The following is a 230,686-nucleotide window of genomic DNA, read 5'->3' on the forward strand; positions in this document are numbered from 1 at the left end:
ATCTTGCTTCCGATCTACGCACAAATGGCCGAGGGGGATCAAGTGCGTGTCGCGGATGCGCTCAAGCGAGAGCTGACGCGATTCAGCTGAGATGAGGAGCGGACACCATAGCCGACGTGCGCTGGCAGTCTTGGCTTGGCATCGACTAACCGTTGGATGCACGCGAGTGGCGAGGCGATCGGGAGCTAGTACACGTCTTCCGAGCAGCGGTGATTGGAAATATGGTGACAATTTGCATCACAGCGGATGCGGCCGTCGATGCAGTCGAGTCTTCCGCGGAGAAATCTGACATTCAAGAGCGGAGGCGTTCCGCAGCGCCTTCGAGTTGTACCGATGGGCCGAGATTAAGGGACTAAGATATGCAGGCCGAAAGAGGATATCGAATAGACAGTGACCCGACAGCGCGGCTTCGAGTTCTTGTTGTCCTGGCCAGCTATGGGACTGCGAACGACCGCTATTTATTGCAGCTTATTCAAGAATACCGATCGATGTCGTTTCATGTAGATTTGGTGATCCTCTCCAATCTAAAAAAACAGCTTGCTCCCGACATCGAGGTTTTGGTTGGCCTTCCAAACAGGAACCCCTGGTCACTCCCTTTTCTTCACAAGAAAGTCTTTGCAGATCGGATCGAACAATATGATTTGTTCGTCTATTCCGAAGATGACATGCTTATCACTGAGAACAACCTACAATCATTCTTGGAAGTAACTGCTGTTTTACGAGAAGATGAAATTGCAGGGTTTCTTCGCATTGAACACGGCTCGAGAGGCAACGTAAACTACCCTGAAGTACACGGCCATTTTCACTGGGATCCGACATCCGTTAGGTCGCGGGGAGGATATACGCTTGCCAATTTTACCAACGAACATGCAGCTTTTTATGTGCTCACGCAAAGCCAACTCAGAAAGTGCATAAGATCAGGTGGCTTTTTGGTCGACCCCCACGAGGGGAAATATGACCTGCCGTGCTCTGCTGCAACCGATCCGTATACCCAATGTGGCTTTGAAAAATTAATTCCAATCTCACATTTGGACAATTTCACCATCCACCACCTCTCTAACAAGTACATAGGCAAGATGGGTGTGGACGGGCCCGAATTGGACCGACAGATCGGTACGCTGTTGCACATGGGCAAAGCCGGTTGCAAGCCTACCGCCCTATTCACCACCGAAACTAAATTGTGGCGGGGGATGTACTCAAAAGACTATTACGAACCCGCCGATGAAGACGTCATATCTATGATTTCGCAAAGGTCGCGGAGTGTACTCTCGATTGGGTGTGGATGGGGCGAAAGCGAATGCAGGCTTGCAGAGAAAGGCTTGCGGGTGGTCGCTGTACCGTTGGACCCGATAATATGCCGCCGCGCGGCGGCGAGTGGCGTTGAAATGGTGTTTGGTGATTTCCGAACAGCCAAAACACAGCTCGAAGCAGAGAAATTTGACTGCATACTATATTTGAACGTGCTCCACTTAGTTCGTAACCCTATCGAGGTGCTTTCGTTGTTTAGAGATAATTTATCTTCTAAGTCGGAAGTGCTTATCCAGACGCCAAATATGCTAAGCGTTCCAGCAATTCGGAGCAGCATTCGTCTGGTATCGCGATTGCAGAATTTGCCGCATTATGACGTAGCCGGTGTACATTTCAGTTTTATAAGGAAAGTTCGAAGCTGGTGTTATCGCTCTGGATTGAGGGTAGACGCGACAAGGGGAGTCTTTCGCCAGGGGCCTGAGATGTTTCGCAACCGGACCTACGGGTCTAATGCGCTATGTATGGCGCGCGAATTTATTACCGTGGCCCAGAAGAGGTAGTCGATTGCGACTAGTGGTAGTCAATCTGAGCGCATCCGGCTTCTCCAGATGTCGAGCTCCGCAGCCGGACAGTCCTGATCAAGGCGGTAATGAATTTGGGACTTCGGATGTTCGATTGGTGAGATGCGTGAGTTGCCGGCGCTCGGCTGTGGCTGGTGATGGCGGTGGAGGGCAGATGAAAGTACTCGTTTATCCACATACAATGGAACTCGGCGGCTCCCAGCTCAACGCCATCGAGCTGGGCGCAGCGGTCGCCAATCGCGGGCACGAGGTAATTATTATCAGCGAGGATGGACCGCTGGTGGAGCTTGTGCACAAGCTGGGTCTCGAGCATATCCGGATAGATCCACGTGTGCGACGCCGGCCTTCGGTACATGCGGCTGTGCAGTTGGTGCGGTTGGCCTCGGAGCGGCGCATTGATGTTGTGCATGGCCACGAATGGCCGCCTGCATTGGAAGCGTTCGGTGGACCGCGGCTGCGGCTCGGCGTGCCCGTGGTGTTCACCGTGATGGGCATGGCGGTCGCGCCGTTCCTGCCGCGTACGGTTCCTCTCGTCGTTGGAACCGCCGAAATCCGCCGCCGGTGCCTTGCCGCCGGCTACACTTTCGCGACGCTGATCGAGCCACCGGTCGACGTTCGGGCAAATGCGCCGATGAGCGGCCCGAATGGTTTCCATGCTGAGTTCGGATTGGATTCGACGGTTCCACTTGTCGTTGTCGTCTGCCGGCTCGTTCCTGAGTTGAAGCTGGAGGGCTTGCTCACCGCGTGCGATGTGGTCGGCCGGCTGGCCGCGGGCGGAGCATCGCTGCAGCTAGCTGTGGTCGGTGATGGACCGGCTCGCCAGCAGGTAGAAGAGCGGGCGGCGATGGCGAACACCGCCGCCGGCCGCCGGGTGGTGGTGCTGACTGGAGCGAAGAACGACCCGCGGCCGGCCTACGCTGCAGCCGACGTGATGCTTGGTATGGGCGGCTCGGCGTTGCGCGGGTTGGCGTTTGGAAAACCGCTGGTCGTGCAGGGCGAGGGGGGGTTCTGGCAACTGCTCACCCCCCAGTCTGCGCCGACGTTCCTAGACCAGGGCTGGTATGGGTTGGCCGACGACGTTCCGGGCGGTGCGGGGCGGCTGGCGGCCATCCTCGCCAAGCTGCTCGCTGACCCTGGGCTGCGCCTGACCCTTGGGAGGTTCGGGCGTCAGCTCGTAGTCGAGCGGTTCAGCCTCGAGCGAGCCGCCGCTGTCCAGGAAGAGGTCTACTTGGCAGCGCTCGATCCAGCGCGCAGTCGTCGCCCAGTCGCAACGGCTGCTGAAGTGGCTAGATGCGGTGCTGGACTGCTGCAATACAAGATCCGGCGCAAGTGGCAGCGTTTGTGCGGCACAGTCGCCCTTGACGACTTCAACAGTGTGGAGGAGCAGCGCCGGGCGGCAGCCCGGGCATTGGACCATAGGACCACGAAGGTAGACGAACCTACGCCGCTACCCCACCGCCCAGCATCCGGCTGTGGCTGAGGAGATAGCTGCCGACGAGACGCCCCTAATGTCGAGGCGCCGGACGTGGAACCCTGCGGTTGATCTGTGCGCACTGGACACTCTACTGACGCGTCACAATTATGAGTATTGCCGATGACATACTACGACCACGTACGAACCGAAATTCGAGCTCTGTTGCCTAAAAGTCCGTCGAGTATTCTCGATATCGGCGCTGGTGCTGGCTCTACTCTGAGGTGGCTCAAGGAGATGTTCCCAAATGCGAAGACAACGGGTGTGGAAATAAACTCGACCTTATACGATCAATTGAGAAAAAATGCAGACGTAGCGATCATTGGTGATGTGGATGCCTGTTTTCCCCAACTTCAGAGTTATGACCTAATTCTTTGTCTGGACGTGCTCGAGCATTTTGTTGACTCGACCAGCACGTTGAGAAAATTATCGACCCGATTGAAGGCGGGTGGTAGCGTTATTGTCTCAGTTCCTAACATTGCCCACCTCAGTATCTCGATCCCACTTTTGCTGCAGCGTCGATTTTCCTATAGCGACGCGGGAATATTGGACAGCACGCATCTAAGGTTCTTCGTCGAGCAAACTGCGGTCGAACTTGTTAATTCCGCCGACCTTCGTGTTACCAAGGGGGTTGTTACCGGACTAGACGGGCCTAGATCCAATTTGTTGGATCGCCTGTCCTTTGGTCTGTTGCGACACCATTTGGCAAAGCAATATGTCATGCGTGGCGAATTGGTTCACGGTGGGGTTGTCCAAGAAAAGGTTCGATGGATGGTGCATCGATAGTTCGATGCCCAAAACGGACGCGTAGTACTGGAGATGCGGGCGCCGTGCTCGACATGATCAACGACGATACCAGAGCTGGATTGGAAGTATGTTCCAGAAATTCCCCCACCTAAGTTACTGTTGATTCAATCATCTACGTCGTAAGGTTGCGATGCTCAAACATCCACATGCCGCTGCCGAGGAGGAAGATGAACAAGACGTAAGGAGCATTCCACAGGTGGACCGTGCACATGGCGATGCCTAGTCCACAAAGCGTGATAATGAGACCCTTTCGGCATTGGGCGACTTGGAATGAAACGTTCCTTAGCCGCCCGAGACCAAAGCAAACCGAAAGAAAACTGGCGGCCATGAACAGAAATCCGGGGATACCGTAGCGGACCGCACAGACGAGCCAGAAATTGTCGATGCTGCCCCCCATCCACGATGGACGCTCCCATTCATTGAAGCCAGTCCCAAAGATCGGGTGATTCATAACCGACGCCGTCCCGTAGTGCCATATGTGCATGCGCATGTACGAATTGTCAGCGCTGAACGTCAGATACGAAATAAACACCTCCACAGCGCTACGTTGTGATAGTGCTGCCACGGCAAAATAAGCAGTTAATACCAAAGCGGCTAATATTGTCCAACGTCTCGCCACGCTCGCCGTGATCTTGTCCCAAACGATCAACATAGCCTGGACGACAACCGATAGGATGGCGCCTGACGAGAGGGAGCAAAATGCCGTGATTGCCACAAGACCTGAGGCTAATCGCCCCCCTCGTCGCGTAGCAGCGCCGAATGCATAGAAGCTCAACGCGAATGCGCTTGAACTAACGATACCAAATAGAATGGGATGTTCGAAGGTAACCTGAGCTCGACTAAGCCCGAGGCGTGACTCGTTAGGAGCGAATTCGTGAACGGAAAATATCTTACTGGACATTTCAATCAAGATTGGCGAGCCGGTGACGTTCTCGTATGCCGCGAACGGCAGAAGGAAGAGGACCATTAGCGTCAGGCACCTCACCATGCGCTGGAAAGCAAAGACATCTCGAACGTATCGCCTTGCGAAAAGGAATGTTCCAAAAGTCTCTATGACGAAAATCCCTCCTGATTGCAGTCCTTCGTCAATGCCGTGCAGGTTCACAAATACCACCGCGCCCCATGTGGCCGTCAAAAGCATGAAAATGTCCGCCAGCCGTATGCGCCCCATTGATTGAGATAGCCACGCTATCAAGCACGGAATGAAGGTGGCTATCAGCAGTAGCCGGTAGGGCGACAGGCGCAATGATCCGAGGTGGAACAGGATCGGTAGGGCCAACGAGAAAACGAAGATAGGGATGAGCGGGGAGACCTTGATCCGCGTTGACGGTGCTGCCGCGACTCGTCCGGCCGCGAAAGGCAGAGTACCAGCCTCACGAGAAGCTTTTACTGTGCTTGCCACCCGGTCTCCATCCGCTGTGTGAATGCCCGCCTCGGTCAACGCTGCACTCCCTGTGCAGGTACGACCCACCCTCTCCAACGAGCAAGACTTTGTAAATCACATAGCTCGACGTCGCTACTCATCACCCAATTGACCCGCTCTTAACCCTAGCGCCGAACCGGGGCAATCGCATCCGGCCGCCATCATCGGCCTTAGAAGTTCTAGGCTCGATTTATGCGTTGGCTCCATCGAATTGCCGCCGAGCCCGGCGGTCCCTCCTGCAAATGCGCCATTATCCTAGAACCCTCCCATCCATCAGAATGCTCCCGCTTTGATATCTCCCGGGCGCGGGTTTCACAATGACTACCCGCATGAGTAGCAAATCCAAAATCGCAGAGCCGAAAGCTGAATTGAGTGTTTCGGATATGGGCCGTCCTGTGGAAATCTGTGCCTCTAAACGGCGCTACCGATACCGCCAGCGCATCAACTGGCGATAGAGTCCCAGCTTTGTGCTGATCTTCCAGGGAAGGCCCCGCATGGCATCCGGATCAAGCAAGTGCTGGCGCATGTATTCCGCATCCATGTTGTTCGTTAGACAAAGGCGGGAATAGAGAAAGGATTCGAATCCGCGATGATACCCGAGCTGGATCGTAAAGAGGTGCGTGTAGCCAGCCCTCAGAGCCGCGTCCCAAACACGTCGGGAAAAGCGCCCGTATGGGAAGGCGAAAAGAGTAACTTGTTGCCCGAGACGATCCTCCAGGATCGACTTCGATACCGTAAGCTCGCGATCAAGTTCGCCATCGGATGCGGTGGTCAAATCGACGTGGGCCAGGCCATGTGAGCCAATCGCAACGCCACCCCTGCCAAGTTCCTCAATCATCTCCCATCTCATACGCCCCGGCGACCCCACAAAATCTACCGGGATGAAGGACATGAAACCCGGTATCCGACCGGTCTTCACGTAACGAGCATAGACATGGGTGTAATCCGAAAGAAATCCATCGTCGAAGGTGAGCAGGACTGCACCAGTGTGGCTGGCTTTCGGATCGGAGCAATGCTTCAGAAAATTCGACGGCGAGACCAGGCGATCCTCGCAAAGCGCGAGATGCTGATCAAACATCTTGTGCGTCAGGCACCATGCATTCGGAGGCGAGGCCTCTGCCAGCTCGTGGTAGTTCAGTACAATCATAGAGTTTGTATCAGATCTGAGACACGCTGGCCCCAGGTCCGCCAATTCAGCCGGGCCTCGAACGCGTCGCGGCTCGATTTTCTCAAGCGCGCCAGCCGGTCCGGATTTGCAAAGGTCTCGGAGATGACCGTCGCGTAGTCCGTCGTCGTCGCATTCAGCGGCAACAACATGCCCGTTTCCCCGTCGCGGATAGCGGAGGGAACGCCACCAGTGGCTGGCGCAATGCTCGGTACGCCATGGGCCGCTGCTTCGCAGAACACGATGCCGTAGCAATCTGCCCGGGTCGGCAACAGAAAGAAATCAGCATCGCGATAGAGTTGATCCATTCGGTTGCGCTGTTCACGATTATTCTTGTCGAGGTAAGGGATGATCGTCACGCCATCCTGAGCGATAGGCGTGGGTGGAGTGCATCCGCAGATCACGAGTTCTGCCTCTACACCCCTGTTCTTCAATTCAGAAAGGGTCTCGATCGCGATGTCAGCGCCCTTCTCCTTCCAGTTGACACCGATGAGGAGCAGCCGGCACGGACCGGGCTTCCGATATCCAAGCACAGGTTCACGGTCCGGCGGATCCTCAAGATTGGCACCCCAAGAAATAACATGCACCCGCTGAGGGTCAGCACCGTAGTCCTGAATGGCAGATTTGGCAGCCCATTCTGATGGGTAGAGAAGCAAATCCGCCCGCGCGATTGTGTCGCGTTCTACGCGTTCCATGGCCTCCCGAGCGGCGCGTGACAGGTTTCGGCAGTTGGGATGATAGTTGTCAGCAAGTCGAAAGGTTGCATCAGACGCATAGACAAGGGGGATGTCATCGGGCACGTTCCAGGCGAAGATGGATCCGGCTGGTGCGAAAACGATGTCGGGTGAAGCGGCGCGGATCCTGCGTGCCGCGTCCGCTGAGTACTGTGCAACTACGGGTCCTGCGTAGAAGGGGGATAGGTGCCGCATTCGAAATGTACGGCGAAGTTTGGAATAGGCCTTGTACAGAGGAAGGGCCGGCGCTCTCAGGGGGCCAATTTGGACCACCTCGTTGCCCTCGTTTGCGAGCGATTTCCACATGTGAAACGGGGTGCCCGACCAGAACTTGACGTCGCTCGCGTCGCCAATGGTGGCGAATGCAATCCGCCGCGCTCTCTGATTGTTGGGTAAATCAGACAACGATCTGGAGCAGGTGGAGGGGGTGGTTCGCCCCTCGATAGTTGTGGCCGAGCTCAATTTGATCAACAGACACTTCTGAAAAAAATGGATTACATCGGCGACAACGCCGACGCCTGCTCGTGCGTCTTTAAATATTTTCAACTGTATCTTACACTTGAAGGTGAGGGCTGGCAAGCTCGAGCAGCCTCATCCCAAGGGTCCTGAGCTGGGGTGAGCGGCGGTTTTAGAGTTGTGAAAGTCTGATCCCGTTGACTCGGAACCACTGCCATGATCATCATTCTCGCTTCGGCTGGTAACCAAACTTCGGGCGCTTCTTGACCATTCGCGGTTATCGAAAACGCGCGAGAGCTTAGCGTGGCGCGTCCTTAGCGGGAGGTGAGCTGCTCATCGTCTGCAGCGCGCCGATTACGGACGAAGTGCTGAGGTTCCGGCGTCGCTTCATGCCCCCTCACATGGGGTGCAGGCGCTCGCCGGCTGACTGTTTCGTGACCGCAAGATACTCTCAGGCGGACTATCTCCTTGGCCGCAAAGGCCAGCCCGCCGACCCTACGTCGGGTTCGAGATCGGGCGATCGCGGATGCCGATGACTCCGATCGATGTCGACGCCGGGCGATTCGCTTCACCAGCTTGCTCGCCCATAGCAAGCGTGCTCGGCCTTTGGTGGGAGTCGTCATCTGCCGATACAGGGTTCGGATCGTGACGTCTGGCTCATCCGTGACGTAGTGGCGCCGACCAACCGGACGGGGAGCATGACGGGCGAAGCTGCAGCGGCCGCACCAGCTGACTATCTGCTTTGTCAAGGCTCGCAAGAGATTCTCAAAGCCGTTGTCCGTGAGTTCCTAGCTTGGTAAGATTACCTACAGGTGCCCGTCATGAATTGATCAAACAATGCGACCGATTCCGTTTTCATTGAGGCGCTTGTGGACGCGAGCGATTTTGCGCAGCGTGCATTACGGCGACCGCTATCAGCAGCTCGATATGCTGTACCGGATAGCGGATCCCTGGGATCTCGATAACCCACGAGAACGTATCCGTTTTGAGCAAACAAATCGACTGATCCAGCGCGAATTTGGCAAGGTTGCCAGCCTCCTTGAAGTTGGTTGTGGCGAAGGTCATCAATCACAGTATTTGGCCAAGGTTTGCGATCGGCTTCACGGTTGTGATGTGAGTCCCCGCGCTGTTGAAAGGGCTCGCAAACGTTGCGAAACGAGTACTTTCTCGGTAGGAACCCTCAGCGATCTTGTCGCCAGTGGCGCGCATCAATACGACCTTTTGGTTGCCTGCGAAGTTCTATATTATATGAAAGATATTCCTGCCGCGATCCAGATTATGTCGCGTCTAAGTAAGTCTTTTCTCATAACCTATTATCAAATGCATCAGGAGCAGCTCGACAAAATAGTGATCCCTCTAAAGCCGGTCGGCCGTGAGATTATTGGCGACGGCGACAATGTTTGGACAGCTGTTTGGTGGCACAATAATTAGCCCCGCCATAACTGATTAACCGAGGTGAATTTGATCCCAGTCGTGATCGGCCTTGGAAAAAAACCAATCGTTCCTTAGATTAATTATCTTGTTACGCAGCAACTCGTCGGAAGTGACTACGGTCGGGGCCAGCGTTCGGGAATTGAAGAAGCCGTTTTTGCGCAAGAGCGATTCGAGTTCCGGCAGGGAGGTTGCGCATTCGACTGAAGAAACTTCGTGTCCGAAGTACTCAACCGCGTGGACTATCATGTCGCTGAAAACCGCAAGATCGAGGCGATCTGCAAACAAGTCTACGATTATGCCGTGCCGCAGCTCTTCAGAAATTGCACGGCGCAGCACGGAATATCCAACGACCGCCCCATCGCGACGGGCGAGAAAGACGTGGTATTGCAGCTGTGGGCAATTCACGAAGCGCCAGTTCAGAAACCGGCTGTTCCGCGGGCAGATTGCCGGATAGCTGGCCGCCGTCCTCTGCCACAAGTTATCGATCTCAGGTCCGAAACTCTTGACCTCCACCATGGAGACGATCGGCAGTGTGCGTCTAACGCCGCGGTCACGAAAGCTTAGCCACCGGTTTGCCAACAGTGCGAACAGGCGGTGGAAGGCGAAGTCTTCGCAAGCCCACCTGACAGCCTTCCTCAGGCGTCTACGATGAGCGGTGCGCTGAACTAGGTAGCGCTGCACATCATCCGCGCGAAGTCGGGTCCAGCGCGAAAACTGGCGTGTTGGACCCAACGTGATCGCTCCGCCGCGCTCGGCCATGTGGCGGGTCGCCGGCGCCATAGTCAAAGTGAGGAGTAATGGCGAATCGTTCACGACAGCCTGGTGCAGCAAATGACCGAGCCCGCGACCACGATAGGCGGGCAGGATCATGACATCCACGATCCACCCTGCGGAATAAATCTTCCCGGCCACCTGCGCGTCCGTCGCCTGAACGGCGATCTGGCCCACGATTTCGTCGCCATTGAGCGCGATCCAAACTGGTACAAGGTCGTTTCCGTCGGAACGGAATGGGTTTTCAACGAACTGCCAGCACCAGCGATCCGGTCCCTTGAACGGGGCCAATTCCTGATAGGCAATGCGAATGAAACGTTCAATGGCGGCCCGGTCCTCGATCCGCGCGCGTCGAATGCAAATGCTCATTCTCGGACTGGCCCGATGACGTCGATCGTGCGACCACTTAGGCGCCGCTTGAGGGCCGCGGCCAAAGGTAACCAGGCATACGCACCAGACATCTTAAGAAAGAATTCAAGGTCCCCGTCATCTGGATCAACCGAAACTCGTCCACGTACAAACGAGCCGGCGCCAGGCTCAACCGGTTCTGGCACAATGGTAAACACGTGCTTGAAGCCTTCTTGCCGGCAAATCTCAACAATATTCGCATCATGATCGCCGTACGGAAAGGCGAACAGTGTCACTGAACCGCCCGTGAGCTCGGAGAGCGCGGCGCGCGACCCTTCAATTTCATCTCGAGCTTGGCCGGGCGCAATACGTGTCAAGCGCGGGTGGCTGACGCTGTGAGCTCCGATCGCAACAAGCGGGCCCCGCAACTGCTTCAAACATGCACCGTCAATGACGACCTCGGTACGGTCTACGTTACCCTCCATGGCCCAGTCTGGATTGCGCCCAAGGACACCGGACGGTACGAAGATGGTGCACGGGAAATCGTGCAATGCGAGCTCAGGGAGCGCGTTATCAATCACGCTAGTGAACGCATCGTCGAACGTTATGGCCACGGAGTAGCGTGCAGGATCCGTCTTGTCGCACCAATCGGCTGGCACTACCTGCGCATATTGCGCCAGTATCGCCATTTGACGAGCAAAGTTGGGACGCTTGTTCAACGGCACGCTGTGATAATAGAGAATTATCATTGTATTTGGCGTCCTGCGGCCGAAGGCTTGTCCTAAGCCGCGCACGACCCGCACGGCAGCGAAGTACGCGCCACTAACGAGAATTTTAACATACCTCTTCATGTTCACGCGGCACCTGGTCAGCGTTTGTGGGCCTTGAGTATCCGGTCCGGTCTGCCGACCTCACCCGAAATGCCTGCCAGTAAGCCTCGAAAGCCGGCCATCATATTTTTAAACGCGCCTACAGCACCGAATGAGCAGGCATGGACGATCTGCATGAGGACAGTCCAAGGCAGCCATGCTGGATACCGATCTCTGACAAAAAGGATACGGTTCCGGAATTCGAGATAGACAGCAAGAACTGACAATTTCGCGCGGCTCCCGGACGTTCCGATCGTCGTGCCGCCCTTGTGAGGCACCACCGAACTGTGCGCGTAACCTATCTCGCCCAGATGTTTCGCACGACAGCCCCATTCCAGATCTTCGAAATACAGGAAATAGCGTTCGTCCATCAGGCCTATCTGCTCGATAAGATTGCGTGTTACGTAACAGGATGCTCCAGATGGCGCAATCAAGCGAGCCTCAACATCATCTGGATTAGGCGCAGGCGTGATCGGAGCGTGATAATCGATCGCCAAAGTCTTTGCCGCGAGCTTCCGCCAGGCCAGGCCACGAGAATGCACGCAGTCCGGATTCGTCGTTAACGTGGTACAACTCCCAACCATCCCCTTGCCACAGCGCGCGGAGTAGGCGACAAGTTCGGCGAGGGCTGAAGGTGTAGGTTCGGTATCAGGGTTGAGGATCCAAGTGCCTTGCCAGCCGGGAATCTGTAACAGTGGCCGCAGCCAAGCATTGATGGCCCCGGCATAGCCGAGATTGTCAACCATCTCCGCCACGTACACGCGGCTGCCGAGCGAGCCGTCGGTATTAACCAAACGGAAAAGGTGGCGTCGCAGCATCAGGGGCGAATCGATCGGAAGCTCGGGTTCCGAGATGGCCTGGCAGGGCCCACCGTTTGCGACAAGGAGCTTGACTAGCGAGTCCATGGCCACAGGGCCACCGTTTTCAGCAATGAAGACCTCGAATGTCGGCTCACGCCGTGCCCTGGCAAGGGCCCGTAGGCAATCGGCAACGTCACCTGCGTTACGGAAGCCGACCACCACGACCACGACTTGAGTTTGAAAACTCATGTTTCTAAGATACCGAATGCAATCGCCAATCTCAAGGAGGGGCGGCCCCGTCAGGGACGATAATGTGGTTGCCGAGGCATATTCTCCGCATGATAAATGCAGCCCCTCCCGGTATTTGGCGCCAAGGTGACACGCAACGGCGCGAAGTAGGCTTGATCGAGCGTCCGCCCAAGTTGCGTGCCATGGAAGGAGTGACCATGAATCGACGTCAGCTCTTAGAGAGCCTGACGAGTGCTGTCGTTGCTACACTCGCTCCGGCCATCTCGATGGCCCAGCAAAACGACCGTGCCGGTGTCGGCACGTTTTCCAGTACGATCGATCCTGGCTTACAGCGTCGAGTCGAGGTGACTGGCGCGATAGCACCCAAGGTTCGCGTGGTGGCGACAACGGCACAGTTGTCCGCCGCATTGAAGGCCGCGGTCGACGACGAGACAATCGTGCTCCAGTCCGGCGACTACGGCCACTACACCATCTCCGGACGCAACTTCGGCAGCTATGTAACGCTCCGTTCGGAGCAGCCCAAGGGCGCGGTGTTCCAGTCATTGTCGGTGCTGAACTCCAGTCGGCTGCGCATTGACGGGGTTCGCGTCAGCAGCCCCAGTAATGGGTCACAGGGTTCGAAGGTAACCAACATTGAGAACAGTCAGCACATAGACTTTCTCAATTGCGAGACGCATGGTCTCATGGACGACGATTATAGCGGACACTACGGTCTGTTTGTCCTGAATTGCCAAGATATTGTAATTCGTAAGAATTACGTTCACGATGTTCACAACGGCATCGCCCTTTTCAGCACGACTCGACTTACGGTAGCAGAAAACCAGGTTGACTATATCGGCACCGATGGGTTCAAGTTCGCTGGCCTCACGGACTTTCTGATCGAGAACAATGTGTCGGGTGGCCGGTATTTCCCTGCACCCGATGACCATTGTGATTTTATCCAGGGTCAGGGGTCTTCGACGAATGGCGTCCTGCGCGGGAATGTGCACTTGCCGATCACGGCGGGAGCGGCCACATGTCAGGGGGTCTTCGTGGCGGACGGGTTGTACGACAACATCGTTATCGAGCAGAACATCGTTTGTACCGGGATGGCCAACGGCATCGTGATCGATGGCGGACCGACGACCAAAAACATCGTTCGCAACAACACGCTGATAAATGCCCCCCGCTTGGTACATGACGGAACCTTTATCAGAATTGTCGGAGCCGGCACGGATTCGAAGAACATAGTGTGTGGTACTACTGGCTCGATCACAGCAAACGGCATCACTGCGCAACACACCAAACCCGGCGGAGCGGCCTATTACGACAGACTGTTCACCAATGCTCGTAGAGGCCTCGGAATCACACTGCAGGACCTGCGACCTATCGCGGGCAGCGCCGCTGATTTCGGTTCCGGTATGGGCGCCGAGCAGCGCTTGTATCAACTGCTCAATCCATAGCGGCTCCGGACTACGGGCTTTCTCACGGGCTGCCCGCCAAGGCGAGTGGGCAATGTTGCATTTTTAGCACAGTGCAAGATAAAATAGTCCAGCCGAAAGAGAGCAATGCAATTCAGGCACCTTCACGCCGATTCCTGCCGCATTGCCGGGTAAACTTAGGGTTAGGGCGTTGGGGGACAAACTAAGTCAGCAAAACTTCCGGCAGCGGTCGTTTCCGCCGCTCGCCTGCCATCCTACCATAAGGGCGCAATTTTGCGGCGGGTATAGGGAGGGTTCGTCTTGTCGAGGGTTTCCCCGGGACGACCGCCGCGGTGTCTTCCATGTTTAACGGGCCTTCGCCAGACGTTTCAACTTCAGGCATGCCGCCAGAGCTGTTGCGGTCGCGCTTGGTGCAATGGCGAGGGCCGCGTGCTGTACGAGTTGCTGAACGCAGAGGCCAGAAGGCCGCGCGCAACGTTGGTCCGTTGCTGACATCGCGCGGTTGCTCACAAAATATCCGGGTGGCATAGCGCCGCAAGTACCGGGATCACTTGAAGGTGGAGTTGTGTGCCTTCGATAAGCCTGATGAGGACAAGCCGGCGCGCGAGGCGGTGCACGAATCCCCCGACGAACTTGACCGCGAAACTGAAGCTGAAGACGAAGCCGACGAACTGCTGCATTAAATACCACGTTTAAAATAAACGATAACGAACATTTAAAAACGACCGAAAAAGAATGCTAGCGATATACATCAATAATTCGAACTTTGAGGATAATGAAGAAATCACCTTGGGTGCGCCGTCATGTCGTCCCAAAAAAGCCTCCGACGATCGAGTACGTCTTTTGAAGACGGCGACCTAGTCCGGTCGCAAGCAACGTGGGCGACGACGGTGACGGTAATGTTGATTGGGATAGCGTTATGTTGATTGGGATAGCGTTCGCTCATCGAAATCACTGCGCGCGTGGATGAGGCGCGAAAGGGACACAAGGGACAACGATGGCCACCTACGACAGCATCCCTCTCAGCTGGAACGACCCGTTGTTAAGCGGGGTTACGAGTTCGAGTTCGGTCACGCTCCGAGATGGCGGGACGCTTTCATATAAAAGTATTGTCGACAACAGCGGCAATCCGTCCGTAACAACCGTAGGCGCCGGCTCGTTCACCATCGACCACGTCCGTATTGATTCAAGGGAAGGTATACGCCTTGCGGGTGACGGGGATGTCACCATCAGTAATTCGTACATTGAAACGGCCGGAATAGCAGACGATCATGCCGATGGAATTCAAGCCTATGCCCCTGGCAGCACCGGGAATGTGACCATCACAAATACGACAATTGTGAACCCCGACAACACCGCTGTTGGAATGTTCATTGCAGATGATTACAGTGGGACATTTACTTTCGATAACGTGGTGTTTCAGAGTGGTCCGTTTGGCTTGCGTATTGCCGCGGATGCGAACGATATCACCGTCTCCCTCAAAGACGTGTATTTTGTGGGACCATTTATGTTTGACGACTTTCTCTTTGAGGAAGTCAATGCGGACATACACATCACTCGCTGGGAAAATGTACGCTCCGCGACCATCGTGAATGGTGAGCTCGTTCCGGGCGAACTTATCCCGCCCCCTTGGCCGGTGGAAGGCGGCGGCAGCTCGCCGACGTCGACGACGATCGACGACTTTTCGAACGACAGCGGCGCGGCCGGTGACGGCATCACCAACGACAGCACGCTGACCCTGACCGGCAGCGCGGCCGCGAACAGCACCGTGAAGGTGTTCGACGGTACGACCCAGATCGGGACCACCACGACCAACAGCAGTGGCGCGTGGAGCTACACGACCGCTGCGTTGTCGAACGGCAATCATAGCCTCAAGGCCACGGCCACCACCACGTCGGGCACCAGTTCGACGTCATCGGTGCTTGCCGTGAAAATTGACACGGTGGCGCCCACGGCCCCGACGATGGCGACGCCCACCAACAACGCCAACGGCGGCCTGAACCTGACCGGCACCGCGGAAGCGAACAGCGTCGTGAAGGTGTTCGACGGCACGGCCCAGATCGGGACCGCGACGGCCAACGGCAGTGGCGTGTGGAACTACACCACCGGTGCCCTTGCGGCCGGTTCGCACAGCCTCACCGCAAGGGCGACGGATGCGGCAGGCAACACCGGCGCGGCGTCTGCCGTGGTCACGGCCAGCACCGGCACCTCGGCACCCCCGGCCACGCCGGCGACCCCGACCATCGCGTCGTTCTCGAACGACACCGGAGCGGCCGGCGATGGCATCACCAGCGACAATACCCTCCAGCTCAAGGGCACCGCGGCCGCCAACAGCACCGTCAAGATTTACGATGGCTCGACCCAGATCGGCACGACGACCGCCAGTTCGACCGGGAGCTGGGACTACATCACCTCGGTCCTGACCAACGCCAAGCATGTGCTGACCGCGACCGCGACCACCTCGAGCGGCCAGACCAGTGCCGCATCCGGTGCGGTGACCGTGACGGTGGATACGCTGGCGCCGACTGCCCCGGCCCTGAGCAGCAACGCCATCGTCAATACCAATCAGGTCAAGCTGTCGGGGACCGCCGAGGCCAACAGCACGGTCACGGTCTACGACGGCACCACGGTCGTCGGAACGGGGACGACAAACTCGACCGGAGCCTGGAGCGTCACGACGAACGCCTTGTCGACCGGCACGCACGCGCTGACGGTCAAGGCTGCCGACGCGGCCGGCAATGTCAGCGCCGCCTCGCAGTCGGTCAGCAGCGTGATCGGTGCAACGGCGCCACCGTCGACCACGACAACCATCGAGTCAGACGGGTCGATCAAGCTAGTTCTGGTTGGCGATAACTACCGACTCGACGGCGCTAGCGGCTCGGGTCCCTCGCTAAAGTTTGGCGGTGCGGATTTTGTGGACGGGCAATTTGGCGCCTGGGCGCCGATCGGTGCTGAGAAGACGGCGACGGGCTATCAGGTGGCCTGGAAGGATGCCAGCACCGGTCTGTACACGGCCTGGAACACCGACAACAACGGCAACTACGTTTCCAATGTCAGCGGCTTGACCGGCCACGTGTCGGGTACGAACTATGCCCTTAAGTCGCTCGAGACGAGCCTCCATCAGGATCTCAATGGCGATGGGCAGATCGGGCTGGTAACGACAGCGGTCGAGACGCAAGGCTCAACTGCTCTTACCCATGCTGCCGATCATTATTTCCTTTATGACAGCGGTGGATCGGGCCCCTCGCTGAAGTATGGCGGTGCGGATTTTGTGGACGGGCAATTTGGCGCCTGGGCGCCGATCGGTGCGGAGAAGACGGCGACGGGCTATCAGGTGACCTGGAAGGAGGCCAGCACCGGTCTGTACACGGCCTGGAACACCGACAACAACGGCAACTACGTTTCCAATGTCAGCGGCTTGACCGGCCACGTGTCGGGTACGAACTATGCCCTTAAGTCGCTCGAGACGAGCCTCCATCAGGATCTCAACGGTGACGGGCAGATCGGGCTGGTAACGACAGCGGTCGAGACGCAAGGCTCAACTGATCTCACCCATGCTGGTGATCATTATTTCCTCTATGACAGCGGTGGATCGGGCCCCTCGCTGAAGTATGGCGGTGCGGATTTTGTGGACGGGCAATTTGGCGCCTGGGCGCCGATCGGCGCTGAGAAGACGGCGACGGGCTATCAGGTGGCCTGGAAGGATGCCGGCACCGGTCTGTACACGGCCTGGAACACCGACAATAACGGCAACTACGTTTCCAATGTCAGCGGCCTGACCGGCCACGTGTCGGGTACGAACTATGCCCTTAAGTCGCTCGAGACGAGCCTCCATCAGGATCTCAACGGTGACGGCCAGATCGGTGCTTCCGGTGCGGCAGGACCCCTTTCGGCCGTCGCCTTGACCACCATGTACAAGAACTGGAGCGACATCGTCACCATCAAAGGCGTCGCCGATGCCAACAGTCAGATCAAGCTGTACGATGGCAACACGTCAATTGGAAAAGTTACGGCGGCGGCCGATGGTACCTGGTCCTTCCAGACATCGTCGGCCGTGTCCGACACGTTACACACCTATACTGCCAAGCAGATCGATAGCGCTGGTCAGGTCGTTGGTACTTCAGGCAGCGCGATTCTTGGCTCGACAGGCAGCAATACGCTGAAGAGCACCTCAGGTAATGATATCCTGGTTGGCGGCGGCCAGTCCGACACTTTCGCGTTTGCCGCAAATTTCGGCCGTGACGTCATTAAGGATTTCACGGCCAGTGGAAGCGCGCAGGACACGATCCAGTTCAGCAAGACGGTGTTCGACAGCTTTGCGAGCGTTCTCTCGCACGCGAGCCAAGTTGGTCAGGATATCGTCATTTCTAGCGGAAGCGATACACTCACACTGAAGAATACCAAGCTGAGTTCGCTGAGTAGTCAGGACTTCCACTTCGCCTGAGCAAGGTTTGTAAAAGGGAGTTGGTATAAATCTGCCTTGGGGATATCACCTCAATAAGGGCATGGTTCAAGGGGCAAGTACCATGACTGATGTCGCACGGCGGGCGGAAATCCTCCCGTCTGAGAAGTTAGACGAGATAGACGTATCGAATTGGGCGGTATTTGTCGCCGCCTTGGGGATTCTGGCGAAACGTGCGCGCTCGCGCTTGCGCATTTCAGAGTTGATTGGATCGGCAGAGCGTTTGGTCGAAGCCATTCGACAGCGCCTATTCCCGCGATGGCGCTCGACGCGGGACTACGATGAACCGCGATCTGAGATGAAGGCCTTCTTGGGGTCTTGCCGGCGGATTTTTTGGGGCCTGGCAATGTTCAGTGGCCTGAGCAATCTTTTGATGCTCACGGGCTCATTCTTCATGCTCCAGGTCTATGACCGGGTGCTACCCGGACGGAGCATACCGACATTGGTAGCGCTCTTGCTCCTTGCCACAGTGCTCTACGTCTTTCAGGGTGGCCTGGATCTGGTCCGAAATCGAATAAGCGCGCGCATTGGTCGCTTCTTCGACGAAACGCTGGGGGCGCGAGTCTTCGATTCGATGGTTCGTCTTCCGCTGAAGACCCGGGGCGACGGTGACGGCATGCAGCCTCTTCGGGATCTTGATCAGGTCCGAAGCTTTCTTTCGGGAGGCGGACCAACTGCGCTGTTTGACCTGCCCTGGATGCCCGTTTATCTCGGCATCTGCTTCCTTTTTCATTTCTGGATCGGCGTGACCGCCCTGATCGGTGGGCTGTTGCTGGTCTCCATAACAGTATTGACTGAAACGCGAACGCGCGGCCCGGCAAAGGCATCTGCGCAGTTGGCAGTTTCACGTAGTGCGCTTGCTGCGGAGGGGCGACGAAACGCCGAAGTTCTGCAGGCCATGGGCATGAGGCGGCAGGCTGCGCAACGTTGGCAGGCCACGAATACCAAGTACCTTGCCGCACACGAGAGAACGAGCGATGTGGCGAGCGGGCTCGGTGGGCTGTCCAAGGTGTTTCGTTCATTTCTCCAGTCGCTAGTCCTTGCCGTTGGCGCGGTCCTTGTCATCAATCAGGAATCTACGGCCGGCATCATCATTGCTGGATCGATCCTGACGGCGAGGGCACTTGCCCCGGTAGAGACGGCGATCGCCAACTGGAAAGGTTTCGTCGCCGCGCGTCAGTCCGGACAACGGCTGGATCAGCTGCTTGAACTTCTGCCCAAGGAGAAGGAGCCGCTCGCGCTGCCGGCGCCGACCGAAACGTTCGTGGTGGAGCAGCTTTATGTCGCGGCGCCGGATTCAGACAAGCTGATCCTTAATGATGTTTCGTTCCATCTGCGAAAGGGCGAAGCCGTCGGAATCATCGGGCCGAGCGGTGCCGGCAAGTCGACGTTGGCCCGTGCGCTTGTTGGTGTCTGGCCACGGCTTCGTGGCAAGATCAAGCTCGACAACGCTGCGCTGGATCAATGGTCCTCGGAAGCATTGGGTAAACATATCGGCTATCTGCCGCAGGATATCGAACTGTTCGAGGGCAGCATCGCCGTTAATATTGCGCGATTCGATCTAAAAGCCACCCCGGACGCCGTCCTGGAAGCGGCGCGAATTGCAGGCGTGCATGATCTCATCCTTTCATTCCCGGAAGGCTATAGTACCCAGGTTGGTGAGGGCGGAATGTCCTTGTCCGCTGGCCAGCGACAGCGGATCGGGCTTGCGCGTGCCTTCTACGGCAACCCCTTCCTGGTTGTGCTTGATGAGCCGACCTCAAATCTCGATGCAGAGGGGGAGGCAGCGCTAACCGAGGCAATCGTCAACGTGCGTAACCGCGGGGGCATTGTCGTAGTGGTTGCCCATCGTCCAAAAGCGCTTGAAGCCGTCGATCACGTATTGGTGGTGGGCGATGGAAGAGTGCAGTCGTTTGGTCCGAAAGAGGAGGTTCTCAGGACCGTGCTACGGACACCCGTCCCGCTCAAGGTGGTGGCGGATAGCCAGGGAGGCGGCAGATGGACAGTGCGGTAACCCCGGCGCTGCACTCGATTCAGCGATACATGGTTGTCGGGATCATCATGACGACTTTCGTGACGTTTGGAATCGGCGGCTGGGCAGCAACTTCGCAGTTGTCAGGCGCGGTGATCGGACAAGGCGTCGTCGTCGTCGATTCGAGCGTGAAGAAAGTTCAGCACGGCACCGGCGGTATTGTCGGCGAACTGCGGGTGCGGGACGGAGACAAGGTTAGTGCGGGTGACATATTAATTCGTCTTGATGAAACTCAGACGCTGGCTAGCGCGACGATCGTCACCAAGAACCTCGACGAACTGCTCGCTCGCCAGGCTCGCCTTGAAGCAGAACGGGACAGCGTCGACGAGATCGCATTTCCGAAGGCGCTGCTGGAAAGGATGAAAGACAGCCGTTCCGAAGCCGGGCGCGCCATCGCTGCCGAACGGGCGTTATTTGACCTTCGCGGCCAGGCCCGGAACGGGCAGAAGTCGCAGCTCAAGGAGCGACGAGCGCAGCTACAGGACGAAATCAAGGGCTATACAGGACAAGCCGAGGCCAAGCAGAAGGAAGTCAATTTCATCCTTGGAGAACTGGAAGGAGTTCGCGGCCTCTGGCAGAAGAATCTCGTGCCGATCGCTCGGCTCAACGCGCTGGAGCGCGACAGCGCTCGTCTGGAGGGCGAGCGTAGTCAACTGGCCGGGATGATCGCGCAGGCAAAGGGTAAAATTGCCGAGGTCGAACTTCAGATCATTCAAATCGATCAGGATTTGCGAACCGAGGTGGGCAAGGATTTGATAGAAACCCGCTCAAAGCTGTCCGAACTTGCTGAACGCAAGATCGCTGCCGTGGACCAGCTCAATCGCATCGACATTCGAGCACCCCAGTCCGGCCGAGTTCATCAGCTTGCGGTCCATACTGTCGGAGGCGTGATCGCCCCGGGCGAGCAGATCATGCTCATCGTGCCGGATGCCGACGCCCTCGCAGTTGAGGTCAAGATTGCTCCCCGAGAAATTGATCAGGTCTATGTTGGTCAATCGGCAACGCTTCGGTTTGCGGCCTTCAATCAGAAGACAACCCCCGAGATAGATGGGGAAGTCGCCGTGGTCTCAGCAGACCTCACACAGGAACAGCGGACCGGCGCGAGCTATTACACGGCTCGGGTTCTGCTCAAGCCCGAGGAACTGGCAAAGCTCGGATCGGCCAAGGTGGTGCCAGGCATGCCGGTCGAGGTCTTTATCAAGACGCCGTCGAGAACCGCGCTGTCCTATCTGCTCAAGCCCTTGCAGGATCAGGCGCAGCACGCGTTGAAGGAACGCTGAACGTTCCGTCCAACTGAATCTCGTCACTAACCAACCGGGTAACGGCAGTGTTCTCGATGACGACGCAGGTGAGCCGTCCTGTTGCGTAGGCTCCCGTGTCGATATTGATCCGGTTCAGCCGCAGATCGGGCTCGTTCACCGGTGTATGGCCGTGCACTACGAAGCGTTCGAACGGCTGTTCCCAGTTGAGAAAATCGTCACGGATCCAGAGCAGATCATCCTCGGTCTGCTCGTGGATTGGAACGCCGGGGCGAACGCCGGCATGGACGAAGAGAAAGCCGCCACAGCTAAACGTCAATTCGAGCGCTTGCAGAAAATCGAGATGCTCTCTCGGAAGAGTTTCCGCGAACTCGGTCGCCAGCATGGTCTGTTCGTTTCGATCAGGATTGATGCTCGGTTTAAGACCGTAAGACAGCAGGGTTTCGAGACCGCCGTACTGTCGCCATTCGTCCAAGCTTCGTGGATCGGTAAGGAAACGCGGCAAGAATGTTTCATGGTTTCCGCGAAGGAAGATTGCTTGGTGGGACTGCTGCCATCGTAGCAGCAGATCGAGCACACTTCGCGAGTCGGGTCCCCTGTCGATATAGTCACCGACGAAGACGGTAATTGGGCGGGGGACCGGACGTTGTTCGCAATCGGCATCGATTGCGGCCAACAGCCTCTGCAGAAGATCGGAGCGGCCGTGCACGTCGCCCACTGCATATATTCGAATACCTTCGGGGAGTGCCGCATGCGTTTGGCTGCCCTGGCCAAGCGTGCCGGTCGAGAGGTTAGCCTTCGACATGGATTGCGCGCGTCGCGAACCCCAAGCTCGATCCGCCGACGCCGCTCTAAGGTGGCGAATGTACGAGCGCCACAACTCCCACCTCCGAATACGTGTCGGTTCGGAGCTGCGGGGCAGAGGCGGTTTTGACCTCTCGTCGAGCGGAGCGGTCAGCACGTCCTTCTGTCGTGCCGTTTGCTCGCATTCGAGCTGTTCGATATCCAAATCAGCCGTCACGTGATCGCTTTGATCATTTGCAAAGTAGCGTCCACTAAGCACATCCATTCGCCTGTGATGAAACGTCATCGCTGCGATTGAAACGAGTAGAACCACTTCCATGCCAATAATGACAAGGAGTCCTTCGAGCATAAAATAAACTAACTCTTATTTTAAAGATCAATATAATATTTTTAAATTTAGCTTGCTGGGGAATTGGATGCAATATAATATCTTATATTAAATTTGAGGTATTTAACGTGGTTCGCTGGTTGTTCGACCAGGTCACTTGGGATGGGCAAGCTCTTCTGGTGCCTGCAACAACAGATCCCGGCCAAGTAGTATGCACGGTGCCGCGCAACACGATCCATATGCTGCGCTTGTATTCCGACGCGATCGGTCGCGAAATACATCTGGAGCGGCAGAGGATCGCCGAGAAGCTCGCGCCGTTTTTGGCTGCGAAGTTGTCGCAGGCCCCTAACGTCGAAGCGGTGGAGTTATTTCCTTGGGAAGTCCGGGATTGACGAGAAAGCGTTCCTGAGTGGAAGACTGCTCGCGTTAGGAAAACCTGGGCCGATTGGGATATGCAGGAAGCGGGATTGCTTTCATAGGACGCCGGGCGCGACACCGGCAACTTCGCAATTCCCATGAGATGTCAGAACGGGCAGTTAGGTCGAGACCCCATTCATCTTCGACCTACCTTGAATTCGCGATGATAGTTGGGCAGATTGACGCATATGCAAACCCGGTTCCGTTGTCCGACCTGCAGCCGAATCCCGAGCCAGTAACACGCGGAGAGCGCGGAAGCCCAATGGACTCAAGGTTTGATCATCGAATAACCGAAGACCAGGCTGACGAATGGTTGGCGCTCTGCCGGCGCTTTTTTCAACTTCTTGCAGCTCGCAAGAAGCGACAGTTCAATCGAAGAGTGTCGATCGCGGACCTACTTTCCGAACGCCATGACAACGCTGCGGCTTGTGGGTTCGGAGAGGGCACGACAATGTATGATAATGTGCTCGTTCTGAGTGAGGTCACCGTTGGACGAAATACTTGGATCGGCCCGGGCTGCATTCTGGATGGATCGGGTGGGAGTCTTGAGATCGGCGATTGGTGCTCCATTTCCGCCGGTGTTCAGATCTACACACACAACACCGTGAATCGCTCTACCTCGCTTGGAGCGGAGCCGGTCGACTACGCGCCGACAAGGATCGGTCACGGGGTCTACATCGGTCCAAATGCCATCATTCAGATGGGGGTCACGGTAGGTGACAGAGCGGTGATCGGCGCAAACTCGCTGGTCAATCGGGATATCCCACCAGGAGCTAAGGCGTTCGGGTCTCCTGCACGACTTTACGACATTGAAGCGTCTCGGCCGAAATCCGCACGGCCCGACGAGTAAACTAAATCCTCAACGTTTGGCAGCAATCCGTCGATCTGACGTGCCGTCCCGCATCGAGGCGTCCATCGGAGCCGGGCGAACGAGGGCTTAGTCCAAGTCGCCGAAGCTCCGGTGAAGGAAGCAAAATCTCCTTGTCAGGCCACAAGTTGCGGACGGAACAGAACGTCGACGCCATAACTCGTGGAGTTGTAGCTATTCGTTGGGAAAAGGGCACCTGATCCATAAGCGTACACGCCGTTTCCTCCACTCGTGGCGGAGGATGGTGCAGTCAGCGGTCCGTTGGTAACCGCCGAGTTAAACAGGCCGGGATCGGCGGCGTAGTTTCCTGACGTGTGATAGGACGCAACATACGTTGTCCCGGCCGTGATCGTCACCGGTGTGGCGAAGTCCACCTGCTGCCAGCCGCTCGCCGTCTCGTTGGTAAAGGTGGCGGTTGCAAGCAGGGTACCGGTGCTGGTCCAGAGATGCGCGACATGGGTGCCGGTGTTCGACGCGCCCTTGTAGAAGCGCAGCCCTGTGACATCTCCGGTACTGGACGCCTGGAATTTGAGCCCGAGCTCGACTGAGTTCGGGTCATTGACTGATACCAAGCTCGGTGTCGGATTGGAGCTGAACAGGCTTACGATGCTCGCAGATGCCGCGTTGACGGTCAAAGAAGCCGTTGCGTTGGCCGTCCCGCCGCGGCCGTCCGAGATGGCATATGTAAACGACGCCGGTCCCGTATAGCCGGAGTTGGGCGTGAACACTACCGTGTTGTTTTGGGCGTTGAAGCTTGCGGTGCCGTTGACACCGCTACCTGCGCCCGTGATCGTCAAGGTATCGCCGTCCGGATCAGTGTCGTTGGCAAGCAAGCTCGACGCTGCCACGGAAAGTGGGGTGTTCTGAGTAACATTGAAGCCGGAATCATTCGACGCAACGGGTGCCTGGTTAGTTCCGCTGCTTGCGGGGCTGAAGATCACGTCGACCCAGTAGTTGGCTGCACCATAGGTGCTCGTGGGGAACAGATTGCCGGTCCCGTAGACGTAGACGCCGTTGTTGCTGGCAGGCGCCGTGAGCGGTCCATTCACGCGCGCGGTAGTGAAGTAGTTGCCAGTAGCTGCGTAATGGCCGTTGCTGTGATAGCTGGCCACGTAAGTAGTCCCGGCGTCGATTGCTACCGGGTTACTGAACGTCACGGTCTGCCAGCCGCTCGCCGTTTCATTTGTGAATGTTGCGGTTGCGAGCAGAGTGCCCGTGCTGCTCCACAACGAGCCGGTATGGGTACCGGTATCGTTGGCTCCCTTATAGTATTTGATCCCCGTGATGGTGCCTGCCGAGGATGAGGTGAACCGCACGCCGAGATTAACCTGCGCCGTATCGGGGTCCGATAGTATCGCCGGCGTGTCCGAACTTGAGAACAGGCTCACGGTGAGCGGCGTCACCACGATGTTGAAGGTCTCATTGGTGGTGAGGCCGCCAGCGTCGGTAACTGAAACCCGCACACCGACCGTGCCGGTCGAGGTAGGTGTTCCGCTGAACGTCCGTGTCACTCCGTCAAACGTCAGCCATGCGGGGAGTGCTGACCCGTCGAGGGCAGTCGCGGCGTAGGTCAACGTGTCGCCGCTATCGACATCGGCGAACGTGCCGGCAGGTAACGTCAGGGAGAAGGTCGAGCCGACGGTCGTGTTCTGATCACCGGTCTGGACCGCAAGCACCGGCGCATCATTTGCGCCATGAATAGTAACCGTAAGTGTCGTCGACGAAGTGGCACCGGCGGCATCGCGCATGGTGTAGTTGAAGACCTCCGTCAGCGTGTTGGTCGATAGCCGCAACGCCTGCACGGCTGAGGCGGTCTCATTGACGGTGTAGGTGTACACGCCCGAAGCATTGAGCACGAGACTGCCATACGCACCGGCGAGTGCCGTGCCGAGCGTACCCGCAGTCGCGCCGAAGCTCACGGCTGACACAGTCTTGGTGTCGCCCGCATTCTCATCGGTGTCGTTGGTCAGCACATTGCCGGTGGCGACCGAGCCGCCGGTGGCGTTGTTGGTACCGCCTCTTTCGGTGGCGTCGCCGGTATCGGCTACCGCCGTCGGTGGCGTATTCGGCGTCGACATCACAACAATATTGAAGGTCTCACTGGTGGTGAGGCCGCCAGCATCGGTAACTGAAACCCGCACACCGACCGTGCCAGTCGAGGTGGGTGTTCCACTGAACGACCGTGTCGCTCCGTTAAACGTCAGCCATGCGGGGAGCGCTGCCCCGTCGAGGGCAGTCGCGGCGTAGGTCAACGTGTCGCCGCTATCGACGTCGGTGAACGTGCCGGCGGGGAGCGTCAGGGAGAAGGCCGAGCCGACGCTCGCGGATTGATCGCTGGTCTGGACCGCAAGCACCGGGGCGTCGTTTGCGCCATGAATGGTAACCGTAAGCGTCGCCGATGACGTGGCGCCGGCGGCATCGCGCATGGTGTAGTTGAAGACCTCGGTCAGCGTGTTGGTCGATAGCCGCAACGCCTGCACGGCGGAGGCGGTCTCATTGACGGTGTAGGTGTACGCGCCCGAAGCATTGAGCACGAGACTGCCATACGCACCGGCGAGTGCCGTGCCGAGCGTGCCCGCGGTCGCGCCGAAGCTCACGGCTGACACGGTCTTGGTGTCGCCGGCATCCGGATCAGTGTCGTTAGCCAGCACACTGCCCGTGGCGGCGGAGCCGCCGGTACCATTGTTGGGGCCGCCTTTTTCGGTGGCGTCGCCGCTATCGGCCACCGCCGTCGGCGCGATGTTGCTGGCGCCGCTCGGCGAAAACACGACATCGACCCAATAATTTGCGGCGCCATAGGTATTGGTCGGGAAGATGCCGGTCGTGCTGGTGCCGCCATATGAATACACCCCGTTGCCGCCGGCGATCGTCGTGGTGGAGGGGGCAGTCAAGGGGCCGTTCGTGACGGCCGTTGTGAAGTAATTGTTGGTCGCCACATAGGCGCCGGTCGTGTGGTAGGAGGCAACGTAGGTGGTATTGGCGGCGATGGAAACCGCGGACGACAGATTCACCGTCTGCCAGCCGGAGGCTGCCGTGTTGGTAAAGGTCGCGCTGGCAAGAAGGGTGCCTGTCGAGGTCCAGAGATCAACGACGTCGGCGCCAGTGTCGCTGGCGCTGCGATAGAACTTCAGCGCCGTAATCTGACCGGCCACGGAGGAGGTGAACTTCACCCCGACCTCGAGCTGTTGCCCGTCATTAAGGCTGGTCTGTGCCGGTATATTTGACGCGCTGAACAGGCTTACCGGAGCCGCTCCGGGTGGTGCTACCGTGAAGCTAACCTGCGCCGTAGCGGTCCCGCCGCGTCCGTCCGAAATCGTGTAGCTGAAGCTAGCCGGACCGGTATAGCCGGAATCGGGCGTGAATGTGATGGTATTGTTCTGCGGATTGGGCTGGGTATTAAGCACGACGGTGCCGTGCGTTGGTGCGCTCACCCCGATGACACTCAATGCATCGCCATCGGGATCGCTGTCGTTGTTGATCAGGGACGATGCTGCGATTGTCGCAGCCAAATTCTGTGCGATAGTTGGCCCGACGTCGTTCGCGGCCACCGGTACGCCATTGACGGTGGACGGATTGAACATCACGTCAACCCAGTAATTCTCTCCCGAATACGTATTTGTCGGGAACGCTCGGTTGCTGCTGTAGACATACACGCCGTTGCCATTGGCGAAAGCGGTCAGTGGACCGCTTGTCACATTGCTCGTGAAATAGTCAGGGCTGACGGAGTAATGGCCCACATTCGTGTGATAGGAAGCGACATAAGTGGTGTTCGGCGTCAGTGTGACCGGATTGGAGAAGGTCACGCTCTGCCAGCCGGATGCGGTTTCGTTTGTGAAGGTAGCGGTCGCCAGCAAGGTACCTGTACTGGACCAAAGTTCGCCTGTGTGGGTGCCCGTATCCTGGCTACCCTTGTAGAAGCGGATCCCGCTTACAGTACCGGCCACGGAACTTTGAAACTTCACGCCTAGCTCGACCGCGCTTGCATCCGTGACGTTGACGATAGCAGGAGTTGCCGAGCCCGAGAAAAGCGTAATGTAAGATGGAGCAGAGACGACTACGGTGCGACCTGCTGAAGGCGTTTCCAGATTGATGGAATCGTCGACCGCGCGGCTCTTGATCGTGTAGGTCCCGGCAACCTGCGGCGACCATGTATAGGTCCAATTCTCGTCGCCGATTGCATTATACCAGGTTACTCCACCGTCAGTCGAAACCTCGACGGCGCCGATCACGCCACCACCAAGGTCCGATGCCGTACCGGAAATTGTGACCACGCTTTGCGCGCTAAAGCTTGCTATCGGATTGATGGTGGAGGTTGGAGCGGTGGTATCGGTTGAGGCGGTCGTGGGGACCAGCCCCGACTGAAGCGTTCCCGGCTGGATGCCCATGTCGGCCAGAAGGTTGACCATGGCCTGTTGGACGCGCGGGTCGCTGGGAGTTGGTTGCAGGTCGTGATTGTCGCTCAGGCCCCACGACCAGTAGACCGTTCCGGCGCCGAAGACCAATGCGCCGCTCGGCGCGCGATAGAGGGTTAGATTATGTGTCGAGACGCCAGCTCCGACTGTGTTGCCGTAGTCGAGTAGATAGGTACTGACTGGGAGCGTTGTCGAGGAGAGCCGGACCAGGCCGGCCGGATCGAACCCGTTGTCGGGCGCTTCATCCCACTCATAGCCGAGATAGTTCTTCGTCAGCGTCGCCGTCTGCCCCTGCTGAAGATTGGCGACGCTGGTATTGCGCCAAAAGCGCAGATTGGCGTCGTCGTAGGGAATGGTGATTGCCTTCAGGGCGTCGGGTTGGGTGACGCCGACATCATCGACCTGGAACAACTGTCCGATCAAGGCATTTTCCGGAATACCTCCGCCGGTCGCCGGCGGGCTGAAGCGCGGATCACGAAACGTTCCGGTCCACTGGTTTGTCGGATCAATCGACGAATTTGCCCAGGTCTCTTTATAGGAGATCAATGTGCGGTAGGCTGTGCCGTCGCTACTTATGCTGTTGCCCCAGCGCGTGCGCCAATACATCTCGTTGCCGCTCCAGAACGACAAATTCACGCCGGCATCGCGTGCCGCCTGGACGTTGTCGCGTTGCTGCCCCGACCAGTATTCGTCGTGGCCAACGTCGAGATACATTTTGTGGTTAAGGAGCAAGCTGCCGTAACGGTCAGTATCGACGCCTGCCATGTAGGAGACATCGTAACCGTTCTGCTCCAGCCAGTAGATCGCCGAGTACTCGGCCCCGAACAAATAATCTTGTGGACCGGCGGCCTGACCAATTCCGCCACGGGTGGCAATCGGACGGTTGTAACTCACCGCGTACGCGCGTCCTGCGCCTTGACCCGTTGCTGGACCGTTGCCGCCATAGAAATTTGCTCCGCCCCAGCCATTATAGGCCTGCCACGTCGTGTCCGACGTTTGGAAAATGATGTCGCTGGTGCTGCTGTCATCCCTCACGATGAATGGGATATGATTTTCGCCGAAGGTTCCATCCTGGCGCACGAGCTTCGCAATGTAGACGCCGGACACTGCATCCGCCGGAATGTCCCAGGATGCGGAAACAGACCAATTGCCGGCATCGACTAGGCCCGTGGTCGCGTCGCGCAGCGGCGCAGGCTGATTTTGTACGCCCGTGTGCTGGATCGTGGTGACCAATCGAGCGCCCATGCCGCCGTAGTATCCGAGGCGATAGATCTCGATCCGGTAGTTCGATGAGTTCGTGTTGATCTTGAAGTCAACTCTGTTGCCATTATCGACGCTGATGTCGGTAGCAAAGCCTTCGATATTCGAACTGCCAGCGCCGTCGATATCCCACACGCTTTGTGGAGTTCCTTGCTTCTGATTCTCGAGAACGATCGCGTTTGTGGACGCTGCCGCGGCGGCCGCGACAACGTTGGGCGATGCCGTTGTGGTCGCACTCGAAGCTGTTGCAGTCGTAACCGAACCCGACAGAACTCCGCCTTGGCCGCTCCCAGGCCCTGGATCGGCCTGGCCTCCTACCAACGCCCAATCTTTGATTGGAGCAACATTCTGTAAAGACATCTCCGCGCTGACTGAGGCTCCCATGATCCCGGCTTGGCCGGTTAACAGGAAATCTGCTCCGCCTGACACTCGGCTGTCATTCACTTGGCCGCTCAAACGCACATGCGCCGCGTGCGCCGCTATCTGGTCGAGCACCTGTGTTGGAGCAAGGAAGTAGCCGCAACCACAAATGGCGGCAGCCGCCGGAGGGGGCGCAGATGAGCCAATGATAGTTGGGGCCAACGGCGCGGAAGGGACCCTGCCTAGGAGCACAACGGGATCTGACATTGCTGGCTCGGCTGCCGCAGGGGCTGGCACTCGAACTTCCGCTGTCAACCCTGCGAAGCGAGCCTCGGCGATTTCAGTGAATGTCGACGCGACGGCACCTAAGCCGATCATGCCCGGACCTTCCCACCATTTCCGCGCGGCGAGAAGCGACTCGCTATCAGTGTCCAAATCGGGTGCGCGGGCATTTCCTCGCAGGACAGTGCGTGGCCAAGTCCGCAGTCCGAGAGCAATACGGCCCAAACCGGAATCTTCGTAGAAGGACCTCATGATATCCTCGCGCGAGAAAGGGGAATACGTATGAGAGGCTGCAGCCGTGATGACTGGGCGGATACAGGAGCGACAGCTTCAATGGACGGCCCACTCGTGGATCGCTGGACCGCGATGCTGCGCTGGGTAGTGACCACAAGCGAGCACGCATGCTGGTTCGACAAGTCACAGCGTTCGATCTGCCGCTCGGCCATGGTCGCGTCGCTATCCGCAATAGTTGCTAAGACCATGGCCGCACCGGCAACGTTTAATTTCCATTGAATTTAAATGAAATATTAATCCTTTAAAGATATTTAATATCAAATTTTATCCCGTGTCGAGCAGCAAAGTTTTGGCGATGATCAAATGTCGGTCTAAGCCGACCCAATCGGCAAATAACTTTGGTTTTCCAGCAGATTGGTCCGGGAAGGACGTTTGGCCTGTTATAACCATTCTGATTGTTTTTTATTGAGGTTATCAACCTGAGATTTAATATGGGGTGGAGCTCGCCCCCGGCCATCCTCGCCGCAGGCGTCTCGCGCGCCAGCAAGCATTGAGCTCCAGCTAACGGAGGGACACGCCGATATTGTTGGTGTGATCAGGATAATGCCACGGTGGAAAAGGGTCGCTCAGATTGCGCCAGCTCTCCGGATCGAAGCCAAACTCCGAATGGGCAAGGCAGGCATCGAGCGAGGCCCGGATGTGCCCTTCGTCCATGCCTGAACCGATGAACACGAGTTCCTGGCGACGGTCGCCCCAAGTGCCATCCCACCGGCTGTTGAGATGTTCTTGAAATTGAGGATGGCTTGGCCAGCTCGGCTTCGGGACCGTCGCCCACCAAAAGCCCATGGGCTCGCACCGACGTTGTATCCCGGCAACGGAGAGAAGGCCCACCCAATCCGGACGCGTAGCAAGCCAGAAATGTCCTTTGGCGCGTATGACACCCGGCCAGGGCTCGTTGAGAAAAGACAAGAGTCTGGCGGGATCGAAGGGACGTCTTTCCCTGTAAACGAAACTGGATATGCCGTACTCCTCTGTCTCCGGCACATGAGAACCGGGGCTATATAGTTCCCTGTACCAGAGCGGATGTGTCGCAGCCTTCGCTTCATCGAAAAGGCCGGTGTTCAGAATCGCCTCGAGAGGAATCTTGCCGAAGTCAGTCTCGACCTGGCGTGCCTGGGGATTGAGCGCGGTGATTACCTTGCGAATTTCCGCACGCGTCGCCTCCATCGCTTCTGACGCTTTGTTGATCACCACCACATCAGCAAACTCGATCTGCTCAACCAAAAGATCGACGAGCGTCCGCTGGTCGTACGTATCGCGCAACTCGCCACGGTCGCGCAGCAGATCGCGACTGCTATAGTTGGCGAGCAGGCTCAAGGCATCCACGACGGTGACCATCGTGTCTAGTCTCGCAACATCGGAAAGGGAGACACCGGCCTCGTCGCGAAACGAGAACGTTGCCGCAATGGGAAGGGGTTCAGCAATCCCAGTTCCTTCGATCAGTAGATAATCAAAGCGCCGTTGTTCAGCCAATCGCCTGACCTCCACCAGGAGGTCGTCCCGTAACGTGCAACATATGCAACCATTGCTGAGCTCCACGAGCGACTCGGTCGTGTGCGAAAGATTGGCACCACCGTTGCGGACCAGATTCGCGTCTATGTTCAACTGACTCATGTCATTGACGATGACCGCAACGCGCAGGCCTTCGCGATTCGTCAGTACGCGATTAAGCAATGTTGTTTTGCCCGCGCCCAGAAATCCGCTGAGCACCGTTACTGGCAGCCGATCGGCCTCGCTCGGTCTGTCCTTCATACGTCTTCCCGGCTCAAGACCTGCGGGCGGAACAGTACGCAGGCATTGCAATTCTACTGCGTTCGCAGTTCGCTCCGCGATTAAATGTCGGAATTCATTTAATATGGCTCCGCCGATTATGTAAAGTTTAGTCCGGCTCCCCGGAAATTAAATAACAAGTAGATGCTTGGTGCCCTGCTGCGAGTCGATTTGGGTCATCAATGGCTTTTTTGACAAATCGCGAGCGGCCAGGTGGTGCAGCCTCGCATACGTGCGCATGGAGAGGCAGAACGCTGATTGCCGAATGCGTCGGAACACGCCAGCGGCGGAAATAATCGCTAGCAAACGTCTTTCTCAGTTTGAAGTGATTATGCATGTTTCCATGCATATGAGCGCAACGCAAAGCAGAAAGGCAATGGTTGCCACCGTCCTCTCCAACTCTTGCCAAGATTGCTGGTCAGCAGAGCAGACCAGTAGAGCAAAGGAGCATCGAGGACCTGGCCGTGACCATCAAGAATGCCGTGACCATCAAGAATATCGTCATCCCCTTGGAAGTCGAATATCTCCAGGCGGCTGCAAAGCAGCGCGGTATCTCGCGTACGCGACTTGTGCGGGCTGTGATGGAGAAGGTCGTTAAGGATGAACTGGTCGCAGATATTCTGGGAGAAAACGGAGTGCCGGCCGAGCCGGTCCCAACCAAGTATCGACGCTTTCGGGATCCGGCTACTTAGTAGGTTCTATCCCTTTCATGGACATGAATGCGTGCGCTGCTGGCAAGCTGGCTCTCTGCTATCGCGGTTGTAGTCGAGCCGCAGCGAAAGTTGCAGCGCCGACGACCGATTGATCCCGCAACGCTACTGACCGCGTGTGAAATCTAAATCCTGCGCAGTTGGCCGAAGATGATAGGCGGGGGCGATATCAATCAGGCAGGACAAGAGTTGCGTCGGACCGGGGGCAAACCGCGGTCGAACCACTGCTTGTCGCTTGATAAGCTTGAAGCCATTTGGCACTCTTCGGCGTGTGCGCTCCAGATCGGGGTTCTTATGAAAAAATCGTTCTTTGCAATTGCTGGCGCAGCCATTTCGCTCGTGGTCCTTTCAAGCAGCAGCGCTTACAGCGGTCCTTATCCCTTCGGGGATGAGCCTTATCGGCTGGATTGGGGATATGATTCTGCGGTGGAATCCGGATGCTTGAGGTGGAATTGGCAGTTGCAGCAGTGGAATGATCACTGTACGCGCTATGTCCAGCCCAAAGCCTATATGCGCCCCCGCGCTTCGCACGTCGTAGTCCGCACAAAGGGGTAGGGGCTGGCCTATTCGGCCGCGATTTTACGTGGAGTCAGCGCGTGATCAGGAGCGCTGGATCGTGCATGCGACCTGGCTGTGCTTTCCGAAGTTGAGCAGCGCGTTCTCGCGGAAGCCGTCCAGCCATACTCCGCGCCCGGCATATCGGTAGCCGACGCCCATCGGGACCAACCGAACGTGAATGCCCCCGCGGTGGCCCGTGTGCAGCGATGCGGTAACGACTTCACCGACGACGCTCGTTGCAATCGGGCAGAGCGGATACTGCCTGCCATTCTCGCAAGTGAAAACGATTTCGGAGCAATTACCTATTGAGCCGGGCCCAGCGGTTATCAAACCGAGGTCCGCTGCGCCGGCCGGATGCGCGCTTGCCCATGCGGTGAATCCCAATGAAGCTGTGATCAAAACGAATTTGCCCAATGCGGCGCGCATGGCTGCCCCCCGAGTAAAAAAAGAGAATGCAGTCAACAGAGCAAGAATCAGCCGTACCGTCAAACTGATAATCCGTTGCGCACCGGCAGGACCGTGACGTCGGCGGTGGTTGCTGCTGGTCAACCTGGATCGACCCCGGCCCTTGCGATTTCCCGTTGCGGACAATCTCCCGACGAATCCGTCATCAGGGTCGGTGCTGACCAATCAAATCGCGGCGATTAGATTTTTTGCTCCCCGCCCGCCCTCATCACGTTCACAGTAATCTTCTGGATTTCCGTACGGCCGCCGGCATATTTGACCTCGATCGTCAACACGTCGTTACCGAGGAAATCCGCAGGCGACTTGTAGAACGCGACATAAGCCGGCACTTCCAGCGCAAGGCAGGCCTTGTAGTTGGTAGCCTTGACCTTCGCGTTCTTGACGACAACCTTGCCGGAGGCGGGCGGGCTGACCAGTCGAATCGTTGGCAGTGGACCGGATGTGCAATCGGGTTGCACGTTGAGGTAGACCCCGATCCGGGTGTCCCTGTTCGGCACGCTTTTGACCGTTCGCTCGACCGTCCGGGATTGCTCCTGGGCCGAGGCGCAGCCTGCCAGCCCGGCGAAAAACAGGGCGCCGGTGAGCAATAAAACCTTCATCTGATGTCCCCGCTCGGCCGCCAATGTTGGTCAGTTCGAGGCAAGCCGCTCATTTCAAAGCCATTTCCAAGGCGATGGCCGCCATCTCAAGTTTACCACAGCGAGGCAAAAAGCGGAGGTTAACCAATTGATTTTGTTGACCCTAGGAACGGTTAACAATAGCTTAATACGTCAAAAGTTTGGAATATTTTTTGCAAACTTGAATTAAACGCATTTTTTTTGGCGGAGTACTTAGACTAATGAACGCGCAATTTCAGGTCGCTCAGCTTTCCGGTTCCACTCTCGCCAACAGTTCCGCACCTCCCCGAATTTTCAAGCTGACGAAGCCGATGGGCGACCAGGCGGTGGTCGTCAATCTCGGTTACGACCAGAAGGTCAAGGTCGATTTTTCAGGGATCGCGAATGAGAAGATCACGCTCGTCCATGTCGGCGATAGGTTGATCATCCTGTTCGACAACAAGTCGACCGTGACAGTCGAGCCGTTCTTCGATTCAGGGCATGATGCCCTGAAGAACCTGACTATCGAAGTGGCGCCGGGGCGCGACGTTTCGGTCAGCGAATTCGCAAGCCTGTTTCCGATCACCACGGACCAGTCGATTTTGCCGGCGGCCGGCGAGGGCGGCGGCAATGCCCAAGCCAGCGGCGCGAACTTCAGCAATAGCTCCGTCGATCCGCTGGCAACGGGCAATCCGCTCGACCTGCTCGGACAGGAGTCGCTCGGCACTTTCGCCCTTACTCCCGAGACTTTCAACGGTACCCCGAACGTCGCGCCCTCGGGCAGCTTCACGCTCGCGGGCGTCTTGACGGTTCATGACGAGACGCTCGGTGTACAACTCACCGCAGATGATCAAGCCAATCCACTCTTGCCGGCTGTCTTCCAGCAGGCCGGACTGATTGGGTGGGCGCAGAGCGCCGTGTCCGAAATCGCCGCGGCGAACGTCAACTTCGGCACCAATGGTCCCGGTACGGTGGCCTATGTGCTGACTACGTCGGCCGGCGCCGCATTTGCCGGAGTCGATACCGGATTGAAAGCGACCGCAACCGGGAATGAGATCTTCCTGTTCACGGAAGGAAATCTCATTGTTGCGCGTGAAGGGAACGGCACGACCCCCAACGCCGGCGGCGCAATCGCTTTTGCGCTCTATCTGGATCCCGTCTCCCTCAAGCTGAGCGTCGCACAATATGAGGCCGTTCAGCACAGCAACACGCTCGATCCGAATGATCGGATCGAACTCGCGGACGTTGTTTTCGTTCAGCAAGTCGTCACCGATGCGCTCGGCGTGGTCGTTACGCACGTATCGACAGATTCCATCGGCGTCGCATTCGACGATGACGGTCCGGCCATTTCCGTATCGGTGGTCGAGCCGGTAGAAGGTTCTGCGCAACTGGCAACTTTATCGCTCGATGAATCGATCGGCTTTGATCCCAATCCCGACGGCTTCCCGGGACCGCTTGATGATACCGGCTCGACAATGCCGGATCCGACCGGCTCCGTTCCGATCGGCGAAGTGAAGACGGCCGTTGGCGGCGAAGAGCAGGGACAGGGCGCCCTGCAGGCGCTGTTCAACGTGGTCAAGGATCCCGGAACTGACGGCGAGAAGTCGACCACCTATCAGTACAGCTTCTCGCTAACGGGGGGCTCCGGTCCGTCTGGCAGCGTCGCCAGCACACTGAAGGTGACCGATCCCAGCGGCCTGTACGGTGACGACACCATCTATCTGTTCAAGGTCAGTGACACAGAGGTCGTGGGTCGTGTCGGCAACGATCCCAATGGTCCGATCGCGATCCGCATCACGCTCGTCGACGCAGGCAGCCTGTCGGGCGGTCAACTCGTGATCGACCAATACATGGCAATCGACCATGGCCAGGACGGCAACAATTTCGATTCCAGCAAGGCGCTCACGCTGCTCAGTTCCAACCAGGATGAGAGCGAGGTTGTCTTTGCAAGCCTTGGCATTACGCTGACGGCGACTATCACCGACGTCGACAACGACACCGCGACATCTTCCGCGACGATCCAGATCGCCGGCGGTGAAATGTCCAGCATCGTCTTCCAGGACGATGGTCCGGTGCTGATCGGCGAAGACGCAGTAATTGCACATGTCGACGAGGACGGGTTGGTCGGTCACAATGCCGACGCTGCCCGCACGGGCGAGGTCACCGGAACGGGCTCTGCCGTTGCCACCGGTTCGCTCACCTCCCTGGTCGATTTCGGAACCGATGGCGCTGGTGCGAACGCATTCCATCTGGCCACGCAGGCTACGCCGGTCAGCTCGGGTCTAACGTCGCAAGGCGCCCAGGTCCTGATCGTGTCTGACGGGACCGCGCTGCATGGCTATGTCGAGACCGGCGCTGCCGGATCGGGCTTTGGGAACGGCGACCGCGAAGTCTTTACCCTGACGGTCGGGGCAGATGGTTCCTACACATTCACGCTGAAGGATCAAATCGATCATCCATCGCTGAATGGCGCGGCCGGTGACAATAGCGAAAACGCGCTGACGACAGCGCTGGACCTATCGGCCTTTGTCATTGCCATCGACGGTGACGGCGACAGCATCACGCTTGGTGCTGGAACGTTCAAGATGGAGGTGCAGGATGACATTCCCGTTCTGACGGGCGCCTCCATTGCCCGCACGGTCGATGAGGACGACATCCTGACGCCGTGGTCGCAGGGCACCAGCCCGTATGACGGCGGCAATGTCGACGGCTCGACCACCGAGATCTTTACCGGTGCCGCGTTCGTGTCGGGCACGCTGGCTGGCCTGGTTTCGGTCGGTGCTGACGAGACGGGGACATTCGGCTTCTCGTCGGACGCCATTGCGAAACTGAGCGCGCTTGGCTTGTACTCAAAGCAATCCGCCCAGGGCGACGGCGAGAACGGCAAGCTGCTGACCTATGTGATTTCGAACGGCCCCGTTGGCTCCCACGAAATCATCATCACGGGCAACGAGCCCAATCCCAATGGCAACCCGGTTTTCTCGCTCACCCTGAACACCGAGACCGGCGCGTACGAATTCCGCCTCTATGACGAACTGATTCATACGGAGGGTAGCGGCCAGAACAGCGATCTGCGCTCCGGCCCGCTCGACAATGGCGTCCAGCATTCGATTCCCAACATCGACCTTGGCTCCATCGTCACCTTCACTGACAAGGATGGCGATACCATCTCCTTGACCGGCAAGTTCACGATCAACGTGACCGATGACGTTCCGCATGCCGATATCGATCCTGGTTGGGGTTCAGTCACCATCGACGAAACTCCAGGCAACCAGGCGGACGATACGACGGCAAGCAGCGTCAGGAATCTGTTCGCCAAGCTCGAAGCGACGGGTGTCGTCGGCGATGATCCGGACGTGCCGGGCGACAACAATGGTGGCAATTCGGGCAACGGCGCAATCGCCTACGCGCGGTCGGATTTCGCTGTTGTTATTGACGATTCGACTATCGGCGCGGACTATCCGCCTTATCCGCACAGGTTCTCATTGAGTGTGGCAGGCGGCAACGGAACGGATTCCGGCCTGTTCGTGACCGACGGTGGCAAGATCGTCCTTTCCGTCAATGCCGACGGCCTGATCCTCGGTACTGTTTCCGACGTCAACAGCGCCTTCAACGGCAATGTCGCGTTCGCGATTGCCATCGATTCAGACGGCAAGGTCAGCGTCGCTCAATATCTCTCGATCAAGCATGACGACCGCGGCGATTTCAACGAAACCAACGACAACGGCACCAACGCCAATGACGCGTCGCCCGACGACCCGCTGACGGTCCAGCAGAATCTCGACGGCAAGATCATTGCCACGCTTACCGTCACCGATTCCGACGGCGACAAGTCGTCCGACTCGGTCAATATCGGCAAGCTGATCACCTTCCTCGATGACGGTCCGTCGGTCGAAGCAAATGCCGCGAGCGGCTTCTCCGTTGTTCATGACGAGACGCCGGACGTTCAGTCATCCGACGACGATACGACGGTGCAGGCGGTCAGGGATTTGTTCGCCAATGTTCACCACAAGGGCTCGGATCCGCATCTTACGAGCGCTCAAAAGGTCGATGGCGCGATCGGATTTGCGCAGAGTGAGGGCGCGGCGCTGACGGTTTCGACCAATTTCGGCGCCGACGGTGCGGCGAGCTCCAATTCCAAGGTGTTTTCGCTCACCTTAAACGGCGGAAACGGCACCAATTCCGGCCTCGAAACGACCGATGGCAAGGACATCTACCTGTTCAAGGAAGGCGATCTGATCGTCGGCCGCTATGACGGTCTAGACTCTGGATCGAGCACGACCAATACCGGAAGCGACTCGGCGGCGTTTGCGATCGCGATCGATCCGGTCACCGGCAAGGTTTCAGTAGTCCAGTACGTCTCGCTGGAACACAATAATACGGGCGACGCGGACGAGTATGTTGCGATCGCAAGCAATAAGGTTTTTGCCACGGTTACGGTCACCGATGGTGACGGCGACCCCGCGAGGGCTTCGGCGGATATTTCCGGCAAGATCCGTTTTGAGGATGACGGCCCGACGATCACCGGGGCCACGATCTCGGTTGCCGTGGATGAAGACGGATTGCCCGCGGGCAATCTCGATGCAAATCGTACTGGCGAAACCACCGGCACGGGTTCGGCCATTGCCGTGGGCGCGCTGAATGCGCTGGTCAATTTCGGTGCGGATGGTCCGGCTTCAACGGCATTCGATCTCGTCGTTCAGAACAGCCCGATCAACACCGGCCTGGAGTCCAAGGGCGGCGACATATTGATCGTATCCGACGGCAATACGCTGCGCGGTTACGTCAATCAGGGCGGGAATTCCGGTTACCAGGCCGGCACCGATCGCGAGGTCTTCACGCTCACGGTCGCGTCCAACGGTTCCTATGTCTTCACGCTCAAGGACCAGATCGATCATCCGTCGCTGAACGGCCAAAACGGTGACAACACCGAAAACCTGCTGACGACAGCGCTTGATCTGTCCGAATACATCATCGTTACCGACGGCGATGGCGACACGGTCAAGCTGCCGACCGGTGCGTTTACGATCCAGATCCGGGACGATATTCCCGTTGCGAAATCGAACGCGATAGTATCGGTCGACGAAGACGACCTGACCGCGGGTAACCACGATACGATTGCTGCGGGCGATGATGCCACATCGCTCTCCCCCGTTACCGGTACCTTAAATTTCTCGGTCGGGGCGGATGAGCCAGCCTCGGTTGGATTCGCTTCGCTGCATGGAGCTGCGGTGGTCGATACGGCTGCCCACGCCGTCACGGCTGGCAATGCGGCGCTTCACTATTATTGGGATAGCGCCTCCAACACGCTCTATGCATCGACGTTGGCAGATACGCTCGCACACGCGACCGCTACGGCAGCGTTCAAGATCCAGGTTACCAATGCCGCCACTGGCGCCTATAGCTTCTCGCTGCTTGGCCAGGTTGATCATCCCGTCCACGATGATCCCAACGTTGCCGGATCGCAGGCGGCTTATGAAGATAACATAAACATCGATCTGACCTACACGGTCATCGATCGCGACGGGGACTCGGCGACGGGCACGCTGGCGATCTCGATCGACGACGATATGCCGATCATCGAGTCGGCGGTCGCGCCAAACAACCTGGTAGCCAACGGCAGCTTCGAGCAGGGCCACGATCTCGGCAATAATCAATGGTCGATCTACCATAGTGTTGACGGCTGGAACTCGGTGGACATCGGCACCTCGGGCCCACACGGTGATGTGCCGTTCGAAGTGCAGACCGGCAATGTCGGCGGCGTGTTCGCACAGGACGGCAACGCGCTGATCGAGCTCGATTCCGATCTCGGCAGCGGGAATCTGTCCGGTGGCGACCACTACAACGACTCCGGCCACACCAACACGATCATTCAGCAGGTGATTGCCGGTACGCATGCCGGCGAGGCCTATGAACTGACGTTCTACTATTCGCCGCGTCCCAACCAGGGTAACGCCGACAGCGGTAGCCTGAACGTGTTGTGGAACGGGCAGGTGGTGAAATCCATCGACTCGACGGGCATGACGGCGGGTGTCTGGCAACTGATCACCGTCAGCGTGATCGGGACCGGCGCGGGCGATGTGCTCGGCTTCCAAGGGGCCGGGCAGGAGAATTCGCTCGGCGCCTATATCGACAATGTCAGCCTCGTTCCCGTGACCTTCGTCGACGAGGACGGTCTGACTGGACCGCTCGCGTTCGGTAGCCACGACACTCAAGCGGGCGACAATTACGTTGCCAACACGGATGGCGACGCCAATGAGACGACGTCAACAGGCTACCTCAACATCAAGTGGGGTGCCGATAACCTCGATAGCGGCGTGGACATCACTTCGGGTTCGCTCGGCACCCTGACCCAGGATCATCCGGATGGTGTCGGCGATCGCAGCCTGACGTTCGCCAATGCGAGCGTCGGCGTGTCGGGCGTGTCCGTGCTCACCTCGAAGGGCGAGGCGGTGGTGTTCTCGACCAATGCCGATGGCACCATCCTGACTGGCGTCGCCGGTGGACGCACCGTCATTGAAGTATCGTTGTCCGATGAAGGCGCCGGCGCATTCCGCGTCGTGCTGAAGGATCAACTCGACCACGCTACGGGCAACAACGAGAACGACATCCGCCTGACGTTCAACTATACCGCCACCGATTCCGACGGTGACGCGGTGAACGGTAGCTTCACGATCGGCGTCGACGACGACATGCCGGTGGCGAATGCGGATACCGACTCCGTTTCAAGTGCCGTGCAAACCCTGAATTTCGATGACGTCGTGCTTGCCGAGAATGGCGAGACGCCGATTGCGTCGCCCTATCACGGTTTCAATTTCATTCAGGCGGGTATTTACAATCCTCCGGGCTCCGGACCTTTCGCGAACTATGCGCCTCACTCGGGCAGCAACCTTGTCTTCATTGGGGAAAGGGATGGCTTGGAGAGAGAGGGCTACGCCGGAACGGCGGGCGACCCGATTACCATCACGCATACCGATGGCAGCAAGTTCACGGCGCTTGGAGCATGGTTCTCCGCGAACGGTTCCGAACCGATGACCATTACGGTCTATGGTTATGTGAATGGCGTTCAAGTCAGCAGCTTTTCGCAGGAGATCCATCAGGGCGCAGCCGGTGGGCCGACATATGTGAGTCTCTCCGTTCTGGGCAGCGTCGACAAGATCGTTGTCGACGGCCCCGGTTACTTTGGCTTCGACGATTTTGCATTCGCCGACAATTCAAGTGCTACGGGCAACGTCATCACCGGGGTAGGCACGACCAATTTCGGCGCAGACGTGCTTGGCGCAGACGGCGCGAAAGTTACGGGCGTCGTTGGCGTCACCACTGTCACGACGCCGGACGGCTCGCAAAACTTCCAGGTCATCGGCCAGTACGGCACGCTCGTTCTCAACGAGAACGGCGATTACACCTATACCCGTTTCGACGGGTCGCCGGTTGTTGCGAACGACGTCTTTACGTATGCGCTGACCGACGGCGACGGGGATGTCTCGACCGCGACGTTGACGATCGGCATTTCCGATCACGGCGTCACGATTTCGGGGATCAACGGCGAAGACGGCGATATCACCGTCCATGAAAACGATCTGCTGGCGAGCCGTGGCGCAGGCGAGTCGGCCGGCTCGAGCCCGGACTCCGGAAACCTCTCGCAGAACGGAACATTTACTATTGCAGCGGCCGACGGGCTCAACAGCCTGATGATTGACGGTCACGCCATCGTCACGAACGGAGTTTTTACCGCCACTTCGTTTACGACGGCAACCGGGAATACGTTTGCAGTAACCGCGTTCAACGGCACCACCGTAAGCTACAGCTACACGCTCGTTGACAACGAGCAGCATGCTTCGCTGCAGGGTAACAACGGCCTGCCCGAAAACCTGAGCGTCGTAGCTACGGACAGCGACGGCGAAACTGCTACGTCGACGATCAAAATCAATATCGTCGACGACGCCCCAACAGCGGTGAACGACATCTGGGCAACGACCATCACCGGTACGACGCTCTTGACCGGCCTGTTGGCCAACGATGAGTTCGGCGCCGATGGGGTCGATACGGATAATTCGCAGCTCACCGGCCAAGTTAGCGTCACAAACGGCGCGCACGGCACCGTCGTATACAACAACAACGGCACCTTCACCTATACGCCGGAGGCTGGCTACACGGGTGCTGACAGCTTCACCTACACGATCAGGGACGGCGACGGCGATACCTCAACGGCAACCGTCACGCTTAGCAGCGTCCAGACGAACTCGTTGCCGACCGCAGGAAACACCTCGGCTTCGGTGGACGACGAAGGTCTTCCGAACGGTATTGCCGGCAGTACCTTCGCTGACGACCTGTCCGGGGAGGCCATAACCGCCAGCGGTACCTTGCCGCACAACTACAACACGGACGGCAAAGCGGCCTCGGATCCGATCAACTTCGCGCCGATGGACGGCACGACAGGTCTGGTTGGTTCCGAGAGCGTTACGTATAGCTGGAACGCCACCAACAATACCCTGATCGCATCGTCCGCCGCGCGCGGCGCGATCTTCACGGTCGTCGTGGATGGCGGGTCGGACAATGGCAACGGCAACTACGTGTTCACGCTGTTGAAGCCGGTTCTCCATGATGCGGGCAACAACGAGAACGACGCGACCGTCAACCTGACCTACCAGGTCAAGGACGCCACGCTGCCTATCGCCGACAAGGCTACCGGCACGTTGGCCATCACCATCGATGACGACATTCCGGTCGCTGCGCCGATCGTCAAGACCGTGACCGAGGGATCCTCGGACACCAACATCCTGCTGATCCTCGATCGTTCCGGAAGTATGGACTTCAGTTCAGGCGTCTCCGGTTACGCAACGCGCCTCGACCTGCTCAAGGCGGCTGCCAAGGAATTGCTCGATCAGTATGACTCCGTTGGCGACGTCAAGGTCCAGATCATCAAGTTCAACGACTCCGCGCAGAAGCAGGGCAGCGTGTGGCTGTCGGTCGCGGACGCAAAGACCTACATTGATGGCCTGACGGCGAATGATGGCACCGACTACGACGATGCCACGTCGCTTGCGCCTGACGCCTTCGATGATGCGGGCAAGCTGACGACGGCCGGTGTGCGCAATGTTTCCTACTTCATTTCGGACGGGCAACCAGATCCGACCAGCGAACAAGTGTCCGGCGACGAACTCACGGATTGGGTCAACTTCGTCAACGCCAACGACGTCGTATCTTATGCAATCGGACTGGGCTCCTCGGCGCCCAGCACCTACCTCGATCCGCTGGCCTATGACGGCACCGGCGCCGGCACCGATACGGATGCCCTGATCGTCACCGACCTCAACCAGCTCCAGTCGAGCCTGGCGGGGACGATAAGTCCGTCGATTTCGGGCTCGGTGATCGACGGCAGCATTCCGACTTCGTTCGGTGCTGACGGCGGATATGTGAAGTCGATCGAAATCGGCGGCAAGACCTACACTTACAACCCTGCGACTGACGCGATCACCACGTCGGGTTCGGGGTCGAACACCGCCACTTTCAATGCTACCACCAACCAGTTGACGATCACGTTCACCGGCAGCGCCGGCGAGAGTTTCGTCATTGATCTGGATGACGGCGCCTATGCCTACACGCCGCCGTCCACGATCACGTCCAGTTTCGGCCGTCCCTTCACCTACACTTTGACGGACAATGACGGCGATACCGGCAGCTCGACGCTGACGATCAACGTCAACAATGTAAACGAAGCGCCGGTTCTCGACGTCACGGATTCACCGGTCATTGCGGCCGTCAATGAAGACGCGCCTGCGCCGTCCGGCGCCGTAGGCACGCTTGTCTCCGCACTGGTCGACACGGCCAGCGGCGGCGGCTTTGATAACGTGACGGATGCAGATGGTCCTGGCCTGGGCATTGCCATTACGGCTACCAACAGCGCGAACGGCACCTGGCACTACTCGACCAACAATGGAGTCACTTGGGCTGCGGTGGGAGCAGTCAGCAGCACCAGCGCGCTGCTGCTTGCAGCAGATGCCGGTACCCGGCTGTATTTCAAGCCGTCAGCCGATTACAACGGCACGGTGACAGACGGTATCACGTTCCGCGCTTGGGATGAGAGCACCGGCACCGCCGGCACAAAGGTGGACACCTCGTCCAACGGCGGCAGCTCTGCGTTCTCGAGCGCCACCGATACGGCATCGGTCACTGTCAATTCGGTGAACGACGCGCCGACGGCGACGATTACGCTGGCTTCCTACAGCGCAACAGAGCAAACGAACCTGAACCTCCACAACACCGGCCTTTCGGTGGGCGACATCGATGCGGGCAGCAACGTCATCTCCATGACTTTGTCGGTCGGAACTGGAGCCCTGACCGTGGGGGCCGGTAACAGTGGCGTCGACAGCATCACCGGCAATGGGACTTCCTCGGTCACGATCACCGGCACACTCGCGGAGCTCAACAATCTGCTGGCCGGCACCGACACCAATGGGGGAGGGGTCGGAAGTGGCGGCACGATCGTCTACAACGCCAATGTGAATGCGCCGCCGGCGAATACGACGCTAACTCTGCTGGTCAATGACACAGGCGACACCGGCAGCGGTGGCTCGCTGACCGCCGCCGATACCGCGACGATCAACATCACCGCGGTGAACGATGCGCCGGTCAATGTTCTGCCTGATTTGATTGCGATCGCCGAGGATACGGCTGCGCGGCTTACTACCATCCAGATTTCCGATGCTGATGCGGGCACTGGTAACGTCACCGTTACGCTTTTGATCGGCAGCGGTGCGCTATCGGCGACTTCTGCCGACGGCGTTACGGTCGGCGGCTCGGCCACGGCGCTGACCCTCACGGGAACGGTGGATAATATCAACGCGTTCTTGTCGAACGCGGCGCAGAGCGTAACCTACACTCCGGTTGCCAATTCCAGCACCGACGTGACGCTTACCGTTACAACTAACGACGGTGGTAATCTCGGTACCGGCGGTGCAAAATCCGATACGGATACGCTTACGCTCGATCTACAGGCGGCGAACGACGCGCCGACGGCGACGATTACGCCGGCGTCCTACAGCGCAACCGAGCAGACGAACCTGAACCTCCACAACACCGGTATGTCGATTGCCGACATCGATGCGGGCAGCAACGTCATCTCCATGACATTGTCGGTCGGAACTGGAACCCTGACCGTGGGGGCCGGCAACAGCGGTATCAGTAGTATCACCGGCAGCGGGACCTCCTCTGTCACGGTCACCGGGACGCTCGAGGAGCTCAACAATCTGCTGGCCGGCACCGATACCAATGGGGGTTGGTTCGGAAGTGGCGGTACGATCGTCTATAACGCCAATGTGGATGCGCCGCCGGCGAGTACGACGCTGACGCTGCTGGTCAATGACACCGGCGACACCGGCAGCGGTGGCTCGCTGACCGCCACCGATACAGCGACGATCAACATCACCGCGGTGAACGATGCGCCGACTGCTGCCGCAGATACTGTCATTACCAACATCGGCAACAATGCAGCCGTTGTGATCCCGGAATGGGCGCTGGTAGCCAACGATACCGACCTGGACAACGTACTGGATGTCACTGCGGTCAGCGCAGGCACCAGCGGTGCGACCTCGCATGCGACCGGGACAGGCAACGGCGGGTCCGTCACGTTTACGGATGACGGGAGCAACTTGAACGGCGGTAACAACGGCTCGTTCACCTATAAGGCCACTGATGGATCTGCCACGGTGGCGGCTGTCACAGTGACGATCGACAACAGATCGACGAGCACAACGACCCTGACCGGTAGTAACTCCAACGAAATTTTGATCGGTAGGTCTGGGGCTTCCAACGCGCTTAACGGCGATAACGGAAATGACGTTCTGATCGGTAACGATCTCGCCGATACACTTAACGGTGGCGACGGGCGCGACATCATGTTTGGTGGTGCTAGCGGGGATACGTTTAGCATCTTTAGTGGCGAATCTGCAGTTACTATCGGAGGCAGCGGAGACGGCGGAACGATTGCCGGCTACGATATTATCAAGGACTTCAATGTTACTGCTGACAAGCTAACGCTCAGTGGCACGCCTTTTGCTGCGTCGAATACGGTGGGTACGAACGGATCCAACTCGGACCTGACGATCGGTGGAAATCAGGTAAGATCGCACGCCATTTCGAACGGCATTATCACGTTTGATGATGCGGACACCTTCAGTAGCGCGCTCACGCTTGATTCAATCCAGGATGTCGCTGCTGTAGTCGATTATCTACAGCAAAACGATTTGGGCAGCGGCGGCGCTACGGTAGCTTTCACGGCCACGATCGACGGTGTCAACCACACCTATGTTTACGAGCAGGTGGCCAATAGCCAGAGCGACAATAACGATATCCTTGTCGATCTGGAGAATGTTACCCTGACGAGTGGCGGGACCAGCCTCGCGACGTTGGTCGGGAACGGGCGCGTCGATCCTATCGTTCTTGATCTCGGAGCTCACGGCATTTCGTTCAGCTCCATCAGCGACGGGGTCCAGTTCGACATCAATGGCGATGGTGCACAAGACCAGACTGCCTGGACCGCCGATGGCCAGGACGGCATTCTTGCGCTGGATCTCGACGGCTCCGGCAAGATCGAAAGTGGCAACGAGCTGTTCACGCCGAACTTTAATGGCGGCCACTTCGCCGACGGTATCGCCGCGCTGGCGAGCCTCGACGGCAACGATGATGGCGTGATCGACGCTAAGGATCAGGCGTTTGGCGATCTCGTGATGTGGCAGGACGCCAATCACAACGGCGTCAGCGAGGACGGCGAACTGATCAAGCTCAGCGATCTCGGCATCAAGAGCATCGATCTTGCGACGACGGCTGGTACTCCCATCGACGGACAGACGATTGCGGGGGTCGGTTCGTTTACTTATGCCGACGGCACCATCGGCACCTTCGTCGAGGTCGATCTCGATGCGTCGCTCGGGGCATCTGCTCCGGCCGATACGGCCTACCACGAGCTGCCGCATGGGTTCGACCAGATCCTCGACTTCGGACCGGGCCATGGCGAGCTGAGCTTCCCGCCGGGGGGACTGGGCTCCCAAGGCGAAGGCGAGCTGACGCATTTCGCTACCGCCGACCAGCCGCTCACGCACGACGCCTTCGGCGACACCTCGGCAGCGGCTGCGAAGATGGCTCTTGCCGTCATTCAGGCCGGCGGGACGGTGGATACGGCTCATCTGCAGCCGGGTCTCTGAGCTGACGCACCGAATTGAAGAAGCCCGCCGGATCGGTCCGGCGGGCTTTTGTCTTGCCGCTCCGATGGGCGCGGAGCGTATGCGCTACATCAGCAGGGGCAGGGTGTTCAGCCCGGATGCGCTATCTGCTGGCGCACCGACGCCAATAGCCTTGCCGCTGACGTCCGCAGCCGGCGCCGCCTCGAGTTCACCGCCTACAAGCGGGCGGTTCGCATAGGGCGTGGCGAAGAGGTGAACGCCCTGATGATCGATCGCGAACAGCGGCGTGAAGCGCGTGGCTTCGGAATCCGCTATCAACGTCGAGAACCGGTTGTCCAGCAACAGCCAGTGGCCGTCCACACGCGCCGCCAATACCGCGTGGTCCTGACGGACCATACGGTCGCGGACCAGCACGAGCTGCAGGTCGTTGCGGGGAAAGCCCGCGGCGCTCAGCGCGACATATTTGGCGACCGCATAATCTTCGCAGTCGCCTTTCGCCGACGCGAACGTCGCTAGCGGCGTGCTCCATCGATCGGGCTCGCCGTGCTGGGAGAGGTCGCTGACGTAGCGGACGGCCGCGTTGACGCCCCGGTTGGCCTCATCAAGCTTGTCGCGTCCCAACTTCGCCCCGACCGCGTTGACGAGCCGCAGGAATTGGGCGGCGTGGGCGGGACAATTGTCGGCGTCCGCCCGGCAATGATCGAGGATAGCCTGCTCCTTCACCAAGGCGGCTTCGACACCGCGCCATTTGCGCCAGAGGAGGCCGTCGGGCGCGCGGAATGTGAACAATCCGAACGGTTCGGCACCTACCGCGGGCGCTTCCCTAAGCGCAGGCGGCGCATCCGTTGCCGTGTTCGAAGGGGTGAGGGCGGCGAGGCGGACCGCATCGGTGATGCTCCGATCACGCTGACGATCATGCTTGGCAAGGACGGCATTGATGCTGAAGAATTTCGCCGGCGACGCCTGGTCGCCGCCCGGCGCGAGATCTGCCCTGGCCTCTTCCAGCGACGCATCCTCGGCAGCCAATGCTTCGGATGCAGCGCCAACACAGAGCGCGAGAATGATCCCCGCGGCCAACGTATGCAAGCGTGGGCTCCGCAGTTTTACGCGCGGCGTCATGACGTCCCCTTTGTCAGGAGCGTCAGTCAACGTCTTTGCGTCGATCGGCCGCCCCAATCTGTTATCGGGACGGAAACTGCGGCCTTCGCCGCTTATGGTGAGTTAAGGGGAGGCAGGGGTAGAGGAAATGTCGGAAAAGGCTGTCAATTGCCGGTTTTCCGGATGCCTCAAAATCACTTCAAAGTTGAACGGGTCACAGCAACGTTCCGTTAAGCAACATGCTCACCGCTCGCGCATGGCCTCGTCCCGCAGGGTACGGGCCGGCTTGAGAAGGTAATCGAGCACGGATTTCTCGCCTGTCAGGATCTCGACCGTCGCGACCATGCCGGGAATGATCGGCAAAGAGTTTTCGGTCGTGCCGAGATGGTTTTTATCGGTACGAACCATCACGCGATAAAAGGTTTCCTGGCGCTCCGACCGGTCGGCCGCCTTATCATCGACGATAGTATCGGCACTTATCCGCTCCACCTTGCCCTTTAGCGAGCCGTACACCGACGAGTCATAGGCCGAGAGCTTTACCACCGCGTCCTGATTGGGGCGGATGAAGGCGATATCCTGGGGCCGTATGCGGCCTTCCACCAGCAGCGTGTCATCCAATGGGATGATATCCATCACATTGGCGCCGGGCTGAACCACCGCACCGATCGTCGTCACGTTCAATTTATTAACGATGCCATGCACCGGCGCCTTCAGGTCAGTGCGTCGCACACGATCTTGCGCGGATTTGATGTTTTCATCGAGCACCGCAAGATCTCCCTTTGATTTGGCCAGATCTTCGTCTGCCTGCGATCGAAAGGACGCAAGGGTATTGGCGATCTTCGATTGTGCCTCGGCGAGCTGCCCGCGCATTTCGGTGGCCTGGCGGTCGAGCCGCAGCATCTCGATCTCGGGTACGACCTTCTGCTCATAGAGCCTGCGGGTGAGTTCGAGTTCGCGTTCCAGAAGCTTGAGCGTGCCCGTCAGTCTGGTTACCTGTTGCTTTAGGACGTCCACATCCTGCGCCAACTTTTGTCCACGCATCTTGAAAACGCTGGTCTCGGTAGCGACTGCCGCCGGAACCACTTGGTCGAGTTGTTCGGGGAACGTGATCTCGCTTCGTCCGCGCGCCTCTGCCTCTAGTCGTGCAACGCGCGCCGCCATCGCACCGCGTCGTTCCCTGATCTCACCAAACTCGGACGCGAATTTGGTGTCGTCGATTCGCATCAGCGACTGGCCCTGATTAACGATGGCGCCCTCCTGAACGAGGATGTCACCGACGATACCGCCTTCAAGGGTCTGGACGACCTGGGTCTGGCGGGAAGGCACGACGCGGCCATTGCCCCGTTTGACTTCCTCGAGGACCGCGAAATGCGCCCAGACCAGAAACGTCACGAGCAGGGCGAGGAAAGCCTGCAAGAGCATGCGCGAGGTTCGTGGCGTGCGCATTGCTGCTGCCGCACGGATGTCATTGGCGAAGGCAAAATCAGATGCCGGCATTGGGATTTTGCACCAGGGCTGCTGCGCGAGGCGCGACAGTGGGTTGCGCCACGGTTTCGGGCGGAGCTGCCGCAGGCTTGCCTTGCAGCAGAGCGAGGACCTTGTCCCGTGGTCCGTCTGCAACCAGCCGACCATTGTCAAACAGCAGCAGACGATCGACCATTCCGAGAAGCGAAAGGCGATGGGTGGAGATGATGATGGTCATCTGTTCTCCGCGCATGCCCTTGAGCCGTTCCAGGAATTCAGTTTCGCTGCGCACATCAAAATGCGCGGTGGGTTCGTCCAGGAACAGCACGCGAGGCTTCCTGATGAGCACGCGCGCCAGCCCGATCGCCTGTTTCTGCCCGCCCGAAAGACTGCGGCCACCTTCGGCGATGGGCATGTCGTATCCCATGGGATGGCCGGCGATAAAGCTCTCGACGCCGGACAAACGTGCCGCAGCAAGCACCTCTTCGTCCGTCGCCTCGGGCTTGCCCAGCGCAATGTTGTCGCGCAGCTTCCCGAAGAAGAGGTCGGTGTCCTGCATCGCAAATCCGATGCCGGCGCGCAGGTCCGACGGGTCATATTGCCGGGAGTCCACGCCGTCGATCAGGATGCGTCCTTCTTCCGCCTCGTAGAAACCGAGCAGGAGACGTCCGACCGTTGTCTTGCCGGAGCCGACTCGGCCGATAATTCCAATTCGCTCGCCGGCCTCGATCTTGAAGGAAACCTTGTCGAGCGCTTTGCCGGGTGCGTTCGGATACGAGAAGCTGACGTTTTCGAAGCTGATGCGGCCCTGCTCGATTTTGCGGGCGACATAGGCGCGCTGCGGAGACCGCTCGCGTTCCAGCGACATGATACGGTCGATCGACTTGAGCGCAGACAATGTCTGGGTGCCGCGTGTGATGACGGACGCGATCCCGGCAATCGGCGCCAAAACCCTGCCAGCCAGCATATTGGCAGCAACGAGGGCGCCAACGCTGAGCTTGCCGTCGAGAATGAGAAACACGCCGACCATGAGCAGAAGGAGGCTGGTAAGCTGTTGCGCCGCATTCGCGCTCGTCAACGTCAGCGACGACCAGAAATGGACGTCTTCTCCCGACCGCGCGGTTGCTGCGACCGACCGTTCCCAGGCCGTTTGCATTCGGGCCTCGGCGCCTGTTGCACGGACCGTTTCCATCCCCGCGAGGGACTCCACCAGCACGCCATGGCGTGCCGCGGACTCGGCCTGCATTCGTTTTATGGCGCGGTCGAGCGGACGCTGCATGGTAAATCCGAGCGCGATCATGATCGGCAGCATCACGAGCGGAATCCACGCCAGCGGACCGGCAATCGTGAACAGGATGGCGATGAAGAGCACGGCGAAAACGAGGTCCGTTGCAGAGACCACGCTGCCGGACGTGAAGAACTCGCGAACCGAATCGAAGTCACGAAGCTGATTGGCGATGATGCCGACTGAGGTTGGACGCTGCGCCATCTTCACCGCCATCACGTGTTCGAAGATGTTGGCGGCGAGAACGACGTCTGCGGTCTTTCCGGTCATGTCGATGATGCGGCTCCGCACGGTGCGCAGCACGAAGTCGAAAACGATCGCGATACCCATTCCGATCGCCAGCGCGACCAGAGAAGGGAGCGCGCCGTTCGGAATGACTCTATCGTACACGCTCATGGTGAACAGCGGCGTCGCCAGCGCGAGCATGTTGATCAGAAAGGCTGCGAGAGCGACGTGCCCGTAGCTGCGCCAATGCACCTTGACGACCGACCAGAACCAGTGGCTCCGGGGAAGATCTCCTGCGGCAACCGCTCGCGCATTGGCTTCGGCCGCGGCTCTCACCAGGAAGGTGTAGCCCGTGTAATCCGCATAAAGCGCTTTGATGCTCTGAACCTGCGGCGCGGCAGGCTGGTTCGTCGGGTCTAGGATCTTGGCGCTTTGGCTGGCCTGATCGATTCCCAGAAGGATCAGCGCCTTGCCGGTCTTCATGATCAGGACCGCAGGGAGAACGATGGCGGGAATGTCGAGGATGTCCCGCTTGATCGCCTCCGTCTCCAGTCCGGCGCGCCTCGCGGCACGGTCATAGAGGGCGACCGAAAGCCGTCCATCAAGGATGGGCAACCCGCCCAGTAACGCCTCGCGACTTACCGCTCGGCCGTGATGGGCAGCCAGATAGGTCAGAGATGCTGCGAGGGGGTCCCGACCTGGCCGATGGACGTCGGCGGCGCTAACGACCCCGTCCGCCTCGTCTTTGGCCGGCCGGGCTTGCGCCTGTTTGGAGGTCCGGGAGAACAACCTAGTGCCTCTGATCATTAGTAAAGTAAATAAGACCCGCGCAACCGACGCGGCTAATAAGCCGTCAGAATATAATAAATCGCCGTCCGAAGCATGGGCTGGATTCGGCTATTCTTTCAGACAGTTAATTAGCAGACACTTCCGGCGCCATTAACCGCGCCTTATATTAACTGCTCACCTCAGATAAACTGTCGTTTACTTCTTCTCGGAGGGGAAGGCCGACAGCAGCCAATACGGCTTGCCCTCATGCGCCGAAGCATATGACATCGATAGCTGCGCCGTCGGGTCGACGTGATTGACGACCGCTTGGCTTGGGCTACGGCCCTGCTTCTGGGCGAACCATTCCGGCGCTCCGAGCATCCTTGCTGCGACTGCCCCACGCGGCCAGCGATCGGTAAAGCCTTCCCGCGGTTCCGCGGCGGCAAAGGCCAAGGGAGCTGCGGAAGTGTCGATGGCTGCATTTGCGACGCGCAGCGGCTCCGATCCGGATTGCGGCAAGGTCACGCGTGGCGTCGAAAACTTGTAGACGGGCAGGCCAAGCGGCGCCAGATCGACCGGTGCTGCATCTACGGGGGGAGGAGCCTTGAGATATTCAAGCAGAGTCCCCATAGCCGCCAGCATCTGATAGTCGGCGAAGACAATGACGCCACGCGAAGAGGTCAGCGAGACGGCGGCGTTGAAGTACTGGTTTTGCGCATTCAGCAAATCGATCAGCGAGCGTTGACCGAGTTCGTATTCCTTGTCGAACGCTGCGATCGTCTTGCGGTCCGCCTGTAATTGACGGGTCAGGGCCGCGACACGTGTCGCTGTTACCGTTCGCGCAGCCCAAGCCTTGTCGATGGATTCCAGCGCATCTCGCTGCAACCGCGCGTGACGCATGGTCGCTTCGGTGTGACGCTCGGCCATCTCGGTACGGCGCCAAGAATCCTGGCCGCCGCGGAAGACGTCCCAGGACATCACGACCTTGCCGCTGTAGTCGTCATGGGTGACGCCCAGATACGGATAGGTATTGTCGCTGTGCGTCGCGCGGCCCTCGAGCGAGAGGTTTGGCACGAAAGCGCCGTCGGTGACCCGGAAAGCGTGCTTGGCCGCGTCCACATCTGCCTGCGCGGCCCTGATGGTTGGATTGAAGCGAACCGCGATCGCCAGCGCTTCATCCCTGGTTGCCGGCAACCCAGCCAGCGGGGCGGGGAAGCGCAGATTATACGCCTCGAGTCCCACGACCTTGCGGTACTTGGCCCGGGCCTCCTCCAGATTCCTTCGAAACTCCGCGAGCGTCGCCCTCGCGTTTTCCACGCGCTCCCGCGCCTGTTCCAAGTCGCCTTCGCCGGCCCGGCCGCCCGAGAAGCGGGATTGCACGTTGGAGAATATCCGCTCGTGGTTGGCAATGTTTTGCTGCCCGAGATCAACCAGCCTCATATACCGGACGACGTCGACATAGGCTTCCGCTGCATCCAGCGCGATGAGTTCTGTCCGTTCCCGGACCCGGAAGGCGGCTGCGTTAACCCTAGCCGTTTGCCGCCAGATATCATGAATGGAAGCAAATCCGTCGAACAGTACCTGTCGTACGACAACCGACCCCTGGGTTCCATTTCGCCAAGTGCCAGTTCCGGGCGCGGGAACCGGCAACGCCGAACCGCTCACGACTGCAGCGCTCTGGTCGAATTTTTCAGGACCGTACCGGGCCTCCACCCGAACCTGTGGCAGCAATGTGCTCTGTGTCTGGCGGAGTTCTGACTCTGTTGCGCGCCGATTTGCAGATGCCTCGCCAACGCCTGGATTGGTCAGGGTAGCCTGCTTCAATGCATCGTTAATGGAAAAGGGTTCCGCTGAAACAGGCGCGGTCGTCGCCAAAAGCACACTGGCGACCGCACAAAACCACGATTTCATTGCCCCCGTCCCCACCAACTAAAAAAACTTGCCGTCAAATGACGCTTCAATTGCGTTAAATTAGGCACAAGCTAGCAAACGGAACCGGATTCCCCTATGACATTTCAGCCACAGGTTCGCCCAACTTAAGGCATCCTTAAATAACTGTGAGTTCCGTTAATTAGTAGCTTTAATTCCGACGAGCCCAGGGATCGGCGGGAACGGCTCGCAGGCATCTAGCGAAACGGCCCCTGGAAAGAAACTGGGGCCGCCTTCTTCCGGGTTGGGCTTGGGGGCTGGTCCCCGGAAGCCACGCTGGCTCAAAGAGCGGGATAGTAACGGCGGCCGATGACCGTGGCCCTTCGTTAGCGGTACTTGTCATCCTTGCCGTTTGGGCTGCCATCGCCGCCGCCGTTGCCGTAGCCGTTGTTGCCCGAACTTGCGATTGCGTCGGATGTCAAAGAAGTAGACAGCAATAAGGTAATGGCTGGAGGAGTTACGGCTGCAAACCTGCCTGCCGAAATGAGAAAGTTCCGGCGGTCGTTGAGCCCTTCTTGTTCGGGGGTATCCATGGGCCTCCGACGGGTTATTTTGACAAGGATTATCTCATTTAAATTCCGCCAGGTAGCAGTATTTAATTCGTTTTAATCACCATCTGTTGACACGTCTGCCCGGCAGGTGACGCACGCTGCGAAGGGCCTCGGTGCAGGCGTTGTCGTGTACGTGCGCCGCGCTGAATTTTTGAAGGCGCCTTCAGAGATACCAGGCGAGCACGGCCTTGAGCAGCGCGTTTTCGATCACTGGCAGCACAACGATCTGGTTCATGCCGGCTGCGCGCGCCTGCTGCGCCGCGATCGATTCGTCGACCTTCAGATGTTCGTTGATCGCGGGCATGCCTGTCGCCCAAGCGCCGCCGATACTGCCTTCGCCCTTGCGTATCGTCTTTTCGGCATAAAGCGAGGCCAGATCGGCATTCCTGCTACAATCGCCGGACTGAAACACCAATTCCGTTCGCGACGGATCCGGCACCCAGATCTCGAAACGTCTGGCGATCGGCGTTGCCTGCGCGGACAGGAAGGTCATGACCCAGGTCTGATCCGGCGGCGTCGTGTAGGGAATGCCGACGCCGCAATTGATTCCGATTTCGCTCGCTTCCTCCCAACGGAGGAAACTCCTGGCATTGTGCAGGTCCTTGATAATGAGCGGCATGCACGCCTTCCACGCACGGCCGGGCAGGCCAAACCCGCGCGGGAACTTTGTGTGCCGTGAATTGAACTCGAACATGTCGGCGGTGCCGTAATAGCCGTCGACCAGTCCCATTTCGTGGGACTTCTCGGGATCGTTGTGCCAGAGCTCGATCGCGCCGACGTGCTTGTCGTCGTCGCCGCAGAACAGCACCATCACAGCCATGAGGAATTCGCCGGCAAAAACCGGCAGCGCCACGCCGCAGGTCAATCCGGCTTCGATCGCCTCATCCGTGCGCTTGAAATAGGAGTTTGCAAATTTCGTGAGGATGACGGGATGGCCGCAAGCCCAGGCCTTGCCAGGCAGCCCTTCGTCATAGGCAAACAGCGCGTTCTCGCTGACAGCCTTGAACTCCGAATACTCGTCGCTGCAAAGACAGCCTCCGAATTCTAGGCGCGTGCGGGTTCGGTCGGGCACCCACAATTCAACGACGCGAATGAATGTCTTCATCGACGCACCTGTCGCTACGCCTGACGTCAGCATCGGCGATCTGGCGACGATATGTGCGATCAAATTACAGGCAGGCGCCGCCCAAAGATCGTGCGGGGGTCTCGGCCCCTTGTCTGCGATCTCACGTCCGGTGACGACTGCCGAGCGCCATCGCGATCGATTCCGGATTCCGGATGCGCTCGATCAGCATGTCGATGCGATCGCCGCCCCAGAACAGTTCGCCATTGAAGACCATGGTCGGCACGCCGAACACACCGAGCGCTTCCGCCTCGTCGATGATGCGATCGTGTTCTGCCCGCGCGGGGCCGTGGACGTAAGCTTCGAATTCTTCTGACGAGCCGCCGAGCGAGGCGATCACGCCGGAAATATCGGAGAGCTCGTCGATCTCGAGATCATGACTCCAGAACCGGCGGAACACCGTGTCGTGATAGGGGCGGAACAAGTCATGGCGCTGCGCGAACAGCATGCCGGCGCTGGCACAGAAGGCATCATAGATGCGCCGTGGACCCTTCATGACGAGGCGTTGCGCACTGGCGTAGCGGCGCGCGTCCATATAGGCGTAGCGCACCTTGCGCCAGAAATGCGGCGTGCGCTCTTCCACGGTGCCCATGAATTCCGGGATGCGCAGCGTGTAGGGCAGCCATTCGAGTTCGACGCCGTAAATCTCCTCGAGCTCGAACAGCCGCTTGTTGGCGACGAACGCGTAGGGGCTCTTGTAGTCGGTGTAGATGCGGACGCGCGGTCTATTCATGGCGTTTTCCTGTTCCATCGGATCAGTATCTCCGATCCGAACGGAGCATGGAACCATGCGGCGCGGTTTTGAAACGAATAGGCCCGCCAAAACGAATGGGCCCCGGTGCATAAGAGCATCGCGGGGCCCTACATCTTCGTTATAGGCGAAGGATTTCTGGTAGACACCAGTATGTTCTCAGGATCCGGCTTGCGCGTGGCCTTTGCGCTCCAGTCCCGCGGATAGGTTTGGATTGTTGAAGGCGCGATGAGGCTAGCAGCTGCTTATGACCTCAACCGCACCTGGACCTTGCGCTGAGCAAGGTCACCGGTCTGATCCGGTGGCGTCATGCTCCTCTCCAAGAGTTGGCCAACGGACGATACGTCCGCTTCCGCTGCGTGTCGTCTCGATCACCTAACCGAGCCGCCAATGCCTGCGAAACGGGGAACCCAACGCTCCGCGACTCCTGCAGGTGCAGCGTACGAAATGCTGCGGCAGTTAGAGTCAGGTGTCAAGTAACACATCCATCGGGTTCCCGCGGGCATTGGTAGGTTAGCCCTTCGTGTGGCGGTAATCCTGTAAATCAGGATCGTGAGTCATCGCCCAGTAGTCCACGAAACGCCATGGCATTGCCGAGAAAACCCGACCTTGCTTGTTGCGGTAATAGGTCGTCATTCCGGGATGCGTCCAGATCAGTTGCTCGTGCTCGGCATCAACTTTCTTGATGTACGCATCGTGTGCCTCCGGATGAACGTCGATCGCAGCGATGTCTTGCTCGATCATCTCGACAAGGCAAGCCGAGATGTAGCGGCTCTGGCACTCCGACTGGAAGATCACGCTGCCGCCATGTGCGGGACCTGAATTAGGGCCGAGCATCACGAAAAGATTTGGAAAGTCCGGCACGGTGAGCCCGAGATAGGCGGTCGGATTGTCGTTGGCCCAGGCTGCCTTCAGATTTTTTCCATCGCGCCCTGTGACGTTGAGGCGAGCCGCCATTTCAGTGACCTTGAAGCCGGTGGAGATGACGATGATATCCGCGGGCCGCAACTTGCCGTCGGAGGCGACGATGCCATCGCGCGCGAAATGGTCGATCCCTTCGGTGACCAGTTCGACATTCGGCTTCGTCAGCGTCTTGAACCAGTTATTGTCGAGCAGGATGCGCTTGCCATAAGGCGGATAGGTCGGCACGCATTTCTCGATCAGATCGGGGCGGTCCTTCAACTCCGAGAGAATGAAATTGGTCAGCTCTTCGCGATGCCGGTCATTGCCTTTGTTGACGGCGCGCTCGGGATGCGGCCATTCGGGGTCCTTGCGCAGGAACGGCAAGAGGCCGTCGCCGTATCGCCAGAACATGTTGAAGCGATACCACTGCACATAAAACGGCAGGTGCGCGAGCAGCCATCGCGCGCCCTCGGTGATGGGATCGGAATAGCCCGCCACCGGGCGCGCCCATTGCGCGGTACGCTGATAAACGGTGACCGACGCCACACGGTCGGCGATCGACGGCACCAGTTGCATGGCGGTAGCGCCGGTGCCGATGACGGCGACGCGCTTGCCGTCGAGCTTGATGTCGTCGGACCACAGGGCGGAGTGCAGCATCACGCCCTTGAAATCTTCCTCGCCCTTGAAGTGCGCCGGGTGGGGGTCGTTGAGTTGACCGATCGCACTGACCAGCATGGTCGACTCAAATATCTCTTCGCCGTTGGCCGTCTTCAACGTCGATATCCAGCGTCGCTTGCGCTCGTCCCAGCGCGACGATATCAGCTCCGTGTTGAGCCGGAGATGCTTTCGGATGTCGTGTTCCAGCGCCACCTTCCTGAGGTAATCGAGCAGTTCCTGGCGCTGGGCGAAATAGCGCGTCCACGGATTACGCCGGCCGAATGAGAACGAGTACGAGTGGTTGGGCGTATCGACGCCGCAGCCGGGATAGCGATTGACATACCAGGTGCCGCCGAGTTCGTCGTTCTTCTCGACGATGGTGTAGGGGATGCCGAGGCGGCCAAGGGCGACGCCGAGCGCGATGGCGCAGACACCGGCGCCGACGATCAGCACGTGCTGCTGCGCCAGCTTTTCATCCGATGGCGGTTTGGTCCAGCGCGCTTCCCGGGGAATGAAGCCCATTTCCTCGCGCATCAGCGGCGCATATTCAGGTGCCACGTCTTCGCCGAGCGTCGCCCGCATCATCTTCAGCATCAATTCGTTGCCGGGATCGGTGATGACGGGCTTCGGTTCACCATTTGCGAACAGCTTCAAGACGGCCGCGCGGATCTTGGCCTGGATTTCCGGGGGCAGACCGGCTTGCGGATCCGGAATCAGGCGGACGTCGCGCTTGGGCCTGCAAGGCGGTTCCAGCCAACGCTCATCGCCGGTCATGTGGACCAGCACCATCAGCAGGACGCGGATATCTCCTTCGGCGATGGCCGATGACAGATCGAGTTTCTTGCGCGGCAGCTCGACATTCATGCTGGTGTCCTCGTTTACGCGCCTGGTGCTTCCGGCAAGCCGCCATAGGCGGCCCAAGTGGTGCCGGCGATATAACCGGCATCGACAGGAAGGTTGATTCCGGTGACGCCGCTGCTCATTGGTGAAAGCAGCCACGCGATTGCCTGCGCGACCTCGACTGGCTCGACCAGCCGGTTCATCGCGGTCGGACTTTCGAGCCACTTTTTGTTCAGCGCGCCCGAAGCGATGCCGGCTTCCAGCGCCGCCGTGCGGGTGAAGCCGGGCGAGACCGCATTGACGCGGACGCCACTGCGTCCCCATTCGGCCGCCAGCGTCTGCGTGATCTGGATGACACCGGCCTTCGCCGCGGTATAGGCGTGGATCGGGCCTGAGGTCATGCCGGCAACGGAGGCGACATTGACGATCGCGCCGCGCCGGCGCTCGGCCATCTTCAAGCCGACGCTGCGGGCCACCAGAAACGTGCCGCGCAGATCGATATTGACCTCGCGGTCCCATTGTTCCATTCGCACGCGTTCGATTTTGTGCATCTTGCCGAACACGCCGGCGGCGTTGACCAGCCCGATGATTGGGCCGTGCGCGGTCTCGATATCGGCGATGCCGCTGACAACAGCGCTTTCGTTCGCGACATCGAAGGGCGCGGGCCACAGGATGCTTTGCGTGTCCACGAGCGGTTCGGGCGCAATATCGACAATAACGACCTGCTGGCCTTGTCCGGCGAGAAGCGTTGCGGTCGCGGCGCCAATGCCGCGGCAGCCGCCGGTGACGAGAACGATGCCGTCAGCGGTCATGGCTGTCGCCTTTATCCGGCGTGAACAGCCCGCGCGTGACCAGCTTTCGGTAGGCGGAGATGACATGGTCGGGCGCGGCCGTTACCGCGCCGCCGGTGTATGAGTATCGCCGGCTCAGGTAGCCGCGTGCGCCCATGAACATGTGAACGATGGCTTCGAACTCATCGTCGCTGAAGTCAACGATGGCGCCGGCCGTGCGGGCGCGCTTGAGAATGCGTACATAGGCGGTCGCGATATTATCGAGATGCTTCTGGTACCCGACCGGTGCGAAATACTCGGCCTCGTTGAGGATGCGCAGGAACTCCGGCACCTCGCGGATGAAATCGAAGAAGGCGCTGAAGCGCTCGATCTCCTGCCTCGCGGCATCTGCGGTGCCCGTGCGTTCGCGGATGAAGTGAACCATGTCGATGCCGATCTTCGGCAGCAATTGATCAAGCAGTTCCTGGCGGTTTTCGAAATGATTGTAGAACGTGCCTTGGGCCACGCCGGCTGCCTCGGTGATACGGGCGACGGAGGCTTCGGCGTAACCGTACTTGCCGACGATCTTGGTGGCGGCGTCGAATAATCTGCGCTTGGTCCAGGCGTTGCGCTCGACGCGATTCAACTTCGTGACCTTACCGGATGCAGCTTGCGATGATTGCGTCATGCGTGAGGTTCCAGTTCGGCGCGCAGTACGCGCTTGAGCACCTTGCCCGATGGATTGCGCGGTAGATGATCGCGGATGATGAGTTGCTTCGGTACCTTGAAGCTGGCGAGGCGCGTGCGGCAATGTTCGATGAGATCAGGCAATTCCAGCGTGGCGCCATCCGTGAGCACCGCGACCGCAACCGGCTTCTCGCCCCAGCGCTCGTCCGGCATGCCAATCACGGCGACTTCGCGCACCTGCGGCAGATCGTAGATGACGCGCTCCACCTCGGAGGAGGCGATGTTCTCGCCGCCGGAGATGATCATGTCCTTCTTGCGGTCGGTCAGGTAAAGGAAGCCGTCTTCGTCGAGATAGCCGATGTCGCCGGTGCGAAACCAGTCACCGAAGAACGCGGCCGCGGTTTTCTCGGGATCGTTCCAATAGCCCTGCGTGACCTTGGGGCCGCGGAGGCAGATCTCACCGTTCTGGCCTGATGGCAGCCGGTTGCCGGCGTCATCGCGAATTTCGATTTCGACATGGGCAATGGCGCGGCCCGTCGAGCCGATCTTTTCGATCTCGCGGCCGGCTTCCATGAAAGTGTCGCCGCCGCAGGTTTCCGTCAGCCCATAGGCGTCGATGTAGCGGGCATTCTTGAAATAATCGGAGAAGGCGCGAATGCGTGCTTCCGGGGTTTTCTCGCCGCCGCCGATCGCCCATCGCAGGCTGGAGACATCGTAGCGGTCGCGGGTCGGGCAGGTGAGGATCGCGGTCGTCATGACCGGTGCAAACCAGGCGGCGTTGAGCTTCTCGGCTTGGATCGCGGCGAGCGCCTGCTCGGGCTCGAAGTTGCGGTGGATGGAAAGCAGGCCGCCATGCCAGAGCACCGCAATACCCGGCAGGTCGAGCGCGCCGACGTGATAGAGCGGACCGACCACCAGCAGTCGCGTCTCCGCGCTTAATCCCAAGACAAGCGTCTGATCGGCCGATTTCCAATACAGGTTCTCGTAAGTGAGCATCACGCCTTTGGGGCGGTCGGTGGTGCCTGACGTGTACATCAGCCGCATCAGATCGCGCGGCCGCCGGACCTGCATCGGGGCGGGCGCGATGTCGGGCGCAAGCCGTGTGACCGTGGATTGCGCTGACGCATCGAGCAGCACCACCGGTGCGCCGCCTGCGGCAAACCTTGCGAGTTCTTCGTCCGCAATCAGGATGCGCGCACCGGAATTGAGGACGATGTAACCGACTTCATCTGCGGACAGGCGATAGTTGATCGGCAGAAACACCGCGCCGATGTGGCTGGTCGCAAATGCCAGTTCGAGAAAGGCCGTGCTGTTCTGCATCAGCACCGCGACGACGTCGCCGGGGCCGATGCCGCGCGCAGCGAGCCAGCCGCCGACCCGTCGGATGCGGTCATCAAACGCGGCGTAGGAGACATCCTCCCCGCGGTATTTCAGCGCACAGCGTTCCGGCGTCCGCCTGGCGTGAAAAGCGATGAAGCTCGAAAGGTTGATCATTTGCCGCTCGAAACGCCGCTTTCGGTCTGGCTTTCCCGATATATGAATTCTGACTCGTAATTCATCTTTGGCTTGACGTCACCCCCCTTGCTCTGAAATCCTCTGGGCATACGGAGGCGTCACGATCTCCGGCAGGGATTGGGAACGCCAATCCACAGGGAGGAAGCAATGACGAGAACCCGCAAACCGGGCGTGAGCCGACGTGCGACGTTGGCGATGATGAGCGCCGGTGCCGTATCATTCGCGACGCCCTGGGTGGCGCGCGCGCAAGCCAAGTCCATTAAGGTCGGGATGCCGACCATTCTCTCCGGCCGCGTGGCGCAGCTTGGCACCTCATCGCGCAATGGCGTGATGCTGGAAGTCGAGAAGGTCAATGCTGCCGGCGGTCTCGCTGGACGCCAGATCGAGATGGTGATCCGCGATTCAAAGGGGCAGCCGCAGGAAGCCGCCCGCGTCGCACGCGAACTCGTCAACACCGACGGATGCGAAATTCTGATCGACGCGGAAGCGTCATCGGGCGCGTTCGCCGTGCACGAGGTGGCGCGCGATCTGGGCGTGCTCTGTCTTCACACCAATTCGGAAACTTCCGCGCTGACCGCCGATCCCAAGCAGCACATTCCGAACGCCTTCCGTACCGCGCGCCAGGGCGTGCATGACTCGATCGTCGGCGGCAGCTATGCGGCGGCGATTGCCAAGACCAAGGGGCTGAAGAAGTGGGCGACCTGTTCGCCCGATTACGCCTATGGCCGCGACACCACCGGCGAATACGTGACATATCTGAAGCGCTTCGCGCCCGACATCGAGATCATCAGCGAATCCTGGCCAAAGCTGTTCCAGCCTGATTACACCGAGGTCGTAACAAAGATCCTGCAGGCCAAGCCGCAGGCGCTGTATTCCTGCCTGTGGGGCGGCGACCTCACGTCCTACATCGACCAGGCCAACATCTACGCGCTGTTCAGCCAGATGGAAGTGTTCGCAGTCAACATGGCCGACTATACCGCGCTGACTGTCGTGAAGAACCTGCCGAAGGGCATTCACTCCGGCAATCGCTACATCAAGACATATCCTGCAACGCCGGAGAACGCCGCGTGGGGCGACGCCTATAAGGCAAAATACAACGAATATCCTACCAACTGGTCGTGGGAGAATGCGACGGCGGTCATGCTGCTCGCGGAAGCGTCCAAGAAGGCGAATTCGGCCGACGGCAGGAAGATTGCGGAGGCGCTTCGCGGCCTGAAGATCAAGTCGCCGTTCGGCGCCGACGGCACCGTCACCATGCGCGCCGATGACCAGACGCTGGTGGGCTATGCGATCGGCTGGGGAACCACGATTCCGCAGGAGCCCTATGTGCCGCAAGTTCAAGCGGGCGACTGGAAGACGATCTTCGAACTCGAAGCCGAGTGGAAGAAGAGCAAGGGCTACACCTGATTGACCGCGACGGCGGAGGTGGCGCAAGCTGCCGCCCGTTCGCCGCCGAATGATCTTCGCGTGCTGTTCCGGCGCGCTGGAATGGATGTGTTCCCTTGGACCTCGACGCGCTTACCGGCTGTCTCGCCAGCTCCGCCTGTCTGGTGACGCAAACCACCAGCGGCTTCATCATCGGCATGTTGCTGTTTCTCGTCGCCGTCGGGCTGACGCTGATCTTCGGCGTACTCAAAGTCGTCAACTTCAGCCACGGCGCGTTCTATATGTTCGGCGCCTATTTCGCGATGACGGCCTACCAGTTCTCCGGCAGTTTTGCGCTGGCGATGCTGTGTGGTGCGGCGGGTACCGCCATCCTCGGTCTGATCTTCGAACGCGTCTTCATGAGCCGGGTCTACGGCGCTGACGTGTTGATGCAGCTTCTCGTCTGCTACGCCTTCGTGCTGATCTTTGATGACGTGGTGCGGATGATCTGGGGGCCCGAGTTCAAATCGATGGGCATGCCGGCGGCGTTCCAAGTGGCGCCACTGTTCATCGCCGGCGGGGTGGTGCCACCATATTATCTGCTCCTGATCGGTGTTGCGCTCGCGGCCGCCATGATCCTCGGGCTCGGCCTTGCCCGCACCAGGATCGGCAAGGTAATCCGGGCGGCCGCCCATAACCCCGGCATGGTATCCGCGCTCGGCATCAACACCGGCCTGATCTACGGCGGCGTGTTCGCGCTTGGCGGCATGCTGGCGGGATTGGCTGGGGCGCTCGCGGCGCCGGTGCGTTCGCTGACGCCTGGCATGGGATTTTCGGTGCTGATCGAATCCTTCATCGTCACCGTGATCGGCGGCATGGGCTCGATCCTCGGCGCGTTGATCGGTGCGCTCCTGATCGGCCTGATCCGCTCGTTCGGCTCGCTCGGCTTTCCGCTGTTTACCGAAGGGCTGATGTACCTGTTCATGGTGATCGTGCTGGTGTCTCGGCCGACCGGCCTGTTCGGCAAGGAGGTCGCATGACCGAACTGCAGGCCGAACAGGGCGCGCAGGCACTCGAGGCGCCCCATGAAGCAAAGACGCGGCGCAATCGGGATGCCCTGATCGCGCTTGCGGTCTTTGTCGTGCTTGCGCTGTTGCCGGCGGTCTTCAGCAGCAAATTGCTGCTCGACTTCGTGATCCGCTGCGCCGCCTACGGGCTGTTTGCGACGTCGCTCAACCTTCTGGTCGGTTACACCGGCCTGATTTCGTTTGGCCACGGCATGTTCTTCGGCCTTGGCGCCTACGGCTTCGGGTTGATGATGCAGAAGACCGGCGTTCCCGTCCCGGTGGCATTTGTTGCAACGCTGGCGATCACGCTTGTCGTCGCCCTCGTCATTGGTGCCATCTGCGTGCGGCTGAAGGAAATCTATTTCGCCTTTGTTACACTGGCGTTCCAGATGCTGATCCACTCGACGATCCTGTCCTGGGTATCGCTGACCGGCGGCGATCAGGGATTGCGTGGTGGCATTCCGCGACCGCCATTTTTGGGCATTGATCTATCGAATCAATTGCATCTCTATGTCGCGAGTTGCGCGTTGTTGGTGATCGGGCTGTTCTTGATGCATCAGATCGCGCAGTCGCCGTTCGGCTACACGCTGCGCATGATCCGCGACAATGCAACGCGTGCGAGCTTCATCGGCATCGACGTCTGGCGTGCCAAACTGACGATCTTTGTGCTCGCGGCGCTGTTCGCCTCGACCGGCGGAATCATCATGGCGCTATTCGTCTCCGGGGCCTATCCGGAATTCGCCTATTGGACCATTTCGGGCGAGGGCATCTTCATCAACATGCTCGGCGGCGTGACCACATTCCTCGGGCCCATGGTCGGCACCGTGCTGCTCCTGATCCTCAACGACACCGTCACCCGCCTGACCGATTATCACGGCCTCGTGCTGGGGATCGTGATCCTGTTCTTTGCGATCGGCCTGCGGAAGGGCCTGATGGATTTCGTCGTCGAATGGTACGCGCAACGCCGTAATGGTGCTGGGGAGCGCGGCTAGCCATGCTGGAGATCCGCTCCCTTTCAAAGTCATTCGGTGGCGTCAAGGCGACGGACAATGTCACGCTGGATTTCACAGATGGTTCGCTCACCGCCGTGATCGGCCCCAACGGAGCCGGCAAGAGCACGTTCTTCAACCTGATCACCGGCGCGTTGAAGCCCGACGCTGGCCAGATATTGCTCAGCGGCCTCGACTTGGCCGGGCGCACGCCGCCTGAGATCGTTCGCCACGGCATCGGCCGCGCGTTTCAGGTTGCGAGCATCTTCCCATCGCTGACGGTGCAGGAGACGATGCTGGCAGCGGTCTGTGCCGATCAGCGCAAAGCCGGCGTCCTGCACCGTCGCTTCCCGCTGGCGGAGACCCGCGACCGCGCCGAGCATGCGATGGAATTGCTGGGACTGGCCAGCAAGCGAAACCGTACCGCGGCGACGCTGTCGCATGGCGACCAGAAGCTGCTCGATATCGCACTCGCGCTGGTACTCGATCCGAAGGTGCTGCTGCTCGACGAGCCAACCGCCGGCATGGGCACCGAAGAACGCTGGCGCATGATCGAGAAGGTGAGGGAGCTCTGGGAGACGCAGAAGATCACGGTGGTGTTCATCGAGCACGACATGGATATCGTGTTCAAGATCGCGCCCGAGATCGTCGTGCTCTGCTACGGCCGCATTCTTGCAACCGGCAAACCGGATGCGATCCGCCGGAATGAGGCGGTGATCGAGGCCTATCTCGGCACCGAACATCATGCGGGGATCACTGTATGAGGGCGCAGCCGGTCGTGCAGGTCGAGGACCTCGACGTCTATTACGGCACCAGCCAGATATTGTTCGGCGTCGGCCTGTCGGTGCGGCAGGGCGAGACGATGGCGCTGCTCGGCCGCAACGGCGCCGGCAAATCGACCACCATGAAGGCCATCATGGGGCTCGCGCCGGCCCGCCGCGGCACGGTCACCTTGCAAGGCAGGGTTGTCTCTGGGCTGAAGCCGCATCACATCGCGCGTGCCGGCCTCGGCTTCGTGCCGGAGGATCGCCAGATCTTTCCCGAACACACGGTCGAGGACAATCTGGTCATTGGCGCCAAGAAGGGTCCCAATGGCGAGGACGAATGGCCGATCCGGCGCATTTACGACGTGTTTCCGCTGCTGGAGCCGCTGCGGCATCGGATCGCGGGAAGGCTGTCGGGTGGCGAGCAGCAGATGCTGGCGATCGCGCGCACGCTGATGGGCAATCCCGCATTGCTGCTGCTGGACGAGCCGAGCGAGGGGCTGGCGCCGATCATCGTGCAGCGGATCGGCGAACTCTTGCGGCAGCTCCGCGGCACCGGAGCCACCGTGCTGATCGCCGAGCAGAACATGCATTTTTGCCTTGGCCTTGCGAGCCACGCGACGGTTATCGACAAGGGCCAGATCGTCTACACATCCGGGATCGAAGAGCTGAAAGCCAACGAAAATATTCGGCAGCGCTATCTCGCGCTGTAGCTTTCGGCCCAGCACTATCGACGATCTGGTCGAGGCCGGCGCGGTGCGCCAGGTCAGGGGAGGCACGGCATGAGTACCGATCTGGTTCGTTATTCCGTATCCAGCAATATTGCCGAGATCATGCTGGATCGCCCGCCGGTCAATGCGCTCAGCATGGACCTGATCGATGCGCTGCTGGCGGCGCTTTCGAAGGCGAGGGACGACGAAGCGGTGCGCGCCGTCATCATCGGCAGTGCGCACAAGGTGTTTTGCGCCGGGCTCGATCTGGATATTGTTCGCGGCAAGCCCGGAATCGAGACCAAGAAGTTTCTCGAACGGCTGTATTTTGCGCTCAACGATATCCAGTATCGCATGGGTAAGCCGACGATTGCTGCAGTCGACGGCGCGGTTCGCGCTGGCGGCATGACGATTGCCATCTCCTGCGACATGATCATCGCCGGCGAAGGCTGTACCTTCGGCTATCCCGAGATCGATGTCGGACTGATCCCGGCCATTCACTTCGTGCAACTGCCGCGGCTGGTTGGCAAGCATCAGGCTTTTGGGCCGCTGTTCCTCGGCGAGCCTTTCGATGCCGCAACTGCCTTTCGCATGGGGTTGTTGAGTGAGGTCGTTCCGAAGGGAACCGCGCTGGATCGGGCGCGGGGGATCGCGCGCAAGCTTGCTGCCAAATCCCCCATCGTCATGAAGATCGGACGCGATGCTTTCATGCGGGCGGTCGACGCCGATTTCCGCCGTTCGGTCGAAAATGCCGCCGAGAGCTTTGCACTCGTTGCAACGACGGAGGACTGTCAGGAAGGCTTGAATGCGTTCGTCGAGAAGCGAACGCCAAACTACAGGGGGCGCTGATGGCTGGATTGTATTTCGAGGAGTTCGAGGTCGGCCGCGAATTCCATCACGAGTTCAGCCGCACGGTGACCGAGATGGACAACACGCTGTTCAGTCTCCTGACCATGAATCCGCAGCCGCTGCACATCGACGCGCATTTCGCCGAGAATACCGAATTCGGCCAGCGGCTGTTCAACAGCCTCTATACGCTCGGCATCATGATCGGCATGAGCGTCTACGATACCACGCTCGGCACCACGATCGGCAATCTCGGCATGACCGATGTGAAATTTCCGAAACCGGTATTCCACGGCGATACGCTCAGGGCGCACACCAAGATCATTTCCAAGCGTGAGAGCAAGTCGCGGCCGAACCAGGGCATTGTGGAATTCGAGCATACCATGACCAATCAGCGCGGCGAGGTGGTGGCGAGCTGCCGCCGGACCGGTCTGATGCATTGCAAACCGAAGGCGTAAACTGATGCGATCGTTCCTGTTCGTTCCCGGTGACAGCCTGCGCAAGTTCGAAAGCGCCAAGAAGACGGCGGCTGACGCGCTGATCCTCGACCTCGAGGACTCGATTGCGCCGGAGGAGAAAGTCGGCGCGCGGCGGATCGTGCGCGAGATGCTCGATGCCCGGAATCCGGACCAGAAGATGTATGTCCGTGTCAACGCGCTCGATACCGACTTGACGCTTGGCGATCTTGCGGCCGTCATGCCGAGCCGACCTGACGGCATCGTGCTGCCGAAATGCGCCGGCGCTGCCGACGTGAACCGTCTGTCGCTGTATCTCGATGCCTTCGAGGCGGCCGCCGGGATTGAACAGGGATCGACGAGGATCGTCACCGTAGCGACGGAGACGGCGAGGGCGGTGCTCAAGTTGCTCGACTTTGAGAACATGAGCCCGCGGCTGTGGGGCATGATGTGGGGCGCCGAGGATCTCGCCGCGTCGCTCGGCGCGTCGCGCAACCGGACCGGCGGCCGTTTTCATGGTCCGTTTGTGCTGGCACGCGATCTCTGCCTGATCAGCGCGGCTGCGGCCGGCGTCGTCGCCATCGATACCATCGCCACCGACATCAACGATCTCGACGCGCTCCGGGAAGAATCCGTTGCCGCGCGACAGGATGGGTTCCTTGCCAAGGCGGTGATCCATCCCAAGCACGTCGATGTCGTCAATGCCGCCTTCATGCCGACGGATGAGGAAATCGCCTGGTCGGAGAAGGTCGTCAAAGCGTTCAACGACAATCCGACGTCAGGTGTCGTGAAGATCGACGGCAAGATGATCGACAAGCCGCATCTGCGCGCCGCGGAGAAGATTTTGGCGTTGCGAGGACGGTAGCGCGCTCATCTGCACCGTCCTTAACAAAGTGTTGCCATCGCGCCCTCAACGCATATCGGCATCCTGTTTTCGGACCTAGTCGCATTGGGCGAATTGGTGTTTTTTACAACCTCGCCCGATTCGAAAAATTGCTGCCTTTGAGATTGCCGTGACACCGCCCCCCGCCGCAGCCGCCAGGCTGGACAGCGTTCATCTGCCTTTGCCCGAAGAGAAGTCGACGACCCGCAAGGCGCCCGCGCGCGCCGATCGGCCGTTCAAGGGCATCGCGCTGGTGCTGGCCTCGACAATCTTTCTCGGCACCTCCGACGTCACGGCGAAATATCTGTCCGCGACCCTGCCGTCGATCGAGATCGCCTGGATCCGCTTCCTGGTATTCGCGATGATCATGACGCCGGCGATGCTGCCGGGTTCCCCGCTCTATGCGCTGCAGACCAAACGCCGCGGCCTGCATCTGTTGCGCGGCGCGGCGCTGTTGGCCTCGTCGCTGTTCTTCATCTCCGGCCTGCGGTTCCTCCCCATTGCGGAGGCCTCCGCCACGGGTTTCGTCGCGCCGCTGTTCGTCACCGCGCTGTCGATCATCTTTCTCGGCGAGAAGGTCGGCCTGCGCCGCTGGATCGCGACCGGCGTCGGCCTCGTCGGCGTGTTGATCATCCTGCGTCCCGGCACCGGTGCGTTTCACCCCGCGGCGTTCTTTCCGCTGGTCTCGGCGCTGGCCTGGGCCTGCACGCTGATCATGACGCGAATGATGAGCGGCACTGAGCGCGCCATCACCACCATGACCTATTCGTCGATCGCGGGCCTGTTCATTCTCTCCGCGCTGGTGCCGTTCGTCTGGGTGACGCCCACCTGGCACGATATCGCCTTCGGCATCCTGATCGGTGTCGCATCGACCGCGGGGCAGTGGATCGTGGTGCTGGCGTTCCGCTATGCCGACGCCTCCGTGCTGGCGCCGTTTTCCTACACGCAATTGCTGTGGGTCAGCGTGCTCGGCTTCCTGATCTTCGGCGAAGTCCCGGATGCCTACACGATCACCGGCGCCGCCTTCATCGTCGCCTCAGGCCTCTACACCGCCCATCGCGAACGGGTCCGCCGCTCGCAGCTCCTGACGGTCTCGGGCGAGTCGTCGCCGAACGCTTGATCCGGGTCACCCGCAAGAAGGCACCGGTTCCTGCGCCGGCAAGGGCGTTGTACGCTATTCGTGGTGACCCTCCCGCTAGCGTTTTCGAGCGAAAGCCTGCCCCGGACTTGATCCGGGGTGGCTCCCGGTTCGCGTGAAGAAAACGCGTCAAACAAAAACCTAGCGCATCGGTTCTGATTTCAATCAGAACCGATAGTGCTCTAAGGTGAAAGAAAACCACGGGAGAATCCTTCGTGCGCGCAGCCATTTTCCGCAACGGGGAAATTGTCGTCGACGAGATGCCGGAGCCGAAACCCGGTGCCGGGCAGGTGCTGGTGAAGTCTTTGGCCTGCGGCATCTGCGGCTCCGACCTGCATGCGCGCAAGCACGCGCACCGCATGGTGGAGCTCGCCAAGCATTTTCCTGGCCGCAAGCCGATGGACCTTTCGCGCGACGTCGTGTTCGGCCATGAATTCTGCTGCGAGGTGCTGGACTATGGTCCTGGCACCACGGGCAAGTTCAAGGCGGGCACCAGGGTTTGCTCGCTGCCGGCGCTGCTGACCCCGGAAGGCCCGACGGGCATCGGCTATTCCAACGACAATGTCGGCGCTTACGCCGAGCGCCTGCTGCTCAGCGAAGCCTTGCTGCTCGAAGTTCCGAACGGCCTCGCCGCCGAGCACGCCGCGCTCACCGAGCCGCTCGCGGTCGGCGTTCACGCCGTGGCAAAAGCCACCATCGGGGGAGGCGAGGTGCCCTTGGTGATCGGTTGCGGCCCGGTCGGGCTCGCCGTCATCGCGGCGCTGAAGATCAGGGGATTGCACCCGATCGTGGCCGCCGATTATTCGCCGGCACGCCGCGCGCTCGCCGAAAAGCTCGGCGCCGATGTCGTCGTCGATCCCGCACGCTCGCAGCCCTACGCGACCTGGGCCGAGCACGCCCAGATGTCGCCGGAGGAAAAAGCCGCGCGCCCGCCGCTGCAGGCGCTGTTGCCGGCGCTGAAACCCGCGCTGATCTTCGAATGCGTCGGCGTGCCCGGCCTGATCCAGCAGGTGTTCGAAGGCGCGCCGCGCGATACCCGCATCGTCGTGGTCGGCGTCTGCATGGAGACCGACCGCTCCGAGCCGATGCTCGGCATCCTGAAGGAACTCAACGTTCAATACGTGCTCGGCTACACGCCCGAGGAATTCGCCTATTCGCTCCGCCTGATCGCGGAAGGGCAGGTGGACGCCGCCTCGATGGTGACCGCCACGGTCGGCATCGACGGTGTCGCCAAGGCCTTTGCCGATCTCGCCAACCCGGAAGTGCACACCAAGATCATCGTCGAGCCGTGGCGGTGATCGTTGGAGCGCGGTCGCTTTGCCCACCCTACGGCGCCGCCCGATGTCTCGGATATTCAAGCTGCATCGCGACGAAGTCGGTTGTCTGCGTCCCGTAGCGCGCCGCAATTCCCTGTAGCGCATCGTCCAGCGCTTCCGCTGGCTTGCGATCCCCAACCGTCGACAGCAGTCGTTCGGCCGGCCAGCTCGCCGCGACCTGATCGGGGTGGATACGAATGCCGCCGCGACTCTGCTGCGCGCCGGCAGAGCTGGCGAACGTCACCGCCTGTGAGCGATAGGTCCGCGACCAGGCATCGGTGACGAGCGCCAGCGACACCTCGTCGACGCCGCCCTTGAGTTCGATGCCGAGCTGCTCGTGCGCCCAGAACGCGGCCGTGTTGCGGATAGCCGTCAGCGCAAACGGGCGCGTGAACTTGAATGCGTCGCTGTTGTGGCGCACATCCCACTCGGCGAGGCCGATCTCGCGGCCGACGCCGCGCGCCTTGTCGGGGCCGGCAATCGCCTCGATCAAGGTGAGCGACATCGGCATCGACGCCGTGATTCCGGTGGTCGTCGCCACGCCCTTGTCGACCACCAGCCGCCGGTCCCTGACATAGCGCATGGTGGGATGCTTGCCGCGCAACTCCTTGACGGAATACCAGTGCGTCGTGGCCTGCCTGTCGTGCAGCAGCCCGGCATCGCCGACCACCTTGGCGCCGGCGCAGACGCCGATCACGATTGCACCCTTGGCCGACTGGCTTCGGATCCATTGCAGCGCTTCGGGATCGTCGTCGCGGCTCATGGCGGGGACGATGACATAGTCGGCGCCGTCAGAATGCTGCGCATCGAATTCCGCGACGGTCGCCTGCGGTTCGACCTTGAGCGTCGGAAAGAGTGTCACCGGACCCGGTTTCGTCGCCAGCGTGACGACATCGGCGACGTCGGCGCGCTTGAGGATGCCATAGGGCATGAGATAGTCGGTGGTCTCGGTGGCGTCGTTGATCCCAATGATCGCGATCAACGGCCGCTGCCGCTTCGGCGGCTTCAGCGCCGCGACCGTCGCATCGCGCTCGTCTGGCGCAATCGCCGGCGGGGCCGCGCCCGAGGGCGCCGGTGGTAACGAGAAAATCCAGGCTCCGCCGACCACGGCGACAAGCGCGACTGCGCCGAGCGCGCTCCACAATACACCTCGCGAATTCATCGGTTTGCCGGCACGCGCCTCACTCATATCGACCAACCGCACTCTACAGCCGCCGCGATCCGCCTGAAATGACGCAAATCCGGCGAAAACCGCCATGCGCGGAGAGATGCGCTGCGCAGCGTCCGGGGAACGAGCGGCGATCGCTGCTGCCGGGATCCTCCCGGTTTTCGGGAATGTCCATCCGGCCCGGCGGCCATTGTCACACGCGGGGTGAGGCCGCAGCTTTGCGGGCAAGCATCACGGCCTCTGGGCAAGGAGGGCTTCATGCCGTCGGACAGACGTATGTTCTTGGGCGCAGGCCTCGGCGTCACCGCCGCGCTCGCTTCGCGCGCCAGCGCCTTGGCAGCATCGGCGCAGGCGGTATCGGCAGACCGTCCGCCTCTGCCTGCCAATGTCCGCCTTGAGCCGGAGGTGCGCGCCGCCGCAGCCCATGATTTTGGCCGCCTCATCCACAAGCAACCGCGCGGCGTGCTCAGGCCCGCATCGAGCGCCGACATTTCGAGCCTGATGCGCTGGGCCAGCGGCGCTGATGTCAAGGTGGCGGCGCGCGGGCAGGGCCACTCGATCTATGGCCGCCCGCTGTCCGCGGACGGCGTTGTGGTCGATATGAGCGCGATGAACGCGATCCACGATATCCCGCACGATCGCGTCGTGGTCGACGCCGGAGCGACGTGGAAAGATCTGCTCGACGCAACCCTGGCGCAGGGACTCACGCCGCCGGTGCTGACCAACTATCTCGGCCTATCGGTCGGAGGAACGATCGCGGTGGGCGGCATCGGCGCGACGTCATCCCGGCATGGCATGCAAACCGACAACGTCATCGCGCTGGACGTGGTGACGGGTGATGGCAAAGAACTGAGTTGCTCGTCGGCCACTAACGCCGATCTCTTCGACGGCGTCCGCGCCGGCCTGGGCCAATGCGGCATCATTACGCGGGCAACGCTGCGCCTGGTACGCGCTCCCGAGCGTATCAGGCGCTTTCAGCTCTTCTATCGCGATTTGCCGTCGCTGACAGCGGACCAGCGGCGCGTGCTGACGGAAGGGCGCTTCGACCAGTTGCAGGGGGCCATTCTTCCCGATGGCAGCGGCGGTTGGCGGTACCAGCTCGACGGCGCGATACCTTACGGCAGCGGCTCGGCTCCCGATGACAAGGCGGTGCTTTCCGGATTGTCGGATGAGCGCGGCGCCGCCGTCATCGCCGATCTGAGCTATCGCGAGGATGCCCTGGCGTTTGGAAAATTCGAAAATCTGCTCCGCTCCAAAGGCCAATGGTCCAATCCGCAGCCCTGGCTTTTGACGTTCCTGCGCGGCAGCAACGCCGAACGGGTCGCCGGCGATATTCTGGCTGGCCTGAAGGGCGATGCTGTCGGTCCGTTCGGGCGGATAACTCTCTACCCCTTGCTCACGAGAGCGTTTCATACGCCGCTGGTTCGCCTGCCGGAGGAAGATATTGTTTTTGTCTTCAACCTCATTCGCATCCCCGCATCGAACGATGCGGCGGCGGCGGAGCGGATGGTTGCGGCAAATCGTACGCTCTACGATCGCGTTCGCGAAGCCGGCGGCGTTCAGTATCCGGTCGGTGCCTTCGCCATGTCGCCTGGCGATTGGGAGGTTCACTTCGGATCGAGCTGGCCGCAGCTTCGCGAAGCCAAGCGGCGCTACGATCCACAACATCTGCTGGCATCCGGATATAATGTATTCTGACGTGCTGAGCTAAAGCAGATCGGTCTTCAGGCTGCTCGTCAGAAAATCCGAGAAACGCCGGACACGCTCCAGCGGCGCCCGTGTCGGAGGCCAGACCAACCGGATCTGCATTCCCTCGGGTTCGAATTCCGGCAGAACGATCGTGAGCGCGCCCCGCGCGACAAGATCGCTGATCTGCCACAGCGGCAGCCGGGCAAGGCCGGCGCCTTCGCGCGCGGCAGCCCGGATCGAAGCGGCGCTGTTTGAACGAAAGCGGCCGTGCACCCTGATCGACTGCAGCCGGCCGTCGATCCGAAACGTCCATTTGTCGATGACCTCGGCGCCGGCCCGCAAGATGCAGGCGTGCCGCTCGAGATCGCCTGGATGCTGCGGCCGGCCATGTTCGGCGAAATAGGATGGCGCGCCGACGATAACCACGCGCAGCGTATGCAATCGCCGTGCGATCAGGGATTCATCGGCGGAGTCGCCGATCCGCACGGCGATATCGAGGCCCTCAGCGACGAGATCGACCTGCTCGTCGGAGGCGCGAAGCTCGACATCCACGTTGGGATAGAGCTTTAGAAAACGGCTGACGATTGGCGCCACGTAGGACGACGCGAACAAAATGGGCGCACCGATTTTCAACGGCCCCAGAATTTCGCCGCGCAGGTTGGCTGCCTCGGCCCGCGCCTCGATGATTTCTGCAACCGCCGGCTTGATGCGTTCGTAAAATACCCGCCCGGCCTCGGTTGGCTCCGACCGCCGCGTGGTGCGTTTGACGAGCTCGACGCCGAGCGCACGTTCCAGCGCCATCAGCGATCGGTTGAGGGATTGCAACGGGCGCCGAAGATGACGTGAGGCCGCCGCCTGGCTGCCCTTCTCGATGACTGCGAGGAAGGCTTCGAGATCGTCCAACCGTTCCAATTCGATATACCGTGTCTGATATACCGCCCCTTCTGATGCTGCATCGAACATCCAGCGATTGCAAGGTCGGCAGGGCCGACCAGGCAAATCACTTCTGATTTTCAGAAATCGTGTCAAGCCCAAGAATCAGAAAGAATCAAAAATATTCCGCTTCACGCGAGAGGCAAATCAGCCGCATATTTCCGCCCGTCTCACCCATTGAGGGGCGCTCGCGATCGTCACGAACGTGCGGTGAGATGCGATGGACGCTGATGGCGCGCTGGACGTACGCGCCGGAAGCGTACGGCGAAGTCGTGTGGTTCGGGCGCCGCGGTGCTGGCGTTAAGTCTGCGGGGATTATCCCGTCGGCGACGGAGGCAAAAGAGCCGTTCTCCGGGAAGCAACTGTATTCGTAGACCGGTGATCGGCCGGGCTCAAGGCTGGCGCTGCGCGCCACCGCCTCCGGCGGCTGACGGCCTTGACCCCGTCCGCTCACCGGTCTTTAGGCTGGGCATGCGCTCGGCAGGGGCCGAGCGGGATCGCTCACTTTGTAGCTGGCAGCATCCCATTTTTGGCGCCGTGCGATCATGGTGTTGAGGATGACGATGAGTTTGCGCATGCAGGCGGTCATCGCAACCTTCGGCTCCTTCCCTTTGGTGATCAGGCGACGATAGAAGGCCTTGAGCACAGGGTTGTGCTGGGTCGCAGCCCCGACACAAGCCATGTAGAAGATGTTACGGACCTTGCGGCGTCCGCCCTTGATGTGGCGCTGACCCTGCCGCCGACCACTGTCGTCATCGTAAGGAGCCACACCCAACAAGGCTGCGGCGATATTGTTGCTGACCTGGCCGAGTTCCGGCATCGCCGCGATCAGGCCGGCGGAAGTGATCTCGCCAAGCCCCGGCACGCTTTCGATGATCTCGGCGAGCTCGGCAAAATGCGGCGTGGCCTTGATCAGGGCTGCGATCGCAGTCTCAAGCTTGGCAACTTCGACGGCAATCTTCTTCAGGAGCCGTGCCTGCATTTTCTGCACGACCTCTGGCGTGGAATGCTCGTCCCTGTTTTGCAGGCTCGTCTGCAGCTCGAGCAGGGCTTGGCGCGCAGTCACGATCTGCACCAGATTCTCACGTTCTGCATCGTAGGCCTGGCCCGGCGCGTCGGTGAAGGTCTCGGCGAACCAGGCGATCATCTCTGCATCGATCGGATCGTTCTTGGCGAGCCGCCCCGCCGAGCGGGCGAAGCTACGCACCCGCTTCGGATCGTCGATCCGGACCTCGATGCCGGCCTCGCGCAGCGCCTTGGCCCACCCCCGCTCGTAGCCGCCGGAAGCCTCCATCGCTGCCTTGCCGATCTTGTGTTTGCGAAGCCAGCGGATCAGTGCGCGCCGCCCTTCCGCGGTGCTCGGGAACGTCTGCCGTTGAGACAACGAGCGAATGCATGCATCCACCTTGTCTTTGGCGACGTCGATACCGGCGACAGCGCGATCGTTTTGTGCCATCATCCACTCCCTTCCTTGCTCGGTTCGGGCTCGCAGCCCATGCAACTGTTCGGGTTGAGGAAGACACACCGGATCTGTCCCCCGCTTCCCGACAGGCTCAAGGCCTTTGAGCACGAACGGGCTCAGATCCAGCGACGGGCGGTTGATCAGAACCGCCCGTTCGCACATTCTGGCACGTTTTGCGGACACAAGAGCACGAAGTAAGCCGTAAAGCCATTGCGCAGGGAAGGCCGGGATGCTCCCGCTGTACCTGTATGCTCGTGTGCGTTTTTCATGCGCAAGCAGCACACGAGACCGCGGGTGCAGCCAGCACCCGGTCTTCCCTGCGCCCTCTGAATGAGAGGGCGGGAAATGAAAAGCAAATCTCGGGCGCGTCGTGCCGCGAGAACGCGGAGTCATATTTTGTATCGCGACTATCTCCATCTCCGTCGTCCCTGCGAAAGCAGGGACCCATACGCCGCGGCGGGTGTTGTCTTGGGACGATGATCGACAGCTTTGCTTCAACAATGCAGATCTGTGGTTATGGGTCCCTGCGTTCGCAGGGACGACAGCTACACCGGCAGGGCAATCGAATACTTCACCTGGCTCAGTGCAAAGCTCGACTCGATCGAAGCGATGCCGTCGAGCCGCGTCAGCTTGGTCTTCAGGAACGCTTCATAGGAGGAGAGGTCGGCCGCCACGACGCGCAGGAGGTAGTCGCGATTGCCGGTCATCAGATAGCACTCCAGCACTTCGTCCCACTTCGAGATCGCTTTGGCAAAGCGGTTGAGGTCTTCCTCCTTCTGCCGCGCCAGCTTGATCGAGATGAAGACGCTGACATGGAGCCCCAACGATTTCTGGTCGACGGTCGCAATGTAGCGGGTGATGACGCCGCGCTCTTCCAGAAGCTTGACGCGGCGATGGCAGGGCGACACGGACAGGCCGACCTTGTCGGCGAGCTCCTGCATGGTCATGCGGCTGTCGGACTGCAGCAGGGCAAGAATCTTGCGGTCGATGGCGTCGAGGGAGGGCATTGGGATGAACTCAGGGTTTGGAGGCGGATTGTGGGAAACTATCCCAATATCGGGCGGTATGTCGCAGGAAATTGAGAATTTTGGTAGCCCACCGCCCGCTAAAATCGGCGCATACTGAACGCCTCCGGAGCATGGCCATGCCGATCGAGCCCGCACGCTTGGAAATGCTGACCGCGCTGGCGCGCAAGGTTTTGTGGTTGTCGTCATGGACCATCCATCACGCCAATCACGTCAGGCCTAACGTCGATGGCTTGAAGGTCGGTGGACATCAGGCGTCATCCGCCTCGCTCGCCAACATCATGTCGGCGCTGTATTTCTCAGTGCTACGGCCGCAGGACCGCGTCGCGGTGAAGCCGCATGCGAGCCCGGTGTTTCACGCCATCCAATATCTGTTCGGCCACCAGACCCGCGACAAGCTGGAAAATTTCCGCGGCTTCAAGGGCGCGCAATCCTATCCGTCGCGCACCAAGGACGCCGACGACGTCGATTTCTCCACCGGCTCGGTCGGCCTCGGCGTCGCGCAAACCCTGTTCTCCTCGCTGGTGCAGGATTACGTCACTGCCCACGGCTGGATGAGGGAGCGCCCCGAGGGGCGGATGATTGCGCTCGTTGGTGACGCCGAGATGGACGAGGGCAATATTTTCGAGGCGCTGCTCGAGGGCTGGAAGCATGCGCTGCGCAACACCTGGTGGGTGGTCGATTACAACCGCCAGAGCCTCGATGCGGTCGTCCGTGAAGGGCTGTGGTCGAAGTTCGAGACGATGTTTCGCAATTTCGGCTGGGAGGTCGTGATTGTGAAATACGGCCGCCTGATGCAGGCGGCATTCGCCGAGCCCGGCGGCGAGGCCTTGCGGCGCTGGATCGACAATTGCCCGAACCAGATGTACGCCGCGCTATGCTTCCAGGGCGGCACGGCGTTTCGCAAGCACTTGCAGGACGACATCGGCGATCAGGGGCAGGTCTCGCAACTGATCGACCGCCGCAGCGACGACGAATTGCTGGCGCTGATGTCCAATCTCGGCGGACACGACATGGCCAGCATGATCGAGGCGTTTGAATCGATCGATCACGATCGGCCGGTCTGCTTCATCGCCTACACCATCAAGGGCGTCGGCCTGCCAATGCAGGGCCACAAGGACAACCACGCCGGCCTGATGACGGTGGCGCAGATGGAGAAGTGGCGCGCCGCGCAGAACATCCGATCCGGCCATGAATGGGATAAGTTCGAAGGCCTGTCACAGACGCCGGCCGAGCTCGAAGCATTTTTGGCGGCAGCGCCCTTCAACCAGGAAGGCCGCCGCCGGCTGACCGCGCCAGTGATCGAAGTGCCCGAGCGGCTTACTTTCAAACCGGCGGCGCAGATGTCGACGCAGCAGGGTTTTGGGCTGGTGCTCAATGAGCTCGCGCGCGGCGATACCGAACTGGCCGCGCGCATCGTAACCGCATCGCCTGATGTCACCGTCTCGACCAATCTCGGCGCCTGGGTCAACCGCCGCGGGCTGTTCGCCAAAGCCGAAAACCACGACCTGTTCCGGCAGGAGAAGATCCCGTCCGCCTATAGTTGGGAGTTCTCGCCGAAGGGGCAGCACCTCGAGCTCGGCATCGCCGAGATGAACCTGTTCATCATGCTGTCGGCGCTCGGGCTGTCGCATCAGATTAACGGCGAGCGGCTGCTGCCGGTCGGCACGTTGTACGATCCTTTTATCGAGCGCGGCCTCGATGCGCTGAACTACGCCTGTTACCAGGACGCGCGCTTCATGGTGGTGGCGACGCCATCCGGCATCACGCTGGCGCCGGAAGGCGGCGCGCATCAGTCGATCGCCACGCCCTTGATCGGAATGGCGCAGGACGGGCTGGCTTCGTTCGAGCCGGCGTTCGTCGATGAACTTGCCGTGATCATGGGGTGGGGCTTCCGCCATATGCAGCGCGAAGACGGCGAGGGCGGTTCGGTCTATCTGCGGCTGTCGACCCGCACGGTCGACCAGCCGCAGCGCATCATGACGCCGGCCTTGCAGAGCGACATCACCGCGGGCGCTTACTGGCTACGCGAGCCAGGCGCCAATTGCGATATCGTGATCGCCTATACCGGCGCGGTCGCGCCCGAGGCGATCGAGGCGGTGGGCTTGATCGGCGAAAGCCACCGCGATGTCGGTTTACTGGCGGTAACCTCCGCGGACCGGCTGCATGCGGGTTGGTCCGCCGCGCGGAACTTGCGCCGTGACCGCCGTGGCATCCAGCATCTCAGTCATATCGAAAAGCTGCTGGCGCCGCTGTCGCGCGATGGCGGCCTCGTCACCGTGATCGACGGCCATCCGGCCGCGCTCGGCTGGCTCGGCAGCGTCCGCGGCCACCGCACTGAAGCGCTCGGCGTCGAGCAGTTCGGCCAGACCGGCACGATCGGCGACCTCTACCGCCACTACGGCATCGACGCCAACGCCATCATCGACGCGGCAGAAAGCCTCACGGTAGGTGCGCCGGTGCGGCATCGGAAGATGGCGGTGTAGCCGTCGTCCCTGCGAACGCAGGGACTCATAACCACAGGGAGTAGTTGCGTCAGGAGGTATCTGCCAGCGTGCCCAGAGATAGGCCGCGGCGTATGGGTCCCTGCGTTCGCAGGGACGACGGTGAGGTACGCACCTTGCCACCCTCACACCGCCACCCTTATATCCAGCGCCTGCCGCATTGCGGCACCCCGCATATGGCGGGTTCAACTGCCCTGGCTTTCGTGCAAGGATGCCTGCCGAACGCTTCCGTTCCTCCCTCCATTGCTCCGAGATTAAAGAGGTTTCCGATGGTCAATCGCATGCAATTCTACATCGATGGCGCCTGGGTCGATCCTGTCGTCAAGAAGTCCACACCCGTCGTCAATCCGGCGACCGAAGAGGCGATGTATGAAGTTGCGCTCGGCTCCAAGGCCGACCTCGACAAGGCCGTTGCCGCCGCCAAGCGCGCCTTCGTGACCTATTCGCAGACCAGCCGCGAAGAGCGCATTGCGCTCTTCGAAAAGATCATCGAGATCTACAAGGGCCGCATGAAGGAGATCGGCGCCGCCGTGTCCGACGAGATGGGCGCGCCGCTGCCGATGGCCGAACGGCTGCAGGCCGGTGCCGGCCTCGGCCACATCGCCTCCACGCTCGAGGTGTTGAAGAACTATCATTTCGAGGAGACGCTTCCTTCGGCCGTCGTCGTGCGCGAGCCGGTCGGCGTCGTCGGCATGATTACGCCCTGGAACTGGCCGCTCAACCAGATCGCCTGCAAGGTCGCGCCCGCGCTCGCCGCCGGCTGCACCATGATCCTGAAGCCTTCGGAATTCACGCCGACCTCGGCCCTGATCTTCGCGGAAATCCTCCATGAAGCGGGCGTACCGAAGGGCGTGTTCAACCTGCTCAACGGCCTTGGCCCCGAAGTCGGCGCCGCGATGGCCGAGCACCCGGACATCGACATGATCTCGTTCACGGGCTCGACCCGAGCCGGCGTCGACGTCGCCAAGCGCGCTGCGCCCACCGTGAAGCGCGTCAGCCAGGAACTCGGCGGCAAGTCGCCGAACGTCATCCTCGAAGGCGCCGATCTCACCAAGGCAGTCACCGGCGGCGTGATGCACATGTTCAACAACTCCGGACAGTCGTGCAACGCGCCATCGCGGATGATCGTGCCGCTGTCGAAGATGAAGGAAGTCGCCGCCATCGCCAAGGGTGTCGCCGACAAGACCAAGGCAGGTGATCCGCGCGCCGAAGGCACCACCATCGGCCCCGTCGTCAATCGCGGCCAGTGGGACAAGATCCAGGCGCTGATCAAGAAGGGCATCGACGAAGGCGCAACGCTGGTGGCCGGCGGTCCCGGTCTCCCCGAGGGCGTCAACAAGGGCTTCTATGTCCGCCCGACCATCTTCGCCGACGTCACCAACGAGATGACGATCGCCCGCGAGGAAATCTTCGGACCGGTGCTGACGATCATCGGCGCCAAGGATGAAGCCGATGCGGTGCGCATCGCCAACGACACGCCCTATGGTCTCGCCGGTTATGTCACGGGCGATACGGTAGAAAGCGCGCGTCGCGTCGCCCGCCAGATCCGCGCCGGCAACGTCAACCTGCAGGGCGTGCCGAACGACCGCACCGCGCCGTTCGGCGGCTACAAGCAGTCCGGCAACGGCCGCGAATGGGGCAAGTACGGCCTCGAAGAATATCTCGAGGTCAAGGCGGTCGCCGGCTACAACGCGGCGTAAATTGATGCGGCGCTCGCGCCGATCGTGAAAGATGCCGGCTGCGGAACCGCGGCCGGCATTTTTTTGACCAGAATCATCGTCAGGCTGAAGCCAACGTCAATGCGCGCCGATACTGCGACGATCTAACAAGAAAAGTGTGGAGGATGCCCGTGAAGAAAATTGCCGGTTGCGCTCGTCGCGCTGATGTCGCTGACGACCGCCGTTCAGGCGCAGACTCCCAGGGACCTGATCGCAGCCCTCAAGGTAAAGTGGAACACGCCGACCGAGCCGTTCAAGATGATCGGCAACGTCTATTATGTCGGAACCGACGGCCTGGCCTCCTATCTGATCACATCGCCGCAGGGCCATATCCTGATCGATACGGTAATGCCGGAATCAACGACGCAGATCAAAGCGAACATCGAGAAACTCGGATTCAAGATCACCGACGTCAAATATCTGCTCAATACTCACGCGCACATCGATCACACCGGCGGCCTCGCCGAAATGAAGCAGGCCAGCGGCGGCCAGATGGTCGCCGGCGAAGCTGACAAGCCGCTGCTTGAAGGCGGCTACTATCCGGGCGCGCGGGAAGACACCTCGCTCGCGTTCCCGCCCGTGAAGGTCGATCGCACGGTTCGCGAAGGCGACACGGTCACCGTAGGTGACGTCACGTTGACCGCCCGCGAAACCCCCGGCCATTCGCCGGGCTGCACGAGTTGGTCGTTCTCGGTGAAGGACGGTGACGCCACGCGCTCGGTCCTCATCTTCTGTAGCGGCACGGTGGCGCTGAACCGCCTCGCCGGCAACCCGACCTATTCCGGAATCGTTACCGATTACCGGAAGACGTTCGTGCGGGCAAAGGACATCAAGCCGGACGTGCTGCTCGCGCCGCATCCGGAAATGTACAAGATGGCGGAGAAGCGCGCCAAGCTCGCTGAAGGTGGACCCAATCCGTTCGTCAGCCCCGGCGAGTTCAACGCCTATGCGGCGACGCTGGAGAAGGCGTTTGAAGACGCGCTTGCCAAGCAAACCGCCGCCGCGCAGGAAAAGAAGGGGTGAGCGGGCGAGTTCTAACTTCCCGTCGTCCCGGACAAGCGAGCATCGCGAGCGCCGATCCGGGACCCATAACCACAGGAAGTCGTTTTGCGAAGGCTGGTGCTCCAGCTTGCTCCAGCAACTCGATCCTGTGGTTATGGGTCCCGGCTTTCGCCGGGATGACAGCGGTGTGTGCGGGGAGCTATCCTCCCGGCGCGCCCTGCGTGTTCACATAGAGCGCGTAGATCGACTGGCTTGCGGCCATGAACAGTCGGTTGCGCTTGACCCCGCCGAAGCAGAGGTTGGCGCAGCGTTCGGGTAGCGCAATGCGGCCGATCATGACGCCGTCGGGAGCGAACACGACCACGCCGTCGAGTTCGGGATCGCCCATGCCCCAGCCGCACCACAGATTGCCGTCGATGTCTATTCGAAAACCATCCGGCGTGCCTGGTCCCGCATCGACAAACACGCGCTTGTTGGACAGCTTGTCGCCGGAAGGCGAGACGTCATAAGCGAGGATCTTGCGGTTGGGTGCGCCGCGGGACTCGATGATATAGAGGATTTTTTCGTCCGGCGAGAAAGCGAGCCCGTTCGGTCCCAGCACGCCCTCGGCGACGATGGTGGCCTTGCCGGTCGCGATATCCAGCCGATAGACATTGGCGTCGATCTCGGGTTCGGCCTTGTAGCCCTCATAGTTGCCGAGGAGGCCGAACACCGGATCAGTGAACCAGATCGAGCCGTCGGACTTCACCACGACGTCGTTCGGAGAGTTCAACCGCTTACCGTCGAAGGAATCGATCAGCACCGTGATCGAACCGTCATATTCGGTACGCGTCACCCGCCGCCCGCCGTGCTCGCAGGTGACCAGGCGTCCCTGCCGATCACGGGTGTTGCCGTTGGCGAAATTCGACGGCTTGCGGAAGATGCTGACCGCGCCGGTCTCCTCCTCCCACTTGATGATACGCTGGTTCGGGATGTCGCTGCACAACAGATATCGCCCGTCGCCGAACCACACCGGCCCTTCGGCCCAGCGCAACCCTGTGGTCAGCCGCTCCACCGCCGACAGCTTGAGCCAATACTTCTCAAAGCGCGGATCGAGCGCGCGGATGGCCGGATCGGGATAATAGATGGCCGGGCGCCAGCCGGCTGAATGCGATGCTGCATCGGACATTTGCTGTTCTCGTTGGTGCGTTCCCAGAGCGTTTGGGTTAGCTATCATTACCTGCTAATGACCGCAAATCGATCGCGAGATTAAGAGGAAACAAATGCCACGCATATTGATGACCGGCGCCGCCGGCGGGATCGGCACATCCTTGCGCAAGCTCTTGCAGCCGATCTATCCGGACCTGTTGCTGAGCGACTTGAAGCCGCCGGCCGATCTCGGCAAGGACGAGAAGTTCAAGGCGGCCGATCTCGCCGACATGGCGCAGGTTGAGGCGATCTGCGAAGGCATCGACGGCATCCTGCATTTCGGCGGCTACTCGGTGGAAGGTCCGTGGGACTCGATCCTGCAATCCAACATTATCGGCGGCTACAATCTGTTCGAAGCGGCGCGGAAAAAAGGGCGTCAAGCGCGTGGTGTTCGCCTCGTCGAACCACGCGGTCGGCTTCTATCCGCGCCATCACCGGATCGGCACCGACGTAACCGCACGGCCCGACAGCCGCTACGGCGTCAGCAAGGTGTTCGGCGAGGCCGTGGGCGCGCTCTATGCCGACAAGCACGGGCTTGGCGTCACTTGTATCCGGATCGGCAATTTCGGCGAGATGCCACTCGACCACCGCCGCCTGTCAATCTGGCTGAAGCCGGAGGACCTGGTGCAGCTCTGCCGCATCGGGCTCGACCACCCCGACATTCACTTCGAAATCTTCTACGGCGCCTCCTACAACGAGCGCGCCTGGTGGGACAACCATCGCGCCTACGAGCTCGGCTATCGGCCGACCGGCCGGGCTGAGGATTTCCGCGAGTACGCGATGGCCGAGCAGGCCAAGTTAAAAGCGGATCCGGTCGGCGATTACTACCAGGGCGGCGCGTTCTGCAGCATGGAGTTCGACGGCGACGAGAGCCGGATCGTGGATTGGAGCAAGCGCTAGCGCTTGCCCTCATCCTCGGCGATCCGCCCGAGATAATCCGACTTGCTGAACTGCATATGATCGACGCAGAGCTGCGCCAGCGCCCAGCTATCGCGGCCCTTCAAGAGTTCAATCATGAGTTCATGCTGCCGACGCGATAGTGCCAGTCCCTCCCTGTCGGCGAGATTCTTGGCGCGCATCGGCAGCGTCAGGTTCATGTAATCCTGCAGCGAGCGCACCAGATAGGGGTTGCCGCAGGCGGAGAACAGCGCGACGTGAAACGCGTCGTTAGCCTCATGAATGCCGCGCAAATCCTGCGCGTCGGCCCTGGCGCAATATTGCCGCTGCAGCTCGTTCAACTGCTCGATCAGGCTGGCCGGGGCGGGCAGCGCAATCATCAGCGCCGCCTGCCGCGTCAGCATTTCCCGGACCTCGTAGATCTGGCGCACCTCCGCGGCCGAATAGAACCGCACGGTGGCGCCGATGTTTTTTTCGCGCCGCACGATGCCTTGACGTTCGAGTTGGAATAGCGCCTGGCGGACGAAATGCCGGCTGGCGCCGTAGCGCTGCATCAGCGTGTCCTCGACCAGCCGCGAGCCCGGCGCAAAGCGGCCGAAGATGATGTCCTCTTCCAGCCGGCGGATGACTTCCGCCTGTTCCTCCTCGCGCGTCGGCGCGGAAGTTTCCGTCAATGATTCCTGCGGCTTCATCGCAAAGCCTCCCAGCCCGACGGCCGATAGCAATCCTCGACGCGGGCCTGATCTGATATGCTCGCCCAGGCAATGAGATGATGGCGGCTCACCATGCCGGCGCCGACGATGCCAATGCGCAACGGTTGGTTCATGAGCGCGTTTCCAGTTTGGACGGAAAGTCAGCACGCAAGCACATTATTGTCAATAATGCCGCAGTATGTTTGGCGATAGACCTCGCTCACAGCACCAAATGATCAAACATTGACAATAATCTGCCGGGCTCCTTAAGTGCCCATCCACGACGACAGGAAGAAAAAATGGCCGACGGACTTCGCAAGGGACTGACGAGTTATGGCGATGCGGGCTTCTCGCTATTCCTGCGCAAGGCCTTCATCAAGGCCATGGGCTACTCGGATGATGCGCTGAACAGGCCGATCGTCGGCATCACCAATACTTACAGCGACTACAATCCCTGTCACGGCAACGTTCCGCAGATCATCGAAGCGGTGAAGCGCGGCGTGATGCTGTCGGGTGCGATGCCGATGGTGTTCCCGACGATTTCGATCGCCGAGAGCTTTGCCTATCCGACCTCGATGTACCTGCGCAATCTGATGGCGATGGACACCGAGGAGATGATCCGCGCGCAGCCGATGGACGCCGTGGTCGTGATCGGGGGATGCGACAAGACGTTACCGGCGCAGATCATGGCCGCAGTCTCGGCCGATCTGCCGACCGTCGTCATTCCGGTGGGCCCGATGGTGGTCGGGCATCATAGGGGCGAGGTGCTCGGCGCCTGTACCGATTGCCGCCGGCTCTGGGCGAAATATCGCGCAGGCGAGATCGATGACAACGAGATCGAAGCCGTCAACGGCCGGCTGGCGCCGTCGGTCGGCACCTGCATGGTGATGGGCACCGCCAGCACCATGGCGTGCATCACCGAGGCACTCGGGCTGTCGCTGCCGATGAGTGCGACGATCCCGGCGCCGCATGCCGAACGTTTTCGTTCGGCCGAGGCCAGCGGCAGGGTGGCGGCTGAAATGGCGAAGGCCAAGGGACCGAGGCCGAGCGAGATTCTGACGCCGGCATCGTTCCGCAACGCGCAGGTCGTGATGCAGGCGATCGGGGGCTCGACCAATGGCCTGATCCATCTCACCGCGATCGCCCATCGCTCGCCGCACAAGATCGACCTCGAGACATTCGACAGGCTCGGCCGCGAGGTGCCGGTGCTCGTCGATCTGAAACCGTCGGGCGAGCATTACATGGAGCATTTCCATCATGCCGGCGGCGTGCCGAAGTTGATGGCGCAACTTGGCGATCTCATCGATCTCGACGCCAAGACCATCACCGGCCAAACGCTGCGCGACGTTGTCGCTGGCGCGGAAGATGTTCCGGGACAGGACGCCATCCGTCCGCGCGACAATCCGATCAAGGCCGAAGGCGCAATGGCGGTACTGCATGGCAACCTCGCGCCGCGTGGCGCCGTCATCAAGCAGTCGGCGGCGAGCCCAAAACTGCTGCAGCACACCGGGCGCGCCGTGGTATTCGAATCGGTCGAAGACATGACGCTGCGGGTCGACGATCCCGATCTCGACGTCAACGCCGACGACGTGCTGGTGCTGCGCAACGCCGGTCCCAAAGGCGCGCCGGGCATGCCGGAAGCGGGCTATCTGCCGATCCCGAAGAAGCTTGCGCGTGGCGGCACCAAGGACATGGTGCGGATATCGGACGCGCGGATGAGCGGAACGGCGTTCGGCACCATCGTGCTGCACATCACGCCGGAGTCGGCCGTGGGCGGGCCGCTGGCGCTGGTGAAGAATGGCGACATGATCCGGCTCGACGTCGCCAAGCGTAGCATCGACCTGCTCGTCGACGAGGCGGAGCTGGCAAAGCGGCGCGCGGCGCTGGCACCGGCCGTGACGCCCGATTGGGCCAGGCGCGGCTACGCGCATCTGTTCAACGAGACGATCCTGCAGGCCGACGAGGGTTGCGATTTCGATTTCATGCGCGGGCAGGGGAAGGACTAGCTTGCCGAACCAAGCCGTCGTCCGTGCGAACGCAGGGACCCATACCGCGTTGCTCTCGCGGTTAGAACAAGACGGCTGACGCCTTCGAAAACAACGAACGCTTGTGGTTATGGGTCCCTGCGTTCGCAGGGACAACAGCTAGTTTACTTGCTCGGCGCTCTCATTTCGATTTGCTGGTGAACTTCTTCACCGCAACGCGAAATTCATCCGTTTGCATAGCATTGATGATCTTCGCCTCCTCGGCATCGAGCTGCTGCTTCGTCGGCGTGACCGCGGCCTGATAGACTAGCGACTTGGTGCCGCTGATCGCCGCTGGCGGGTTCTGTGCTAGCCGCTCGGCGAATTTGCGCGTCTCGGCCTTCAACTCTGCCGCCGGAACGACGCGGGCGACCAGGCCCCACTCATAGGCCTGCTGCGCGGTAAAACTGTCTTCGGCCAGAAAGATCTGCAGCGCGCGGCGGGTGCCGACGGTGCCGACCATGCCGACCGTGCTGCCGCCATCCGGCGAGACGCCAATCTTGGCATAGGCCGGCGTGAAACGGGCGTCATCGGCTGCGATGCAGAGGTCGGTGACGAATGCCAAGCCCATGCCGGCGCCGGCGGCGGAGCCGTGGACGCTCGACAGCACGATCTTCGGCATTCGCCGCACCGCTTCGATGAAGGCGTGGTAGTGCTTCAACAGTTCCCCGACCACGGGCGCGATTGTATCGTTGGCGGCGGCGGCGCCGATGGTCTGCAGATCGCCGCCGGCCGAGAAGGCGCGGCCTTCGCCCTCGATCACCAGCACCCTTACGTCGTCATTGCCTTCGACCTCCGCGCCGAGTTGCTCGAGCTTTTGCGCGATCGACAGATTGATCGAGTTGAAAGCGGCGGGGCGATTGAGCGTGATCGTGGCAATCGGGCCCTCGATCCTGAGCAGGGCAGGGGCGGCGGTATCATCGGAAGTCGACATGGCAAGGCCTCCGGGGCGCGCGGATGGGCCGAACATTTAAATAGAGAAGGCAACAGGTGACAATCCCCGGCCAAGCCCGCAAAATGCGGCAAAGGCCGCCCTCAAGGCCGCCGACGCCCTTGCGTCTGTTCGTATCATGAGGTCAGATAGCGCCCGTCATCGTTCGGGACGGACACGAGCGCCGCTCCCAAGGGACGAGGCAGGCAAGCCAAAATCACTGGAGAGGAACGACATGGGTCATTCCCGTGCGCTCGAACGTAGGATGTCCCTATGACGGCAGGAGCGGTTGTCATCATCGGCGCGGGCCACGCCGGCTATCAGGTTGCGGCCTCGCTGCGCCAGCACGGCTTTTCGGAACGCATCGTGTTGTTGAACGATGAAGGCCATCTGCCCTACCAGCGCCCGCCGCTGTCCAAGGCCTACCTGAAAGGAACTGGCGGGCCCGACAGCCTGATGTTCCGGCCGGAAAAATTCTATCTCGACCAGAAGATCGACCTGATTTCCGATCGCGCGGTGTCCATCGACCGCGCCGCCCGCAAGGTGGCGCTCGCCTCCGGCGCTTCGCTCGATTACGGCCATCTGGTGCTGGCGACCGGCGCGCGCAACCGCCTGCTCGACATTCCCAACGCCAATCTCGACAGCGTGCGTTACTTGCGCACGCTCGACGAAAGCCAGTCGCTGCGCGACTACATCACCGAAGGCCAGCGCGTCGTCGTCATCGGCGCCGGATTTATCGGGCTGGAGTTCACAGCGACGGCCCGGGCCAAGGGCCTCGAAGTCGACGTCGTCGAACTCGCCACGCGCGTGATGGCGCGCGCGGTGACGGCAGAGATTTCGGAATTCTTCCAGGCGCGCCATACCGCGGCGGGCATTCGTATTCATCTGGGCGTGCAAGTCACCAGCATCGAGAGCGACGGCCACAAGGTCACGGGCGTCAGCCTCAGCGATGGCCGGCACTTGAAAGCCGACCTGATTGTGGTCGGCGTTGGCGTGTTGCCGAATGTGGAACTGGCGGCGGACGCCGGCCTTCCGGTCGCGTCGGGCATCATCGTCGATGAGCACCTGCTGACCGCCGATCCCAATATCTCGGCGATCGGCGACTGCGCGCTGTTTGCGAGCCCACGTTTCGGCGGCTCACTGCGGCTGGAGTCGGTGCAAAACGCTACCGACCACGCGCGCTGCGTCGCGGCCCGGCTGACCGGCGATGCCAAGCCGTATGACGGCCTGCCCTGGTTCTGGAGCGATCAGAGGCCCGACAAGCTCCAGATTGCGGGACTAACCACCGGCTACGACCGCGTGGTGGTCCGCGGCGATCAAGCCAAAGCGGCATTCTCGGCTTTTTGCTACAGGGGCGGGCAACTCGTCGGCATCGAATCCGTCAATCGCGCGGGCGATCACATGTTCGGACGGCGCCTGCTTGCCGCCCATGGCTCGATCACGCCCGAGCAGGCTGCCGACGCGAGCTTCGACCTGAAGAGCGCGTTGACTTAGCCCACCCTGCGAAGTCAGGCTACGAGCGCAAAACCGCCGCCACCTCCGCCGCCGTCGGCATCGACGGCGCGGCGCCCATTCGCTGCACGCAGATCGATGCGGCGGCATTGGCGTATTCGAGCGCGTCGTGGATTGCCTCGCCGTTGGCAAGCTGCGCGGCGAGGGCGCCGACGAAGCAATCGCCGGCGCCGGTGGTGTCCACGGCCTTTACGGCCCGTCCCGCAATCAGCGAGGGTTCGCCGCCGACAAGCGCGAGCACGCCGCGCTTGCCGAGTGTGACGCAGATGGTTTTGTCGAGGCCCGTCGGCAGGCGCCGCGCCGCTTCGACGAATCGGGAAGGGTCGTCGGTGTCGTGAAGCTCGGTCTGCGCGAGAAGCCCCAGCTCGGTTTCGTTCAGAACGAGGATATCGACGAGATCGAGCAGTTCGTGGCCGCAGACGGTCGCCGGCGCCGGATTGAGGATGGTGGTCGCGCCGGCCGCGCGTGCCCGTTTGAAGAAGGCGATGATCGTGGCTTGCGGAATTTCGAACTGACTCACGGCAACGTCGCCTTTGGCAAGCACGGGGGCTGTGACATCCCCGGCGCTGACCAGCGCGTTGGCGCCGGGTACGACGACGATAGTGTTGTCGGCGTCGGCGATGGTGATCACGGCCGTTCCGGTATGGACATCCGCGGTGTCCTTGACCAGAGCGAGGTCGACGCCTTGGGCGGAGAGAAACTGCCGCAATTGCTGGCCGAACGCATCCGCGCCCAGCCGGCCGATCAGCGTTGACGGTGCGCCGAGCTTTGCGGCGGCCACGGCCTGGTTGGCGCCCTTGCCGCCTGGAAAATAATGCACCGCTTGGCCTGCGACGGTTTCGCCGACCTTCGGATGGCGGTCGGCCGTCGCCACCACATCCATGTTGATGCTGCCGGCGACGAACACGCGCCCCATGCGTACCAACCCCCGTTCGCTTGCTCAGGCGTTGACCTGAAACTCCCGCGTGATCGCCTCGATGTCGGCGAGCGTCGGCAGGCCGGCCTCGTTGCCGAGACGCTGGACCTTGAAGGTCGAGGCGGCGCGCGCAAGCTCGAAATGCTCCTGCCAGCTTTTAGCGGGATTGGCGAGATAGGAATAGACATAGGCGCCGTGGAAGACGTCGCCTGCGCCGTTGGTATCGATGACGCGTTCGGGTGTAACCGGAAGTGCGGGAAGGCGGCGGACGGCACCGGTCTCGTCATACCAGAGCAGGCCCTTCTCGCCCATGGTGACGCCGCCGATCCGGCATCCGCGGCTCTTCAGATAATCCAGCATAGCCTCCGGCGTCTTGTCCATCTGTTCGCACAGCCGTTCGGCCACGATCGCGACGTCGATGAACTCCAGCAGCTCATGGGTGTTGGTGCGCAGGCCGCCGCCGTCGAGCGATGTCAGAATGCCGTCCTCGCGGCAGAGTTTGGCATAATGGATTGCAGCGTCCGGCTGATGGCCGTCGACATGCAGCGCGCGGCAGCCCTTCAAGTTCAGCATCGGGAAGGGATGAATGTGCTCGTCGTCGCGGCAGCGTACGATGGCGCGTTTGCCGTCTTTCGGCATGATGAACGACAGCGACGAGGAGTTGACCTTGCGCGGATGGATCGAGATTCCATATTTCGCGGCCATATCCTGAAACATGCGGCCGAGCCAGTCGTTGGCCATGGTCGCAATCAGGTCCGGCACGATCCCGAGCTTGGCGCAGCAGAACGCCGCCGTCACGGCGTTGCCGCCAAACGATACCGCGTAGGCCGAGGCCACATGTTTTTCGTCGCCGGTCGGCATGTGGTCGGTGATGAAGGTAACGTCGATATAGGTCTGTCCGATGAAGAGGGCCTGCATGCGTTTTCCGTCATGTCCTGCAGAGTGTTGGGCGAAGATGGTCCCGGCGCGGCGCACACACATTAGCACTGGTTATCGGATGCATTCGCTGAAATTATTCGCAACCGTGCCGTCTTTGCTGCTTGAGATCGGAGTATAGAGGAGACTGCGACCGTCCTTAAGGGGGGCTTGGGCATACCGTCGTATAACGGCTGACGGCTGCCCGGGTTTCCCCACCGGCGCGACAAAAGTGGAGAAAATGATGACGGTTTATTCCGGTCCTGTGTTCGACATGGCGGTTAATCAGTTTGGCGTCATCGCCAACCATCTGGAAATCCCGATGGATGAGCGCGGCCGCATCCTGATGCCGAAGCGGGCGGTTACTGTCTCTTGCCCGATCCACCGCGACGATGGCACGGTCGCAGTGTTCGAAGGCTATCGCGTCCAGCACCATCTCACCCTCGGTCCGACCAAAGGCGGCACGCGGTTTGCACCCTCTGTCGACATCGGCGAGGTCGCAGCGCTCGCGATCTGGATGAGCTGGAAATGTGCCCTTGTCGGTTTGCCCTATGGCGGCGCCAAGGGCGGCGTCAATGTCGATCTTACCACGATCTCCAAGCGCGAGTTGGAAGGGCTGTCGCGCCGCTACATGCAAGAGATGATCCCGTTCGTCGGTCCGCATACCGATGTGATGGCGCCGGACATGGGCACCAACGAACAGGTGATGGCCTGGTTCATGGACACCTATTCGATGTACCAGGGCCAAACGGTGACCGAGATCGTGACCGGCAAGCCGGTCTCATCCGGCGGTACGCTCGGCCGGCGCGAAGCAACCGGGCGCGGCGTCGCCTATCTCGCCAAGCGGGTGCTCAAGGAGCTATCGATCAATCCGGGCAGCGCGACCGCCGTGATCCAGGGCTTTGGCAATGTCGGCTCCTACGCCGCGCTGGAACTGCAACAATATGGCCTGAAGATCATCGCGGTCAGCGATCACACCGGCGCGCTGCATGATCCGAAGGGACTGGATATCCCGGCATTGATGCGACATGCGGGCGCGCATGGAAGTATCGCCGGGTTCTCCAACGAGTTGACTTTCGATCCCGAGCAAATCTTCACGCTGCCCTGCGACGTGCTGGTGCCGGCGGCGATGGAGCGGGTGATCGATGCCAGGGTCGCCGAAAACCTGAAGTGCCGCGTGCTGGCCGAGGGCGCCAACGGTCCGACCACGCCGGAAGCCGATCTGGTGCTGGAAAAGCGCCAGGGCGAAGTGTTCCTGATCCCCGACATTCTCTGCAATTCCGGCGGCGTCGTCGTCAGCTACTTCGAGTGGGTGCAGGACCTGCAGCAATTGTTCTGGGAGGAAGAGGAAGTGACGCGGCGCGAATACGCGATCCTCGATCGCGCCTTCGACCAGATGCTGCAGCGGGCCAAAGCCGACAAGATCCCGCACCGCACGGCGGCGATGGCGATCGGCGTCGAGAAGGTGCGCGCCGCCAAAAACGTGCGGGGACTTTTTCCGTGATCACCGGCCTAGATCACGTCGTCGTTCTCACCGGCGACATCAACGCAGCCTCCGCCGCTTACCAGACCTTGTTTGCCCGCGCACCGGCCTGGCAGAACAGCGGGGACGGCGCCGACCGCGTCCTGTTCACGCTCGACAACACCACGCTGGAATTGATGGCGCCGAGCGGCGAGGGTGCCAATGCCGACCGAATTCGCAGCGTACTTGCCGTGCAAGGCGAGGGACTCGCAAGCATCTGCTTCCGAACCAGCGACATCGCCAAAATGCATCGCAGGCTCGACCGGCTGACGCTGAAGCCGGACGTGATCGCCGACGTCGAAAGCCGCGACGCGATCTCGGGTGCCGTGCTGTCGTGGAAGCGCACACGCGCGGCAACAGAGGCCACGCGCGGCGTCCGCATGTTTTTCCTCGAGCGCGACAAGGAGCGCCCGCTGTCGGTTAGAACCACGCCCGGATCGATCACGGCGCTGGACCATGTCGTGGTCTCGACGTCGGACCCGGAACGGGCCGCAGCGCTCTACGGTGCGCGGCTCGGCCTCGACATGGCGCTCGACCGCTCGCACCACGATTGGGGCCGGCTGATGTTCTTCCGCTGCGGCGACCTCATCGTCGAGGTCACGCACCGGCCGGGCAAGGAGACGGATACGCCGCAGGACAAATTTCAAGACAAACTTCAAGACAAGCTTCGCGGCCTGTGCTGGCGCGTCACCGACATCGACGCCACCCATGCGCGGCTTGTCCAGGCCGGCGTCGACGCCTCGGAAGTCCGCACCGGCCGCAAGCCGGGAACGCGGGTCATGACGGTGCGGAACGGCGCATACGGGGTCCCCACGCTGCTGGTGCAGCCGTCGGCGGGGAAGCCCGACTGAAGTTCACCCTCCCCTGGAGGGGAGGGTCGGCTCACGTTGAGCGTAGCGAAACGTGAGACGGGGTGGGGTGATCTCTCCACCCGCACCACCGCCTCAATGGAGAGACTGTCACCCACACCCCGTATCGCATCTTGCTTCGCACGATGCGATACGACCCTCCCCCTCCAGGGGAGGGTGAACAACGGTGAACAACCTTCATTCTCAAACGCTTCCCTGCATGCTACAGCTTGCTCGATGCGACCAACGGGCGACTGATTTGGCAAAGGCAAAACGCGTTCAGAAATGGCAGCGCGACCCCGAGGGGATGCGGCTTCGCATTCTCGAGGCCGCCAAGCAGGAATTCGCCGCCCATGGCCTGGCCGGCGCGCGCGTCGATCGCATCGCGGCCAACGCCGGCGCCAACAAGCGCATGCTGTACTACCACGTCGGCAACAAGGAAGACCTCTACCTCGCGGTGCTGGAAGGCGCCTATGAGAAGATCCGTTCCGAGGAGCGCGGGCTCGATCTCGAACACCTCGATCCGCCCGAGGCGATCGAACGGCTGATCGATTTCACCTGGAACTATTTCCTTCGCAACCCGGAATTTTTGGCGCTGCTCAACACCGAGAACCTTGCAAAGGCGCGCCATCTGAAGCGCTCGACCAAGGTGAAGTCGATGCACTCGCCGTTCGTCGAGATGATCCGCACCGTGGTGACGCGCGGCGTCGAAAGCGGCGATTTCCGCGTCGCCGTCGATCCCGTCCAACTCTATATCTCGATCGCCGCGCTGTGCTTCTTCTATCTCTCCAACAGCGCGACGCTTTCCGTGATCTTCGGCCGCGACCTCCTGAAGAAGGAGGCGAGGGACGAGCGCCTCGCCCATATGGTGGCGCTGGTGCTGGCGGCGCTGACGGGGAAATCGACCGCGGATTTCGGCAAGCCTGCGACACCGGGCGTGCGGCCGCCAGCGCATCAGCCGGTGTGAGCCGTCGTCCTGCGAACGCAGGAACCCATAACCACCGACCTTGATTGTCGTGCCCGGGACGGCGGCCTCAGCCTTCGCAAACAGTCGCCTGTGGTTATGGGCCCCTGCGTTCGCAGGGGCGACGGCGTTCTGGGGTTCATACGCCAGGGTACGTTCGCGGGACGACGGCGATAGTCCAAATTGCCGCACAAAAACCCGCTTGCCAGTATTTATCCAACGAGTTAATTTCCCACCCATAAGACGATGACCAGGGAGCGGGACGTTGGCCGAGCTGAAGCGCGAGAGCGGTGTGTCGAAAGCGCTGAACGCGGCGTGGGTGCGGCCGTTTTTGTTCCTGCTGTTCATCGTGGTGATGTGGGACCTCACCATCCGCCTGTTCCAGATTCCGGCCTACCAGATCCCGGCGCCGGGCGATGTCGTGGCGGTGCTGCGGACGGATTGGCCGGAACTGCTGCGGCAGGCCTGGCCCACCACTTACGCCACCATCTGCGGCTTCCTGTTGTCGGCCGTGTTCGGCATTCCCGTCGCCATGCTGATCGCGGGATCGAAGACGGTGGAGAGCTATGTCTATCCGCTGCTGGTGTTCTCCCAATCGGTGCCGAAGATCGCGATCGCGCCGCTGTTCGTGGTGTGGTTTGGCTTCGGCATCATCCCAAAGGTGATCTCGGCGTTTCTGCTCGGGTTTTTCCCGGTGGTGGTCTCCGCCGTGCAGGGTTTTAAGTCGGTCGATCCTGACATGGTCGATCTCGCCCGCGCGATGCAGGGCAGCCGCTTCCAGGTGTTTCGCGCCGTCAACCTGCCGCACGCGATGCCGGCGATCTTCTCCGGCCTGAAAGTCTCGGTGACGCTTGCCGTCGTCGGTGCGGTCGTCGGCGAGTTCGTCGGCTCCAATTCCGGCATCGGCTACGTGATGCAGCGCTCGATCGGCACCTTCGACCTGCCGACGATGTTTGCGGCGCTGGTGATCCTGGCGCTGCTCGGCGTGGTGTTGTTCTGGGTCGTCGACCGGATCGAACGCCTCGTGATTCCCTGGCATGTCAGCCAGCGCGAGGACATCATTTTTGCTTCCTAAGCCAAACCAACAGGCGGCCTATCCAAGGGCTGCATCACCAAACGGGAGGATGACCATGATACGAGTGATAACGGCGATCTCCGCCGCCCTGATCTGGACCGCGCTTTCGGTGCTTCCGGCATCGGCCGCCGACAAGGTGGTGCTGATGCTGAACTGGTATGTCTATGGCGAGCACGCGCCGTTCTATTACGGCAAGGCCAAGGGCATTTATGCCGCCGAGGGCATCGATCTCGAAATTCAGGAAGGCCGCGGCTCGGCGGCGACCACGCAGGCCGTTGCGGCCAAGACCGCCAATTTCGGCTATGTCGACGTGCCCACCATGATGCGCGCGGCGGTCAAGGGTGCCCCGATCGTGGCCACCGGCGTGCTGCTGCAGACCAGCCCGATGTCGGCGATGGGCTTCGTCGAAAAGAACATCAAGAAGCCCGAGGACATCAAAGGTAAGACGGTGGCGATCACGCCTGCGGACTCGATGACGCAGATCTGGCCGCTGTTTTTGAAGAAGACCGGCCTGAAGGAAAGCGACTTCCAGACGGTGGCCGGCGACGGCCAGACCAAGCTCAACGCTGTCATCAACGGCCAGGCCGATCTATTGCTCGGCTATGTCATGGACCAGTCGATGAAGATCAAGGACGCGACCGGTAAGGACGTCAACGCGATCAAGTTCGCCGACTACGGCATCAACATGGTCTGCTCGGGCGTCGTCGCCAACACCGATTTCGTCAAGGCCAATGCCGATCTCGTCAAGCGCTTCATGTCGGCGACGACGAAAGCGGTCGAAGCCGCCGAGAAGGATCCGAAGGGGGCGGCGCAGTCGATCCTCGATGCCAATCCGAAGGGCGGCAAGATCGAGACGCTGACGAAGGGTTTTGAGCTGACGATCCCGCTGTACCGGACGGCTGAAACCAAGAACAAGCGGCCGTTCCAGGTGACCGACCAGAACATGACCGACACGGTCAATCTGATGGTCGAATATGGCGGATTGGATGCCAAGGCCAAGGACAATCCGAAGGCGTTTTATACCAACGACTACCTGCCGCAGGGCGGTTCGTAAGCCATTGATGGCGGATCTATCGTCGTCCCTGCCTAGTGCGCGGTTGCGCACGGAGCAGGGACCCATAACCACCGGCCCTGGTTATTGCAGAAGGTCTCTGCCGGAGTGCCCGAACGACAAGCCGCGGCGTATGGGTCCCTGCGTTCGCAGGGACGACGGAAAGATGGACTTAGCTGAATGAATCCTGCGACCAAACCAACCGAGATCGACCAACCAGCCGCGCATCTGCGCCTGGTGTCCGATCGCGCCGGCTCCGCGGCACCTGGCATCACGCTATCGGGCGTCTCAAAAACCTATCGTTCGCGCGACGGCGACGTGCCGTCGCTGCGGCCGCTGGATTTCCATATCAACGAGGGCGAGTTCTTTGTCGTGGTCGGCCCGTCCGGCTGCGGCAAGTCCACGCTGTTGAAGATGATCTCCGGGCTGCTCGCGCCGTCGACGGGGGAGATTCTGGTCGAAGGCGAGCAAGTTACAAAACCGCACGGCAATGTCGGCATCGTGTTCCAGAACGCGCTGTTGCTGCCCTGGCGCAACATCCTGTCCAACGTGATGTTGCCGATCGACATGAAGAAATTGCCGCGCGACGAATATCTGCCGCGGGCGAAAGCGCTGTTGAAGCTGGTCGGCCTGGAGGGCTTTGAGAAAAAATTGCCCTGGCAATTGTCCGGCGGCATGCAGCAACGCGCCTCGATCTGCCGGGCGCTGGTGCATGACCCCAAGATCATGCTGATGGACGAGCCGTTCGGCGCGCTCGATGCCATGACGCGCGAGAAGATGAATGTCGAGTTGATGCGCATCCAGCGCGAGACCGGCAAGACCGTGCTGCTGATCACGCATTCGATTCCGGAAGCCGTGTTCCTGGCCGATCGCGTGCTTGTCATGACCGAGCGGCCCGGTGCGATCGCCGCGATCTACGACGTACCGCTGCCGCGCCCGCGCTCGCTCGACGCGATGGCCGATCCCGCCTTCACCGAACTGGTGCAGCGGATTCGCAAGCACTTTTTCACGCAAAGCGCGCTGGACTGAAAGCTGGCTCGATGCCGTTACGCTTGGCCGTACGAGACATCTCCTTTTTCGAACGTCCGGTCACCTTTGCCCGGCCGTTCCGGTTCGGCGCGGTCGTGATCAACGCAACGCCGCAGGCTTTCGTGCGGGTCGAGGTCGAGGTCGAAGGCAGGGGAACGGCAACTGGCGCCAGCGCCGAATTTCTGGTTCCAAAATGGTTCGACAAGCGGCCGCATCTCGCGCCAGAGCAGACAGTCGGGGAGCTGCGTCGCTCGCTTCTGATCGCGCGCGGCATCTATCTGGCGCATTCCGGCTTCGAGACTGCGTTCGGCCTGCATGCGGCCTGCATCGGCGCGCAGATCGAAGCCTGCGCGCGAGAAGACATTCCGCCGCTGGCGGCGGCCTACGGGCCGGCCGAGATCGACAAGGCGATTCTCGACGCGCTGCTGCGTTGCACGGGAGCCAGCTTCTTCGACGGCATGGCCGACAACATCGCAGGCGTGGATGCACGCCTGTCGCGCGATCTCGGCGATGATGACGTGTCGCGCTTTCTCGCAGGCCGAAAACGGCTGGAGCGCGTCGCGATCCGGCACACGGTCGGCATGGACGACAAGGTCGAAGGCGAGGGCGGCGTTGCCGACATCAGAGAAAACGCCGGCGCGCGCTACTTCAAGCTTAAGCTAAACGGCGACCCCGCGCACGATGCCGATCGGCTGATCCGGATCGGCAATGAACTGGCGATGCTGTCGTACGATTACCGCGTCACGCTCGACGCCAATGAACAGTACGCCGACCTCACTGCATTGAATGCGCTTGTCGAGCAACTCGACCGCGATGTCGCGCTGCAGACGATCGCGCAGAAGCTCCTCTACATCGAGCAGCCGATGCCGCGCGACATCACACGCCAATCGCCGCTCGGCGCGCTGACGCGGCGCGATTTCATCGTCGACGAGGCTGACGATTCCTACGACGCCTTTCCGGTGGCCCGGGCGCTCGGCTATCGCGGCATCTCCTCGAAATCCTGCAAGGGCATCTACAAGTCCATCATCAATGCTACGCGCGCGGCCAGATGGAGTGCCGCCGGCGAGAAATGTTTCATCGCCGGCGAAGACCTGACCTGCCAGGCGGGCCTTGCCGTGCAGCAGGATCTTGCGCTCGGTGCTTTGATCGGCGTCACCCATGCCGAGCGCAACGGCCACCACTATGTGGATGGTTTTAGCGATACGCCGGCCACTGAGGCGGACGCGTTTATCGCGGGCCATCCCGATCTCTACGTCCGCGACGGCAATAAAGTTCGTCTCGCGATCCATGACGGCGATCTCCTGACGGGATCGCTGACCACACCTGGCTTCGCCACGGCCACGCATCCGGACTGGTCCGCGATGTCGTCGCTCGCGCAGCCCACAGCCAGAATTCCCTTGGAGAAAGCAGTATGACGACCAAACGCCTCGGCCTGATCATGAACGGCGTGACCGGCCGGATGGGACTCAACCAGCATTTGGTCCGCTCCATCATCGCGATCCGCGACCAGGGCGGCGTGCTGCTGTCGAACGGCGACCGCATGCTGCCCGACCCGATCCTGATCGGCCGCGATGCGGACAAGGTCGAGCGTCTTGCGAAGCGCTTCAACGTGGAGCGCTGGTCGACCGATCTCGACAAGGCGCTGGCCGACAAGAGCGATACGATCTTCTTCGACGCCGCGACCACGCAGGCGCGTCCGTCGCTGCTGACCAAGGCGATCGAGGCCGGCAAACACGTCTATTGCGAAAAGCCGATCGCGACCAACCTGGAGGAGGCGGTCGCGGTGCTGAAGCTCGCCAAGACCAAGGGCGTCAAGCACGGCACGGTGCAGGACAAACTGTTCCTGCCGGGGTTGAAGAAGCTCGCCTTCCTGCGCGATTCCGGCTTCTTCGGCCGGATGCTGTCGGTGCGCGGCGAGTTCGGCTATTGGGTGTTCGAGGGCGGCTGGCAGGAAGCGCAGCGGCCGTCATGGAATTATCGCAGCGAGGACGGCGGCGGCATCATTCTCGACATGGTCTGCCACTGGCGCTACGTGCTCGACAATCTCTTCGGCGAGGTCGAGAGCATCTCCTGCCTCGGCACCACCGACATCCCCGAACGTTTCGACGAAAAGGGCAAGAAGTACACGGCGACCGCCGATGATTCCGCCTATGCCACCTTCCGCCTCAAGGGCGGCGTGATCGCGCATATCAACATGAGCTGGGTGACGCGCGTCTACCGCGACGACCTCGTGACCTTCCAGGTCGACGGTACCCACGGCTCGGCGGTGGCGGGCCTGACCGACTGCGTGATCCAGGCGCGCCAGGCGACGCCGCGGCCGGTGTGGAATCCGGACGAGAAGCGCACCCATGATTTCTATGCCGACTGGCAGAAAGTTCCCGACAACGTTGTCTACGACAACGGCTTCAAGGAGCAGTGGGAAATGTTCATCCGCCACGTCTGCGAGGACGCGCCCTACAAATACACGCTGCTGGAAGGCGCCAAGGGCGTGCAACTCGCCGAATGCGCGCTGCAGAGCTGGCGCGAGCGGCGCTGGATCGACGTTGCCCCGATCAAGGTGTGAGGAGGCTTAAGCATGAACAAGCCAGTCCTGCCGATGTCGTCGCTGTCGCTGAAGCTGCCGACGGCGGATCGCAAAATCGAGGATTATCGCTTGGCGGCATCGCGGACGTTTCCGGCGAAGCTGGAAGGTGCGCTCAACCGCGTGGCCTTCTCGGCCGCGCACGTTGTGGCGGACCCACTCGCCGACAAAGACCCGTGGCTGACATCCGTCATCGACTGGGACCGCACCATCGCGTTTCGCGAGCATGTCTGGGATCTCGGCCTTGGCGTTGCCGAGGCGATGGACACCGCGCAGCGCGGCATGGGGCTGGATTGGCCGACTTCGCTGGAACTAATCCAGCGTTCGGTAAAGGCTGCGAAAGCGAAGGGCAATGCGCTGGTGTTTTCCGGCGCCGGCACCGACCACCTCGCAGTGGAAGACGCAAAGAGCCTCGACGATGTGATCCGCGCGTATGAGGAACAGATCGCGGCGGTCGAGAAGGCCGGTGGCCGCATCATCTTGATGGCCTCGCGCGCATTGGCAAAGCTTGGCCGCAGCGCCGACGACTATGCAAAGGTCTACAACCAGGTACTGTCACAGGTTCGCGAGCCCGTGATCATCCACTGGCTCGGCGACATGTTCGACCCGGCGCTATCGGGCTATTGGGGAACGGCCGATCTCGACAAGGCGATGGATACGGCGGTTGCCATCATCAACGCCAATGCCGCCAAGGTCGATGGCGTAAAAGTCTCGCTGCTCGACAAGCAGCGCGAGATCGACATGCGCCGTCGCCTCGATCCCAGGGTGAAGATGTATACCGGAGACGATTTCAACTACGCCGAACTGATCGCGGGCGACGAGCAAGGCTTTTCGCATGCGCTGCTCGGCATCTTCGATGCCATCGCTCCGGCGGCGTCCTATGCACTGTCGCGGCTGGCCGCCGGTGACGAGGCCGGTTTCCATGACGTATTGGGGCCGACCGTGCCGCTGTCGCGCCATATCTTCAAGGCGCCGACGCGGTTCTACAAGACCGGCATCGTGTTCATGGCCTATCTCAACGGCCATCAGGATCATCTCACGATGGTCGGCGGGCAGGAGAGCACGCGCTCGACGCTGCATCTGGCCGAATTGTTTCGCCTTGCGGACAAAGCTGGGCTGCTCTCCAACCCCGAACTGGCAACGCGGCGCATGAAGACGGTGCTGGCAACGCGCGGCATCGAACCCTGATGCGTGATTTCTCGAGCGATCATCGCTGGCTGTCGCTGAACACGGCAACCGTCCGCAAGCAGGGCGATCTCGTTGCCATCATCGATGCTTGCGCGCGGCATGGCATCCGCGCCATCGATCCCTGGCGCGACCAGGTTGCGGCCATTGGCCTCGAGCGCGCGGTGCGGGCGGTGCGCGACGCCGGGCTTGAATTATCCGGCTATTGCCGCGGCGGCATGTTCACGGCGGATGCGGCGCGTCGCATCGAGGCACGCGACGACAACCGCCGCGCGGTGGACGAAGCCAAGGCGCTGGGTGCGCCCTGTATCGTGCTGGTCGTCGGCGGCCTGCCGCAATATTCGCGGCCGGGAAGCGCGGCCTCAAAGGACATTGCGGCCGCGCGGACGCAGGTCCATGACGCGATCGCGGAAATGCTGGAGTATGCGAGAGAGGCCAACATGCCGCTCGCGATCGAGCCTTTGCATCCGGCCTACGCCGCCGACCGTGCCTGCGTGAACACGACGAAGCAGGCGCTGGACATTTGCGATCAGCTCGACCCGCAGCGCACCGGTGCGCTGGGCGTTGCGCTCGACGTCTATCACATCTGGTGGGACCCGGAATTGATGCCGCAGATTGCGCGCGCGGGGAAAGATCGATTGCTGGCGTTTCACGTCTGCGACTGGCTGGTGCCGACAAAAGACATCCTCAACGACCGCGGCATGATGGGTGACGGCGTCATCGACATCACATCTGTGCGATCAGCGGTCGAGGCGCAGGGCTTTGCCGGCTATTCCGAGATCGAAATCTTCTCCAACGAGTGGTGGACAAGGCCGATGGACGAGGTCCTGCAGACCTGCATCGCGCGGCATCGGACGGTGGTCTAGCAGCCGTCACTCGAAGACGCCTGTTCCGCTGTCTCAATGACGGACGGTGTTGTCTCGTATGTGAACTGACGCGCGTTCTGGTCGTGATAGCGTCGCATGAAGAGACAGCGCGCGGTTCCAGATTTAACCTTTACCGCGGGTATTTAGATTAACAAAGGGTTACCGTTGCGCCTCGATAAACTCCGGCGCTAGCTAGTCGCACGGAGAAAGTCTCCTCGAGCGATGAGCGACAACATGAAAATCCTTTACGCAATTGCAACACTGGCCCTGCTGTCGACATCGGCGCAGGCTTGGCAGGTCGTGGAACGCTGCACCTACAGCAAGTTCTACGGCAGGGTGTGCACGACATCCTATCTGGACGATCCGGTGCGCAGCGAGGCGCAGAATCAGGAAGACGCGAAGGCAAGGCGCGCCAGCATCGAGAAGTGGGAAGCGTTCTGCAAGCCGAAACGCACCTACGACAACGAAGGTGTCGTCCGCCTGGTGTACGCCCGCAAGGGCTGCGAGTTCGGCCGCAGCGAGTAGCAAGATTCTCCTCGCCGCGAGCGAGGAGAATTCCGAGCCCTACAGCTCGATGAACGGTGGGCAACGCGCGCCCGAAAGACCGCTAAACCTTTATCGATCAAATTGCGATCCGGTTAGTCACACAGCTTTACGCCGCCTCAATGCTTGTCGGTCATTCCTGACAGACGCATTCATCAAGGGGCAGTGTCCATGCGCGTCTTCATCGCAATCTCGATCGTCGTCGCTTCGGTATCGTCCGCGTCCGCGCAATTCGCGATGGACCACGGCCATGCCGCAGATGCCGCCCAGGCCGCCCGCGCGGCGCAGGCCGAAGCGAATGCCAAGGCCGCGGCCATTGCTTCGGGTGCGCCGCTGCTTCCCAGTCAGCAAACCAATTTCTACGTCGGCAGCCGCGGCACCGTGAAGATCACGCCCCGCACCGCGGAAGAACTGAAAGCCGATGAAGCGGCTCAAGCTGCCTGGAGGGAACGCTGCCGGCCGACCGTGGTCGAAGACCGCGAGGGCCTGCGGCGCGTGAAATATGCCGAACGGGATTGCGACCTTTCCCGCTTCAACACGGCCGGCAACTAGAACTTCCCGACATCTGTGGCGGAATCGAGCCGCGTCGAGCGGTCTGCTCCAGGCCGGCAATCCGGGTTCCGGCTAGGCCCTCCCGGGCCGAAATGCTAGAGCTTCCCCAACCACCGTTGGGGCGGCATGACTTTCACATCCTGGCAGTTCGGCATTTTCGTCGCGATCGTATTCGCGGCGTATTATCTTCCGGCACTGCGAGCATTTCAGGTCCAACTGCTGGTCTTCGCCAGCCTGTTCTTTTACGGCTATGGCCAGCCGGAACTGCTGGCGCTGTTGGCTGTCGCGGTTCTCGGAACATATCTTTTCCTGGTCCTGGCGTTGCGAAACCGGCAGCTCTGGCTGCGGGCCGGCATCGCCTTCAACCTCGCGCTGCTGGCGTTCTTCAAATATAAACTGCTGTTTATCGATCCGGCGTCCCCCAGCCTGGTCGATTTCGCGCCGCTCGATTTTCTTCTGAAGCTGCCGCTGCCGATCGGCATTTCATTTTTCGTCTTCCACAACATCAGCCTCTTGGTCGATTTGACCCGGCAGAAGGGCGCGCCGCCGACGCTGACCGGCGTCTTCCTCTACATCATTTTCTTTCCGCAGCTCGTTTCGGGTCCGATCACACGCGCGGAAATGTTCATGCCGCAGATCAAGCCGAAATACTTTGCGGACATTCCGTTCGTCGAGGCCGCGAAATGGATCCTGACCGGGCTTTTCTTCAAGCTCTACGTTGCCAACAACCTCAATGAAATGACGTCTTACATGAGCTTCCCGCTCTACGAGACGCTGCAGACCCAGGATCGCTGGCTGCTGGTTTTCCTCTACAGCTATCAGATCTATGCGGACTTTTTCGGCTATTCCGCGATCGCGATCGGCCTTGCCCTGCTGTTCGGTTATCGTTTGCCGATCAACTTCAATCTTCCCTACATCTCGACCTCGTTCTCCGAGTTCTGGACGCGTTGGCATATCTCGCTGTCGACCTGGTTGCGGACCTATCTTTACGTCCCGCTCGGCGGCAATCGTCATGGCGTATGGCGCACCTATTTGAACCTGATGATCGTGATGGGGTTAGGCGGCCTCTGGCACGGCGCCGGCCTCAGCTATCTGATCTGGGGGCTGTTGCACGGCCTGTTGCTGGTGGTCGAACGCCCCTTGTTGGCGCGTTTGGCGTCGATCGACTTTGCGGTATTTCGAGCGGCCCGGATGACCGTCGTTTTCGTCTGCGTCACCATGCTCTGGATCTTCTTCAAGCTACCGAACTTCGATCATGCGGTCGGCTACCTCACGGGTATGTTTACGCCGAGCACGAATCCCAACCCGACGAAGCTGTTCTACAACCTGGCGCTGCTCTATTCGCTGCCGGTCATGATTCAGCACCTCGGTCTTCGTCCGCTGTCGGAGGGAAAGCTGCGCTGGGCGGAGCCATATCTCTACGGCTCGATGGCCGCGCTGGCGTATCTGGAAGCCGGCCCGGAAACGTCGTTCATCTACTTTCAGTTCTAGGGAGCGAGGAAGACGTGTCTGCCGTTCGGTGGTTGATAAAATGCGGTGCCGGCGCGGCGATTGTCTTGAGCGCCTGCGGCTTCGCTACCGTCCGCTTCGGCAGCGGGCTGCAAATGCCGGCAACGACAACGCGGGACGGCACGCTGATTACGCTCAGCCGTTACCTGCGCGAGCCGTTGCCTGACGTCGTGCTCGTGGGCAGCTCGATCACGCTCCGCCTCAGGGAGGAATATTTTGTAACGCCCAAGCTGAGAAATCTGGCGCTTTCGGGCGGCTCGCCGCTCACCGGGCTGGAGATCGTTGCGAACCAGCCGCAGCTTCCGAGCTTCATTCTGGTCGAAGCGAATGTTCTCGTCCGTCAGACCGATGCCGCGCTGGTTGAACGTTACTCACGCGGCGATGCCGAGCCATTGTTCTTTCGCCCGATCAGGGCCGCGGTAGCCGCTTATGAGCAGCGGCTTCACGCGCCGCTGACGCATGAGCAGGTTTCGCTCGAACTGCGCAGATTGATCGGGCAGCGGCCGAGCGATTTCGACAACCGGGTCTACGCGGATCGAGCGCTGCAGCAATCCAATGCGGAGGATCCGACGGATGCGGTGCAGATTAGCGCGAAACGGATTGGGGAGCTGATCCGGATCATGGAACAACGCGGTGCGCGCGTTTTGCTGTTCGAGCTACCCTATTCCGAGCCGATCGAAGGCTCGCGGCATGCGGCGATCACGCGGGAAATCATTCACGCCGCGTTTCCGGATTCCAATCGATGGCTATCTGTCGAAGTGAACCGGGGCGAGCTGCGCTGGGCCGATGGTGTTCATCTCGACGAGCGCTCTGCGGTCATCGTAGCGCAGGCGATGGAGCGCGCTTTGGCATTGGCGCGCGCGGTGAAATGACGGGGGCTTTTCTCGAAAAGCCGGGCTACGGCGCTATCGTGATTGAGCAAGAAAGGCGATGATCTTTTTTCTATCCTCGCTCGATGAGAGGCCGCCATACGGCTTCATGCTGTTGCCGGGCACGACCTCATCGGGGTTGGCAATGAAGCGATCGAGCTTCTCCTCATCCCAGACGAATCCTGCCTCCTTCATTGCGCTGGAAAACCCATAGTCTGGTAGCGATCCCGCTTTGCGTCCGACAATCTTGTGCAGGTTGGGGCCCAGCCGATTGTCGCCCTCTCTCATGATGTGGCACGTTCGACAGGCATTGTTGAACGCCTGTTGTCCTGAGACGCCCTCCGCGCCTTGCGGCGCCTGGGGCAGGGCGGAAGGCGAAGCAAGCATATACGCCAGTCCGCTCAACGCGCCTATCAGGAACGTCCGACCGTGCCGTAAACGTGCGTCTCGCCGGCTGGATCTCGGCCGGGCGAGCAGCGTGACAAAATGCGATTGCCTCATTCGATCCTCGTCAAGAAGGATGCCGGGCATGTTTCGGTCACTGGCCTGCGACCTGCGGCATCGTATTGAAGCGCGCCTTCTGCTCGTTGCTCAGCGTGGCATAGAACTTATCCAACGCCTCCTGCACCCAATCGGCTGCCTCGAGCATGGCCTTGAGCCGCTTCTCCATCGCATCCAGTCGCCCGACCGGCGTAAGCGGCACGTCGTCCGGGCAGACAGCTTGCAGCCCTGCAACCGCCTTCTTGGTCACGTCGCTCAAGCGGTCAAGCGCCTCCTTTTGCTCGCCCGCCGGCCGTACGACAGCCTCGATCCGCTCAATCGGTAGCCGCGTGAGGCTGGATTTCGGATCGCCGCAAGCCTCGGTTTGCGTATTCGCTTCCTGCTGCGGCTGCTGTTGCGAACGCTCGCCGACGTTCGGGCCGAGCGCGTTGAAGCGCGCTTTTTGCTCGTCGTTCAGCGAATTGTAAAACCGCTCAAGCGCCGGACGCACGATCCTTACCGCGTCGAGCGTAGCCGTCACGCGGTTCGTCATCGCCCGCAGGCGACCGGGCGGCGTCATGGCAAAGGAGTCGGCGCAGGAATTCTTGAAGACGTCGGCGGCCTTTGCCGCGGCGGATTTCAATTCGTCGAGCAGGGCGCGCTGCTCGGGCGTCGGCTGCACGGCGCGCACGATCGACGCAATCGGCCAGGCGGTCACGCCCTCGTCCGGTTCTCTGCACACCTGCCGGAGCGCCTGCTGGCTCACGCTTGCGCGCTTGCCCGCTCGGAAATCGGTGACTGCCGCCCCGGGCTCGGGATATCTGGCGTAGGCGGAATAGGGGCTGTCCGTACCCCAAAACACGGTGTCGACGAAGTCGTCGTAGGCATACGCCCAATAGCCGGGGTCGTAGGCGTGGGGCCAGAACGTGTAATTGAAGATGTCGGAATAGGCGTAAGGCCAGAAGACCGGGCCGAGCCAGGCCACGAACGCGGCGCGATGGCCGTGCCGCCAGGCGTGGCGCGGAGCCCAGCGGTTCTCCCGGGCGGTCAGCGCCGCGCGGGCTTGCAGGGCATCATTGCTGCGGAACTGCGCGGAAAATCGCCCGCGGGCAGCGGCCTGCACGGCCGCGGCAGAGGCGGATCGTTCAGCCGAGGGCTGTGGCCCCAGCCGCTGCAGGCGTGCCTGGTCACGTTCCTGGATGCGTTGCTCGCGCTGGAGCAGGCGGTTTTGAGCCTGCAGCGATCTTTGCTGCTCGCGTTGCGCCCGGAGACCTTCCGGCTTTTGCGACTGCAACTGCTGGACGCGCTGCTGCAAGCGATCGATGCGGCCCTGCCGCTCCGTGCTCTGGCGCGACAGCATATCGCGCTGCCGCTCCTGCACCATTTGCTGCCGCTGCTGAAGGCGCTGCTCACGCTGCTGCGCACGCGTTTCGATCTGTTCCCTTCGCGACGGGCCGGCGCCTACGACAGGCGATGCGCCCGGCCGCGCTGGTGCGGTGATGCGCGGTTCGGGCTGCCGCGCCATGGCCGGTCGTTGCGACGGCGTGGCACGATGAATCTCAGGCCGCGGCGCTACGACACGCGGCGCTGCCGGCCGTGGTGGCGCGGCGATACGCGGCGCGGCCTGTGGGGCTATCGATGGACGTTGCGGCGAAGGAGCTGCACGGATCGTCGGGGCGGGCGCGGCGGGTCGCGCCATGGCTGGAGGCGCCGCCGGGCGAGCCATGGCTGGAGGTGCCGCCGGGCGAGCCATCGCCGGTGGCGGTGCAGCCGGTCGCGCTGCTGGAGCAGCCCCGCCGCCGGGACCAACGCCTCCTCGATGTTGGGCGGACGAGCCGGTGCTCACCGCTATCGCGGAGATACCGAGCAAAAATGCTGCGATGCGAGCGCTGCTCGAAAGCATGATCTCACTCCCTCGCTTCGTCGCCCAGGAGCATCAACGCGCAAGCGCAGGAATCGTTCGTCGCGGCTATGGCTTACGTTGCGATTTTACGGCGCAGGACTGATACAGTTCGCCTGCGCCTTAGCTGACCGTGCAAGGCACGCTCAGAAATCCACGGAAGCGCACGCGGCCGCCGCGTACCGGTTCGCCGTCGAGCGCATAATCCGGAAAGCGCGCGAGGAAACGCGAGATCGCGATGGCGCCCTCGAGCCGCGCCAACGCCATGCCGGCGCATTGATGCGCGCCGGTGCCGAAGGCCAGATGCCGGTTCGGCGTGCGGCCGATATCGAAACGTTCGGGATCGGCGAACTGGGCGGGGTCGCGGTTGGCGGCGCCGATGCACAGCGTCACTGGTGTGCCCGCCGGCATCGCGACGCCGCCGAGTTCGAACGGCTCGACGGTCATGCGGTTGCCGAGCTGGTTGGAGCTCTCGAACCGCAGCATTTCCTCGACCGCGGTCTTGATCAGATCGGGATTTTCAATCAGCCGGCGTTTCTCGCCTGCGTGGTTCAGTAAGGCGACCAGCCCGTTGCCGATCAGGTTGGTGGTGGTCTCGTGCCCGGCATTGAGCAGGAAGATGCAGTTGTGCAGCAGCTCCTTTTCGGTCAGCCGCTCGCCATTGTCTTCGCCCTGAATCAGTCGCGTCAGCACGTCGCGGTCGGGGTTGCCGGGCTTGGCCCGTCGCCGCGCCACCAGCCCTTCGAGATACGCCAGGAAATCCTTCACCGCCGTGTTGCCGCGGGCGAAGGCGTCCGGGCCGATCACCGGCTCCAGCGCGCCGAGAATGGCCAGCGACCAGTCGCGCAAGGGATCGCGCTCGCTCTCCGGCACATCGAGCAGATTGCCGATCACTTCGATCGGAATGGCAGCAGCGAAATCGTCGATCAGGTCCACCTTGCCCTTGGCGGCGATGGCGTCGAGCAGGCGGTCGACCAGCCGGACCAGGTCGGGCTCCATGCCGGCGATCGCGCGCGGCGATAGTGCGCCCATGATCAGCCGGCGGACGCGGGTGTGGGCGGGAGGATCGTTGAACACGAGGCTCGTGGTGTGGTGCTCGTAGAGCAGGGAGTCGCCATACTTCGGCGAGAACTCCTTCTTCTTGTCGGACGAGAAGGCCTTGGTGTTCTTGTAGGCTGCAACCAGGTCGTCGTAGCGGGTCAGGAAATACGACCCGTTCGGCAACCGCTTGACCGGTTCGCTCTCGCGCAGCGCGCGATAGGTCGGGTAGGGGTTGGCATAGAACTCGGGCGTCAGCTTTTCGAGGTCGAATGTGGCCGCCAGTTCGCGCGCATCCAGATTCATGGCTCGCCGTACTCGTTGGGACGGAAAGGTAAGCGGCCGTCAAATTAGTCGCATTTGCAACTATCTTAGACGTCGCTTTCAAAGCGTCAAGTCGGCGCAGCTTTCAGTCCACACCATCCAAGCGCCTTGATCCAAGCGCCTTGGGGTTGCGACCAATTCGGGATAAGTCTGCAACGCGAGGACCGTTTTCCAGAAAAAGCGTGCTTAAACAAAGTGATGAGGCCGTGTCTTTGATGCCACCCGGTGGCAGAATCCGCCTAGTGCGCTGCAATGTATCCTTGACTTCGCAAAGGTGAGTGATTACTCACGCCCCCATGTCTACCCTGCGCATGACCAGTGACTTGCGGCGGCAATTGATCTTGAGCGCCGCCAAGCGGTGCTTTGCCCGTCACGGCTTTGCCGGCACCACCACCAAGAGCGTGGCGGCGGCTGCAGCCATTTCGGAAGGGCTGTTGTTCAAGCATTTCCCGTCCAAGGCCGCGCTCTATGCCGAAATCCTCGCCGAGGAGTGCGAGGCCGATCCGGATTTCGCGCACCTGCTCGGCCAGCAGCCTTCGACTGCCACACTGGTTGAGCTGGTCAAGGGCATGGTTGGCCATTTCATGGAGGTGTCGGACGGCTCGGATCAGGAGGAAGCGCAGCGGCTGCGGCTGATGACGACCAGCCATCTCGATGACGGCGAGTTCGCGCGTTTGCTCTATGACAAGGTCGCCGGCCTGATCGGGCCGGTGTTCACCGCGTCGATCGAGCGCGCTGTAACGGCCGGCGACGCGGCGCGGATCGGCAGCGATCCGCTCAACCTGTTCTGGTTCGCGCACCACACCGTGCTGATGGCGGCGCTGACGAGGCTTCCGCCCGTGCCCTGTCTTTCTTACGGCAACGCCGCCGACCTGGAGCGGCAGTTGTGTCAATTCATCCTGCGCGGCATCGGACTTACCGAAGCCGCAATTGCTTCTCATCTGGACGGCGAGCTGTCACCGAATTCGGGACAATCGGTAACTGCAGAAAGTGCATGACATGAATATCGTGACCGAACACAAGATTTCGGGCAAGCCGATAACGGAAAAGCCGCACAAGCGGCCGGTCCGCATGGTGCGGTGGCTCATCATCGTAGGAACGCTGCTGGCCTTGCTGGTTGGTGGCCTGGTCTGGTTCAACTACTTCCGCGGCAAGATGATCGCGCAGTTCTTCGCGACCATGAAGCCGCCGCCGACCAGCGTCAACATCGCCACGGCGAAGTCCGAAACGATTCCGAATCTTCTGACCGCGGTCGGCGATCTCGCTGCCGTGCACCAGGTCAACGTGACCTCCGACGTCAACGGCCGCATCACCGATATCCAGTTTACGGCGGGCGCCAGCGTGAAGGAGGGCACGCCGCTGGTGCAGTTGTTCGACGGTCCCGAGCAGGCGGATCTCGCCAACTACAAGGCGCAGCAGCGGTTGGCGCAGCTCTCGCTCGATCGCGCCAAGCAGTTGGCCGAGCGTCAGGTCGGGCCACAGGCGACGGTGGATAACGCCCAGGCTGTGTTCGATCAGGCCAGCGCCGGCATCGCCAGGACCGAAGCGATCATTTCGCAGAAGCTGGTGCGGGCGCCTTTCGATGGCGAACTCGGCGTGCGCAGGGTCGAAGTCGGACAATATCTGACTGCGGGTACGCAGATCGTCTCGCTGACCGATCTGTCGATGCTGTATGCGAACTTCACCGTGACGGAAAAGGACTCCGGCCAGCTCAAGGTCGGCCAGATCGTTCGGATCGCGGTCGACGCCTATCCGGGCCGCACCTTCGAGGGCAAGATCACCACCATCGAGCCGCAGATCGCGGCGGACACGCGCAACATTCGCGTGCAGGCGACGATCCAGAATCCGGACAAGATCCTCAAGCCCGGCATGTTCGCGACCACCACCGTGGTGCTGCCGGACAAGCCGCCGGTCGTCACCGTGCCCGAAACCGCGGTCGACTACACGCTCTATGGCGACTCGGTCTACCTCCTCAGTGAAAAGAAGGAGGAGGACGGCAAGACCAGCCTGATCGCGACGCGCACCTTCGTGCAGACCGGAAAGCGCCTTGAGGGCCGCGCCGAAGTCCTCAAGGGCTTGAAGGAGGGCGACCGCGTCGTGGCGGTGGGCCAGCTCAAGCTGCAGTCCGGAGCTGCCGTGACGATTTCGAACGATCCGGTGCCGGCGATTCCGGCGAAGCCGCCGCGCTACTGATAACGCGCTACTGATAAATGGTGCGGCTCCCTTGAGGAGCCGCGGCGAAAGAAAGATGGGCGGCGGTCTTATGGCTCGACCGCCCCCCGGAAATGCTGAATTCAGCGGGATATTTTACGATGGTCTTCACCGATATTTTCATCAAGCGCCCGGTTCTTTCGGTCGTCGTCAGCCTGCTGATCCTCCTGATAGGTCTGCGCGCCGCCAGCGTATTGCCGATCCGGCAATATCCGAAGCTGTCGAACACGGTGGTCAACATCACCACCTCATATCCGGGCGCGTCGGCTAACCTGATTCAAGGCTTCATCACCACGCCGATCGAGCAGGCGGTCGCTTCCGCCGAGGGCGTCGACTACATCACTTCCTCGTCGGTGCAGGGCACCAGCACGATTCAGGTCTACATCAAGCTGAATTTCGATCCGAACCAGGCGCTGACCGAGGTTCTCGCCAAGGTGAACTCGGTCAAATACCTGATCCCGAAGGAATCGAACGACCCGGTCATAACCAAGACGACCGGCCAGACCACGGCCGTGATGTATCTGGGCTTCTCCAGCGAAGAACTCTCGGGGTCGGCGATTTCAGACTATCTGACACGCGTGGTGCAGCCGGTGCTGTCGACGGTCGACGGCGTCGCATCCGCCGACATCCTCGGCGGCCAGACCTTTGCGATGCGGCTGTGGCTCGATCCGGTGCGAATGGCGGGCCGCGGCGTGTCGCCGAGCGACGTTTCCGCGGCGATCGCCGCCAACAACTTCCAGGCAGCAGCCGGCCAGTCCAAGGGCTATTTTATCGTCTCGAACGTCCAGACTAATACCGACCTGCGGAACCTCGAGCAGTTCAAGAAGATGATCGTCAAGTCCAAGGACGGCGGCTTCGTGCGGATCGAGGACATCGCAACCGTCGAGCTTGCGGCGCAAAGCTCGGACGCAAGCGTCGCGTTCAGCGGCGAGCGCGCGATCTTCATCGGCGTGCAGGCGACCCCGCAAGGCAACCCGCTGACGCTGGTCAAGGGCGTGCGCGCGTTGATGCCGGAGATCGAACGCAACCTGCCGCCGTCGATGAAAATGAAAGTGGCCTACGATTCCACCAAGTTTATTCAGTCGTCAATCGACGAGGTGAAGAACACGCTGATCGAGGCCGTGCTGATCGTGGTGGTCGTGATCTTCCTGTTCCTGGCCTCATTCCGCTCGGTCATCATTCCCGTGGTGACGATTCCGCTGTCGCTGATCGGCGTCTGCAGCCTGATGCTGATGATGGGATTCAGCTTCAATCTTCTGACGCTGCTGGCAATGGTGCTGGCGATCGGGCTCGTGGTCGACGACGCCATCGTGGTGGTGGAGAACATCCATCGCCATCTGGAGGAAGGAAAGACGCCAGTGCAGGCGTCGCTGCAGGGCGCGCGCGAAATCGTCGGCCCCGTGATCTCCATGACGATTACGCTTGCCGCCGTGTACGCGCCGATCGGCTTCCTCGGCGGCCTGACCGGTTCGCTGTTCCGCGAATTCGCCTTCACGCTGGCGGGCTCGGTGATCGTGTCGGGCGTGATCGCGTTGACGCTGTCGCCGATGATGTGCTCGGTCCTCCTGAAGAGCGCGGACGAGGGGCGGTTCTCGAGGCTGGTCAACAGGGTGTTCGGCTCAATGACACGCTGGTACGGCCGCCAGCTCGACCGCTCGCTCGACTATCGCCCGATCACCGGCCTGTTCGCGCTGACGATCCTGGGTCTGGTCGGTTTCCTCTACATGAACACCTCCAAGGAGCTCGCGCCCGAGGAGGACCAGGGCATCGTGTTCTCGGTGACCAAGGCGCCGAAATACGCCAACATCGATTATGTCGACTTCTACGGCGACAAGCTCGACAAGGCTTTCGCCAAGTTTCCGGAAACGGACCTGCGCTTCGTCCTCAACGGCATCAACGGCCCGCAGGGCGGCATTGCCGGCATGCTGCTCAAGCCGTGGGACGAGCGTGAGCGATCCTCGATCGCGCTGAAGCCGCTGGTGCAGGCCGAGATCAGCAAGATCGAAGGCGTTCAGGCGTTTGCGTTCAACCTGCCGCCGTTGCCGGGCGGACCGGGTGGCCTGCCGATACAGATGGTGATCAATTCGACCGCCGGCTTCCAGGCCGTCTATGACCAGATGGCGAAGCTGAAGGATGCCGCACGCAAGAGCGGTATGTTCATCGTCTCCGACAGCGACCTCGAATTCAATCAGCCGGTGGTTCGCGTCTCGATCGACCGCTCCAAGGCGAGCGACCTCGGCATCAACATGTCGCAGGTTGGCGCTACCTTGCAGACGCTGCTGGGCGGCAATTACGTCAACCGCTTCAACCTCGAGGGACGCTCATACCAGGTGATCCCGCAGGTGTCGCGTGACAAGCGGCTGTCGCCGGAATCGCTTGGCGGTTACTACGTCCCGACCAACACCGGGCAGCTAGTGCCGCTGTCGACCATCGTGTCGATCGAAACCGCCACCGATCCGAATGCGCTGACGCATTACAACCAGCTCAATTCAGCGACGTTCTCCGCGGTGCCGATGCCGGGCGTGACGGTCGGGCAGGCGGTGGATTTCCTGGAGGGCGAAGCGAAGAAGATGCCTGCCGGTTTTGGCCACGATTATCTGGCCGACTCCCGGCAATATGTGCAGGAAGGCAATCAACTCGCGATCACCTTCGGCTTCGCGCTGATCATCATCTTCCTGGTGCTGGCGGCGCAGTTCGAAAGCCTGCGCGATCCGCTGGTGATCATGATCAGCGTTCCCATGGCGATCGTTGGTGCGCTGATCCCGCTGTTCTTCGGTGTGGCGACCATCAACATCTACACCCAGGTCGGATTGCTGACGCTGGTCGGCCTGATCACCAAGCACGGCATTCTGATGGTGGAGTTCGCCAACGAACTGCAGCTCAAGGAAGGCCTCGACAAGCGTTCGGCGATCGAAATGGCTGCCCGCATCCGGCTGCGACCGATCCTGATGACGACGGCGGCGATGGTCACGGGTCTGATCCCGTTGCTGACCGCCACGGGCGCAGGCGCTGCCAGCCGGTTCTCGATCGGCCTCGTGGTGGTGGCCGGCATGTCGATCGGCACGCTGTTCACGCTGTTCGTGCTGCCGGCGGTCTATGTCTGGTTGGCCACTGATCACCAGGCCAAGGTCGGCTCCAAGCGGACCAAGGAGATCGCGGATTTCGATCTTGGGAGGCCGGCGCTCAAGCCGACCTGAGCCTTTGTAACCGCAGAATAGCAAGCGGCGGCAGCGGGAAATCGTTGCCGCCGCTTTTTCATGCCGGGAGATGCGACGTCGGTGTGTCTCCATGCTAAAAGATAGAAAAAACAGGGAGCCAACATGACGAGCGACTTTCCCGCTGGAAATTACCGCTTCATTCCCGCCGTGTTCCAGTATTCGGGCGGTGTCGCAGCCAATCCCGGATTTGAGATCGAGCGGGTGCGGTTCGACAAATGGCTGCCGCTGGCCGAAGGCTTTGCGCGGATCGCAAGGTACATCGAGGCGGCGGGCAGGCCGCTGACGTCGTTCTGCGCCTGCGAGCTGCGGTCGCCGGCGGCATTCACCGACGAGGGGTTCCGCAATTTCAACCTGCACTACGTCAAGACGCTCAGCGAATGGGGCGTCTATGACGGCACGATCAATCCGGTGGCGCGCAGCAATGTCTGCCCGGAGATCGATCCGCCGGCCGAACCGTCATTCCACGCCTTTTCATTCACGCGGCCGAGCCAAAGCACGGCGCCGAGCTTCGTGATCGCGGGCAGCGGCGAGTCGCAGGAGGGCAATGCGAGCTACGCCGAACGCACCGTGCGTTACCGCGATGTCAGTCCCGAGGGTATTGCGGACAAGGTCCGCTACGTCGCCGGCGTGATGGAGCGGCGCATGGGCGAGTTCGGGTTCGGCTGGAAAGACGCGACTGACGTGCAGACCTACACCATCCACGATTTCCACCACGTCTTTGCGGATGCACTGGTTCGCCGCGGCGCCGCGCGTTCGGGTTTGACCTGGCATTTTGCCCGGCCGCCGGTGATTGATCTGGAATATGAGATGGATTGCCGAAGGGTAATGAGGGAGTTGGTGATTTAGAGCCGCTGGTGGCGTTGGCCGTCCTCCCGTCACCGCTCCCTCGGATCGAGCGCGTCGCGCAAACCATCGCCGACCAGGTTGAACGACAGCACCACGAGAAAGATCGCCAGTCCCGGCCAGACCGCCATCCACGGCGCATTGGTCAGGAAGCGCTGCGCGGCATTCAGCATGCTGCCCCAGGACGGCGCGGGCGGCTGCTGGCCGAGGCCGAGGAACGACAGCGCGGCTTCGGCGATGATGGCAGCAGCTATCGACAGCGTCGCCTGCACCAATAGCGCCGGCATGATGTTCGGCAGGATGTGAAACAGCGCGATGCGCCAGCGCGGATTGCCCATGGCGCGCGCGGCCTCGACATAATCTTCGACCTTGACGCTCATCACCTGGCCGCGGGTCAGCCGCACGAAGATCGGCGTTGCCGAGATGCCGATCGCGATCATGGCGTTGCCGAGGCTGGGCCCCAAGAATGCCGCGAGCGCAATCGCCAGGATCAGGAACGGGCAGGCCAGCATCGCATCCGTGATGCGGCTGATCAGCGCGTCGATGAAGCCGCCGCGATAGCCCGACAGGAGGCCGAGCGGCACGCCGATCGACAACGCGATCCCGACCGATATGGCGCCGGCCAGAAGCGAAGCCCGCGCGCCGTAGATCACGCGGGCGAGAATGTCGCGGCCGAGCTCGTCGGTGCCGAACCAGTGCAGCGCGGAAGGCGGCTTGCGCACCAGCGACCAGCTTGTCGCGATCGGCTCATAGGGCGAGATCAGCGGCGCAAACACGGCGAGCGACATGAAGGTTGCGATCACGACAAGCCCGGCCACCGCGCCCTTGCGCTTGAACAGCCGGCGCAGCGCGCGCCGCGCCGGGCTCTCCAACTCGTCGGAAACAGCAATCGGTAATGCATTGAGCGTGGTGTCGGCCATGGCTTTAAGCCCTCAGCCGCGGATTGACGAGGACATAGGCGATATCGGCAATGAGATTGAGCGTGATGTAGATCGTCGCCGTCGTCAGCACGACGCCTTGCACGACCGCATAGTCGCGGTTGAAGACCGCGTCGACGATCAGCTTGCCGAAACCGGGAATCGAGAAAATCTGCTCCGTCAATACCGCGCCCGACAACAGCGTGCCCAGCTCGAGCGCGCCGAGCGTGATCACCGGCGTCAGCGCGTTGCGCATGGCGTGCTTGAGAATGACCGAGCGCTCGAGAAGCCCCTTGGCGCGGGCGGTGCGGACATAATCGCTTTCCAGCACCTGCAGCATGGCGCTGCGGGTATGCCGCATCAGGATCGCGGCAATCGCGTTGCCGAGCACGAAGGCCGGCATGATGGTGGAGGCGATGCTGGCGCGCCAGTTCTCGGTCAGCGGTACATAGCCCGATGCCGGCAGCCAGCCGAGCTGGATCGAGAACAGGAAGATCAGCATGATGCCGAGCCAGAAATTCGGCGTCGAGATTCCCCATAGCGCAAAGAAATTGGCGCCATAGTCCCAGGCCGTGCCCTTCTTCACCGCCGATATGATTCCGGCCGGAATGCCGATCAGGAAAGCGATCACGATCGCCATCGACGCAAGCTGCATCGTCACCGGCAGCTTCTGAGCGATCAATTCGCGCACCGGCACCTTGTTGCGAAGCGACTCGCCGAAATCGCCCGACAGCACGCCCTTGACCCAGTAGACGTATTGCACCGGCACCGGCTGATCGAGCCGGTACTGCTCGCGGATCTGCGCGATCACATCAGGATCGCGTTCCTCGCCGGCCATCACCAGCGCCGGATCGCCCGGCAGCAATTGCTGCAGCGAGAAGATCAGGATCGAGACGAAGAACAGCGTCGGGATGAGCTGGACGATACGCCGCGCGAGGAAGTTCAGCATGATGTCATCCGTGTCCCGGACGCAGCGCAGCGTGCAACGCTGCGCTGCAGAACCGGGACCCACCTCGTTGAGATCGGGAGCGTCGGATCGATGGGTCCCGGCTCTGCGGAGCAGCGCTGCCGCGCTGCACCGCGTCCGGGAAACGAGGGCGTGTAGGCGCGCCTCACTTCAGCTTCAGCCCGACCACCCGCACCAGCCCGTCCGGCATCTGCTTGTAGCCTTCGAGCTTCGTCGTATGCGCGATCAGGATGCGGCGGTGGTAGATGTAGAGCAGCGGCTTCTCCTCCAGCACGGTCCTGGCCAGCTTCTCGTAGATCGCCTTGCGCTGCGCTTGATCGGTGACGAGGCGGCCGTCATCGAGTGCCTTGTCGGCCTCCTTGTTGGACCAGCCGCTGTAGTTCTGCGGCGCGTCGCTCTTCTGGAAGACATAGGAGTTGCCGTCCGGGTCGATCCGACCGCTCCAGGCCAGGAGAAAGGCCTGGTATTCTCCGGCCTCGGCTTGCTTCAACGACGTCGCGAACTCTGTGACCCTAAGCTTCATGTCGAAGCCGCTCTCCGCCGCCATCGATTGGATCACCTGAGCCGCCGCTTCGGTTTCCGCGCCCTTCGAGACCATGAAGTCCACGCTGACCGGTGGCGTGACGCCGGCTTCTTTCAACAGCGCCTTGGCCTTGGCGACGTCGCGCTTCGGTATCGGAAAGGCATTCTGGTAATAGGGATGATCCGGGTTGATCCACTGATTTCCAGGCTTGAACTCGCCGTTGGACACCACCTGGCTGATCGCGTCGCGGTCGAGCGAGAGGTCGAGCGCCTGCCGCACCTTGGCGGACTGGCTGAGCGGCCCCTTTGCCTTGTCCTTGCCGACGTTCAGCGTCACACCCTGATAGCCGAGCTCAATCGCGCTGGACAATTTCAGCTTCGAGTCCGCTTGCACTTCCTTGAGGTCCGTCGCGAGCACGCGTTCGATCAGGTCGAGCCCGCCGGATTTCAAATTGGCCAGGCGGACGGTCGCGTCCACCAGCGGCAGATAGACGATGCGATCGATATGGATATTGTCCTTGTTCCAATAGTCGGCGAATTTCTCGAACACCATGCGGTCCTGCTGCACGCGCTCGACGAATTTGTAGGGACCGGCGCAAACCGGGCGCAGGCCGAATTTGTCGCCGGCCTCTTTGGCGGCCTTTGGCGACACCATCATCCCGGCGCGATCGGTGAGCTGCGCGACCAGCGGGGAATAGGGCGCCTTCAATGCCAGCTTGATGGTGAGGGGATCGACGACGTCGATATGATCGACGGCTGCCAGTTCCGGTTTGCGGAACGAGCCCTGCATCGTCAGGTGGCGCTCCAGCGAAAATTTTGCGGCCTCCGCATTGAAGGCCTCGCCATCGTGAAACTTGACGCCTGGCCGGAGCTTGACGGTGACTTCCTTGCCGTCGGCCGAGGTCTCGTGACTCAGCGCGAGCTGCGGCACGATGTTGAGCTTGTCGTCGATGTCGAACAGCTTGTCGCAGAATGATGCGAATACGATGCGGCCGACATAGGTGCGGGCCATGGTCGGGTCGAGGATATCGGGATCCTCGGCGAGCCCGATCCGCAGGGTGGTCTGGGCCTGAACTGTTGCCGGAAGCGACAGCAGCAGCGCCGCCGCGGTGACTGCCAAACGAAAGATTATCATGCTGCCATCCCTTATCCTCGATTACACCGCATTTGGCCGTGTCCTTGATACATCAACCCCGACGCGGCCTGCACCTTCCGTGCCACCGCTGAAGGCCGCGACCAACTTTTCCAGCACCGGCGAAAATCCGCCATCGGCGGGAACGATGGCCCCGGGTGACGGCAATTCGGCGGTGCGGTGACACGCCGTCGCGTGTCCCGTGCCGTCGGCGAGCAGGGGCGGAATTTCGGTGCGGCAGCGCTCGATGACGTAAGGGCAGCGGGTATGAAAGCGGCAGCCGGAAGGCGGATTGAGCGCGCTCGGCATCTCGCCTTCCAGCACGATGCGGCCGCGCCGGGCCTGCGGTTTGGGTACGGGAATGGCCGACAGTAGCGCACGGCTATAGGGATGCCGGGGCGCGGCGAACAGCGCTTCGGCGTCCGCCGTCTCGACGATACCGCCGAGATTCATCACGGCGACGCGGTCGGCGATGTGCTTCACGACCGCCAGATCGTGGGAGACGAAGATGTAGGCGAGGCCGAGCCGGTCCTGCAGGTCGCGCAGCAGATTGAGAATTTGCGAGCGGATCGAGACGTCGAGCGCGGAGACCGGCTCGTCGCAGATGATCAGTTTCGGCTCTACCGCCAGCGCCCGCGCAATCGCGATGCGCTGGCGCTGGCCGCCGGAAAATTCGTGCGGGTAGCGCCGGGCAAAGCGCGGCTCGAGCCCGACTAGGCGCAACAGCTCCTCGACGCGTTCGCGACGGCGCGGGGCCGGCACCAGATCGTGCAGTGCCAGCGGCTCGCTCAGAATCTGGCTCACCGTCATGCGCGGATTGAGCGACGCATAGGGATCCTGGAAAATGATCTGCGCATCGCGGCGGAAGGCGCGCAATTCGTTGGCGCCGAGCGCGCCGAGGTCGCGGCCCTCGAAGCGGACGTTGCCCGCATCCGGCTCGATCAGCCGCAGCACCAGCCGGCTGACGGTGGACTTGCCGCAACCGGACTCGCCGACCAGCGCCAGCGTCTTGCCGGCCTCGACCGTGAAGCTGACGCCGTCGACTGCCTTTACGTAGGCCGTGGGCCGGCCGAAAACCGACCGCGTGGCGACGAAATGCCTTACCAGACCTTCGACTTCGAGCAGCGCGGTCATGATACCAGCCGCTCCAGCGGCGCGCGGATGCAGCGCGAGGCGTGGTCGGGGCTTACCGTCGCAAGCGGCGGCGGTGCGGCGATGCAGGCGTCGAGCACGAAGGGACAGCGCGCGGCGAAGCGGCAGCCGGCGGGCGGGTTCGCCATGTTCGGCACCATGCCTTCGATCGTCGCCAGGTGCTGGGTACGGCGGCCGAGCCGCGGGATCGAGCCGAGCAGGCCGACGGTGTAGGGATGCTGCGGGCTGGCAAAGAGTTCGTCGACCGGCGCGCGTTCGACGATCTCGCCGGCATACATCACCGCGACTTCGTCGCAGACTTCGGCAACCACACCGAGATCGTGGGTGATCAGAATGATCGCGGCGCCGCTGGCGGCCTTCAGCTCGCGCATCAGATCGAGGATCTGCGCCTGCAGCGTGACGTCGAGCGCGGTGGTCGGCTCGTCGGCGATCAAAAGGCGCGGGTCACAGGCCAACGCCATCGCGATCATCACACGCTGGCGCATGCCGCCCGACAGCTTGTGCGGATATTCGTCGACACGTCTCTCAGGCGAGGGGATGTGCACCCGGCGCAACAGCTCGATCGCGCGCTCGCGCGCCTGCCGCCGCGACCCGCCGCGATGGCGAAGGATGGTCTCGATGATCTGATCGCCGATGGTGAAGCTCGGATTGAGCGAAGTCATCGGCTCCTGAAAGATCATCGCGAGCCGATTGCCGCGCAGATCGCGCAGCGTATCGTCGGGAATGTCGAGGAGATCAAAACCGTCGAAACGGATCGAACCCGACACCTCAGCGGAACGCCTTGGCAATAATCCCATGACGGCGAGCGAGGTCACGCTCTTGCCGCAGCCGGATTCGCCGACGAGGCCAAGCGTCGCGCCATTGGCCACGCTGAGATCGACACCGTCGACCGCGTGCGTGGTGCGGCCATCATCGCCGTGGAAGACCACGCGCAGGCCCTCGATTTCGATCAACGGGTTTGCCGTCATGCCTTGCCCGCCGTGGCCGCTTCGATGCGGGCATCGATGACCATGCGGTCGGTGATCCCCGCCGGATTTTTGCGCGTCGGCAGGAAGGGACGGAAATGCACCCAGCGTTCGCGGCTCACTTGTTCCAGTCGTTCGAGTTCGGCCAACGGATCGGTATGGTCGTCGACACGCAGGTCTAGATCTGACCATTCTTCCTCGCCGTGGATCAACAGCGCCGCCGATTGCTTGCCGCGCTTGTCGCCGCCGGCGGCTTCGCCGGCCTTCATCGCTAAGATCAGCCGCTGCGCAAACGGCAGACTGGCATTGGCGACAAAGGCTTTCGCCGTGTCATCGAGCACGGCCGCGCCCGCCAGCATGTTGCCGGCGAGGGAGAAGCCGTCACCCTGGATATGCCCACACCAGTCGATGCATTCGCGGCCGGTATGCGCTGCGATGCGGCCCTTGATATCCATGACATGAAGTTGGCGGGCCTCGTATCCATCGTCGGTAACGAGCAGAATGTCCACCACCTCGCGGGGGCTGCGGCCTTCGCGCAACAGCTTCACGCCGTCGATGCCGTAATAGGGATTGACCAGCGCCTGCGTCGCGATGCCGCCGATGCCGGGCGCGATATGCGGCACGCGCGCGCCGACCGCAAAAAATCGGGTCGCGACGGCGATGCCGATCTGGCCGGTTGAGGAATCACGGGCAATGATCGACCAAGTCATCTCAAGTCGCCTCTACCGGCCCGCCGCGTAGCCCTGCATGCCCCTCGGATTGGCGGCGGCGCGGCGACGACGACCGACCTTGGAGGCCGCGGTGAGGCGGCCTTCCGACCATTCGGGACCGATCTCGACGACATGTCCGCGGCTCTTCAGCGTGTCGACAGTCGCGTTCGGTACGCGGCTTTCGAGCACGAGCACGCCGGGACGCGCGGTGCGCGGCCAGAACGAAATCGGAAAATGTTCGGAGTGCCAGGCCGGCGCATCGATCGCTTCCTGCAGGTTCAGTTTGGCGTGGACATGCCGCAGGAAGAACTGCGTGGTCCATTGATCCTGCTGGTCGCCGCCGGGCGATCCCCAAGCCATGTAGGGCTCGCCGTCGCGCAGCGCCATGGTGGGCGAGAGCGTGGTGCGCGGCCGTTTGCCGGGCGCTAGTGCTGCCGGGTGATCTTCCTCCAGCCAGAACATCTGCGCGCGGCTGCCGAGGCAGAAGCCGAGTTCGGGAATGACCGGCGAGGATTGCAGCCAGCCGCCGGACGGCGTCGCCGAGACCATGTTGCCGGCCTGGTCGATGATGTCGAAATGCACGGTGTCGCCGCGCACCTCGCCGAACCGGCCGACGGTCGGCTCGCCCGCGCCCATGGCGCCGACCGCTTCGCGATGGCCTTCCGCACGGCGCAGCTTGACGATCGACCCGAAACCTTCGACCGATCCCGGGATGAAATCGAGCGAGGCCTTATCCCCAGAGATCAGCTTGCGGCGCTCGTCATTGTAGGCATCCGACAACAGCGTCGCGATCGGGATATCGGTAAATTTCGGGTCGCCATAAAACTTCTCGCGGTCAGCGAAGGCGAGTTTCGCGCATTCGATCTGCAGATGGATGAAGTCGGGCCCGGCAGGATCGAGCCCGTCGAGCTCAAAACCCTTGAGCAACGCTAGTTGCTGCAGCATTACCGGGCCCTGGCTCCAGACGCCGGGCTTGCAGACGGTGTAGCGGCCGTAATCATAGGTCAGCGGCGCCTCGACGGTCGGCTGCCAGCGTGCCATGTCGTCGGCACTTAGCACGCCGCGATGCGGTGAGCCGCTGACGTCCATCACGTCCTGGGTGCTGCAGAACTTGTCGATCGCTTCCGCCACGAAACCCTGCGACCAGGACTTTCGCGCGCACTCGATCTGTGCGACGCGGTCGCCGCCCGCGCTTTCCGCCTCTTTGAGGATGCGGGCGTAGGTTTCGGAGAGCTGCTTGTTGGTGAACAGCGTGCCGGGTCTTGGCACTTCATTGTTCGGCAGGTAGACCGCCGCCGATGTCGTCCAGTGCTTCCTGAACAACTGCTCGACGACCTGGATCGTTGCGGAAGCGCGCTCGACCAGCGGATAGCCGTCGCGGGCGTAGGCGATCGCGGGCTCCAGCACATCGCGCAGCCGCATCGTGCCGTAATCGCGCAAGAGCAGCATCCAGGATTCGAATGTGCCGGGCACGCACGCGGCGAGGAGCCCGGTGCCGGGCACCATCTCCAGCCCCTCGCTCTTGTAGTGCGCAATGGTTGCCTTCGCAGGCGCCGGACCCTGGCCGCAGATCACCTCGGTGCGGCCGCGCCTGGTGTCATGCACGATGATCGGCACGTCGCCGCCCGGGCCGTTCAGGTGCGGCTCCACCACCTGCAGCGTGAAGGCCGTGGCAACGCCGGCATCGAATGCGTTGCCGCCCTTTTCCAGGATGCTCATCCCGACGGCGGTCGCGATCCAGTGGGTCGACGTGACGACGCCAAAGGTGCCTTCGATTTCCGGCCTTGTGGTGAACGGATCGGGATTGATGTTGCTCATGGGAATCCAATGCCGTGCTGGTAACCTAGAGCATGATCCGGAAAAGTGGACACCGGTTTTCCGAAAAGATCATGCTCAAACAAGAAGATGATCTACGAGCATGCTTCAACTCAGTTGAAGCATGCTCTAGTGCGCGCACTTGATCACAGGCGAGGCTGGATGCCAACCGCTGGGATGCCACGCATTGCACCCATCTCCGTGATCATACCAAGGCTTTGGCCTCAACCGGTTGGTTGACGGCGTGGCAGGCAACCCCGTTGATCAGCTCGGGCGTTTGCCGCCGGCACAGATCGAAGGCGAGCGGACAACGCGGGTTGAAGGCGCAGCCGGGCGGCGGATCGATCGGATTCGGGATCTCGCCCCTGACCGGAATCCGCTGCCGGCCGGACATCGCGAGATCAGGAACCGCGCCGAGCAGCATTTTGGTGTAGGGCATCCGCGGATTGGCGAACAATTCGCGGCCCTCGGCGATTTCAACAATACGACCGAGATACATCACGCCGATGCGCGTCGCCATGTGGCGGACCACGGCGAGGTTATGGCTGATGAGGAGATAGGTCAGGCCGAATTTGTCCTGCAGGTCGCGCATCAGATTGAGGATCTGCGCCTGCACGGAGACGTCGAGCGCCGAGGTCGGCTCGTCGCAAACAATAAACTCGGCATCTGACGCCAGCGCGCGCGCAATCGCGATGCGCTGGCGCTGGCCGCCGGAGAATTCATGTGGATATTTCAGGCCGTCATCAGGATGCAGGCCCACGAGATTCAACAATTCGCCGACGCGAAACTGAATATCGCGCTCGCCCTGGATCAGGTCGAAGGCGCGGATCGGCTCGGAGACGATGGCATCGACCCGGAAGCGGGGATTGAGGCTCGCGTAGGGGTCCTGAAAAATCATCTGGATGCGGCGGCGCAGCCGCTGCCGCGCCTGCGCCTGCCTGGCATTGGTCATCGAGACGCCGTCGATGACGACTTCGCCCGAAGTCGGCGGCAGAAGTCCCACGACCATCCGCGCCACGGTCGTCTTGCCCGAGCCGGATTCCCCGACGAGAGCAAAAGTCTCGCCCTTCCTGATGTTGAACGTCACGCCATCGACGGCTTTCAGGAATTCCGGACGGCCGCCTTCCAGCACGCGGTTGAGCCACGGCTTCGAGACGTCGAACACGCGGCGCAAATTCCTCACATCGACAAAGGGCGGGCTCATGCCACGGTCTCCTTCGCCGCTTCATGGGGCGCGGTGTCGAAGAGATGGCAGGCCACGGCGTGCGAACCGTGCTTGAGCGGCTCCGGCCGATCGACGCGGCAACGGTCGAATGCAAATGCGCAACGCGGATTGAACGAGCAGCCCGGCGGGATCGCCGACAGCCGCGGCATCGAGCCCGGTATTTGCACCAGCCGCTTGTCTTCGCCCGCGAGCGTCGGGATCGCGCCCATCAGGCCCTTGGCATAGGGGTGCAGCGGGTTCTGCACCACATCCTGCACCGGGCCGATCTCGGCGATCCGGCCCGAATACATCACCGCGACCCGGTCGGAAGTCTCGGCGATCACGCCCGTGTCGTGGGTGACCAGCATCACCGCCGTGCCATGGTCGCGCCCGAGGCGCTTGATCAGCGAGATGATCTGCGCCTGCACGGAGACGTCGAGCGCGGTGGTCGGTTCGTCGGCGATGATCAGCTCCGGCTCGGCGCAGATCGCCAGCGCAATCACGACGCGCTGGCGCATGCCGCCGGAGAATTCGTGCGGATAGGCGTCGATGCGTTTGTCCGGTGCGGGGATGCCGACCTCGGCCAAGAGATCGATGGCGCGCTTGCGCGCGGCGGTCTCCGACAGGTTCAAGTGGGTTCGGATAGTCTCGACGATCTGGTCGCCGATCCGGTAGAGCGGATTGAGGCTTGTCAGCGGATCCTGAAAGATCATCCCGATCCGTTTGCCCCGGATACGGCGGATTTCTTCCGGCGGCAGGTGATCGATCCGCGTTCCCGACAGATAGATCTCGCCGCCCGAAATGCGGCCGGGAGGATCGATCAGTCCGATCACGGCTAGTCCCGTGACCGATTTCCCGGCGCCGGATTCGCCGACCACGCCGAGCACTTCGCCCTTGGCGATGTCGAAAGAAACGCCGTTGATCGCGCGCAGCGTGCTGCGGCGGGTGAGGAATTCCACCTCGAGGTCACGCACGGAGAGGACGGGAACGGTCATCGGAGCTTTGGATTGAGCGCGTCGCGCAGCCAGTCGCCGAGCAGGTTGATGGAAAGGATTAGCCCCGCCAGCGCGATGCCGGGGAACGCGACGATCCACCATTCGCCGGCAAACAGATAGTTGTTGCCGATCCGGATCAGGGTACCGAGCGAGGGCATGGTGTCGGGCATGCCGGCGCCCAGGAACGACAGCGTCGCCTCGGTGATGATGGCAAGCGCGAGGTTGATGGTTGCAATCACCAGGATCGGACCCATGGTGTTGGGCAGCACGTGGCGCAGCATGATCTTCGGCGCGGGAAGGCCGATCAGTTGCGCGGCTGCGACATAGTCCTTGTTCTTCTCGACCATGACCGAGCCGCGCACGGTGCGAGCGTATTGCACCCAGAAACTGAGGCCGATCGCAACCACCAAGACTGCCAGCGTGCTCACGGCGTCGAGCCGGTTGTTGAACACCGATTTGGCGACGCCGTTGACCAATAGCGCGATCAGGATGGCCGGGAAGGTGAGCTGCACGTCGGCGATGCGCATGATCAGCCCGTCGACCGCACCACCGACATAGCCTGCAATGAGGCCAAGCGTGATGCCGAGCGTGCCGGCGAAGATGACGCCGAGCACGCCGACGACGAGCGAAATCCGCAAGCCGTAAAGGATCGCAGAAAACACGTCGCGGCCCTGTTCGTCGGTGCCGAGCAGGAACGGACTTTGGCCCTCGGCGGTCCACAGCGGCGAGATCCGCGAATTCATCAACTGCAGTTGCGCCGGATCGAACGGGTTTTGCACGGCGAGTTGCGATGCAAAGATCGCCAGCAGGAAGAACAGGACCGTTACTGCCGCCGCCACCATCGTCATCCGGGAGCGGCGGAACGAGTAAAAGATGTCGCTGTCGAGCACGCGCTTCAGCCAGCTCGCGTTCGAGCGTGCCCGCTGCGGGCTCGACTCTATTCGGTGTGGTACTACGGCGTCAGACATATCAGTCTCGCTTATGCCGGACGGCGGATGGTCGAGCGCAGGCGCGGATCGACGACGGTGTAGAGGATATCGACCACCAGATTGATGGTAACGAAAATCAGCGACACCATCAGCAGGTAGGCGGCCATGATCGGGATATCGACATTTTGCACGGCCTGCACGAACAACAATCCCATACCCGGCCACTGGAAGACGGTTTCGGTGATGATGGCAAATGCAATTACCGAGCCAAACTGCAGGCCGGCGACGGTGATGACGGGAACCAGCGTGTTCTTCAGCGCGTGGCCGAAATGTATCGCGCGCGTGGTCAGGCCGCGGGCGCGGGCGAAGCGGATGTAGTCGGTGCGGAGCACTTCGAGCATTTCAGCGCGCACCAGCCGCATGATCAAGGTCATCTGAAACAGGCCCAGCGTAATCGAAGGCATGATCAGCGCCTTCAGGCCGGAAAGCGTGAGCAGGCCGGTGGTCCACCAGCCGATCCGCACCACTTCGCCGCGGCCGAATGAAGGCAGCCAGCCCAGCGTCACCGAAAACAGATAGATGAGAAGGATGCCGATCAGGAAGGTCGGCAGCGAGATTCCGATCAGCGACACCGCCTGGAAGAATTTTGTCAGAATCGTATCGCGCCGCAGCGCCGAATAGACCCCCATCAGGATGCCGAACACCATGGCGAGAACGGTGGCGCAGGCGGCCAGCTCCAGCGTCGCCGGCATTCGTTCCATCAACAGGTTCGAAACCGGCTGGCGGAACTGATAGGAGACCCCGAACTTGAATTGCGCGGCATTGGCGAAATAGCGTGCGAACTGCACCGGCACGGGATCGTCGAGCCCGAGCGACTTGCGCACCGCCTCGCGTTCGGCGGCCGGCGTATCCAATGAGACGATCTGGTTGACGGGATCGCCGGCGAAACGGAACATCGAGAACGCGATCACGCCGACTGCGATCATGACGCCGATGGCCTGGATTGCGCGGCGAAGAGTGAAAGCGAGCATGTATTCCTTTCACTGCTCTCTTGGTGCGGCGGCGGACGTCGCTGTCGCCTGGAAACGAAAGGTCCCGGAAGCACCAAGCCGCCGGGACCTCGTTTGACGCCCGACTAGTCCTGTTTGGTCGCCCAGTACAGCAGAACCTGATTGTCGGCGCGCTGCGTCAGCTTCACCTTTTTCGACACACCCCAGGCCAGCGCCTGCTGATGCAGCGGGATATAACCGAAATCCTTGTCGAGGATCTGGTAAGCGCTCTTGATCAACTGATCGCGCTTGGTGGTGTCGGCTTCCTGCAATATCTTGTCGGTGAGGGCGTCGATTTCCTTGTTGCAATACCCGCTGAGATTGTTCTCTCCGCGCGAACTCTTGGGATCGTCGCGACAGCCGATAACGTCGTAGAGCACGTTATGGGAATCGAGAGTTCCGGGAGTCCAGCCCAACAGAAAGAACGACGTCTGATAGCCGCCCGCCTTCAGAACCTTGGCGAAGTACTGCGCCTTGGGTTGCGCGAGGAGGTCAACCTTGACGCCGATCCGGGCCAGCATGCTGACTACCGCCTGGCAGATCGGGGCGTCATTGATGTAACGGTCGTTGGGGCAGTCCAGGCTGACTTCGAAACCGTCGGGGTAGCCAGCCTCCGCCAGCAGCTTCTTGGCCCCATCCGGATCGGCTTTCGGCCGCGTGAAATCCTTTGACAGCGCAAATAATTGCGGTGCGATCATCAGCGCCGATGGCGTGGAAAGGCCGCGCATCACGCGGGTCTTGATCAGCTCGACATCGATTGCCTTGTAGAAGGCCTGGCGAACGCGAACGTCCTTGAAGGGGTTCTTGCCCTTGATGTTGGAATACAGCAATTCATCGCGAACCGTGTCCATGCCGAGAAAGATGGTGCGAAGTTCCGGTCCCTTCAGCACCTGGGCGTTGGGGCTGGAATCCACGCGTGTGATATCCTGGATCGGAACCGGCTCGATGACGTCGACTTCGCCCGACAGCAGGGCGGCCACGCGCGTGGCGGCGGAGCCGATCGGCGTGAAGACGATCTCTTTCAGATTGTGCTCGGGCTCGCGCCACCAGTTCGGATTTGGCTTGAACACCGTTTTCACCCCGGGCTGATGGCTCTCGATGATGAAGGGACCGGTGCCATTAGCGTTAAGCGAGGCAAAACTCGGCGAAGTTGCCGCCACTGGAGTCGGGGCGATCGAGTTGTTCGCCTCGGCCCATTTCTTGTCCATGATGTACCAGGTATCCCATTGCGAATGCAGAATGGGATTTGGCGAGGTCAGGATGAAATCCACGGTGTAGTCGTCGACCTTGACGACCTTGGCATCGGACGGAATGCGGGTGGGAAGGTTCGAGCCCTTGGCACGAACGCGCTCTGCCGAGAAAACGACATCGTCGGCAGTGAAGGGGTCGCCGTTGTGGAATTTGACGCCCTTGCGTAGATGAAAGCGCCAACGGGTCGGTTCTGGGGTTTCCCAGCTTTCCGCCAGGGCAGGGACGATTTTCAGGTCCTTGTCGCGAGCGATCAGACCCTCATAGGCGTGGCCGAGATGGGCGTGGGTGGTGGTTTCGTTCAGTGTATAGGGGTCGAGCGACTTGAGGTCACCCTGATTGGCATAGCGCAGGCTCTGAGCCGATGCCGGCGCCATTGCCACGGCAAGGATGGAAGCCGTGGCCGCTGCAAGCAAAGTCTGACGTACCGACATTTGTCGATTTCCCCGATTTTGATCAGCAATTTCCGCCGGATATTGCCGAGCCATGTTGCCAGAGTCCAGCCACCGCGCAAGCTTCATTATCCCGCACTGCGTGCCGGTTTGCGCGGCGGTGCGGCAATGACTAGTCTCACCTCAAGTCTCACCTTAAGACGCATGCGCAAGCACGTTACATTGAACTTTCGGAGTTGTGGATGGCGGAACTGAAGGCCGACGTTCTCGTCCTGGGTGCGGGCATGGTCGGCGTCAGCGCCGCTTTGCACCTGCAAAAACGCGGCCGGAACGTAGTTCTGATCGACCGCCATGATACGGCCGGCGAGGAAACCAGTTACGGCAATGGAGGGCTGATCGAGTGCGCTTCGGTCTTTCCCTATATGTTTCCGCGTGACGTGGGCCAGATCCTGCGCTACGCGTTTCTTCGCGCGCCGCAGGTGCATTACCACTTCAGGGATTTGCCGATCTTCCTGCCGTGGCTGGCACGGTATTTTCTCGCCTCTTCACCGGAGCGTGCACTGCACAGCGCAATGGCCGAATTGCCGTTGATCCAGCGCAGCCTGATCGAGCATGAGGCGCTGATTGCGGACGCCAATGTGCCGGAGCTGTTGCGGCGGACCGGCTGGATCAAGCTGTTTCGTTCCGAGACGACCCTTGCGAATGCGGTGCAGGATCTCAAGCGTGCCGGGGAGCACGGCGTCGCCGGCGAGGTGCTGGATCGGCCGGCGATATCAGCGCGCGAGCCGCATCTGACGGGTGATTTCAGCGGCGCGATCCATTTTCCCGCGCCGGGATTTGTGCCCGATCCCGGTGGGCTGGCGAAGGCCTATGCGGCGCTGTTCGGCCGCAAGGGCGGGCGTTACCTGGTCGGCGACGCCCGAACGCTCGAACAAGCGAGCGGACGGTGGCGGGTGGCAACGCTGGAAGGCACTATTGCAGCGCGCGAAGTGGTGGTGGCGATGGGGCCGTGGTCCGACCAGATCCTCGCCCCGCTCGGCTATTCGATCCCGCTTCAGGTCAAGCGTGGTTACCATTTGCATCTCAAGCCGCGCGGCAATGCGATCTTGAATCATCCGGTGCTGGACACCGATCTCGGCTATCTCCTGGCGCCGATGAACCGCGGCATTCGGCTCACGACCGGCGCCGAGTTTGCCCACCGCGATGCACCACCAACGCCGATCCAGGTCGAGCGGGCCCTGCCGCGGGCGCACAGACTGTTCCCGCTCGGCGAGCCGGTCGACACCAAGCCCTGGATGGGTGCGCGGCCCTGCCTGCCGGATATGCTGCCGGTGATCGGCAAGGCCCCCCGCCATGGCGGGCTATGGTTCGATTTCGGCCACCAGCACCACGGCCTGACGCTCGGACCCGCGACCGGCCGCCTGCTGGCCGAAATGATGACCGGCGAGACGCCGTTTGCCGATGTCAGGCCGTTTGCCATCGAACGCTTTGGTTGACCATATCGGGAGTTGAAGGGACGGGGGACCGGCTCTGGTCCTTGCATGACTCGGTCCGTCGTGTCGATACTGCAGCAAGGGCAGCGCGATAAGGAGCGGTCATGAAAGTTAACGTCGAAATCGATTGCACGCCGCTGGAGGCCAGGCAGTTCTTCGGATTGCCCGACGTCTCGCCGATGCAGACCGCCGTGATGGACAAGATGCAGCAGCAGGTGATGGCCAACATCGAAAAGGTGTCGCCGGAATCGCTGATCCAGAGTTGGTTCACGTTCGATCCCAAGATCGCCGAGCGATTCCAGGATATGTTCGTGACCATGGCCGGGCTCGGGGGCATGGCCAAGAAGGACAAGTGAGAGTGGCCATCGCGGAAAGCGGCGCAGCAACAGAAGAGCAGCGGCTTCGGCCGCCTAGCCTGTTTCTGATGCTGGCCGAGACGCGGGCGCTGTTCGAGCTGAATTCGAGCCTGTTACTGTCGCCGCTCTTGTTGCGTGCGCCGAGGGGCGACGGGCATCCGGTGCTGGCGCTGCCGGGATTTCTCGCCAGCGATCTGTCGATGGCGCCGATGCGGCGCTATCTGAAAGAACTCGGCTACGATACCTATGCCTGGGACATGGGCCGCAATTTCGGCGGCATCGCTTCCAAGCGCGGGGCACTGCAAGCTCTCCTGAGGCGCATCTATGAAGCCACGGGCCGCAAGGTCAGCCTGGTCGGCTGGAGCCTCGGCGGCGTCTATGCGCGCGATCTCGCACTGCAGATGCCGGACATGGTGCGCTCGGTGATCACGCTCGGCAGCCCGTTTGCCAGCGATGTCCGCGCGACCAACGCCACGCGGCTCTATGAGGTGCTGTCGGGGGAAACTGTCGACGACAATCCGGAAATCCGCTTGGCCATTGCCGGTGACCTGCCGGTGCCGGCGACCTCGATCTATTCGCGCACCGATGGGATCGTGAACTGGCACACCAGCCTGTTGCGTCCCTCCGCAACCGCCGAAAACATCGAAGTCCACCTTGCCAGCCATATCGGGCTCGGTGTCAACCCCGCAGCATTGTGGGCAGTAGCCGACCGCCTGGCGCAGGTGGAAGGCGAGTTTAAGCATTTTGACCGATCAGGACCATTTGCCATTGCCTATGGGCCCCCCGAAAATGCACAATCCTGAATCCACGCCCTGAGCTAAGGGCACGATCGCGAAAGATCCCGTTCTGCAATTGATGCGGGAGGTCTGCCGGTTTTCGGATATGCTCCAATAACAAAGACATTCCAGACGCCAGAAGCGCCGCCAAGGCGCCGCGTTTCTACTGCGGGAGGAAAATATGGCGGACGCCAAGAAGCTGTCTTCGCTGGACGCGTCGTTTCTGTATCTGGAAACCCCGGAAATGCCGATGCATGTCGGCAGCATGGCGATCTTCCGCCTGCCCGAAGGCTACAAGGGCGACTTCTTCGAAGAGTTCAAGGCGATGATCGCCTCGCGGCTGCACATCGCGCCGATCCTGAAAGCCCGCCTGGAGAAGGCGCCGCTCGACATCGATCATCCGTCCTGGGTCGAGGACGACCAGTTCGACATCGACCGCCACATCTTCCGCGCCAGCCTGCCGGCGCCGCGCGACCGCGCGACGCTGGAGCGCATCGTCGGCTGGATGCATGCCAAGCTGCTCAACCGCGCCCGCCCGCTCTGGGAGTTCTATGTCTTCGAAGGCATGCTGGACAACGAGATCGGGCTTTATTCCAAGATGCACCATGCCTGCATCGACGGCGGCGCCGGCGCCGCGCTCACCAGCATGATCTATGACATCACGCCGGTGCCGCGCCAGGTCGATCCGCCGACGGCACGCAAGGTGGCACCGGAGCCACGCGACATCGCCGCCAACCTGATCGATTCCTACCAGCAGCTCTGGACCCAGCCGTTCGACCCGAAGGCGGCGCCAAAGAGCCTCGAGCTGCCGCGCTCGGGAAAAAGCGATCTCGGATCGATCCTGTTCGACAACGCCATGTTCCAGATCGAAAGCGCGGTGAAATTCGCCAGCAGCATTCCGACGATGCTCAAGAGCGTGTCAGATGTGGTCGGCAAGATTTCGGATCCGAAGTCGCGCGACAGCCTGGCCAGCATGGCCTCGCCGCCGACCATCCTGAACAAGGCGATATCGTCGGAGCGCAGCTTTGCCGGCGTCTCGATCTCGCTGTCGCGCGCCAAGGCTCTGGCAAAGACGTCCGGCGGCAAGCTCAACGACGTCGTGCTGGCGCTGTCTTCAGGCGTGGTGCGCCGCTATCTGATCAGCCAGGGCGCGCTGCCCAGCAAATCGCTGACCGCAGCGGTGCCGATCTCGCTGCGCGAGGAAGGCAACGCCGAGGCCAACAACCAGGTGTTCGGCATGATCTGCGCGATCGCCACCAATGTCGACGATCCCAAGACGCGGCTGGAAACCATCATCGCGCAATCCACCAAGTCGAAGGAGATGTCGCATCCGCTGCGGGCGCTGATGCCGCAAGTCTCCAACCTTTCGATGCTGGGCGCGCCGATCGTGACCCAGATCCTTGCGCTGCTCTACAGCCGCTCCAACCTCTCCGACGTGCTGCCGCCGGCAGCCAACATCACCGTGTCAAACGTGCCCGGGCCGCGGCAGACGCTGTATGCCGCCGGCGCCGAGCTGCTGCACATCTTCCCGGTGTCGATCTCGACGCATGGCATCGCGCTCAACATCACCGTGCAGAGCTACCGCGACCAGCTCGATTTCGGCTTCATCGCCGGCGCCAACATCATTCCGCATGTCCAGATTCTCTGCGACATGCTCCCGGTCGAATTTGAAGCGCTGGAGGCGGCGTTCGCGCCGCCGCCGAGCATGACCCGCGCCGCTGAATAGGGGCCCGCCATGATTGAAATGCCGCCGCTGCAATTCGCCGAGGTGAACGGTATTCGCATGGGCTATTACGAGGCGGGGCCCAAATCGGACAAACCGCCGGTCATTCTCTGCCATGGCTGGCCGGAGATCGCGTTCTCCTGGCGGCACCAGATCAAGGCGCTGAGCGAGGCCGGCATCCGGGTGATTGCGCCGGATCAGCGCGGCTATGGCGCGACCGACCGACCCGAGCCGGTCGAGGACTACGACATGGAGCATCTGACCGGCGATCTCGTCGGTCTGCTCGATCATCTCCAGATCGACAAGGCGATCTTCGTTGGCCACGATTGGGGCGGCTTCGTCGTCTGGCAGATGCCGCTGCGTCATCTTAATCGCGTCGCCGGCGTGGTCGGCGTCAACACCCCGCATTGGGATCGCATGCCGGCCGATCCGATCGAGCTGTTTCGGCAGCGCTTCGGCGACAAGATGTACATCGTGCAATTCCAGGACCCTGGCCGCGAGCCTGACAGGATTTTCGGCAGCCGGGTCGAGCAGACCTTTGACGCATTCATGCGCAAGCCGGTGGCGCGGCCCGCGGGTACGCCGGAGGAGCAGCCGATTGCGGGTGTCGGCGCATCGGCGCGACTCAATCTGGCGTTTCCACAGATGATCGCGAATTACGATGCCAAGCACGATCCGCGCACGCCGATCCTGTCGGCCGAAGAAAAGCAGGTGTTCGTCGACACCTTCACCAAGACCGGCTTCACCGGCGGCATCAACTGGTACCGCAATTTTTCCCGCAACTGGCAGCGCTCGGAAGGGCTCGACCATACCGTCCGCGTGCCGTCGCTGATGATCATGGCCGAGAACGACGCGGTGCTGCCGCCGTCGGCGACCGAGGGCATGGAGAAGCTGGTGCCCGATCTCGAGAAGTATCTCGTGCGCGACAGCGGCCATTGGACGCAGCAGGAAAAGCCGGACGAGGTTAGTAGCAAGCTGATCGAGTGGCGCAGGAAAAGATTTGGGTAGGTCCGCATAACCAGCCGTCATTGCGAGGAGCGCAGCGACGAAGCAATCCATTCTTTCGTTTTGCCGAGCGATGGATTGCTTCGCTTCGCTCGCAATGGTTGAGGCAGGCAGGGGAGACACTTCGACAATGGCGTCCAGCAATAAACTCAGTCCGATCCCGCATCCGCCGAAGAAGCCCGTCGTCGGCAACATGCTGTCGCTGGATCCCAACGCGCCGGTGCAGCATCTGGTCAAGCTGTCCAAAGAGCTCGGGCCGATCTTCTGGCTCGACATGATGGGCGCGCCGATCGTGATCGTCTCCGGCCACGATCTGATCGACGAGCTCTCCGATGAGAAGCGTTTCGACAAGACGGTGCGCGGCTCGCTGCGCCGCGTCCGCGCCGTCGGCGGCGACGGGCTGTTCACGGCCGATACGACAGAGCCGAACTGGAGCAAGGCGCACAACATCCTGCTGCAGCCGTTCGGCAACCGCGCGATGCAATCCTATCACCCGAGCATGGTCGATATCGCCGAGCAACTCGTGAAGAAATGGGAGCGGCTCAACGCCGACGAGGAGATCGACGTCGTGCACGACATGACGGCGCTGACGCTCGACACGATTGGTCTCTGCGGCTTCGACTACCGTTTCAATTCGTTCTACCGCCGTGACTACCACCCGTTCGTGGAGTCGCTGGTGCGCTCGCTCGAGACCATCATGATGACCCGCGGCCTGCCGCTGGAAAATCTGTGGATGCAGAAGCGGCGCAAGACGCTGGCCCAGGACGTCGCCTTCATGAACAAGATGGTCGACGAGATCATCGCCGAGCGCCGCGGCAATGCGGAAGCCGCCGAAGGCAAGAAGGACATGCTGGGCGCGATGATGACCGGCATCGACCGCTCGACCGGCGAGCAGCTCGACGACATCAACATCCGCTACCAGATCAACACCTTCCTGATTGCGGGCCACGAGACCACCAGCGGACTGCTCTCGTGCACCATCTACGCGCTGCTCAAGCATCCGGAAGTGCTGAGGAAGGCCTATGAGGAGGTCGACCGGGTGCTCGGGCCCGATATCAACGCCAGGCCGACCTATCAGCAGGTCACGCAGCTCACCTACATCACGCAGATATTGAAGGAAGCGCTGCGGATGTGGCCGCCGGCGCCGGCCTACGGCATCACGCCGCTTCAGGACGAAGCCATCGGCGGTGGCAAATACAAGCTGAAGAAGAATACGTTCATCACCGTTTTGGTGATGGCGCTGCACCGCGACCCCAGCGTCTGGGGTCCGAACCCGGACATCTTCGACCCTGAGAATTTCAGCCGCGAGGCCGAGGCCGCGCGTCCGATCAATGCCTGGAAGCCGTTCGGCAACGGCCAGCGCGCCTGCATCGGCCGCGGCTTTGCGATGCACGAGGCGGCGCTGGCGATCGGCATGATCCTGCAGCGCTTCAAGCTGATCGACGTGCATCGCTACCAGATGCACCTGAAGGAAACGCTGACGGTCAAGCCGGACGGTTTCAAAATCAAGGTGCGCCCGCGCGCGGACAAGGACCGTGGCGCGTTTGCCGGCCGCGCCGCTATCGCGGCCGCTGCCTCAAGCGCGGCGGCGCCACAGGCGCGGACCCGCCCGGGCCACAACACGCCGCTATTGGTGCTCTATGGTTCAAACCTAGGCACCGCGGAAGAGCTGGCGACGCGGGTGGCTGACCTCGCCGAGGTCAACGGCTTCGCCACAAAACTCGGCGCGCTCGACGATTACGTCGGCAAATTGCCGGAGCAGGGCGCGCTGATGATCTTTTGCGCTTCCTACAATGGCGCAGCCCCCGACAACGCCACGCAGTTCGTCAAATGGCTGGACAGCGGCCTGCCAAAGGATGCATTCGCCAAGGTGCGATACGCCGTGTTCGGCTGCGGCAACAGCGACTGGGCCGCGACCTACCAGTCCGTGCCGCGCATGATCGACGAGCAGTTGGCGGCGCACGGCGCGCGCAGCCTCTACAGCCGCGGCGAGGGCGATGCCCGCAGCGATCTCGACGGCCAGTTCGAAAAATGGTTTGCGGCGGCAGCACCCGCGGCCATGAAGGAGCTGGGCGTCGATTCCGGCTTCGCCCGCAGCGCCGACGACGCGCCGCTTTATTCGATCGAGCCAGTGGCGCCATCGGCCGTTCACACCATCGTCGCGCAGGGCGGCGTTGCGCCGATGAAGGTGCTGGTGAATTCCGAACTGCAGAACAAGGCCGGCGCCAATCCTTCCGACCGCTCGACCCGCCACGTCGAGGTGGAATTGCCGCCCGGCGTCATCTTCCGCGTCGGTGACCACCTCAGCGTGGTGCCGCGCAACGATCCGGCGCTGGTCGATTCCGTCGCGCGCCGCTTCGGTTTTCTGCCCGCCGACCAGGTCCGGCTGCACGTCGCCGAGGGCCGCCGCGCGCAATTGCCGGTCGGCGATGCCGTGTCGGTCGGGCGGCTGTTGACCGAGTTCGTCGAGTTGCAGCAGATCGCGACGCGCAAGCAGATTCAGATCATGTCGGAACACACGCGCTGTCCCGTCACCAAGCCGAAGTTGCTGGCCTATGTCGGCGACGACGATGTTTCCACCGAGCGTTACCGATCGGACGTGCTGGCCAGGCGCAAGTCGGTGTTCGATCTCTTGGAAGAGCATCCGGCCTGCGAACTGCCGTTCCACGCCTACCTGGAAATGCTGTCGCTCTTGGCGCCGCGCTATTATTCGATCTCATCGTCGCCTTCGACCGATCCGACGCGTTGCAGCGTCACGGTCGGCGTGGTGGAATCGCCCGCGAGTTCGGGACGTGGCGTGTACAGGGGCGTCTGCTCGAACTATCTCGCCGGACGCCGCGTCGGCGATACCGTGCATGCGACCATACGCGAGACCAAGGCCGGCTTCCGGCTGCCGGACGATCCGGCCCAACCCGTGATCATGATTGGTCCTGGTACGGGGCTGGCGCCGTTCCGCGGGTTCCTGCAGGAGCGCGCGCACCGCAAGGCGCAGGGCGCAAAACTCGGTCCCGCGATGCTGTTCTTCGGCTGCCGACATCCCGAACAGGACTTTCTCTACGCGGATGAATTGAAGGCGTTCGCGATCGACGGCATCACCGAACTGCACACCGCCTTCTCGCGCGCCGACGGGCCGAAGACCTATGTGCAGCATCAGGTGGCGGCGCAAAAGGACCGCATCTGGAGCCTGATCGAGCAGGGCGCGATCGTCTATGTCTGCGGCGACGGCGGCAAGATGGAGCCAGACGTCAAGGCCGCGCTGGTTGCGATCTATCGCGAAAAGTCCGGCGCCGACGCCGATGCCGGCCTGCGCTGGATCGACGATCTCGGCACCAGGAACCGCTACGTGCTGGACGTCTGGGCGGGCGGGTAAGGCCCTCGCCGTCGTCCCTGCGAACGCAGGGACCCATACTCCGCGGCCCCTCATTGAGACAACAGCGCCGGAGGCTCTGCCCATAACCACAACATCCGGTGGTTATGGATCCCTGCGTTCGCAGGGACGACGACTATTGAAACCGCATGCTACAACCCTCCACATGATTCCCTGGGAAAAGCTCGACACCGCCCGCATTCCTGGCACCGGCAGCGAACTCCGCCTGATGCGCCGCGGCACGGAGTTTTCCATCAAACTCGGCAGCAACGAGCTGATGAACAGCCGCCTGTCGGGCTCGGAAGCCGCACTCGCGACGCTCGCTGCGAAGAAGATCGAGAAGGTCGCCAAACCGCATGTACTGATCGGTGGACTGGGCATGGGCTTTACGTTGCGTGCGGCGCTCGCCAGGCTCGGCAATGAAGCGCAGATCGTGGTGGCAGAGCTGGTGCCGGCGGTGGTCAGTTGGGCCCGAGGCCCGATGGCAGAAATCTTCGGCGACAGCCTGGACGATCCCCGCGTCAGCATTCGAGAGACGGATGTCACCGACATCATCCGGTCGCATCGTTCGAAGTTCGATGCCATTCTGCTCGATGTCGACAATGGACCGGAGGGGCTTACTCGTGAGGCCAACGATGCGCTCTACAACGCGGCAGGCCTGCGTGCGACGCACGCCGCACTGCGACCGGATGGCATCCTGGCCATATGGTCTTCGGGGCCAAACGCGGCGTTCGCAAAACGTCTTCGTGGTGCAGGCTTCGAGGTGAACGAAGTCAACATCCGCGCCACCGGCAAAGGCCGCGGCGTGCGCCACGTAATCTGGATTGCGATGAAGAGCTGACTGGCCAGCATCTCCGCTGTCGTCCCTGCGAACGCAGAGACCCATAACCACAAATGCTGATGGCGAAACTGGGCTGGAGCCACAGCGCTCGCAACGACGCACGCCGGTGGTTATGGGTTCCTGCTTTCGCAGGGACGACGGGATAGATCACGCCGCCTTTGCGGCCGCACCCTGCGCGTGCCCGGCGATCGCGTTGATGATCTGCGGCCACATCGGGATCGGCAGCGCGTGGCCCATGCCTTCGATCATCAGGAGCTTTGCGCCGGGGATTGACGCCGCGGTATCCTTGCCGCCTTCCGGGCGCACCAGCGGATCGACGGTGCCGTGAATGACGAGCGTCGGGATTTTCAGGTGATGCAGCCGTTCCTTGCGGCTGCCGGAGGCGAGCACCGCCCGCAACTGCCGGCCGACGCCGTTTGGATTGAGGCCGCGTTCATAGGTGCGGGCGGCGCGGGCAGGGTCGAGCGCCTCGTCTTCCGGGAACGAGCCGACGCGCAGCACTTTCCAGGTCTGGGCGAACCGTTCGAAATACTCCTCCTTCGTCCGCGGCGGCGGCGCCATCAGCGCGGCCGAAGCCTCGCGCGTCGGCGGCGGCACTTTTGGATTGCCCGTGGTCGACATGATCGAGGTCAGCGAACGCACCCGCTGCGGGAACGAGAGCGCGACTTCCTGCGCGATCATGCCGCCCATCGAGGCTCCGACCAGATGCGCCGAGTGGATGCCGAGCACGTCCATCAGGCCGACGGTGTCCTTGGCCATGTCGATCAATTTGTAGGGTGCGGCCACCGGAATCTTCAGGAATCGCAGCTTCAGCAGTTCGAACGGTGTCAGCCGCTTGCCGCCGGACATGTGAGAGGACTTGCCGATGTCGCGATTGTCGAAGCGGATGACGCGAAAGCCGCGCGCGGCGAGCTGGCGGCAGAAATCGTCATCCCAATGGATCATCTGGGCGCCGAGCCCCATGATCAGCAGCATTGGTTCCGCGGCTGGATCGCCGAAAATCTCATAGCAAATATCGATGCCGTTGGCGCGGGCGATCTGAGGCGGCTGATGGGCGAGCATCACGTGTCTTCCCTCAAGTGTTATCTGGCTTCAGTAACTATGGCACGGTTTCCCGCACCGCAGAAGACGTCGCAGCGGTTGACCGGCCCGCTGCAACGGTGTGGTATGGGCCAAACACAAGCAAAGCGTGGCAAGCGCTCGTAATCTTTCGGGAGAGGGCGCCTATGGCCGACAAAGGCAACGATCCTGCCGTGATCTGGCAGACCATGATCGGGGAGATGGAGAAGGGGTTCAACTCCTTTGCCAACCAGGCGATGGCCTCGCCCGAATTCTCGAAAATGATGAATCAGGTCGGCGGCGTCAGCGCAGGCGCGCAGAAGCAGCTCGGCGAATTGATGGAGAAATACCTGCTGGCGATGAACCTGCCGAGCCGGGCCCAGCTTGTCGGCATGGCGGAGCGGCTGCAGGCGATCGAGGGCCAGCTCAACGAGATCAAGGCACTGTTGCATCAGGTGCACCACAATTCGCTGGCGCCGGAGAGCGGCTACGGCACGCCGCGGCCGCCGCGCACCAAGCGTCCGCCGGCGGAGGGAGAGCAGAAATGAACGCTCCCGCGGGTCTCGATCTCGCTTCCATTTCGGAGCGGGTCCAGTCCGAGGTGCAGCGCGCGATCCAGCGTAGCATCAAGGGCGTCGAATATTTTTCTACCTCCGGCCCGTCGCTCGGCTCGACGCCAAAGGACATCCTGGCCGCCCGCGGCACCATGAACCTCTATCACTATCGGCCGATAGCGGATGAAATCTACCGCGTGCCGATCCTGATCGTGATGGCCACCACCAACCGCGGCTACATCCTCGACATGGTGCCGGGCCAGAGCTTTATCGAGTTTCTGCTGAAGCGCGGCTACGACGTCTACATGCTGGACTGGACCGCGCCGAAGCCGGAAGAAAAATCGTTGCGGATGGAGGATTACGTCCTCGACTTCATCCCGGACTGCGTCCGCCGCGTGCAGCGGGATTCCGGCGAGCAGGACGTTACCGTGATCGGCTATTGCTTCGGCGGCGTGCTGTCGCTCTTGTACGGCTCGATCTTCCACGACGGGCCGATGAAGAATTTGATCTGCTTCACCACGCCGATCGATTTCCGCGAGATGAAGCTGTTCCAGAACTTTTCGGACCGCCGCTATTTCGACGTCGATCGCCTCGTCGACAGCGTCGGCAATGTGCCGCCCGAAATGATCCTGTCCTCGTTCGAAATGCTGCGGCCGGCGTCGCGCACCGTCAGCCAGGTGCAATTGTGGGAAAACATCTGGAACGACGAGTTCGTGAAGTCGTACCGGATGTTCGACCGGTGGGCGACGGATACGCTGCCACTAGCGGGCGAGTATTTCCGCGACATCACCAAGAACCTGATGTGGGACAACAAACTCTATAACGGCACCATGTCGGTCGGCGGGCGTGCGGCGGATATTTCCAGGATCAAGGTGCCGATCCTGCATGCGGTCGCCGAACACGATCACATCGTGCCCTATGATGCGGCCAAGCACCTGATCGCCAAGGTCGGTTCGACCGACAAGGAAGAGGTGATGCTGAAGGGCGGTCACGTCAGCCTCGTCGCCGGCGCCAATGCGATCAAGCGGCTGTGGCCGAAACTGGATTCCTGGCTAGGTAAGAGATCAACATGAGCGAGACACGTTCCTATCCGCGCCACGTCAAGACCGATGCCGGCGAGATCGAATTCCGCATGATGGGGCGGGCGGACGAAGCCGCCGTGCTGGCATTTGCGCAAAAGCTCCCGACGCATGATCTGCTGTTTCTGCCGCGCAACATCAGCCAGCCAAAAGTGCTCTCGGCCTGGATCAACGAGATCGAGCGCGGCCAGATCGTCAGCCTGCTGGCAGTGAAGGATGGGACGGTGGTCGGCTGCGGCACGCTGGTACGCGACCCGCATTCATGGTCGCCCCATGTCGGCGAGATCCGGATGGTGGTCTCGCTTGACGTCCGCGGGCAGGGGGTCGGCCGGGCGCTGTCGCAGGAAACGTTTGCGCTGGCGCTGGGCGCCGGGCTGGAAAAGCTGTCGGTGCAGATGACCGTCGACCAGCAAGCGGCGATCGCGCTGTTCGAGAGCCTTGGCTTCCGGGCCGAGGCCCTGCTGCGGGACCACGTCCGGGATGTCGACGGCAAAAAGCACGACATCGTCGTGCTCGGGCACAATGTGGCGCAGGTTCGGGCACAGATGGAAGCCTATGGGCTCCCGGGGGCCGTGCAGCACTAGCTAGCCAGACACAAAATCGCGAAAACAACCCCATGCAAAGTAGATGGGGCGGCTCCGGCATTAGCCTAAAGTGGAACTTTTGCCGGTTCTCTGGGCGGACCGCTCATCCATCGGGCTGTTCACGAATTCGTGATATCGCGCTGCAACATTAATGTTGCGACGCACCATTAACTATGGCACAACACACGCGCCCCGGGCCAATCGGACGGGGTGAGCCCATAGCTCAAACCGAGGATGGAGAGACCCCCAATGACCACCGAAACCAATTCCGTGCTGAACACCGTCAAGGAAGCCTTCGCGCCCGTTACCGAGGCGTTCACCAAGCTCCAGAACCTGGAAGTTCCGGAAGCCGCCCGTGAGTTCGTGAAGAAGCAGACCGAGACCGCCAAGGAGCGCGCCGCCGACTTTTATGCCGGTTCGGAGAAGGCGACCGCTGCGATCGAGACCGCCGTTGCCGGTTCGGTTTCCGAGGCCGCCAAGATCAGCCGCAACATCCAGCAGGCGCTCTACCAGGACGCGGAAGCGTTCTTCGCCGGCATCGACAAGCTCGCTTCGGCGAAGTCGCTGAGCGAAGCTGCCCAGATCCAGTCGGACCTGGTCCGTGCGCGCGGCGAAGTGCTCGTCACGCGGGCGAAGGCCACCACCGAATATCTCGGCAAGCTCGTCACTGAGGGCGCCAAGACCGCGCAGGACAACTTTGCCAAGGTCTACTCCAAGACCGCCTGATCGCGATCGCCTGACAACTGCCGTTTTCGAAGGCCCGCTTTTGCGGGCCTTCTTTTTGTCCTCATCCTCGTCATGACCTGTTGCCGTCATTGCGAGGAGCGATAGCGACGAAGCAATCCATCCTTCCGGTGCGGCGACATGGATTGCTTCGCTTCGCTCGCAATGACAGCTAGTCTGATGCGGACGCGAACCGTTCCTCGAAAGCCGTCATGACGCTTCCCGCCACCTTCGTCATCGACTCTCCCGGCGACGCCATCCGCGCCGCCGAGTTGCGGCGCGTGAAGATTTTGGCGACGTCGGTGCTGGCGGCGACGTTTGCGATCTTCCTCGCCGCACGAGCGCTGCTGCCGATGCATCCGGCCTTCGGCTTCATCGCGGCGTTTGCGGAAGCTGCCACCATCGGCGGCCTGGCCGACTGGTATGCCGTCGTGGCGCTGTTCAAACGGCCGCTGGGACTGCCGATTCCGCACACCGCAATCATCCAGAGCAACCAGCACCGCATCGCCGACAAGCTCGGCGAATTCATCGAGAAGCATTTCCTGGAAGCAGCTCCCGTCGAGGCCAAGCTGCGGCAGATCGATTTCGGCGCGTTCATCGCCGACTGGCTGCGCGACCGCAAGCGCAGCGAGGACCTTGCGCGCTTTGCGCTGCGGCTGTTGCCCGAAGCGGTGGCGGCGACGGAGACCTCCGGGCTGATGACGTTCGTCAGCCGCCGCATCACCGCGCAACTGATGTCGATCGATCTCGCGCCGCTGGCGGCCGGAACGCTGCGCGCATTCGTGAAGGAGGGGCGGCATTCCGGCCTGCTCGATGACATCCTGCGCGCGGTGCATCAGACCATGACGCAGGCCGAAACCATGGCGATGATCCGCGAAAAGATCCGCGCCGAATTGCCGACGCTGCTAAAGCTGTATCGCGCCGACAAGTTCCTGGTGAACAAGATCGTGGCTTCCGCCACCGCCTTCTTCGAGGAAGTCCGCAACGATCCCGCGCACCCGTTCCGCGGCGAATTCGATCGCATGGTGATGACCTTCGTCGATCGCCTAGGCACCGATCCAAGCTACGCCGAGCGGATCCAAGGGTTGAAGCGCGATCTGTTGGCGCGTCCCGAAGTGACGGGTCTCGCACGCCACATCTGGGCCAACGCACGCTCGTTCTTCGAACGCAGCGCCTCGGGCGAGACGCAGGTATTGGAGCAATATCTGGTGCGCATGTTCGTGAAAGCGGGCGAGGCGCTGGCAGGCGATGCCGAGTTGCGCACCGAGATCAACCAGGGCCTCGTGGCGGTGTTGCGCACCGTGATCGCCGAACAGAAGAGCGGCGTCTCGACCTTCATCTCCGACCAGGTGAAGTCCTGGGACATGGGGCAGTTGATCTCGCTGATCGAAATCAACATCGGCCGCGACCTGCAATACATCCGCTTCAACGGATCGCTGATCGGCGGGCTAGCGGGATTGGCGCTGTACACCCTCGAATACCTGCTGCGGCTGCTGTGACTAATTCATCACGTCAATGCTTTTAGTTATCCGAGATGTGATCTGCATTGCTTGCAAGGGGAAAGCCGGTTCCCTAGCTTTTTATGGAGCTATATTGCAGTGCCGAACGATTCTACCCGCGTTGGCGTCTAACTGAACCGGTGGCCGGCTGCCGCGACGTAAGGGGCCGAGCCCGAGAGGAGATATGATGTCCGTTGCTGCGCAGACGCTTGCCCCGCCATCCAGAACCCTGATGCTGCTGGAGGGGCGTGCCATTCACGAACTCGGCGCGTTTCTAGGGGCACTGCCATTGCTGAGTCTGGCGCCACGCGGCGACGGGCACCCCGTGCTGGTGTTGCCCGGCCTTGTTGCATCCGACACCTCGACGCGGCCGCTGCGCAGCTTCCTGCGCACGCGCGGCTATGCCGTCAGCGGCTGGCGTCAGGGGCGCAACCTCGGCCTGCGCCACGGCGTGCAGAACGCCATGGTCGATCTGGTGCAGGAGTTGAACGATACGCACGGCCGCAAGGTCTCGCTGGTCGGCTGGAGTCTGGGCGGTCTCTACGCGCGCCAGCTTGCCAAGATGATGCCGGAGCGCGTGCGCTCGGTGATCACGCTCGGCAGCCCGTTTGCGTCGGGACCGAAGGCGACCAACGCTTGGCGCGTCTACGAGCTGGCGAGCGGCCGCCGCGCCGACGAGGAGGACGCCCGCTTCGGCGGCGCGCTGTCCGCGACGCCGCCGGTGCCGACCACCGCGATCTTCAGCCGCACCGACGGCATCTGCGCCTGGCAGGGTTGCATGGAGAAGACGTCGGCGACTTCCGAAAGCATCGAGGTCGAAAGCAGCCATTGCGGCATGGGCCATCACCCGGCGGTCGTGTACGCGGTGGCCGATCGCCTGGCGCAGCCGGAAGGCGAATGGTCGCCGTTCGATCGAAGCGGCTGGCGCAGCGTGGTTTACCCGAATCCGCATCGGTAGCAGACGCGGGTGTTTGCTAACCTCGCCCCGCCGTTGCGGGGGTGAGGGGCTCTCTCCGCGCGCTCACGTCTATCGAATTTGCGGAGGTAGCCCCTCATCCCGACCTTCTCCCCGCGAAGAACGGGGAGAAGGAGAAGACAACCGACATTGTCGCTCTCCCGCAAAACGCGCTATGCCTTGACGCATGCCGCCGCCGCTTGCCCGCATCATTCAGCAGTTGAAGCGCGAACCGTCGCGCACCGGATCGATCGTCATCACCGTATTCGGCGATGCCATCGTGCCGCGCGGCGGCTCGGTCTGGCTCGGCACGCTGCTGGAATTTTTCGAGCAGCTCGACATCGACGCCAGCGTCGTGCGCACCGCGATGTCGCGGCTGACGGCCGACGGCTGGTTCGAGCGCGTTAAAGTTGGCCGCAACAGTTTCTATCGCCTGGTGCAAGGCGAGCGGCAGACCTTCGATATCGCGACCAAACACATTTACGGCCCGCCAGCCTCCGACTGGACCGGGCGATTTGAGCTGCTGCTGATCGGCAATGGCGGAGATCGCGACGCCGCGCGCGAGGCGTTGAAGAACGCTGGCTTCGGCAGTCCGCTGCCGGGCGTATGGGTGGCGCCGTCGGGCGTGCCGGTGCCTGCCGAAGCGGCCGGCGCCATTCGTCTCGAAGTGTCGGCGGAAGACGATAGCGGGCGGCGTCTGCTCAGCGAAAGCTGGCCACTCGATCGCACCGCCGACGCCTATCAGAAATTCATGAAGACCTTCGAGCCGCTGCACGGCTGGCTCGGTCGTGGCGAGCGGCTGACCGAGGCCGACGCGTTCACCGCACGGATCCTCCTGATCCATCATTACCGTCGCGTCGTGCTGCGCGACCCGTTGCTGCCGACCGCGCTCTTGCCCACGGACTGGCCGGGCAGGGCCGCCCGAACGCTCTGTGGCGAGATCTATCGCGCGCTGCTTCCCGCGTCCGAACAATGGCTTGATCGCCATGCCACCAACGAAAACGGACCCCTGCCAAAGCCCGGCGGGGAACTTTCGAAGCGGTTTGACGGGCTGTAGATATGTTACAGAAATGTATTGCATATCGTAATTTGTGTTATATATTTCCTCCCAACAAATTCCGGGAGGTCCGCCATGTACACGCAGGCGCTCAACACGTCCGACGGCGACGACCGCCACATTGAGGACGCCGCGCGGGCTACGCAGTTTCAGGCGCGCATCGACGCCGACGAGCGCATCGAACCCAACGACTGGATGCCGGCCGCCTACCGCAAGACGCTGACGCGGCAGATTTCGCAGCACGCGCATTCCGAAATCGTCGGCATGCTGCCCGAAGGCAACTGGATCACCCGCGCGCCGTCGCTGCGCCGCAAGGCGGCGCTGCTCGCCAAAGTGCAGGATGAATGCGGCCACGGGCTCTACCTCTACGCCGCCGCCGAGACGCTCGGTTCTTCGCGCGAAGAGCTGGTCGACGCGATGCTCGCGGGCAAGGCAAAGTATTCCTCGATCTTCAATTATCCGACGCTGACCTGGGCCGACATCGGCACCATCGGCTGGCTGGTCGACGGCGCGGCGATCATGAACCAGATCCCGCTGTGCCGCTGCTCCTATGGTCCTTACGCGCGCGCGATGATCCGCGTCTGCAAGGAGGAATCCTTTCACCAGCGCCAGGGTTTTGAGATCATGCTGACGCTGTGCCGCGGCACCGACGAGCAGAAGGCGATGGCGCAGGATGCGCTGAATCGCTGGTGGTGGCCGGTCTTGATGATGTTCGGTCCGCCCGACCAGGTCAGCCAGCACAGCGACACCTCGACCAAGTGGAAGATCAAGCGCTTCTCCAATGACGAGCTGCGGCAGAAATTCGTCGATGCCACGGTGCCGCAAGCCAAGTTCCTGGGCCTTACGATTCCCGATCCCGGCATGAAGCAGAACGCGAACGGCAATTGGGAATATAGCGCGATCGATTGGGACGAGTTCAAACAGGTGCTGGCAGGCAACGGCCCCTGCAACCGCGACCGTCTGGCGGCGCGGCGCAAGGCGCATGAGGATGGCGCCTGGGTGCGCGAAGCAGCGATGGCCTATGCCGAGAAGCGCCGGCAACGGTCGGCGCTGCAGGCAGCCGAATAGGAGAGACGCGATGGCGACGCCGAACATTCCGCTCTGGGAAGTTTTCATTCGCAGCCGCAACGGGCTGGCGCACAAGCATGTCGGCTCGCTGCATGCCACCGACGCCACGCTGGCGCTGCAGGCTGCCCGCGACATCTACACCCGCCGCGGCGAGGGCCTCTCGATCTGGGTGGTGCCGTCGAGCGCCATCACCGCGTCCGACCCGTCCGAGAAAGGCATGATGTTCGAGCCGGCGGAGTCGAAGATCTACCGGCACCCGACGTTTTACGACGTGCCTGACGAAGTCGGGCATATGTGAGACCGTCATTGCGAGCGGAGCGAAGCAATCCATCGCGCCGGCACCGTAAGTGTGGATTGCTTCGTCGCTTCCGCCTTCGCTCGGTGAGCTACGGCGGACAAGTCGCTCCTCGCAATGACGGCTGAGCAAGCAGGAACAGAAAATGACCGCAGCCAACATCCAGGTCTCCGAAACGCCGCTGGTGCTCTACACCCTGCGCCGCGCTGACGATGCCTTGATCCTGGGCCATCGGCTGTCGGAATGGTGCGGCCATGCGCCGATGCTGGAAGAGGACATGGCGCTCGCCAATATGGGCCTCGATCTGCTCGGCCAGGCGCGCGAGCTTTATTCCTACGCCGCCAGGGTCGAGGGCAGGGGTAACGACGAGGACAAGTTCGCTTATCTCCGCGACGTCAGGCAGTACCGCAATCTCCTGCTGCTGGAACAGCCGAACGGCGATTTCGCGCGCACCATGGTACGGCAGTTCTTCTACGCAACGTTCGCCGACCTCTATTGGCGCGCGATGATGTGCTCCACCGATGCGACGCTGGCGGCGATTGCGGCGAAATCGGAAAAAGAAAGCGCCTATCACGTCCGCCATTGCTCGGAATGGATCATTCGTCTCGGCGATGGCACCGAAGAAAGCCACCGCCGCACGCAAACGGCGATCGACGAGTTCTGGGCTTTCACCGGCGAGATGTTTGCCGCCGATGACAGCGAGCGCGGCTTGATCGATGCGGGAATGGCGGTCGATCCGGGGCCGTTACGTCCGCAATGGCTGAAGACTGTATCGGACGTCGTCCGTGAAGCGACGCTCGTTTTGCCCGATAACAACTGGATGCAGCAGGGCGGCCGCAGCGGGCGGCACAGCGAGCATCTCGGCCATCTCCTCAGCGAGTTGCAATCGATGCAACGGACGTTTCCGGGGGCGACATGGTAACGGCTATCCACAGCGACACCGATCTGCGCCGCCGCGCCTGGGAGGCCGCTTCACAGGTGGTCGATCCCGAAATACCGGTGCTTACGATCGCCGATCTCGGCGTGCTGCGCGACGTCAAGGTCCACGACGGCCGCGTCGAGGTCGCGATTACGCCCACTTACTCCGGCTGTCCGGCGATGAACACGATCGCGCTCGAGATCGAGCTGGCGCTGGAACGCGCCGGAATGCCGCGCCCGACGGTCCGCACCGTGCTGTCGCCTGCCTGGACCACGGACTGGATGAGCGATGACGGCCGCAACAAGCTCAGGGAATACGGCATCGCCCCGCCGCAGGCATCACGCTCGCGCCGCGCGCTGTTCGGTGAACAGCAGGTGGCGTGCCCGCAATGCGGCTCGCAAAATACGGAGCTGCTGTCCGAATTCGGCTCGACCTCTTGCAAGGCGCTGTGGCGCTGCAAGGCCTGCCGTGAACCCTTTGATTATTTCAAGTGTCATTGAGGTCTTCTATGTCGTCATTGCGAGCGAAGCGAAGCAATCCATCTCACCGCCCCGTGGAGGGATGGATTGCTTCGTCGCTTTTGCTCCTCGCAATGACGGTGAGGAGCGTGTGATGTCCGTCGTGCCGCGTTTCCATCGTCTCGCCGTCAACGACCTCCGTCGCGAGGCGGCCGATGCTGTATCGATGACGTTTGCGATCCCGAAGGAGCTGGAAGGCGACTACAGCTTTGCGCCGGGACAATACCTCACGTTGCGTACCACGATGGACGGCGAGGAAGTGCGCCGCTCCTATTCGATCTGCTCGGGGCCTGACGATGGCGAGCTGCGCATCGCGGTGAAGAAGGTCGACGGCGGCGCGTTTTCGAACTGGGCAGCGGACGAATTGAAGGCCGGCGACGAACTCGACGTGATGACGCCGACTGGCCGCTTCGGCATCGTCCATGCGCCTGAAGAGGCGAGGGTCTATGTCGGATTTGCCGCAGGAAGCGGCATCACGCCGATCCTGTCGATCGTCAAGGGTGTGCTGGCGCGCGAGCCGAACAGCCGGTTCTTCCTGTTTTACGGCAACCGCACCACGTCAAACATGCTGTTCCTCGAAGAACTCGAGGAACTGAAAGACCGCTTCATGCAGCGGCTGTCGCTGTTCCATGTCATCTCGGGCGAGGAGCAGGACATCCCGATCCTGCATGGCCGGCTCGATGGCGCGAAAGTGCGCGTGCTGTTGCGCTCGCTGGTGCCCGCCTCGAGTGTCGATCACGTCTTCATCTGCGGCCCCATGGGTATGAGCGAGGACATCGAGACCACTTGCCGCGAGATCGGCATTGCCGAGGATCGCATCCATGTCGAGCGCTTTGTCTCGGAGTTCGGCGGCAAGCCCCGCGCGAAGAAGATTGTCGAGCCGTCCGCGCCGCCGAAGGCGATCGCCTCCCTGATCATCGACGGCAAGCGCCGCGAGGTGCCGGTCGCCGAAGGAGAGGCCATTCTCGACGCCGCGTTGCGCGCCGGCATGGATTTGCCGTTCGCCTGCAAGGGCGGCATGTGCTCGACCTGTCGCGCCAAACTGGTCGAGGGCGAGGCGCAGATGGAAGTCAACTATTCGCTGGAGTCGTGGGAACTGAAGGCGGGATTTATCCTGACCTGCCAGGCGCGGCCGTGCTCGGACAAGGTCGTGGTGGATTACGATCATGTGTGAGCGTCATTCCGGGGCGCGAAGCGAACCCGGAATCTCGAGATTCCGGGTCTGGTGCTGGCGCACCATCCCGGAATGACGGAGCAAGAACTTGGGATCATTGACACCTCAGGTGCTTCGTCCCCAGACTGACCGACTACGCAACGAGGCTTGATAACAAGCCCGGTAACAGGGAGAGAACGTCGTGAAACCGTCTCGCCGAGCGGGCTATCAGCTATGAACGTCGCGCTGTCACCCGACGAGATCGCCCGCGCCTGCGCGGAGGCGATGTGGCGGGAAGACGACGCGAGCAAGGGCCTCGGCATGGAAATTGTCGAGGTCAAGCCGGGGCAGGCGACGCTGACGATGACGGTGCAGCCGCACATGGTCAACGGCCAGCGCATCGCCCATGGCGGCTTCATTTTTCTCCTCGCCGATTCCACCTTCGCCTTTGCCTGTAATTCCCGCAATGAGCGCGCGGTCGCTGCGCAATGCGATATCGCCTTCATCCGGCCAGGCAAGCTCGGCGACGTGCTGGTCGCGACCGCGCGGGAAGTTTCGCGCAACGGTCGCTCCGGGATCTATGACGTCCGCGTCACATCGGGCGATGTCGTGATTGCGGAGTTCCGCGGTCATTCCCGCACCGTCGCCGGGACGTGGCTGCCGGCCGCGGACGAAGAGACCAAACAAAAATAGCAAGCGAGAGGAACACGCCATGGCCATGGCAAGATTGAAATCCAGCGGAAGCGGTTACAGCGCTGAATTGGATGAGGCCGAGCGCGCCTCGCGCGACGAGATCATGGCGCTACAGACCAAGCGCCTCGCCTGGTCGCTCCGGCACGCCTACGACAATGTCACGCATTACAGGAAGGCATTTGACGCGGCCGGCGTGCATCCCTCCGATTTCAAGCAGCTCTCCGATCTCACGAAATTCCCATTCACGGCGAAGACCGACCTCCGCGACAATTATCCCTTCAGCATGTTCGCCGTGCCGCGCGAAAAGCTGGTCCGCGTCCACGCGTCCTCGGGCACAACGGGCAAGCCGATCGTGGTCGGCTATACGCAAAGCGATATCGATATCTGGTCGGAGGTGATGGCGCGCTCGATCCGTGCCGCCGGCGGCCGCACCGGCATGATCATTCACAATGCCTACGGCTACGGCCTGTTCACCGGCGGACTCGGCGTGCACTACGGCGCGGAAAAACTCGGCTGCACCGTGGTGCCGGTCTCCGGCGGCATGACCGAACGTCAGGTGCAACTGATCAACGATTTCAAGCCCGACATCATCACGGTGACGCCGAGCTACATGCTGGCTATCTCGGACGAGTTCAAGCGGCAGGGGCTCGACCCGCGTCAGTCATCGTTGAAGTTCGGCATCTTCGGCGCCGAGCCCTGGACTAATGCGATGCGCGCCGAGATCGAGCAGACTTTCGACATGGACGCGACCGACATTTACGGGCTATCGGAAGTGATCGGCCCCGGCGTGGCGCAGGAATGCGTTGAGACGAAGGACGGCCTGCATATCTGGGAGGATCATTTCTATCCCGAGGTGATCGACCCCGAGACCGGCGCGGTGTTGCCGGACGGCGAGAAGGGCGAACTGGTATTCACCTCGCTGACCAAGCAGGGCTTCCCGATCATCCGCTACCGCACCCGTGACCTGACGCGGCTGTTGCCGGGCACCGCGCGCCCGGGCATGCGGCGCATGGAGAAGGTCACCGGCCGCTCCGACGACATGATCATCCTGCGCGGCGTCAACGTGTTCCCGACCCAGATCGAGGAAGCGTTGCTGGCGACCGACTGGTGCAGCGGCCATTTCATCATCGAACTGACGCGCGAAGGGCGCATGGACGAGATGACCGTGCTCGCCGAAGCGCGTCCCGAAAGCTGGGACGGTAGCGGCTTGCAGCCGCACGCCGAAAAGGTCGCGCTCTTCATCAAGAACACCATCGGCATCACCGCGCGCATCAAGGCAGTGGCGCCGGAAACGCTGGAACGTTCTCTCGGCAAGGCGAAACGTGTTTACGACAAGCGGCCGAAAGGGTAACTCCTGCTCAGAAGCCGAGCGGGAATCTCTAATGTCAGTTGCCGAAAATTCCGATGTTGGACCTGTCACGGTGCAGGCCCGCTGCGTCCGCCTGCCGGCAAAAGTCGCCGACGCTGCCTCCCTTGCGCCTGTCATCGAAATGCAGGCGCTGTCGCGTGCCGACAACGAGTTGCTGATCGAGGTCAAGGCGGCGGCGGTCAATCCGTCTGATGTGAAGGCCGCCACCGGGCTTATGCCCTATGCGGTATTTCCGCGCACGCCGGGCCGCGACTATGCGGGTGTTGTCATCGACGGACCGGACGGTTGGATCGGGCGCGAGGTGTTCGGCTCTTCCGGCGATCTCGGTATTCGCCGGGACGGCACGCACGCTACGCATCTCGCGGTCGAAGCCGACGCCGTGGTGGAGAAGCCCAAGGGCATTTCATGGGAAGAGGCGGCCGGCGTCGGCGTGCCCTTCGTCACCGCGATGGAAGGCTTGCGCCGAGCCGGCGTTCCGAAGGCGGGCGAGACCTTGCTGGTCATGGGCGTCAACGGCAAGGTCGGGCAGGCGGCGGTGCAGATCGCGAGCTGGCACGGCGCGCGGGTGATCGGCGTGGTGCGCAAGAACGAGCCCTACGAAGGCCACGCCAATTCAAAGGTAGAAGTCATCGACGCTTCGGCAACCGATGTCGCGGCGCGCGCGCGCGAACTCACCGGCGGCAAGGGCGCCGACATCGTGTTCAACACGGTCGGCGATCCCTATTTCCAGGCCGCACACCAATCGCTGGCGGTGCGCGGGCGGCAGATCCTGATCGCTGCGATCGACCGCATCGTGCAGTTCAATATTTTGGAATTCTATCGCGGCCAGCACACCTATGTCGGCATCGACACCCTCGGCCTGTCGTCAACCGCGACCGGCGCGGTGCTGCGGGAACTCGGCCCCGGCTTCGCCAGCGGGCATCTCAAGCCGTTCCCGATCAAGCCGGCCGCGATCTATCCGCTGGAACAGGCCCGCGCTGCCTTCATCGCGGTCGCCGGCTCGTCGCGCGACCGGGTGATCCTGCGGCCTTGAAGCAGGCATTCGCTGCAGGCGCGGGATTCCTCCAATTCTTTCATGGGGAATAAATCTGCCGTACGCCGCCCGCGCGTAATGATTTCATTCCGCCGTGACCGATCCCGGCGGGCGATTCATTCTTCGCATCGTTGCGGCGTGGACGCGCGCACGTTTCCAACATATTAGCAACTGCTGAAATGGCTTCCTATTTGAGCGGCAACCGCTGCATCGGCCGCGCGGGAACAGGGAAACACCAGTGCTGGACAGTGCCAATATCGTCGTCATCAGCGGATTGCTGATCGGTCTCGTCTATGGATCGGTCGGATTGTTGAGCGGATTTTGCTTGCTCAGCAGCCTCAGAGGTTTTTGGGCTGAAGGCGATGGCCGGCTGGTGCGCACCTATGCGCTGGCGATCGGCGTCGCGGTGGTCATGACGCAGTTGCTGGCTGCAGGCGGCCTCGTCGATATCGGCAAGTCGATCTATCTGCAGCCGTCATTCTCCGCGCCCGTGATGTTCTTCGGCGGACTGTTGTTCGGTTACGGCATGGTGTTGTCGAACGGCTGCGGCTCGCGCGCGCTGGTGCTGCTCGGGCGCGGCAATCTCCGCTCCTTCGTGGTGGTGGTCGTGCTGGCGATCTTCGCCCAGATGACGCTGAAGGGCCTGATCGCCCCGTCGCGCATCGCGATGGTCGGGGCGTCGCAGACCACGGCCACGGCGAATTCGGTGCCGGCCTTGTTTGCCGCTGCAGGCCTGAGCGCAACAGCCGCGCGCATGCTGGCCGCCTCGGTCATCTCGGCAGCGCTGATCATTTTTGCCTTTGCGCATCCCGCTTTCCGGCGATCGCCGGGCCAGATCGCCGCGGGTCTCGTCATCGGCCTCCTGGTGGCGGCGGGCTGGTTTGCCACCGGCTATCTCGGCGCCGACGATTTCAATCCCATGCCGGTGACCTCGCTCACCTTCATCGCGCCGATCGCGGACGCGCTTCAATATGTCATGCTGTCGACGGGCTCGACGCTCAATTTCGGCATCGTCACCGTGTTCGGCGTGTTCGCCGGCAGCCTCGTGACGGCGCTGTTGACCGGACGCTTTCAACTCGAAGGCTATCAGTCGCCGCGTCACATGCTGCGCTCCGGCAGTGGTGCCGCGCTGATGGGCATCGGTGGCGTCATGGCGTTCGGCTGCTCGATCGGGCAGGGGTTGACGGGGTTTTCCACGCTGGCGCTTGCTTCGCTGATTGCCTTCGCCGGCATCCTCGTCGGCACCGCCGCTGGTCTCCGCGGCGCGCTGCGGGTTCGGCCGCTGGCGGCCGCTTGATTCTTCTCCCTCGCCCGCTCTTCGCGGGGGAGAGGTTGTTTCGTCACTCCGCCGCCCTCGTCACGATCCGTATCTCCGACGTCAGCGTCCGGTGCACCGGGCATTTGTCCGCAATCTCCATCAGCCGCGTGCGCTGATTGGCGTCGAGGGCGCCTTCAATCGAGATCACCCGGTCGATCTGATCCAGCATGCCCTCGCGCGTCTCGCATTCGGCGCAATCCGTTGCGTGAATCTTGCTGTGCTTCAGCGTCACGGTGACGCGGTCCAGCGGCAGCGATTTGCGATCGGCATACATCCGCATCGTCATCGACGTGCAGGCGCCAAGGCCTGCGAGCAGGAAATCATACGGTCCCGGCCCGCTGTCCTGGCCGCCTGCGGCAACGGGCTCATCCGCCACCATCTGATGGGGACCTGTGGCGACGATCTGCTGGAATTTGCTGTTGCGGGTTTCACGCACCACGACGTTGCGTGGCGCCTCGCTCGCGGCAGAAGCAGGCTGCGCCGCGGCGGGCTCGATATAGCGCTCGGCCCACGCGGCGATGACGCCGGCGACATAGGCGCCGTCCCGTTTGCTGCTCAGCAGGTGATCCGCGCCCGACAGCGAGACAAAGCTCTTGGGATGTTTGGCGGCAACGAAAATCTTCGTGGCGTTGTCGATGCCGACCGTGTCGTCGGTCGGCGAATGCATGATCAACAGCGCCTTGTGAAGGTCTGCGATCCGCGCCGCCAGGCTATGTTCGGCGATGTCGTCGAGGAACTCGCGCTTGATGTGAAACGGCCGCCCGGCGAGCTGGACCTCCACCGTGCCGTGCGTGCGGATGTCGTCGAGGCGATCCCTGAAGAGATGCGTGACATGCACGGGATCGGAGGGGGCGGCAATCGTAACGACCGCCTTCGCCTCCGGGATTTGTCCGGCGGCAGCGAGGATCGCGGCGCCACCCAGGCTATGGCCGATCAGGATCGCGGGCGCCGTGCGGGTCTCGCGCAAATGATCGGCGGCGTGGACGAGATCGGCAACGTTCGAGGAGAAGGTCGAGTTGGCGAATTCGCCCTCGCTGGAGCCGAGCCCGGTGAAATCAAACCGCAACACCGCGATGCCTTTTGCGGTGAGCGCCGTCGCAATGCGTTTCGCGGCCAGCACGTCCTTGCCGCAGGTGAAGCAATGCGCAAACAGCGCGTAGGCCTGCACCGGTCCGTCAGGCATATCGAGGGCAGCGGCAAGCTGATGGCCGCCTTCGCCGGTGAATTGAAAGCGCTCGCTCGGCATGGCTGTTCTCCCTCCGACTTGTCTTCAATCGCCTGAATAGCGCTGCTCGGCCCACGGATCGCCGCGGTTGTGATAGCCGCGTACTTCCCAATAGCCCGGCTCATTCTCATCGGTCATGTGAAGGGCCCCTCATCGGCAAGCGCGCCTGGTTTACTTCGGCGCCCTCGGATCGATCGGCGTCGTGCCGCGCACGCCCAGAATATCCTCCAGCACCTTGGCTCCGGCGAGCAATTGCGCCTCGCCGCGCGGCGGCGCGACCACCTGCAGCCCAACCGGAAGGCCCGAGGCCGTGAAGCCGCACGGCAACGACAGCGCAGGACAGCACACCAGCGTGATCGCGTAGACGATGCCGAGCCATTCGACGTAATTGTCGAACTGCTTGCCGGCGCATTCGGCGACATAGCGGTGCTCGACCGGGAAGGGCGGCACGATCGTGGCGGGGGCGAGCAATAGATCGTACTTTTCGAAAAATTCCAGCGTGCGCGCGGTCATCGCGACGCGCTGCGCCTCGGCGCGTTCGAGCTGTTCGACCGTCAGCTTCAGGCCTTCCTCGATATTCCAGATCACCTCGGGCTTGAGCAGGTCGCGTTTCGTGCGCAGCAGCGCCGCCTTGGAAAGCGCGAAGTCGAATGCGCGCAGCACATGGAAGCATTCATGAGCCTCGCGCAAATCGGGATGGGCCTCTTCGACGATGACCCCTAGCTCCGCAAAGCGCTGCGCCGCCTTGCGGGTGACGGCGGCGACTTCCGCGTCGACCGGCGTGATGCCGAGATCAGGCGAATAGGCAACGCGCTTCGGCTTGCTGCCAGAACGTGCGGCGGACAGAAACGATGTCGGCAACACAGGCAGCGACAAGGGGTCGGCCGGATGCTCGCCGCTCATGGCGTCGAGCAAAAGCGCGACGTCTTCGACATTGCGTGCCATCGGGCCCTGGACGCCGAGATTGCGATCGATGGCAGCGATTGGCGTATGCGCGACGCGGCCGATGCTCGGCCGCAATCCGACGATGCCGCAGAAGCTCGCGGGATTGCGTAAGCTACCGCCCATATCGGAGCCGTGCGCCAGCCAGGCCGTGCCGGTCGCGAGCGCGACCGCCGCGCCTCCCGAGGAGCCGGCGGCGGAGCGTGACGTGTCGAAAGGGTTGCGCGTCGGACCGAACACCTCGTTGAAGGTGTTGGCGCCGGCACCGAATTCCGGCGTGTTCGACTTGGCGTAGATCACGCCGCCATTGTTTTCGAGATGCTCGACCAGAATATCCGACTTCGCCGGAATGTTGTCCCTGTAGATCGGCGAGCCCTGCGTGGTCAGGACGCCGGCGACATTGGTGAGGTCCTTGATCGGGATCGGAAGACCGGCGAGCAGGCCGCGTTCGGCGACGGGCTTCTGCATCAGAGCGGTGGCGTGCTTGCGGGCGCGGTCGAAGCACAGCGTCGGCAGCGCATTGACCTTGCCGTCGACCTCGGCGATGCGCCTTTCCAGCACGTCGAGCAGGTCGAGCGGGGTGACTTCGCCCGATTTCAGCTTGCCGACAACGGCAACCGCCGTCTCACGCACCAGCCCCTGATCAGCCACTTCGATACTCCTGCGTCAGTTTTCTCGATCGCAGATCGTGCTGTAGAACATTTTCCGGCAAAGTGGAAACGCATGGAAGTAGTGGCCGACCGAAGATAATGCATGACGGCGCAGGAGCGCGACCTAACCCCACCCCGCCGTATAGCCGCCATCCACGGTGTAAATCACCCCCGACGTATATCCCGAGCGATCCGACGCCAGGAACGCCATGAGGTCGCCGATCTCGCGCGCATGCGCGGGGCGGCCGAGCGGCATGTTCTTCTGGAATTCCTTGTAGCGGTTCTCGTCGCCAAACTGGTTCTTCGCCCGCGTCTTCAGGAGCGTCACATGGCGGTCAGTGCCGACGGGACCGGGATTGATGCCGACCACGCGGATATTGTCGGCGAGGCTTTTTCCTCCAAGCGCGCGGGTGAATGCCATCAGCGCCGCGTTGCCGGCGCTGCCGCAGATGTAATTGGCGTCGAACTTTTCGCCGGCAGCGCCAATGTCGTTGACGATGACGCCGCCACCACGCGCCTTCATCTGCGCGTAGATCGCGCGGGTGAGGTTGATGTAGCCGAACACCTTCAGCTCCCAGGCGTGGCGCCATGTCGCCTCGTCGATCTTGTCGATCGAGCCGCCGGGGATGTCGCCGGCATTGTTGACGAGAATGTCGATATCGGCTGCTTCCTTGGCGAGCCTTGCGATGTCCTCGCCCTTGCGCAAGTCGACGACATGGGCGGTCGCGCCGATCTGATGCGCCGAGCGCAGCCGCTCGGTCAGCGCTTTCAACTGCTCGCCGCTGCGGGCGGCCAGCATGACGTCGCAGCCTTCTTCGGCAAAGGCTTCGGCCGCGGCCGCACCGATGCCCTTGGAGGCGCCGGTGATCAGGACGCGCTTGCCGCGGAGATGCAGGTCCATGGGATTCTCGTGTGGTGAGAGGAGGGTGGAAGACGGTCAGCGAAATTGGTAAGCGGCGGGCGCCGTCTCGGTCAACATTGCAGTGCAGCGTTGCGCGGCAGGCAGGATTGGTCCATTGCAAGACAATCGAATAACCGGCATTAGCGGCCGGGCAAGACAACAAGGAAACTCTCGATGAGCAGCGCCAAAAAGCAGTATCGGATCGCGGTCATTCCCGGTGACGGCATCGGCAAGGAAGTGATCCCCGAAGGCCTGCGCGTGCTGGAGGCGGCGGCGAAAAAACACGGCATTTCCGTGCATTTCGATCATTTCGATTTCGCGTCCTGGGACTATTACGAAAAGCACGGCGAGATGATGCCGGAGGACTGGAAGGTTAGAATCGGCAAGCATGATGCGATCTATTTCGGCGCGGTCGGCTGGCCTGCGAAAATCCCCGATCACGTTTCGCTGTGGGGCTCGCTGATCAAGTTCCGGCGCGAGTTCGACCAGTACGTCAATCTGCGCCCGGTGCGCCTGATGCCCGGCGTGCCGTCGCCTCTCGCCAACCGCAAGCCTGGCGATATCGATTTCTGGGTGGTGCGCGAGAACACCGAGGGCGAGTATTCCTCCGTCGGCGGCCGCATGTTCCCAGATACCGACCGTGAATTCGTCACGCAGCAGACCGTGATGACGCGCACTGGCGTCGACCGCATCCTGAGATTCGCGTTCGATCTGGCGCAATCGCGGCCGAAAAGGCATCTGACCTCGGCGACCAAGTCCAACGGCATCTCGATCACGATGCCCTATTGGGACGAGCGCGTGGAGGCGATGGCGAAGAAATATCCGGGCGTGAAGTGGGACAAGTACCACATCGATATATTGACCGCGAATTTCGTGCTGCATCCGGACTGGTTCGACGTCGTGGTCGGCTCGAACTTGTTCGGCGACATCCTCTCCGATCTCGGCCCCGCCTGCACCGGCACCATCGGCATCGCGCCATCCGGCAACATCAACCCGGAAGGCAATTTCCCGTCCGTGTTCGAGCCGGTCCACGGCTCGGCGCCAGATATTGCCGGGCAGGGGATTGCCAATCCCATCGGCATGATCTGGTCGGGTGCGATGATGCTGGAGCATCTCGGCGAGAAGCAGGCGGCGGAGTCCATCGTCGGCGCCATCGAGCGCACGCTGGGCGAGCGCACCCTGCGCACGCGCGATCTCGGCGGCAACGCGGATACGGTGGCGTGCGGCAAAGCGGTCGCGGAGATGGTGGATTGATTTCGCAGGGTGGGCTAAGCGAAGCGTGCCCACCGTTCGGCGTGATGGTTGGTCGATAGATGGTGGGCACGGCGCAAGAGCGCCTTTGCCCACCCTACCAATCTGCCGTCGTCCCTGCGAACGCGGGGACCCATAACCACAACCGTTCGTTATTTGTATCGGCTGTTGCTCCAGCACGGCGCCACATAGCCATCGGTGGTTATGGGTCCCGGGTCGCGCTTCGCTTGCCCGGGACGACGGAGCGAGTTCACTTTCTCACAATCCTTCGGCAATGCTCCCACGCGGCGCGCATCAGGTTCTCGCTCGCTTCCGGCGTGCGGAACGCCGAATGCGCCGACAGCGTCACGTTCGACAGTTTGGTCAGCGGATGATCCGCCGGCAGCGGTTCGATGTTGAAGACGTCGAGGCCGGCATGGCGGATCTGGCCCGATTTCAGCGCCTCGATCATCGCTTCCTCGTCGACGATGGCGCCGCGCGCGGTGTTGATCAGGATGACGCCGGGCTTCATCGCCTCGATGCAGGCGCGCGAGATCAATCCACGCGTTTCGTCGTTGAGCAGGAGGTGGATCGAGACGACGTCGCTCTCGGTCAAGAGTTCGTCGAGATCGACGAACTCGACTTTCGGATGCTTCTTCGGCGATCGGTTCCAGGCGACGACGCGCATGCCCGAGCCGATCGCGATCCGCGCCACTTCCGCGGCGATGCCGCCAAAGCCGATCAGGCCGAGCGTCTTGCCGGTCAGTTGCATGCCGTCGTCGCGCAGCCAATTGCCGGCGCGGATACCGCGATCCATTTTCGCAAGTCCGCGCGCGCCTTCCCACATCAGCGCAACAGCGCATTCGGCGACCGCGGTGTCGCCATAGCCCTTGATCAGGTGCACCTGGATCCCGAGTTCGGCGAGCTCTTCCGGATTCATGTAGCTGCGTGCGCCGGTGCCGAGAAACACCACGTGCTTCAGTCCCGTGCATTTCTTCGCGATATCGGTCGGCAGCGCGGTGTGATCGACGATCGCGATCTCGGCGCCGTCGAGGATCCCAGGATATTGATCCGAGGTGATATCGGGATCCCGGTGGATCAGCACCTCGGGATCGCCGGGGTTCTGAAGCCGCTCAAAGATCACGGCCAGCGATTCATTGGCGTCGACGAAAACTCCGCGCACGGCATTCCCCCGTTTTCTTGGTTTGATATCAGGACGCGACGCCGGCCAGCGCCAGCACGGTATGCATCAGCACGTTGGCGCCCGCCGCGCAATCGGCTTGCGTGGCGTCCTCGAGCTCGTTGTGGCTGATGCCGTCCTTGCAGGGCACGAACACCATGGCGGCCGGCATCACGGTGTTGAGGTTGCAGGCATCATGGCCGGCACCGGAGGTGATGCGGCGATGCGAATAGCCGAGCATTTTTGCGGCGTTCTCCACCGCGTCCACCAGCTTGGGATCGAAATGGGTCGGCGGCTTGCGCCAGATCAGGTCGAACTGGACATCGACCTTGCGCCGCGCCGCGATCTCGGCGATCGCCGCGCGCAAATCCGTGTCCAGCGCGTCCATGATGGCAGCATCGGCGCTGCGGCAATCCACCGTGAAGGCGATCTCGCCGGGAATGACGTTACGCGAGGGATTGGCGATCACGGCTTCGCCGACGGTTCCAACGGCCTTCGGCCCGTGCTTCTTGGCGATTGCTTCCATCGCCAGCACGATTTCCGACAGCGTCGCCAGCGCGTCGCGGCGCAGCGGCATCGGCGTCGAGCCGGCATGGCTCTCGAAGCCGGTGATCTTGCCGTCATACCATAGAACTCCCTGCCCGGAATCGACCACGCCGATGGTCTTGTTCTCGGCCTCCAGGATCGGCCCCTGTTCGATATGCAGCTCGACGAAGCCAGAGAATTTTTGGCGACCCACCGGCGCGTCACCGCGATAGCCGATGCTATCAAGCGCCTCCGCCACCGTGACGCCCTCGGCGTCCTTGCGCGACAGAATGTCGTTGGTGGTGAAATCGCCGACGTATGCGGCGGAAGCCATCATCGCCGGCGCGAACCGCGAGCCTTCCTCGTTGGTCCAGTTGCAGATGCAGATCGGCGTTTCGGTCTCGATGCCCGCATCGTTGAGCGTACGAACCACTTCCAGCGCCGCCAGCGTGCCGAGCACGCCGTCATATTTTCCGCCGGTCGGTTGGGTGTCGAGATGCGAGCCGAGCCCGACCGGCGCTTTCGACATGTCGCGTCCCTTGCGCAGGCCGAACATCGAGCCGAGCGCATCGACATGCACTTCGAGCCCGGCGGCCTCGCACCGCTCGCGGAACCAGTCGCGTACCTGCTTGTCTTCAGGCCCGAGCGTCAGCCGCCGCACGCCGCCTTTCGGTGTCGCGCCGAATTTGGCGGTTTCGTGAATCGTGCCCCACAGGCGGGCAGAATCGATTTGCAGGTTGGAAGCGATCTTGGTCATGCACTGTTCCGGATGGTCTGCTGGCAGGCGGCGCGCTTGTTCATTCTTGTTCGGTTGTTTTCAATGACGCGCCTGCGGCGGCGCGTCAACAATGACGCCTCCTCGCGCCAGGCTGGCCGCAAGTTCGACCACGCGCTCCACCGCGACCGTGTCGGGGGAGGCGAGCCAGCTTGCCGAAAACGTCAGCGGCGCCAACTGCAGATTGGTCGACAGCAATTGCAGCCGCCCGTTTGCCATGTCGTCCTCGACGATCGCGGTCGGTATCAGGGCGATACCGAGACCTTCGATCGCCATGTGGATAACGGTTGCGAGCGAGGCGCTGGCATGCAGCCGTATCGGCGGCAGGTCAGGGCGGTTGAACAGGGAGCGCACGATTTCATAGGGCTGGGTACGGCGCGAAAACGTGATGATGGGGAACTTCGCCAGATCGTGCAGCGTCAGTTCCTGTTTGCCGAGGCCGAGCGAGGGGCTGGCCGTAAAGCCCACCGGATAATCGCACAGTGCCCGGTTGTTGACCATTGGCGCCGTCAGCGGGCCGAGCACGAAGGCGAGTTCGATCTCCTGCGCCAACAGCCGGTTGCGCAAATTCGAGGTGATGTCGACCTCGATCTCGAGCGAGAGGTTGGGGTAGGCGTAGTTGACGCTCTTGATCAGTTGCGGCAGCCAGGTGTGCACGATGGTTTCGGCGACACCGAGCCGCAGCACGCCGCGCATCGCCGAGCGATCCCCGACCACCGCGAGCATTTCCGAGCGCAGCCCGATCAGCTTCTCGGCATAGACCATCAATTGCCGTCCGCTCGGCGTCGGCAGCACCATGCGACGGTCGCGCTGGAGAAGTTTAACGCCGACTTCGCGTTCGAGCTGGGCGATCCGCTGCGAGATTGCGGGCTGCGTGGTGTTGAGCTTCTGGGCGGCGCCGCGGAAGCTGCCAAGCGTCACCACCCACATGAAAGTCTCAATTGCCTTGAAATCAGTCATGCACCCTCAACCCGCAGCTTGATAATTAATGTTTATCGAACTTGATTAGAAAAGACGATTAGACATTATCATAGCCATATGCGGGAGTAGATGTCGATAAGAATGGAAGCGGGGACAACGATGACCGGCTTGGCGAGGACGGAAACTACGGGCCGCGATAGGCCAGACTTATCGCCCAGCGTGGCAGCCCGGCATGCGTGCCGCAACGGCATGGCATCATCGACCGCCGGTGTCGCCAACGGCTTCGTCCAAGGCAACCTCGCGATACTGCCGGAAAAGCTCGCGAGCGCGTTTCACCGGTTCTGCCAGCTCAATCCCAAGCCGTGCCCCATCATCGGCATGTCCGATGTCGGCGACCCCCGCATTCCCGCGCTCGGCGTCGATCTCGACATCCGCACCGACCTGCCGCGTTACCGCGTCTGGCGCGACGGCGAGGTGGTGGAAGAGCCCACCGACATCATGGCGCATTGGCGCGACGATCTCATCGCCTTCGTCATCGGATGTTCATTCTCGTTCGAGGAGGCGCTTCTGGCGGAGGGCCTGCCGATCCGCCACATCGAGCGCAAGGTTCGCGTGCCGATGTATCGCACCAATATCGCGTGCAGCCCGGCGGGCCCGTTCGCAGGTCCCATGGTGGTGTCGATGCGGCCGTTCAAGCCGGCCGATGCGATCCGCGCGGTGCAGGTCACCTCACGCTTTCCCGCCGTGCACGGCGCGCCCGTGCATCTCGGCCATCCACAGTCGATCGGCATCGCCGACATCAACAAGCCCGACTACGGCGATCCAGTGCCGGTCGGGCCGGACGAAATTCCGGTGTTCTGGGCGTGCGGTGTCACGCCGCAATCGGTGATCCAGGCCGCGAAGCTGCCGTTCGCGATTACGCATGCGCCGGGACTGATGCTGGTGACCGATCTCATGAACAAGCAGCTTGCCGTGCTTTGATGCAGCCCGTGCTGCTCATTGAGGCTTTACCGCACCCTTCGCCCGTTTCATCGATAGTTGCCGACCCACAAAGGATATCGCCATGAACATCACGCGCCGTAACGTCTTGCTTGGAGCTACTGCTGCCGCTGCGCTCGGCCCGATTGCCGCGCGCGCCCAAACGTCCGAAGTGGTGATCGGCGTGATCTATCCGTTCTCCGGCGCCAGTGCGCAGATGGGCGTCGACGCGCAGAAGTCGTTCGAGACTGCGCTCGACATCATCAACAAGAACCACGATTTCGATTTGCCGCTGGCGAAGGGCGAGGGATTGCCCGGCCTCGGCGGCGCCAAGATCCGCCTCGTCTTCGCCGATCATCAGGCCGACCCGCAGAAGGGCCGCGCCGAGACCGAGCGCCTGATCACCCAGGAAAAAGTCTGCGCCGTCATCGGCACCTATCAGAGCGCGGTTGCCGTCACCGTCAGCCAGATCTGCGAGCGTTACCAGGTCCCGTTCATCTCGGCGGACAATTCCTCGCCGAGCCTGCACAAGCGCGGCCTCAAATTCTATTTCCGCGCAGCTCCCCATGACGAGATGTTCTCGGCCGCGATGTTCAACTTCTTCGATGCGATGAAGAAGAAGGGCACCAAGATCGACACGCTGGCGCTGTTCCATGAGGACACCATTTTCGGCACCGACTCCGCCAACACCCAGCTCAAGCTGGCCTCCGAGCGTGGCTACAAAGTCATCTCCGACATCAAGTACCGCTCCAACTCGCCGTCATTGTCGGCGGAAGTACAGCAGCTCAAGACGGCGAATGCCGACGTGCTGATGCCCTCGAGCTACACCACCGACGGCATCTTGCTGGTCAAGACCATGGCCGAGCTCGGCTACAAGCCGAACGCGATCGTGGCGCAGAACGCCGGCTTCTCCGAAAAGGCGCTGTATGATGCGGTCGGCGACAAGCTCGAAGGCGTGATCTCGCGCGGCAGCTTCTCGCTCGATCTCGCTGCCAAGCGGCCGATGGTCGGCAAGGTCAACGCCATGTTCAAGGAGAAGTCGGGCAAGGATTTTAACGACCTCACCTCGCGCCAGTTCATGGGGCTGTTGGTGATGGCCGACGCCATCAACCGCGCCAAGTCGACCGACGGCGAGAAGATCCGCGAGGCGCTGGTCGCCACCGACATTCCGGGCGAGCAGACCATCATGCCCTGGAAGCGCGTCAAGTTCGACGAGCTGGGCCAAAACAACGACGCCGACCCGGTGCTGCTGCAATATATCGGCGGCAAGTTCGTCACCATCTTCCCGTCGCAGGCCGCCATCGCCGAAGCCGTCTGGCCGATGAAATAGGCGCGGCGCTGGGGGCGGGAGGGGACATGACAGGGACCAGTATTGAGATACTGTCGCCTCTCGTCATTGCGAGGAGCGCAGCGACGAAGCAATCCATCGTGCCGCACGAAGAAAGAATGGATTGCTTCGCTTCGCTCGCAATGACGGGCGGCGAGAGCAATGCCTCCGTTCTGGAGCAACAACCATGACCGCCGAAACCATCATTCAAAGCCTGGCGAGCGGCCTGCTCATGGGCCTGCTTTACGGCCTTATCGCCGTCGGCCTCGCGCTGATCTTCGGGCTGATGGACGTCGTGAACTTCGCCCATGGCGAGTTCCTGATGATCGCGATGTACGCGACGTTCTTCCTGTTCGTGTTCTTTGCGGTCGATCCCTTGCTGTCGGCGCCGCTGGTCGCCGCCGCCCTGTTCGTGTTCGGGGCCGTCGTCTATCTATTGATTGTGCGCTTTGCGGTGCGCGCGAAAGCCAATGCCGGCATGGTGCAGATCTTCTCGACATTCGGTTTGGCCATCGTCATGCGCGGCCTGGCGCAATACTTCTTCACGCCGGACTATCGCAGCGTCACCCATTCCTGGCTCGGCGGCAAAACTGTCTCGATCGCCGGGATCTACCTGCCGGTGCCGCAATTGGTCGGGGCGCTGGTGGCAATCGCCGCCTTTGGCGCGCTCTATCTCTTCATCAATCGCACCGATTTCGGCCGCGCGCTGGAAGCGACCCGCGAGGATGCCGGTGCGGTGGCGCTGGTCGGCATCGACAAGAACAAGGTGTTTGCGCTGGGCTGGGGCCTCGGCGCGGCGCTGGTGGGCCTCGCCGGCGCGGTCATGGCGATCTTCTTCTACATCTACCCTGACGTTGGCGCCTCGTTCGCTCTGATCGCCTATGTCACGGTGGCGCTCGGCGGCTTCGGCAGCGTGTTCGGCGCCTTCGCCGGCGGCATCATCGTCGGCCTCGTCGAGGCCACGACCGCCATGTTGCTGCCGCCGTCGCTCAAGGCGGTCGGCATCTATGCCGTCTATCTCCTTGTGGTCTTTGTCCGGCCGCGCGGCCTGTTCGGATCGATGTGATGGATACCGCTTTCGCAGAACGCCGCCGCCGCGACCTCATCGTCGCCGTTTTTCTCGCCGCGATTGCGGCCACCGTCCCGCTGTTCGTCAAAGACGTCTACGTCCAGAACATCATGGTGCTGACGCTGATGTGGGGTGCGCTGTCGCAAAGCTGGAACATCCTTTCCGGCTATTGCGGGCAGATCTCGCTCGGCCACGCGCTCTATTTCGGGCTTGGCGCCTATACCACCGCGCTGCTGTTCACCAAATTCGGGGTGCTGCCATGGTTCGGCATGCTCGGCGGCGGGGTGATCTCCGCGCTGATTGCGATGGCGCTGGGCTATCCCTGTTTCCGGCTGCGCGGACATTACTTCGTCATCGCCACCATCGTCATTGCCGAAATCGGGCTGCTGCTGTTCCACAACTGGGATTGGGCTGGTGCTGCGATGGGCATCGAAATTCCAGCACGTGGCGATAGCTGGCTGAAATTCCAGTTCCCGCGCAGCAAGCTGCCATATTTTTACTTCGCGCTGGCGCTGGCTTGCGTCGCCTGGTTCGTTACCTGGTGGCTGGAAGATTCCAAGTGGGGCTATTGGTGGCGCGCGGTGAAGGACAATCCGGAAGCCGCTGAAAGCCTCGGCGTGGTCGTGTTCAATTCCAAGATGGGCGCGGCGGCGGTATCGGCATTCCTGGTCGCAGTCGGCGGCAGCTTCTATGCGCAGTTCGTCTACTTTATCGATCCCGAGAGCGTCATGGGCTTTCAGTTCTCGCTGCTGATGGCGTTGCCAGCGGTGCTCGGCGGCATCGGCACGCTGTGGGGGCCGATGCTGGGCGCTGTCATCCTGATCCCGCTCACCGAATTGACGCGCTCCTATGTCGGTGGGTCCGGCCGCGGTGTCGACCTGATCGTCTATGGCGGCCTGATCATTGCGATCTCGCTGGCGCGGCCGCAGGGGCTGATCGGCCTGTTCTCGTTCAAAGGCCTTGCAGGGCTGTTTGCGCCCAAGCGCAAGGAGGCTGTCCGATGACGCCTCTTCTGGAAACCCGCGGCGTCTGGCAACGTTTTGGCGGCCTGATCGCCAACAGCGACGTGTCGATTTCGGTCGGACGCGGCGAGATCGTCGGCCTGATCGGCCCGAACGGCGCCGGCAAGTCGACGCTGTTCAACCTGATCGCGGGCGTGCTGCCGCCGACCCAAGGCTCGATCATCTTTGACGGCGAGGATGTCACCGCGCTACCGGCGGCGGAGCGCTGCCAGCGCGGCATCGGCCGCACCTTTCAGGTCGTGAAAAGTTTTGAGACCATGACCGTGATCGACAACGTCATCGTCGGCGCGCTGGTCCGTACCACCGTGATGCGCGATGCGCGGCGCAAGGCGCATGAGGTGCTGGAATTCTGTGGCCTTGGCCCGCGCGCTAACGTGCTCGCCAGCGATCTGGTCCCGTCCGAAAAGCGCCGGCTCGAAGTCGCCCGTGCGCTCGCGACCGAACCAAAATTGCTGCTGCTGGATGAGGTGCTCACCGGCCTGACGCCGGTCGAGGCCAAGACCGGCGTCGAACTGGTGCGCAAGGTGCGCGACACCGGCGTCACCGTGCTGATGGTCGAGCATGTCATGGAAATCGTGATGCCGTTGGTCGACCGCGCGATCGTGCTCGATCTCGGCAAGGTGCTGGTCGAGGGCAAGCCTGCTGACGTGGTTCGCGACCCGAAAGTCATCACCGCCTATCTGGGGGATCGTCATGCTGTCGGTGCATGAAGTCACCACCGCCTATCAGGGACTGGTCGCGATCTCGGCAGTCTCGATCGAGGTAGCAAAGGGCGAAATCGTTTGCGTCGCTGGCGCCAACGGCGCCGGCAAGTCGACGTTGCTGAAATCGATTGCGGGCGCCGAGCGGCCTCGCTCCGGCACCGTAACGTTCGACGGCACCCGTATCGACGGCATGGCGCAGCACATCATCACCTCGCGCGGCATCGCCTATGTGCCGGAAAACCGCCGGCTGTTTCCGCGCCTCTCGGTGCGCGACAACTTAAGGCTCGGCAGTTATCTTTTTCGTAGCCAGTCCGATCGCGAGGCACCGCTCGATCTCGTCTTCAAGCTGTTTCCCCGCCTCTCGGAGCGCCTCGAGCAGCGCGCCGAAACGCTAAGCGGCGGCGAGCAGCAGATGCTGGCCATCGGCCGCGCGCTGATGACGCGCCCGCGGCTACTCATGCTGGATGAGCCGTCGCAGGGCATCATGCCAAAGCTGGTCGATGAAATCTTCCAGGCCGTGAAACGCATCCGCGACGCCGGCATGACCGTGCTGATCGTCGAACAGCGCATGTCCGAATGCCTGGAAATCGCCGACCGCGCCTATATCCTGCAAACCGGCCGCGTGCTGATGCAGGGCAGCGCCGCCGAGATCAGCGTCAATCCCGATGTGCGGAAGGCGTATCTGGGATTGTGATGCCGTAGGATGGGTAGAGCGAAGCGAAACCCATCAATTCCATTCCGCGGAGAGATGATGGGTTTCGCTGCGCTCTACCCATCCTACGAGTGTCCATGCTCCGGCAGCGTCAGCCCAAACTTCTTCGTCAAATCCTTCACCTGCGCCGGCGACAAATACCTTGGGTTCAACCCGCGCAGGAGCAGATAGAGTTTTGCCGTCTCTTCCAATTCCTCCATGGCAAACACTGCCGCTTCCAGCGTGTCACCCGACACCACCGGCCCGTGATTGGCGAGCAGCACGGAGGAGTACTTCCCGGCCAGTCCCTTGATGGCGTCGGCGACGGCCGGATCGCCGGGCCGATAATAGGGCACGAGCGCGGTGTGGCCGCATTTCATCGCGTAATAGGCCGTCATCGGCGGCAGCGCGGCGCGGGGGTCGATCTCGGGCAGCATCGACAGAGCCACCGAATGGGTCGAATGCAGATGCACGACGGCGCGCGCCGCATTGCGGGTCTGGTAGAGGGCGGTGTGCAGCGGCACTTCCTTGGTCGGGGCGTCGCCGGATACCAGCCGTCCGTCGGGCCCGAGCCGTGACATTCGGGCCGGGTCGAGGAAGCCGAGTGAGGCGTTGGTCGGCGTCACCAGCCAGCCGCCGTCGTCGAGTTTCACGCTGATATTGCCGGAGGAGCCCGGCGTCAGCCCGCGCTCGAACAGCGAGCGGCCGAAGCGGCAGATTTCCTCGCGGATCCTTGTTTCGCTCATGGACCGACCTCTTTTCCGCCTTGTCTCACGCTTTGGCAGCGCGGCCAAGCCGTGATACGCAAGGCCAAGCCGCCGGCCGAATGGCCGCTGAACAGAAACCATCGAGGAACCGCCGCATGCCAGAATCCGCCAAACCGCGCGTCGCCGTCATCGGGCTGGGCTCGATGGGCTATGGCATGGCGACCTCGCTGCGCCGCGCCGGCCTCGAAGTCACCGGCTGCGACGTCTCGGCTGACACGGTCAAGCGGTTCGTCGCCGATGGCGGCAAGGGCGCCACAACGCCGGCGGAAGCCGCGAAATCGGCCGACATCGTCGTCAGCGTCGTCGTCAACGCCGCGCAAACCGAGGCCATCCTGTTTGGCGCCAATGGCGTCGCGGAAACGCTGGCCAAAGGCGCGGTATTCATTTCCTCCGCCACCATGGACCCCGATGTCGCGCGGCGTCTCGCCAAACAGTTGGAAGAAACCGGCCGGCACTACCTCGACGCGCCGATTTCCGGCGGCGCACAGCGCGCGGCGCAGGGCGAACTCACCATCCTCGCATCCGGCAGTCCGGCCGCGTTTGCCAAAGCGCGCCCGGCGCTGGACGCGATGGCGGCAAAGCTCTACGAGCTCGGTGACGCCGCCGGCCAGGGCGCCGCATTCAAGATGATCAACCAGTTGCTGGCCGGCGTCCACATCGCCGCCGCTTCCGAGGCGATCGCATTCGCCGCCAGGCAGGGCCTCGACATCCGAAAAGTCTACGAGGTGATCACGGCCTCCGCCGGCAATTCCTGGATGTTCGAGAACCGCATGCCGCATGTGCTCGACGGCGATTATGCGCCGCGCAGCGCGGTCGATATCTTCGTCAAGGATCTCGGCATCATCCAGGACATGGCGCGCTCGGCGAAATTCCCGGTGCCGGTTTCCGCTGCCGCCTTGCAGATGTTCCTGATGACGTCAGCCGCCGGCATGGGCCGCGACGATGACGCCTCGGTGGCGCGGATGTATGCAAAAGTCACCGGCACGCATCTGCCGGGCGAGCCGAAGTAAGAGCAAGATCAAGAAGGGGACCTTCGATGCCGCGTTTTGCCGCCAATCTCTCCATGATGTTCACCGAGGTCCCGTTCCTCGATCGCTTCGATGCGGCGGCAAGAGCGGGATTTGCCGCGGTCGAATTCCTGTTTCCCTATGATCACCCGGCAGACGCCGTCGGCGAGCGGCTTAAAAAGAACGGCCTGACGCAGGCGCTGTTTAATTTGCCGCCGGGTAATTGGGACGCCGGCGAAAAAGGCTTTGCCGCGCTGCCGGAGCGCTTTGACGATCTCAAGCGAAGCATGGAGACCGCACTGCCTTACGCGAAGGCGACTGGCGTCAAGCGGCTGCATCTGATGGCGGGTATAGCCGATCGCAGCAGCACGAAGGCCGTCGAACAATTCTACAAGTCGGTAGTGTGGGCAGCCGAGTTCTACGCGCCCCATGGGCTGGATGTCGTGATCGAGCCGATCAATCCGCGCAACGTGCCGGGATACTTCCTCAACGATTTCGGCTTCGCACGCGACCTGATTACCGAGCTGAAGATTCCGAACCTGAAACTGCAGTTCGATATCTATCACTGCCAGATCATTCACGGCGACGTCACCATGCGGCTGCGCGAGATGATGCCCATCATCGGCCATGTCCAGATCGCCAGCATTCCCTCGCGCAACGAGCCCGACGGCGAAGAGCTGAACTATCCGTTCCTGTTCACTGAGCTCGATCGGCTCGGCTATGGCGGCTTCGTCGGCTGCGAATATAACCCGCGCGGCAAGACCACCGATGGACTCGGCTGGTTCAAGCCCTATGCCGGAGCAAAGCCGTGAAACTGTCCTTGGGCTGCATCGCCGACGACTACACCGGCGCTTCCGATCTCGCCAACACGCTGACGCGTCAGGGGCTGCGCACGGTGCAGACCATCGGCGTTCCGCCGGACGATCTCGCGCTGCCTGAAGTCGATGCGGTAGTGGTGTCGCTCAAGAGCCGCTCGATCGAGGCTGGTGTTGCGGTGGACCGTTCGCGCGCCGCCGAAAAATGGCTGCGCGGCCGCGGCGCCGGCCACGTGCTGTTCAAGATCTGCTCGACCTTCGATTCCACCGATGCCGGCAATATCGGCCCGGTGATGGACGCGCTGCGCGCCGACTGCGGCGAGGCGATCGTGCTGGTGACGCCGGCTTTTCCGGAAACCGGCCGCACTGTCTATCAGGGCAATCTGTTCGTGGGCTCCGTGCCGCTGAACGAAAGCCCGCTGAAGGATCATCCGCTCAATCCGATGCATGATTCCAATCTGGTGCGGGTGCTGGCGCGCCAGAGCCGGACCCAGGTCGGGCTGGTCGACCTCGCGACGCTCACGCGCGGCGCTGAGGCGGTTCGCGGACGTCTTGCGGAGCTGGCGGGAAAGGGTATCGGCGCGACCATCATCGATGCGGTCTTTGACCGCGATCTGGAAACCATCGGCGACGTTGCGCTGGATCACCGCCTGTCCGTCGGCGCATCCGGCATCGGACTTGGCCTTGCCCGGGCACTGGTCACCTCCGGCAAGGTCAAAGCGGCTTCCGCGGGCGCGGTCTCCGGCGTGCCGGTCGGGGGACCGGCGGCGTGTCTTGCAGGGAGCTGTTCGCAGGCGACGCTGGCGCAGATTGCCAATGCCGAAAAGACCATGGCTGTGCTGCATCTCGATCCCGAGCAGATCATCGCGGGGCCGGCAGAGGCGCGCCGGGCGCTGGCCTGGGCGAGCGACCGGATCAGCGATGGTCCAATCCTGATCGCCAGCAGTTCGACTCCGGACCAGGTTGCAGCTCTGCAATCTCGGCATGGCCGCGATGCAGCCGGACATGCCATCGAGCAGGCGATGGCCGATATCGCCGAAGGCCTGGTGCGCACCGGCGTGCGGCGATTGGTGGTCGCCGGTGGTGAAACGTCGGGCGCCGTCGTCGATCGGCTGAGGATTCCGGGCTTTCTCGTCGGCGAAGAAATCGCTGCAGGCGTGCCGGTTTTGCGCGCGGTCGGCGCCGAGGACGGTGAGATGCTGCTCGCACTGAAATCAGGCAATTTCGGCGGGACGGAGTTTTTCTCCGATGCCTTGAAGCTGATGCGCTGATCGCTTCAAGCCGACATTCATTTCCTGGTGAGAACTGTCGCGTAGGTATTTGTACCGACGCGTATTAACTCAACCTGAGGAAGCGTCGGGTTTGATATCCGCCAGGCATCCTTCCTTTCCAAATTCCGGGCCTTTTCCCAGACGGCGTCCCGCGCGCCCAAAACCAAGAGATTCCACCCATGCTCGCCCGCTATTCGATCCGCACCAAGATCATCACCGTGGTCGCCTTCCTGCTCGTCGCGATGGCGGGCATGGGTCTGCTCGCGGTGAAGAACATGCGCGCCATCAACGCCAACACGGTCGATATCGCGACCAACTGGATGCCGAGTATCCGCGTGTTGGGCGACCTGCGCGCCGGCACCATCACCTACCGCAACGTGATCCGCGAGCACATGCTGTCCGAGACGCTGGAAGAGAAGCTCTCGATGGAGAAAACGCTCGCCACCGTCACCGAAAGCAACACCAAGATCCGCGCGGCGTACGAACCGCTGATCACCTCGGCGGAGGAACGTGCGCTGTATGCCGAATGGTCGAGGCTGTGGGACAAATACCGGAAGGGCACCCAGGAGGTCATGGAACTGTCGCGCAAGGCGGCTGGGAATATCCCGACCGAGGCCCACGACCTGAATACCACGACCGTCAACAAGATCAGCCTCGATGCCGACGCCGTCCTGAAGAAGAGCATCGATCTGAACAATGCCGGCGCGGACAAGGCGGCAAGGGAGGCGGCCGACAGCTACACCGCCGCTCTCATGATGCTTGCCCTGATCCTTGGCGCCGCCGTCATCATCGGCGTCGGCATCAGCGCCTATCTGGTTCGCGACGTCTCGCGCGGCATTGCCTCCATCGTCACGCCGATGCAGGCGCTGGGTAAGGGCGATCTGAGTGCGGAGGTGCCGCATCAGGGCGAGAAAACCGAAATCGGCGCGATGGCCGATACCTTGCAGGTATTCAAGGAAGCGCTGAGTGCCAAGAAAGCCGCCGACGAGGCTGCCGCCGCCGACGCCGAAGCCAAGATCGAGCGCGGCCGGCGGGTCGACGGCATCACCCGCAACTTCGAAAGCGTGATCGGCGAGATCGTGCAGACGGTATCCTCGGCTTCGACGCAGCTCGAAGCGTCGGCCGGCACGCTGTCGGCGACCGCCGAGCGCTCGCAGACGCTGACCTCGGCCGTGGCCTCGGCTTCCGGCGAAGCCTCCGCCAACGTGCAGTCGGTGGCCTCGGCGACCGAAGAGCTCTCTTCCTCGGTCACCGAGATTGGCCGCCAGGTGCAGGCTTCGGCGCGGATGGCGACCGATGCCGTCGGTCAGGCCCGCGTCACCAACGACCGGGTCAGCGAATTGTCCAAGGCGGCGGGCCGGATCGGCGACGTCGTCGAACTGATCAACACCATCGCCGGCCAGACCAACCTGCTGGCGCTCAACGCCACCATCGAGGCGGCGCGCGCCGGCGAGGCCGGCCGCGGCTTTGCGGTCGTGGCGTCGGAGGTCAAGGCGCTGGCCGAACAGACGGCAAAAGCCACCGGCGAGATCAGCCAGCAAATTGCCGGCATCCAGGGCGCGACTCAGGATTCCGTAAGCGCGATCAAGGAAATCAGCGGCACCATCGAAAGGCTGGCGGAGATCTCCTCGGCGATTGCGGCCGCCGTGGAAGAGCAGGGCGCCGCGACCCAGGAAATCTCCCGCAACGTGCAGCAGGCCGCCCGCGGCACCCATCAGGTCTCCACCAACATCACCGATGTGCAGCGCGGCGCCAGCGAGACCGGTGCGGCCTCCTCGCAGGTGCTATCGGCGGCGCAGTCGCTCTCGGGCGATAGCCAGCGCCTCAGGCTCGAGGTCGGCAAGTTTCTGGAGTCGGTTCGGGCAGCCTGACAACCGGGCGACCGTCGACGAAAAGACCCGGCTCGCGGAAGCGCGCCGGGTCTTTTCGCGCTTGGCGCGAAGATGGCGCATCTACAACCCGATTGGATGCCCGTAGTCTCACGCAAGCGGAAATTAACCGGTCCCCGCTACGCTGCGCCGCATCTTCCGGGATTCGCGCGCAAAGGTTGCCGGTTCCTTTGCGTCGTAAAATTCCACATCCGGACAACTGATTCAGAAGAAATTGGGGTCGTCGACATGATCAAGCTCAACCGTATCGGATACAAACTGGGCTTGGCCGGGGCGGTCGGCGTCCTGCTGGCGATCGGCATGGTCGCCAACCAGATGGTCACCGAATCGAGGATCGAGGAGGCCAGCGAGCGCGCCGCCCGGTCGCAGCAAGTGGCCGACAACTCGCTCTCCGCCCATATCGACCTGCGCAAGATTCAGCTTGCCGCCGGCAATGTCAGGCTGGCGAGGACTTCTGCAGAGGTCGAGAAGACCGTTGCCGATTTGCAGCGCTACAAGGCGAGCGGGGCGAAGGAGTTGGAGGCGGCGCTGGCGATGGCGCCGCGGCCGGATGCCAGGGAACGGCTGCAGAAGATCAAGACCTTGATGGAAGGCTTTACCGCCGCCGTGGAAGATCTCGCCAAAGCGCAGATCACGCTGCTGGCGCAGATCGACAAGCGCTCGGTCATCTCGGAAGAATGGACCAAGGCGGTCGATGCCCAGTTGAAGCTGCCGGCCATGGCGAAGCTGGACAACCGCCTCGAGATCGAGCGTTTGCTATTTCAGGCCGATGGAAAGGTGAACGCGTTGCGGGCTGCCGCCTGGAAGCTCGGCGCAACCGGCGATGCCAACCTGGTCTCGGAGATGGCCAAGACCGAGGCCTCGCTGAAGGACGTGTTCAACAAACTGCGCGGCGAGGCCGATGACCGGGAATTGCTGGTCGTGGTCAGCAACCTTTCCTCGACCGTCAAGCGCTTCCTGGCCGCCAATGAGGAAGCGGTAAAGACCGAGCAGGTCAAAAACGACATCATCGCCAACCGCACCGTCAAGGCCGCCGCAGATGTCGCCGACCTGATGGAAACAACCGTCGAGGCCGCGCAAAAGGATGCCAGGACCTCCAAAGACGAGGTTATGGCCGATACCGAGCGCGCCAACCGCATCAACCTGATCATGGCGATCATCGTCGTCGCGTCGCTGATCGCCTCGGTGGCATTCTCCTTCCTCGGGGTCGCGCGTCCGATGACGCGGCTGAACGGTGCGCTGGGCGAGATGGCCGGCGGCAATCTCGACGTCGAGATTCCCGGTGCCGGCCGCGGCGACGAAATCGGCGACCTCGCCAAGACGGTGACGGTCATCCGCGAGAACGCCGAGCAGAAGGCGCGCGAGGAAGCCGAGGCGAAGGTCCAGCAGGACCAGGTCGCGGCGCAGCGGCGCAAGGCCGAAATGATCAAGCTCGCCGACGATTTCGAAGGTGCGGTCGGCGAAATCGTGGACACGGTGTCGTCGGCTTCGACCGAGCTCGAAGCCGCCGCCGGCACGCTGACCGCTACCGCCGAACGCGCCCAGGAGCTGACCACGATGGTGGCTGCGGCTTCCGAGGAAGCCTCCACCAATGTGCAGTCGGTGGCTTCCTCCACCGAGGAGATGGCGTCGTCGATCACCGAAATCGGCCGTCAAGTTCAGGAGTCGGCGCGGATGGCCAATGAGGCCGTCGATCAGGCCCGCACCACCAATGACCGGGTCAGCGAATTGTCGAAGGCGGCGGCCCGCATCGGCGCGGTGGTCGAACTCATCAACACCATCGCCGAACAGACCAATTTGCTGGCGCTCAACGCCACCATCGAGGCCGCCCGTGCCGGCGACGCCGGCCGTGGCTTCGCCGTCGTGGCATCCGAGGTGAAGGCGCTGGCGGAACAAACCTCGAAGGCGACCGGCGAGATCGGCCAGCAGATCACCGGCATTCAGGCCGCGACGGAGGAGTCCGTCGGTGCGATCCAGGCGATCAGCTCCACGATCGAGAAGCTGTCGGAAATATCCTCCACCATTGCGGCCGCCGTGGAAGAGCAGGGTGCCGCAACCCAGGAAATCTCCCGCAACGTCCAGCAGGCGGCCCGCGGCACCCAGCAGGTCTCCGCCAACATCACCGACGTGCAGCGCGGTGCTGGCGAGACCGGATCGGCCTCGACGCAGGTGCTCTCCTCGGCCCAGTCGCTGTCGTCGGACTCCAACCGCCTCAAGCTCGAGGTCGGCAAGTTCCTGAATTCGGTGCGGGCGGCGTAAGCCGCCAGCACGCCGCAGAGGCGGCCCAGGAAGGCCCGCCCCTAAACCAGGGCGGGCCTTTTGCGTCCGGAACCGGCGGGATTCGCTGGCCGCGGGCATGGTTAAAACCCCGTATATCTACTGACTGCAAAATTAACGGGTAGAAAGCGCCTGACATATACGATTCCGCGCAGTGGGGCTGACGACCACCGTCGTCGCGTGGGAGATCAAGCATGTTTGGAATGATAAGCCGGGCCAAGCTGACGGTTGGCCGAAAGATCTATGCCCTCATCTGCCTGAGCTTTGCCGGCTTCCTCGGCATCGCCTTTCTCGATTCGCGCGAACTGGCATCGAGCTTGAACCAGCAGAAGCAGATCGAGCTGCGCCACCTCGGCGAACTCGCACTCGGCATCATCAAGGAAGAGCATGCCGCGGCGCAGAAGGGCGGCGTTTCCGACGCCGATGCCCAGAAGCGGGCGATGGCGCGGATCGCGGCGCTCAGGTACGGCAACAACGACTATTACTGGATCAATGACATGCATCCGAAAATGGTGATGCATCCGATCAGGCCGGAGATGAACGGCAACGATCTTTCGGCCTACAAGGATCCCAACGGCAACCTGTTGTTCGTCGATTTCGTCAATACCGTCAGAAAGAACGGCTCCGGCTTTGTTCCCTACGAATGGCCGAAGCCCGGCTTCGACAAGCCGCAGCCGAAATTGTCCTACGTGGTCGGCTTCGCCCCGTGGAACTGGGTCGTCGGCACCGGTGTCTACATCGACGACCTGACGGCGCAGACCTGGGCCTCGACCCAGCGCTCGCTGATCGTTGCCGGCGTAGTCCTGCTATTTACGCTCGTGGTGTCGATCTTCGTGGCGCGTAGCGTCACCGGTCCGCTGCAGCGGATGACGGTTGCGATGAACGATCTCGCGAGCGGCAACCTTGCCGTCGAGGTGCCCGGCATCGGGCGCGGCGACGAGGTTGGCGAGATGGCCAAGGCCGTCGAAGTGTTCAAGAGCAATGCCGTTGCCCGCCACTCGCTGGAGGCCGAGCAGCACGCGGCCGAGACCCGCGCCGTGGCGAGCCGCAAGGCGGATATGAGCAAGATGGCCGACGATTTCGAGGCAGCAGTCGGCCGGATCGTCGAAGCCGTGTCGTCGGCATCCAGCCAACTCGAGGTGTCGGCGGGCACGCTGACGTCGACCGCGGAACGCGCGCAGGAACTTGCGACAACGGTCGCCTCGGCCTCCGAGGAAGCCTCGACCAACGTGCAGTCGGTGGCGTCGGCCACCGAAGAGATGGCGTCATCCGTCACCGAGATCAGCCGCCAGGTGCAGGAATCGGCACGGATGGCCAACGACGCCGTGGAGCAGGCCCGCACGACCAATGACCGCGTCAGCGAATTGTCGAAGGCGGCAACCCGCATCGGTGACGTCGTCGAACTGATCAACACCATCGCCGGCCAGACCAACCTGCTTGCGCTCAACGCCACCATCGAGGCGGCGCGCGCCGGCGAGGCCGGCCGCGGCTTCGCGGTCGTGGCCTCCGAGGTCAAGGCACTGGCCGAGCAGACCGCAAAAGCCACCGGCGAAATCGGCCAGCAGATCACCGGCATCCAGGCCGCTACCCAGGAATCCGTGAACGCGATCCAGGCGATCAGCGGCACCATCGAGAAGCTGTCGGAGATTTCGTCGACGATTGCGGCGGCCGTGGAAGAGCAGGGCGCCGCGACGCAGGAAATCTCCCGCAACGTGCAGCAGGCGGCCATGGGCACCCAGCAGGTGTCCTCCAACATTACCGACGTGCAGCGCGGCGCCAGCGAAACCGGATCGGCGTCCTCGCAGGTGCTTGCGGCGGCGCAATCGCTGTCAGGCGACTCGAACCGCCTCAAGCTCGAGGTCAGCCGGTTCCTCGACTCGGTGCGGGCAGCCTGATCCTCGTACCTACGATTCGGTTCGAAGCCGGCCCCTGATGCCGGCTTCGCGATCGCTGGCGATCCGAATCAGAAACGCGAATTGTCAGAGCCGTCGGCTTTTCGGCTGCAAGAGGAACGGGAGACATCCGTAGATCGCAAAATTGCGATTGCGGCACGTGCCGATCAATCGCCTTGAGCGAAACTTGGAGCAAATGTGGCGAACGAACTTCCGTAATCGGGAAAAAGTGGTAAGACGCAAAGGCATCGTGACGATTTGATGTCAAAAGGTCTGGTGCCAGAAGATCTGCCGTGGATCGCTACCGATGGCTCGGATGACCGCCGCGTGTCGTTGCTTGATGAACTAGTTGAATCTGAGTTCGTAAAGATTAGCCGGTCTCTGGACGTCGATCGTTTCCGGAGCATCGAAGGACTGGGCGATGCCAAGAGCATTCCGATCGACGCCAAGGACTTCGCCGCCGCTTTCGCCTCGTTGAAGCTTAAGTCCTGTTCGGTCCATCTGCAGCGGACGTTCCCTCGAATTCTGCAGATGCAGTATTCCACGACCGGTGCGATCGTCGGCTTCACGATGGACGATGCGGCTTCGTTGATCATCAACGGCGTTGAAGCCCGCGCGCCGGCCTTGCTCCTGGTCAAGGGTACCGCGACGTGTGAGATCGTGGAGCAGCGGGCCAATCTGGTGACGCTTTTGAATTTTGCTTCCATCGACGATCGCGGCTGGCCAGGCGATGCCGATAGCGCTCAATTGATCGCGACGCTGCCGGATAGATGCGAGGCACTCCGGGTGACGGTTCGCGATGTCCTGACGCTCGCTTCGCATTCGCCCAATAGCTTCGCACAGCCGAACGTGATCGAGCACGTTGAAGAATCGATTCTGCAGGCGGTCGATCTGGCGATGGCTGCGGCATCGCCCACACCCGAAGCCAAGCGCCTCAGTCTGAGCCACTATCTGGCGCTGGTCCGAAAGCTCGACGAGTTCGTGGCTGACAGCGCCGGCAAGACGTTGTACAGCGCCGACGTGGCGCGGCAACTCGGGGTCTCGGTGCGGACGCTGCATAACGCCGTGGTTGCCATTCGCGGCATGAGCATGCACCGCTACATGCGGCTGCGGCGGCTGTGGAATGTACGACAACAACTGGTGCGCGGCGCATCGGTGCAGTCGGTGAAGGCGGTGGCGCTCGTGAACGGCTTCTGGCACATGGGCGAGTTCACCGCGCTCTATCGCGAGTTGTTTGGCGAAACACCGCAGCAGACGCTGTCGGCAGCCCGCAAGCAGACGGACAATCCGACGTGATGGCGATAAAGCGCGCCGCGCTTCCGTAATACTACCAGTTCCCGGACCGTGCCGCCTTAGACGCTGGTTAACCATCGTATGAAAGCCTGACGGTCATGGGTGCCGCTCTGTGGCTATGCCGCCGCAGGAGCCTTTCGTTCGCAACGAACCGGCTCGTCCCAAATTGGCCCGGCACTTCTTCACCGTGATCCCGCTCTGCGGGAAACAACGGCATCGCTGTGATTTCCCCGGGTCGTTTCATTTGAAGGACGCAAAGCCATGTCCCGCTTCATCCTGAACCTGTCGATCAGCGCCAAGCTCGGCATCGCCTCGGGCCTCGGCGTTCTGCTTGTTGGCGCGATGGCGATCAATCAAATGCGGGCAAATGCGGCAATGCGCGATCTCGACGTTGGTGTGTCGGCGCAGCAGGCGGTCGCGCGGGATGCGGTGGATGCGAAGGCGTCGATTAACGGCATGCAGACCGGCGTTCGCGATATTCGCCTCGCTAACAGTTCGGCGCATTTGCAAAGAGCCAATGATTATCTGGCCGCCGGGCTGAAATCGGTTAGTCACCTCACCGAGGAGATGCTGAAACTGTCGCACGCCGCCGAAAATCGCACACGCATCGAGAAGCTCAAGACGAGGGCTTCTGATTACGTTAAGGAAGCTCAGCAGATCGTGAAGGTGCGAGGCGAAGCGATTGCCGCAGAGGGCGCTCCCGACGCCGCAGCTCGAATCGCGAAGCTGAATGAGGAGACAGTCCGCACCGCGCGCGAGGTCACGCTGCCGATCGCGGCCGAACTCGAATCGCTTGCCAACCAGATCGCCGAGTTCGCCAAGCAGAGCGTAGAGAAGGAAAAGGCCCAAGCCGCCCGCGAAATGACGGCGGCCGAGCAGATGTCGATGACAATCAGTCTCTGCACGATCCTGTTGCTGATCGGAACCAGCATATTTTCGTTCTTCATGATCGGCCGCCCGATGCGTGCGCTGAGCGTGTCGATGGACGAGCTCGCCGGCGGCAATTTCGCGGTGGTGCTGCCGGGCCTCGGGCGCAAGGACGAGCTCGGCGCAGTCGCCGGCGCGGTCGAGAAATTCAAGGTCGTGTCCGAGCAGAAAGCCCGGGACGAGGCGGAAGCCAAGATCAGGCAGGACCAGATCGCCGCCCAGCAGCGCAAGGCCGAAATGGTCCGCCTCGCGGATTCCTTCGAGACGGCGGTCGGCGAGATCGTCGAAACCGTATCCTCGGCTTCGACCGAATTGGAAGCTTCGGCCAAAACGCTGACCGCGACGGCCGAGCGCGCGCAGCAGGTCACGACCACGGTGGCTGCTGCTTCCGAGGAGGCGACCACCAACGTGCAGTCGGTTGCATCGGCGACCGAGGAACTGTCGTCTTCGGTCAACGAGATCAGCCGTCAGGTGCAGGAGTCGGCGCGGATGGCGGGTGAAGCCGTCGACCAGGCGCGCGTCACCAACGATCGCGTCAGCGAATTGTCGAAGGCGGCAGCGCGCATCGGCGACGTGGTCGAACTCATCAACACCATTGCAGGCCAGACCAACCTGCTGGCGCTCAACGCGACCATCGAGGCGGCGCGCGCGGGCGAGGCCGGCCGCGGCTTTGCGGTGGTGGCGTCGGAAGTGAAGGCGCTCGCCGAGCAGACCGCCAAGGCGACCGGCGAGATCAGTCAGCAGATATCAGGCATCCAGGGCGCGACTCACGAATCCGTCGGCGCGATCAAGGAAATCAGCGGCACCATCGAACGGCTGGCCGAGATCGCCTCGACCATCGCGGCCGCCGTGGAAGAGCAGGGCGCGGCAACCCAGGAAATCTCCCGCAATGTGCAGCAGGCGGCCGACGGCACCCAGCAGGTTTCGGCCAACATCACCGACGTGCAACGCGGGGCGAGCGAGACCGGCTCGGCTTCCGCGCAGGTGCTTTCGGCGGCACAGTCGCTCTCTGCCGATTCGAACCGCCTCAAGCTCGAGGTCGGCAAGTTCCTGGATACGGTGCGGGCGGCGTGATGGTCCCATCGTGCCCCGGACGCAGCGCAGTACTGCGCGCCGCACCGCGTCCGGGACACGAGGACTATCCTGCCCGCCATTCCAGCACGCCATCATCCGCGGCAACGATATCGCCGACCGACCCAACCGGCGTCTGGTCCATGTTCAAGAGATGCTTGAGCGTTGCTGCGTCACCAGCGGGCACACGCGCCAGCGCCCGCGCATCCTGCTCGGTGCGCAGCATCACGACGCCGTGCTCGACCTCGCCCTTGCCCTTGTAGATCACGGTAAAGCTCTCGACTTTGCCTTTGCCTGAGGCCTCGGTGACGAAATCCGGCACCGGGCGGCGGTTGCGGTCGGCCTCGGCCTGCACGCTGGTGTCCTGGGCGAGCGGTCCCTTCGGCGCTTCGCGCGACAATACCAGTCCGTGATGCTTGGTGACGAAGCCGCCCTGGCCGTAGAGCAGGCCGAGCTTGCCGCCTTCGCGCAGCTTCCGCACCATCGCAATAGCCGCGTGCGTCATATACGTGTTGAGCGGCGCGCCGAAGAAGGTGAGGCCGCCGGTCACCGTCGGCTGCACGTCGGGGCCCAGGCCGAGTGTCCGCCGCGCCATCTTGGGTACGCAGGGAAAGCAGCTATAGAGCTCGATGGCATCGAATTTCCTGCCGTCGCCCTCGACCAGGTCCATCACCGCCTTCAGCACCGCGTTCTGCGGATGGCTTTCGTAAAACTGGTCGCGCACCAGATAGTCGCGCGGCTCCTCCGCCGACGCGCCGCCGATCGGATAGACCAGCCGCTGCTCGGCCACGCCGGCCGCGCGCGCTTTCGCTAGCGACGTCAGCAAGACAGCCCCGCCCATGTTCACGGTCGGGTTGGCCACCATTAGTTTTGTATAGGGCCAGGCGATCAATCGGTTTTCCGGCGTCGGCGTGATGATCTCTTCAGGTGCAAAACGCTTCTTCAGCCACGAATTTGGATTCTCCGCCGCCACTTTCGAATAGGTCGACCACAGCGCGCCGGATTCGGCGAGCGCCTCGCGCGGCGTCTGGCCCCAATGCGCTGACGTGGCGGACTCATAGAGCGGATAGACGGTGATGGGGCGGAACACCCCGAGCTTCACCGCCATCGGCTTCTGAAACGCCGCGCCGCGCTTCGGCTCCTCGACGTCATGGGCGAACGGCGTCCATGGCAGGGCGATGCCGCCGCGCTCGGCCTTGGTTGCGGTGGATTGCGCTTCCGCGCCGCAGACCACCGCCACGCTGCACTCGACGCGCGCGATGCGCTTTGCGGCTTCGTGAATGTAGCGGATCGGGCTCTCGCCACCGACCGGGCCGTAATAGCAATGCGCCGGCGCAGCACCAAGCTTTGCTGCGAGCTGCTTCTCGGGATCGCGGTAGCGCCAGCTCAGGAAATTGACGACGTCGAGCGAGCCGAGCTCGCCGAGCAGTTTTGCGCCGCTATCGGCTTCCGCGCGCCGCACCGCCTGCTCGAGCAGTGCCAGCGGTTCGAGGCCGGCGGCGATGTCCCTTGGCCGGTCGACGATTTCGCCGACGCCGACGATGACGGGAATGCGGTCTTCGGAGAGGGGGGAGTTGTTCGACATTTCTTCTTGTTTCGCTTTCGATCGATCAATTCGTAACTTGTTGTTCCGTCATTGCGAGGAGCGCAACGACGAAGCAATCCATACCTCCACATGTTGCGCTATGGATTGCTTCGCTTCGCTCGCAATGACGGGGTGAGAGCCGTCACTCCTCCATCAGCATGTTCATATGCTCCACCGCGTCGGCAAAATCTTCCTTGAACTCCTGCACCACTGCGCCGGCCGACTTCACGCTGTCGATCAGGCCGACGCCCTGGCCGACGAAGTAAGTCACGAGATCGCGCGCCTGCACATTGCCGGCGGCGGCCGCGCGGTCGATCGAGTTGAAGGCGTCGCGGCTGATGATGCTTTGCAGCGGCATCGGCAAGGCGCCGGGGCTATCCGGTCCGCGGTCCCATGCATCGGTCCAGACCGACCGCAATTGTCGTGCCGGCTTGCCGGTGCGACCCTTGGAGCGCACCGCGTCGCGCGAGGATGCGGCGATCATCTTCTCGCGGAAAATTTCCGTGGTCTCCGATTCCACCGTCGCCAGCCACACCGAGCCGGTCCAGGCGCCGGCCGCACCCATCGCCATGCAGGCCGCCATCTGCTTACCTGTCATGATGCCGCCGGCGGCCAGCACCGGCACGTCGCGGACCGGCTTGATCGCCTTGATCACCTCGGGCACCAGCACCATGGTCGAGACTTCGCCGCAATGGCCGCCGGCCTCGGTGCCTTGCGCAACCAAAATATCGACGCCGGCAGCGACCTGCCGCAGCGCGTGCTCTTTCGAACCAACGAGCGCCGCCACCGGCACGCCATGCTTGCGGCCCATGTCGATCATCTGTTTCGGCGGCACGCCGAGCGCGTTCGCAATCAGCTTGATCTGATGGCGAAACGAGACCTCGAGCACGTCAAGCGCGCGCTGCGCGTCGAACGGCTGCGGCTGGTTGTCGGCGACATTGGTCGTCGTCAACTCGACGCCGTATTTCTTCAGCAGGTTGCGGGTGAAATCGCGATGCTGCGGCGAAATCCGCGCCTCCAGGCTCTTCCAGGTGACGTCCTTTTCGCCCGCGGTCGAAGTGTTTTCGGGGATCAGCACGTCGAGCCCGTAGGGCTTGCCATCGGTGTGATCGTCGATCCATTTCAATTCCTGCTCGATCGTCTCGGGCGAATGCGCGGTCGCTCCCAGTACGCCAAACCCGCCGGCGCGGCTGACGGCGGCAACGACGTCGCGGCAATGGCTGAAAGCGAACAGGGGAAATTCAATTCCCAGCATGTCGCAGATTGGCGATTTCATGGTGACCTCCCGGCGGCAGCATTCCAGATTGCTGCTCGGCTTTCCGCGCGACGCTAGCCCATCGGAGCCTTGCATGCCAAGCGGCCTCACTCCTCCTCCTGAGGAGGGCTTGCAATTCCATCTCGCAAAATATGCAGAGCACGGCCGCCGATTTGCGTCTTGCGCTTTGCTGCTATCGAGAGAATGCTGCCAATCAACCAAAAAGAACGTTTCAGGGAGCCCGTCTTCATGTCCGCCATGATGTCCGCCATGCCGTCCGCCGCCGCCAAATTGCCCGAGGCCTACGACGTCGTCGTGGTCGGCGCGGGCTTCGCCGGCATGTATATGCTTCACCGGTTGCGCGGGCAGGGGATGACGGCGCGGGTCTACGAGCAGGGCTCGGGCGTCGGCGGCACCTGGTACTGGAACCGCTATCCCGGCGCGCGCTGCGACGTCGAGAGCATGCAGTATTCCTATTCATTCTCGGAAGAGCTGCAGCAGGAGTGGGACTGGAGCGAGCGCTATGCACCGCAGCCGGAGATTTTGAAATACGCCAACCACGTCGCCGACCGCTTCGATCTGCGAAGGGACATCCAGTTCGACACCTGCGTCGATCGTGCCGAGTTCGACGAGGCGACCTCCCTCTGGTCGGTAACGACTTCGGACGGCAAAACGGTGTCAGCAAAATTCGTCGTGCTCGCCACCGGCTGCCTGTCGAACGCGCGAATGCCCGACATCAAGGGTCTCGATCGGTTCACGGGCAAGGTCTACCACACCGGCCACTGGCCGCATGAGGAAGTCAATTTCACCGGCCAACGCATCGGCGTCATCGGCACGGGATCGTCGGGGATTCAGTCGGTGCCGGTCATCGCCGAACGGGCCAGCCATCTGACGGTATTTCAACGCACCGCAAATTTCTCGATTCCCGCCCGCAATGCGCCGCTGACGGAACAGGAGCGGCAGAAATTTCGCGCCAACTATCCCGAGATCCGGCGCTTCGCGCGCGAGGTCGCGAAGAACGGCATCTATACCGAGATGCCCGACCGCGGCGCGCTCGATGACGGCGACAACGAGCGCCGTGCGAAGTACGAGGCGCGCTGGAATCACGGCGGGCTTACCTTCATGTCGGTCTACAACAATCTTGCGCTCGACAAGACTGCCAATGACACCGCTGCGAATTTCGTCCGCGAGAAGATCGCAGGCATCGTCAAGGACCCGGAAACGGCAAAACTATTGCAGCCGAACAACCATCCGATCGGCTCAAAACGCATTTGCATCGACACCGATTATTTCGCGACCTTCAACCGCCCAAACGTGACGCTGGTCGACATCAAGTCGAATCCGATCGAAGAGATCACCGAAAACGCCGTGCGCGTGGCCGGCAAAAACTACGAAGTCGACGCTCTGGTGTTGGCGACCGGTTTTGACGCGATGACGGGATCGGTGGCGAAGATCGATATCAAGGGCCGCGACGGGCAGACGCTGAACCAGAAATGGGCCGCGGGCCCGCGCACCTATCTCGGCCTGATGAGCGCAGGCTTTCCCAACCTCTTTATCGTCACCGGCCCCGGCAGCCCGTCGGTGCTGTCCAACATGATCGTGTCGATCGAGCAGCATGTCGACTGGATCACCGACTGTCTCGCTTACATGCGCGATCGCGGGCTCGACACGATGGAGGCCGCCACCGAAGCCGAGGACAAATGGGTCGCCCATGTCAACGAGGTCGCCTACACCACGCTCTATCCGCAGGCCAATTCCTGGTACATGGGGGCCAACGTCCCCGGCAAGCCGCGCATCTTCATGCCCTATATCGGCGGCGTCGGCCCCTACCGGCAGATCTGCAACGACGTCGCAGCCAAGGGCTATCAAGGATTTGTGATGGAGCGGGCGGAGGCGCCGCGTAAGGCGGCGGCCTCGTAATCGCCGTCATTGCGAGCGCAGCGAAGCAATCCACCTTACCACGCAAAGAAAGAAGAATGGATTGCTTCGTTGCTACGCTCCTCGCAATGACGGACTCCGCAGCCGCCGCGTCAAAACCTCAACGAACCGGTCGACATCGGCTTCGTCATTATAGACGTGCGGCGACACACGCATGCGCCCCAGCCGCGTTGCGACATAGACGCCTTCGCTTGCCAGTCCTTCGACGAGGCCCGCCGGCATTCCGCCCTTGAAGGCGAGGCTCACTATATGCGGCGCCCGCAGATGAGGTTCGGGAACGTGGACGCCGATGCTGCGCACGGCTTGCGCGATCCGCTCCGTCAACATCGTGAGACGCTGCACGATAGCCGGCGCTCCCCATTCGACTATCATCTCCATGCCGATCGAGGCCATCTCCATCGAGATGAAATGATCGCGCTCGCCCATGTCGAAGCGCCGCGCATCGCCAACGTAACTGACATCCGTGAAATAGACCGCGTTCTCGGCGCGCACGTTGCGACGGCCAGAGGCGGTCTGCTCGAGCGGGATACCGCCTTGATGGCGTTTTGCAACATAGAGAAAGGCGCGGCCGTAGGGTCCGAGCAGCCATTTGTAGGTCGGGAAGATCACAAAATCCGGGTCGAGACGCTTCACGTCGGTCGTTAGCACGCCAGTGCCTTGCGTCGCATCGACGAGAAAGGCAGCGCCTCGTTGCCGGAGTGCCGTGCCGACCTTGTCGACGTCGATCAACCCACCATCCGACCAGTGCACGGATGAGATTGAGGCCAGGCTGACCGGTGGTGCGCCGGATCGTTCGATCGCGGCAAGCACCGCCGACGTCCAATCGCCATCGTCGGGTTGCCGAACCGTCTCGACGGCGAACCCTTCCGCCTCGGCCCGCGTATGCCATTCGAGCACCGGCGAGGAGTGGTCGTTCTGCAGCACGATCACGCGCGTGCCGCGGGCGATCGGCAGCATCTTCGCGGCGGTCGCGACGCCGTAACTGACCGAGGGAATCAGCGCGATATCCGCGGCCTCGGCATTGATCAGCCGGGCGGCAGCAAGGCGCGCGCGTTCATGCTGTTGGTTGGCGAAGGAGGCCTCGATCGTCCACGGCATGCCCTTGCGGAGAACCGCGGCGCGGCCGGCCTCCAGCGTTCGAATCGGCAGCGGGCTGTAGGAGGCGGCATTCAGGTAGCAGATCTGGCGCGGTATCTCGAACAGGGCGCGCTGTGATGGGAGCATTTGGATGGTCTCTTTGCTGGCGGCACATCCATTATGGCCGATCTCGGCTACGCCAGCCACAGGAGCATTGCTCCGATTGCCCTACACTTGCTTTCGCAACATAGCGCATTCCTCCCCTGAGTTTTGCGCGCTTTTTGTTTGGTTGCAGTGCTGATACGAAATCTTACATGGATTGCGGCGGCCGCCGCGCGACAGATCACGCAATCGCGAGACGGCTCGAATCAGCCTGGAGCCAAACCAATGACCGACGCCCCCGTTAACGATCCCGCCGAATACGTGCCGCCGAAAGTCTGGACCTGGAACAAGGAAAGCGGCGGCCGGTTCGCCGCGATCAATCGCCCGATCGCAGGCCCTACGCATGAGGCGGAGCTGCCGGTTGGCCGCCATCCGTTCCAGCTCTACTCGCTGGCTACTCCCAACGGCGTCAAGGTCACCGTGATGTTCGAGGAGCTGCTTGCGGCTGGCCACAGCGGTGCGGAGTACGATGCCTGGCTGGTCAAGATCGACGGCAACCAGTTCGGCAGCGGCTTTGTCGCTGTCAATCCGAATTCGAAGATCCCCGCACTGATGGATCGCAGCGGACCGACGCCGATCCGGGTGTTTGAGTCCGGTGCGATCCTGATGCATCTCGCCGAAAAGTTCGGTGCGTTTTTGCCGGCCAGCGGGCCGGCGCGGGCCGAATGCCTGTCGTGGCTGTTCTGGCAGATGGGCAGCGCGCCGTTTCTCGGCGGCGGCTTTGGCCATTTTTACGCCTACGCGCCGACCAAGATCGAATACGCCATCGACCGCTACGCCATGGAGGTGAAGCGCCAGCTCGACGTGCTCGATCGGCGTTTGGCCGATAACGAATATCTCGCAGGGAGCGAATACACGATCGCCGACATGGCGACCTGGCCGTGGTACGGCGCGCTGGCCAAGGGTCTGGTCTACGGCGCCGGCGAATTCCTCTCGGTGCACGAATACAGGAACGTGCAGCGCTGGACCGACGCGATCGCCAAACGCCCGGCGGTGAAGCGCGGGCGCATGGTCAACCGCATCTCCGGCGATCCGGCAAGCCAGTTGCACGAGCGGCATGACGCGAGTGATTTCGATACCAAGACGCAGGACAAGATCGGCGACCCGGCAAAGGGGTGAGGCGAGGGGAACGCGATGAGCTTTTTTGAGAAAGGTCCGGTTCGCATCCACTACGAGGAAGCCGGCTCCGGCTTTCCGCTGCTATTGATCGCCGGCGGCGGATTGAATTCTAACATCTCCGGCATTACCGGCGACTATCCGCCCTTCAATGCCATCAAGGAGCTCGGCAACGAATATCGTTGTATCGCCTACGACCTGCGCAACGCGCCACCCGGTCAGTCGTCAGGCCCGCTTGAGATCGACCGTCCCTGGGATTCCCACACCGACGACCAGCTCGCGCTGATGGATCATCTGGGATTCGACAAATTCATGGTGCTGGGCTTCTGCATCGGCGGTCCCTTGATCTGGAATCTCATCAAGCGCGCACCGGACCGCGTTGTGGCGGGCGTGCTGGCGATGCCTTCGGGCTCGCGCCCCGAGATGCGCGACCTGTTTTACAATAACAACATGACCGGCTGGGCGCCGGAACTGACAAAACGCCGGGACGATATCACGATGGAGCAGGCCGAGAAATTCCTGACCCGAATGTATCGCACCGATCCGGATTTCGTCTTCACGGTCACGCGCGATTTTGTGCGAAGCTGTCAGACGCCGGTGCTGATCCTGCCCGACGACATCCCGGCGCATCCTTATGCGGTTGCGATGGAGAGCGCGCTGTTGGCGCCGAACGCGGAAGTCAGCCTGTTTCCGTGGAAGGAGCCGAAAGAGCGGGTGCCGCTCGCGGTGCGGCAGATCCGGTCATTCCTGCGCGCGCATAGGCCAAATTAGACCGCTGCCTTCGCCCCTTCCGCCGGTGGAAACACCACGCGGTCGTCGGTCCGGCAGTAACGATCCGCGAACATGCGGCCGATCGGGTGATAGCGCTCCATATGCACGCGCATCGCGGCGTGGTCCCACAATTCGTCGCGGATGTGGAAGTGGATGCCTTCGCCCATCACCAACAGCCGGTCGCCGTTGACGTCGATCTCCTTCCAGGTCTTGCACTCCATCGCAAACGGCGCATCGGCCAGCCGCGGTACGGCGATTTTGGTCGAGGGCGCCAGTTTGAGATCGAGATAGTCCGGCTCGCCGACCTCGGGCGGAAAGTCGCCGCTGCTTTCATGCATTGCCCGCGCCAACGGCTCGTCGGTCATGTTGACGACGAACTCGGCCGTTCGACGGATGTTGATTACGGTATCCTTGACGCGGCCGTCGGGCCGCAGATTGGCGGCAAACATGCAGAGCGGCGGATCCTCGCAGAACACGTTGAAGAAGCTGAACGGCGCCGCGTTGACCACGCCGGCCGAACCGATCGTCGTCACCCAGGCGATCGGCCGCGGCAGCACGAAGGAGGTGAGCACCTTGTAGCGCTCGCGGGGTTTGAGGTCGCTGGGGGCGTATTGCATGGGGAACTCGCGGTGGGGTGAGCCTACTTCCGTCATTGCGAGCGAAGAGAAGCAATCCATCGCGTCACAAGCTGAGGAATGGATTGCTTCGTCGCTTTGCTCCTCGCAATGACGGTTGCATCGAAATCAACCTACGGCATGCTCAGTTCATGCCTTCCGACCACCATCCAGTGCACCTCGTCCGGACCGTCGGCGAAGCGGAGGTGGCGGACGTCCTGGTACATCTCGCCGAGCGGGCTCCACTGCGAAATGCCGGTCGCGCCGTGCATCTGGATCGCCTGGTCGATGATCCTGCAGGTGCGCTCCGGCACCATGGCCTTGACCATGCTGACCCAGATCCGCGCCTCCTTGTTGCCGAGCACGTCCATCGCCTTGGCGGCTTTCAGCACCATCAGGCGCATCGCCTCGATTTCGCAGCGCGCCTGGGCAATGATCTGCAAGTTTCCGCCGAGATGGGCGATCTTCTTGCCGAAGGCTTCGCGGGTGAGCCCGCGCGAAACCATCAGGTCGAGCGCCTTTTCCGCCTTGCCGATCGTGCGCATGCAGTGATGGATGCGCCCGGGCCCGAGGCGGACCTGCGAGATTTCAAAGCCGCGGCCTTCGCCGAGCAAGATGTTCTCCTTCGGTACCCGGCAATTGTTGAAGCGCAGATGCATGTGGCCGCGCGGCGCGTGGTCGTGGCCGAACACGTGCATCGGGCCCAAAATCTCGACGCCGGGGGTGTCGATCGGCACCAGGATCTGCGACTGCTGCTTGCTTGGCGGCCCATCGGGATTGGTCTTCACCATCACGATCATGATCTTGCAGCGCGGATCGCCGGCGCCGGAGATGTAATACTTCTCGCCGTTGATTACCCATTCGTCGCCGACGAGTTTTGCCGTGGTGGAAATATTCTTGGCGTCGGAGGAGGCAACGTTGGGTTCGGTCATCGCGTAGGCCGAGCGGATTTCGCCTGCCAGCAGCGGCTTCAGCCACTTCTCCTTCTGCTCCTTGGTGCCGACGCGCTCCAGCACCTCCATGTTGCCGGTGTCGGGCGCGGAGCAGTTCATGGTCTCCGACGCCAGCGGATTCTTCGCCAGTTCAACCGCGATATAGGCGTAGTCGAGATTCTTCAGGCCTTCGCCGGTCTCGGCATCGGGCAAAAAGAAATTCCACAGGCCTTCTTCCTTGGCCTTGTCCTTGGCCTTCTGCAGCACCGCCAGTTGCTCCGGCGTAAAGCTCCAGCGGTCCTTCTTGCCCTCGCCGAGCCGCATGAACTCGACCGACATCGGATCGACGGTCTCGCGGATGAATTTTTTGACGTGCTCGTACAGCGGACGAACCTCGTCCGACATGCGCAAATCGTTGAGTTCTTCGCCCGGGTTGAGATTGTAGGTCGTCGTCCGCGGGATGTAGGCGTGTTTCATGGATTATTCCTCCCATTTGCGCAGACCATTCATCGCGCACTCGGCTCGTTGGCCGGCAATGTAGACGGCGGGGAGGGGCTTGCACAAGCACGGGCGCGCGACGCTGGATTTTCCGCCTTATGGCAAGCGCGTAGTGCGTGGATGGGTTAGAGCCAACGGCCGGACCCGTTGGCTCTACCCATCCTACAATTCATTTGCGCCTGGCGTGCCGATCGAACGCGCTCAGCACGGCGAGCGTCATCGCGGTGACGCCGGTTTCGATGGTCGGCCTCGGCACCGGCGCGAACAGCGGCGAATGATTGGACGGTATCGGCGGGCCACCGTTGCGTGCCGAGACGATACGTTCCTGGTCATAGACGCCGATGTTGAACATCATCGACGGTACGCCCGCGCCGGCGAATTCGGAGAAATCCTCGCTGGCGGTCCCCGGCGGCGAAATCTTGAACTTATCGCCGAATGCCGCCTTCAGCACGTCTGCGGTGGCCGCGACCACATCCGGATCGTTCATGACGGGCTTGGTACCCTCGACGATCTTGATGTCGGGAGCGGGAGCGTCCGACATCGCCGCGGCCGCCTTTGCCGTTCGTTCGATCCCGGCATGTAGTTTGGCGCGAACCTCGGGCTTGTAGGAGCGAATGGTGCCGGAGAGCCGCACCGAGTCGGGGATGATATTTGGAGCGGTGCCACCGTGAATGGCGCCGATGCTCACGACACCGAATTCAGTCGGGTCTTTTTCACGGCTGATCACGCTTTGCACTTCGACAATGAAGCGCGCCGCTATCCCGACGGGGTCGACGGTCGTGTGCGGCGCCGAACCGTGACCGCCGCGGCCGTGGAATGTTACATCGAGGCCGTCGGCGGCGGACGAGCCTACTCCTGTGCGATAGAAGCCCGTGCCATGAGAGAACGGACCGGCATGCAGGGCGAGGGCGATATCGGGTTTGGGGAAGCGCGTGAACAGGCCATCCGCCAGCATGGCCTTGGCGCCCGCCACGATTTCCTCCGCCGGTTGGGCGATGAACATCAGCGTGCCGCGCCAATGCTCTTTCAGGCCAAGCAGCGTCTTCGCCGTCCCGACCCAGCTCGCCATGTGGATATCGTGGCCGCAGCTATGGGCGACGAATACCTCCCGCCCGTTCCAGTTGGCCTTGTCGCGGCTCGCATAGTCGAGGCCGGTCTTCTCCTCCATCGGCAGCGCATCGAGCTCGGTGCGCACCATGATGGTGGGGCCGTCGCCGTTTCGGTAAATGGCGACCAGCCCGGTCTTGCCGACCTTCTCGGTGATCTCGAAGCCGAGCGCGCGCATTTCCGCGGCAAGCCTGGCGGCGGTCTTCGCTTCCTGAAACGCAAGCTCAGGATGGGCGTGGATTTCCTTGTAGAGCGCGTCGAGCTTCGGATAGTCGCTTGCGAGCGAGGCTTCGATCGCCTTCTGCAGGGTGGCGACATCGAGCTCGGCGTGGGCGGGCAGCGTGATGGTTGCGAATAGCGCGGCGGACGCCGCCAATGAGATGACAGATCGCTTCATGGCCGGACGTTCCTTCGATTGTGCCGCAACCCGTGCTGCGTAGGGTGGGTTACGCCTTCGGCCAAACCCACCCTACAATCTTCGTTTACGCCGGCATCCTGTGCATCGCGCAGATCTTGTTGCCGTCGAGATCGCGCAAATAAGCGAGATAGAGTTTGCCCGCGCTGCCCTCGCGGATGCCCGGCGGATTTTCGCAAGTCGTTCCGCCATTGGCGATGCCGGCCGCGTGCCAGGCGTCGGCCTGTTCGGGCGAGTCGGCCGCAAAACCGATGGTGCCGCCATTGGCGGGCGTCGCGGGCTGGCCGTTGATCGGCTTGGTCACCGAGAATATTCCGGTCTTGGTGATGTAGAAAATGCGGTGGCCGTCGACCCGTGCCGGCCGCACACCGAGCGTGCCGAGCAATGCGTCATAGAACGCCTTGGCCTTGTCGAGGTCGTTGGTGCCGATCATCACATGCGAAAACATTTCTTCAATTCCCTCCCAGTTTTTCCGGACGAACAACGCAAATTGCTTGCCACTTCACTTTCCCGGGCCGCCTCATCACGCTGCTCGTTGCCGGGCAATGTAGACGGCGGCGCGGGCGTTCTACAAGCAGCTCGGTCCGGTAGCCGAAAAACCACGCGATCCCACCGGATTGCGGATCGTTAATCCGGCTGGCGCGTTGGTTCCTGTCGCCAAACGCGGCGCCTCGACGCACCTCGGCATCTTGAAGCGTGGCCACGGGAGTTCCTACCTTTGGGATGCCAGCCCGGCGTATCCGCCGCGGGCGGCAAGGAGACGACAATGAGCTATTTTAAGACTGCCATTCTGTTGGCCGGTCTGACCGGCCTCTTCATGGGCGTCGGCTATCTGATCGGCGGCGCCACCGGTGCCACGATCGCGCTCGTGATCGCGGCTGCGACCAATATTTTCGCCTACTGGAATTCGGACCGTATGGTGCTGTCGATGTACGGCGCCCATGAGGTCGACCAGCGCACGGCGCCCGACCTCTTCAACCTCGTGGCTGAACTCGCCGGCCGCGCCGGCCTGCCGATGCCGCGCGTGTTCCTGATGGACGAGCCGCAGCCCAACGCCTTCGCCACCGGCCGCAATCCGCAGAACGCGGCGGTCGCCGTGACCACGGGTCTGGTGCAGTCGGTCAGCCGCGAAGAACTCGCGGGCGTGATCGCGCACGAGCTCGCACACATCAAAAATCACGATACGCTGCTGATGACCATCACCGCGACCATCGCCGGTGCGGTCTCGATGCTGGCGCAGTTCGGCATGTTCTTTGGCGGCAACCGCGACAACGGTCCCGGCATCATCGGATCGATTGCCATGATGATCCTGGCCCCGCTCGGCGCCATGCTGGTGCAGATGGCAATCAGCCGGACCCGCGAATACGCTGCCGACGATCTCGGCGCGCGTATTTGCGGTCAGCCGATGTGGCTTGCGTCCGCTCTGGCCAAGATCGCCAATGCCGCGCATGTCGTGCCGAATGTCGAAGCCGAGCGCAATCCGGCGACCGCGCACATGTTCATCATCAACCCGTTGTCGGGTCAGGGCATGGACAATCTGTTCACGACGCACCCCTCGACCGAGAACCGCATCGCCGCGTTGCAGCAGCTAGCGGCGGAGCTTGGCGCGCAGGGCGGCACCTTCTCCAACGCGCGCGCCAACTATCCGGGCCGCGGCCCATGGGGCCGGACTTCAACCTCGCGCGGCCCGTGGGGATAGACTGACCGTAGGGTGGGCAAAGGCGCTCTTGCGCCTTGCCCACCATCTCTCGTCGAGCGCACTTCTCTGATGCGCGTCGTCCCTGCCTCCGTGCGCAATCGCGCACGCGGCTCGGGGACCCATAACCACCAGCCTACATTGTTGAAACGCAGCCGTTGCCCCGAGTGCCCATTTCGCCGGCCGCGGAGTATGGGTCCCTGCGTTCGCAGGGACGACGATGGAGATCGCCTACGTCAACCAACCTCAAAACGCCGTATACCCGCCATCGATCACAAAGCAATCCGCGGTATGATACGACGATGCCTGGCTCATGATGTACACGGCGATGCCGCCAAAATCGCTCGGCTCGCCGAAGCGGCGCACTGGAATACGCGGCATTACGTTGGCGACGAATTTGTCGTTGGCCATCAGCCCCGACGTCATGTCGCTCTTGATCCAGCCGGGCAGGATCGCGTTCGCGGTGACGCCGTAGCGCGCCAGCTCGACCGCGAGCGCGCGGCACAGCGCGTTCAGCGCCGCCTTGGTGCCGGCGTAGTGCTCGTTGCGCGCGGTGCCGAACAAGGACGCCAGGCTCGAGGTCGCAACTAGCCGGCCGAATTTGTCGCCGGCTTCCGCACGTTCGGTCATGTGGCGGGCGGCGGCCTGAAACACGTGGAAGACGCCGTCGAGATTGGTCGCGAACATTTTTCGCCATTCCTCCTCTGTGCGGTCGATAAAGGCGCGCCGTCCGCCGCCGCCGATGCCGGCATTGGCAAAGCAGCCGTCGACGCGGCCGAACGTATCGAGCGTCGCCTTCATCGCGGTCTTGACGGAGGCGGGGTCGGTGACGTCGCAGATCTGCGTATGGACCTTGCCGGGCCCGGCCGACATGGTTGCCGCCGCGCTCTTGTTCTTGTCGCCATTGCGGCCCCAGATCGAGACGTTGCAGCCTTGGGCGTTCAACGCCTGCGCAATGCCGAGGCCGATGCCGCCATTGCCGCCGGTGATGACCGCCGTGCGGCCGGTGAGGTCAAAGATGCTCATTGGATGTTTCCATTTTGTTTGGCAACAGAGTTGCGCCCTGCGGCGGGCAGATGTTCTGGCGCAAGCATGGACAACGCCGCCCAGAAAATCAAATATGGGCGAGACATCGTCCGGTCTTCCGCGCAGCGAAATAGCGCGTAAACACAAGTTAAGAGGAAGCAATGCAGTTCAAGCACGTCACGCTCGATTTTGATGGCGCGGTCGCCGTTCTCAAGCTCGACCATCAGGAGGTCATGAACGCGGTCTCGATGGACATGCTGGGTGGGCTTGGCGAAGCGCTCGACGCGATCGAGGAGAAGCGAGAGGAGGTGCGCTGCCTCGTGCTGACCGGCGCCGGACGCGCCTTCTGCACCGGCGCCAATCTGCAGGGCCGCAACAACCAGAAGCCCGGCAAGAGCAATGCCGGTCAATCGCTGGAAATCGGCTTTCACCCGTTCCTGCGGCGGCTGCGCCGGCTGCATTGCCCGATCGTCACGGCCGTCAACGGTCCTGCCGCGGGCGCCGGCATGAGCTTTGCGCTGATGGGCGACATGATCCTCTGCGCCCGCTCGTCCTATTTCCTGCAGGCGTTCCGCCGCATCGGCCTGGTGCCGGACTGCGGCTCGACCTGGCTGTTGCCGCGCATGATCGGCAAGGCGCGCTCGGTCGAATTGTCGCTGATGGGCGAACGGTTGCCGGCAGAGAAGGCGCTGGAATGGGGCCTCGTCAACCGCGTCCATGACGATGCCGACTTGATGGAGGAGGCGATGAAGCTCGCGCATGAGCTCGCCAATGGCCCGACCATCGCGCTGTCGCTGATCCGAAAGCTCTACTGGGACAGCCCGGAAAATTCCTTCGAGGAACAGCTCAACCTCGAATTCGAATCGCAACGCATCGCGGGCGCGACGGAAGATTTCAAGGAAGGCGTTGGCGCCTTCCTCGAAAAGCGCCCCGCCAAATTCAAAGGCAAATGATCGAGGAGCAACTTTGGCGCTGCGTCGCCTCCTGGTATCGGGGAGCGACCGGTGTGACCGGGGCTGCCAAGCTCTCCGGCGGCGCCAGCCAGGAGACCTGGACGTTCGATATCGTGCATCCGGCCGGCAATATCGGTGCCATCCTGCGCCGCGCGCCGCCGGGCTATGGCGCATCGCCGGGGCGGGCCGCCGGCCTCGATGCCGAGGCGACGCTGATGCAATTGGCGCATGACGCCGGCCTGCCGTCGCCGCGCGTGATGCATGTGCTGAAGCCGGAGGACGAGCTCGGCCGCGGCTTCATCATGCAGCGCATCGAGGGCGAGACCATCGCGCGCAAGATCCTGCGTGATGAGCAATTCGCCAAGGCGCGGCCGATCCTGGCGCGGCAGTTGGGCCGCGTCATCGCCGGCATTCACGGCTTAGCGCCGACGAAACTGCCGAAGTTGCGCGAGATGAGCGCAACCAGGGAGATCGCCGATCTCGAGCCGGAATACCGCAGCTTCAACTGGCCGCGGCCGGTGTTCGAACTGGCGCTACGCTGGCTGCGTGAGCGCGATCCCGGACCGTCGCAAGAGGTGACGCTGGTGCATGGCGATTTCCGCCACGGCAACCTGATCATCGGCCCCGACGGCGTCCGCGCGGTGCTGGACTGGGAGCTCGCGCATGTCGGCGATCCGATGGAAGATCTGGGGTGGATCTGCGTCAACTCCTGGCGCTTCGGCGAGATCGACAAGCCGGTCGGAGGTTTCGGGACGCGGGAGGAATTGTTCGCCGGATACGAGGAAGCCGGCCGCACGGTCGATCCTGATCGCGTGATGTTCTGGGAAGTGATGGGCACGCTGCGCTGGGGCATCATGTGCTGCGGCATGATGCAGCGTTTCCGGCAAGGCCCCGACCATTCGATGGAACGCGCCATGATCGGTCGGCGTTCCTCGGAGACGGAGATCGATCTGCTACGGCTACTCGCGCCGCGAGGAAAGTAGGATGCAAGACGAACCGACCCCCACCGAACTGATCAAGGCGGTCGCGGATTTCCTCCGCAACGAGATTGCGCCCACCGTCAAGGGCCACAACGCCTTCAAGCTCCGCGTCGGCATCAACGCGCTCGACCTGGTGACGCGGCAATTGGCGCTGGAGCAGGGCAGCGATGCCGCCGAAGTCGCGCGGTTGAAGCAGTTGCTCGGCATGGATGGCGCGTTGATAGATCTCAATCGGGCGCTCTGCGAGAAGATCGCGAACGGAGAGGTCGATCTGCAGACACCGGGATTGGCAGAACATCTCTGGCAGACCACGATGGACAAGCTGGCCGTCGATCAACCGAATTACGCGTCATACAAAAGGGAGCTTGAGGGCAAGGGTGGCTAGTTCGGCGTCGTCCCTGCGAACGCAGGGACCCATAACCACAGGCATTCGTGATGACGAACGGTCTCTGCCACCGCGCCGCCAAGAGAGATCACGCAGTATGGGTCCCTGCTTTCGCAGGGACGACGATGGCGAGTCAATTGCTACCGCCCCAGCCATTTCGGCGGACGCTTCTCGGCAAACGCCTTCGGTCCTTCGATGTAATCCTGCGAGGCCGCCATCGCCTTCACGGCCGGATACTCGCGCTGCTCGGCGATCGCCTGTTCCAGCGACACTTCGAGGCCGCGCTGAATGGCCTGCTTGGAGGCACGGATCGACATCGGCGAGTTCTTGCAGATCGTCTCCGCCCAGCGCTCCGCCGCGGCGAGTGCTTCACCGGCCGGAACCACCTCGTTGACGAAGCCGAGTTCGAGGCCTTCTTTCGCCGAGACGTGGCGCGCGGTGAGGATCATGCCCATGGCGCGCTTCAGCCCGATCTGCCGCGGCAGCCGGTGCACGCCGCCGGCAAGCGCGGCGAGGCCGACGCGCGGCTCGGGCAGCGCGAAGGTCGCATTCTCCGAGGCAATGATGAGGTCGCAGGCCAGCGCGATCTCGAAGCCGCCGCCCATCGCGACGCCGTTGACGGCGGCGATGATCGGCTTGTCGCAGTCAAAGCGCGAGGTGAGGCCGGCGAAACCGCCCTTGTCCCAGCCGCGCTTTCCGCCGGCCGCCTGCCATTTCAAATCGTTGCCGGCGCAGAACGCCTTGTCGCCGGCGCCGGTGACGATCGCCACCCATTGCTCTGGATCGGCGGAAAAATCGTCGAACACCTTGTTGAGCTCGAAATGCGCGTCGATATGCAGCGCATTGTACACTTCCGGCCGCGACAGCGTGATGATCGTGATCGGCCCCTTGCGTGTCACCTTGGAGAATTTCAGGTCCATGTTTGCTCCCGTTTCGATTTTCTGCGGCGAAGAATATTGGCCGCGATCATAGCGCCAGCCAGTCGTCCGAAACCATCCAATTACGCAAGGCCCCCGCGCGTGCCAAGGCCTGCTCCGTTGCTTGACTTGGGCCTGGTCTTCTCACTCTATTCCGTTCGAGCAGGAGCGCTACGCAGCGCCTAAACGCAAATCAAAACAAACAATATTCCCGGGAGACCGCCTTGGATTTCAACCTGCCTGCCGACCTCACGGCCTATCTCGACGAACTCGATCGCTTCATCGCGCGCGAGATCAAGCCGCTGGAGGAAGCCGACGACAACATCCGCTTCTTCGATCATCGTCGCGAATGGGCGCGTACCGATTTCGAAAACGGCGGCTTGCCTCGGCATGAATGGGAAGCGCTGCTGCGCAAGGCCAAGAACCTCGCCGACGCCGCCGGCCATTTGCGCTTCGCGATCCCGAAGCGCTATGGCGGCAAGGACGGTTCCAACCTCTGGATGGCCGTCATCCGCGAGCATTTCGCCTCAAAGGGCCTTGGCCTGCACAATGATCTGCAGAACGAGCATTCGATCGTCGGCAACCTGCCGCTCGTGACCATGCTCGACCGCTACGGCACTGACGAGCAGAAAGCGATGATCGAAGGCTCGATCACCGGAAAATACCGCATCACCTTCGGCCTCACCGAGCCTGATCACGGTTCCGACGCGACGCATATGGAAACCAGGGCGGTGCAGGCGACGCGTGACAACGTCAAGGGCTGGATCATCAACGGCCAGAAGATGTGGACGACCGGCATGCATGTCGCGACCCATTGTGCGCTGTTCGCCCGGACATCAGGCAATGACGGCGACGCGCGCGGCATCACGTGCTTCCTGGTGCCGAAGAGCAAGGGCGTGAAGGTCGAGGAGTATATGTGGACCTTCAACATGCCAACGGACCATCCGCGCGTCAGCTTCACGGATGTGTTTGTCCCTGAGGATGCACTGTTCGGCGAGATCGGCCGCGGACTGTCGCTGGCGCAATGTTTTGTGCACGAGAACCGGATCCGGCAGGCGGCGAGCTCGCTGGGCGCGGCGGTCTACTGCATCAATGAGAGCGTCAAATATGCGCGCGAGCGAAAGCCGTTCGGTAAGGCGTTGGCCGAAAACCAGGCGATCCAGTGGCCCTTGGTGGAGCTGGCGACGCAGGCAGAGATGTTGCGTCTATTGATCCGGAAGACCGCCTGGGAGATGGACCAGCTCACCCAGGCCCAGGTCGAGCACACGCTCTCTGACCGCGTGTCGATGTGCAACTACTGGGCAAACCGCCTGTGCTGCGAGGCCGCCGACCGCGCGATGCAGGTACATGGCGGCATGGGCTATTCGCGCCACAAGCCATTCGAACACATCTACCGCCACCACCGCCGCTACCGCATCACCGAAGGCAGCGAGGAAATCCAGAAGCGCAAGGTAGCGGGATTCCTGTTCGGCTATATGGGCGCTGGGAAGCATTGAGGAGAAAAGCTAAGGGAGAAGATCATGGAAGGTGGATGTACATGCCGGCATATCCGCTACCGCCTGAACGGCAGGCCTATGATCGTGCATGCCTGCCATTGCACCTGGTGCCAGCGCGAGACCGGCACCGTGCACGCGCTCAATGCTATGTACGAAGCCGACAGAGTCGAGCATATCGCCGCCGAGCCCGAGATCATCGACACGCCGTCGGCGAGCGGCAAGGGCCAGCGCATCGCGCGCTGCCCGGTGTGCAAGGTCGCGGTCTGGAGCAACTATCCGGGCTCCGGGCCCGCCGTGCGTTTTGTCCGCGTTGGTACCATGGATGATCCGTCGCAGTGCCCGCCGGACGTTCACATCTTCACCTCCACCAAGCAGCCCTGGGTGACTCTGCCGCCGGGCGCAAAGGCGTTTGCCGAATTCTACGATGTCAACGAGGTCTGGTCGGACGAAGCCAAGGAGCGCCGGCGGGCGCTGCGCGAGCGGGTAAAGAAGTAGGTGCTAGGCCGTCATTGCGAGCGAAGCGAAGCAATCCATGTCGCGGCATAACGGACAGATGGATTGCTTCGTCGCTTGCACTCCTCGCAATGACGGCGGCAGGCTAGTTCACCTGCCGGTCCTTGCCCGCCCAATACGGCTCACGCAGATTCCGCCGCAAGATTTTCCCCGACGGATTGCGCGGCAGCGCTTCCATGAAGTCGACCGATTTCGGCGTCTTGAATCCCGCAATGCGTTCGCGCGTAAAATTGATGATGTCGGCGGCATTCGCCTGCTTGCCCGGCTTCATCACCACGATCGCCTTCACCGCTTCGCCCCATTTGTCGTCGGGGATGCCGATCACGGCGGCTTCGGCGACATCAGGATGATCGCAGATAGCGCTTTCGACTTCGGCCGGGTAGATGTTCTCGCCGCCGGAGATGATCATGTCCTTGATGCGGTCGTGGATGTAGAGGTAGCCGTCCTCGTCCATGTAGCCGGCATCGCCGGTGCGCAGCCAGCCGTCGCTGCCGAGAGTCCTGGCGGTGGCCTCCGGCAGGTTCCAGTAGCCGACCATGTTGGAGCCGGAGCGGGTCGCAATCTCGCCGACCTGGCGCGGCGGCAACTGGTTGCCGTCGGGATCGAGGATCGCAAGCTCGATGCCGGGCAGCGCCTTGCCGGCGGAGCGCATGCGCTCCAGCCCCTCGACATGATCCTCGGGCGGAAGGGCGACGATGGTGCCTGTCGTCTCGGTCATCCCATACAACTGCACGAAGCCGCACTTGAACACCTCGATGCACTCTTTGAGCAACGCAGCAGGAATCGGCGATGCGCCGTAGAGCATGTATTTCAGGCGCGAAAAATCCACCTGCCGCGCCCGCGGTTGCCGTACCACGAACTGCATCGCGGCAGGTACCATGAACAGTTTTGTAACGCCGGACTGCTCGAAGAAGTCCAGCACCTTGGTCGGATCGAACTCGCGGGCGATCACGCCCTTGGCGCCGTGATACAGCCCCATCACGCCCCAGCCGGAGCCGCCGATGTGGAAAACCGGCATCGCCACCAGCGAGACGTCGTCGCTCGACCATTTGTTCCATTCGGGCTTCTCGGCCTCGCTGCCGGCGTGCACCAGATTGAGGAAGTTGGCGTGCGACAGCATCGCGCCCTTGGGCTTGCCCGTGGTGCCCGAGGTATAGAGCTGGATCGCGATATCCTTCGGGCTGATCGCCACGTTCCGATCGTCGCCGCTGGCGGCGTCGCGCCAGGCCGTAAAATCCTGCCATTCCGGCGCGCCGCCCTCGGTGGTGATCACGTGGCGCACGTCGGGCAGTTGCGCCTTGATGTTGCGAACCTGCGTGATGAACTCGGGTCCTGCGAACAGCACCGGCGCCTTGCAGTCGCCGACGATGAAGGCGATCTCGGGACCGGCGAGCCGCCAGTTCACCGGCGCCATCACCACCTTGGCCTTCATCGCGCCCATCAGCAGTTCGAAATAGATGTCACTGTTCTTGCCGAGGTAGGCGATCCGCTCGCCCGGCTTGACGCCCATCGCAATCAGCGCATTCGCCACGCGGTTGGTCTTGATGTCGAACTCGGCGAAGCTGGTCTGGCGTCCCTCGAACTCATAGGCGATCGCGTCGCCGCGCGTTCTGGCGCGTTCGCGCACCATGTCGACGAGGGTCGTCAATTGCTGCGAAGCGGACATGTCTCTCCCGTATCGTCTTGTTATCGTTGCGCGGAGTTTGGCGGTATCGCGCGACAAAGACAATACGGCTCAGTCGTCCCTGCGAACGCAGGGACCCATACGCCGCGGCCTATCGGAAGGACGATGCGGCTGGTTGCCTTCGTAACAACTGGCGCTGGTGGTTATGGGTCCCTGCTTTCGCAGGGACGACAACTACCCCCGCGCGGCGCGGTCCTTCTCGTTCTGCGCCTTGATCGAGTCGCGCGCCTTGCTCCAGTCGTCGTCGCTCCAGTCGCGCAACTGATAGAAATTGCCGCCCATCGCGAGCGCCTGCGCGCCGTCCATGGCAATGGTCTCGCCGTTGATCCAGTCGCAACCGCCGGAGATCAGGAATACCGCGAGGTTCTGCAATTCCTCCATGGTGCCGACGCGGCCCATCGGGTTCTGCGCCCGCGTGCGCGCGCCGGCCTCGTCGCCCGGCTTGATGCGCTTGCTCATGCCTTCGGTCGGGATTTCGCCGGGCGCAATGGTGTTGAGGCGGATGCCGTATTTGCCCCATTCGACCGCAAGCGACATCGTCATGGCGTGGATCGCCGACTTGCTCATCGCCGACGGCACCACATAGGGCGAGCCATTGCGCACCCAGGTCACCGTGATCGATACCACGTTGCCGCGTTGCTTGGCGGCGATCCAGCGCCGACCGACAGCGTGCGTCACGTAGAAGGTGCCGTGCATGACAATGTTGGCGACGGCATCAAAGCCGCGCGGCGAGAGCTCTTCCGAGCGCGAGATAAAATTGCCGGCGGCATTGTTGATGAGATCGGTGAGGGGACCCGAGGTCCAGATCTGTTCGATCATTTCATCAACGGCCATGGCATTGCGAATGTCGACGCCGTGGCTAACCACGCGCCCGCCATGCAGATCCATCAATTCGGTTGCGGTCTCGTCGCAGACGATCTTGCGGCGGCCGCAGATGTGGACCTCGGCTCCCAGTTGGAGGAACCGCGCGGCCATGGATTTGCCGAGGCCGGTGCCGCCTCCGGTCACGAGAATGCGTCGCCCGGCGAGAAGCTGATCGTTGAACATCGTTTCCACCCAAGGGGATTGTCTGTTAATTGGTCGATTGACTAAAACCGGACAACACCGTTCTGTAAAGCAGCAACTGAGGAGATTTTTTCATGGAGCAGCGCGTCTCGATCTCGATTTCGGACGGCATTGCCGATGTCCGGTTGGTGCGTGCCGACAAGATGAATGCGCTCGATGCCGCGATGTTTGAGGCACTGGTGGCCACTACCGAGCGGCTGGCCAATGAAAAGGGCCTCCGGGTGGTAGTATTGTCCGGGGAGGGGCGGGCGTTTTGCGCCGGTCTCGATATGGGACGCTTTCAGGCCATGAAGGAAAGCGGCGGTAACGGGATCGCCGGCGGCGAGAAGCGCGACCTCACTGCACGCACCCATGGCATCGCGAACTTTCCGCAAGCTGCGGTTTGGGGCTGGCGCCAGCTTCCGGTGCCGGTGATCGCCGCGATCCAGGGCGTGGCGTTCGGCGGCGGCTTCCAGCTCGCGCTCGGGGCCGACATGCGATTCCTCACGCCAGACGCGCGGATGTCGATCATGGAAATCAAATGGGGCCTGGTGCCCGACATGGCCGGCACGCCCATTCTCGCAAGCCTCGTCCGCGACGATATTTTGCGCGAACTCACCTATACCGGCCGCATCTTCTCCGCGCAGGAGGCCATGAGTTATGGTCTCGCGACGCGGATCTGCGACGATCCGCGCACGGCAGCTTTCGAGGTCGCACGCGAAATCGCCGGCAAAAGTCCCGACGCGATCCGTGCCGCCAAGCGTATGCTGAACAAGCTCTCCGTCGATCCGGCTCCGGCGCTGCTGGCCGAATCCGTCGAGCAGCAGAAGCTGCTCGGCAGCCCCAACCAGACCGAAGCCGTGCGCGCCAATATGGAAAAGCGCGCGCCGCGGTTTGCGGACGCGGGGTAATATCAGCCCCTCATCCTGAGGAGGCGCCAAAGCGCCGTCTCGAAGGATGTAGGCCCGTCTGTGGCCTCATGGTTCGAGACGCGCGAAGACGCGCTCCTCACCATGAGGGTCATCAAAACCCGACAGCAGATCGGAAAGAGACAATGTCAGCCTCCCAACTCTTCCTCGGCATCATCAGCGGCGAGCGCCGGCGCGACCACGGCGAAGTCGCCGAACGGACCGAGCGCATCGCCTGCGGGCTGCAAAGGCTCGGCGTCAAACAAGGCGACAGCGTCGCCATGTTGATGCGCAACGACATCACCTTCATCGAAGCGGCTTATGCCGCGATGCGGCTCGGCGCCTATGGCGTGCCGGTCAACTGGCACTTCAAGCCGGAAGAGATCAACTATGTGCTGAAGGATTCGGGCACATCCGTGCTGGTCGCGCATGCCGACATGCTGCATCAGCTACGCGAGGCGATCCCGCAAGGCGTCACGGCGCTCAGCGTGCCGACCCCGCCGGAGATTCTCGGCAACTACAAGATCAATCCGGATCGTCTGACGACGCCCGACTTCGCGATCGATTACGAATCCTGGCTGAACCAACACCAGCGCTATGAAGGCCCGGCGGTGCCGCAGCCGCAGAACATGATCTACACCTCCGGCACGACGGGCCATCCCAAGGGCGTGCGCCGCTTTGCGCCGACGCCGGAGCAAAGCGCCAACGCCGAGCGCATGCGCGCGCTGATCTACGGCCTCAAGCCGGGTGCCCGCGCATTGCTTCCAGGGCCGCTGTATCATTCCGCGCCGAACTCGTTCGGCCTGCGCGCCGGCTGTCTCGGCGGCGCCCTGGTGATCATGCCGCGCTTCGACGCGGAACAATTTTTACGCGTGGTCACGACCGAGAAGATCGACACCATCTTCATGGTGCCGACCATGTTCATCCGGCTGATGAAGCTGCCCGAGGAAGTGCGCAGGAAGTATGACATGTCGTCCTTGCGCCATGTCATCCATGCTGCCGCGCCCTGTCCGGCGGACGTCAAGCGCGCGATGATCGAATGGTGGGGGCCGATCATCCACGAATTCTACGGCTCGACCGAGTCAGGTGCGGTTACGTTTGCGACTTCCGAGGACGCGTTGAAGAAGCCCGGCACCGTCGGCAAGATCGCGCCGGGTGCGGAATTGCGCTTCATCGGCGACGACGGCAGGGAACTGCCGCAGGGCGAGATCGGCGAAATCTACTCGCGCATCGCAGGCAATCCTGATTTCACCTACCACAACAAGCCGGAAAAGCGCGCCGAGATCGATCGCGACGGTTTCATCACCTCGGGCGATGTCGGCTATATCGACGCGGACGGCTATGTCTTCATCTGCGACCGCAAGCGCGACATGGTGATTTCAGGCGGCGTCAATATCTATCCGGCCGAGATCGAGGCTGCGCTGCATGCGATTCCCGGCGTGCACGATTGCGCGGTGTTCGGCATTCCCGACGCCGAATTCGGCGAGGCGCTGATGGCTGTGGTGGAGCCGCAGCCGGCGGTGACGCTAGATCCGAGTTCCATCCGCAACCAGCTCAAGGTCGCGCTGGCCGACTACAAGGTGCCAAAGCACATCGAAATCCAGTCCAACCTGCCGCGGGAAGATTCCGGCAAGATCTTCAAGCGCCGCCTGCGCGATCCCTATTGGGAGCGGGCAGGGCGGAGGATTTAGCCGGCGCCGCCGTGCCAGCGCGAAGGGGGCTCCACTGCGTCCGGGATACCCCGGTGTGCACCGCCTCCATCTTTATCTTGCACCGCGGCAAAAAAATTGCACACTCGGAAGAGCCGGGCAGTTTGAGGTGGCCAGCCAATGTCTTCCCAGACCATGCCTTCCGAGATCGAAGTCCGGTCCAACCGCAGCGACGAGGCGCTGGCGTTGGAGGAGGATGCGCGGCTGCGGACCGACATTCGCCTGCTCGGGCGGATTCTCGGTGATACCGTCCGCGACCAGGAAGGCGCTGACGTCTTCGATCTGGTCGAACGTATCCGGCAAACCTCGATCCGGTTCCACCGGGACGAGGACAAGCTGGCGCGGCGGGAACTCGAGACCATCCTCGACAGCATGTCGATCAGCGATACCGTGCGGATCGTCCGCGCCTTCAGCTATTTTTCTCATCTCGCCAACATCGCCGAGGACCAGAACAACATCCGCCAGATGCGTGGCCGCGGTCCCGGCGGGCCGCGACCGAGCGCGCTGACCCAGACGCTCGCTCACGCAAAGACCGCCGGGATCAGCGCGGCCGAGCTGCGCCGCTTCTTCGAGGGGGCCCAGGTCAGCCCGGTCCTGACGGCACATCCCACGGAAGTCCGTCGCAAGAGCACGTTCGACCGCGAGATGGAGATCGCCGCGCTGCTCGACCGGCGCGAGCGCGTCCAGCTTACGCCGGAGGAGGCCGAGGCCTGCGACGAGCAGTTGCGCCGCGCCGTACTGACGCTGTGGCAGACCAACCTGCTGCGCCGGACCAAGCTGACCGTGCTCGACGAAGTCGCCAACGGCCTGTCGTTCTACGACTACACCTTCCTGCATGAGGTGCCGCGGCTGCATTGTGCGCTGGAGGACCGGCTGAACCGGGAGGAGGACGGCGCGCCCGGCGAGCTGGCGTCGTTCCTGACCGTGGGAAGCTGGATCGGCGGCGATCGCGACGGCAACCCCTTTGTCACTGCCGACGTCATGCGCGGCACGCTGCGCCTGCAATCGAGCCGGGTGATGAACTTCTATCTGGAAGAGTTGCATGTCCTCGGCTCCGAATTGTCGCTGGCCGCGCACCTCGCCGACGTCTCCGACGAATTGCGCGCGCTGGCCGAGCGGTCGCCGGATACTTCGCCGCACCGGAGCGGTGAACCCTATCGGCTCGCGGTATCCGGCATCTATGCAAGGCTGACCGCGACCGCTGCAAAGCTCGAGGTTGAGACGACGCGTCGTCCGGTCGGCGAGGCCGCGCCTTATGCGAGCGTGAAGGAGTTCAAGGCCGATCTCGACGTTCTGAATCGTTCTTTGATTGCGAACAATTCGGGCGTGATCGCGCGCGGTCGGTTGCGCTTGCTGCGTCGTGCCGTGGATTGCTTCGGCTTTCATCTGGCCCGGCTCGACATCAGGCAGAATTCCGCGGTGCACGAGCGCACGGTCGCGGAACTGTTCGATGCCGCGATTCCCGGCATGTCCTATCTGGCACTGAATGAGGAGGCCCGCGTCCATCTGCTGCTGCGCGAGCTGCGCAGTGCAAGGCCGCTGAGCTCGGTGTTCGTCAAGTACAGCGAAGAAACACGCGGCGAACTCGCCATGTTCCGTGCCGCCGCCGAGGCCCATGCGCGCTTCGGCCCCGACGTGATCCACCAATGCATCATCTCCATGTGCAAGGGCATGTCGGATATGCTGGAGGTGGCGGTACTGTTGAAGGAGGTCGGCCTCGTCAATCCTTCCGGCCGCAGCGCCATCAACATCGTGCCGCTGTTCGAAACCATCGAGGATCTGCAGGCTTCATCCGGCATCATGGATCGGATGCTGGCGCAGCACGATTACCGCCGGCTGGTCGACAGCCGCGGCGGCATCCAGGAAGTGATGCTCGGCTATTCCGACAGCAACAAGGACGGCGGTTTCGTCACGTCGGGCTGGGAGCTGTATAAGGCCGAAATCGAACTGGTCGACGTGTTCGAGCGTCATGGCGTGCGCTTGCGGCTGTTCCACGGCCGTGGCGGATCAGTCGGCCGCGGCGGCGGGCCGAGCTATGACGCCATCATCGCGCAGCCCGGCGGCGCGGTGAACGGGCAGATCCGCATCACCGAGCAGGGTGAAATCATCTCCAGCAAATATTCCAATCCGGAAGTCGGTCGCAACAATCTGGAAATCTTGGCCGCGGCGACGCTGGAGGCGAGCCTGCTGCATCCCAGGCAGAGCGCGCCGCGGAAAGAGTATCTCACGGCAATGGAGCAATTGTCGGCGCTGGCATTCAAGGCCTATCGCGGGCTGGTCTATGAGACCGAAGGCTTTGCCGATTATTTCTGGGGCTCCACCGTCATCACCGAAATCTCGACGCTCAACATCGGCAGCCGCCCGGCGTCGCGCAAGAAAACCCGCGAAATCGAGGACCTTCGCGCCATCCCCTGGGTGTTCAGTTGGGCGCAGTGCCGGTTGATGCTGCCGGGCTGGTACGGCTTTGGCTCCGCGGTCGAGACCTGGATCGCGGAGCACCCGGAGCAGGGCATGGCCTTCCTGCAGGAGCTCTACCGCGAATGGCCATTCTTCCGCACGCTGCTGTCGAACATGGACATGGTGCTGGCCAAGAGCTCGATTGCGATCGCCTCGCGCTATGCCGAGTTGGTGCCGGACGTGGCCTTGCGCGAAAGCATCTTCGGGCGCATCCGGCGCGAGTGGCATGCCTCGATCGAGACCTTGCTCGACATCATGGGCCATGAGCGCCTCTTGCAGGGCAACCCGCTGCTGGAACGCTCAATCCGCAATCGCTTCCCCTACCTCGATCCGCTCAACCACGTGCAGGTCGAACTGTTGAAGGAGCATCGCTCGCATAGTCCGGACGAGCAGGTGCTGCGCGGGATTCAGCTTACGATCAACGGGATTTCTGCGGGGTTGAGGAATAGCGGGTGAGGTGAGCAAACTTCGGCCGTCGTCCCTGCGAACGCACTAGGGCATCTACACGCTTGCCGGGCCATATACGAGGAGTTGGAAGCGAGCCATTCCCATGTGGAAGGTGATTGGTCCAGGTGGGCGATGAGAGGCGTAACCGGTCCATCCGCCGAGCTTTGCGATGATCCATGCCGCCCAGGCGACAGTGTTGGGGCGATGGTGGTTCTTCTGGAGCTCGGTGCGGCCTTTCAGGGTTTTGTTGATGGCCTTGAGCGCTTCGATCTCGTCCGGCGTGAACACAAATTCGACCTGCAATTGTTCGCCGCCATTGCGGGCTTGAACGAGCTGGATGACGATACATGCTACTCTGGTGGCGATCGCCACGAGTTTGATCAGGCCTTCAGCGCTGTCGAGCTGACTATCCTCGATGCGCAGACCCTGGCTCTTCAGCGAGCGAAAGAGCTGTTCGATGATCCAGCGCTGCTTGTACCAGGAGACGATCCGCCAGGCATCGGCGGCGGTGACGACCGGATGAGTGGTCAGGAGCAACCAATGAATGGGCTTGGCGCTCTTCGGGGGGTGCAACTCGACGACCTCCACGAAGCTGACTTTGACGCCCTGTGGCAGGTCTTTCACGCCGGGGCGCTGCGGTCGTTTGAGCACAACGGTTCCCAGGCGCATGGAGAGGTGGGCCTGGCGACCGTGGCGATCCATTCGCTTTGGTAGATCGATCACCGCCTTGTCGCAGAAGCGGGCCCGCGCGACCGCCTGATAAAGCGTGCCGCCATCGACCAGCGCATGGTCGTGCATGGCGCGCGACAGGAGGTGGACATTGTCAGCGGGTGTCAGCGACCAGTGAGCAAAGAAATCCCCCTCGCGGTCGTTGACGACGGTGATCATACGAGCAGCGACCAGAACCTCGCAGCCTTGCTTAGCCGTCGTCACCCAGCGCGCCGATTCCTTGTCGGCCAAGGCGCGCTTCTCGTGAGCGATCCTGGCCTTGCGCTTGCGCGTCCACACCTCACCGCCGGTGAGCCCGAGACAGACCCCGCTATCGGCATCGACCGCCATCATGGCATGCAGCAGCACGCCGCGAGCATTGCCTTTGCCGACCTTGCCCAAGTCGCGCCGATGTCCCGGACGAGTGTGGAAGTTGATCTCGCTGGTGTCCTGGATCGACAGCACATGACGCCCGCTGACCGCCATCGACGTCTGCAGGCTCCAGCCTTCAATCAGCTTGTCGATCGTGACTTGCGGATTGTTCACAAACCGCCAGAACGCCATGTTCGCGGCCCAGTTGCCCTGCGCCATCTGGCGCAAACAGACACTGCGCGTGCAAAGCATAGCCCGGAGAAGCGCCGCCCCCTTTTATCGAGGCGAACGTCTCCAAACTTACCCAGGGACAAATCCGGTTCCTGCTGCATCTCTGGCGCTCCTTCGAATCAAAGCGCCAGAGAGAGAATCATACAAAACGCTGCGGCGAACGCACATCATGCCGCCCCGAGTCAATCTGTCGCGTCCCCAAGACGTGTAGATGCCCTAGTGCGAACGCAGGGACCCATACCGCGTGATCTATCAGTAGGGGGAGGATGGGAGACATCATCCTTCAGCTACAGAACCCTGTGGTTATGGGTCCCCGCGTGCGCGGGGACGACTCGTGGTGGGAGATCGCACCTAACAATCAGCGCCCTTTGCGTTCACGGTTTCAACGCGCCCTGCGCACTTGTGTAGACCGCATAGAGCGATGATGAGCCGCAGATGTAGAGCCTATTGCGCTGCTGACCGCCGAAGCACAAATTGGCGACGGTTTCGGGAATGTGGATCTTGCCGAGCAGATCGCCGTCAGCGGTATAGCAACGCACGCCGTCCTCGTTCGGATCGCCCCAACCCACGGAGCACCACAGGCGCCCGGCGGTATCGCAGCGCAGCCCGTCGGTAATGCTGGGCTTGGGCATGTCCGCAAAGACCTTGCTGTTCGAAAGCTTTCCGGCCGCGAGATCCACGTCGAACACGCGGATATGCGACGGGTTATCCGGTCCGTCGGTGAAGCCGGTATCGCAGATATAGAGCTTCTTCTCGTCAGGTGAGAAGCAAAGGCCGTTCGGCTGCACGAAGTCATCGACCACCATCTTGATGTCGCCGGATTTCGGATCCACCCGGTAGACATTTTTCTTTTCCTGCTCGGGCTCCGCCTTGATGCCCTCGTAATAGCCGCCGATTCCGTAGGCTGGATCGCAGAACCAGATCGAACCGTCGGCCGCGACGACCGCGTCGTTCGGCGAGTTCAGTTTCTTGCCGTTGTATTTGTCGGCGATGATGGTGATCGAGCCGTCGAGTTCGGTCCGGGTGACCCGGCGGCCGGAATGTTCGCAGGTGATCAGGCGTCCCTCGCGATCGATGGTGTTGCCGTTCGAGTTCATCGAGGGCTGGCGATACACGCTGAGATGACCGTCATCCTCCGAGAAGCGCATGATGCGGTTGTTGGGAATATCGGAGAACAGAACGTAACGCCCGGCTGCGAAGTAGACCGGACCTTCGGCCCAGCGGAATCCGGTCGCGACGCGCTCCACCGCCATCGTGCCGGCGAAGGCCGGGAAACCGGTCGGTCCGAACGAAACCTTCGGCTTTTTCATCGACTCCAGGCGAGAGTCCGGATAGCGGGCGCCGGGAAGCGGGCCGAGCGGCAGGGGCGGCGTTGCCGTGGTTGGCGCGGCGGTCTGGCCGAGCGGCGCGACGGAGGCCGCGGAGGCCGTCTTCATCGTTACGGCCGAGGCGGCGAGTGCTGCCGCGCCGGTCAGTATCTTGCGACGGTCAAAACCGCCGCCTTGTTGCTGGGAATCGGAAAAGGTCAGCGAGGTTGTCATGATTTCCTCCCGTGTATTTTTGTTTGGGAGGAAAAACATCAGCCTGCATTCCGGCATAAAGCGGGCGGGCTGTGGTGAAATAATTGGACATGGAGGAGGAGTCGTCTCCCTGCGTTCGCAGGGACGACGGAATAGAGGCGAGAGCCCCTCAACTTGTCGCCCCTGCGAAAGCAGGGGCCCATAACCACCGGCTTTCGTTGTGTGATAAGGTGTCTGCTACCGCGCTTCCTCGATAGATCACGCGGTATGGGTCCCTGCGTTCGCAGGGGCGACTGTGTGGAGAGTCTTCCTCAGATAGGATCCCACGTGAAGATGTCTGCGGAGCGATCGAGCTTGTAGAACGATCCCGCGAGCGCCGGCATGCCGTGCTCGGCAATAGTCTGCGGCGTCCAGCCTTCGCTCCGCTGCACCGAGCGCAGCGGACGATTCTGGCTGAACAGGAAAATCTCGTTCATGCGGACGCCGAAGATCTGTCCGGTGACGTCCTTGGCGGCATCAGAGAGCAAATACGCGCATAGCGGCGCGATCTTCTCCGGACCCATCTGCTGGATCTTCGCTACGCGCGCCTTCTCGGCCTCGGTCTCGGTCGGGATGGTGCCGATCATGCGAGTCCAGGCGAACGGCGAGACGCAATTCGAGCGGACGTTGAAGCGGCCCATGTCGAGTGCGATCGACTTCGACAGGCCGACGATGCCGAGCTTTGCGGCGGCGTAGTTGGCCTGGCCGAAATTGCCGATCAGGCCCGAGGTCGAGGTGAAGTGCACGAAGGAGCCGCTCTCCTGTTCGCGGTACAGCCGCGCTGCGGCGTGGCTGACATAGAACGAGCCCATCAGGTGCACCTTGATGACGGCCTCGAAGGCTTCGACGCTCATTTTGTGGAAGATCATGTCGCGCAAGATGCCGGCATTGTTGACGACGCCGTCGAGCCGGCCGAAATGATCGGTCGCCGTCTTGACGATCTTGCTCGCGGGGATCGCTTCCGCCACCGACTCGAAATTGGCGACGGCGGTGCCCCCGCGCTTCTTGATCTCCTCGACCACCTCCTCGGCGGGCGCCGCGTTCGATCCGGCGCCGTCGGCAGCGACGCCGGGATCGTTGACGACGACTTTTGCGCCTTCCGCGGCGCAGAGCAGCGCGATCTCGCGGCCGATGCCGCGGCCGGCGCCGGTGACGATGATGACTTTGTCTTGCAGTGATTTTGTCATTGTGTTGCTCCGGTTGTCCCCGTCATCCGGGATGGTGCGAACCACCAGACCCGGAATCTCGAGATTCCGGGTTCGCGCTTCGCGCGCCCCGGAATGACAGGGTGTTACTTCTCGTTCGTAAAGATGATCGTGCCACTTGCCGCGAACATGCCGCCGACGCCGTGGCAGACCGAGATCTTCGCGTCCTTGACCTGTGCCGGCGCAATGCCGCGCATTTGCCGCACGCTCTCCTGCAGCGCGTACATGCCGTACATGCCGGAATGCATGTAGCTCAATCCGCCGCCATTGGTGTTGAGCGGCAGCTTGCCGCCGGGGCGAGTGTTGCCGTCGGCGATGAACTTGCCGGTCTCTTCGTGCGGCATGAAGCCGAGATCGCCGAGGCCGTAGAGCGGCAGATGCGCGAAGGCATCGTAGATCATCAAATGATCGACGTCCTTGTGGGTGATGCCGGCCTCCTTGAAGGCGGTGGGGCCTGCGACTTTGAAGGCGCGCGAGGAGTTGAACGTCTCCATCTGGCTGACCATCGGCGTTTCCACGCTCTCGCCGGTGCCGAGGATATAGACCGGCTTTCTCGGAAAGTCCTTGGCGCGGTCGGCCGAGGTCAAGATCAGCGCGCCGCCGCCGTCGGTAACGAGGCAGCATTGCAGCAGACGGAACGGGTAGGCGATCATCCGCGAGTTCAGCACGTCCGCAACCGTGATCGGGTCCTTCATCGTCGCGCGCGGGTTTTTCGCGGCCCACTCGCGCTGCACGACGGCGACCATGGCGATCTGCTCATGGGTGATGCCGTAAGTCTTCATGTAGCGCAGCACCGGAATCGGGAACATGCTGGGCGGTCCGTAGACGCCGAACGGCGCCTCGAACTGGCCCTGCAGGCTGTCGGCGGGGATCGAGCGCGGCAATTTGCCGATCATCGATTTTCCGCTCTCGGCGTGGGTGATCAGCACGGTCTTGCACAGGCCGGCCTCGATCGCCGCCGCCGCATGGCGGACGTGTAGCATGAACGAGCAGCCGCCGACGGAAGTGCCGTCCACCCAGGTCGGCGTGATGCCGAGGTAATGGGCGATCTGCTGCGGAGTTTCCACGGCGGTCGCGATACCATCGATGTCGGACAGCTTTAGCCCGGCATCGGCGATAGCATTGAGCGCCGCATCCGCGTGGAGCTGGATCTGCGACATGTTCGGGATGACGCCGAGTTCGGTGGTCTCGGCAGCACCGACGACGGCAACTTGATTCCTGCGCATGGAGCTTAAGCCTTCGCCGGACGGAACATGGGAAGGGTGATCTTGTCGTCGAGCTTCTCGAACGCGACCTCGAGCTTCATGTCGAGCTCCAGCGCCTCCGGCGTCTGCGGGCAATCGATGATGTTGCTCATCATGCGCGGGCCTTCGTCGAGTTCGACGACCGCGATCGCATAAGGCGGGGTAAAGCCGGGCGCGGCCGGACGGTGGTTGATGACATAGCTGTAGAGCTTGCCCTTGCCGCTGGCCTTGAACACACTCACCTTGCGCGAGGCGCAGGAGGGACAGAACGGCCGCGGCGGGAAATAGACTTTGGCGCAGGCGTCGCAGCGCTGCAGGCGTAACTCGCCAGCCTGCGTGCCGTCCCAGAAATGCTGGGTCTCCGGGGTTGGTTTTGGTTTGGCGCGGGCGGGCTCGGCCATGTCGGCAGTTTCTCCTCGGGGAAGTCGGGCGTTTGCCCGCTTGTTGCGATCTTGATGCGACATTTGGCTGTTGCCCGTCAACGGCTCAGCGACGACGGCGATTGCATGGCCGCATTCCTGCGCGTGAGGGCGCTTGTATGCCAGCGTATCATCGGAGATAGTCCGCCCCACGGCAAATTGCCGACTGCATTTTTCGTCATCAGGCTCGCTTCAGACACAAGTGACGCCAAAGGAAGCGAACAAGAAAGCCATGCCGAACCATCCGACGCTCGCCAGCCTCGCCGCCGACCTCGACTCCGGACGCACCACCGCGCGCAAACTGGTCGAGGAATGTCTCGCCAAAATTGCCGATCCCGCCGGCGAGGGCGCGCGCGCCTTTATCCACGTTGACAAGGACGCCGCGATCGCAGCAGCCGACGCGATGGATCATCTGCGCAAAGCGCGCGCCGCGCCATCGCCCTATGCCGGCATTCCCGTCTCGATCAAGGATCTCTACGACATCAAGGGGCAGGTGACCCGCGCCGGCTCTCGCGCGCTGGAAGATTCTGCGCCGGCAGACGCCGATGCGCCCGTGGTGGCGCGGCTGCGCCGGGCCGGCTTCATCGTGATCGGCCGCACCAACATGACCGAGTTCGCCTATTCCGGCATCGGCATCAACCCGCATTACGGCACGCCGAAGAGCGTCTGGAACCGCAGCATCGGCCACGTGCCCGGCGGCTCGTCCTCGGGCGCGGCGGTCTCGGTCGCCGACCGCATGGCGTATGGCGCGCTCGGCACCGATACCGGCGGCTCCTGCCGGATTCCGGCAGCCTATAACGGCATCGTCGGTTACAAGCCGACGCAGGCGCGCGTGCCGCTCGACGGCGGCGTACCGCTGTCCTCCTCGCTCGACAGCTTCGGGCCGCTGGCGCGCACGGTCGGATGCTGCGCTGTGCTGGATGCAGTGCTCGCGGATGAAGCCGTGCAGCCGCTGCAGTCGCGCACCGTCAAGGGCATGCGGCTCGCGGTGCCGACCACGATCGCGCTCGACGACCTCGACGAGGAGGTCGCCAAAACCTTCGAGCGCGCGCTGGCGACGCTGTCGCGCCACGGCGCGTTGATCGAGCGCATCGAGGTGCCGGAATTTCACGACGTCGGCGTCATGAACAGCAAGGGCGGTTTTGCCGCCGCCGAAAGCTACGCGTGGCACCGCTACCTGCTCACCGGCAAAGGCGACGTCTACGACCCTCGCGTCCGCGTCCGTATCCTGCGCGGCGAAGGCATCAGCGCGGCGGACTATATCGACATCCTCAAGGCGCGCCGCTCGTTCATTGCGCGAACCGAACAGCGCATCGCGCCGTACGACGCGCTGGTGCTGCCGACCACCGCGAATACGCCGCCCAGGATCGCCGACCTCGCCGACGACCAGGCCTTCGCCACGCAGAATCTGCGCGCCTTGCGCAATTGCACCCTGATCAACATGCTCGACGGCTGCGCGATCTCGCTGCCCGCGCATCGCGAGGGCGAGGTGCCGGTCGGGCTGATGCTCGCAGCCGCCGGCGGATCGGATCGCCGCGTCTTCCAACTCGCCGCCGGAATGGAGGATGTCATCCGTGTTTGATCTGACCTTCAACGTCGACGACAAGGGTATGCTGACGCCGCTGACGCTCGCGATCGACCAGGCCGTCATCGCCGGCTGGACCGGGCGCGATCCGGTCGCACGCGACAAGCACATCGCCGAACTCGAAGCGCTCGGCATCGCGCGCCCGGCGACGACACCGATCTACTACCGCTGCTCGGCGCGGCGGATTACCCAAGCTGACCGCATCGAGGTCTCCGGCGAAGATTCCAGCGGTGAGGTCGAGTTCGTGCTGATCGGCTGGCAGGGTCGCATCTTTGTCGGCTGCGGCTCCGACCATACCGACCGCAAGGTGGAGAGCTACAGTGTCACCGTCTCAAAGCAGATGTGCGACAAGCCGGTCGCCTCGGTGCTGTGGGAACTGGAGGAGGTCATCGGTCACTGGGACCGGCTGATCCTGCGCTCCTGGGCCATCATCGGCGGCGCGCGGGTGCTCTACCAGGAGGGTACGCTGGATGCCATGCTGCCGGTGAATGACCTGATCGAGCGCGGCTTTGGCGGCAAAGGCCTGCCCGACGGCTGCGCCATGTTTGGCGGCACGTTTGCGGCCAAGGGCGGCATCCGCCCGGCTGATCGCTTCGAGTTTGAACTGGAGGATCCCGTGCTGAAGCGGAAGATCAGCCACGGCTATGACGTGATCGCGCTGCCGGTGTTAGGGTGACGCCGGGCTCTAACCGCAGTCATTGCGAGCGAAGCGAAGCAATCCATCTATCCCCGAGCTGAGGCGTGGATTGCTTCGCGGAGCCTGTCATCCGGCGGCGCTTTGCGCCGACCGGGTGGCGCGCAATGACGGGGATGGAACTCGTCAGAAATCGGGTGGTTCTGTTGTGGCCTGTTTGCGAGACTGCCAGCATGAAAGCGACCGCAAGAAACATCCACCATCCTGCCCCCGACATCGCCGCCCGCGTCGATGCCATCGACTGGACGCAGGCAACTGCCGATCTCGACGCGCAGGGCTGCGCTGTGCTGAAGGGATTGTTGTCGCCGGACGAATGCGCAGCGCTGGCTGCGCTTTATCCCGACGACAAGAATTTCCGCAGCCGGATCGTTATGGGGCGCCACGGCTTTGGTCGCGGCGAGTACAAATATTTTGACTATCCATTGCCTGATCTGATCACGGAACTGCGGCCCGCGCTCTATACACGGCTCTGCGGCGTGGCCAATCGCTGGAACGAAACGATGGGGATCGACATCCGCTATCCCGACAAGCATGCAGCATTCCTGAAACGCTGCCACGACGCCGGTCAGACGCGGCCGACGCCGCTGCTTCTGCAATATGGCGAAGGCGACTACAATTGCCTGCATCAGGACCTCTATGGCGAGCACGTGTTCCCGCTGCAGGTCGCGATCCTGCTGTCGGAACCGGGGCGCGATTTCGAAGGCGGCGAGTTCGTACTGACCGAGCAGCGGCCGCGGATGCAGTCGCGGCCCGAGGTGGTGCCGCTGAGGCAGGGCGATGCCGTTGCGTTTGCTGTGCATCATCGGCCGGTGCAGGGGATGCGTGGGCCCTATCGCGTTAACCTACGCCACGGCGTCAGCCGGATCCGCTCCGGCCATCGCCATACCGTCGGCGTGATCTTTCACGATGCCAAATGAGTGCGGACTGAGTTGACTGCGGATTTGTTCGAGGCCGTGCCGGATGTGCGCCCATCGCGCGAAGCGATGGCGGAGGGAGCGGTATTGCTGCGCGGATATGCGAAGCCCTTCGAAAACGAAGTGGTCGCGGCGTTGCGCGAGATCATCGCGCGAGCGCCATTCCGCCGTATGTTTACGCCCGGCGGTCATCAGATGTCGGTCGCGATGACCAATTGCGGCAGTGCCGGTTGGGTGACCGACCGCAGCGGCTATCGCTATGACGGCATTGATCCGGATTCCGGGCAGCCTTGGCCGGAGATGCCGCCGAGCTTCCACGTAATTGCGGAGCAGGCGGCCGCCGAGGCTGGCTTTGCCGGCTTCGCGCCCGATGCCTGCCTGATCAACCGCTACGCGCCCGGCGCACGGATGTCGCTCCATCAGGACAAGGACGAGCAGGATTTCGCCGCGCCGATCGTGTCGGTGTCGCTCGGTCTGTCCGCGATCTTCCTGTTCGGCGGTCCGAAGCGCGCCGACAAACCGAAGCGCTACCGGCTCGAGCATGGCGACATCGTGGTCTGGGGCGGACCGTCGCGGCTGTTCTTCCACGGCGTAGCCGCGCTCGCCGACGGCGAGCATCCCCTGATGGGCCGCCAGCGCATCAATCTCACTTTCCGCAAGGCGCGCTGATCCTCCCACAAGGGGAGAAGGGGAGAGACGTTCCATCGGCCGTTTTCATCGTCTATGCTCTTTCCGCCGGGGGGCCGACATGAGCACGACAGAAGCAACGTCCGAAACCACCGCCAATCGCACCGGCGTCTATCTTGCCGTGCTGCAGCTTGTGTTCACGCTGGGGTGGACCACTTACGTCATCTACCTGCCAAAACTCTGCGCCGATGTCGGCATCGCGCCATCAGCCGTGATCCTGATCCTGATGCTGGATCAGGCAATCTTCACCATCACCGACACCGCGATGGGGATTGCCGCCGACAAGATCGCACCCTTCGTCGGCAAGCTCGGCGTGTTCATCGCTGTCCTGACCGCAATCTCCTGCACGGCGTTTGTCGCGCTGCCGTTCGTGGCGGGTACGGGGCCGGGCGCGCAGATCTGGTTCATCGCCCTGATCCTGATCTGGGTCGTGACGTCATCGGCCCTGCGCGCGCCGCCGCTGGCGCTGCTCGGAAAATACGCCGCGCGACCGGCGATCCCGTTTCTGTCGGCGCTGACGATGCTCGGCTACGGCCTGGCCGGCGCGGTATCGCCCTATCTCGGCCTGGTGCTGCGCAATCACGACCCGCGGCTACCCTTCGTGATCTCGGGCGTGGTACTGCTGCTCACGACGCTCGCGCTTTCGAGGGTCGAGCGTGATCTGGCGCAGACACCTCGCGCCGCAAAGCAACCGGTTGCGGCTGCAAAACCGCTTGGCCCGATACCGACGTTCTTCATCGCTTCGATGCTGATCCTCTCGCTCGGCTATCAACTGCATTTTCCATCAACAGCACGCCGTTCTTCCTGCGCTTTGCTAAGCCGGACGAATTGCCATGGCTGATGCCGGTGTTCTGGATCGGTTTCAACATCGCGATGTTTCCGGCGAGCGTCGTGGTCAAGCATCGCGGCGGGCTGATCGTGATGGGGGCGGCCGGCCTGCTCGGCGCGCTCGCCGTGCTGGGCGCGGAGATGGCCGGCAATCTCAACATGCTGATCGCGGCACAGTTCGTCGCCGGCGCGGCGTGGGGCTGCATGCTGATGTCCGCGGTTTCGGCGGCGCTGGCGATCGGGGAGACCGGCGCCGAGGGCAAGGTGGTGGGGCTGGTCTTCTCCGCGCTGGCGCTCGCGACCTTTGCGCGGATGGCGGCGGTGGCCGGCGGCCTGCAAAAGCTGCCGGAATATGCGCCGCTGTTGCACTGGGCGCCCGTGGCGTGCTGGTCGGTTGCAGGTGCAGGGTTGCTGGTGATCGCAGCCTCGCGGATGCAACACGGTGGGGCGGCGAAGCAGGCCTAAGCGTTCTTCGCCGGGTGAATGAACGTCCACGGCGAGACTTCCGAATCCGTTGGCACCTCCACCGAGATCACGCACGGCCCGCCATCGGCCAGCGCCTTCTCCAGCGCGAGCCGGAACTGATCGGGCGAAGTTACCCGCGCAGCACCCGCGCCGAAGGATTCCGCCAGCTTCACGAAGTCCGGATTGACCAGGTCCGACGCCACCACGCGTCCGTCAAAATGCTGGCGCTGATCGCGCCGCACATTGCCATAGGCGTTGTTGTTGAACACCAGCGTCACCACGCCGATCTTGAATTGCACGGCGGTTGACAGTTCCTGCACGCCGAACATGAAGCCGCCATCGCCCGTGATCGCGACCACCGGGCGGTCCGGGTTGGCGACCTTGGCGCCCAGCGCGGTGGGGAAGCCGGAGCCGAGCGTGCCTTGATACCCCGAGGTGATGAAGGTGCGCGGCTCGTAGACCGGAAAGCCGTACCAGGAGGCGAAGCCAACCTGCGAGAGCTCATCGGTAACGATCGCTTTGGCCGGCAGCACCTCGCGCAACACGTTCAGATACGCCATCTGTGGCTGCACCTTCTGGATCTCCAGATGTGCCGCCGCGGTAGCTTCGCGGATTTCGGCGCGCCGGCCGCTGGTCCTGCTATAGCCAGCCTTCTTCACAGCAGCCACGAGATCGGCCGTGCCAGCTTTCGCATCCGCGACCACGGCGGCATCGGACGTGAGTCGGCGCGTCTCGGCCGGATCGATATCGATGCGAACGGACTTCAGTCCCTTCGGCTGGTACGGCCAGCGGAATCCCGAGGCCGGCAACTCCATGCGCGTGCCGATCCCGATCATCAGATCGGTGTTCGGCCAGAGCTTGTAGGCCGCCGCCATGGTCAGCCCGAGCTCGTGCGCGTTGGAGACGATGCCGCGGCCGCTGCGGAACGCCACGACAGGCGCATCGATCATTTCGGCCAGTTCGAGAATCTCCTCGTGCGCATGGATCGCGCCGCTGCCGACGAAGATCATCGGCCGCTTCGCATCCTTGATCAGCGCAGCCGCCGCCTTGATCCGGTCGGGATCGGGTTGCGGCGCCGGAAACGGATCGAACACGGTTGAGGCGCCGACCTGCGCACGCTGCGTAAAGATGTCCCACGGCATTTCCAGCGACACCGGACCGCGGCGGCCCGACATCATCTCCTGAAACGCGCGCGACACCGCGGCGGGTGCGGCATCTGGGTATTCGATCCGCTCGGCCCATTTCACGAAGGTGCGCAGCGTTGCGAGTTGGTCCGGCATCTCGTGCAGATGGCCGCGGCCCTTGCCGAGAAACGCCGTCGGCACCTGTCCGGTCAGGCACAGCACCGGCTCGTTGCAGCCGAACGCAGTGAGTAGCGCGGCACTGGCATTGAGTACGCCCGGGCCGGGCACCACGCTGAACACGCCCGGCTTGCCCGATGAACGTGCGTAGCCGAACGCCATGTAGCCGCAGGCTTGTTCATGCCGCGCGCCGATCACTTTCAGTTGCGCCTGATGGAAGGCATCGAACAGGCCATAGATCTGCGCGCCGGGCAGGCCGAACACAGTGTCGACGCCATGCGCGACGAGGCCGTTGACGATCGCTTCGCCGCCGGAAGTTGATTTCATGGTTCAGTCCACTCGCTCGCGGGATTAGTCAGGCTTCGTCGATCACGCCATTCTTCAGCACACCGATACCCTCGGCCGCAACCTCGATGACGTCGCCAGGCTTCAGATAGCGCGGCGGGTCGAACCGCGCGCCGGCGCCGGTCGGCGTACCCGTCACGATGACGTCGCCCGGCACCAGCGTGGTAAAGGTCGAGAGATAGCTGATCAGGTAGCGGAAGCCGAAGATCAACCGGCCGGTGCGGTCATCCTGCCGGGTCTCGCCATTGACCTTCGTGGTGAGGCGGATGTCCGCAATCTGGCTTTCATCGGCGTAGGGCACGAGCCACGGGCCGAGGCTGCCGGTGGAATCGAAATTCTTGCCCTGGGTGACGTTGAACTTGGCGTGCCGCACCCAATCGCGGATGGTGCCTTCGTTGCAGAGCGTGACGGCTGCGATGTGGTCGAGCGCGGCGCTCTCCTTGATGTGCCGGCCGGCCTTGCCGATCACAAGCACCAGTTCGCCCTCGTAATCGAGTTGCGCCGAGGCGCGCGGGCGGACCAGCGGCGCGTTGTGGCCGACAAAGGAGCGCGGTGTCCGCATGAACATGCTCGGATATTTCGGCGCGTCCTGGCCGTCCTTGTATTCGGCGTTGCGGTCGGGGTAGTTCACGCCGATGCAGATGATCTTTTCCGGCGAGGGGATCGGCGGCTGCCAACTAACCGCATCGAGCGCGTAATCCGGCGCGCGCCGCGCCGCGTCTTCGGCGAGTTTCATCAGCGCGCCGGCGGCGATGACCTCGCGCAGTGTCGGGTATTCCGTTCCGAACCGGTCGGAGAGATCGACGATGCCGGCATCGGTCACGGCGCCGTATTTCTGGGTGCCGTTGACGGTGAAGGTAGCGAGACGGAGAGGGGCCATCTTCTGTTCCGTCAATCCGCAATCGTGACATCGGCGACGAAGAGCGGCTCGCGAACCTCTTGCCCCGTGAAGGGCGAACCCTCCTCGAACCAGGAGCGCGGTGCCGGTGCGCCCCACAGCGTTTGTCGGCGCGGGTCCTTTAACGACCAGCGCAGCGGTTCGTGGTCGTGGTCTCCGGTGAAGTAGTCGCTGGTGTAGAGTTCGAGCCGGTGGTCGTCCGGGTCCCGGACATAGAGGAAGAATGCATTCGAGATGCCGTGGCGGCCCGGGCCGCGCTCGATGTTCTTCAGATATCCGCTTGAAGCCATCACGTCGCAGAGATGCAGGACGTTCATCGCCGTCGGCACCCAATAGGCAAAATGGTGCAGGCGAGGACCGCGGCCGTTGGTGATGGCGAGGTCGTGGACGTTGCCCTTGCGGTGCATCCAGGCCGCTGCGATCCGCCCGTTCGGGCCGTCTTCCTCGCCGTATTCGGTCAGCCGGAAGCCGAGCCGCGCATAGAAGTCGATGGTGCCCTGAACCTCGGGCGCGAAGATGTTGAAATGATCGAGCCGCTGCGGATGGCAGCCTTTATAGAGATCGTAGCGCCGCAGCAGATGCGGGCGCTTGTCCATCGACGCATAGAGCTCGAGTTGGAAGCCGGCGGGATCGCTGAACTGCAGGGTGCGGCCCTGGAACGGCTGATCGGCGAAGGCGTAAGGGATGCCGTTCTCGGAAAAAAAGGTCGCGGCCTTGTCGAGGTCGCCGTCATTGCCGACCTTGAAGCCGAGTCGATTGCAGGCCGCGGCCGGGGCCTTCCGCAGTACCAGCGAGTGATGCTGATGCTCCTCGCTGCCGCGCAAATAAACCGCCTTGTCGTCGGCGTCCTCGACATGCAGGCCAACGGTGGTCTCGTAGAATGCGCGGCTCTTGCCGAGGTCGGTGACGTCGAGCACGGCATGGCTGCAGCGGATGATGTTGAACGGCGGGGTGAATGTGTGTGTCGGAACGGGCATAGGCGTTTCCCTGCTTGAGGCGTCATTCCGGGGCGATACGCAGTATCGAACTATGGTGCGCGATTGCGCACCTGAGAATCTCGAGGTTCCGGGTCTGGTCCTTCGGACCATCCCGGAACGACGGTGGCTGTTACACTCCCAGTCTCTGAATCTTATGCGTCCCGCGGGCGAGCGAGACGTGCTTGGTTTCCATATAGAAGTCGAACGAGTAGTCGCCGCCGTCGCGGCCGATGCCTGAAGCTTTCATGCCGCCGAACGGCGTCGGCAGATGGCGGACGTTTTCGGAATTGAGCCAGATCATGCCGGCCTCCAGCGCGTCCGCAACGCGCAGCGCGCGCCCCATATCGCCGGTCCAGACATAGCCGGTCAGGCCGTATTGCACGCCGTTGGCGATCTCGATGGCGTCCTTCTCATCCTTGAACGGGATCACGGTCAGGAACGGGCCGAACACTTCCTCCTGCGCCACGCGCATGTTTGAGTGCGCGCCGGTGACGAGGGTCGGCTGCACGTAATGCCCGCCGCCGGGGCCGTCGTGCGGCCTGCCACCCACCGCGATGGTGGCGCCGTCCTTTCTGGCGATGTCAAAATAGCTGCAGACTTTTGCAAGATGCCGCTCATGGATCAGGGGGCCGATCTCGGTGGCGGGGTCGAGCGGATGCCCAACCTTCAGCGCCTTGACCCGGGCGGTCAGCTTTTCGATGAATTCATCGGCGATACCTTGCTGGACCAGCAGCCGGCTCGACGAGGTGCAGCGCTCGCCGTTGAGCGAGTAGATCATGAAGACCACCGCATCGAGTGCCCGGTCGAGATCGGCGTCGTCGAACACGATTACGGGGTTCTTGCCCCCGAGTTCAAAATGCACGCGCTTCAGGGTGGGGGCGCCCTGCGCCATGATCGCGGAACCGGTCGAACTCTCGCCGACGAAACCGATCGCCTTGATGGCGGGATGTTCGGTCAGCGCCCTGCCCGCTTCCTCACCCATGCCATGGACCGTGTTGAGCACGCCGTCCGGCAGGCCGGCCTGTTTCGCAAGCTTCGCCAGCAGGTCCGCCGTAACCGGTGACCATTCGGCCGGCTTGTGCACGACGGTGCAGCCGGCGGCCAGCGCCGGCGCGATCTTCCAGGTCGACAGCATGAACGGCGTGTTCCACGGCGTGATCACGCCGACCGGGCCGATCGGCACTCGGGTCGAGATGTTCCAGTGCTCCTCGGAGGGCATGTTGAGGCCGTCCCGGGCTTCGCCGCACTTGTCGGCAAAGAAGCGGAAGTTCTCCGCCGCCCGGATCGCGGCTTTGGCCATGAAGCGGTGGGCCTGGCCGGTGTCGATGCATTCCAGCACCGCGATATCATCGGCGTGGTCCTCGATCGCGTCAGCCACGCGATGCAGCAACTTCTTCCGCGCGGCGGCGGGCATGTCGCGCCAGGATTTGAAGGCCGTTGCGGCGGCGGTTGCGGCGCGGTCGATGTCTTCGGCATTGCCGCGCGCGACCGATGCCAGCACTGCGCCATCAACCGGGGACTTCGTCTCAAATGTCTGGCCGGAGACCGACGGCACGGTCTTGCCGTCGATCATGTGGCCGATGCCCTCGCTCTTCAATTTGGCGAGCAGGGGGGCTGCGCGGTCGCGGTTGGCCTGGAACACATTGCCTGATTTCGGCGTGGGCTTATCCATGGGCGGTCACCAGTTTCACAGCGTCGTGGATGTTGTTGCGCTTCCAGCTTGTTTCCTTGTCGTTGATCTGCATGTCGAACGACAGCGCGAACTTTTCGCTCGCAAACACCGGATCAAGGTAGGCCGACAACGCCTTGAAAATATGTTCGCCGGCCTTTTTGCGGGTGGCGAGGTCGCGCCCCTCGCCAAGCCGCAACACCATGTCGAGAAAGCCGTAAGCCTGGCGACCATCGGCGATCGCATAGTGCTCGCATTTGATGGCGCGGACGCGGATACCCCCGAGCGGGAAGATGCCGGTTTCCACCGCCACCTTCCGGACCAGTTCCACCACCGCGCCCATGTCGACGCGCCCATCGAGATTGGCTGAATATTCAATCGTGAAGTGCGGCATGTTCCGATGGCTCCCATCGTCCTAAAGCATCAGGCGAAGTAGCAACTCACCGAACCGTAGGGTCCATAATCCGCCTGGATCGTGTCGCCCTTGCGGGTCTCGATCGGACGAATGAACGAGCCCGCCAACACCACTTGTCCGGCCTCCAGCGCCAGCCCGTTCGGTGCGATCTTGTTGGCAAGCCAGGCTACCGACGTGGCGGGATGATTGAGAACGCCGGCCGCAAGCCCGGTCTCCTCGAGCTGGCCGTTGCGGAAACAGAGCGCGCCGATCCAGCGCAGGTCGGCGTCCATTGGCCGGATCGGGCGGCCGCCGAGCACGATGCCGGCATTCGCGGCATTGTCGGCAATGGTGTCGAATATCTTCCGGGTCGCCTTGGTCTGTGGATCGATCCGCTCGACCCGCGTATCCAGAATCTCCAGCGCGGGCACCACGAAATCGGTGGCGTTAAGGACGTCGAACATCGTGCTATCAGGTCCAGCCAGCCGCGACTTCATCACGAAGGCCAGTTCGGCCTCGATGCGGGTGGCGATGAAACGATCTGAAGGCACAAGCCCGCCGTCGGCAAAGAACATGTCATCGAGCAGGATGCCGGAGTCAGGCTCGTCAATATTGAGCGCGCTCTGCATTGCCTTCGAGGTCAGGCCGATCTTGTGGCCCTTCACGGTGCGCCCCTGCGCAACCTTCATCTCGACCCAAGCTTTTTGAATAGCGTAGGCATCCTCGATCGTTATGCCGGGATGTTCAAGCGAAAGCTGCCGGATCTGTTTGCGGGTCTTTTCGGCGACATCGAGCCGCTCGGCGGCGCTTCGGATATCGTCTCTGGAAAGGGTCATGGGCGTCCGGCTCGATCAGTAAAAAGCGGGTGCTGAAATCTGTTTAACATGTTAAGTTATTCGGTGTAAACTGATTTGATGCTTGTTGCGCCGCAAAACTCTATCCTTGCCTCGATCGAGGATTCCCAATGGCGGGCCACTGAAGATGTCAGGCAAGAAATCGCCGAACGGATCGCGTTCGGACCCAGAGGGAACGACGGAGGTCCGTCGCGGGCCGATGCGCGAATTCTCGCGCTCGCTGCCGATGTCGCTCTTGCGCGCGCGCGAAGCCGTGATGCGCCAGTTCCGTCCGTCGTTGCGCAATCATGGGCTGACCGAGCAGCAATGGCGGATCCTGCGCGCGCTGACTGCGGTGGATACCATCGAGGTGACCGAGCTGGCACGCGTCGCCTTCCTGCTGGGGCCGAGCCTATCGCGAATCCTGCGCGATCTCGAAGCGCGCGATCTGATCGAACGCCGCACGGCCAAGGCAGATCTTCGCCGCGGCGAGGTGTCGATCTCCTCCAAGGGGCTGAAGCTGATCGAGGCCGTCGCGCCCACCTCGGAAGCGATCTACGCCGAGATCACGCACCGTTTTGGAGCGCGCAAGCTCGCCGAATTGCAGGACATGCTGGGCGAACTCGAGCGCAGCCTTGCCGCGATGGAGGTAGCGGGTGAGGGCGAGGCCGAAGCAGACGAGTAGGCGCAAATTTGCATGATGCTACTGGCCCGATGCATAGCGGCCGGGCAAATGATTGCAATCATTTGTCAAATGCGACTGAGGCGGTAGACATGCGCGCGATTTTTCGTTCAAAGTGCCGGCCAAGCCGGTCATCAAAACCGGTGCGGGAATCGCGGGGCTAGCTGCTCAAACGCAGGCTCTCCCGTGCAAGGACAGGGCTGAAATCCGGACATGGTCACAATAAAAGTCAACAATCTGATCGACTTCGTCGCAGAGGTTTTTTCTCATTCGGAATCCTCGCCCGAGGAAGCAAGGCGCATCGCTACTTATCTCACGACAGCCAATCTCACCGGCCATGACAGCCACGGCGTGATCCGGGTTCCGGTCTATATCCGCTGGAAGAAGACGGGCAACGTCGTTCCAAATCAGACCCCTGAGATCGTCGTCGACACCCCGTCGCTCGCCGTGGTCGATGGCAAGTTCGGCTATGGTCAGACCGTGACGCCATTCGCGGTGCGGACCGGCATTGAGAAGTGCAAGAAGGCGGGACTGTCAGCCATCGCGCTGCGCAACGCCGGCCACATCGGCCGCGTCGGCGACTGGGCTGAGATGGCCGCCGCCGAAGGGCTAGTATCGGTGCACTTCGTCAATGCCGCCGGCTCGCTGCTGGTCGCGCCGTATGGCGGTGTCCAGAAACGGCTCTCGACCGCGCCTTACTGCGTCGGCATTCCGCGCCAGAGGCAAGATCCGATCGTGCTCGATTTTGCCACCTCGATCGTTGCCGAAGGCAAGGTGCTGGTCGCCAGCCGCGGCGGCAAAAAGCTTCCGACCGGCGCACTGGTCGATGCCGACGGCACGCTGAGCGAGGAGCCGTCCGTGCTCTACGGTCCCTACACGCCGGACGGGCCGCGCGACCACACCAAGGGCACGGGCGCGATCCGCGCGTTCGGCGAGCACAAGGGCTCGGGGTTGGCGTTCATCTGCGAACTGCTCGGCGGAGCGCTGACCGGCACCGGCGCCACTTCGGGTGGCCGGCAGTTCGCCAACGGCATGCTTGCCTTCTATATCGATCCCAAGGTGATCGACACGGCCAACTATTTCGACGACG

Annotated in this window: 182 protein-coding genes and 3 pseudogenes (2 of these 185 only partly in view); 105 read left to right on the forward strand and 80 right to left on the reverse strand. The window is 62.0% G+C overall.

Annotation, left to right across the window (positions count from 1 at the left end; genetic code table 11):
• The 4 genes from V1290_RS29610 to V1290_RS29625 all read left to right on the forward strand — a co-directional run.
• On the forward strand, nt 1–90 hold the 3' portion of the coding sequence (locus tag V1290_RS29610) for a DegT/DnrJ/EryC1/StrS family aminotransferase (protein WP_334367643.1). It extends 1,056 nt beyond the left edge of the window; only the last 90 of its 1,146 coding nucleotides appear in the window; its start codon lies beyond the left edge, outside the window; the stop codon is at nt 88–90.
• 269 nt (nt 91–359) lie between these two features.
• Nucleotides 360–1,808, forward strand: coding sequence for a class I SAM-dependent methyltransferase (locus tag V1290_RS29615; protein WP_334367644.1), 1,449 nt, complete (start codon nt 360–362; stop codon nt 1,806–1,808).
• 175 nt (nt 1,809–1,983) lie between these two features.
• The gene (locus V1290_RS29620; RefSeq protein ID WP_334367645.1) at nt 1,984–3,309 is read left to right on the forward strand and encodes a glycosyltransferase; all 1,326 of its coding nucleotides are present in this window, start codon (nt 1,984–1,986) and stop codon (nt 3,307–3,309) included.
• Between the two features lie 114 nt (nt 3,310–3,423).
• The gene (locus V1290_RS29625) at nt 3,424–4,086 is read left to right on the forward strand and encodes a class I SAM-dependent methyltransferase (RefSeq protein WP_334367646.1); all 663 of its coding nucleotides are present in this window, start codon (nt 3,424–3,426) and stop codon (nt 4,084–4,086) included.
• A 133-nt stretch (nt 4,087–4,219) separates the two neighbouring features.
• On the opposite strand, the gene V1290_RS29630 is transcribed toward V1290_RS29625, so the two are convergent.
• The 3 genes from V1290_RS29630 to V1290_RS29640 all read right to left on the reverse strand — a co-directional run bounded on the left by V1290_RS29630 (nt 4,220) and on the right by V1290_RS29640 (nt 7,975).
• Nucleotides 4,220–5,548, reverse strand: coding sequence for an O-antigen ligase family protein (locus tag V1290_RS29630; protein WP_334367647.1), 1,329 nt, complete (start codon nt 5,546–5,548; stop codon nt 4,220–4,222).
• A 403-nt stretch (nt 5,549–5,951) separates the two neighbouring features.
• Nucleotides 5,952–6,677 (reverse strand): polysaccharide deacetylase family protein, encoded by a 726-nt coding sequence (locus tag V1290_RS29635; RefSeq protein WP_334367648.1) that lies wholly within the window; start codon nt 6,675–6,677, stop codon nt 5,952–5,954.
• Nucleotides 6,674–7,975, reverse strand: coding sequence for a glycosyltransferase family 4 protein (locus tag V1290_RS29640; RefSeq protein WP_334367649.1), 1,302 nt, complete (start codon nt 7,973–7,975; stop codon nt 6,674–6,676). Before V1290_RS29640 ends, V1290_RS29635 begins: the two co-directional genes overlap by 4 nt.
• A 747-nt stretch (nt 7,976–8,722) precedes the next feature.
• Here V1290_RS29640 and V1290_RS29645 point away from each other — a divergent pair.
• Nucleotides 8,723–9,316: a class I SAM-dependent methyltransferase gene (locus tag V1290_RS29645; RefSeq protein ID WP_334367650.1), complete on the forward strand. Its 594-nt coding sequence runs from the start codon at nt 8,723–8,725 to the stop codon at nt 9,314–9,316.
• Nucleotides 9,317–9,331: 15 nt separating this feature from the next.
• Here the strand turns inward: V1290_RS29645 and V1290_RS29650 are convergent, their stop codons facing one another.
• Genes V1290_RS29650 through V1290_RS29660 form a run of 3 tightly spaced genes read right to left on the reverse strand, consistent with a single transcriptional unit; the run spans nt 9,332 to nt 12,356 of the window.
• A complete protein-coding gene (locus tag V1290_RS29650; protein ID WP_334367651.1) occupies nt 9,332–10,459 on the reverse strand; it encodes a GNAT family N-acetyltransferase in 1,128 nt (375 codons plus the stop codon).
• Nucleotides 10,456–11,289 (reverse strand): polysaccharide deacetylase family protein, encoded by an 834-nt coding sequence (locus tag V1290_RS29655; protein ID WP_334367652.1) that lies wholly within the window; start codon nt 11,287–11,289, stop codon nt 10,456–10,458. The genes V1290_RS29650 and V1290_RS29655 overlap by 4 nt, the downstream gene beginning before the upstream one ends.
• 17 nt (nt 11,290–11,306) lie before the next feature.
• The gene (locus V1290_RS29660; protein WP_334367653.1) at nt 11,307–12,356 is read right to left on the reverse strand and encodes a glycosyltransferase family 2 protein; all 1,050 of its coding nucleotides are present in this window, start codon (nt 12,354–12,356) and stop codon (nt 11,307–11,309) included.
• 197 nt (nt 12,357–12,553) lie between these two features.
• On the opposite strand from V1290_RS29660, the gene V1290_RS29665 reads away from it, so the two are divergent.
• A complete protein-coding gene (locus tag V1290_RS29665; RefSeq protein ID WP_334367654.1) occupies nt 12,554–13,798 on the forward strand; it encodes a right-handed parallel beta-helix repeat-containing protein in 1,245 nt (414 codons plus the stop codon).
• A 485-nt stretch (nt 13,799–14,283) separates the two neighbouring features.
• On the opposite strand, the gene V1290_RS29670 is transcribed toward V1290_RS29665, so the two are convergent.
• A complete protein-coding gene (locus tag V1290_RS29670) occupies nt 14,284–14,457 on the reverse strand; it encodes a hypothetical protein (protein WP_334367655.1) in 174 nt (57 codons plus the stop codon).
• Between the two features lie 317 nt (nt 14,458–14,774).
• On the opposite strand from V1290_RS29670, the gene V1290_RS29675 reads away from it, so the two are divergent.
• The 3 genes from V1290_RS29675 (at nt 14,775) to V1290_RS29685 (ending at nt 21,551) form a co-directional block, all read left to right on the forward strand.
• A complete protein-coding gene (locus V1290_RS29675) occupies nt 14,775–18,221 on the forward strand; it encodes an Ig-like domain-containing protein (protein WP_334367656.1) in 3,447 nt (1,148 codons plus the stop codon).
• 316 nt (nt 18,222–18,537) lie between these two features.
• Nucleotides 18,538–20,253 carry a type I secretion system permease/ATPase gene (locus tag V1290_RS29680; RefSeq protein WP_334369213.1) on the forward strand — a complete coding sequence of 572 codons (1,716 nt, stop codon included), beginning with the start codon at nt 18,538–18,540 and terminating at the stop codon, nt 20,251–20,253.
• On the forward strand, nt 20,238–21,551 hold the full coding sequence (locus tag V1290_RS29685; protein ID WP_334367657.1) for an HlyD family type I secretion periplasmic adaptor subunit: 1,314 nt from the start codon (nt 20,238–20,240) through the stop codon (nt 21,549–21,551). The genes V1290_RS29680 and V1290_RS29685 overlap by 16 nt, the downstream gene beginning before the upstream one ends.
• Here the strand turns inward: V1290_RS29685 and V1290_RS29690 are convergent.
• On the reverse strand, nt 21,505–22,683 hold the full coding sequence (locus V1290_RS29690; RefSeq protein WP_334367658.1) for a metallophosphoesterase family protein: 1,179 nt from the start codon (nt 22,681–22,683) through the stop codon (nt 21,505–21,507). The two genes, V1290_RS29685 and V1290_RS29690, sit on opposite strands and share 47 nt — an antisense overlap.
• Nucleotides 22,684–22,790: 107 nt before the next feature.
• Between V1290_RS29690 and V1290_RS29695 the strand changes: the two genes are divergently transcribed.
• Entirely contained in the window at nt 22,791–23,054 is a 264-nt protein-coding gene (locus tag V1290_RS29695) for a hypothetical protein (RefSeq protein WP_334367659.1), read from the forward strand.
• A gap of 287 nt (nt 23,055–23,341) precedes the next feature.
• The gene (locus tag V1290_RS29700) at nt 23,342–23,929 is read left to right on the forward strand and encodes an acyltransferase (RefSeq protein ID WP_334367660.1); all 588 of its coding nucleotides are present in this window, start codon (nt 23,342–23,344) and stop codon (nt 23,927–23,929) included.
• A gap of 134 nt (nt 23,930–24,063) precedes the next feature.
• Here V1290_RS29700 and V1290_RS29705 read toward each other — a convergent pair whose 3' ends face one another.
• Both V1290_RS29705 and V1290_RS29710 read right to left on the reverse strand, forming a co-directional pair.
• Nucleotides 24,064–30,357, reverse strand: coding sequence for a DUF4082 domain-containing protein (locus V1290_RS29705; RefSeq protein ID WP_442895023.1), 6,294 nt, complete (start codon nt 30,355–30,357; stop codon nt 24,064–24,066).
• A gap of 699 nt (nt 30,358–31,056) precedes the next feature.
• Nucleotides 31,057–32,307, reverse strand: coding sequence for a GTP-binding protein (locus tag V1290_RS29710; protein ID WP_334367662.1), 1,251 nt, complete (start codon nt 32,305–32,307; stop codon nt 31,057–31,059).
• A gap of 482 nt (nt 32,308–32,789) precedes the next feature.
• Here V1290_RS29710 and V1290_RS29715 point away from each other — a divergent pair, with 482 nt between their 5' ends.
• Nucleotides 32,790–33,017, forward strand: coding sequence for a hypothetical protein (locus V1290_RS29715; protein WP_334367663.1), 228 nt, complete (start codon nt 32,790–32,792; stop codon nt 33,015–33,017).
• A 618-nt stretch (nt 33,018–33,635) separates the two neighbouring features.
• Here the strand turns inward: V1290_RS29715 and V1290_RS29720 are convergent.
• Nucleotides 33,636–34,019, reverse strand: coding sequence for a hypothetical protein (locus V1290_RS29720; protein ID WP_334367664.1), 384 nt, complete (start codon nt 34,017–34,019; stop codon nt 33,636–33,638).
• Between the two features lie 218 nt (nt 34,020–34,237).
• On the reverse strand, nt 34,238–34,657 hold the full coding sequence (locus tag V1290_RS29725) for a hypothetical protein (RefSeq protein WP_334367665.1): 420 nt from the start codon (nt 34,655–34,657) through the stop codon (nt 34,238–34,240).
• Nucleotides 34,658–34,896: 239 nt separating this feature from the next.
• Between V1290_RS29725 and V1290_RS29730 the strand changes: the two genes are divergently transcribed.
• The gene (locus V1290_RS29730) at nt 34,897–47,856 is read left to right on the forward strand and encodes a DUF5801 repeats-in-toxin domain-containing protein (RefSeq protein ID WP_334367666.1); all 12,960 of its coding nucleotides are present in this window, start codon (nt 34,897–34,899) and stop codon (nt 47,854–47,856) included.
• A gap of 84 nt (nt 47,857–47,940) precedes the next feature.
• Here the strand turns inward: V1290_RS29730 and V1290_RS29735 are convergent, their stop codons facing one another.
• From V1290_RS29735 to V1290_RS29785, 11 genes are all read right to left on the reverse strand, one after another.
• Entirely contained in the window at nt 47,941–48,921 is a 981-nt protein-coding gene (locus tag V1290_RS29735; RefSeq protein WP_334367667.1) for a transglutaminase-like cysteine peptidase, read from the reverse strand.
• 255 nt (nt 48,922–49,176) lie between these two features.
• Nucleotides 49,177–50,430 carry an HlyD family type I secretion periplasmic adaptor subunit gene (locus tag V1290_RS29740; RefSeq protein ID WP_334367668.1) on the reverse strand — a complete coding sequence of 418 codons (1,254 nt, stop codon included), beginning with the start codon at nt 50,428–50,430 and terminating at the stop codon, nt 49,177–49,179.
• Nucleotides 50,417–52,714 (reverse strand): type I secretion system permease/ATPase, encoded by a 2,298-nt coding sequence (locus tag V1290_RS29745; protein WP_334367669.1) that lies wholly within the window; start codon nt 52,712–52,714, stop codon nt 50,417–50,419. Before V1290_RS29745 ends, V1290_RS29740 begins: the two co-directional genes overlap by 14 nt.
• Before the next feature lie 177 nt (nt 52,715–52,891).
• The gene (locus tag V1290_RS29750; RefSeq protein WP_334367670.1) at nt 52,892–54,586 is read right to left on the reverse strand and encodes a TolC family outer membrane protein; all 1,695 of its coding nucleotides are present in this window, start codon (nt 54,584–54,586) and stop codon (nt 52,892–52,894) included.
• Between the two features lie 344 nt (nt 54,587–54,930).
• Nucleotides 54,931–55,137, reverse strand: coding sequence for a hypothetical protein (locus V1290_RS29755; RefSeq protein WP_334367671.1), 207 nt, complete (start codon nt 55,135–55,137; stop codon nt 54,931–54,933).
• Nucleotides 55,138–55,318: 181 nt separating this feature from the next.
• Nucleotides 55,319–56,260, reverse strand: coding sequence for a GAF domain-containing protein (locus V1290_RS29760; RefSeq protein ID WP_334367672.1), 942 nt, complete (start codon nt 56,258–56,260; stop codon nt 55,319–55,321).
• A 121-nt stretch (nt 56,261–56,381) separates the two neighbouring features.
• A complete protein-coding gene (locus V1290_RS29765; protein WP_334367673.1) occupies nt 56,382–57,011 on the reverse strand; it encodes a 2-hydroxychromene-2-carboxylate isomerase in 630 nt (209 codons plus the stop codon).
• Between the two features lie 531 nt (nt 57,012–57,542).
• Nucleotides 57,543–59,453, reverse strand: coding sequence for a flavin-containing monooxygenase (locus V1290_RS29770; protein ID WP_334367674.1), 1,911 nt, complete (start codon nt 59,451–59,453; stop codon nt 57,543–57,545).
• 14 nt (nt 59,454–59,467) lie between these two features.
• Nucleotides 59,468–60,241, reverse strand: coding sequence for an SDR family NAD(P)-dependent oxidoreductase (locus V1290_RS29775; RefSeq protein WP_334367675.1), 774 nt, complete (start codon nt 60,239–60,241; stop codon nt 59,468–59,470).
• Complete coding sequence (locus tag V1290_RS29780; RefSeq protein WP_334367676.1) at nt 60,231–60,887, reverse strand: TetR/AcrR family transcriptional regulator; 657 nt, start codon at nt 60,885–60,887, stop codon at nt 60,231–60,233. Before V1290_RS29780 ends, V1290_RS29775 begins: the two co-directional genes overlap by 11 nt.
• Nucleotides 60,884–62,380 (reverse strand): AMP-binding protein, encoded by a 1,497-nt coding sequence (locus V1290_RS29785; protein ID WP_334367677.1) that lies wholly within the window; start codon nt 62,378–62,380, stop codon nt 60,884–60,886. Before V1290_RS29785 ends, V1290_RS29780 begins: the two co-directional genes overlap by 4 nt.
• Nucleotides 62,381–62,548: 168 nt before the next feature.
• On the opposite strand from V1290_RS29785, the gene V1290_RS29790 reads away from it, so the two are divergent.
• The 10 genes from V1290_RS29790 to V1290_RS29835 all read left to right on the forward strand — a co-directional run bounded on the left by V1290_RS29790 (nt 62,549) and on the right by V1290_RS29835 (nt 71,916).
• The gene (locus tag V1290_RS29790; protein WP_334367678.1) at nt 62,549–63,808 is read left to right on the forward strand and encodes an ABC transporter substrate-binding protein; all 1,260 of its coding nucleotides are present in this window, start codon (nt 62,549–62,551) and stop codon (nt 63,806–63,808) included.
• Between the two features lie 95 nt (nt 63,809–63,903).
• Nucleotides 63,904–64,806: a branched-chain amino acid ABC transporter permease gene (locus V1290_RS29795; RefSeq protein WP_334367679.1), complete on the forward strand. Its 903-nt coding sequence runs from the start codon at nt 63,904–63,906 to the stop codon at nt 64,804–64,806.
• Complete coding sequence (locus V1290_RS29800; protein ID WP_334367680.1) at nt 64,803–65,825, forward strand: branched-chain amino acid ABC transporter permease; 1,023 nt, start codon at nt 64,803–64,805, stop codon at nt 65,823–65,825. The genes V1290_RS29795 and V1290_RS29800 overlap by 4 nt, the downstream gene beginning before the upstream one ends.
• 2 nt (nt 65,826–65,827) lie before the next feature.
• The gene (locus tag V1290_RS29805; protein ID WP_334367681.1) at nt 65,828–66,586 is read left to right on the forward strand and encodes an ABC transporter ATP-binding protein; all 759 of its coding nucleotides are present in this window, start codon (nt 65,828–65,830) and stop codon (nt 66,584–66,586) included.
• Nucleotides 66,583–67,299, forward strand: coding sequence for an ABC transporter ATP-binding protein (locus V1290_RS29810; protein WP_334367682.1), 717 nt, complete (start codon nt 66,583–66,585; stop codon nt 67,297–67,299). Before V1290_RS29805 ends, V1290_RS29810 begins: the two co-directional genes overlap by 4 nt.
• Before the next feature lie 69 nt (nt 67,300–67,368).
• Nucleotides 67,369–68,145, forward strand: a complete 777-nt coding sequence (locus tag V1290_RS29815; protein WP_334367683.1) for an enoyl-CoA hydratase/isomerase family protein — start codon at nt 67,369–67,371, stop codon at nt 68,143–68,145.
• Complete coding sequence (locus tag V1290_RS29820; RefSeq protein WP_028350125.1) at nt 68,145–68,600, forward strand: MaoC family dehydratase; 456 nt, start codon at nt 68,145–68,147, stop codon at nt 68,598–68,600. The genes V1290_RS29815 and V1290_RS29820 overlap by 1 nt, the downstream gene beginning before the upstream one ends.
• 4 nt (nt 68,601–68,604) lie before the next feature.
• On the forward strand, nt 68,605–69,462 hold the full coding sequence (locus V1290_RS29825) for an HpcH/HpaI aldolase/citrate lyase family protein (protein WP_334367684.1): 858 nt from the start codon (nt 68,605–68,607) through the stop codon (nt 69,460–69,462).
• 193 nt (nt 69,463–69,655) lie between these two features.
• Entirely contained in the window at nt 69,656–70,600 is a 945-nt protein-coding gene (locus tag V1290_RS29830; protein ID WP_442895085.1) for a DMT family transporter, read from the forward strand.
• Nucleotides 70,601–70,833: 233 nt separating this feature from the next.
• Nucleotides 70,834–71,916, forward strand: coding sequence for a zinc-binding dehydrogenase (locus tag V1290_RS29835; protein ID WP_334367686.1), 1,083 nt, complete (start codon nt 70,834–70,836; stop codon nt 71,914–71,916).
• Between the two features lie 28 nt (nt 71,917–71,944).
• On the opposite strand, the gene V1290_RS29840 is transcribed toward V1290_RS29835, so the two are convergent.
• Nucleotides 71,945–73,096 carry a DJ-1/PfpI family protein gene (locus V1290_RS29840; protein WP_334367687.1) on the reverse strand — a complete coding sequence of 384 codons (1,152 nt, stop codon included), beginning with the start codon at nt 73,094–73,096 and terminating at the stop codon, nt 71,945–71,947.
• 264 nt (nt 73,097–73,360) lie between these two features.
• Between V1290_RS29840 and V1290_RS29845 the strand changes: the two genes are divergently transcribed.
• Nucleotides 73,361–74,800 (forward strand): FAD-binding protein, encoded by a 1,440-nt coding sequence (locus V1290_RS29845; RefSeq protein WP_334367688.1) that lies wholly within the window; start codon nt 73,361–73,363, stop codon nt 74,798–74,800.
• Nucleotides 74,801–74,809: 9 nt separating this feature from the next.
• Here the strand turns inward: V1290_RS29845 and V1290_RS29850 are convergent, their stop codons facing one another.
• The 3 genes from V1290_RS29850 to V1290_RS29860 all read right to left on the reverse strand — a co-directional run bounded on the left by V1290_RS29850 (nt 74,810) and on the right by V1290_RS29860 (nt 78,193).
• Nucleotides 74,810–75,694 carry a LysR family transcriptional regulator gene (locus V1290_RS29850; protein WP_334367689.1) on the reverse strand — a complete coding sequence of 295 codons (885 nt, stop codon included), beginning with the start codon at nt 75,692–75,694 and terminating at the stop codon, nt 74,810–74,812.
• Between the two features lie 490 nt (nt 75,695–76,184).
• Nucleotides 76,185–77,468 (reverse strand): IS110 family transposase, encoded by a 1,284-nt coding sequence (locus V1290_RS29855; RefSeq protein ID WP_334367690.1) that lies wholly within the window; start codon nt 77,466–77,468, stop codon nt 76,185–76,187.
• Between the two features lie 263 nt (nt 77,469–77,731).
• A complete protein-coding gene (locus tag V1290_RS29860; protein WP_057844495.1) occupies nt 77,732–78,193 on the reverse strand; it encodes an Lrp/AsnC family transcriptional regulator in 462 nt (153 codons plus the stop codon).
• A gap of 137 nt (nt 78,194–78,330) precedes the next feature.
• Here V1290_RS29860 and V1290_RS29865 point away from each other — a divergent pair, with 137 nt between their 5' ends.
• The 3 genes from V1290_RS29865 (at nt 78,331) to bla (ending at nt 83,456) form a co-directional block, all read left to right on the forward strand.
• Nucleotides 78,331–80,697, forward strand: coding sequence for a transketolase (locus V1290_RS29865; RefSeq protein ID WP_334367691.1), 2,367 nt, complete (start codon nt 78,331–78,333; stop codon nt 80,695–80,697).
• A 287-nt stretch (nt 80,698–80,984) separates the two neighbouring features.
• Entirely contained in the window at nt 80,985–82,415 is a 1,431-nt protein-coding gene (locus V1290_RS29870; protein WP_334367692.1) for an aldehyde dehydrogenase family protein, read from the forward strand.
• A gap of 183 nt (nt 82,416–82,598) precedes the next feature.
• Complete coding sequence (gene bla / locus V1290_RS29875; RefSeq protein ID WP_334369214.1) at nt 82,599–83,456, forward strand: subclass B3 metallo-beta-lactamase; 858 nt, start codon at nt 82,599–82,601, stop codon at nt 83,454–83,456.
• 178 nt (nt 83,457–83,634) lie between these two features.
• On the opposite strand, the gene V1290_RS29880 is transcribed toward bla, so the two are convergent.
• Complete coding sequence (locus V1290_RS29880; RefSeq protein WP_334367693.1) at nt 83,635–84,603, reverse strand: SMP-30/gluconolactonase/LRE family protein; 969 nt, start codon at nt 84,601–84,603, stop codon at nt 83,635–83,637.
• Nucleotides 84,604–84,697: 94 nt separating this feature from the next.
• On the opposite strand from V1290_RS29880, the pseudogene V1290_RS29885 reads away from it, so the two are divergent.
• A pseudogene (locus V1290_RS29885) lies at nt 84,698–85,523 on the forward strand (NAD-dependent epimerase/dehydratase family protein).
• On the opposite strand, the gene V1290_RS29890 reads toward V1290_RS29885, so the two are convergent.
• Nucleotides 85,520–86,212, reverse strand: a complete 693-nt coding sequence (locus tag V1290_RS29890; RefSeq protein WP_334367694.1) for a GntR family transcriptional regulator — start codon at nt 86,210–86,212, stop codon at nt 85,520–85,522. The pseudogene V1290_RS29885 and the gene V1290_RS29890 sit on opposite strands and share 4 nt — an antisense overlap.
• Complete coding sequence (locus tag V1290_RS29895; protein WP_334367695.1) at nt 86,209–86,346, reverse strand: hypothetical protein; 138 nt, start codon at nt 86,344–86,346, stop codon at nt 86,209–86,211. Before V1290_RS29895 ends, V1290_RS29890 begins: the two co-directional genes overlap by 4 nt.
• Before the next feature lie 165 nt (nt 86,347–86,511).
• On the opposite strand from V1290_RS29895, the gene V1290_RS29900 reads away from it, so the two are divergent.
• Nucleotides 86,512–88,218 (forward strand): IlvD/Edd family dehydratase, encoded by a 1,707-nt coding sequence (locus V1290_RS29900; protein WP_334367696.1) that lies wholly within the window; start codon nt 86,512–86,514, stop codon nt 88,216–88,218.
• Nucleotides 88,219–88,378: 160 nt separating this feature from the next.
• On the opposite strand, the gene V1290_RS29905 is transcribed toward V1290_RS29900, so the two are convergent.
• A complete protein-coding gene (locus V1290_RS29905; protein ID WP_334367697.1) occupies nt 88,379–89,170 on the reverse strand; it encodes an enoyl-CoA hydratase/isomerase family protein in 792 nt (263 codons plus the stop codon).
• 270 nt (nt 89,171–89,440) lie between these two features.
• On the opposite strand from V1290_RS29905, the gene V1290_RS29910 reads away from it, so the two are divergent.
• Complete coding sequence (locus V1290_RS29910; RefSeq protein ID WP_334367698.1) at nt 89,441–90,661, forward strand: NAD(P)/FAD-dependent oxidoreductase; 1,221 nt, start codon at nt 89,441–89,443, stop codon at nt 90,659–90,661.
• A gap of 19 nt (nt 90,662–90,680) precedes the next feature.
• Here V1290_RS29910 and rbsK read toward each other — a convergent pair whose 3' ends face one another.
• Nucleotides 90,681–91,595 carry a ribokinase gene (gene rbsK, locus V1290_RS29915; protein ID WP_334367699.1) on the reverse strand — a complete coding sequence of 305 codons (915 nt, stop codon included), beginning with the start codon at nt 91,593–91,595 and terminating at the stop codon, nt 90,681–90,683.
• Between the two features lie 24 nt (nt 91,596–91,619).
• Nucleotides 91,620–92,513, reverse strand: coding sequence for a sugar kinase (locus V1290_RS29920; RefSeq protein WP_334367700.1), 894 nt, complete (start codon nt 92,511–92,513; stop codon nt 91,620–91,622).
• 241 nt (nt 92,514–92,754) lie between these two features.
• Between V1290_RS29920 and V1290_RS29925 the strand changes: the two genes are divergently transcribed.
• The 14 genes from V1290_RS29925 to V1290_RS29990 all read left to right on the forward strand — a co-directional run bounded on the left by V1290_RS29925 (nt 92,755) and on the right by V1290_RS29990 (nt 107,107).
• The gene (locus tag V1290_RS29925; RefSeq protein WP_334367701.1) at nt 92,755–94,014 is read left to right on the forward strand and encodes a Glu/Leu/Phe/Val family dehydrogenase; all 1,260 of its coding nucleotides are present in this window, start codon (nt 92,755–92,757) and stop codon (nt 94,012–94,014) included.
• On the forward strand, nt 94,011–94,883 hold the full coding sequence (locus tag V1290_RS29930; protein WP_334367702.1) for a VOC family protein: 873 nt from the start codon (nt 94,011–94,013) through the stop codon (nt 94,881–94,883). Before V1290_RS29925 ends, V1290_RS29930 begins: the two co-directional genes overlap by 4 nt.
• A gap of 256 nt (nt 94,884–95,139) precedes the next feature.
• A complete protein-coding gene (locus V1290_RS29935; protein WP_334367703.1) occupies nt 95,140–95,847 on the forward strand; it encodes a TetR/AcrR family transcriptional regulator in 708 nt (235 codons plus the stop codon).
• A 262-nt stretch (nt 95,848–96,109) separates the two neighbouring features.
• Nucleotides 96,110–96,919: an ABC transporter permease gene (locus V1290_RS29940; protein WP_334367704.1), complete on the forward strand. Its 810-nt coding sequence runs from the start codon at nt 96,110–96,112 to the stop codon at nt 96,917–96,919.
• Between the two features lie 55 nt (nt 96,920–96,974).
• Complete coding sequence (locus V1290_RS29945) at nt 96,975–97,973, forward strand: ABC transporter substrate-binding protein (RefSeq protein WP_065744176.1); 999 nt, start codon at nt 96,975–96,977, stop codon at nt 97,971–97,973.
• Between the two features lie 177 nt (nt 97,974–98,150).
• Entirely contained in the window at nt 98,151–98,999 is an 849-nt protein-coding gene (locus tag V1290_RS29950; RefSeq protein WP_334367705.1) for an ABC transporter ATP-binding protein, read from the forward strand.
• Nucleotides 99,000–99,010: 11 nt separating this feature from the next.
• The gene (locus tag V1290_RS29955; protein ID WP_334367706.1) at nt 99,011–100,414 is read left to right on the forward strand and encodes a hypothetical protein; all 1,404 of its coding nucleotides are present in this window, start codon (nt 99,011–99,013) and stop codon (nt 100,412–100,414) included.
• Complete coding sequence (locus V1290_RS29960; protein ID WP_334367707.1) at nt 100,411–101,562, forward strand: Gfo/Idh/MocA family protein; 1,152 nt, start codon at nt 100,411–100,413, stop codon at nt 101,560–101,562. The genes V1290_RS29955 and V1290_RS29960 overlap by 4 nt, the downstream gene beginning before the upstream one ends.
• A gap of 12 nt (nt 101,563–101,574) precedes the next feature.
• Entirely contained in the window at nt 101,575–102,768 is a 1,194-nt protein-coding gene (locus V1290_RS29965; protein WP_334367708.1) for a dihydrodipicolinate synthase family protein, read from the forward strand.
• The gene (locus tag V1290_RS29970; protein WP_334367709.1) at nt 102,768–103,631 is read left to right on the forward strand and encodes a sugar phosphate isomerase/epimerase family protein; all 864 of its coding nucleotides are present in this window, start codon (nt 102,768–102,770) and stop codon (nt 103,629–103,631) included. The genes V1290_RS29965 and V1290_RS29970 overlap by 1 nt, the downstream gene beginning before the upstream one ends.
• 234 nt (nt 103,632–103,865) lie before the next feature.
• On the forward strand, nt 103,866–104,156 hold the full coding sequence (locus V1290_RS29975; protein WP_334367710.1) for a hypothetical protein: 291 nt from the start codon (nt 103,866–103,868) through the stop codon (nt 104,154–104,156).
• 189 nt (nt 104,157–104,345) lie between these two features.
• Nucleotides 104,346–104,726 carry a hypothetical protein gene (locus tag V1290_RS29980; RefSeq protein ID WP_334367711.1) on the forward strand — a complete coding sequence of 127 codons (381 nt, stop codon included), beginning with the start codon at nt 104,346–104,348 and terminating at the stop codon, nt 104,724–104,726.
• Between the two features lie 126 nt (nt 104,727–104,852).
• Nucleotides 104,853–106,217, forward strand: coding sequence for an MBOAT family O-acyltransferase (locus tag V1290_RS29985; protein ID WP_334367712.1), 1,365 nt, complete (start codon nt 104,853–104,855; stop codon nt 106,215–106,217).
• A 14-nt stretch (nt 106,218–106,231) separates the two neighbouring features.
• On the forward strand, nt 106,232–107,107 hold the full coding sequence (locus V1290_RS29990; RefSeq protein WP_334367713.1) for a hypothetical protein: 876 nt from the start codon (nt 106,232–106,234) through the stop codon (nt 107,105–107,107).
• Between the two features lie 33 nt (nt 107,108–107,140).
• Here the strand turns inward: V1290_RS29990 and V1290_RS29995 are convergent, their stop codons facing one another.
• The 3 genes from V1290_RS29995 to V1290_RS30005 all read right to left on the reverse strand — a co-directional run bounded on the left by V1290_RS29995 (nt 107,141) and on the right by V1290_RS30005 (nt 110,828).
• Entirely contained in the window at nt 107,141–107,635 is a 495-nt protein-coding gene (locus V1290_RS29995) for a c-type cytochrome (protein WP_334367714.1), read from the reverse strand.
• 7 nt (nt 107,636–107,642) lie between these two features.
• A complete protein-coding gene (locus tag V1290_RS30000) occupies nt 107,643–109,109 on the reverse strand; it encodes a Spy/CpxP family protein refolding chaperone (protein ID WP_334367715.1) in 1,467 nt (488 codons plus the stop codon).
• Between the two features lie 498 nt (nt 109,110–109,607).
• Nucleotides 109,608–110,828 (reverse strand): cytochrome P450, encoded by a 1,221-nt coding sequence (locus V1290_RS30005; RefSeq protein ID WP_334367716.1) that lies wholly within the window; start codon nt 110,826–110,828, stop codon nt 109,608–109,610.
• 314 nt (nt 110,829–111,142) lie between these two features.
• Between V1290_RS30005 and V1290_RS30010 the strand changes: the two genes are divergently transcribed.
• From V1290_RS30010 to cnbZ, 4 genes are all read left to right on the forward strand, one after another.
• The gene (locus V1290_RS30010) at nt 111,143–111,844 is read left to right on the forward strand and encodes a TetR/AcrR family transcriptional regulator (RefSeq protein WP_334367717.1); all 702 of its coding nucleotides are present in this window, start codon (nt 111,143–111,145) and stop codon (nt 111,842–111,844) included.
• A gap of 1 nt (nt 111,845) precedes the next feature.
• Nucleotides 111,846–113,039 carry an efflux RND transporter periplasmic adaptor subunit gene (locus tag V1290_RS30015; RefSeq protein WP_334367718.1) on the forward strand — a complete coding sequence of 398 codons (1,194 nt, stop codon included), beginning with the start codon at nt 111,846–111,848 and terminating at the stop codon, nt 113,037–113,039.
• A gap of 119 nt (nt 113,040–113,158) precedes the next feature.
• Complete coding sequence (locus tag V1290_RS30020) at nt 113,159–116,254, forward strand: MexW/MexI family multidrug efflux RND transporter permease subunit (RefSeq protein ID WP_334367719.1); 3,096 nt, start codon at nt 113,159–113,161, stop codon at nt 116,252–116,254.
• A gap of 123 nt (nt 116,255–116,377) precedes the next feature.
• Entirely contained in the window at nt 116,378–117,121 is a 744-nt protein-coding gene (gene cnbZ / locus V1290_RS30025; RefSeq protein WP_334367720.1) for a 2-amino-5-chloromuconate deaminase CnbZ, read from the forward strand.
• A 29-nt stretch (nt 117,122–117,150) separates the two neighbouring features.
• Here cnbZ and V1290_RS30030 read toward each other — a convergent pair whose 3' ends face one another.
• The 12 genes from V1290_RS30030 to V1290_RS30085 all read right to left on the reverse strand — a co-directional run bounded on the left by V1290_RS30030 (nt 117,151) and on the right by V1290_RS30085 (nt 131,157).
• The gene (locus V1290_RS30030) at nt 117,151–118,038 is read right to left on the reverse strand and encodes an ABC transporter permease (RefSeq protein ID WP_334367721.1); all 888 of its coding nucleotides are present in this window, start codon (nt 118,036–118,038) and stop codon (nt 117,151–117,153) included.
• Between the two features lie 4 nt (nt 118,039–118,042).
• Complete coding sequence (locus tag V1290_RS30035; RefSeq protein ID WP_028350083.1) at nt 118,043–118,984, reverse strand: ABC transporter permease; 942 nt, start codon at nt 118,982–118,984, stop codon at nt 118,043–118,045.
• A gap of 163 nt (nt 118,985–119,147) precedes the next feature.
• Nucleotides 119,148–120,659: an ABC transporter substrate-binding protein gene (locus V1290_RS30040; RefSeq protein ID WP_334367722.1), complete on the reverse strand. Its 1,512-nt coding sequence runs from the start codon at nt 120,657–120,659 to the stop codon at nt 119,148–119,150.
• 21 nt (nt 120,660–120,680) lie between these two features.
• Complete coding sequence (locus V1290_RS30045) at nt 120,681–121,790, reverse strand: ABC transporter ATP-binding protein (protein WP_334367723.1); 1,110 nt, start codon at nt 121,788–121,790, stop codon at nt 120,681–120,683.
• Complete coding sequence (locus V1290_RS30050) at nt 121,787–122,776, reverse strand: ABC transporter ATP-binding protein (protein ID WP_334367724.1); 990 nt, start codon at nt 122,774–122,776, stop codon at nt 121,787–121,789. Before V1290_RS30050 ends, V1290_RS30045 begins: the two co-directional genes overlap by 4 nt.
• Complete coding sequence (locus V1290_RS30055; protein WP_334367725.1) at nt 122,773–123,483, reverse strand: DUF1028 domain-containing protein; 711 nt, start codon at nt 123,481–123,483, stop codon at nt 122,773–122,775. The genes V1290_RS30050 and V1290_RS30055 overlap by 4 nt, the downstream gene beginning before the upstream one ends.
• 12 nt (nt 123,484–123,495) lie before the next feature.
• Entirely contained in the window at nt 123,496–125,301 is a 1,806-nt protein-coding gene (locus V1290_RS30060; protein ID WP_334367726.1) for a gamma-glutamyltransferase family protein, read from the reverse strand.
• 202 nt (nt 125,302–125,503) lie between these two features.
• The gene (locus V1290_RS30065; protein WP_334367727.1) at nt 125,504–126,502 is read right to left on the reverse strand and encodes an ABC transporter ATP-binding protein; all 999 of its coding nucleotides are present in this window, start codon (nt 126,500–126,502) and stop codon (nt 125,504–125,506) included.
• Nucleotides 126,499–127,497, reverse strand: a complete 999-nt coding sequence (locus V1290_RS30070) for an ABC transporter ATP-binding protein (protein WP_334367728.1) — start codon at nt 127,495–127,497, stop codon at nt 126,499–126,501. Before V1290_RS30070 ends, V1290_RS30065 begins: the two co-directional genes overlap by 4 nt.
• On the reverse strand, nt 127,494–128,465 hold the full coding sequence (locus tag V1290_RS30075) for an ABC transporter permease (protein ID WP_334367729.1): 972 nt from the start codon (nt 128,463–128,465) through the stop codon (nt 127,494–127,496). The genes V1290_RS30070 and V1290_RS30075 overlap by 4 nt, the downstream gene beginning before the upstream one ends.
• A gap of 11 nt (nt 128,466–128,476) precedes the next feature.
• Nucleotides 128,477–129,457, reverse strand: coding sequence for an ABC transporter permease (locus V1290_RS30080; protein ID WP_028350075.1), 981 nt, complete (start codon nt 129,455–129,457; stop codon nt 128,477–128,479).
• A 104-nt stretch (nt 129,458–129,561) separates the two neighbouring features.
• Nucleotides 129,562–131,157 carry an ABC transporter substrate-binding protein gene (locus V1290_RS30085; RefSeq protein WP_334367730.1) on the reverse strand — a complete coding sequence of 532 codons (1,596 nt, stop codon included), beginning with the start codon at nt 131,155–131,157 and terminating at the stop codon, nt 129,562–129,564.
• Between the two features lie 200 nt (nt 131,158–131,357).
• On the opposite strand from V1290_RS30085, the gene V1290_RS30090 reads away from it, so the two are divergent.
• The 7 genes from V1290_RS30090 to V1290_RS30120 all read left to right on the forward strand — a co-directional run bounded on the left by V1290_RS30090 (nt 131,358) and on the right by V1290_RS30120 (nt 140,676).
• Nucleotides 131,358–132,611, forward strand: a complete 1,254-nt coding sequence (locus V1290_RS30090) for an NAD(P)/FAD-dependent oxidoreductase (protein WP_334367731.1) — start codon at nt 131,358–131,360, stop codon at nt 132,609–132,611.
• 101 nt (nt 132,612–132,712) lie between these two features.
• Nucleotides 132,713–132,964, forward strand: coding sequence for a DUF6489 family protein (locus V1290_RS30095; RefSeq protein ID WP_065744106.1), 252 nt, complete (start codon nt 132,713–132,715; stop codon nt 132,962–132,964).
• Between the two features lie 68 nt (nt 132,965–133,032).
• On the forward strand, nt 133,033–133,767 hold the full coding sequence (locus tag V1290_RS30100) for an esterase/lipase family protein (protein ID WP_334369216.1): 735 nt from the start codon (nt 133,033–133,035) through the stop codon (nt 133,765–133,767).
• Nucleotides 133,768–133,921: 154 nt separating this feature from the next.
• On the forward strand, nt 133,922–135,466 hold the full coding sequence (locus tag V1290_RS30105; protein ID WP_334367732.1) for a WS/DGAT/MGAT family O-acyltransferase: 1,545 nt from the start codon (nt 133,922–133,924) through the stop codon (nt 135,464–135,466).
• A gap of 9 nt (nt 135,467–135,475) precedes the next feature.
• Nucleotides 135,476–136,471, forward strand: a complete 996-nt coding sequence (locus V1290_RS30110) for an alpha/beta fold hydrolase (RefSeq protein WP_334367733.1) — start codon at nt 135,476–135,478, stop codon at nt 136,469–136,471.
• Between the two features lie 127 nt (nt 136,472–136,598).
• Entirely contained in the window at nt 136,599–139,838 is a 3,240-nt protein-coding gene (locus V1290_RS30115) for a bifunctional cytochrome P450/NADPH--P450 reductase (RefSeq protein ID WP_334367734.1), read from the forward strand.
• A gap of 163 nt (nt 139,839–140,001) precedes the next feature.
• Nucleotides 140,002–140,676: a spermidine synthase gene (locus V1290_RS30120; protein WP_334369217.1), complete on the forward strand. Its 675-nt coding sequence runs from the start codon at nt 140,002–140,004 to the stop codon at nt 140,674–140,676.
• Nucleotides 140,677–140,823: 147 nt separating this feature from the next.
• Here the strand turns inward: V1290_RS30120 and V1290_RS30125 are convergent, their stop codons facing one another.
• Entirely contained in the window at nt 140,824–141,738 is a 915-nt protein-coding gene (locus V1290_RS30125) for an alpha/beta fold hydrolase (protein WP_334367735.1), read from the reverse strand.
• A gap of 164 nt (nt 141,739–141,902) precedes the next feature.
• Here V1290_RS30125 and V1290_RS30130 point away from each other — a divergent pair, with 164 nt between their 5' ends.
• The 16 genes from V1290_RS30130 (at nt 141,903) to V1290_RS30205 (ending at nt 156,531) form a co-directional block, all read left to right on the forward strand.
• Entirely contained in the window at nt 141,903–142,283 is a 381-nt protein-coding gene (locus V1290_RS30130) for a hypothetical protein (protein WP_028350065.1), read from the forward strand.
• Complete coding sequence (locus V1290_RS30135) at nt 142,280–143,362, forward strand: alpha/beta fold hydrolase (protein WP_334367736.1); 1,083 nt, start codon at nt 142,280–142,282, stop codon at nt 143,360–143,362. The genes V1290_RS30130 and V1290_RS30135 overlap by 4 nt, the downstream gene beginning before the upstream one ends.
• Nucleotides 143,359–143,952: a GNAT family N-acetyltransferase gene (locus V1290_RS30140; protein ID WP_334367737.1), complete on the forward strand. Its 594-nt coding sequence runs from the start codon at nt 143,359–143,361 to the stop codon at nt 143,950–143,952. Before V1290_RS30135 ends, V1290_RS30140 begins: the two co-directional genes overlap by 4 nt.
• Nucleotides 143,953–144,201: 249 nt before the next feature.
• Nucleotides 144,202–144,678 carry a phasin gene (locus V1290_RS30145; protein ID WP_334367738.1) on the forward strand — a complete coding sequence of 159 codons (477 nt, stop codon included), beginning with the start codon at nt 144,202–144,204 and terminating at the stop codon, nt 144,676–144,678.
• 209 nt (nt 144,679–144,887) lie between these two features.
• Nucleotides 144,888–146,174: a DUF445 domain-containing protein gene (locus V1290_RS30150; RefSeq protein WP_334367739.1), complete on the forward strand. Its 1,287-nt coding sequence runs from the start codon at nt 144,888–144,890 to the stop codon at nt 146,172–146,174.
• A gap of 187 nt (nt 146,175–146,361) precedes the next feature.
• Nucleotides 146,362–147,132, forward strand: coding sequence for an esterase/lipase family protein (locus V1290_RS30155; protein ID WP_334367740.1), 771 nt, complete (start codon nt 146,362–146,364; stop codon nt 147,130–147,132).
• 184 nt (nt 147,133–147,316) lie between these two features.
• Nucleotides 147,317–148,186, forward strand: coding sequence for a phenylacetic acid degradation operon negative regulatory protein PaaX (gene paaX / locus V1290_RS30160; protein WP_334367741.1), 870 nt, complete (start codon nt 147,317–147,319; stop codon nt 148,184–148,186).
• A 75-nt stretch (nt 148,187–148,261) separates the two neighbouring features.
• Nucleotides 148,262–149,254 (forward strand): 1,2-phenylacetyl-CoA epoxidase subunit PaaA, encoded by a 993-nt coding sequence (gene paaA, locus V1290_RS30165; RefSeq protein ID WP_334367742.1) that lies wholly within the window; start codon nt 148,262–148,264, stop codon nt 149,252–149,254.
• Between the two features lie 10 nt (nt 149,255–149,264).
• The gene (paaB, locus tag V1290_RS30170) at nt 149,265–149,552 is read left to right on the forward strand and encodes a 1,2-phenylacetyl-CoA epoxidase subunit PaaB (RefSeq protein ID WP_057844448.1); all 288 of its coding nucleotides are present in this window, start codon (nt 149,265–149,267) and stop codon (nt 149,550–149,552) included.
• A 142-nt stretch (nt 149,553–149,694) separates the two neighbouring features.
• Entirely contained in the window at nt 149,695–150,471 is a 777-nt protein-coding gene (gene paaC / locus V1290_RS30175) for a 1,2-phenylacetyl-CoA epoxidase subunit PaaC (protein ID WP_334367743.1), read from the forward strand.
• Nucleotides 150,465–150,968, forward strand: a complete 504-nt coding sequence (gene paaD / locus V1290_RS30180) for a 1,2-phenylacetyl-CoA epoxidase subunit PaaD (protein WP_334367744.1) — start codon at nt 150,465–150,467, stop codon at nt 150,966–150,968. The genes paaC and paaD overlap by 7 nt, the downstream gene beginning before the upstream one ends.
• Before the next feature lie 112 nt (nt 150,969–151,080).
• Complete coding sequence (paaE, locus tag V1290_RS30185) at nt 151,081–152,160, forward strand: 1,2-phenylacetyl-CoA epoxidase subunit PaaE (protein ID WP_334367745.1); 1,080 nt, start codon at nt 151,081–151,083, stop codon at nt 152,158–152,160.
• A 213-nt stretch (nt 152,161–152,373) separates the two neighbouring features.
• Nucleotides 152,374–152,832 (forward strand): hydroxyphenylacetyl-CoA thioesterase PaaI, encoded by a 459-nt coding sequence (gene paaI, locus V1290_RS30190; RefSeq protein WP_334367746.1) that lies wholly within the window; start codon nt 152,374–152,376, stop codon nt 152,830–152,832.
• Between the two features lie 19 nt (nt 152,833–152,851).
• A complete protein-coding gene (gene paaK / locus V1290_RS30195; RefSeq protein ID WP_334367747.1) occupies nt 152,852–154,183 on the forward strand; it encodes a phenylacetate--CoA ligase PaaK in 1,332 nt (443 codons plus the stop codon).
• 31 nt (nt 154,184–154,214) lie between these two features.
• A complete protein-coding gene (locus V1290_RS30200) occupies nt 154,215–155,234 on the forward strand; it encodes a quinone oxidoreductase family protein (protein ID WP_334367748.1) in 1,020 nt (339 codons plus the stop codon).
• 238 nt (nt 155,235–155,472) lie between these two features.
• On the forward strand, nt 155,473–156,531 hold the full coding sequence (locus tag V1290_RS30205; protein WP_334367749.1) for a YeeE/YedE family protein: 1,059 nt from the start codon (nt 155,473–155,475) through the stop codon (nt 156,529–156,531).
• A 43-nt stretch (nt 156,532–156,574) separates the two neighbouring features.
• Here V1290_RS30205 and V1290_RS30210 read toward each other — a convergent pair whose 3' ends face one another.
• The 4 genes and pseudogenes from V1290_RS30210 to V1290_RS30225 all read right to left on the reverse strand — a co-directional run bounded on the left by V1290_RS30210 (nt 156,575) and on the right by V1290_RS30225 (nt 160,270).
• Entirely contained in the window at nt 156,575–157,798 is a 1,224-nt protein-coding gene (locus tag V1290_RS30210) for a bifunctional alpha/beta hydrolase/OsmC family protein (RefSeq protein ID WP_334367750.1), read from the reverse strand.
• Between the two features lie 24 nt (nt 157,799–157,822).
• A pseudogene (locus V1290_RS30215) lies at nt 157,823–157,903 on the reverse strand (sulfite oxidase-like oxidoreductase); the annotation flags it as partial.
• A gap of 45 nt (nt 157,904–157,948) precedes the next feature.
• Nucleotides 157,949–159,370, reverse strand: coding sequence for an amidase (locus V1290_RS30220; RefSeq protein WP_334367751.1), 1,422 nt, complete (start codon nt 159,368–159,370; stop codon nt 157,949–157,951).
• Nucleotides 159,371–159,493: 123 nt separating this feature from the next.
• A complete protein-coding gene (locus V1290_RS30225; RefSeq protein WP_334367752.1) occupies nt 159,494–160,270 on the reverse strand; it encodes an SDR family oxidoreductase in 777 nt (258 codons plus the stop codon).
• A 174-nt stretch (nt 160,271–160,444) separates the two neighbouring features.
• Between V1290_RS30225 and V1290_RS30230 the strand changes: the two genes are divergently transcribed.
• The gene (locus tag V1290_RS30230; protein ID WP_334367753.1) at nt 160,445–161,524 is read left to right on the forward strand and encodes a tartrate dehydrogenase; all 1,080 of its coding nucleotides are present in this window, start codon (nt 160,445–160,447) and stop codon (nt 161,522–161,524) included.
• A 247-nt stretch (nt 161,525–161,771) separates the two neighbouring features.
• Here the strand turns inward: V1290_RS30230 and V1290_RS30235 are convergent, their stop codons facing one another.
• The 3 genes from V1290_RS30235 to V1290_RS30245 are packed head-to-tail and all read right to left on the reverse strand — an operon-like array spanning nt 161,772 to nt 164,940.
• Nucleotides 161,772–162,683, reverse strand: coding sequence for an NAD(P)-dependent oxidoreductase (locus V1290_RS30235; RefSeq protein ID WP_334367754.1), 912 nt, complete (start codon nt 162,681–162,683; stop codon nt 161,772–161,774).
• 28 nt (nt 162,684–162,711) lie between these two features.
• Nucleotides 162,712–163,962, reverse strand: coding sequence for a Zn-dependent hydrolase (locus V1290_RS30240; protein ID WP_334367755.1), 1,251 nt, complete (start codon nt 163,960–163,962; stop codon nt 162,712–162,714).
• A 60-nt stretch (nt 163,963–164,022) separates the two neighbouring features.
• Nucleotides 164,023–164,940 carry a LysR family transcriptional regulator gene (locus V1290_RS30245; RefSeq protein ID WP_213290339.1) on the reverse strand — a complete coding sequence of 306 codons (918 nt, stop codon included), beginning with the start codon at nt 164,938–164,940 and terminating at the stop codon, nt 164,023–164,025.
• A 120-nt stretch (nt 164,941–165,060) separates the two neighbouring features.
• On the opposite strand from V1290_RS30245, the gene V1290_RS30250 reads away from it, so the two are divergent.
• The 6 genes from V1290_RS30250 (at nt 165,061) to V1290_RS30275 (ending at nt 170,695) form a co-directional block, all read left to right on the forward strand.
• Entirely contained in the window at nt 165,061–165,882 is an 822-nt protein-coding gene (locus tag V1290_RS30250) for a putative hydro-lyase (protein ID WP_334367756.1), read from the forward strand.
• Nucleotides 165,883–165,964: 82 nt separating this feature from the next.
• Nucleotides 165,965–167,209 (forward strand): ABC transporter substrate-binding protein, encoded by a 1,245-nt coding sequence (locus V1290_RS30255; protein WP_334367757.1) that lies wholly within the window; start codon nt 165,965–165,967, stop codon nt 167,207–167,209.
• A gap of 184 nt (nt 167,210–167,393) precedes the next feature.
• Nucleotides 167,394–168,272, forward strand: coding sequence for a branched-chain amino acid ABC transporter permease (locus tag V1290_RS30260; RefSeq protein ID WP_334367758.1), 879 nt, complete (start codon nt 167,394–167,396; stop codon nt 168,270–168,272).
• Nucleotides 168,272–169,279, forward strand: a complete 1,008-nt coding sequence (locus tag V1290_RS30265) for a branched-chain amino acid ABC transporter permease (RefSeq protein WP_334367759.1) — start codon at nt 168,272–168,274, stop codon at nt 169,277–169,279. Before V1290_RS30260 ends, V1290_RS30265 begins: the two co-directional genes overlap by 1 nt.
• Nucleotides 169,276–170,007, forward strand: a complete 732-nt coding sequence (locus V1290_RS30270; RefSeq protein ID WP_065744076.1) for an ABC transporter ATP-binding protein — start codon at nt 169,276–169,278, stop codon at nt 170,005–170,007. Before V1290_RS30265 ends, V1290_RS30270 begins: the two co-directional genes overlap by 4 nt.
• The gene (locus V1290_RS30275) at nt 169,991–170,695 is read left to right on the forward strand and encodes an ABC transporter ATP-binding protein (protein WP_334367760.1); all 705 of its coding nucleotides are present in this window, start codon (nt 169,991–169,993) and stop codon (nt 170,693–170,695) included. The genes V1290_RS30270 and V1290_RS30275 overlap by 17 nt, the downstream gene beginning before the upstream one ends.
• 83 nt (nt 170,696–170,778) lie before the next feature.
• Here V1290_RS30275 and otnC read toward each other — a convergent pair whose 3' ends face one another.
• Nucleotides 170,779–171,438 (reverse strand): 3-oxo-tetronate 4-phosphate decarboxylase, encoded by a 660-nt coding sequence (gene otnC / locus V1290_RS30280; protein WP_334367761.1) that lies wholly within the window; start codon nt 171,436–171,438, stop codon nt 170,779–170,781.
• 80 nt (nt 171,439–171,518) lie between these two features.
• On the opposite strand from otnC, the gene ltnD reads away from it, so the two are divergent.
• From ltnD to V1290_RS30320, 8 genes are all read left to right on the forward strand, one after another.
• A complete protein-coding gene (ltnD, locus tag V1290_RS30285) occupies nt 171,519–172,469 on the forward strand; it encodes an L-threonate dehydrogenase (protein WP_334367762.1) in 951 nt (316 codons plus the stop codon).
• A gap of 26 nt (nt 172,470–172,495) precedes the next feature.
• Nucleotides 172,496–173,278 carry a 2-oxo-tetronate isomerase gene (gene otnI, locus V1290_RS30290; RefSeq protein ID WP_334367763.1) on the forward strand — a complete coding sequence of 261 codons (783 nt, stop codon included), beginning with the start codon at nt 172,496–172,498 and terminating at the stop codon, nt 173,276–173,278.
• Nucleotides 173,275–174,552 (forward strand): 3-oxo-tetronate kinase, encoded by a 1,278-nt coding sequence (gene otnK / locus V1290_RS30295; protein WP_334367764.1) that lies wholly within the window; start codon nt 173,275–173,277, stop codon nt 174,550–174,552. The genes otnI and otnK overlap by 4 nt, the downstream gene beginning before the upstream one ends.
• 179 nt (nt 174,553–174,731) lie before the next feature.
• On the forward strand, nt 174,732–176,423 hold the full coding sequence (locus V1290_RS30300) for a methyl-accepting chemotaxis protein (RefSeq protein WP_334367765.1): 1,692 nt from the start codon (nt 174,732–174,734) through the stop codon (nt 176,421–176,423).
• 249 nt (nt 176,424–176,672) lie between these two features.
• Nucleotides 176,673–178,700 (forward strand): methyl-accepting chemotaxis protein, encoded by a 2,028-nt coding sequence (locus V1290_RS30305; protein ID WP_334369218.1) that lies wholly within the window; start codon nt 176,673–176,675, stop codon nt 178,698–178,700.
• A 221-nt stretch (nt 178,701–178,921) separates the two neighbouring features.
• Nucleotides 178,922–180,613, forward strand: coding sequence for a methyl-accepting chemotaxis protein (locus V1290_RS30310; protein WP_334369219.1), 1,692 nt, complete (start codon nt 178,922–178,924; stop codon nt 180,611–180,613).
• 258 nt (nt 180,614–180,871) lie between these two features.
• Nucleotides 180,872–181,906 (forward strand): helix-turn-helix domain-containing protein, encoded by a 1,035-nt coding sequence (locus V1290_RS30315; protein ID WP_334367766.1) that lies wholly within the window; start codon nt 180,872–180,874, stop codon nt 181,904–181,906.
• A 258-nt stretch (nt 181,907–182,164) separates the two neighbouring features.
• On the forward strand, nt 182,165–183,904 hold the full coding sequence (locus tag V1290_RS30320) for a methyl-accepting chemotaxis protein (protein WP_334367767.1): 1,740 nt from the start codon (nt 182,165–182,167) through the stop codon (nt 183,902–183,904).
• A 64-nt stretch (nt 183,905–183,968) separates the two neighbouring features.
• On the opposite strand, the gene V1290_RS30325 is transcribed toward V1290_RS30320, so the two are convergent.
• The 3 genes from V1290_RS30325 to V1290_RS30335 all read right to left on the reverse strand — a co-directional run bounded on the left by V1290_RS30325 (nt 183,969) and on the right by V1290_RS30335 (nt 187,001).
• Complete coding sequence (locus V1290_RS30325; protein WP_334367768.1) at nt 183,969–185,486, reverse strand: acetyl-CoA acetyltransferase; 1,518 nt, start codon at nt 185,484–185,486, stop codon at nt 183,969–183,971.
• A gap of 142 nt (nt 185,487–185,628) precedes the next feature.
• Nucleotides 185,629–186,762, reverse strand: coding sequence for a nitronate monooxygenase (locus V1290_RS30330; protein WP_334367769.1), 1,134 nt, complete (start codon nt 186,760–186,762; stop codon nt 185,629–185,631).
• An 86-nt stretch (nt 186,763–186,848) separates the two neighbouring features.
• Nucleotides 186,849–187,001: a hypothetical protein gene (locus V1290_RS30335; protein WP_334367770.1), complete on the reverse strand. Its 153-nt coding sequence runs from the start codon at nt 186,999–187,001 to the stop codon at nt 186,849–186,851.
• Between V1290_RS30335 and V1290_RS30340 the strand changes: the two genes are divergently transcribed.
• Nucleotides 186,991–188,661: a flavin-containing monooxygenase gene (locus V1290_RS30340; RefSeq protein WP_442895024.1), complete on the forward strand. Its 1,671-nt coding sequence runs from the start codon at nt 186,991–186,993 to the stop codon at nt 188,659–188,661. The genes V1290_RS30335 and V1290_RS30340 overlap by 11 nt on opposite strands.
• 72 nt (nt 188,662–188,733) lie before the next feature.
• Here the strand turns inward: V1290_RS30340 and V1290_RS30345 are convergent, their stop codons facing one another.
• Nucleotides 188,734–189,903, reverse strand: a complete 1,170-nt coding sequence (locus V1290_RS30345; protein ID WP_334367771.1) for an aminotransferase class V-fold PLP-dependent enzyme — start codon at nt 189,901–189,903, stop codon at nt 188,734–188,736.
• 240 nt (nt 189,904–190,143) lie between these two features.
• On the opposite strand from V1290_RS30345, the gene yghU reads away from it, so the two are divergent.
• Both yghU and V1290_RS30355 read left to right on the forward strand, forming a co-directional pair.
• Nucleotides 190,144–191,037 (forward strand): glutathione-dependent disulfide-bond oxidoreductase, encoded by an 894-nt coding sequence (gene yghU / locus V1290_RS30350; protein WP_334367772.1) that lies wholly within the window; start codon nt 190,144–190,146, stop codon nt 191,035–191,037.
• Nucleotides 191,038–191,052: 15 nt separating this feature from the next.
• The gene (locus tag V1290_RS30355; RefSeq protein WP_334367773.1) at nt 191,053–191,805 is read left to right on the forward strand and encodes an alpha/beta fold hydrolase; all 753 of its coding nucleotides are present in this window, start codon (nt 191,053–191,055) and stop codon (nt 191,803–191,805) included.
• On the opposite strand, the gene V1290_RS30360 is transcribed toward V1290_RS30355, so the two are convergent.
• The 4 genes from V1290_RS30360 to V1290_RS30375 all read right to left on the reverse strand — a co-directional run bounded on the left by V1290_RS30360 (nt 191,802) and on the right by V1290_RS30375 (nt 195,819).
• Complete coding sequence (locus V1290_RS30360; RefSeq protein WP_334367774.1) at nt 191,802–192,422, reverse strand: flavin reductase family protein; 621 nt, start codon at nt 192,420–192,422, stop codon at nt 191,802–191,804. The two genes, V1290_RS30355 and V1290_RS30360, sit on opposite strands and share 4 nt — an antisense overlap.
• Before the next feature lie 131 nt (nt 192,423–192,553).
• A complete protein-coding gene (locus V1290_RS30365) occupies nt 192,554–193,828 on the reverse strand; it encodes an acyl-CoA dehydrogenase family protein (RefSeq protein ID WP_334367775.1) in 1,275 nt (424 codons plus the stop codon).
• Between the two features lie 190 nt (nt 193,829–194,018).
• A complete protein-coding gene (locus V1290_RS30370; RefSeq protein ID WP_334367776.1) occupies nt 194,019–195,353 on the reverse strand; it encodes an amidohydrolase in 1,335 nt (444 codons plus the stop codon).
• Between the two features lie 85 nt (nt 195,354–195,438).
• Nucleotides 195,439–195,819, reverse strand: coding sequence for a VOC family protein (locus V1290_RS30375; RefSeq protein WP_334367777.1), 381 nt, complete (start codon nt 195,817–195,819; stop codon nt 195,439–195,441).
• A gap of 318 nt (nt 195,820–196,137) precedes the next feature.
• Here V1290_RS30375 and htpX point away from each other — a divergent pair, with 318 nt between their 5' ends.
• The gene (gene htpX / locus V1290_RS30380) at nt 196,138–197,070 is read left to right on the forward strand and encodes a zinc metalloprotease HtpX (RefSeq protein ID WP_334367778.1); all 933 of its coding nucleotides are present in this window, start codon (nt 196,138–196,140) and stop codon (nt 197,068–197,070) included.
• A gap of 243 nt (nt 197,071–197,313) precedes the next feature.
• Here the strand turns inward: htpX and V1290_RS30385 are convergent, their stop codons facing one another.
• Nucleotides 197,314–198,093 (reverse strand): SDR family NAD(P)-dependent oxidoreductase, encoded by a 780-nt coding sequence (locus V1290_RS30385; RefSeq protein ID WP_334367779.1) that lies wholly within the window; start codon nt 198,091–198,093, stop codon nt 197,314–197,316.
• Between the two features lie 161 nt (nt 198,094–198,254).
• Here V1290_RS30385 and V1290_RS30390 point away from each other — a divergent pair, with 161 nt between their 5' ends.
• Genes V1290_RS30390 through V1290_RS30400 form a run of 3 tightly spaced genes read left to right on the forward strand, consistent with a single transcriptional unit; the run spans nt 198,255 to nt 200,411 of the window.
• Nucleotides 198,255–199,046 (forward strand): enoyl-CoA hydratase/isomerase, encoded by a 792-nt coding sequence (locus V1290_RS30390; RefSeq protein ID WP_334367780.1) that lies wholly within the window; start codon nt 198,255–198,257, stop codon nt 199,044–199,046.
• Nucleotides 199,043–200,029: a phosphotransferase family protein gene (locus V1290_RS30395; RefSeq protein WP_334367781.1), complete on the forward strand. Its 987-nt coding sequence runs from the start codon at nt 199,043–199,045 to the stop codon at nt 200,027–200,029. The genes V1290_RS30390 and V1290_RS30395 overlap by 4 nt, the downstream gene beginning before the upstream one ends.
• Before the next feature lies 1 nt (nt 200,030).
• Complete coding sequence (locus V1290_RS30400; RefSeq protein WP_334367782.1) at nt 200,031–200,411, forward strand: DUF6285 domain-containing protein; 381 nt, start codon at nt 200,031–200,033, stop codon at nt 200,409–200,411.
• Between the two features lie 140 nt (nt 200,412–200,551).
• Here the strand turns inward: V1290_RS30400 and V1290_RS30405 are convergent, their stop codons facing one another.
• Nucleotides 200,552–201,331 carry an enoyl-CoA hydratase-related protein gene (locus V1290_RS30405; RefSeq protein ID WP_334367783.1) on the reverse strand — a complete coding sequence of 260 codons (780 nt, stop codon included), beginning with the start codon at nt 201,329–201,331 and terminating at the stop codon, nt 200,552–200,554.
• Between the two features lie 221 nt (nt 201,332–201,552).
• Here V1290_RS30405 and V1290_RS30410 point away from each other — a divergent pair, with 221 nt between their 5' ends.
• Nucleotides 201,553–202,824 (forward strand): acyl-CoA dehydrogenase family protein, encoded by a 1,272-nt coding sequence (locus V1290_RS30410; RefSeq protein WP_334367784.1) that lies wholly within the window; start codon nt 201,553–201,555, stop codon nt 202,822–202,824.
• A 24-nt stretch (nt 202,825–202,848) separates the two neighbouring features.
• The gene (locus V1290_RS30415) at nt 202,849–203,319 is read left to right on the forward strand and encodes a GFA family protein (RefSeq protein ID WP_334367785.1); all 471 of its coding nucleotides are present in this window, start codon (nt 202,849–202,851) and stop codon (nt 203,317–203,319) included.
• Between the two features lie 103 nt (nt 203,320–203,422).
• Here V1290_RS30415 and V1290_RS30420 read toward each other — a convergent pair whose 3' ends face one another.
• Together V1290_RS30420 and V1290_RS30425 are read right to left on the reverse strand one after the other, a co-directional pair.
• Nucleotides 203,423–205,003, reverse strand: a complete 1,581-nt coding sequence (locus V1290_RS30420; RefSeq protein WP_334367786.1) for a fatty acid--CoA ligase — start codon at nt 205,001–205,003, stop codon at nt 203,423–203,425.
• A gap of 192 nt (nt 205,004–205,195) precedes the next feature.
• Nucleotides 205,196–206,068, reverse strand: coding sequence for an SDR family oxidoreductase (locus V1290_RS30425; RefSeq protein ID WP_334367787.1), 873 nt, complete (start codon nt 206,066–206,068; stop codon nt 205,196–205,198).
• 92 nt (nt 206,069–206,160) lie between these two features.
• On the opposite strand from V1290_RS30425, the gene V1290_RS30430 reads away from it, so the two are divergent.
• From V1290_RS30430 to ppc, 3 genes are all read left to right on the forward strand, one after another.
• Nucleotides 206,161–206,976: a crotonase/enoyl-CoA hydratase family protein gene (locus tag V1290_RS30430; protein WP_334367788.1), complete on the forward strand. Its 816-nt coding sequence runs from the start codon at nt 206,161–206,163 to the stop codon at nt 206,974–206,976.
• Nucleotides 206,977–207,119: 143 nt separating this feature from the next.
• On the forward strand, nt 207,120–208,664 hold the full coding sequence (locus V1290_RS30435; RefSeq protein ID WP_334367789.1) for an acyl-CoA synthetase: 1,545 nt from the start codon (nt 207,120–207,122) through the stop codon (nt 208,662–208,664).
• Nucleotides 208,665–208,802: 138 nt separating this feature from the next.
• The gene (gene ppc / locus V1290_RS30440) at nt 208,803–211,595 is read left to right on the forward strand and encodes a phosphoenolpyruvate carboxylase (protein ID WP_334367790.1); all 2,793 of its coding nucleotides are present in this window, start codon (nt 208,803–208,805) and stop codon (nt 211,593–211,595) included.
• A 45-nt stretch (nt 211,596–211,640) separates the two neighbouring features.
• Here the strand turns inward: ppc and V1290_RS30445 are convergent, their stop codons facing one another.
• The 5 genes from V1290_RS30445 to V1290_RS30465 all read right to left on the reverse strand — a co-directional run bounded on the left by V1290_RS30445 (nt 211,641) and on the right by V1290_RS30465 (nt 217,306).
• Nucleotides 211,641–212,885 (reverse strand): IS4 family transposase, encoded by a 1,245-nt coding sequence (locus V1290_RS30445; RefSeq protein WP_334368994.1) that lies wholly within the window; start codon nt 212,883–212,885, stop codon nt 211,641–211,643.
• A gap of 386 nt (nt 212,886–213,271) precedes the next feature.
• A complete protein-coding gene (locus tag V1290_RS30450; protein ID WP_442895086.1) occupies nt 213,272–214,207 on the reverse strand; it encodes an SMP-30/gluconolactonase/LRE family protein in 936 nt (311 codons plus the stop codon).
• A gap of 521 nt (nt 214,208–214,728) precedes the next feature.
• A complete protein-coding gene (locus V1290_RS30455) occupies nt 214,729–215,643 on the reverse strand; it encodes an SDR family oxidoreductase (protein WP_213255746.1) in 915 nt (304 codons plus the stop codon).
• 104 nt (nt 215,644–215,747) lie between these two features.
• The gene (locus V1290_RS30460) at nt 215,748–216,887 is read right to left on the reverse strand and encodes a thiolase C-terminal domain-containing protein (RefSeq protein WP_334367792.1); all 1,140 of its coding nucleotides are present in this window, start codon (nt 216,885–216,887) and stop codon (nt 215,748–215,750) included.
• Nucleotides 216,888–216,892: 5 nt separating this feature from the next.
• Nucleotides 216,893–217,306, reverse strand: a complete 414-nt coding sequence (locus V1290_RS30465; RefSeq protein ID WP_334367793.1) for a Zn-ribbon domain-containing OB-fold protein — start codon at nt 217,304–217,306, stop codon at nt 216,893–216,895.
• Nucleotides 217,307–217,556: 250 nt separating this feature from the next.
• Between V1290_RS30465 and V1290_RS30470 the strand changes: the two genes are divergently transcribed.
• The 5 genes and pseudogenes from V1290_RS30470 (at nt 217,557) to V1290_RS30490 (ending at nt 222,497) form a co-directional block, all read left to right on the forward strand.
• Nucleotides 217,557–218,906: an amidase gene (locus V1290_RS30470; RefSeq protein ID WP_334367794.1), complete on the forward strand. Its 1,350-nt coding sequence runs from the start codon at nt 217,557–217,559 to the stop codon at nt 218,904–218,906.
• On the forward strand, nt 218,899–219,585 hold the full coding sequence (locus V1290_RS30475; RefSeq protein WP_334367795.1) for a DUF2848 domain-containing protein: 687 nt from the start codon (nt 218,899–218,901) through the stop codon (nt 219,583–219,585). The genes V1290_RS30470 and V1290_RS30475 overlap by 8 nt, the downstream gene beginning before the upstream one ends.
• A 191-nt stretch (nt 219,586–219,776) precedes the next feature.
• The gene (locus V1290_RS30480) at nt 219,777–220,520 is read left to right on the forward strand and encodes a 2OG-Fe(II) oxygenase (protein ID WP_334367796.1); all 744 of its coding nucleotides are present in this window, start codon (nt 219,777–219,779) and stop codon (nt 220,518–220,520) included.
• 12 nt (nt 220,521–220,532) lie between these two features.
• Nucleotides 220,533–221,186 (forward strand): DNA oxidative demethylase AlkB, encoded by a 654-nt coding sequence (gene alkB, locus V1290_RS30485; RefSeq protein ID WP_334369221.1) that lies wholly within the window; start codon nt 220,533–220,535, stop codon nt 221,184–221,186.
• Between the two features lie 79 nt (nt 221,187–221,265).
• Nucleotides 221,266–222,497, forward strand: a pseudogene (locus tag V1290_RS30490) (MFS transporter).
• Here V1290_RS30490 and V1290_RS30495 read toward each other — a convergent pair.
• The 6 genes from V1290_RS30495 to hpaH form a co-directional block, all read right to left on the reverse strand.
• Nucleotides 222,494–224,125: a thiamine pyrophosphate-dependent enzyme gene (locus tag V1290_RS30495; RefSeq protein ID WP_334367797.1), complete on the reverse strand. Its 1,632-nt coding sequence runs from the start codon at nt 224,123–224,125 to the stop codon at nt 222,494–222,496. The pseudogene V1290_RS30490 and the gene V1290_RS30495 overlap by 4 nt on opposite strands.
• 28 nt (nt 224,126–224,153) lie before the next feature.
• A complete protein-coding gene (locus V1290_RS30500) occupies nt 224,154–225,023 on the reverse strand; it encodes a fumarylacetoacetate hydrolase family protein (RefSeq protein WP_334367798.1) in 870 nt (289 codons plus the stop codon).
• Between the two features lie 11 nt (nt 225,024–225,034).
• On the reverse strand, nt 225,035–226,018 hold the full coding sequence (hpaD, locus tag V1290_RS30505) for a 3,4-dihydroxyphenylacetate 2,3-dioxygenase (RefSeq protein WP_334367799.1): 984 nt from the start codon (nt 226,016–226,018) through the stop codon (nt 225,035–225,037).
• Nucleotides 226,019–226,148: 130 nt separating this feature from the next.
• Nucleotides 226,149–227,690: a 5-carboxymethyl-2-hydroxymuconate semialdehyde dehydrogenase gene (gene hpaE, locus V1290_RS30510; RefSeq protein WP_334367800.1), complete on the reverse strand. Its 1,542-nt coding sequence runs from the start codon at nt 227,688–227,690 to the stop codon at nt 226,149–226,151.
• Nucleotides 227,683–228,081 carry a 5-carboxymethyl-2-hydroxymuconate Delta-isomerase gene (locus V1290_RS30515; protein WP_334367801.1) on the reverse strand — a complete coding sequence of 133 codons (399 nt, stop codon included), beginning with the start codon at nt 228,079–228,081 and terminating at the stop codon, nt 227,683–227,685. The genes hpaE and V1290_RS30515 overlap by 8 nt, the downstream gene beginning before the upstream one ends.
• 29 nt (nt 228,082–228,110) lie before the next feature.
• Nucleotides 228,111–228,917 (reverse strand): 2-oxo-hept-4-ene-1,7-dioate hydratase, encoded by an 807-nt coding sequence (hpaH, locus tag V1290_RS30520; protein ID WP_334367802.1) that lies wholly within the window; start codon nt 228,915–228,917, stop codon nt 228,111–228,113.
• A 217-nt stretch (nt 228,918–229,134) separates the two neighbouring features.
• Here hpaH and hpaR point away from each other — a divergent pair, with 217 nt between their 5' ends.
• A complete protein-coding gene (hpaR, locus tag V1290_RS30525; RefSeq protein ID WP_334367803.1) occupies nt 229,135–229,599 on the forward strand; it encodes a homoprotocatechuate degradation operon regulator HpaR in 465 nt (154 codons plus the stop codon).
• Nucleotides 229,600–229,809: 210 nt separating this feature from the next.
• Nucleotides 229,810–230,686 carry the 5' portion of a malate/lactate/ureidoglycolate dehydrogenase gene (locus tag V1290_RS30530; RefSeq protein WP_334367804.1) on the forward strand. The gene runs 209 nt beyond the window's last position, so only the first 877 of its 1,086 coding nucleotides appear in the window; its start codon is at nt 229,810–229,812; its stop codon lies beyond the right edge, outside the window.

The sequence above is a fragment of the Bradyrhizobium sp. AZCC 1578 genome (genome assembly GCF_036924675.1).
Taxonomy (GTDB): Bacteria; Pseudomonadota; Alphaproteobacteria; order Rhizobiales; family Xanthobacteraceae; genus Bradyrhizobium.

Excerpts from the sequence above, each read along its gene's own strand:
- V1290_RS30335 (WP_334367770.1), bottom strand. The coding sequence starts at position 187,001 with ATGGCGGACATGAAGACGGGCTCCCTGAAACGTTCTTTTTGGTTGATT.
- paaX (WP_334367741.1), top strand. The coding sequence starts at position 147,317 with ATGCCGCCGCCGCTTGCCCGCATCATTCAGCAGTTGAAGCGCGAACCG.
- V1290_RS29705 (WP_442895023.1), bottom strand. The coding sequence starts at position 30,357 with ATGATCGGCTTAGGTGCCGTCGCGTCGACATTCACTGAAATCGCCGAG.
- V1290_RS30225 (WP_334367752.1), bottom strand. The coding sequence starts at position 160,270 with ATGGACCTGCATCTCCGCGGCAAGCGCGTCCTGATCACCGGCGCCTCC.
- V1290_RS29625 (WP_334367646.1), top strand. The coding sequence starts at position 3,424 with ATGACATACTACGACCACGTACGAACCGAAATTCGAGCTCTGTTGCCT.
- V1290_RS29750 (WP_334367670.1), bottom strand. The coding sequence starts at position 54,586 with ATGAAATCGTGGTTTTGTGCGGTCGCCAGTGTGCTTTTGGCGACGACC.
- V1290_RS30145 (WP_334367738.1), top strand. The coding sequence starts at position 144,202 with ATGACCACCGAAACCAATTCCGTGCTGAACACCGTCAAGGAAGCCTTC.
- V1290_RS30095 (WP_065744106.1), top strand. The coding sequence starts at position 132,713 with ATGAAAGTTAACGTCGAAATCGATTGCACGCCGCTGGAGGCCAGGCAG.
- V1290_RS29905 (WP_334367697.1), bottom strand. The coding sequence starts at position 89,170 with ATGTCGACTTCCGATGATACCGCCGCCCCTGCCCTGCTCAGGATCGAG.
- V1290_RS30110 (WP_334367733.1), top strand. The coding sequence starts at position 135,476 with ATGATTGAAATGCCGCCGCTGCAATTCGCCGAGGTGAACGGTATTCGC.
- V1290_RS29675 (WP_334367656.1), top strand. The coding sequence starts at position 14,775 with ATGGCCACCTACGACAGCATCCCTCTCAGCTGGAACGACCCGTTGTTA.
- V1290_RS29700 (WP_334367660.1), top strand. The coding sequence starts at position 23,342 with ATGGACTCAAGGTTTGATCATCGAATAACCGAAGACCAGGCTGACGAA.
- hpaE (WP_334367800.1), bottom strand. The coding sequence starts at position 227,690 with ATGGATAAGCCCACGCCGAAATCAGGCAATGTGTTCCAGGCCAACCGC.
- V1290_RS29845 (WP_334367688.1), top strand. The coding sequence starts at position 73,361 with ATGCCGTCGGACAGACGTATGTTCTTGGGCGCAGGCCTCGGCGTCACC.
- V1290_RS30090 (WP_334367731.1), top strand. The coding sequence starts at position 131,358 with ATGGCGGAACTGAAGGCCGACGTTCTCGTCCTGGGTGCGGGCATGGTC.
- V1290_RS29920 (WP_334367700.1), bottom strand. The coding sequence starts at position 92,513 with ATGCAGGCCCTCTTCATCGGACAGACCTATATCGACGTTACCTTCATC.
- V1290_RS30365 (WP_334367775.1), bottom strand. The coding sequence starts at position 193,828 with ATGAAACACGCCTACATCCCGCGGACGACGACCTACAATCTCAACCCG.
- V1290_RS29780 (WP_334367676.1), bottom strand. The coding sequence starts at position 60,887 with ATGACGCAATCATCGCAAGCTGCATCCGGTAAGGTCACGAAGTTGAAT.
- V1290_RS30030 (WP_334367721.1), bottom strand. The coding sequence starts at position 118,038 with ATGGCCGACACCACGCTCAATGCATTACCGATTGCTGTTTCCGACGAG.
- V1290_RS29995 (WP_334367714.1), bottom strand. The coding sequence starts at position 107,635 with ATGCCCGGCATCCTTCTTGACGAGGATCGAATGAGGCAATCGCATTTT.
- V1290_RS30115 (WP_334367734.1), top strand. The coding sequence starts at position 136,599 with ATGGCGTCCAGCAATAAACTCAGTCCGATCCCGCATCCGCCGAAGAAG.
- V1290_RS29955 (WP_334367706.1), top strand. The coding sequence starts at position 99,011 with ATGCCGTTACGCTTGGCCGTACGAGACATCTCCTTTTTCGAACGTCCG.
- V1290_RS30040 (WP_334367722.1), bottom strand. The coding sequence starts at position 120,659 with ATGATAATCTTTCGTTTGGCAGTCACCGCGGCGGCGCTGCTGCTGTCG.
- V1290_RS30035 (WP_028350083.1), bottom strand. The coding sequence starts at position 118,984 with ATGCTGAACTTCCTCGCGCGGCGTATCGTCCAGCTCATCCCGACGCTG.
- bla (WP_334369214.1), top strand. The coding sequence starts at position 82,599 with ATGTCGCTGACGACCGCCGTTCAGGCGCAGACTCCCAGGGACCTGATC.
- V1290_RS29975 (WP_334367710.1), top strand. The coding sequence starts at position 103,866 with ATGAAAATCCTTTACGCAATTGCAACACTGGCCCTGCTGTCGACATCG.
- cnbZ (WP_334367720.1), top strand. The coding sequence starts at position 116,378 with ATGACGAGCGACTTTCCCGCTGGAAATTACCGCTTCATTCCCGCCGTG.
- otnC (WP_334367761.1), bottom strand. The coding sequence starts at position 171,438 with ATGAGCGAAACAAGGATCCGCGAGGAAATCTGCCGCTTCGGCCGCTCG.
- V1290_RS29820 (WP_028350125.1), top strand. The coding sequence starts at position 68,145 with ATGGCTGGATTGTATTTCGAGGAGTTCGAGGTCGGCCGCGAATTCCAT.
- V1290_RS29635 (WP_334367648.1), bottom strand. The coding sequence starts at position 6,677 with ATGATTGTACTGAACTACCACGAGCTGGCAGAGGCCTCGCCTCCGAAT.
- paaI (WP_334367746.1), top strand. The coding sequence starts at position 152,374 with ATGAACGTCGCGCTGTCACCCGACGAGATCGCCCGCGCCTGCGCGGAG.
- V1290_RS29760 (WP_334367672.1), bottom strand. The coding sequence starts at position 56,260 with ATGAAGACATTCATTCGCGTCGTTGAATTGTGGGTGCCCGACCGAACC.
- V1290_RS30125 (WP_334367735.1), bottom strand. The coding sequence starts at position 141,738 with ATGCTCGCCCATCAGCCGCCTCAGATCGCCCGCGCCAACGGCATCGAT.
- V1290_RS29785 (WP_334367677.1), bottom strand. The coding sequence starts at position 62,380 with ATGATCAACCTTTCGAGCTTCATCGCTTTTCACGCCAGGCGGACGCCG.
- V1290_RS29865 (WP_334367691.1), top strand. The coding sequence starts at position 78,331 with ATGCCGATCGAGCCCGCACGCTTGGAAATGCTGACCGCGCTGGCGCGC.
- hpaH (WP_334367802.1), bottom strand. The coding sequence starts at position 228,917 with ATGACCCTTTCCAGAGACGATATCCGAAGCGCCGCCGAGCGGCTCGAT.
- V1290_RS30265 (WP_334367759.1), top strand. The coding sequence starts at position 168,272 with ATGGATACCGCTTTCGCAGAACGCCGCCGCCGCGACCTCATCGTCGCC.
- otnI (WP_334367763.1), top strand. The coding sequence starts at position 172,496 with ATGCCGCGTTTTGCCGCCAATCTCTCCATGATGTTCACCGAGGTCCCG.
- V1290_RS29985 (WP_334367712.1), top strand. The coding sequence starts at position 104,853 with ATGACTTTCACATCCTGGCAGTTCGGCATTTTCGTCGCGATCGTATTC.
- V1290_RS29770 (WP_334367674.1), bottom strand. The coding sequence starts at position 59,453 with ATGAATGTCGAGCTGCCGCGCAAGAAACTCGATCTGTCATCGGCCATC.
- V1290_RS30015 (WP_334367718.1), top strand. The coding sequence starts at position 111,846 with ATGAATATCGTGACCGAACACAAGATTTCGGGCAAGCCGATAACGGAA.
- V1290_RS29680 (WP_334369213.1), top strand. The coding sequence starts at position 18,538 with ATGAAGGCCTTCTTGGGGTCTTGCCGGCGGATTTTTTGGGGCCTGGCA.
- V1290_RS30100 (WP_334369216.1), top strand. The coding sequence starts at position 133,033 with ATGCTGGCCGAGACGCGGGCGCTGTTCGAGCTGAATTCGAGCCTGTTA.
- paaC (WP_334367743.1), top strand. The coding sequence starts at position 149,695 with ATGACCGCAGCCAACATCCAGGTCTCCGAAACGCCGCTGGTGCTCTAC.
- V1290_RS29825 (WP_334367684.1), top strand. The coding sequence starts at position 68,605 with ATGCGATCGTTCCTGTTCGTTCCCGGTGACAGCCTGCGCAAGTTCGAA.
- paaB (WP_057844448.1), top strand. The coding sequence starts at position 149,265 with ATGGCGACGCCGAACATTCCGCTCTGGGAAGTTTTCATTCGCAGCCGC.
- V1290_RS29980 (WP_334367711.1), top strand. The coding sequence starts at position 104,346 with ATGCGCGTCTTCATCGCAATCTCGATCGTCGTCGCTTCGGTATCGTCC.
- V1290_RS29620 (WP_334367645.1), top strand. The coding sequence starts at position 1,984 with ATGAAAGTACTCGTTTATCCACATACAATGGAACTCGGCGGCTCCCAG.
- V1290_RS30465 (WP_334367793.1), bottom strand. The coding sequence starts at position 217,306 with ATGGCCGAGCCCGCCCGCGCCAAACCAAAACCAACCCCGGAGACCCAG.
- V1290_RS29870 (WP_334367692.1), top strand. The coding sequence starts at position 80,985 with ATGGTCAATCGCATGCAATTCTACATCGATGGCGCCTGGGTCGATCCT.
- V1290_RS30435 (WP_334367789.1), top strand. The coding sequence starts at position 207,120 with ATGTCAGCCTCCCAACTCTTCCTCGGCATCATCAGCGGCGAGCGCCGG.
- V1290_RS30325 (WP_334367768.1), bottom strand. The coding sequence starts at position 185,486 with ATGTCGAACAACTCCCCCCTCTCCGAAGACCGCATTCCCGTCATCGTC.
- V1290_RS30080 (WP_028350075.1), bottom strand. The coding sequence starts at position 129,457 with ATGCTCGCTTTCACTCTTCGCCGCGCAATCCAGGCCATCGGCGTCATG.
- V1290_RS29740 (WP_334367668.1), bottom strand. The coding sequence starts at position 50,430 with ATGCCGGCATCTGATTTTGCCTTCGCCAATGACATCCGTGCGGCAGCA.
- V1290_RS30010 (WP_334367717.1), top strand. The coding sequence starts at position 111,143 with ATGTCTACCCTGCGCATGACCAGTGACTTGCGGCGGCAATTGATCTTG.
- V1290_RS29805 (WP_334367681.1), top strand. The coding sequence starts at position 65,828 with ATGCTGGAGATCCGCTCCCTTTCAAAGTCATTCGGTGGCGTCAAGGCG.
- V1290_RS30320 (WP_334367767.1), top strand. The coding sequence starts at position 182,165 with ATGTCCCGCTTCATCCTGAACCTGTCGATCAGCGCCAAGCTCGGCATC.
- V1290_RS30355 (WP_334367773.1), top strand. The coding sequence starts at position 191,053 with ATGAGCTTTTTTGAGAAAGGTCCGGTTCGCATCCACTACGAGGAAGCC.
- V1290_RS29790 (WP_334367678.1), top strand. The coding sequence starts at position 62,549 with ATGACGAGAACCCGCAAACCGGGCGTGAGCCGACGTGCGACGTTGGCG.
- yghU (WP_334367772.1), top strand. The coding sequence starts at position 190,144 with ATGACCGACGCCCCCGTTAACGATCCCGCCGAATACGTGCCGCCGAAA.
- V1290_RS30120 (WP_334369217.1), top strand. The coding sequence starts at position 140,002 with ATGATTCCCTGGGAAAAGCTCGACACCGCCCGCATTCCTGGCACCGGC.
- V1290_RS29900 (WP_334367696.1), top strand. The coding sequence starts at position 86,512 with ATGGCCGACGGACTTCGCAAGGGACTGACGAGTTATGGCGATGCGGGC.
- V1290_RS30515 (WP_334367801.1), bottom strand. The coding sequence starts at position 228,081 with ATGCCGCACTTCACGATTGAATATTCAGCCAATCTCGATGGGCGCGTC.
- V1290_RS29860 (WP_057844495.1), bottom strand. The coding sequence starts at position 78,193 with ATGCCCTCCCTCGACGCCATCGACCGCAAGATTCTTGCCCTGCTGCAG.
- V1290_RS29665 (WP_334367654.1), top strand. The coding sequence starts at position 12,554 with ATGAATCGACGTCAGCTCTTAGAGAGCCTGACGAGTGCTGTCGTTGCT.
- V1290_RS30020 (WP_334367719.1), top strand. The coding sequence starts at position 113,159 with ATGGTCTTCACCGATATTTTCATCAAGCGCCCGGTTCTTTCGGTCGTC.
- paaD (WP_334367744.1), top strand. The coding sequence starts at position 150,465 with ATGGTAACGGCTATCCACAGCGACACCGATCTGCGCCGCCGCGCCTGG.
- V1290_RS30340 (WP_442895024.1), top strand. The coding sequence starts at position 186,991 with ATGTCCGCCATGATGTCCGCCATGCCGTCCGCCGCCGCCAAATTGCCC.
- V1290_RS29670 (WP_334367655.1), bottom strand. The coding sequence starts at position 14,457 with ATGCAGCAGTTCGTCGGCTTCGTCTTCAGCTTCAGTTTCGCGGTCAAG.
- V1290_RS30390 (WP_334367780.1), top strand. The coding sequence starts at position 198,255 with ATGCAGTTCAAGCACGTCACGCTCGATTTTGATGGCGCGGTCGCCGTT.
- V1290_RS30360 (WP_334367774.1), bottom strand. The coding sequence starts at position 192,422 with ATGCAATACGCCCCCAGCGACCTCAAACCCCGCGAGCGCTACAAGGTG.
- paaE (WP_334367745.1), top strand. The coding sequence starts at position 151,081 with ATGTCCGTCGTGCCGCGTTTCCATCGTCTCGCCGTCAACGACCTCCGT.
- V1290_RS29655 (WP_334367652.1), bottom strand. The coding sequence starts at position 11,289 with ATGAAGAGGTATGTTAAAATTCTCGTTAGTGGCGCGTACTTCGCTGCC.
- V1290_RS30250 (WP_334367756.1), top strand. The coding sequence starts at position 165,061 with ATGACCGGCTTGGCGAGGACGGAAACTACGGGCCGCGATAGGCCAGAC.
- V1290_RS30245 (WP_213290339.1), bottom strand. The coding sequence starts at position 164,940 with ATGACTGATTTCAAGGCAATTGAGACTTTCATGTGGGTGGTGACGCTT.
- V1290_RS30495 (WP_334367797.1), bottom strand. The coding sequence starts at position 224,125 with ATGAAATCAACTTCCGGCGGCGAAGCGATCGTCAACGGCCTCGTCGCG.
- V1290_RS30480 (WP_334367796.1), top strand. The coding sequence starts at position 219,777 with ATGAAAGCGACCGCAAGAAACATCCACCATCCTGCCCCCGACATCGCC.
- V1290_RS30455 (WP_213255746.1), bottom strand. The coding sequence starts at position 215,643 with ATGACAAAATCACTGCAAGACAAAGTCATCATCGTCACCGGCGCCGGC.
- V1290_RS29745 (WP_334367669.1), bottom strand. The coding sequence starts at position 52,714 with ATGATCAGAGGCACTAGGTTGTTCTCCCGGACCTCCAAACAGGCGCAA.
- V1290_RS30425 (WP_334367787.1), bottom strand. The coding sequence starts at position 206,068 with ATGTTCAACGATCAGCTTCTCGCCGGGCGACGCATTCTCGTGACCGGA.
- V1290_RS29880 (WP_334367693.1), bottom strand. The coding sequence starts at position 84,603 with ATGTCCGATGCAGCATCGCATTCAGCCGGCTGGCGCCCGGCCATCTAT.
- V1290_RS29710 (WP_334367662.1), bottom strand. The coding sequence starts at position 32,307 with ATGAAGGACAGACCGAGCGAGGCCGATCGGCTGCCAGTAACGGTGCTC.
- V1290_RS29840 (WP_334367687.1), bottom strand. The coding sequence starts at position 73,096 with ATGAATTCGCGAGGTGTATTGTGGAGCGCGCTCGGCGCAGTCGCGCTT.
- V1290_RS29660 (WP_334367653.1), bottom strand. The coding sequence starts at position 12,356 with ATGAGTTTTCAAACTCAAGTCGTGGTCGTGGTGGTCGGCTTCCGTAAC.
- V1290_RS29690 (WP_334367658.1), bottom strand. The coding sequence starts at position 22,683 with ATGCTCGAAGGACTCCTTGTCATTATTGGCATGGAAGTGGTTCTACTC.
- V1290_RS30375 (WP_334367777.1), bottom strand. The coding sequence starts at position 195,819 with ATGTTTTCGCATGTGATGATCGGCACCAACGACCTCGACAAGGCCAAG.
- V1290_RS29685 (WP_334367657.1), top strand. The coding sequence starts at position 20,238 with ATGGACAGTGCGGTAACCCCGGCGCTGCACTCGATTCAGCGATACATG.
- V1290_RS30085 (WP_334367730.1), bottom strand. The coding sequence starts at position 131,157 with ATGTCGGTACGTCAGACTTTGCTTGCAGCGGCCACGGCTTCCATCCTT.
- hpaD (WP_334367799.1), bottom strand. The coding sequence starts at position 226,018 with ATGCCCGTTCCGACACACACATTCACCCCGCCGTTCAACATCATCCGC.
- V1290_RS29910 (WP_334367698.1), top strand. The coding sequence starts at position 89,441 with ATGACGGCAGGAGCGGTTGTCATCATCGGCGCGGGCCACGCCGGCTAT.
- V1290_RS30430 (WP_334367788.1), top strand. The coding sequence starts at position 206,161 with ATGGAGCAGCGCGTCTCGATCTCGATTTCGGACGGCATTGCCGATGTC.
- V1290_RS29645 (WP_334367650.1), top strand. The coding sequence starts at position 8,723 with ATGCGACCGATTCCGTTTTCATTGAGGCGCTTGTGGACGCGAGCGATT.
- V1290_RS30255 (WP_334367757.1), top strand. The coding sequence starts at position 165,965 with ATGAACATCACGCGCCGTAACGTCTTGCTTGGAGCTACTGCTGCCGCT.
- V1290_RS30260 (WP_334367758.1), top strand. The coding sequence starts at position 167,394 with ATGACCGCCGAAACCATCATTCAAAGCCTGGCGAGCGGCCTGCTCATG.
- V1290_RS30385 (WP_334367779.1), bottom strand. The coding sequence starts at position 198,093 with ATGAGCATCTTTGACCTCACCGGCCGCACGGCGGTCATCACCGGCGGC.
- V1290_RS29815 (WP_334367683.1), top strand. The coding sequence starts at position 67,369 with ATGAGTACCGATCTGGTTCGTTATTCCGTATCCAGCAATATTGCCGAG.
- rbsK (WP_334367699.1), bottom strand. The coding sequence starts at position 91,595 with ATGGGGCGCGTGTTCGTCGCCGGCAGCATCAACATGGATGTGGTGGCG.
- V1290_RS30150 (WP_334367739.1), top strand. The coding sequence starts at position 144,888 with ATGACGCTTCCCGCCACCTTCGTCATCGACTCTCCCGGCGACGCCATC.
- V1290_RS30310 (WP_334369219.1), top strand. The coding sequence starts at position 178,922 with ATGATAAGCCGGGCCAAGCTGACGGTTGGCCGAAAGATCTATGCCCTC.
- V1290_RS30370 (WP_334367776.1), bottom strand. The coding sequence starts at position 195,353 with ATGAAGCGATCTGTCATCTCATTGGCGGCGTCCGCCGCGCTATTCGCA.
- ppc (WP_334367790.1), top strand. The coding sequence starts at position 208,803 with ATGTCTTCCCAGACCATGCCTTCCGAGATCGAAGTCCGGTCCAACCGC.
- V1290_RS30470 (WP_334367794.1), top strand. The coding sequence starts at position 217,557 with ATGCCGAACCATCCGACGCTCGCCAGCCTCGCCGCCGACCTCGACTCC.
- V1290_RS29650 (WP_334367651.1), bottom strand. The coding sequence starts at position 10,459 with ATGAGCATTTGCATTCGACGCGCGCGGATCGAGGACCGGGCCGCCATT.
- V1290_RS30420 (WP_334367786.1), bottom strand. The coding sequence starts at position 205,003 with ATGTCCGCTTCGCAGCAATTGACGACCCTCGTCGACATGGTGCGCGAA.
- V1290_RS29725 (WP_334367665.1), bottom strand. The coding sequence starts at position 34,657 with ATGAAGGTTTTATTGCTCACCGGCGCCCTGTTTTTCGCCGGGCTGGCA.
- V1290_RS29800 (WP_334367680.1), top strand. The coding sequence starts at position 64,803 with ATGACCGAACTGCAGGCCGAACAGGGCGCGCAGGCACTCGAGGCGCCC.
- V1290_RS29765 (WP_334367673.1), bottom strand. The coding sequence starts at position 57,011 with ATGAATAGACCGCGCGTCCGCATCTACACCGACTACAAGAGCCCCTAC.
- V1290_RS30135 (WP_334367736.1), top strand. The coding sequence starts at position 142,280 with ATGAACGCTCCCGCGGGTCTCGATCTCGCTTCCATTTCGGAGCGGGTC.
- V1290_RS29775 (WP_334367675.1), bottom strand. The coding sequence starts at position 60,241 with ATGACCGCTGACGGCATCGTTCTCGTCACCGGCGGCTGCCGCGGCATT.
- paaK (WP_334367747.1), top strand. The coding sequence starts at position 152,852 with ATGGCCATGGCAAGATTGAAATCCAGCGGAAGCGGTTACAGCGCTGAA.
- V1290_RS29925 (WP_334367701.1), top strand. The coding sequence starts at position 92,755 with ATGACGGTTTATTCCGGTCCTGTGTTCGACATGGCGGTTAATCAGTTT.
- V1290_RS30450 (WP_442895086.1), bottom strand. The coding sequence starts at position 214,207 with ATGAAAAAGCCGAAGGTTTCGTTCGGACCGACCGGTTTCCCGGCCTTC.
- V1290_RS29895 (WP_334367695.1), bottom strand. The coding sequence starts at position 86,346 with ATGAACCAACCGTTGCGCATTGGCATCGTCGGCGCCGGCATGGTGAGC.
- V1290_RS30445 (WP_334368994.1), bottom strand. The coding sequence starts at position 212,885 with ATGGCGCAGGGCAACTGGGCCGCGAACATGGCGTTCTGGCGGTTTGTG.
- V1290_RS29615 (WP_334367644.1), top strand. The coding sequence starts at position 360 with ATGCAGGCCGAAAGAGGATATCGAATAGACAGTGACCCGACAGCGCGG.
- V1290_RS30060 (WP_334367726.1), bottom strand. The coding sequence starts at position 125,301 with ATGAGCAACATCAATCCCGATCCGTTCACCACAAGGCCGGAAATCGAA.
- V1290_RS29890 (WP_334367694.1), bottom strand. The coding sequence starts at position 86,212 with ATGAAGCCGCAGGAATCATTGACGGAAACTTCCGCGCCGACGCGCGAG.
- ltnD (WP_334367762.1), top strand. The coding sequence starts at position 171,519 with ATGGCCGCTGAACAGAAACCATCGAGGAACCGCCGCATGCCAGAATCC.
- V1290_RS30045 (WP_334367723.1), bottom strand. The coding sequence starts at position 121,790 with ATGACCGCGCTGCTCGAAGTCGAAGGTCTGGTAAGGCATTTCGTCGCC.
- hpaR (WP_334367803.1), top strand. The coding sequence starts at position 229,135 with ATGCGCGAATTCTCGCGCTCGCTGCCGATGTCGCTCTTGCGCGCGCGC.
- V1290_RS30130 (WP_028350065.1), top strand. The coding sequence starts at position 141,903 with ATGGCCGACAAAGGCAACGATCCTGCCGTGATCTGGCAGACCATGATC.
- V1290_RS30330 (WP_334367769.1), bottom strand. The coding sequence starts at position 186,762 with ATGAAATCGCCAATCTGCGACATGCTGGGAATTGAATTTCCCCTGTTC.
- V1290_RS29945 (WP_065744176.1), top strand. The coding sequence starts at position 96,975 with ATGATACGAGTGATAACGGCGATCTCCGCCGCCCTGATCTGGACCGCG.
- V1290_RS29970 (WP_334367709.1), top strand. The coding sequence starts at position 102,768 with ATGCGTGATTTCTCGAGCGATCATCGCTGGCTGTCGCTGAACACGGCA.
- V1290_RS30050 (WP_334367724.1), bottom strand. The coding sequence starts at position 122,776 with ATGACGGCAAACCCGTTGATCGAAATCGAGGGCCTGCGCGTGGTCTTC.
- V1290_RS30345 (WP_334367771.1), bottom strand. The coding sequence starts at position 189,903 with ATGCTCCCATCACAGCGCGCCCTGTTCGAGATACCGCGCCAGATCTGC.
- V1290_RS30200 (WP_334367748.1), top strand. The coding sequence starts at position 154,215 with ATGTCAGTTGCCGAAAATTCCGATGTTGGACCTGTCACGGTGCAGGCC.
- V1290_RS30140 (WP_334367737.1), top strand. The coding sequence starts at position 143,359 with ATGAGCGAGACACGTTCCTATCCGCGCCACGTCAAGACCGATGCCGGC.
- V1290_RS30105 (WP_334367732.1), top strand. The coding sequence starts at position 133,922 with ATGGCGGACGCCAAGAAGCTGTCTTCGCTGGACGCGTCGTTTCTGTAT.
- V1290_RS29730 (WP_334367666.1), top strand. The coding sequence starts at position 34,897 with ATGAACGCGCAATTTCAGGTCGCTCAGCTTTCCGGTTCCACTCTCGCC.
- V1290_RS29755 (WP_334367671.1), bottom strand. The coding sequence starts at position 55,137 with ATGGATACCCCCGAACAAGAAGGGCTCAACGACCGCCGGAACTTTCTC.
- V1290_RS30415 (WP_334367785.1), top strand. The coding sequence starts at position 202,849 with ATGGAAGGTGGATGTACATGCCGGCATATCCGCTACCGCCTGAACGGC.
- V1290_RS30005 (WP_334367716.1), bottom strand. The coding sequence starts at position 110,828 with ATGAATCTGGATGCGCGCGAACTGGCGGCCACATTCGACCTCGAAAAG.
- V1290_RS30000 (WP_334367715.1), bottom strand. The coding sequence starts at position 109,109 with ATGGCGCGGCAGCCCGAACCGCGCATCACCGCACCAGCGCGGCCGGGC.
- V1290_RS30275 (WP_334367760.1), top strand. The coding sequence starts at position 169,991 with ATGCTGTCGGTGCATGAAGTCACCACCGCCTATCAGGGACTGGTCGCG.
- V1290_RS30400 (WP_334367782.1), top strand. The coding sequence starts at position 200,031 with ATGCAAGACGAACCGACCCCCACCGAACTGATCAAGGCGGTCGCGGAT.
- V1290_RS29960 (WP_334367707.1), top strand. The coding sequence starts at position 100,411 with ATGACGACCAAACGCCTCGGCCTGATCATGAACGGCGTGACCGGCCGG.
- V1290_RS29965 (WP_334367708.1), top strand. The coding sequence starts at position 101,575 with ATGAACAAGCCAGTCCTGCCGATGTCGTCGCTGTCGCTGAAGCTGCCG.
- V1290_RS30075 (WP_334367729.1), bottom strand. The coding sequence starts at position 128,465 with ATGTCTGACGCCGTAGTACCACACCGAATAGAGTCGAGCCCGCAGCGG.
- V1290_RS30460 (WP_334367792.1), bottom strand. The coding sequence starts at position 216,887 with ATGCGCAGGAATCAAGTTGCCGTCGTCGGTGCTGCCGAGACCACCGAA.
- V1290_RS30500 (WP_334367798.1), bottom strand. The coding sequence starts at position 225,023 with ATGGCCCCTCTCCGTCTCGCTACCTTCACCGTCAACGGCACCCAGAAA.
- V1290_RS30155 (WP_334367740.1), top strand. The coding sequence starts at position 146,362 with ATGTCCGTTGCTGCGCAGACGCTTGCCCCGCCATCCAGAACCCTGATG.
- V1290_RS30230 (WP_334367753.1), top strand. The coding sequence starts at position 160,445 with ATGAGCAGCGCCAAAAAGCAGTATCGGATCGCGGTCATTCCCGGTGAC.
- V1290_RS30270 (WP_065744076.1), top strand. The coding sequence starts at position 169,276 with ATGACGCCTCTTCTGGAAACCCGCGGCGTCTGGCAACGTTTTGGCGGC.
- V1290_RS29720 (WP_334367664.1), bottom strand. The coding sequence starts at position 34,019 with ATGCGCGCCGCATTGGGCAAATTCGTTTTGATCACAGCTTCATTGGGA.
- paaA (WP_334367742.1), top strand. The coding sequence starts at position 148,262 with ATGTACACGCAGGCGCTCAACACGTCCGACGGCGACGACCGCCACATT.
- V1290_RS30405 (WP_334367783.1), bottom strand. The coding sequence starts at position 201,331 with ATGGACCTGAAATTCTCCAAGGTGACACGCAAGGGGCCGATCACGATC.
- V1290_RS30055 (WP_334367725.1), bottom strand. The coding sequence starts at position 123,483 with ATGACTTGGTCGATCATTGCCCGTGATTCCTCAACCGGCCAGATCGGC.
- V1290_RS30070 (WP_334367728.1), bottom strand. The coding sequence starts at position 127,497 with ATGACCGTTCCCGTCCTCTCCGTGCGTGACCTCGAGGTGGAATTCCTC.
- V1290_RS30240 (WP_334367755.1), bottom strand. The coding sequence starts at position 163,962 with ATGACCAAGATCGCTTCCAACCTGCAAATCGATTCTGCCCGCCTGTGG.
- V1290_RS29950 (WP_334367705.1), top strand. The coding sequence starts at position 98,151 with ATGAATCCTGCGACCAAACCAACCGAGATCGACCAACCAGCCGCGCAT.
- V1290_RS30300 (WP_334367765.1), top strand. The coding sequence starts at position 174,732 with ATGCTCGCCCGCTATTCGATCCGCACCAAGATCATCACCGTGGTCGCC.
- V1290_RS29810 (WP_334367682.1), top strand. The coding sequence starts at position 66,583 with ATGAGGGCGCAGCCGGTCGTGCAGGTCGAGGACCTCGACGTCTATTAC.
- V1290_RS30395 (WP_334367781.1), top strand. The coding sequence starts at position 199,043 with ATGATCGAGGAGCAACTTTGGCGCTGCGTCGCCTCCTGGTATCGGGGA.
- V1290_RS30210 (WP_334367750.1), bottom strand. The coding sequence starts at position 157,798 with ATGCCGAGCGAGCGCTTTCAATTCACCGGCGAAGGCGGCCATCAGCTT.
- V1290_RS30065 (WP_334367727.1), bottom strand. The coding sequence starts at position 126,502 with ATGAGCCCGCCCTTTGTCGATGTGAGGAATTTGCGCCGCGTGTTCGAC.
- V1290_RS30315 (WP_334367766.1), top strand. The coding sequence starts at position 180,872 with ATGTCAAAAGGTCTGGTGCCAGAAGATCTGCCGTGGATCGCTACCGAT.
- htpX (WP_334367778.1), top strand. The coding sequence starts at position 196,138 with ATGAGCTATTTTAAGACTGCCATTCTGTTGGCCGGTCTGACCGGCCTC.